Below are 230686 nucleotides of genomic sequence, written 5' to 3'. Positions count from 1 at the left end.
CTTGTGCTTAATGCAGTAAATTGACAGTCCAAGGAAGGACCTTTTTTGGCCAAGCCCAAGGAGGTCCTTTTTTTGTGGTCTTATTTTAATGCAAAAGCACCCACTCATAAGCGTTGCTTATATCCCCTATTAAATACTCATATTTCTCACCAGTCTATTATCCTATTATAATCCAAATATACAGAATAGTTTAAAGATACAAAAAATACTTACCGAATTTCACACAAATATAGCAGGGGAGTGAAATGATGATCACTAAAGTGAAAGCAAGTAAGGTAACATACACTAATCCTATTTTCAACAAGATGACGGAAGAAGAGATAAAAACTTATCAAGAGGAGTTACTTAGGAAGCAATTTTAAATTTTCCCATTTCGTACTATGTACCTTTAAATGTACCAATTTGTAAATTCAACATTAAAGGTCACAAAGGTGGCAGATTCCTTTAAATATTGTAACTGGAGGGGAGTTTATAATTATTAAATTTTTATTAATGGTGGATAAACCAATTGACAGGAAAAAGGAAGATGTGCGATTATAGGTAACACAAATTATTTCGCATGCGAAATATTCGCATAGTAAATAATACCTAAAAAAGGAGGAGGGGACATGAAGACTGCCTATAACAGTGAGATTCTGAATTCATTTTCAGATATAAGCAAGCTTCTCTTTAAAGTGTCGAAAAAAGATGCTGATAAGAACGGATTAACCGTTGTTCAGTTGAAGGCTTTGTATAAAATTTCCCAGCGACCAAATCTTGGATTAGTGGAACTAGCTGAAATCCTGAAATTAACGAACAGTACCGTCAGCGGGGTAGTCGACCGGCTTGTGCAAAGCGGTTTTGTCGAACGCCGCAATCCGCCCCATGACCGCAGGTCCATTACAATTCATCTAACGGAAAAAGGGGAAGAGAAATTGGAACAAGCGATATTGAATGAATCAGAGCTTGTCCAAAAGCTTAACAAGATTAAGCAATTGCCGGATGAGGATATTCAGCATTTATTGCGCATTCACAAGCAAATCCAAGATATTTTAAGTGAATAAAGGAGGACTTTATATTTATGAACGCAAAACGCATGATTTTAATAAATGTCATACTACTGATTATTTTAGTAGGTGGAGGCTTTGCGGGGTATTATTACTTTAATCAATCTGTCAACTATTTATCCACTGATAACGCCCAAATTGCCGGACAGCAGGTAAGTGTTGCTGCACCTGCAACTGGAAAATTGACAAAATGGACTGGAAAGACAGGCGATACATTCTCAAAGGATGACACGATTGGCACAGTTCAAATGGTAAGTGACAAAGGAGCAGTTGATGTGGATATTAAAGCTCCTGCTGACGGCACCATTGTCCAAACAAATGCAGTGGAAAATACGATGGTTGCTGCCGGAACACCGCTTGCTGTCAGCTATGACCTTGACCATCTATGGGTAACAGCTAATGTTAAAGAAACCGATTTGAATGATGTGAAAGTGGGCCAGGATGTCGATATTTATGTTGATGCGTTTCCAAACATCACGCTAAACGGCAAGGTTGAAGAAATTGGCTTGGCAACAGCCGGCACTTTCTCACTTTTACCAAAAAACAATGCTTCAGGAAACTACACAAAAGAAACACAGGTTGTTCCTGTCAAAATTTCGCTTGATCATTATGGAGAAAGATTAGTTCCTGGTATGAATGTGACAGTGCGAATTCATAAGTAGGTGATGACATGTCCATATACCTTACAGGTTATATTCTAATATCGGTCCTTCTATTATTATTTGTAAATGTAATGTTGAAAAAACAAAATAAATCTAAAAAACAGGAACTGCAGGCGGAAAAGGTTGATCAGCCTGAACAAGAAAAAGGCATTGTTTTAATGAAGGAAGTAGAAGAACAGTCAAAAGAAGACGAACAATCTGAACAAAAGCCCCTAACTGAAACGGTTGAAAAGACGAAAGAAAAAGAACAACCAGCAAGAAAGCCAGCCGCCAATTCCTTAACGGCGGAGCAATTTGAAGGAAAAAGAGGTAAAGTAGTTGCAGCCATGATGCTTGGTGCATTTGTAGCGATTCTGAATCAAACATTATTGAATGTGGCGATTCCACATATCATGAATGATTTGGGCATCTCCGCAAGCACGGTTCAATGGCTTTCAACAGGGTATATGTTAACGAACGGTATCATTATTCCTATAACTGCGTTTTTAACGGCAAGACTTGGGACGAGGAAATTATTTATTTTTGCTGTAATATCCTTTACCCTGGGATCCGTGATCTGCTCGATTTCGCCAACCTTTTCGTTGTTAATGCTGGGAAGGATTGTCCAGGCAGCGGGTGCCGGTATCATTATGCCGCTCTTGATGACGGTATTTCTGACCATATACCCGCCAAATCAGCGTGGAGCAGCGATGGGTTTGATGGGTGTCGCCATGCTGTTTGCCCCGGCAATCGGTCCGACCTTGTCGGGATGGCTGATTGGTCATTATGATTGGCGCGTATTATTTGATATTGTCATTCCATTCGGAATTTTGTCCATCATCCTGGCGTCTGTTTGGATGGTGGATGTTACCGAGGTAACGAAGCCAAAATTTGATACTCCTGGATTTATTTTATCCACGCTTGGTTTGGGGTTCTTACTATACGGCTTTAGTGAAGCGGGGAATAATGGCTGGGAAAGTGCTAAGGTTATTGTTACGCTAGCGGTTGGTGTGATTGGTTTAATCGCCTTTATCTGGCGGGAATTGACCACAGATCAGCCGATGCTTGAATTGCGTGTGTTTAAATACGACATCTTTGCTTTAACCACGATTATCGGAATGATCATTAATATGGCAATGTTTGCAGCAATGATTTTACTGCCAATCTATCTGCAAAATATTCGCGGCTTTACTGCTCTAGATTCAGGTCTGATGATGCTCCCAGGTGCCATTGTCATGGCGGTCATGATGCCGATCTCCGGTAGGCTATTTGATAAAATGGGTGCCCGCTGGCTGGCTGTTTTTGGTTTAATCATTACGGTCGTCACGACATGGCAATTTACGAAACTCACAATGTCTACATCATTTGGCTATATTATGCTGCTTTACGTTATGCGAATGTTTGGGATGTCTTTCTTAGCAATGACGGTTCAGACAGAAGGAATGAATCAGCTTCCGTTGCGGCTTGCGGGGCATGGAACATCCGCTTCGAACACGGCAAGAACCGTCGCTGGAAGCCTTGGTACAGCCTTTCTAGTTACCGTTATGACAACAAGAAGTGAATTCCATTCTGCGAATTTCGCGAATGTGGTCTCGAGTGCCAACCCATACCTAGCCGCTAAATTATCCGGGCTAGGTCAAGGACTTGCTGCTATGGCTGGAATCCCTGTTCAACAAGGGAAGATGCTGGCAACCTATTCTATCTATGGTGAAGCCATGAAGGAAGCCACGATTAGCGGTATCAATGACGCTTTTGTCGTTGCGACAGGAATAGCGGCGGTAGCTTTGCTGCTGGCATTCTTTATCAAAAGAGCAAAACCTGGTGCTGAAAAATAGTAACATTACCAAGAAATAATGCCTGCCGGAGTGAACGGCAGGCATTTTTTTTAATAAATTTTATCTCCATTAAAGATCGAATTTTTCACGACTACATAATCAACAGTGCGGATATCCTTCAATTTGTTTCCACCTGCATAGGAGATAGAGGACTGAAGATCTTGCTCCATTTCGATTAACGTATCGATTAGTTTCCCTTTGTGCTCCACGTACATTTTTTTACCTTCAACATTTTTTCGTTCGCCTTTTTGGAATTCTGAAGCAGAACCGAAATATTCCTTAAAGCACTTTCCATCCTTTTCGAATGTTTCACCAGGAGATTCTTCGTGACCCGCGAATAACGATCCAATCATCACCATGGATGCCCCGAAACGGACGGACTTTGCAATATCACCGTGGGTGCGGATACCGCCGTCCGCGATAATCGGCTTGCTTGCGGCTTTTGCGCACCATCTTAGGGCAGCAAGCTGCCAGCCTCCAGTACCGAATCCGGTCTTAATTTTCGTAATACATACTTTACCTGGTCCAATACCGACCTTAGTAGCGTCCGCTCCGGCATGCTCTAACTCTCTTACGGCTTCAGGTGTTCCAACGTTACCGGCGATGACAAAGCTGCCAGGTATTAGTTTTTTAATATGCTTAATCATATCAATAACGGCATTGGAATGACCATGGGCGATATCGATGGTAATAAATTCAGGTGTCAAGTTCTCATCGGCAAGCTGTTGGACGAATTCATATTCTCCTTCCTTCACACCTACGCTGATGGATGCGATTAGGCCGCGTGCTTGCATATCTTTTACAAAGTCAAGACGCGTTTCCGGCTGGAAACGGTGCATGATATAGAAGTAACCGTTTTCGGCTAAGAAAATAGCAATTTTTTCATCGATGATCGTCTGCATGTTTGCAGGGACAACCGGTAATTTAAATTTATGACCGCCAAATTCGACGCTTGTGTCACACTCAGAACGGCTCTTTACGATTGATTTTGCGGGAATTAGTTGAATATCTTCGTAATCAAATACTGTATCCATGAAATAACACTCCTAAACACGAATATTATATAAAGTTTATGTTTTCATTGTTCGTACATTTGATAATTTACAGCATTTTTATCCAAATGTCAAAACATTTTCATTTTTATTTTTTCTAATTTAATGTAACACAATGGACCGAGTTTCATTCTAGAGCAGCAATCTAGACAATCTTTTCAAAAAGAAAATACATGCAGGCTAACAAAGTGTTGGGGGCAGACTCCAGCACTTTTTTAACGTGTAACTATAGACGAATTGAATACTTCTATTAAAAATCAATATTTTACGAAGGGACAATTTATATGGTTAAATAAAACAAAATATTCAATTAATTCAGAAACCAAAACAAGACTATTAGTTATCTTACAACAAAAAGTTTTGTATTTTTGAAAAACTGATTAAGGAGGAAATTAACAGTGAAGTACAATTTTGACATCGAAATTAATAGGCATAAAACCGCTTCTGCAAAATGGGATGAAACAGAGAATTTATTCGGGGAAAAGAATTTACTTCCTATGTGGGTGGCCGATATGGACTTTCAATCACCGGCGCCAGTGATCGAAGCAATCATCAAAAAGGCTGAGCATGGAATCTTTGGCTACACCACACGTCCAGATTCCTATTATCGTGCAATTATCGATTGGATGCAGGAAAGGTACAACTGGAGTGTACAAAAAGAATGGATTTGCTATAGTCCAGGTGTGGTACCGGCATTAAATTATCTTGTGCAAACCTTTACGAATCCTGGAGACAAAATTGTGATCCAGCCTCCGGTTTATTATCCGTTTACTAATGCGATTGTTAATAATAACCGTCAAGTTGTTTATAACCAGTTAAAACATGAAAACGGTAATTACTCGATGGACCTTGAAGACCTGCGAAATAGAATCGATGAGAACGTCAAAATGCTGATTCTCTGCAATCCTCATAACCCATCAGGACGTGTCTGGACAAAAGAAGAGTTGACTGAGCTAGGGAAGATTTGTATTGAGAACAACATTCTCATTGTGTCCGATGAAATCCATTGTGACTTAGTTTTTAAAGGAAAAACGCATACAGTCTTTGCCTCCATTTCTGAAGAATTTGCTGAGCATACCATTGTCTGTACGGCTCCTAGCAAAACCTTTAATTTAGCAGGCTTGCAGACTTCCAATATTATCATCCCCAATCAAAAGCTGAGAGATGAATTTAATGCGACTATGAATCGATTGTCTCTAAGACATACGAATACATTTGGGATTGCCGCAACTGAAAGCGCTTATCGTTTTGGCGGTGAATGGTTAGAACAAGTTGTTGATTATATTGAAAAAAACTTGAATTACCTGAGCGAATATATCGAAAACAATATCAAGGAAATCAAAGTGATCAAACCAGAGGCTAGCTATCTTGTCTGGCTGGACTGCCGGGAACTTGGTTTAGATAAAGAAGGTCTCCAACAACTCATGTTAAAGCACGCCAATGTTGCTTTTAATCAAGGCTACACCTATGGACCGGGAGGAGAAGGATTTATTCGAATGAACATCGGGTGCCCGAGATCCATTTTGGAAGAGGGGCTGAAAAGACTAGAAAAGGCAGTAAAAAGTCATCAAGGTACTGCAGCAAAAATTTAAATATAAAAAACTAGTAAAAAGGGATGGTGAAGGGAATTTGAGTAATCAGGAAGCAAAGTTGAAGAAGGTTCTGGGTCTTGGAGATGCGATGGGAATTGCGGTAGGTCAAATCATTGGTGCGGGTATCATGTCCCTAACTGGGATAGCGATTGGTATGACCGGAACTGGTGTGGTTTTAGCTTTTGTTCTATCATCAATATTTACCTTGTTTAAGGTAATGCCCACTGCCATTATGGGAGCAGCAATTCCAACCACCGGGGGATTTTACCGATATTCCAGTCGTCTCTTATCACCTAAGTTAGGGTTCTTCTGGCTTCTGCTGTTCATCATTACACAATTGACCATTGCATTGTATGCGCTATCATTTGCGGATTACTTACAAAGCTTATATCCTAGTGTCCCTATTAAACTAGTTGCTTTTATCATGTTAACAGTTTTCTATATCACCAACCTTGTCGGCGTAAAAGTGGCTGCAATTGCTGAAAAAATTATGGTCATCGTCTTGGTCATTTCCCTTGGTTTGTTCGTGGCGTGGGGGGTTCCGGAAATTAATTATTCCGTATTTAACACGAGAGAAATGTTCCCAGGAGGAATTACCGGTTTCCTTTCGGCAGTCGCCTTGCTCTCATTTGCTACAGGAGGCGCTCAATATGTTGCCGAACTTGGCGGAGAAATGAAAAATCCAGGCCGTGATATACCTCTAACGATTATCACCACAACGGTTGGAGTCGGAATTCTTTATGCGCTAATGGCGGCCGTTGCTTCAAGTGTTCTGCCAGTTGCCGACGTGGCCAATAAGCCGTTGACGGAAGTAGCCAGAACGATTCTGCCTGAGCCTGTTTTCTTCTTCTTTATTATTGGCGGTGCGATGTTTGCGCTGGCGACCACCTTAAATGCGCAAATGTCATGGGCCACGAAAGGAATCCTGATTGCCTGTGAAGATGGCTGGCTGCCAAAGAAACTAGGAGTGGTTAGCAGTAAGTTTGGTACACCAATTTTGATTCTAACTCTTTTTTATCTGATTGGATTAATTCCGATAATTTCAGGATTTTCTCTAACCGTAATTGCATCATTAGGAAGCGGCATCGGATTTTTTGCTAACCTCATTCCAATTATCGCAGCAACAAGGCTTCCAAAAAAATATCCGGAGTTATATGAGAAATCAAAATTCAAATTTAATCCAAAGACCTTATACGGGATTGTCGGGATTGCAATCGTCCTTTCCGTGGTTCAAGGCTATCTTCTGCTGAAGAACTTAACTGCTGGATTGCTGGTTGGAGTGTTAATTTACATCGTTTGTTCTGCTTTTTACGTCATGATTGCGTCGAAGTCACAAAAATTAAAATCAGGAGAAGAGTTAGGTTTTAATGCTGAGCCTGAGATAGAATCTGACATTAACATAAAGGCACTGTAATGAAAATGAATTTGTTCAATTAATATACTTGAATAGAAGACTCAATTCCAAAATAGGCTTTGAGTCTTCTAATTGAATGAGGAGGAATAAAGATGAGCAATGAAAGCTTGTACAAAAAATCGGACCGTAGAAGACTATCGGAATTGGCAAAACTGGCCCCTGAAACCTATCGTGCTTTTGGTGCTTTTAATCAAAAGGCAATGGCGGAAGGCTTACTTTCGGTGAAATTGAAGGAACTGATTGCTGTCGCTGTTGCTCATGTTACCGGCTGCCCCTATTGTATTGAAGCCCATGTTGGTCAAATTAAACGACTTGAAGTATCGAAAGAGGAAATGCTTGAAGCCGTCATGGTTGCAACAGCGCTGAAAGCCGGATCTGCTGCAGGCCATGGCGCAAATGCGCTCCAGGCATACGACGGAACAGGTGAAGATGACTTTTATACATTATCGAATATGAAACGATTGAAGGATTTTCGTGAAGAAAACGCCGAGTTGTTCCGTTCCTATTTGGGATTTAGCCATGAGGCGATGAAGCCTGGTCTATTAAGTCAAAAAGAAAAAGAATTTATCGCGGTAGCCGTGGCTCATGTGACCGGATGTGCCTACTGCATCGATGCCCACACAAAAGCAGCAAAGAAACTGGGCGCAACAATGGAAGAATTAACGGAAGCGATTTTTGTCGCCACCGCTTTAAAAGCAGGTTCCGCGCTTGCTCATAGTATCAATGCATTGAATGCCTACGGAGAGTAAGCTAACCAAGAAGGAGATTCGTTATGAAGCTTCCAAAAACATTTGCATCACTGGGATTCCGTTATTTTCGTTATTTATGGATTAGTTCAGCGTTGGCCAATTCAGGACAATATTCCTTTACGGTAGCTGCCAGCTGGTTAATTTATTCGCTGTCCAATTCAACCGCACTTGTAGGGACAGCCGTTTTTGCCACGATGATTCCGGGGGTTCTTTTCGGACCAATCATCGGGGTATTGGTCGATCGTTTTGATAGACGGCGTTTATTGACCATTGCTGTATTTTCTAATGCATGCAACACAGGGGCTTTGGCATTGTTGAGTTTGATTGGGATTGTGTCACCATGGGTAGTGATTATGTGTGCATTTTTCTTGGGCATTTGTTTTAATCTGCAAATGACCTGTACGAACGGGATTATGCCCGACCTAATTCCTAAGAATACGCTATACAATGCCACGGCGCTGCAAGGCACAATATCACATGGCGCAGGATTCATCGGTTCGGCTCTGGCCAGTCCAATCCTTGTTCTGGCTGGTCCGGGCACTGTCTTTGCACTATGTTTTCTGCTCTATACGGGGGCAGGGATCCAATCGTTATGGATTCGAACTAATCAACCTGCCACAACTTTAGGAAATCTGCATCTCAAAAATATTTTTGAGCCTGTCGTAGAAGGGATGATGTACATTCGGAGGACTCCGGCACTTGGCCTTTTAATTCTAATGGTTTTCCTCCATTGTTTATTAACGATGGCGTATACATCATTACTTCCTCAGTTTATTCACCAGGATCTAAGGGCAGACAGCGGAATTTACGGCAGTTTGATGATGTTTATCGGATTAGGGGCCATCCTTGGCAATCTAAGTACAGCCTCCATATCCACCCCAAGGGGGCAGGGCATCCTCTATATTATGACGGCATTGGCAAGCGGCCTGACCTTATTTCTTCTTGGGCTCACAGGTACGCCTCTGCTAGCCTTTATTGTCGGCGTAAGTGTAGGTGCATCGCAAGCCGTTTTTATGGCAATTAATCTTTCATTTGTCTTGCAGAGGGCAAATGATGAATTTCGCGGGCGTGTCGCGAGTGTCAATTTTATCCTTGCTTCTGGGGCGATGGCGGTCGGGAACTTCATATACGGCTCTTTCAGCAAATTCATTCCTCCGAAAATCAATATGATGTCCACCGGCAGCCTGTTTGTGGTGATTGTAGTGGTCTTAATCATGATCTCGCCGACTTTAAGATCGTTATACAAGAAAACCGTCAAAGTACAGGAAAATCAAGGTTCCGTCGTCATGTAAAAAAACGCCCCTCAATTTATGGGGGGCAATCATTATATTCTTTGGAAATAGCTAATTTGTTCTTTTAGTATTTTTATAAACTCCTGGCTTGCAATGGAACGGTGGGTTTTTAATTGAATGTAACAATAATTGACTTCAATTTTTTCATCAGAAATGTCTAATGGGATGATTTCTCCCGTATGTACATATGGGTCAACCTTTAATGACATTTCAGTATAAAAACCAATCGCCATTCCTTGCGCAATAATATGTTTGGCTGCTTCCAAATTTTTCGACTTGATTAAATAGTTTGGCGTTCCGTGTTTTTTTAAGATATTCCTAAGCGAATCAGTGGAACAAATAACGGGATGTTTTAAGATCTCTTTTATAGATATTTCATTATGTCTCGCAAAAGTGGAATGTTTACCTACACATGCAATAGATTTAGTAGTAAAAAGGTGTCCACTTATAAGCTTTGAATCCAAATCATCGGCAAGTGTCAAACCGATATCTGTTTTTCCATCGATAACGAGTTGTTTGATTGTGCGCGTATCATCCTCAATTAGTTCTAGTTCTATACCGGGATATTTCTTCTTGAAAATAACCAATGCCCGAGGTAAAACACTTGTACTGACGCCAGCAATGGATGCAATGGATAACCGTCCTTTTATAAGCGAGTGCTCGATATTAACGGTTTCCTGCAGTTCCTCGACTTTGTTGAGGATTTCCTGAGCTTTTAAAATCACAGCTTTTCCGCTTTCAGTTGGTAGAGCACCGTTTTTGGAACGTTTAAAAATTTTAACGCCCAATTCGTGTTCAAGAGAAGATATCGCATGACTAATGCTTGGCTGCGCCACATGCAGGCGTTCCGCTGCTGCAGAAAGCGATCCCGTCCTGGCAATTTCAACAACGTACATTAGCTGTTCTATACGCAAATAGTTCACCATCCATCATAGTGATATTTTTATTATATCAGTTTCCAAGATTAATAGTAGTAAAGCGTTGTGTGTATTCAGAAAATTCCTACAATAGTATTAGAAAAATTATGAAGAGAAATGGGGAAAACATATGGAAAATGTAGAGAAGACGTATGATTGGAAAGCAATTGTCGATAGGTTAAATCAGTATCTCAAAATTAAAACCATTCCAATTGGCATGAAAATGTTTGAGAAGAAAGAGGATATGGAAGCCATTCCTAAGATACGGCGGCCAAAAAGCATCCACACAACCGACCAAATTGTCGCCCAAGCTTCAAGATTGGGCTGGACGGTAGGAATTACAGCAGAAGATCTTGTCGGTGCACAATGCCAGGTGGTCCTGGGATTACATCCGCGAAATGAGGAATGGCTGTCTGGAGAACAAATGGCTGGCGTATGGTTTGAAAACCAGCAGGATTCTGCGAAACACCAGCGGGAAATGACGGTCGTCCCCCATGGGAAATATGAAGCGATGGCCGTTGCGCCGCTTGTTTCCAATCGGCTGCCTGATCCTGATATTTGTCTTATCTATGGGACTCCTGGGCAAATGATTCTTTTTATTAACGGCCTTCAGTGGAGGAATTTTGAAAAATTTGAATGGAGTGTTGTGGGGGAATCTTCCTGTGCAGATTCATGGGGGCGTGCCCTTGCAACCAAAAAACCTAGTCTTTCCATCCCTTGTTTTGCTGAACGCAGGTTTGGCGGGGTGTTGGACGATGAGTTATTAATGGCTTTAGCGCCGGAAGATTTGTTAAAGGCTTTAGACGGATTAGAGGCTTTAAGCAAAAACGGAATGCGCTATCCAATTCCGCAGTATGGCATTCAAATGGATGTGCAGGCAGGACTAGAAGTTACTTATGGGAAGAGGAAATAACTACAAAAGTATTAAAAATAAGAGGAGGAATTATGATGAGTTTAGTAGTATTGAAAGTGACTTTCAAAAGCGCTAAATCTATCGAGGAGCTTTCCAAAATGTCTGAAGCGAGTCTACCGAAGTTTCGTTCCTTAAAGGAAAGGGGACTTATTCAAAAATTTTATGTAAGTAACCCTGAAACGGAGGAACGAGGGGGGATTTATATATTTGATAGCCAGGAAGCAGTTGAAGAGTATTTGAATGGTCCGATTTATACGTCCATTGCAGAACGATTTGAGACAGGGGATACGCTTCGTTATGAAATTGTAGATTGCAATTTTACGTTATATCCAATTGAAAAATGATTTTAGTAATATAGCGACTGTTTACATGCTGCCCCTCAGTTTTCTTACTGAGGGGTAGATACGTTTTAAATTAGATTTTTTTTTAATAGAGGACACGCCATAAATAAAACGTCGAATAGGCTTGCCAATTTGCCCACCTTTGAGATAGCTTTAATAGTTCTTCCTTTGTAGGCTTTTTCTCTGAACCAGTTAGATGCTTGATGGCGTTATGCAAGCCGACATCATCAATCGGGTACGCCGAGGTAAATCGTAAGCAGCGCATCATGACGTAATTTGCTGTCCATGGACCAATCCCGCGAATCTTGATTAGGCTTTTTTCAACTTCTTTAGGATTTTCCATTTTCAATAATTTTTCCTTAGATAATTCTCCGCTTGCCATTAACCGGGCAATGCCAAGTATATATTCACTCTTTTTCAAGGTCATTTTAATATCGGCCAGATCTGCAGGTGTTAGCAGGGCGATTTGATCATAGGTTGGAAACAACCAATAGTTCTTGCTATTCCACTCGATTGACTCGCCAAATTTTTCAACAAATTGTCTTTTTAAAGTATAAGCGAATGCTAGATTAATCTGCTGCCCTAAGACTCCCCAGCAAAGTGCTTCAAATAAATCGGGAACACCGATTACGCGCAGTCCGTAGAATTCTTGAACGGGGTTTTTTAGCAGAGGGTCTGATTTGGCCATTTCATAAAATGACTTCAAATCACGATCCAGATCAAACCATTCACGTATGTACGAGACTATCGCAGCGTATTCCTCTTGATTACCAGGTCTGGTGTCTTTTAAAAACTGAATGATCATCTGATTCCGTTCATTTACATGAATTTGTACTAAAGCTTGTTTTTCTCCAATGGCAACCGCCCTCGTGATGATACCGTTATCGACTTCAAACATACATTCATTCTTGTTCCGCTCCAAATAACCTAGATTCGCTTTTAGATTAAAGTCTTCCGGCAGCTTCATGATGATGCTCCCATTGTCTTCATGCCAGCAGTCATTTGCGTTTTGAATACCTGTCAATTTTGATCACTACTTTTCCTTTTATATGAATTATCACAAGTATATCATTTCAATTTCTTGCTTTTTAATCATCTTAATAGTTCGTTCTGCTATTTTCAGAGATATAATAGTGACAGAGGTGTTATTCACCCGCTTATTTCCGTCAATTACATGAATCGGAGGAAACAAAATGACACCACAAACTAATAAGACTCCAATCTATTGGTCATTATTTAATCATCATCCTTGGAATTTCTATATTGCTGCAACAGTGAAGGGACTTAGTTATGTCGGCTCACAAAACAAGCCGTTTGAGGAATTGGCTGTTTGGGCAGAAAAACGGTTTCCTGGCAGCCCGCTGATGGAAGATAAGAAGAAGCTAAAGCCGTATGCAGCCGAACTAATAGAATATTTTGAAGGGAAGCGAACGAATTTCACCGTACCGAATGATTTACATGGAACTGATTTCCAAGTCGCTGTATGGAATGCCCTTTGTGAAATTCCGTTCGGAGAGACCAAATCCTATTCTGACATCGCAAACAAAATAAATAAACCAGCCGCTGTTCGAGCAGTGGGAGCCGCCATTGGTGCTAATCCAGTGTTAATAACTGTACCATGTCACCGTGTTGTTGGAAAAAATGGTTCGTTGACCGGCTACCGCGGTGGATTAGAGATGAAGACGCATCTGCTTGATCTTGAGCGACAAAGATTATCCCAACAATGATGGTAGCCATAGGGAAGTTTGTAGGTAATTAAAAGTGGTCTTAGAATATAAAAAAGCACACAGGTCATGAACTTGTGTGCTTTTTTGCGAGAAATTAGTTGTGAATTTCTTGGACTCGTCCAATTTGCCCGTCAGTCAGTCTAACCTTAATGCCGTGGGGATGGTTAGGGGACTTGGTTAGAATATCTTGGACGATGCCTCTTGTGAGTTTGCCCGTTTTTTGGTCCTTTTTTAAAACAATATCAACGGTAATCCCAGGAATTATGTCCTTCCGATTCTGCCCGTTCATTAAGAGCCCATTTTTCTGCGGGTGTTGCTTGGCTTCTTAGTTTGCTGGCTTTTCATTTTTTGAGTTTGCAGACTGCCATTCTCTTTTCCTTTGGCTGCGGCTTGGTTTTTTTTGTTTTGCAGCTGCTGTTTAGCCAATTCCTGCAGGCTAATTTTCTTTTTTTCTGTTTCCGGTTGGTGGTTCTCAGACATCGATTCTATCTCCTTTATGAAAATGTTGGTTAATTGAGTATAATCTATTTTTGCTTAGAAAGAAAGTACATATCATCGATGTTTGCAGCTGGTCCTGATGCCAGAATGACTGGTTCCATAATGCCGGTAATGGCTAGAAAATATTGAAAGCTTCTGCAAGCTTGGAAATGAAGGAACAAGACAGACAGATGAGCTTATTTTAAAATTAATGCTGGATAAGTAATTACAAGAAATTGGCAAAAAAGTCGGCGGTATTTGGCCGGCTTTTTTGTTGCTGGAAAATGTCGGAATAACAAGCTTTCGGAGCAATTTCGACAAAACGCGAATCGTGCAAACCTTAGTATTTTTATCTAGTTTTATACACGAAATTGTAATATACTATAAATGTAAACGTTAAATAAGACCTCTTTATGTTTCAAATATCTATGGAATTCATATTGACAGGAAATACTAATTTTAGACGGAATTCGTTCAACCGGGGGTCAAAGGCATGAATACAAAACAACGAAGGTATAATATGTTTCAACGTCTTGGACGTGCATTTAAACTTAACTTCATGAAACTGCTTCGTTCTCCCGGAGGAGCCAAAAAGGTTGCCTTGGGATTCGCAATTGGTTTCGGTTTAGAAATGTTGGTCATTTCAACGGCTTCATTAATATATATTTTGTTTATTCCAGCTGTCCGAATAGCAAAAGGCTCGCTTCCAGCTTCTATAATTGGAAACGTCATCGGAAAATTAACATTACTTCCAGTCATTTTGCTTCCATTTGCCGGTAAGCTGGGGAAATTATTTTTTCCAATAAAGGTTAGAATCGGACACCACAATCCTTTTTCTTTTCAAAAACTAATGCACGGTGATTTTACTGTATTGGTTGGGTTTCTCCACGGCAGTATCCATACATTAATCGGAATGTCGATTTTCGGGATTGTACTTGGTGTGATTTCCTACTTTATCATTCATTATTTTTACGAAAAAGAACTTACGAATCGTAAAAAGAGAAGACGGCAAAAACATGAAATTCGCTTAAATAGCATTAACAAAAACTATATTTAAGTAAATTTTTACTTGAATGATTCTGAAAATTCTTGTAAAATAAAAACAACTTCATCCTATCCAGCCTGTCAGCGGAAGGTAATGGAGATGTATTCAAAACATAACATTCGACTGATAAGTTTCCAGAACCAGCCTTAGCCGGCTGCTATCATGGATCGTAAGCCAGTCCATACCACTTTTAAAGTGTGTTTGGGCTGGCTTTTTTGATTTTTTAACAGGTGGTGGATTATTTGAGTGGAGCGCTAGCAGGTGTAAAAGTATTAGATTTAACAAGGGTTCTGGCTGGGCCCAATTGTACGATGATTTTGGCAGACCTTGGTGCCGATGTCATCAAGGTAGAAGCCCCGGGCGGCAGTGATGAAACCAGGTTCTGGGGCCCGCCGTTTCAAAACGGAGTGAGCGCTTATTATTTATGTGCCAATCGGAACAAGCGCAGCATCACCGTTAATTTGAAGTCAGACGAGGGCAGAGAAATTATCCGTAAGTTAGCTGAGGAAGCGGATGTCCTCATTCACAATTTTAAAACAGGCTCGATGGAAAAATGGGGGCTCGGGTACGATTCTTTGGAAAAAATAAACCCCCGGCTCGTTTTTTGTTCCATTACCGGATTCGGGGAAACAGGGCCATATAGCCATTTGCCAGGATACGACTATATCATCCAGGGTATGAGCGGCCTAATGAGCATTACCGGCACCGAAGAAAGCGGCCCGCTTAAAATTGGCGTAGCCATGGTCGATATTTTAACGGGTTTATATTCGGCAATTTCTATTGAAGCCGCTTTGTTTGAGCGTGAAAAATCGGGCCGTGGCCAAAAAATCGATATGTCTCTGATGGATACGGCGGTAAGCTCGCTTGCCAATGTCGCCAGCAATTATTTGATTTCAGGTAAGGTGCCACGGAGGCTTGGGAATGACCATCCGAATGTCGTGCCTTACTCCACATTTTCCGCCGCAGACGGTGAATTGATCATAGCCGTCGGGAATAACCGGCAGTTTGCATTGCTTTGTGAAGTAATTGGGCTAAGCGAACTGGCGGTGGATAAAAAGTTCCGTACCAATGAGGCAAGAGTCGAAAATCGCCAGGAGCTTACGAGAATCTTAAATAGTCAGCTCCAGTTAAAGCAGGTCAGCGACTGGATGGAGCTATTTTCTGCCAACAATATTCCATGCGGTCCTATCAACACAATTGACCAAGTATTTGACGACCCGCAGGTCTCGGCCCGGAATATGGTCGTGCAAGTAGACCATCCAGAGGCAGGTCTGGTAAAGCTCGTTGGCTCGCCTATTAAACTTTCTAGAACCGAGACAAGGGTCGAGCGTCATCCGCCGATGGCTGGTGAACATACCGATGAAATCTTGCAGGAAGTGGGATTTACATTTGAGGAGATTAGCCGTTTAAAAGCGGATAACATTATTTAAAAAATGGCCTAGTGGTGAAGTTGAATTTTAAAAAAATCAGGGGGAGAATGTGTGATGAATTTTGAATTCACAGAAGAGCAAGAAATGTTAAGAAAAATGGTAAGAAGCTTTGTTGATAAGGAAATCAATCCGAACATGCGAGAGTGGGACGAACGCGGCTATTTTGATCCGGTCATTTGGCAGCGTTTAAAAGAACTGGATTTGATGGGGGTTTGCATTCCAGAAGAGTATGGCGGCAGCGGCATGGATTATAACTCGTTGGCGATTGTTTGTGAGGAACTGGAAAGAGGCGATACCGCCTTCCGTACTGCCGTATCCGTTCACATCGGATTAAATAGCATGACTTTGTTGCAATGGGGAACTGAGGAACAGAATAATAAATACCTAGTTCCGCAGGCCAAAGGCGAAAAGATTGGAGCGTTTGGATTAACGGAGCCTGGTGCGGGGTCGGACGTGGCATCGCTTGGAACAACGGCTGTGAAGGATGGCGACTACTATATTTTAAACGGCCAGAAAACATGGATTTCGTTGTGTGATGTGGCGGACCATTTTATCGTGTTTGCCTATACGGATAAAGAGAAGAAGCACCATGGAATTTCCGCCTTTATTGTGGAGCGGACGATGCCTGGCTTTTCTTCTAAGGCGATAAAAGGGAAACTCGGAATCCGCTCAGGCAATACCGGGGAATTGTTCTTTGATCAGGTGCGCGTTCCGAAAGAAAACTTGCTTGGCCAGGAAGGGGAAGGCTTCAAAATTGCCATGTCAGCGCTTGATAATGGACGCTTTACAGTGGCAGCCGGGGCTGTGGGTTTGATCATGGCGAGCTTGGAAGAAAGCGTGAAGTATTGTCAATTGCGGAAAACGTTTGGCAAGGAAATCGGCAAGCACCAACTGGTTCAGCAAATGATTGCTAATATGGAAGCCGGCCTGCAAATGAGCCGTCTGCTTGTGTATCGTGCCGGTGAGCTGAAAAATAAAGGCGTGCGCAATACTCGTGAAACGTCGCTGGCGAAATGGCAGGCATGTGATTTTGCCAATAAAGCGGCAGATGATGCGGTGCAAATCCACGGGGCGTACGGTTATTCAAGCGAATACCCTGTGGAGCGCTTTTTGCGGAACTCTAAAGCGCCGGTCATTTACGAAGGAACGCGGGAAATTCATACGGTTATGCAGGCGGAATATGTGCTGGGGTATCGTGAGGATAAGGCGCTGAGCAACATGCTGCCGACCTGGCCGTTTGAGAGTGAGAAAGTTACTGTTTAGGTTTTTTGGGGGAGCGGATTGGTTTTAACCATTCGCTCCTTTATTGTTTCGTTGATGGAGGGATGGTTAGTTATTAGACCAAAGTTGGTGGAGATTCATGGAAAATGGTCTTATGAAAGGGTTATAAGACCAGAACGTCAGTGAAAGATGAGAGGAAGTGTCCTATGAAATGGTCATAAGACCATCACAGAGGGGGAAAAAGTAAAAAATGGCCCTATAAAAAGGTATAAAGCCACACCCTTAACTCCAACTGGCAATGGTCATCCAAAAATACTCGCCATGGATATCATCGAAATAGTCATTGATTCATTGTCTCATATTGCTTGTACAAATCCTTCAGCGCTGCAATCAGTGCGTGATTGGCTTTTCCTAAATAGCCATTCTTTAAGTCTTCGAGTGGCTTGTCAATTCCATGACGCAAACTATACCCCTTCAACAGCCTAGAAATATAATCACGACCATGTTCCGTAGCCAGCGTACAGGATGCATCCACAATCACTCCATAATGCTTATCAATCTCAGCCGTAATCGTCAGCGTTTCATAAATGCTTCTGGCAGCCATACCGGTTGGCAGCTTGGCGTGACCGGCTATAAAATAGGTATTCATTCTGATTTCCTCCAGAGGTTTTATTTTTAGAATAATATAAAAATGAAGAATTGATAAGATAATAATTTTTAAAAATTCCTTCTGATAAAAATAGGGAAAATGTCCCTTTTTGTCAAAAATTTAGTATCATAGTCTTGTAATGATATTTAGAAAGAAGGAAAAAAGAAATGAGTCTTATTATTCTATTTTTGCTATTGGTACTCTTATTTTTTGTGCCCAAATACCTAAAATTCAAAAACTCAAGCTATCAACAAGCAAGTGGGAATACTTTCTTGAAAACATTATTTAATAAGGGAAATTACGGAGAATTTTTAACTTTTGCGGAACTAGAAAAATTAAAGGGACCCAAAAGGCTATTAACTAATCTTTATTTACCAAAGCATGATGGAACAACCACAGAAGTAGATTTAATCATGCTCCACGAAACAGGTCTTTATGTCTTTGAATCCAAAAACTACAGCGGCTGGATTTTTGGTGATGAAAAAAGCAAACATTGGATGCAAATTTTTCCGAACAAACAAAAAGAAAAATTCTTCAACCCTATCTGGCAAAATAAAGCACATATTAACGCGTTAAAGTTTGCATTGGGAAAAGCTGATGAAACTCTATTTAAATCCTATATTGTCTTTAGCGAGCGCTGCACATTAAAGAAAATAAATGTAACCTCTCCCAATGTAAAAGTTTTAAAAAGAAATGCTCTGCTATCATCCATAAAAAAAGAAATTACAAATACAAGGAACATAATGACACAAATAGAAATCGACAGGATGTACACTAATTTACATAAATTTTCACTGGCCGATTCTAACGTTAAACAGGCCCATATTAAACAGATTCAAATGAAAAGATAATTTGCTAACTAAGTCTGCGAATTTTTGTCCCCACCATTTCATATGATATTCTTTTTATATAAAGAATTAGGAGGATGAAGCTATGGCTATCATTGATATAACGGTTATCCCTGTAGGGACAGGCACAACAAGTGTCAGCGAATATGTTGCAGAAATACATAAGGTTCTTCAGCAATACGAAGACAGTGTGAAGTACCAGTTAACCCCGATGAGCACGTTAATTGAAGGGGATTTAACATTACTGCTTAAAATTGTCCAAGAAATTCATGAGGTTCCTTTCCAAAAAGGCTTGCAGAGAGTCTGCACAAATCTCCGAATTGATGACCGTCGTGACAAGGAACATTCGATGGAGCGGAAATTGCAGTCAGTGCAGACAAAACTATAAGAAAAACAAAAGGGTGCAGTTTTGAAACATATAAATATTAATTAATAAAACATTCCTCAATTGAAGAGGGATGTTTTTTTTGCATCAAGTACCAACACGCAAACCTTTTGGAAATGAAATAATCAATTTTTTCAATAAAAAACTTGAACTATTATTTGGGGTCGTGAATATATATTTAAGAAAAAGAAAAAAGCGGGGAGGTAAAATGTTGAGTTTTCAGGCAGAACACTTATCAGAACCGAGGAGGAGAATTATACATGTCATAAAAAGTAATGGAGCATCATCGATGAGTGAAATTGCTTCATTACTGGATATTTCTGGTGAAGGCGTAAGGCAGCATCTCGTGCAATTAGAAAAGGATGGCTGGATTAGCCGGTTTGCTGAAAAAAGCAATGGAATTGGACGCCCGCATATACGCTATCGTTTGACCACCGCTGGAGAGCATCTTTTTGAAAAAAATTACGATCACTTAACAATAGAAGTTTTGGATACCATGGTCAATAACTTGGGAGAAAACGCGCTGAAACAAGTACTGTCCGCCATGATAGAAGAAAGAGTTCGTGAATGGGAACCGAAAATGTTTGGGCTAAGTACAATCGATCGATTAAAAGTCCTCAAGGATTTTTATATAAAAAACGACTTTTATATGGATGTTGAAAGTAAGGACACAGATTATTACCTGATTGAGCGGAATTGTCCATTTCATAATGTTGCTTTACGGCGGCCAATTCTGTGCAGTGTTACTGTTTCTGTTCTGACTCATTTGCTGGGATGTAAGGTAACAAGAGAGCAGCGTCTTCAAAATGGGGATGGCTGTTGTTCCTTTCATGTACAAATAAATGAGCCTGTCGATGGAAATATACCGCGGATCATCATAGAGGATGAAAAGTCCAATTAAACAAAAGGAATGGTGTGAAAATGACCCATGATCAATTCCTTATTTTGTGCAGGAAATTTCCAAAAATTTTTAATTCATTGTCACTTGAGGCGAATGAAAGCTATATGGAGGTCAATAGGATTACGGATGCAATTGGGAAATTAATAAAGCTATGTGGTGATGATCCCGACCGAGATGGATTGCAAGACACACCATATAGAGTTCTAAAAGCATTTCTGGAATATACAGAAGGGTATCATGAGGACCCGAAACTACATTTGGAAAAGACATTTGATATTCATCATAAAGGGTTGATTTTAACGAAAGACATTGAGTTTTATTCCATTTGTGAACATCATTTCTCTCCCTTTTTTGGGGTGGCCCATGTAGGTTATCTTCCAAATGAAAAAATTACAGGTTTATCCAAGATCGGCAGGATGGTTGACGGGTATGCTAAAAGATTCCAAGTACAAGAGAGACTGACAAATCAAATCGCAACAGCAATGGAAGCGGTTTTGGAACCGAAAGGAACGATGGTTGTCGTCGAAGCAAAGCATATGTGCATGTGCAGCAGGGGAACGAAAAAATCTGATGCGTTCACGACAACTACCAGTTTCCGAGGAATATTTGAAAATCGATCTGATTTACGTGCCGAGTTTTTTTCAATAATTAAAAGTTAGGAGAATGATAGGTATGGATAATCAAATAAAAATCTCAGATAATGGTCCGTTGGTCGTAACAGGTGATATTCAGTTAACCGATTCAGAAGGAAATGAATTTTCCAAAAAGGGGAAAGTTTATCTTTGCCGCTGCGGTTTGTCCAGTAAAAAGCCATTTTGTGATGGTTCTCATAAGAAAGGCGGATTTGAAAGCAGTCCAAGAGCAACTGATGCCACATAATATCTTAAATTAAAGAATAGGCGCCTAGATTGGCGTCATTTTCATATTAGGAAGTTAATTATTAATGCTTAAAAAAAATGTGGAAATATCGTCAAGCAGATTGAAAAATTTATAAATTGGTTTATAATCATATAGTTGAATGAAAAATAGAAAATCCGCACCCTGCGGTAGAGGTTCTAGCTACCCTCTTTAAAAAACTAAGGAAAACAGGACTGCTTTCTTTAGTAGTCCTGTTTTTCTATTTAAAGGAGAATTTATGATGAAGAAAGATAAAGCAGTTGTAGTTTTTAGCGGCGGACAGGACAGCACCACCTGTTTGTTTTGGGCATTGGAACGATTTGAAGAAGTAGTGGCGGTTACGTTTAACTATAATCAAAGGCACAAACTTGAAATTGAGTGTGCCCAAAATATCGCGAATGAACTTGGAATAGAGCATCATATTTTAGATATGTCATTGTTAAACCAACTGGCACCAAACGCCTTAACACGTAAGGACATTGAGGTGAAGGATGGAGAAAATGGTGAATTGCCTTCCACTTTTGTACCGGGACGGAACCTGTTATTCATCTCTTTTGCAGGGGTGCTGGCAAGCCAGGTTGGGGCTAAGCACATTGTTACCGGTGTTTGTGAAACGGATTTTAGCGGTTATCCTGATTGCCGTGATGTTTTTATAAAATCCTTAAATGTCACATTGAACCTGTCGATGGACAAGGAATTTGTTATTCATACCCCATTAATGTGGCTGGACAAAGCTGAAACCTGGCAAATGGCAGATAATCTGAATGCCTTGGATTTTGTTAGGGAAAAAACATTAACCTGCTATAACGGGATCATTGCCGATGGCTGCGGTGAATGCCCGGCTTGTAAACTAAGAAAACGCGGCCTTGATCAATATTTAAGCACACGAGAGGAGTTGTAACGCAATGTATGGCTTTCGAATTGTCGATAAACTCCAAAAAATAGATGAAGATATCAACCGCAGTCAATTGAAATACCATCACAAACGTGTTCTTGTGAGCAAAGAATTCACATTTGATGCTGCCCATCATTTGCATTGCTATGAAGGCAAATGCAAAAACCTTCATGGCCATACGTATAAAGTCATTTTTGGAATCAGCGGCTACGTTGATGACCGTGGCTTGATGATGGATTTCGGGGAGATAAAAGATATTTGGAAAAATGAAATTGAAATTCATCTGGATCATCGCTATTTAAATGAAACCTTACCGCCAATGAATACCACGGCTGAAAACATGGTGGTCTGGATTTATGAAAAGATGGCTGAGGCGCTTACGAAAGAAGAGCGGAAGAATCAGTATAGTGGCGCAAGAGTGGAATTTGTTCGGTTGTTTGAGACACCGACAAGCTATGCGGAAGCTAGACGGGAGTGGATGGAAGTTGAGTAAAATACCCGTAATGGAAATTTTCGGACCTACCATCCAAGGGGAAGGGATGGTCATCGGCCAGAAAACGATGTTTGTAAGAACTGCTGGCTGTGATTATTCCTGCAGCTGGTGCGACTCCGCCTTTACCTGGGATGGCACCGGTAAAAATGATATTCGCATGATGGAAGCAGAGGAAATTTGGAAAGAGATGAAGCGAATCGGCGGCATGAATTTCTCCTTTGTCACAATTTCAGGCGGGAATCCTGCGTTATTGAAAAATCTCGATGAATTCATTAAGATCCTAAAAGATAATCAAATAAAAATTGGTCTCGAAACCCAAGGGAGCAGGTGGCAGGAGTGGTTTTATGAGATTGATGAATTAACCATTTCCCCCAAGCCGCCAAGCTCGAAAATGGAGACGGATTTTGAAATTTTAGATGAAATCATTGGGAAACTTACACAAAATAATTTAGCGCAACAATTCAGCTTAAAGATTGTGGTATTTGATGATCTTGATTATGAATATGCCAGAGCAGTTCATTTCCGTTATCCGGATGTTCCCTTCTTTGTACAGGTTGGTAATGATCATCTGTCAACAATGGATAATCAGGAGCTGCTTCTGCATCTTATTAATAAATATGAAAGACTGATAGACAAGGTCATGCAGGACTCCGAAATGAATAATGTGAAGGTTCTTCCGCAATTGCATACTTTTTTGTGGGGAAATAAAAGAGGAGTTTAGGTGAAAAACAGGCGATGTCCATGGCGGCATCGCTTTTTATTTGTTTTTTACCATTACAATCAAACTGTTTATAAAACTATACAACTGTGTTTTTTTTATAACATTTGTTCAAGGAGAAACTGTATATATATGGCGTCAGAAAGTATGTGCCCCATTTAAAATAACTGGTACAATTCTTGCATTTCTTAAAGTAGGTATTGAAACCATAGTTAAGGAGGTTTCTGAGCATGTAAGATTGGAAGGCAATCGGATAAAAAAATAAACCTTTTTTAATCGGAATGAAGATTTTTTAACGTAAGCAAAAATGGAAGCGATTTCATGTATTAAGGAGTAATTTGAAAAAACGGGGGGAAGCTCATGAGTGAAATCACCATCTTAAATCGAGTGGCAATCGGCGATATTGTGCGCAGGACGGCAGCCAAAAATCCAGTCAAAACGGCCATCATTTCAGGGGATAAAAGGATTTCCTATCAAGAGTTTAATGAAGATTGCAACCGCTTTGCGAACTACCTGTTGGACCTCGGGTTAGAAAAAGGAGATTCGGTTGCCACTATTTGCGGAAATAGTTGGCAGTTTCTGGTTGCCATTTTTGGAATCGCAAAGGCGGGTTTGGTTTGGGTTCCGATTAATCCAGGGATATCCTTTAACGAAAAGTCGTATATTCTTGCAGAGGTCCGCGCAAAAGTCCTTATCTGTGACGAGGGATTTTTACAAGACAAAAAAGAAGAATTTTCAAGCATGTGTCCGGAATTGCTCATTATTGGAAAGGGTGCCACTGAGGCTGAAAAATTTGAGCATGCCTTAAATTCCGACCATACGGAAGAACCGGAAGTGGAGATTGGGGACCGTGACCTGGCCCAAATCATGTTTACTAGTGGAACGACTGGCTCACCGAAAGGAGTCCTCATTAACCATCAAGCTGTGTTTATTGCCAGTCTGGCCAATATTATTGAAGCGGGGATGGCGAAGGACGATATTGCGACGATGATGATGCCCGTGTTCCATTGTGCTCAGCACACGCTTGTCTCGTCCTTTTTCCACTTAGGCGCAACAGTGGTGGTAATCCAAGGCTTCGAACCGGAGTCCTTTATGAAAACAGTCGAGAAGGAGAAGATTACCTGGATGTTTGGCCTCCCGATGATGTACCGGGCATTTCTCTACCATCCTTCTTTTAAAAAATACAACCTATCAAGCCTGCGCTATTGCCTCTACGCCATGGCCCCAATGGACCGCAATACGCTGGAAAAAGGAATCAGTGAACTAGGCTGTGAGTTTGCATTAGGGTCGGGACAGACCGAAATGTATCCGGCTACATGTGTGTTTAAACCTGAGGACCAACTGCGAAAATCAGGTCCATATTGGGGGACAGCATCCTTGATTACGGACATCGCAATAATGGACGACAATGGAAACCTGCTAGGAAAAAATGAAGTGGGTGAAATCGTTCACCGCGGTCCAAATGTTATGGCCGGCTATCTCAATAATCCGGAAGAAACGAAGCGGTCACGGCAGTTCGGCTGGCATCATACCGGGGACTTAGGGTACTTTGACGAGGATGGGCTGCTAGTTTTTGTGGACAGGAAGAAGGACATGATTAAGACTGGCGGGGAAAATGTAGCATCTATTCAGGTAGAACAAGCGCTATTGTCTTATCCAAAAGTATTAAATGCGGTAGCAGTCGGTTTGCCGCATGAACGCTGGATTGAGGCTGTCACGGCATTTGTTGTGTTAAAACCTGGGGAGGTAGCGACGAAAGAGGAAATCCTTAAACATTGCAAAGAACATCTAGGGACCTTCCAAGTCCCAAAAGAGGTGTTAATAGTAACCGAGCTTCCGCAGACAACGACCGGAAAAATCCAAAAGAATGTGTTGCGGGAGCAATTTAAAAATCTTTATTCTAATAATCCAGTAGTTTAAAAGGGGGGATGTTTTTGCAGGACTGGATTGTTCATAAAGTATTGGCGAATGCCGTTGATAGGTTCCCGAATAAGCTATTTTTAATTTATGAAGACCAACGGATTACTTATAAGGAACTGGATGACGTCACCGATGTATTGGCGTCGGCCCTTCTCCAGGAGGGATTTGAGAGAGGCGACAAATTGGCCATTTTGGCGTTAAACCAACTGGAATGGCTGTATACGTATTTCGCGGCAGCCAAAATCGGTGTCGGCGTGGTGGCCCTGAATGTCCGCTACCGAGATTCAGAGCTGGAGTATATGCTTAACAATTCAAAAGCAAAAGGAATTGTATCCATCTCCGGCCATCACGGCTTTAATTTTGCCGAATTTTTCGAGAAGTTTCAAGATAAGCTTCCGACAGTGGAAAAATATATTTTCATAGGATATGGGTTTGAAGGAAGTCTATCCTTTGAAGAGTTGTTGGCTAGGCCGCTTGAGCGGGGCAGGCTTGAGGCCGCAAAGCAAGAAGTGTTGGAAGAGGATACAGCCGTTGTCATCTATACATCTGGCACCACCGGAAAGCCAAAGGGGACAATGATCACCAACCGCAGTATTCTGGCGTCGGCCAAAGCCCAGGCAGACCATTTGTCGCTTGGAGCGGGGGATTGCACAGTAGGGAGTTTACCGTTAAATCATGTCGGAGGCATTACCTGTGCGGTCCATGCCTTATTAGTAAGTTTTGGCAGTATTGTCCTAGTACCTGAGTTTATTCCGGAAAAGATCTTGCAGGTTATTCATGAGGTGAGACCTACCATTTTTGGCGGAGTGCCGACGATGTACCTCATGCTATTAAACCATAAACATATTAATCAATATGACCTAAGTTCCGTTAAGGTCTGCATTGCCGGCGGATCCAATGTCGATCCTACCCAATGTGAAATGATCGAAACGAAATTTCCAAACGCAAAAATCATCAATTTATATGGCCTTAGTGAAACGTCTGGAGCCTGCATCATGACCAGGTTAACTGACTCTCTTGAAAAAGTGCAGCAAAGTATCGGCGTTCCAATCGGCGATTTTAGCTTGAAGATTGTCGATGTGGAACAAAAGGAGCTTGCGAGTGGTGAAGTCGGGGAAGTTGCGGTGAAGGGTGGCTGCCGGGCGAAGGGGTATTTTGAGCTGGAAGAAGAAACAAGGCTGGCATTTTCTGAGGATGGCTGGTTATATACTGGAGATATGGGTTACTTGGATCACGAGGGGTATGTTATTTTAAAAGGGCGAAAAAAGGAGATGTACATTCAGGGCGGCTATAATGTCTATCCTGTCGAGGTGGAAAATATCCTGATGTCGCATCCGAAAATAGGTTTTGCCGCCGGAATTGGCGTGCCTGATTCATTCCTTGGCGAAGTGGGCCGTTATTACATTATCCCAATAGAGGGTGCGGCCATCACCGAAGAAGAGGTCAAATCATTTTGTCAGCAGCATTTAGCAGATTATAAGGTACCGAGGCAGGTTGTTTTCGTCAGCCGGCTCCCGCAGACACCAGCGGGCAAAATCCAAAAATCTGCGTTGAAGGAGCAATATTTGAAACAGCTGCAGTGAGGAAAAACAACCACATGGGGCTTTGCCTGTGTGGTTGTTTTTGTGGGATAGTTAGCGATTCGCTGATAGAACCTGCAAATTCGCCGATAGAACTCGAAGATTCGCCGATAAACACATAGAATTCGCCGATAGAATCTCAAAATTCGCCGATAGAGTGTAAAGATACACTCTAAAAAGGATTGGTTGAATACGAAGACAGACCCTAGGTAAACCGAAATTCCAATTCTTCAATAATTTGATACCTTTTCATTTTCTGATATAGTGTTGTTCGGCTGATTCCTAGCAATTCGGCGGCTTTTGTGCGGTTTCCTCGGCATTTTTTTAAAGCTTGCAGGATTACTTCCTTTTCCGTTCGGCTAATGGATTGCTTCCGGTCAATAGGAAACTGGGACTCGGTTGTTTTAGATTTTGGAGAAAGTACCGGCTCTTGAGGCAGTAATTTCAATTCTTGTGGAAGATGTTCTATTTCAATCCATTCCGAACTACTGTAATGGAAGGCCCTTTCCAAGACATTTTCCAATTGCCTGATATTCCCTGGCCAGTGGTAGTGCTGCAAGCTGCTTGCTACTTCCGGCGAGACGCCGATGATGTTCCTTTTCGTTTTGAAATTAATTTTATTGATAAAATGGCGGCACAATAACGGGATGTCATCGAGTCGCTCTCTTAATGGCGGGATGTGTAAATGAATGACATGAATCCGGTAATAGAGATCTTCTCTGAATTTTCCCTGCTCTACAAGCTCCGCCAAGTCCTTGTTAGTGGCAGAAATAATCCGAACATTTACCTTGGTGGTTTTAGTGGCGCCGATTCTTTCAAATTCTTGTTCCTGCAAGACTCGTAAAAGCTTTACTTGCAGGGAGACAGGCATTTCACCGATTTCATCGAGAAACAGTGTTCCATTATTAGCCAGTTCGAATTTACCAGGCTTTCCTCCTTTTTTCGCTCCGGTAAACGCGCCATCCGCATAGCCAAAGAATTCAGATTCCAGCAATTCCTCAGGAATGGCCCCGCAATTCACCTTAATAAAGGCGCCTTTGCAGCCTGACACCCGGTGAATCCCTTCTGCGATCAGCTCTTTGCCGGTCCCGCTGTCTCCGGTAATTAACACATTGGATAAAGATTTTGCGGCAATCACGGCATCCTGCTTGAATTTTTCCATTTGTGAATTCTGTGAGATGACGTGAGCAAATGGGTCCGTATCTTTGGAAATACGGGATAATTCTCCACGGTAAAAAGAAATCTCACTTTCTAATTTTTCCATGTGAAAAAGAAGGTCTCGCCAGGCTTCGAGCTGCCGAAAAATGATTTTAAAAATGGCGCCTAGCTTTTGGCCATCCTGGTAGATGGGCATTTGCGCGACAATGCATTTCCGCTTGTCGATTTCAATAAGTTTTCCCTCAATTTTTTTATCCATTTTCAAGCTGAGTTCAGAAGGAAGCTGGGGTGCTATTTTTGAAATAGGGGTACCGAGAAGCTGGTCTTGCTGGTCAAGGGAAAACAAATCCAGAAACCCTTGATTGGCCATCGTGATCAGCCCGTGCTTGTCTGTGACAGCCACCCCATCGTAGGCAAGCTCAAGTGCGCTGTCGAGAATCTTCTTAAGCTGATTGGTCGTTTCCAATTCAGCAGCAATGATTTCATAGGAGGTGACGTCTCGCAATACCACCATGGCGCCGGTAATACGGTTAAGTTCTCTGATAGGAATAAAGGAAGCGATTACTGTGAGGTCTTTAAAACTGAAACGTTTTGCCTGTTGAATTTGACCCGTTTTCATAGTCTCAATTAACCCTTTGCGGAAATCGGGGAGAAACAGGTCAATGGGAGCATTCAGCAGCGTTTTGCCGTTCAATTGCAGCAGGTCTATAACGGTGTGGTTAAAGGTTGTGATTTTTAGGTTGGAGTCTACGGAAATAACCGCATCCTGCAGGTTTTCAACCAGTGATTTCATGCGGTTCAGTGTATCTTCCAAGGCGGTCATGTTTGAGTACACCAAATCCAGCTTTGACATGATTCCAAATACATTTTGCTGCTGGTTGAGGACGACGGCCTGACTGACATTGCCTTCAATCATAATTTCTCTTGCATCAAGCAAAGTCTGGTCTTTTTGAATCGTGACAACGTTTTGTTTTATGAGTGGCCGAATGGAAGAATCTAGAGGTGTGTTTTCAAGCAACGCCCGATAAATCGCATTTTTATGTAGAATTCCAAGCAATTTCCTGTCTTCGGTGGTTACACAGCCGATGTCCACCCGATGGGATAAAAACGCAGAAATGGCGTCGCGTATCGTGCTTTCAAGGGATAACTGCACAAAATTGACGGTTGTAAAGCTGCTAACTTTCAATCGAAAGAGACACCTCCACGCTAATCTGAAAATTTGTACTTTTCACACATTTATTATTATAGCGCTTACATTCAAATAAAACAATCGCTACAGTGTACACATCTTTGAACAACTGTTCACTTTTGTGCACAAGGTGTTTATTTTTTCATGAGAAATAGAGGATGTTTGCCTTAAAAGAGGTTGGCACGTTTTTTGCAATGTGTATATTGATACTCCTATTTAAGAGGTGAATGACATGACCTTTGAAACGATCCGCTACGAAGAAATTGAAAACGTTGCCAAAATTACGTTGAATTTACCGGAAATGAGAAACCCGCTAACACAGGAATCGACAAGAGAGCTGACTTTTGCGATAAGGGAGGCGGACCAGAATCAGGACATCCGTGCAATTATCCTTTCCGGTGCCGGTACAGCGTTTTCGGCTGGCGGTAATCTGAATGATTTTAAAAAAAATTTCCAGAAAACAGCACCGGAGCTTTATTTTGAAGGGCGCGAAAGTACGGAATTATTCAAGCTGGGTGCTGAAGTCACCACTCCGTTGATTGCCAGCGTCAATGGGCCGGCGTTGGGCGGCGGAACAGGGCTTGTGGCGATGTGCCATATTGCCATCGCCTCAACCGAAGCCAAGCTTGGTTTAACCGAACTGAAATTGGGGCTGGTGCCATTCGTGATTATGCCCTGGGTCCGGCGGGCGGTCGGCGACCGGAAGATGATGGAGCTGATGCTGACTGCGGAAATTTTTACGGCGGAGCAGGCGAAGGAATTAAACCTTGTTCATCGAGTTGTAAAACCGGATGAGCTTGAGGCGGAAACGATGAAGCTGGCGAGGCAGTTGGCGAGTTTCAGTCCGCTCGCGGTCAAGCTAAGTTTGGATGCTTTTTTTACAACCGAGCAGATGGATTTGCTGAAATCGTTTGATTATTTGACGACGCTTAGGCTTGTATCGTTTATGAGTGAGGATTTAAAAGAAGGGGCATCCGCTTTTCTGGAAAAAAGACGGCCGAATTGGGCGGGAAAATGAGGACTCAATTAGTCTCTAATACCTATTCGTAAATAAAACAGTGCAATTCGCAAATAAAAGTTGAAAAATCGCAAATAAAACTTACATTCGCAAATAAAAGTCAAAATTCGCAAATAAAACTCACATATTCGCAAATAAAATGCAAAAAAACGCAAATAGAGTTTTTAGAATCGCCGATAGAAGCATAGATTTCGCCGATAAATTGCTGAAATTCGCTGATTGATAGGTGAAATTCGCCGATAGCACGATAAGATTCGCCGATTGAACCCCAAAATTTTCTGTTGAAATGGAATTCACATCAAATAAAGCTAAGCACCGACTACTGAAAGGAGGAATTTGTCATGAAAAAGGTACGAATTGGGGCTGCCCAGGGCTTTTATGGGGACAGCATCGAAGCGGCTGTCGCAACAGCGGCAAAAGGGAATGTGCAATATCTTTGTTTCGACGCCCTGGCCGAGCTGACAATGGCCATCCTGGTTAAAGATAAACGAAAAAATGAACAGGCAGGCTTCACCAAGGATTTGCCGCTGCAAATGAAGGCGCTGCTTCCATTTGTAAAGGAAAAGGGTATTAAGCTGTTAACGAATGGCGGCGGCATCAACCCGCTTGGCGCTCAACAGGAAATTTTAAGAGTAGCTAGAGAAATGGGGATGAGCGGTTTAAAAGTCGCGGTCGTGACCGGGGACAATGTACTGGACCGAATACCTGAGTTTTTAGAAAAGGGATATTCCCTTAATCATCTTGAAACAGGTGAAAGAATCGAGGCAGTTAAAGACAGATTGGAGTTTGCCAACGCCTATATCGGTGCCAAGCCGATTGTCGAAGCATTACGGGCCGGCGCAGACATCGTTGTTACTGGACGGACGACGGATACCGCTCAGTTTTTAGCGCCGTTAATCTATGAATATGATTGGAAAGAAGACGAGTGGGATAAGCTTGCAAGCGGGATTTTTATGGGGCATTTGCTCGAATGTTCGGCGCAATCAACAGGCGGGAATTTCAGCGGCAATTGGCAGGATATCGAAGGCTTTGACCGAATGGGCTATCCAATTGCCGAGGTATCGGAAAATGGTGAATTTACCATTAGTAAGGTGGAGGATCAGGGTGGCCTAGTCACGGTTGATACGGTAAAAGAACAGATGCTTTACGAAATTCACGATCCGTCGGCCTATATTACCCCAGACGTCATCGTCGATCTAACCGGCGTTCATTTGGAAAATAGCGGGCTGAATCAGGTGACGGTGACAGGGGTGAGAGGTAAACCGCGGACAGATACATTAAAGGTCGTCATCGGCTATGAGAACGGCTATGCTGCGCAAGTGGTTGTCGGGTTTGCCTGGCCAGATGCCTTACGAAAAGCAAAAAAGGTGGATGAAATCATTCGGACGCAGATGGAAAGGTACCGGTGGAACTATGAGGAAGTTCGCACAGATTTCCTTGGATACAACTCCTTAAGTGGTCCTCTCGCTTTTGAACATGAGCAGGAATTAAATGAGGTGTATTTACGGATGGCGGTCAAAGCAAAGACGAAACAGGAAGCGGCCCGTTTTAGCAGGCTCTTCCCGCCGCTGGCTTTGAATGGTCCTCCATCGATGAGCGGTTTTACAGGCAACTCTTCTCCACGGGCGTTACTCGGGATGTGGTCGACCCTGATCCCACGGAGTGAGGTTGAAAATCTTGTGAAAGTTGAACTGCAGGAGGTGTAAACAATGGCTATCGTCAAGCTGAGAGACATCGCACAAACTCGCTCCGGGGATAAAGGCAACATGGTGAATATCGGTGTGTTTGCCCCGAACCCGGCCATCTATCAAATTTTTTTAGAAAAACTAACTACTGAGCGGGTGAAAGAGCATTTTATAGGACTTGTGGAGGGAGAAGTGGCCCGCTACGAACTGCCAAACATTCTTGCGCTTAACTTTGTTTGCAAGGAGGCATTAGAGGGCGGCGGTTCAGCCTCATTAAGGCTGGATAATCTCGGCAAGTGCTTTGGTGCGAATATGATGCGGCTCGAATTAGAAGTGGATGATTCTTTATTAGCAGAACTAAGAAAATGAGGTGAACAAGTGATGCCATATGAACCATATTTTACGGAAGAACATGACCAGCTTCGAAAAATGATTCGTAAATTTGTAGAAAATGAAATTGCACCGTATGTGGATGAATGGGAGGAACAGGGGGAATTTCCACGATCCGTCTTTACGAGAATGGGGGAACTGGGGCTTCTTGGTTTGCATTATCCTGAAGAGGTTGGCGGCCAAGGCGGGGATTATTTTTCCGGAATTGTCCTGGCGGAGGAATTGAATAAATGCGGCTGCGGCGGTGTTCCGATGGCAATAGCTGTCCAAACCGATATGGCCACGCCGCCGATTTATAAGTTTGGAACTAAGGACCAGCATGAACGCTTCCTCAAACCGGCGCTGAGAGGGGAAAAGATTGCGGCCATCGGGATTACCGAACCGAACAACGGCTCGGATGTCATGGGGATTCAAACGCGGGCCAGAAGAGAAGGCGACGAATGGGTCATTAATGGGGCGAAAACCTTCATAACCAATGGGACTCGAGCGGATTTCATCACTCTCGTTACGAGAACATCTGATGATCCGGGTCCGAAGGGAATAACGTTGTTCTTAGTGGAGACGAATCGTCCTGGTTTCTCTGTCGGGAAAAAGCTCGACAAGGTCGGAATGCGTTCTTCTGATACAGCAGAGCTGATTTTCGATAATGTCCGTGTTCCTCATGAAAACCTGCTGGGGGAAGAGGGTAAGGGCTTTTATCAAATCATGTGGCAATTGCAGGGTGAGCGCATGGTTGGCGCGGCTGGCGCTATCGGTGGTGCTGAACATTCCTATGAAATGGCGCTTAACTATGCCAAAACAAGAATTGCCTTCAACCAGCCAATCGGTAATTTCCAGGTCATAGCCCACCTGCTTGCCGAAATGAAAACGCAAATTGAGGCATGTAAGGAATTGACCTATGCGACTGCCTACCGGTTCTCAAAAGGTGAGGTGCCGTCCAAAGAAATCTCGATGACAAAATTGGCAGCCGCACAGATGTCGCATTGGGTCGCGGACCGCGCACTGCAAATCTTTGGCGGAAATGGCTATATGTCGGAATATCCGATTGAACGTGCTTGGAGGGACAGCAGGCTGCCGAGAATTGGCGGCGGCACGGATGAAATTATGAAGGAGATTATTGCGAAGCAGATGGGGTTATAAAAAAGGTAACTTTAGAGGGTTTGGGTGGTCTGATTAAAGAAATATTACCTGATTTTTAGAAGGAAAATCGGTCATGAAATAGGGTTTTCCGGATAACTATTAAATTTGGCGGATATTCGTAGAGTTTCAGCGGATAAGTCTCTGGAATTGGCGGATACATTTACAATTTTGGCGGATAAGTCTCCCAATTCGGCGGATACCAATGAAAGAACCAGCCTAAAAAGAAGGATATGGAGGGGTAAGATGGGTCACTGGATTTTTACGGACGAACATTACATGTTTCGGAAAACGGTTCGCTCCTTTGTGGAAAAAGAAATAACCCCAAATATTGAACAATGGGAAAAAGACGGCCAGACGCCGAGAAGCCTGTATAAACGAATGGGGGAGCTGGGCTTTCTTGGGATTAAATTTCCGGAGGAGTATGGCGGCAGTGGTCTTGATGTTGTCATGGAAGCTGTATTTACCGAAGAACTCGCTAGATGCGGCGCAGGCGGGGTCGGTGCGGCGATTGGCTCACATACAACCATAGCCATGACCAATATTTGGCGTTACGGGAATCACGAACAAAAGCTGAAATACCTCGTACCAGGGATTAAAGGGGAGGCCATCTCAGCACTGGCGGTAACCGAGCCAGGTGGCGGGTCAGATGTGGCCGCCATTAAAACGACTACTAAAAAAGATGGTGACTATTATGTCCTGAATGGTTCGAAGACCTTCATTACGAATGGCGTAAATGCCGATTATGTGATTGTTGCCGCAAAGACAAAGGAAGGGCCGCAGCATCGCAATATAAGTTTATTTATTGTTGAGACTAATTCAGATGGTTATTCGGTTGGAAAAAGCCTGAAAAAATTAGGATGGCGCTCTTCAGATACCGGGGAACTTTTTTTCGACAATGTCATCGTGCCGAAGGAAAACCTGATTGGTGAGGAGAATGAAGGCTTCGTTTATATAATGAAAAATTTTCAGTATGAGCGGCTGATTCTTGCATTGGGCTGCATCGGCGCAGCCGAGAAGGCGCTCGAGCTAACGGTCCAATACAGTAAGGAAAGAATCCAATTCAACAAGCCGCTCTCAGAGTTTCAGGTGCTGCGCCACAAGATGGTCGACATGGCTGTCGATATTGAAAAAGCTAGGAACCTTACTTACCGGGCTCTTTACTTGTACAGTCAAGGGAAAAACTGTGTCACGGAAGCGACAATGGCAAAGGCAGTTGCCAGCGAAATGGTGAATCGTGTTTGCGACCAAGCGGTGCAAATTCATGGTGGCAATGGGTATATGATGGAATACCCGATTCAGCGGTTGTGGCGTGATGCCAGGATTCAAACTATCGGCGGCGGCACGACACAAATCATGAATGAAATACTTACCAAACAGCTGGGGATCCTGACACCCGTGGAAGTCCCAGCGAATAAGGCCCCGAAGTCTTAAAAACCAATCCAAATCGAAGCTTGCAATCTCAAAAACTACCAAAGGAGTGCTGACCTTGGAACGTGAACGAAAAATCCTCGCGGAACGTGAACGCATTTATCAGGGAGGACCTGACCACGACAAAATAAAGAAGATAGGAAAACTGTTTGTCCGGGATCGGCTTAGGCTCTATTTTGACGATGAACAGCCCTATTATGAAACCGGTCTGTTTGCCAACGCCACAAAGGAAAAGTTACCTGCGGACGGGGTAGTAACGGGCACAGGCAAAATCAATGACCGGCTTGTATTTTTCATGGCCAGCGACTATACCGTTAAGGCTGGCTCCATCGGCAAATTCCATGGCGAGAAAATCCTGCGAATTCAAGAGGCAGCGATTCGGGGCAGACGGCCGATTGTCTATATGATTGATTCTTCAGGAGGAAGAATTGATGAAGCCGGCGGCTACCATGTGGAGAAGTATTCAGGCGGGAAGATTTGGTATAACCACAGCATGCTGTCCGGACGTGTCCCGCAGATTGCTGTGCTTTACGGTCCATGCTTTGCAGGGACCGCCTATATGCCGGTTTTTTCCGACTTTGTCATCATGGTCGACAAAATTTCTGGAATGGCGATTGCTTCGCCAAGAATGGTACAAATGGCGACAGGACAGCAGGTGGATGTCGAGGAACTGGGCGGTGCCACCATGCACACAACCAAAAGCGGGTCGGCTGACTTTATCGCGAAATCTGAAGAAGAAGCAGCCGAGCTTGTTAAGAAACTACTAAGCTATCTGCCTGATCATTTTGACGGAAAGCTGCAGGAATTTCCAGCTAAGGAACCAACACGAAATCCAGCCGAAATAGACAATATTATTCCTGTCGAACCAAACCGCGCCTACGATGTCCGGAAATTAATCGAATCGATTGTTGACGGTGACAGCTTCCTTGAAGTCAAAGCCAATTATGCAAAGGAGCTGGTGACCGGGTTTGCCCGCTTGAACGGGAAAACGGTTGGAATTGTTGCTAATCAGCCACTTCATAAGGGGGGAGCCATTTTTCCAGAGTCATCGGATAAAGGTGCTAAATTTGTCTGGACTTGTGATGCCTACAACATTCCGCTTCTGTATTTATGTGATACCCCTGGGTTCATGGTCGGCACAAAGGTAGAGCAAGAAGGAATTCTTCGAAAAGGCCGGAACTTTATTTTCGCAAGCTCTACGGCCAATGTTCCGAAAATGTGTGTGATTGTCCGGAAGGCTTATGGCGCGGGGATTTATGCGATGGCAGGTCCGGCCTATGAACCGGATACGACGATTGCTCTGCCGTCCGCGGAAATTGCCATCATGGGTCCTGAAGCAGCGGTCAACGCTGTTTACTATAACAAAATTAAAGCCGTGGCTGACCCGGAAGAAAGGGCCGCATTGGTGCAAAAGCTGCGAGAGGAATACCGGGCCAGCTACGACATTATCAAGCTATCAGGCGAGCTGGTCGTAGACGATTTGGTTGTCCCAAGCGAATTGCGCCAAGAACTGATGCGCCGCTATGAAACATTCGAAAACAAAGATTTCCCGCTTCCGGCGAAAAAGCATTCAACCATTTTAAGTTAGGAAAAAGATTAGGGGTGTTGGGTATGGTTCAGGGAATCGGAAATTGGCTTGTGAAACATTGTAAGGTTCGTCCGGATAGACTGGCGCTTGTCTATAACGAAAAACGGTTTACGTACTTAGAATTTAATGAACGGGTCAATCGGCTAGCTAACGCCCTTCTTTCCATAGGGGTAAGGAAGGGTGACCGGGTAGATGCGCTGCTTCTTAACACGAATGAAATGCTCGAAGCAGTGTTTGCCTGCGCGAAAATTGGCGCAATCTTTGTGCCCATCAACTTCCGTTTAAGTGCCGAAGAAGTCCATTATATTGTTAATGATTCAAGGGCCTATCATTTTATTTATGACAGCCGGATGAGGCCGCTGGTAGACCAGCTGCGAACGATGGAATCCAGTTTGCTTGAATACATCCACGTCGGGAACCAACCGCATGATGATGATTTGCTTTATGAAAAATTGCTGGAGGAAGCGTCACCGGATGAGCCGGGCTTTGAGATTGGGATCGATGACATCCATTTAATGATGTACACATCCGGTACAACCGGCAGGCCGAAAGGGGCAATGTTAAGCCACGGTAATACCCAATGGAATGCAATTAACTTCATCCACAACACCCCTGTTGATTATTCTGATACGACGCTCGCCGCAGCGCCGCTGTTCCATATTGGCGGCATGAGCGTGTTTACGTTGCCGCTAATCTATAAGGGTGGCGCAAATATTTTAATTGATGGTTTTGACCCGGTGAGAATTTTACAAAAAATCAATGATGAACAGGTAACCACCTTATTCCTAGTCCCGGCGATGTGGCAGGCGTTAATGAGTGTACCGAATTTTGAGGCCTACGATATTTCATCGCTCCAATTCGCAGTTTCCGGCGGGGCACCTTGTCCGATTACAGTGATTGAATTTTTCCAAAAACGGGGAATTCCGTTTTACGAGGGATTTGGCCTGACGGAAACGGCTCCGTTTGTCAGCATCCTTGATAAAGAAAATACTATCCGCAAGAATGGCTCGGTCGGGAAAGAGCCAATGCACACCACAGTCCGCATAGTCGACCCGCTTGACCGTGATGTGCGGCTTGGCGAGGTGGGAGAGCTGATTGTGAATGGTCCGAATGTGATGGTTGGCTATTGGAATAAGCCGAAAGAAACAAAAGAGGCGATTCGAAACGGCTGGTTCTACACAGGCGACTTAGCCAAATTTGATGAGGATGGGTTTATTTATATTGTCGACCGCAAGAAGGACATGATCATTACCGGCGGGGAGAACGTCTATCCGATTGAAATCGAGCAGGTTCTATACCGGCATCCAAATATCCGCGAGGCTGCGATTATCGGCTATCCGGATGAAAAATGGGGTGAATCGATTAAAGCCGTGGTTGCTTTGAAGGATAACAGTCAAACAATAACAGTGGCTGATTTGGAGAAATTTCTTGATGGAAAAATCGCCCGCTTTAAAATGCCGAAGCAGCTGGAAATTGTCGAGGCACTGCCACGCAATGCAACCGGGAAAATATTAAAAACCGTATTAAGGCAAAACAATTCGAAAGGGTGATATAGGTGTACGATAAATACTTTGATCATTTTGAAATAGGTGAAAAGTGGGAGTCACGTGGGAGGACGATTACGGAAACAGATCTTGTCATGTTTTCTGCTCTGACAGGAGACTATTATCCGCTCCATACTGATATTGAATACGCGAAAAACACAATTTTTAAGCAAAGAATTGCCCATGGGATGTTGGTTCTATCGTTTTCGGTCGGGTTGACAAAAATGGACCCGAAAATAGTAGTGGCAAATTACGGAATTGATAAACTGCGCTTTATCCAGCCTGTATTCATTCACGATACCATTCATGTCGAACTGGAAGTCATCGATCTCCAGGATAAAGGAAATGGAACCGGGGTCGTTACAGTCAAACAGTCGGTCGTCAAACAAACCGGCGAACCGTGCATAGTTGGAATTTCGAAAGCCTTGATTAATAAAAGGCACCCTGCCTAGAAATAACAAGAGAATAGGAACAACGTGCTGGGAATAGAAATTCCCAGTTTTTTGTGTTTTTTTAAAAAAGTTTAAAAATTTTGTAAACAAAATGGCCTCTATTTACGTCTAATTACTTTGGAGCATATTTATACAGAAAAAGCGGGCAGTGTACAGCCCAAGCTAGAGGTGATGGAATGAAAAAGTTAATAGAGTGGCCGGTTCGGTTGGTTTTGATGGTTTTCGGGTTTCTTTTTGTCTTTAATCTGCCTTCGTTAATTGGCATTGGAAATACCTTAACGTTACACCCGGAAACTTTTTGGAAGTATGTGAAAGAGAATATTCAACAATTAATTCAGTTTGGGGACACAAGTTACATAGACCTGTTTAATGAGCAAAATCTGCCGGAAGGTTATGCTTATACCATGTCGATATTCACATATTCGCTGGTAGCAGTTATCGTATTTGGACTGCTAGCTGCCATGTTTGTCCATATGATGCCCCAAAAAATCGGTGGATTTATAAAGCGCGGAATTTACTTTTTTGAAGGCGTTCCTGATTTAATGGTTATTTTTATCATTCAGTTCTTTGTTATTACGCTATATAGAGAAACGGGTTTGAAGTTTTTGCAGCTTTACGGAGTATTTGGTGCAAGGCCTTTTGTGGTCCCTGTTGTCACGGTTTCCTTTCTTCCAGCAATGTTGTTTGCTCAGTTTATCATAAAGGTGCTGGAGGAAGAGAAGGTAAAGGATTATGTTCAATATAGCAGGGCAAAAGGGCTTAGTTCATTAAGAATTCTGATTGTACATATGCTTCGCAACACTTTTCCGTTATTTATTTTGCAATTAAGAACGAGTATTTGGGTCATTCTCTCTAATATATTTTTAATTGAATTCATGTTTACGCTTCCAGGGTTAACAGGAATCCTTCAATTGATCGTCATGAGAGGCGGCAGTTTCCTTGGACTGGTCATCTGTCTGCTGTTATTTATTTTGCCGCTTTTAGTGATTGAGGTGCTTAGTCTTTTTGCTATCAAAGCCGTAAACAGAAAGGAGAGTGCAAGCATATGAGAGGTTTCCGAAAAACCACCATCGGCTCAGCAATTCTGCTTCTTCTGCTCATCGCAAGTTTACTATACCCGTTGTATGGACCGGCAGATTTTGATAAAAATGGCCTGATTATCAACGAAGCGGGAAAGGTAATCGGCCGTGCCCCGTTTCCACCTTCTTCAGAGCATATATTTGGAACAGACCGCAATGGCCAAGATTTGCTATTACTTTTACTGTATGGAGCAAAGTTTACCTTAATCACAGCTATTGGTGTGGCTTTCCTAAGGGTAATCATCGGGGGCCTTTTAGGCGTCTTTATATCACTTTGGGCACCGTGGTTAAAAAAATTTGTAAATGATTTATTTATTGTATTTCGATTTGTTCCCGCTACCTTTCTAGGGATTGTATTGATGCTTCCGGTAATGGCCCATGTTGAAAGGCCGCTTACCACCATCGTTACCTATCAAGTTCTGATGCTTATATTGCTAGGAATTCCATCGGTGTTAGTTTTTACGACTGACTTGATCGAGGAGTTAAAAACCAAGTCGTTTATTACAACTTCCTTGTTAATGGGAGCCGGCAAGTTTCATATTTTAAAAAGGCATTTATTCCCTTATTTTCGCTCCTACGGCATTCTATTTACGGTTCAACAACTATTAACTACTTTACAGGTAACCATGCATTTAGGTATCTTTGGCCTTTATCTAGGAGGCCAAACGATTGGCGGAATCGTAGGCTATGATGATCCACCGCCGAAACAAGCCTCCATGTCCAATGAATGGGCAGGTTTAATTGGACAAAGTTTATATGATTTCATCCAGTATCCCTGGACCATATCGTTCACTATTTTAGGATTTTTCGTGATCATCCAGATTGTCAATATGATCAAAAAAGAACTGGAAGAAAATATAGCAGGTATTTCGTATGTAAAACAAAAGAAGACACTAGTTCAAACATCGGTTCGTAAGACAGGTAACCAGGCTCCGGAGCAGTTTGTTTTTGTTAAAGAAAAAAAGAGTTTAGGTTCGTAGATAAATGTATAATGAAGTTGAAACTTTAGTTCAACACAAAGGGAGCAGGAAATATGAATAGATTGCAGGATGTATATAAAGAAACTCCATTTCAAGTGAACGGCCATGGTTCTAGAAAAATCCAAGTTTTGAAGGAAGCCTTTGAAAACCTTGATGGACAGCTTGATAGTGAAATGTATGGGAAGGGGAAATTGATCGAGGACTTCCAGGAAAAAATGGCGTCTGTTTTGGGAAAAGAGGCTGCGGTATTTTTTCCAAGCGGGACAATGGCGCAGCAAATCGCGATGAGAATTTGGTGTGATCAAAAAGGCTTGAAAAAGGTCGCCTACCATCCGTTGTGCCATTTAGAGGTTCATGAAGAGGACGGATTAAAGGAGCTCCATCAGATTGAATCCGTTTTGTTAGCAGATAAAACTAGGGTCATCGAATTTGAAGATGTAACAGGCATGAAGGAAGAGGTTGCTTGTGTACTTTTGGAATTGCCGCAGCGGGAAATTGGCGGACAGCTTCCGGACTATCAAACGCTTGAGGCGATTTCCGCTTATTGCAAAGAAAAAGGAATTATGCTTCATTTGGACGGGGCACGACTGTTTGAAATTCTTCCTTTTTATGAAAAAACAGCTGCCGAAATTTGCCGCTTGTTCGACAGTGTGTATATTTCTTTTTACAAGGGAATTGGCGGGATTGCCGGTGCGGTTCTGGCTGGTGACAGTGACTTTACTGAGAAATCCAAGGTATGGAAAAGACGCCATGGCGGGGATTTAATCAGTCTTTATCCGTATTATATGAGTGCCGATTATTATTTTGAAAAACGGATTGGGAAAATGAAGCAGTATTATGAGGAAGCGAAAGAACTCGCTGGATTTTATAATCAGTGTTATGGCGTCTCCACTAAGCCGGAAGTGCCTGTTTCCAATATGTTTCATGTCCATTTCGATGCCCCGAAAGAAGAGATGGAGCGGATTTTAACGGAAATCTGTCTGGAAGCCGGAATTGGGTTATCAGGTTATGTAAGAGACGTGACGGAGTCGACCAGTTATTTTGAAGTCAGTGTCGGGGACTTGTACGAGAAACTTCCACGGGAACAATTAATCGGTGCTTTTAAATTATTGGAAGAGAAAATGAGGGCAAAATCGTTGTAGTGAGTGGTCACGAGTCAGAGCCTGAATAATAAAACCTTTCTAACATATCCTAAATTTGTTTAGGAGGTGATGGGAATGGCGAATCGTAGACCAAATGATGCTAATATTGCGCAAAATATCAAAAATGCGGCAGGAGAAGCTTTTGAATCGGTGCATAATGCTTTAGAGGCAACCGAGAATGCTGCCATGAAAACAGTAGACGCCGCAAGTAACGCCGTCAGTAATCTAACCGAAAACAGGTCCGCTCAAAAAGATGGATTCCGTTATGATTACAATGATGCTTCGGATTTTAACGATTAAATGAACTATGGAATCATCTATTACATTTCCGGAATATTAGAAAAAACTAAGGTCCGAAACCAAAATGGCTTCGGACCTTCAATTTTAAAAGGGTAGTTATTTCTTAGGAATTTCGCACCCGTTCTCGTCACAGCTTAGACCGCCGTCCTGGTCACCCAAATCCGTAATGGCTGATTCTTCTGCTTTAATCTGATTCAAAGCTTGGATAAATGTTTCGGTCGGCTGGGCCCCAGTAAGCGAGTATTTTTTGTTTAATATGAAAAATGGGATGCTGCGGATGCCGTATTGCGCAGCGAGCCCTTCGTCTTCGCGGACTTCCCCGCTCATTTCAGTGCCTGACAGCATTTCTTTTACTGCCTCGCCGTTTAAGCCAACCTCTTCAGCCAGCTGTACAAGTGTGGCATGATCCCCAATATGCTTGCCTTCCGTAAAATAAGCACGTAAGAGGCGGTCGGTCATTTTATGCATGAGGCCCTGTTTGTTGGCGAACATCACCAATCGGTGGGCATCGAATGTGTTGGTCAGAATTTGTGCATCTTGGTTAAACTCCAGTCCAACCTCGGCAGCCATTCTTTTTAAGTTACGACTGTTGGCTTTTGCTTGCTCCACGCTCATGCCATATTTTTTCGATAAAGCTTCGTAGATATTGTAGTCTACATCCCGTTTCATCGTAGGATCGAGTTCGAAGCAGCGATAAACGACCTCGACAGGGAAATTAACTTTCTGAATAGCGTCCTCCAGACGCTTTTTGCCAATATAGCAAAATGGTCAAGCGAAGTCAGTCCACATTTCTATTAACATGCGATATACCTCCAAATTTAACATAATGTAATAAAACTATATCAGTTCCCAAATTGGGATGCAAAAATGCCGCTTGTAGGGAAGTGCTGCAGCATCACCTAATTAGCATAGCCTTCATGAAAGAACGCAAAATAAGAAGGAAGTGCCGGACAGGCATTCTTTTTAGTATGACTATATGAATCGAAAAGGATGATGAAAAAATGTCTAAAAAGAAGAACAAGCAAAAACAGTATAATCCAGCAATGCCTAAAACGGATGTGGAATTTGCCCAAACTGGACTTGAAAAGGTAGCGTTACAAGCTTTAGAAAAAACAAAAAAATAACTTGAAAAGGGGCACTGCAAAAAGTGCCCTTTTTTAGTTGAAAATGCTGCGTGATGAAAATCACCTCTTGCCGGCGTAGTTCATTTTAAAATAGAAGGAAGAGGTGAATGTAATGGAAAAGAACTGGTCAATCTCATTAGAGCATGAGGAATATGCAAACGATAAGGAATTGGTTATTGCAGATGCGATTGATGCTGTAAAACAGACAGTGAAAGGATTTTATGTTAATGTCGTCACGCCTGCCGGCTTTGGGAATCCTGATGAGTATTTAACAGAGGAGTTGTTTTCTAGGTTCGGTGCGAAAATTGATGTAAAGTTTATCGACCAGTGCGGCTGCGGCGGTTACGTGTTACGGGTTTGGAAAAGAGTTTAGATAAATAATCTTCATTATAAAAAAATAATTTTGTATGCAGTTAACGGGCATAGTAAAAACAAGTTAAACATCCAATTTCAGTCATTTTATCAAGAGGGGGATGCTAATTGAATTGCCCGGACTGCGTATATTCGAATCCGGAGGGGGTCAGGTACTGCCTCAACTGCGGAAAAAACTTTAAACTGGGTGGAAATACGGACCCGGATCCAGACAGTTTATTTTACGAGTTTGCCTCTTACGTGGATGCGATGCCGAAGCAGCTGCGTTCGGTAGAACCTAAATTTCAAAACATTTTTTCAAGGGTGTTTCGAAAGCATAGCACGCTGGAGGCGGATAGGCTATTCATTGTCGGTACAGCAATCACAACACCGAAGATTGAAGAAGTAAAGGAAACATGGCCAAAGCCTTGGCTTTTTGCAAGAGTATTTTTGATTGCCCTGCTTGCATTTTTAGGCATGCACATAGGTGTCACCGTGTTCCATAATTTTAACTTTTTACCGGGTCTCATCATTATTGGTGCATTTGCGGTCCCTATTACAACGCTGATGTTCTTCTGGGAAATGAATGCACCGCAAAATATTGCTTTTTATAGGGTCATTTATGTAGTCTTGATTGGCGGCATTCTCTCGATGCTGGTTGCACTAGTATTTTTTAATCTTGTAAAAAACAACATCAACCCCATCACCATTGGTATTGTGGAGGAAGTGGCCAAAGTGATGACTGTTATCTGGTTTGTTCGAAACCACAAATACAGGTACATGCTAAATGGGCTTTTGGTGGGTGCAGCAGTGGGAGCAGGCTTTGCCGCGTTTGAAACAGCAGGCTATGCGTTAAGAAGCCTGTTAACAGGAGGGAGTTTCGAACACCTTTATACGACGATCCTCTGGCGCAGTGTTTTAGCTCCCGGCGGGCATGTGGCCTGGGCTGCATTGACAGGTGGGGCTTTCTGCAAAGCACAAGGCGATCAAAAATTCGATTTTTCACTATTGGTTAAGCCGTACTTTTTATTTGTTTTCCTTCTGGTCGTAGCGATGCACGCTTTATGGGATACACCGATTAAAGGCATGTCCCCATTCGGACATATCTTTCTTATGGTTTCTTCATGGGTTGTCGTTTTCTTAATGATTCGCAGAGGCCTTAAAGAAATCGCCAATAAAAAATGGCGGATTGCGTATGAACCAACTCAGCCGACACAGCCTTAAAGGTGATTGGGGCAAATTGACGAGTGCCCGATCTTGTTGGGATGTTGAAAATAGAGGTTTTATTTTGCCCGTATTGTCTCTATTGTAGGGCGAGCGGTAAGAATAGAGGCTGTTATTTTGCCTGTATTGTGCCTAATATTGAGCCAACGGTAAAAATAGACTCGGTAATTACCTATTCCGTTCAAAGAATGATAGTTCGATTGCTGCCAAAAATATAAAATGCGATTGCAGATAATGTCAATCGCATTTTTTTATTCCCAGCTTAAATATTACCCATTTCTTGCTGATAAAGTTCATGCAACTTAAGGTTATTTTTGCTGTTAATAATCAATCCGGTATTGGGGGGCTGGAACTTAGGGGGCAAGTGAAACAACGGTTCCGTGTTTGTTTCAATGGCTTCATGTGGAACCGAGATTTGCGGCCATTTTTTCAAGAAATTGCCGCGGCTCGCCAGGTGAAACCCCCACATTCCAAAGGATGGCACCACTGAATAAAATGCTTCCGTTTTAAAGCCCGAAGCCTGCAGTGTTTTAGCGATACTCCAATAGACCCGGGGGTTGTCCTTTGGGGAAGTTGACTGGCAGACGACGACTCCATCAGTGTTTAAGTGCCGGCCAACTTGGTCAAACAGTTCCTTCGTATACAATAAGCTGGTATCTGGGTCAACCGGGTCCGGAAAATCCATAATGATGACATCATATCTTTTCATTTCTCCCATTAAATATTTCTTCGCATCCATAATATGGACCTGTAGGCGGTTATCCTTTAACGAACCCTCATTAACATCAACAAATGCCGGTTCATTTGCCGCCAGCTTAATAATCATCGGGTCAATTTCAACAAGGTCGATATGGCCAACATCATGATATTTAATGACTTCCCGAACGGCAAGGCCATCCCCACCTCCTAAAATTAGCACCCGTTTCCTTGATTTTGCGAGTTCCATTGCCGGTAGGACCAATGCTTCGTGGTAATGTCTTTCATCCAGCGAAGAAAACTGGAATTCTTCATTCAGATACAATCTCAGGTCCTTTGCCATGACAAGCAGTATGTCATTGAGCTCACTCGCCCCTTGATAGAGGATGTGGTGCCCGCCATTCTTGATTTCCTTAAGAATTTTCATGTCCCATGCATTTCCCGGGCGCCTGCTGGCTGAGAGCATCGGATGTAGCTTTTTTGAATATAGAGGAGAAATCTGCCTTTCCATCCCTCTTTCAATTTCAATAGCGGTGGCCCGCCCGGCACCGATTTTTCCAAGGAATTTTTTTAAAACATGCCAGGCATCCTGAGGGGAGCAGGTATATAAATCAAAGGCAGCATACCCATATTCGGGCCAGGTATGAATGGAAAAATGGGAGGTCGAAATCGCGATGATTCCCGTTACTCCTTGAGGTGAAAAGGAATGGAAGCAAGCCAGCAGAATTTCCAATTCCAGCTCACGGAGAGTATCAAGCATCAAGGTTTTTAATTCATCAGCGTTATTTAAGAGCTCCGCCCGACAATCGTATGCATCCACGATGAGGTGCTGACCTTTCATCTCCATACTTCCATCCCTTTCTCCATTCTGATTCATTTTTGAGTTCATATTGTTGTTTTAAAAAATTTTTCATAAATAAAGTATGTGAGTGTAACTCGGGTAGTGATAAATACGTATATTCGCTTGCAGTATATTAAGGCCTTTAGGACAGTTAATAAATTGTCAAAATCAATTTAGTATGTGTGAAAATTGATACAGGCTTCTGAATATGAAAATGGTAAAATAGGAAAATCTATTGAGGATAGGGGAGTAATGTGGCTATGAACAAAACTGAAATAATTGCGCGCAGAATACTAGGCTGGAAGTTAAATAGATGGGATCGCTGGTATGATTTTGAAAAGGGAATTTTCATACCTGTTGACGAGTTTCAACCCGAGCAAAACCTGGAGCACGCTATGCTAATCGTTGAAAGAATGAAAGAGTTGGGGTTTACATATAAAACAGACGGTACGTGCCAAGCTTGTTTTAATGATGCATGCGAAACGGGCAATACGTTAGCGGCGGCCATTACAGAGGCAGCATTTGCAATCGCTGATAATAGTTCGGTTCCAGATGAATGGCTATAGCTTATCAGTAAATAATTATATTATTTAAACCCAAACAATAAACCTTATTTTTTAGCGACCGAATTTTTCAAGCATTCGGTCGTTTTGCTTTTGGTACCTATTTAGAACCTGATAGCGCTTCAAAAATGTTAATGAAATGTTCACATGAGCTGAGGATAAAAAGGAGTAAAATAAACATATCGAGTTATTATGTGAAAACATTCACAAATATATGTATTATGGACAGGTGATAAGGATGGGTGGACTTTCCGTTAGTGCGTTACTCATAAGATTTATTTTAGGGGGGGTGGCAGTTGTCGCTTCAACGATTGTGGCGAGGAAATTGGGCGAAAAGGCAGGCGGAATATTCGCTGCTTTTCCAGCCGTATTTTTAGCGGCATTACTTACAGCGGGGCTGGATTTGAAAGGCGAGGCTCTTGTTTCCCAATCCATTATGCTCTCAAAAGGAGCCATGGTTGGGATGGGAATTAATATACTCGTGGCCATTATGGCTGTACTTCTATTAAAGAAACACGGATGGAAAAAAGGACTCATCGAGGCGTTAGGCTGCTGGCTGGCAGTTTCTATCATAGTGGTTGCCATCACGGTCAATTAGGAAAGGGTGTTAACAATGACAAAAGATTTACTTTTACGTTTTCTACTTGGCGGGGCCGCCGTTATGGCCAGCTATTTAATAATTGTGGTTTCACCATGGGAAATCCTAGGGGGAATATTCGCCGCGTTTCCGGCTGTGATGATTACGGCCGTTTTAATGGCAGGGGTTACTTCCGGAACGAAGAACGCAGCGAAAATTGCAGGCGGTTCTGTTTATGGCATGATTGGCGGCATTATTTGTGCAGCGACCGTCTGGCTGTTCTTAAAACTGACCCATAATTGGCCGCTAAGCATGCTGCTCGGTCTGCTTTTTTGGCTGATCAGCTCCGTGATGGTGTCAACACTAAGGGAGAAATTAAATATAAAACCATTTAGTAGAAAGCTGGTTTTGGCAGAGGCACGGTTCAGACATCATAAATAATAGAAAAAATGCCAGTCGGCATCCGAAAAAGGAAAGCTGCCTGGCATTTTACGTTTTTAAATAATATCAAGAGGAACTTTTCTGTCGGGAGCAGGGAAAACCTCGTCAAGTCTAGCTAATTCCTCTGTTGTTAGTTCAATGCAAGCAGCCGCCGCATTTTGCATGACGTGTTCCGGATGGACAGCTTTTGGAATGGCAATTGCCTGATTGGAACGGATACACCAGGCTAGCACAATCTGCAAGGGCTGCACATTGTGACTGCGGGCAATATCCAGAATGGTAGATTCACGCAACAGCTGTCTTCTTAAGGAACCTCCCTGGGCGATCGGGCTATAGGCCATTATGGGCATTTGATGCTGCTTTTGCCACGGCAGCAAATCAAATTCAATCCCTCGTGAGCCTAGATGGTATAATACCTGATTGGTGATACAATTTGTCCCGTTTGCGGAAGCAACTAATTCATCCATATCTTCTGTGTCAAAGTTGGAAACACCCCAACGCAGAACTTTTCCTTCTTTTTTTAGTTTCTCCATCCCTTCGATGGTTTCCTCAAGTGGAATCTGGCCCCGCCAATGTAAAAGGTACAAATCCAAATGATCTGTTTGAAGCCGTTTTAAACTGTTTTCACAGGCTTCGGTGATTTTATTTTTTCCAGCATTATGAGGATAGACTTTGGAGACCAGAAACACTCTATCTCTGAGTCCTTTTATAGCTTCACCAACAACTTGCTCTGCACCGCCATTTCCGTACATTTCCGCTGTATCAATTAACGTCATTCCGAGTTCAATCCCAAGTTGAAGGGCTTTTACTTCCTGCTCTTTTGCACGGCTATTTTCGCCCATATTCCAAGTTCCCTGACCTAAAACCGGTACAGACGAACGAGCAGGGAGGGATATTACACGCTTATTTAGGGTTTCCCTAATTTCAGCTATTTTCCTAGATTCAACCATTTCAAGCTACCTCCTTCATGATCCCATATTCTTTAGAAAATAATACCATAATCTCAAGTGATAACTCCCGTTCGGAATAGACAAATTTTACAAAAAAATATGCACATTTTTTAACAATCGTCATATATTAGCTTCTGTGTGAGAAATTACGTAGGAAGGAAGTAAGGACGATGAATAACAATCAAGTTTTAAAACCAATCAAGAACGAGGGCAAAGATCAAGGAAATGGCGGATTTAAGATTGTTGAAATCAATGTGACTGACCCGTCTGAAAATTTATTTGCTGTGTGTACACCTGTTAAAAAATAATAAAAAAGACTATCCAGAAAAACTATCTTTTTTGTAAAAATACATAGAAAGATAGTTTTTTTAGCTAATAGGAAGTTATAAATTTTCATAAATTTATAACTTCCTAACACATAAATTCAACTACGCCTCATGAACCGTCCCTATCGGACTCGCCAATCTGCGAGTTTTCATTTAATTCTGCTATTTTAGTGTTTTTCATATATGTAAGCGCATACATTGGTATTGAGCAATGGAGGTGATACCTTTGATGTATATTTATGGTAATGACTATATAAAGTATTTAAACGACGACAGTGCAGGACATTTAACCTACGATCAATGGAAAATCAAAAAAAGTCAACAGGGCACCGATAAATGCGCTTCATGCGGAACTATGAAGGAACACTTACAGCCTTGTCCGAAATGCAGACATTAATCATAAAGTTTAAAAAACCCACACCCCAGTAGTGGGTTTTTTTATTGATTTTATTCTTGAAAAAAATTCCACTAGCCTATTGCAAACGAAACCAAATTCGAATAATATCTAATTAGATAATTATTAAAGTAGGTGAATTTAAACATGCAATTAAACAAAATCGTGGAATTTCATAAAGCCATTGGTGACCTTACCAGGATTAAGATTGTCGCTTTGCTTCAACAGGGGCCGTTGCACGGGCAGGCGATTGCCGGTAAGCTGGGGCTTAAACCGCCAACGATAACCCACCATATGGCAAAACTTAGAGAGGTGGGGCTGATAAAAGAGCGGCGTGATAAAAACACCATTTATTTTTCTCTTAACACAAAAATATTAGAGATGAGTGCTAAGGCTATTTTGAATGTTGGAACTGGAGGCGGAGCAGAAATGGAAATGTCGGTGACAGCGGAGGATAGGGAAGCAATCATTAAAAACTTCTTCACCAAAGAAGGGAAACTGAAAACCTACCCAGCGCAGCGAAAGAAAAAGCTTGTTGTGCTTGAGCATATGGTCCAAGGGTTGGAATTGGGTAAAGTTTATCAAGAAAAGGAAATTAACGAATATTTAAAGCAGTATCATGAGGATTACGCTACGTTACGTCGCGAACTTATTATGTGCCAATTTATGTACCGTGAAAATAATCAATATGAATTAAATCCGGTTGAACTGTGGTGGCTGAAGTAAATTTTTTTGCAAAACTAATTAGATAGATGTGAAATTAGATAAGGGCGAAAGGAGATGAGGAAGATGGCTCTTTCCTTTATCAAAGAGGAAAAACAATACCGGAGATTATTTCTTGCGGGTGTCGTAAATGGAATCGGCGACCGCTTCAGTTCCGTTGCTGTATTAGCGCTTGTAATCCAGTTAACAGGGTCAGGCTTTGCAGTCGGCATGACGCTAGCGATTCGGCTATTGCCCTTTGTTATTTTCTCCCCAATCGGGGGAAGGCTGGCAGACCGTTTTTCAAGAAAAACCATTTTAGTGGCAACTGACCTCATCCGCATCGTGTTTGCCTTGTCGTTTCTATGGGTTCATGGGAAAGAGGATCTTTGGATTGTTTATGTTAGTACCTTCATGTTAGCGGTGGGCGAGGCTGTTTATGCACCAGCGAGAAAATCGGCGATACCGCTTCTTGTCAACAAAGAGCATCTGATAAAAATAAATAGTCTAGAACAAGTATTGGTTGGGATTGTACTAATTGTTGGCGCCTTTTCAGGGGGGATTGTTTCCTACTTATTTGGAGCAGGTTTAACCTTTTGGATTAATGCGGCTTCCTTTTTAGGTGCAGCGATTATCATTTCTTCGATCACATTTCCTGAAAAGAACTCCATTCAGGATGAAAAGCCGCAACAAAAGGAAAAGCTGATTCCAACCTTAAAAAAGGTAATCATATTGTCCGTCCCGGTCCAAATTCTTCTTTTCTGTGAAGTGGTCATTGCGTCCATGAACGGCATTGATAATGTCCTGATTACCGTGTATGCCGTTAAAGAGTACCATTTAGGGGATATAGGTGTAGGGGTCTTTTATGGAGCGTTAGGGATTGGTTTAACATTAAGTTTTTCTGTCGCCAACCGTCTGCGAAAAAATATCCTTGGGATTGGGTTAGCCTGTCTCATGCTCGAGGGTGCTTTTCTTGTAATATTAAGCCAAACCCATTATATAGTCGCAGCGTTTCTCGTGTTTTGCGGGGCCGCGTTTATGTCCGGGATTGGGAATGCCTGTTTTGATACGGTTCTGATGAAGGAAATTCCTGAGGAACACCAGGGAACAATGTTTGGGTTATTGGCATCCATTGGCAATCCATTATTGGGTGTTTCAATGCTTTTATCAGGGGCCGCTTTAGAATATCTGTCACCGCGAGCAATGGGGTTAATTGGCGGTAGCGCCTATATGTTAATCGCCATTTTCCTTATGATCTTCTTGTCTGTGAAACGTGTGAGGGAAAAGGAAACTATGACCAGTCCGCCATTTTTGAAAAAATAAGCAATTGTAAACCAAGCAGGACAAACATCCATTTTTAAAAGGCTATTATATTCGCATTTACGTTTATCGTCACGGCTGCATAAGAATAATTAAACCAATTAGAGAGGTGACTTAATTATGTGCGGCTGGTGCGGTTGCGGTGGTTATGGCTACGGTTTCGGTTATGGCGGCTTTAGCCCATTTGTTTTAATTGTAGTATTGTTTATTCTTTTAATTATCGTCGGGGCTAGCTTTTATTAATAACAAGTAAAAAATGAGGTGTTCTTTGAGGGCACCTCATTTTTTATTGGTAATCTTTTTTCAAGTCGGTGAATACATAATGGGGAATAAACAAAAAAAGGGGAGGATTGTCTTGACCGCAACTGTGTTCCTCGTTGTTTTAATCTCATCTCTTGCCTATATTCTTGGCGGATTTCTCGTTTTAATTCGGAAAAATTGGCCGGAAAGAACTTTATTGTCGTTGGTTGCACTTAGCGCTGGCCTGTTATTATCGATTGCTCTTTTACATTTAATTCCTCATGCGCTAGAAGACTATCATGACAGCAGTTTGTTCGTGATGCTTGGGTTCCTGATTATGTATTTTATTTTTCTGCCAGGAACTTTTCGTGGGAAAAATGGGGTAGAAAACAGTGGGAAGTCTGGGGCAACGGGATTAACAATCGGAATGCTGCTCCATAATTTTTTTGAGGGATTATCGATTGGAATTAGCTATGCCTCTTCTTTTGAATTAGGTGTTTTTGTTACGATTGCACTGGTGATCCATAAAATACCGGAAGGGCTTTCCTATACTTCGGTTATGCTCGCCTTTTTAAATGGCCGCAAAAAAACAGCCATTTATCTTGTCATTCAGGGGCTTTTTACTTGGCTTGGAGCAGGAATTGCGGTTTTGCTATCGGAAATGAAGGACTTTCAAGAAACGATTGTCGCCATGGGCTTATCCGTAACAGCAGGGATTTTTCTGTATCTTAGCGGGGCTATGTTATTGCCTTTAATAAATCGAGGGACATTTAAAAGTACGCCCCTGTTTTTTATAGCTGGAATCTTGCTATTTTTCATATTACATAGTGTTGCTTAGCACCGGATGCAGGATCTCAAATTCAACAGTCTATAAAGTCATATAGAGCTGCTGAGGCAGCTCTTTTTCTGTTTAGGTAAGGAGTCTCAACTAGTCGTAATAGAAAAAACATGTAAGATTTTCTGACAAAGGAATATGTAACAACCTTTATATTTGATACATTTGAACCATATTTTATAAATAGGGATTGGGGGATTTTTTATGGAAAATGGTTTAGAAGTTAGAAAGAACATAAAAATAGAGAGATGCATCTCTATTGAGGAACATTTGAACGAACTCTCAGCACTTCTTATTCAAGTTGTTGAAGATGGTGCTTCGATTGGTTTTTTACCGCCATTAGAGGAAAACGTGGCAAGGAAGTATTGGGAATCTGTCTTAAATCCTGAGGTGATCTTATTTGTTGCTAAGATTAATAATGTCATTGCCGGAAGTGTGCAATTACATCTGTGTTCAAAGCAGAACGGCAAACATCGGGCGGAAATTGCCAAACTGATGACACATCCGAATTTTCGCCGAAATGGTATTGGTCGTTTACTAATGAAGAAGGCTCACGAAACGGCTAAACAAATGGAGAGAACATTAATCGTTCTTGATACGAGGGAAGGAGATCCTTCTAATAGACTTTATACTTCTTTTGGGTATATTCAAGCAGGACGGATCCCTAAATATGCATTGTCTGTAAATGGGAATTTTGATGCGACGATAATATATTATAAAATGATTTAAACGATATGAGATGGGTTCGTCTAAAATGTTAAACGGCCCAGAAAATGAGGCAAAAGAACCGTCCGAGACTACTGAAAAATACTTCTTATAGAAGGCAGATTAAAGATATATTGACCCCATTGACATGCAGATTGATTGGGTCATCAAGAACAAGATGAAGACCATTTTCCACATTGGTGTGAACTGATATGGCCTTCATCGGCCTAATGAAGACCATTTTCCACATTGGTATGGGCCGTTTTGGTCTTCATCGGCCTTATGAAGACCATTTTCCACATTGGAGTGAGCTGATATGGCCTTCATCGGCCTTATGTGAAGACCATTTTCCACATTGGTATGGGCCGTTTTGGTCTTCATCGGCCTAATGAAGACCATTTTCCACATTGGTATGGGCCGTTTTGGTCTTCATCGGCCTTATGAAGACCATTTTCCACATTGGAGTGAGCTGATTTGGCCTTCATCGGCCTAATGAAGACCATTTTCCACATTGGAGTGAGCTGATATGGCCTTCATCGGCCTTATGAAGACCATTTTCCACATTGGTGTGGGCCGTTTTGGTCTTCATCGGCCTTATGAAGGCCATTTTCCATCTTGGCCTGAACTGATTGGTCTTCCTTAGCCTTAGGATGGTTCTATTCAGAAGGGATTTTCAATTCCAGGGTATTTTATCTTAACAAACAAATTCCAGATAAAGTCATGTTTTTCAGTGGTCTCGAACAGTCCCCATGCCTCATTTTTTTTGGATTATGGGAAATGCTATTGAATGTGTTTTAGGAAAGGTGGCACGTGAATGAATTATTTTTCTTATAATCTGAGGAGGTTTGCAATGGGCATTTTGAGTGGAAATCCTAAGGAAGAGCCAATGCATTATGGAGAGGTATTTGATCTTTGGGCATCTGTTCTAGCTGGTAATGGCATGATTGCGGGTTATCAAACGATGATAAACCATACGGGTGACGACGATTTAAAAAAATTATTAAAAGAAGCCATTGAACTTTGTCAGCAGGAAAAGAAACAAGTGGAAGAACTTTTAAAGGAAAATGGAGTTGGTTTACCTCCAGCGTCACCCGAACCGCCTGAAGCTTGCTTAGAGGATATTCCGGTTGGAGCGCGCGTTCCGGATCCCGCTATTGCAGCCGTACTTTCGGCCGATATAGCTGCAGGATTAGTGACTTGCAGCCAAATTATCGGTAAATCCATTAGGGAAGATATAGCCATGATGTATGTGCAAATCCATAACCAAAAGGCAGCGCTTGGCGGAAAAGCTCTTCGGTTAAACAAAGAAAAAGGCTGGCTTATCCCGCCGCCATTACATCCAAATAAACATGGTGATTGTTAAGGTTGGGCAGGATGAAGACAAATGGTCTTCATCCTTTTTTAAAATTTTTATGCTCGAAAAATAGAATATTTTAAATTTTATAACATATTAGATGAATTTCAGAATTAGAAAAAGTATAATTAGGCCATATATGGACGAATCGTTTTCCAGGGAGTGGATATACATGAAAACAAACCTGCTATATGGCCAAACCGGAATGGACATAGAAGTACCTGATCATTCATTTATCGTTGAACCTAAAGACCTTCCTGCAATGGAAAATGAAGTGGAAGCGATTAAACAGGCATTAAGGAATCCGATTGGAACACCTCCTTTAAAAAAAATGGTCAAAGCGACAGATACTGTTGCCATTATCATAAGCGATATTACGAGACCGACCCCAAACCATATCCTTGTCCCAATGTTAATAGAAGAATTGAGCCATGTGCCATTGGAGAATTTCGTGGTGATCAATGGAACAGGGACTCACCGCGATCAAACCAGGGAAGAGTTTGTACAGATGCTCGGTGACTGGGTTGTCGACAATATCCGGATTATCAATAATAACTGTCATGACAAAAGCACACAGGTCAACCTTGGCAAAAGCAAATTTGGTTGTGATGTGTATCTCAATAAAGACTACGTAGAAGCCGATTTCCGGATTGTCACAGGGTTTATTGAACCGCACTTTTTCGCCGGTTTCTCCGGTGGACCAAAAGGAATCATGCCGGGTATTGCCGGGATTGATACGATCATGACGTTCCACAACGCCAGAATGATTGGCGACCCTCTTGCTACATGGGGAAATATGGTCAATAACCCAGTCCAGGACATGACAAGGGAAATTAATGGTCTTTGCAAACCGCATTTTATGTTAAATGTTACACTGAATAAACAAAAAGAGATCACAAACGTATTTGCAGGAGAGCTTTACGAGGCACATGATCAGGGCTGTGCCTTTGTAAAAGAACATGCCATGGTCCGGTGTGAAGAGCGGTTTGATGTTGTCATCACTTCCAATTCCGGATATCCGCTTGACCAAAACCTGTACCAGGCCGTTAAAGGAATGAGTGCCGCACAGAAGATTGTCAAAAAAGGCGGGGCCATTATCGTCGCTTCGGAATGCTCAGATGGACTGCCAAGCCATGGAAATTACGCAAAAATTTTTGAACTTGCCGATACTCCGCAAGGATTACTTGACCTCATCAATAATCCTGAATTTAAAATGTTTGACCAATGGCAGGTGCAAAAGCAGGCGGTCATCCAGGTTTGGTCAGATGTCTACGTTTATTCTAAGCTAACAGACGAACAGGTGAAGGGCGCCATGCTTAAGCCGATACACAATATTGAGAAAACCCTTGAAGAACTTAAACAGGTTTATGGCGAGAATATGACCGTTGCTGTTTTACCGCTTGGGCCGCTGACAATTCCATATGTGGAAGAGTAGTATCTTAAGATAAAAAAGTCACAAAATGTTCAAAAAATAAGAAATATGTTATTTTATAAAATGTTATGAAGAAATAGAATGTTCATTGATGAAATGTAGGCCAATATGTTCGTGATTCCAGCGGCCATTTTTGCTGGCAGCCTTAGCTGGACCGATTATTTTGCTAACTTAGTTCCGGTATTTATTGGCAATGCCATTGGCGGAGGGGTCTTCGTCGCCTTGATCTACTGGATGGTATATAAAGAGGCATTACGGACTAATGCTTCGCAAGAATTAAACAACATAAAGAAAGCCGTCTAGCAATCTAACTTGCTTTAGTTCGCAAAAAATACAAATTTATGATATATTCATAGTGTTAATATTTAAAATTAGTGAAGAACGCATTGAAATCAGGTAACAGTTGTTGCTTTAATTTCCTGCATTCTCACAAATAATATGGCGGGAATGATCGCTAGTATATAAAATATGCTCAGAAATTCTCCCCCCATGAAACGGTTTATACCATTTTGGTATAGCAACTGTTTTATGGGGGTTTTTTGTGTTTAGGAGGGACGTATTTTGTCGGAAAAAGTGAATGTGTTTATTAATGGAACCGCCCGTGAGATTGAGGCGGGAACGCGAATCTTGGATTACCTTATTTCACAGGATATCCAGCATCCACATGTTTGTTATTCAGAAATTCTTGGGCCAGTCCAAAGCTGTGATACGTGTATGTGTGAGGTGAACGGCAGCATTATGCGGGCCTGTTCGACTGTCGTGGAGGAAGGAATGAATATCCTAACAGCGTCTGAAGTGGCGAAAAAGGCCCAGGAAGAAGCGATGGATCGGATTTTAGAAAACCACTTATTATACTGTACGGTCTGCGACAACAACAACGGTAATTGCCGCGTCCACAATACAGCAGAAATGATGGGAGTCGAGCATCAAACACGTCCGCACCGCTCAAAGGGGTATGAAGTGGATATGTCTCATCCATTTTATCGCTACGACCCGGACCAATGTATTTTGTGCGGACGCTGTGTGGAAACCTGCCAAGACCTGCAGGTCAATGAAACATTGACGATTGACTGGGAAAACCAGCAGCCACGTGTATTATGGGATGGCGGTAAAAGCATCAATGAATCCTCCTGCGTTTCCTGCGGTCAGTGTGTCACGGTTTGTCCATGTAATGCCTTAATGGAAAAATCCATGTTAGGTAATGCTGGATTCATGACAGGAATTGAAGATGATTTACTGACACCAATGATTGACCTTGTCAAAGCGGTAGAGCCGGATTACCAAACCATCTTTGCTGTTTCCGAAGTCGAAGCTGCCATGCGAGAAACACGCATTGAGAAAACAAAAACGGTTTGTACCTTCTGCGGCGTAGGCTGCTCATTTGAAGTGTGGACAAAAGATCATGAGATTTTAAAAATTGAACCATCTGAAAATGCACCAGTCAACAGTGTATCTACATGTGTAAAAGGGAAATTCGGCTGGGATTTTGTTAATTCAAAAGAACGGATTACAAGCCCATTAATCCGCAAGGGCGATGTGTTTGTTGAAGCCTCTTGGGATGAAGCCTTAAATCTTGTGGCAGAAAAATTGGGCGGCATTAAAGATACGTACGGCAGCGATGCACTTGGATTTATAGCTTCTTCAAAAATCACGAATGAAGAGAATTACTTGATTCAAAAATTAAGCCGGCAGGTATTCGGCACCAACAACGTGGACAACTGCTCCCGTTACTGCCAATCGCCTGCTTCTTGGGGCTTGCAGCAAACAGGCGGCATTGGTGGTGACTCCGCCACCATTAAAGACATCGCAGGCGCTGGACTCGTGATTTTGGTAGGCTGTGCTCCTGCTGAGGGACATCCTGTTCTAGCTACACGGATTAAGCGAGCACATAAGCTTCACGGGCAAAAATTAATCACCATCGATGTCCGCAAACATGAAATGGCCGACCGCGCTGATTTGTTTGTGCGTCCAAGACAAGGGACGGATTATGTATGGCTGTCTGCTGTAACAAAATACATCATTGACCAAGGCTGGCATGATAAAGCTTTCATTCAAAAGCATGTCAACCATTATGATGAATTCTTAAATATGATTACTCCTTATACGCTCGAAGAAGCAGAAAGAATGACTGGCATCTCGCAAGAGGCATTAATCGAAATCGCTGAAATGATTCATGAAGCCGACGGGACCGCCATTTGCTGGGGAATGGGCGTCACGCAAAATATCGCTGGTTCGCATACATCTGTTGCCATTGCCAACCTTCTTCTTGCAACAGGAAACATGATGCGCCGTAATGCAGGGGCATTTCCACTCCGTGGTCATAACAACGTCCAAGGTGCAAGTGACATGGGAACCATGCCAAATATTTTCCCAGGGTATCAGCAAGTAGCTAATGACAATGTTCGTACCAAATTTGAAAAGGCTTATGGAGTAACACTGCCAGCACAGCCGGGACTTGATAATATCGAAATGCTTGAAGCAATTGATAAAGGCATATTAAAAGGCATGTATATTGTCGGTGAGGATATGGCCTGGGTGGATGCTGATTCCAACCATACACAAGCGATGCTTGCGAAGCTTGATTTCCTTGTGGTTCAAGAAATCTTCTTAACGACAACGGCTCAATTTGCTGATGTGATTTTACCAGGGGTGCCTTCCCTTGAAAAAGACGGGACGTTCACCAATACAGAGCGCCGAGTCCAGCGTTTGTATAAGGCGCTAGAAACAACAGGCGACGGCAAGCCTGACTGGTGGATCCTCATGCAGGTTGCGAACCGCATGGGCTTTAACTGGAACTACACGCATCCAAGTGGGATTTTTTCTGAAATGGCTGGCTTAAATCCATTCTTTACACATTGTAATTACGACGTTCTTGAAGGCTGGAACAGCTTTACATGGGGATCGCCGGACGGAACTGACACACCTGTTCTTTATCTGAACGGCTTTAACTTCCCTGACAAGAAGGCTCGGTTTGGTTTGTTTGACTATGTACCTCCGGTGGAATTCCCTGCTGAGTTCGATTTGTCGCTTGATAACGGGCGTTTGCTGGAACATTTCCATGAAGGGAACCTAACGCATAAATCTGAGGGGCTTCAGTACAAGTTCCCGAAAGTCTTTGTCGAGGTTTCACCTGAGCTTGCCAAAGAACGCGGGGTGAAGGATGGCACGCTTGTCCGCCTTGTTTCACCGTATGGTGCGATTCGTCTGCCAGTTCTCGTCACAGACCGTGTGGAAGGAAAAACGGTGTATGTTCCAATGCACTCCTCCAGTCATGAGAGTGCGGTTAATTTACTGACGGGCGGGGCAGTCGATGTCGTGACCCATACACCTGCATATAAACAAACGAAAGTGCGAATGGAAGTGCTGGAAATCAAGGGAGAAAATCCGCTTCCAAGATTCAACCCGCGCAACGCCACACGGACGCCGCAGCTGGGTCTTGAGATTTACCGGAAATGGGAACGCGGCGATTATGTGCCAATTTCAAGCGTCAATGAACATGTACAGCCTGGCCTGTATGACAGGAGGAACGCATAATGGCTCAACCAATTAAAATCATTAAAAAGGTAGAATTGACAAAAGAGCAACAAAAAGCGCAATCCTTGGAGAGTCTTATCTCCGAGGTTGCGCAAAATAAAGATTCCCTGCTGGATACACTTCAACTGTTGCAGGAGCTTCACAACAGCGGCATTTTAGAGGCCATGAACAGTCTCGTCAAAGCCAAAGAGAAAGTGGCAAAAATCGCGGTTGGCCAAATGACACGAGATCCTGTCACGAATCTCATCAATAATGCGATGGCAGCAGGCGGCGCTTTGACGACGCTTGATCCCGAAATGACACAAAAGCTGATGAATGGCGTTGCAAAAGGGTTGGAAAAAGCAGATCAAGGGCTTCAGTCTAATTCGAAAGTAGGTATACTAGATTTATTGAAGGTATTGAACGATCCGGATATCAATCGAGCAATTGGTTTTGGTTTGAATCTCTTGAAGGGTGTCGGGGAAGGCTTAAAGGATTAAAAGGAGGGGGAAACCCATTTGATGATTTAAAAAGAAGGGGTTTCCTTGTTTTAATCGAAAACTATTCTGAAACGACAAATGAAGGGGAAGTCGATAATGGGTAAAAATTTAGAACACCAATTTAGTATGCTGGTTCGGGAAATCAGAAAAGAGTACGTTGGAAACGGCCCAAAAGAAATTAGCACCCGATTCGTGGAAAACTGGGCGATTAGTGAAATGAAAGGCAACCTTACGAATGTAGAGAAGTTTATGATTAACTCTGAACAAGGAAAGCAAACTGTTCATGAGGCTCGGACCAAGTTGGTAAAGGAAATCTATAAGAGACAAGAGGTTGTGGATAAGTTTGAAACCTTAATGGGAGCAAAAGTGCTGCGGCTCTTTTCCGATATTAATATTGACGAGGATATCGCCATGACTGTTTTTGTTTTTGATAAATCAATTGATCAAAAAGGTAAATGAGGGAACAAGGGAGACAGGGAGAATGGACCAGCAAATGCAGGTAACAAACCAAGTGCTTCGATATGAAAATGGTGTCGTCCAGCTTGTCGAGGATGTGGTTGTGACGGAATATCCGATCACGATTATGTTAAATGACCAAGAATTTGCCACCCTCGTATGCAGCCCGGAGGATATTGAGGAACTTGTCGTCGGATTTTTGGCGTCAGAGGGGATAATCGGCCGCTATGAGGATATAAAGGAACTGCAAGTGATTGAAACACTAGGGAAAGCAATCGTAACAACACATCGAGTGAATAAGTTGAATGAAATGTTCCACTCCAAGCGCATTGTAACATCGTGCTGCGGGAAAAGCCGGCAGAGTTTTTATTTTTATAATGATGCCAGGACCGTTAAGCCGATTGAAGTGAAAAATAATGTACTCACCGTCGACAACTGTTTCCGTCTGATGGAGATGCTGCAGGAATCCTCTATCATTTTTCAAGATACGGGCGGTGTCCATAACGCCGCATTATGTGATGGAAATGGCATCATTGTAGCGCGGACGGACATTGGCAGACATAATGCTTTGGATAAAATTTACGGCTACTGTCTAAAGCATCATATTTCCATCGAAGACAAAGTGATTGCCTTTAGCGGGCGCATTTCCTCGGAGGTATTATTAAAAGTAGCAAAAATTAGATGCGGCACGGTCTTGTCGAAATCGGCGCCGACAGAACTGGCACTAAGGTTGGCAGAAGAGCTGGGGATTACGACTGTAGGCTTCATCCGAAATAATGCTTTAAATATTTATACAAACGCGGAACGAATCATGACACCCGGAATAGCGAAATAAAAAAATACCGCTCTGTCTTGCAAAGCGGTATTTTTCATATGAATATTTATTAAATCATTTAGACTTTTTTGGTTTTTTTAGTGCTTGCTGAGCAGCCACAATTGAATCCACTCCAGGAGGGATTTCAAAGATACTTAAAAACAATTTTCCGCAAGACTCATCAGCAAAACCACTGGCTTTAAAGAAATAGGTTTCTCCTTGAATCGCATCAAAGAAAACGACTGATGTTTGTTGGACACCGCTGTCGTCATCACATGCTACTTCAACCAAAGCGTCACAGTTCCCTGTGTAGACAGCCAACGTTGTATCATAATTGCTAAGAATGGTATTTGCACTGATTCTCATATTTCGAGGAGCTTTAAATTTAAACCATACCGAATGGGTATCACTTCCAGCGCAAACTGGATCCGCTGGGTTTGTTGTTGCATCACAAGTAAGTTCAATGGCTGAATATGGCAAATGGCGGATTTTAATAGCTGTGGTACATTCATCATTTGTTGGACAAGCAATAATTCTCTCTTCACAATTAGACATATTCGTACCCCCTTCCTATTAAAAAAATATATTAATACCATGAAGATAGTTGAGACTTCCATGATTAGGGTTATTCGATTGGTAAAATGGTGAGGTAGAGTGTTCCACAAGATTTTCTGGAAGCACCGCTTACCCTAATAAAATAAGTCTCACCTGCTACCGCATCAAAGAATAACAAGGATGTTTTACATGCTCCGCTGTTGTTATCACAGGCTACCTTTGTCAAATTACTGCAAGTTCCTGTGTAGAAACACAATCTAGTATCAAAGTCACTATGTGCTGTACTAACTGCCAAAGGGCCAGTCGTATCGGAAACTAATCTATACCAAACAGAATGGGGGCCATCTCCGGAACTACTTGAACCAGAGGAACCGTTAGAATCTGAGTCTTCGGAATCAGCACCGCATGTCATAGCGATCGCTGCAAAGGGTGTCGTTTCAATTAAAGTTGCATTATCGCACTCGTCATTTATAGGATCACAAGGTCTACTATCAGACATCGTTTTCCCTCCCTTCCAAATCATACTGAATAATATGAAAGAAATAGTTTTATTGACAAGGCTAATTGACCAAACTTGTCCAATTTTTTCATTTCCGTCACCATTCTGTTATGTTTGTTTTTCATTTTTTAAAAAAACTATGCCAATATGGTAAAATCCTACTTAGGAATCTTAAGATGGGGTGTTTTCATGGAATTACGCCAATTAAATCTATTTATGGAAGCAGCTAAACACAAAAGTATTACCAAGGCGGCGGAGAGTGTGCATATTTCACAGCCTGCCTTGAGTAAATCGATTATGGCATTAGAAGAAGAGCTTGGCATGACCTTGATTATCCGCAGCAATAAGACAACGAATCTCACAGACGCTGGGAATGTGGTGCTAGAATATGCCCAGAAAATTTCCGGCCTGCTTGATGAAATGACCAAGACATTAAATGACATGACCGATCTGAAGAGGGGAGAAATAAACATTGGGCTTCCGCCTTTTATCGGAAGTTTGTTTTTTCCAAAAGTGATGGCGAAGTTTCATCAGGCATTTCCAAATATTAAATTAAATATCACCGAGTACGGCGGAGCGAGGGTCGTGAAAAGTGTAGAAGAAGGGGAATTTGAGTTAGGCGTTACCGTTCTGCCGATTGATGAAAAAGAGTTTCATGTTTACCCGATTGTGGAGGAAGAATTGATGCTGGTGGTTCACAAAGACCATCATTTCGCTGCCCGTAAACAAGTGGAAATAAAGGAATTGGCAGACGAAGAGTTTATCTTTTATCATGAAGAATTTTCGTTAAATCAGATTTTACGGAATCAATTCTTTATATCGGGTGGTTTCGAGCCGAAGATTTTATTTAAAAGCACACAATGGGACCTAATGTCGGAAATGGTCGCAGCCAACCTGGGGATAACCATTCTGCCGCAATCCATTTGCAATCGCTTGCTGAATAAGGAATTAAAAATCATTCCCCTGAGACCGGCTACACTTTGGAGGCTCGCTGTTATCACCAAAAAAGACCGCTATATTTCCAATGCAGGGAGAACCTTTATTGACTTTATTTTGAATGAATCATTATAACTTTAAGTTATGAAAATCATTCTAAATATGTATTTTACGAATGGTAAAATTCGTCGTAACATTACTCTATAGTTTAAATCGAGAAATAAAAGGAGCATGAAGAGATCTCCTTTTACTTCTTTTAGAGAGGATTTTTACGATGAAAATTGGGGTTATTATTTTACAGATATTATTCATACATGTTTTTTTATTTCTCGGGGCCGCGCTTAAGGAAGTCGTGCCGCTCCCAATCCCGGCTTCGATGTTTGGCTTGTTCCTTTTGTTTTTGGCACTTTGCACTCACATCATCAAGCTGGAATGGATTGAAAAAGGAGCCAATTGGCTGCTGGCAGAGCTGCTGCTATTCTTCGTACCGTCTGCTGTCGGGATTGTGAATTATAATGAAATTATCAGCTTTCAAGGTGCCGAAATCGTCGTATTGATTGGGGTCAGCACCATCATTGTGATGGGAATGACAGCCTTAATTGCAGAAAAAGTAACAAAAAGGAAAGGAAGTGAGCAGCTATGATGATGGTAATTTGTATTGTAGGAACTTACCTTATTTATCGGTTATCCAAGAAAATCTATGCTAAATGGGCGTTTCCTTTATTCCATCATTTACTGCTTGCGCCAATTCTGTTAATCGTGTTAATTTCAATCATGCATGTGTCCGCAAATCAATATTTGGATGCAACGAAGTGGCTGACACATATGCTCGGACCAGCTACAGTTGCGTTCGCGGTACCGATTTATAAGCATCTTCCGATAGTCAAAAAATATTTGGGAACCATCATTATAAGTACTATTACGGGTTCGCTGGTGGCGATTTTTTCAACATTTGCTTTATCAAAAATCATCCATTTGAAATATGATTTTATGACGTCAATTCTTCCGAGGTCCATTACAACACCGTTTGCCATTGAGGTTTCTAAAGAGATTGGCGGCCTGCCAACGTTAACAACCGTGTTCGTCATCTTGACCGGCGTAATTGGCGGTGTTGTCGGCCCTTCTGTTATTAAATGGCTGTCAATTCAGACGCCGATTGCCAAAGGTCTAGCGCTTGGAATGAGTGCACATGGTGCCGGAACGAGTAAGGCGCTGGAATATGGGGAGCAGGAAGCTACCTTTTCATCCCTGGCGATGATTTTCGCCGCTTTTATTACCCTGCTGTTGGGGGCAGTGCTGATACCTGCGATGATTTAGTGGAAATCCCCCATAAAGAGAGCATTCCTTACGAATATGTTTATATGTAAAAAAAAACATGGGGACGGTTCTTCTGCTGCTGAAGCAGAAGAACCGTCCCCATGCATCATCGGAGAGTAGAATTATGACAGAAGAAAACTATCAATCTCGTGAGGAACGAAGGAAGGCGGAGAACACAAGGGAAAGCCGCCAAATAAGCAAAAAATTACCCGTAAAAGGGTCGTTGTTAAGAAAAGTGCTTATTGTCTGTTTGGTAATAGGGCTTGTTTCAACCGGGGCAGGGGCAATCACGTTCGCATCGATGGTGAAGGGTACACCTGAACTAGATGCTTCCAAATTAATCGACCCTTTATCAACAAAATTTTATGATAAAGATGGAAACTTCATTTATGAATACGGGAAAGAAAAGCGGACAAAAATCTCGTATGAGCAAATTCCGGAGGTGCTGGAAAATGCGTTCATTGCCACGGAGGACTCCCGCTTTTATGACCATCATGGCATTGACATCAAAAGGACGGCCAAAGCCATTTTTGTCAATGTAACCGGTGATTTCGGATCTCAGGGCGGGAGTACGATTACGCAGCAGGTCATTAAAAACTCATTTTTGACACCCGAAAAAACATTGAAACGGAAGGTGCAGGAATGGGATTTGGCGTATCAGCTGGAGAATAAGTATTCCAAGCACGAAATCTTAATGATGTATTTGAACAAAATCTACCTGGGCAACCGCTCATACGGAGTGGCTGCCGCAGCAAAGAACTACTACGGGCTAGAGCCAAACGATTTGAAAAAGTTGACACTCTCGCAGGCGGCGATGCTAGCCGGACTGCCGCAAAGTCCAAATAATTATGACCCAACCAAGCCTGGAAACAAAGCTACCGCAACCAATCGCCGAAATCTTGTTTTGAGTTTGATGCACAGACACGGCTATATTACGGAAAACCAAATGAAGGAAGCCTCAAAGGTTCCAGTCACAGAAGGGCTTGTCCCAAAAAGTGAGCAACAAGGAATGCCGTATGAAGCATTTTTAGACGCAGCTGTAAAAGAGATCAAAGGGAAGCTAAAGGATGTAGATGTCAGCACTGACGGGTTATCGATTTATACGACGCTCGACCCAAAGGCACAGAATTATGCCGACAAAATGATGAACACCAATGAAATCATTGCTTACCCGGATGCGAAGTATCAGGGGGCGTTCGTTTTTATGGATACAAAAACGGGGGAAGTCAGGGCGATTGGCAGCGGCCGAAACGACTATCAAGCTGACTTTCTTGGCCACAACTTGGCGGTTGATATCAATCGTCAGCCGGGTTCCACCTTTAAGCCGATTCTTGATTATGGTCCCGCCATTGAAAATTTAAAGTGGTCCACGGCCCATTTAATCAATGACAAGCCGACAACCTATTCAACCGGACAGCAGATTTCTAACTGGGATCATCAATATCATGGAATGCTGACCATCCGCTCCGCTCTGCAAAACTCGTATAATATCCCAGCCCTTCTCACACTTCGGGAGGTTGGTCTTGATAAAGCGAAGAGCTTTGCCGAACAGCTTGGCATTACGTTTAAAAATAATCAGGTCTATGAGTCTTATGCAATTGGAAGCAATACCGTCAGCCCTCTAGCAATGGCAGGTGCCTACAGCGCCTTTGGAAACGGCGGGATCTACAATAAACCGCATTTTGTCCAAAAGGTTGTCTTGGCAGATGGCACAACGGTAAATTTCGCCGAGAAACCAAAGCGAGTGATGCAGGATTACACTGCGTATATGGTGACTGATATGTTACGGACTGTCGTTGATGCCGGAACAGGTACAACCGCCAATATCTCCGGTTTGGATGTCGCGGGAAAAACGGGTACAACCAATTTTGATGCCCAAACACGTGCGAAATATGGATATCCGAACAATGCGACAAATGACAGCTGGTTTGCCGGATATACACCACAATACACCATGGCAGTCTGGACCGGATATGCCCAAAACGGTCCTGGCAACTATCAGGCTGGAAATACGACGAAAATTGCCCAATATATGTTTAAATCGATGATCCAATCATTTGGAACGGATTCATCAAACTTTAAGCAGCCAAGCAGTGTATATGAAGTTAATAATGAACTGTATATAAAAGGTATCGCTTCTGCAGAAGTGCCGCCAAAGCCAATTGAAAAAGTAAAAACGGAAATTGAAAATGGAATGAATAATTGGAAAGAGAAACATAAAAAAGATGAATGGAAAAAGGAAAAAGAAAAGGGAAAAGGCAAGGGCAAAGGTAAAAATAAAGAAGATTAAGATTGTACTATAAGGATTTTCGGGGCTGTCGACTAAGTCGGCAGTCTTTTTTGGTTTAGTACGTAAATTCAATAGCCAATAAAAAAGGACCGTTCCAAATTAACGATCCTTTCATTATTCATGTTCCTCATTAAGAGGCAATTCGATGAAAATTTGAATGACTTGATTTTTATATTCAACACGAATAGTCCCTTGATGCAATTCAATGATACTTTTTGTGATCGCTAAGCCTAATCCAGCCCCAGACTTGTTGGAGGAACGTGAGGGATCCACCCGGTAGAAACGATCAAATAATCTAGCAACCTCCTCCTCAGAAAGGGAATTACATGGATTTGAAACAGAAATCTGAACAGAATGTTCGTTTTGGACCAAATGAACATGAATTTTTCCAGGAGGGGTACTATATTTGATGGCATTTGTTAATACATTTTCCAACGCGCGTACCATTTGATTAGGATCAATCTCCATCAGGATTGGTTCTTTTGGGAGGTTGCTGATAAACATGACATCGTGATCTTTTGCAATCGGGTCAAGTTCATCCATTAGCTGTCTGAGCATTTGATTTAGGCTAACCTTTTCTCTTTTGAGCTGGTTACCTTCATACGTTAGACGGGTAAAATCGAATAAATTCTCGATTAAATTCTTTAATTGCTCTGATTTGCCATAAGCGATATCAACGTATTCATCCAATTGTGCCTGGTTTTTATACTGATGGTCTTTTACTAGTCTCATATAGCCCATGATCGAAGTTAGGGGTGTACGTAAATCATGGGAAACATTGGTGATCAGTTCATCCTTTAATTTTTCAGTATGTCTTTGTCTTTCCATCATTTCGGTTAATTCAAAAGCCATGTAATTAATGTTGGTTGCAAGCGAACCTACTTCATCTTGACTTTTCTCCCGTATTCGATAATGCAAATTTCCCTTGGCGATTTCCGTTAAACCTAGCGCAATCTCCTCTATTTCCCTCATCTTTCGTTTGGTTATGAAATAATAACAGAGAATAAACGCGATAAGTCCAAGCAGATAAGGGGTAACTCCCGTTTCTTTTTCATAAACAGATGTGGCTTTAGGGACGCCGCTTACAATTAAATAGCCTTTCCCGCCAGCAGTGGTAATTGGATACATTCTTGTAATAATGGGCTGCTCATCATGCTTTTCACCAAAAGTTTTTTTGGCACTTTTCATTTCTTCGGACAGATTTACTTGAGTATCATGTGCTCCTGCTGATTTATTCACAACCTTACCATCCGAATCCGTAACCAACACTTTGAGATTGTTTTGTTGCTTTGGTGTGTTAATTAAATATTGGATTAATTCATTCTTGGTTATTTGATAGAAAGCTTTCCCATTGTAAGGGACGATTAACCAGTCGTTTTCTTCTTTTAAAGAAGGCGGTGCAGGCTGAAGAAATTGATTTTTAAAATCAGGATCTTGATCCCCTAATTCCCTTACGAGTTCGTTGATATCCAGGTTCATTTGGTTGAATTGCTTCACCAAATCACGTGCACTTTCCTCAATGGTGACAACCCCTTCGGTAAAATCGAGCCTGCGGTCCTCGCTAACAAAGAAGGGGCTTGTGGCAAAACCGACCAATAAGGAAACAAGCGTACAAAAGGCAAATGCCATGATCAACTGAATGCGAATGCTTGTCTTTACTAAATGGACAAGTTTGCCAGAATGAATGCCAATTCGATACGAGGAAGGGGACTGGTTCTTATTGTTCAATTTTATAGCCCACCCCCCAAACCGTTTTGATATACCGTGGTTTCCGCGGGTTATTTTCCAGTTTCTCCCGCAAATTTCGAATATGAACCATGACGGTGTTTTCCGATTCATAAAACGGCTCATTCCATACCTGTTCATAGATTTTTTCGGTACTAAACACGACTCCAGGATTGCGGGCCAACAGCTCTAGAATGGCAAATTCCCTTGGTGTTAGCTTTATGTCTTTCCCATCTACTTTAACCTCGTGTGTAGGAATATTAATGACTAGCTCATCAATCGAAATGACATCCTGCTGTTGGACTGTAGTTGCTTGTGGGCTTCCGTCCGTTTGATTTAACCTAAGATAACGACGAAGCTGCGACTTGATTCTTGCGACTAATTCCAAAGGCTGAAAGGGTTTTGTGACATAGTCATCCGCTCCAGTAGTTAACCCCATAATCTTATCCATATCCTGCGATTTCGCAGATAACATTATGATCGGAACATTTCTGCTTTCTCTTATTTTTATGCAGGCTTGAATTCCATCCAGCCGCGGCATCATGATATCCAATAAAACCAAATGAACATTGTTCTCCTCTAGGTACTGTAACCCCTCGATCCCATCTGCTGCTTTTAAAACGTTATAACCTTCATTCGTAAGATAAATCCCGATTAAATCACGAATTTCCTTTTCATCATCAATAACGAGGATGGTTTCTTGAGCCATGTAAACCTCTCCTTTCTAACTTCCTAAAGTTTACTTCATTCCCCTTAAGAAAAAACAATAGAATTTCTGAAGAATTTCTGAAGTTTACCTTTATATCTTAAGAAAAACTTCAGAAGGAATGGCATTTTTCCTTAAGAAGTTTTTTGTAACATTATTGGTGTGATAGCCCGCAAATTTATGTGGGCACCTAAAAACATAGAACAAAAACACTTCAACAATATAAAGGAGTGGAGAATGAATGAAAGATAAAATTTTAATTTTAACAGGTAATTATGGTGATGGACATATTAAAGTAGCTCAAGCGCTGCATGAAGCGATTGCGATTCGATATCCTGATTTAGAACCGGTGATTGTTGATTTTATGGAATGGGTTCATCCTTATTCTAATCAAGTGAGTCGGTTTCTCTACCTTCAAGGCGTGAAAAAATTCCCGCAGCTGTATGGCTTTATTTATCAAAAAACACGCAAGGCGAACACTTTTTCTAAAATGATGAAGTCGATTTTCTCTACCGGACTCGGGCGGATGTTAGCATTGATGGAGGAAGTGAAGCCGACTGTTGTAGTCAGTACGTTTCCTTTGGCAGCGGCAGTGATGTCCAAGTTGAAATCCTTCGGTTTAATTGATATTCCAATCGTCACAGCTATTACAGACCATACCAATCATAGCTGCTGGATTTATCCCTATACGGATCAATATATTGTTGGCTCTAAGCTGGTCAGTGATTCTCTGGTTGGTTTAGGAGTTGAAGAAAATCGCATCGCCGATACGGGAATTCCGATTCGGCAGCAATTTTCTCAGTTCATTGAACAGGAGGAAATTTTTCGAAAATATGATTTAGATCAGCACCTGCCTACAGTATTAGTCATGGGCGGCGGCTGCGGGATGATTGGTGATGGAAATTCCACCATACAGGAGATTGATGCATTACCGAATCCGGTACAATTAATCATTGTTTGTGGGCATAACGACAAGCTTCGTTTGCAATTAAAGGAAAAACTGAAGAATTCCAAGCATCGAATCCATCTCACTGGTTATATTAACTACGTTCATGAGTTAATGGCTATTTCCGATTTAATGATTACAAAGCCGGGCGGAGTCACAACGTTTGAAGCCATTGCAATGGAATTACCGATGCTTCTGTATAAACCAATCCCTGGTCAAGAACAGGATAACGCCAGATTTTTAGTTCAAGCAGGGGTGGCCGTTCAAGCTAAAACGGACCGTGATTTAAGCAAGCATTTGTCAAAATTACTAAGCAATCACGACCTGCTTCAACAGATGAGCGAGAATTCAAAACGATTTCATCCGAAAGAATCTGCGTTTGCATCAGCCGAAGTGATTAAGAAAACAAAAGAAAACAATAGCAGCCTGCAGAAACTAATCTATCTATTTGGTTGATTAGCCGCTAAGAAGGTGAAACATGGAGAATGTAATGAAAGAATCATCCAACATAAAAAATCAAATGGCTCGTTTACTATCATTTGGAAGCTTGTTGATATTTTTACTGCTAACCGGACTTTATTTATATTTCCTTCATACAGGAACGGCAAAAGAATGGCTGGAATCTATCCGCCATCTAGGTTTTTTCGGAATCATCCTGGGGATTATGATTCAAACAGTTGTCAATGTCATACCGGCACCCGGCGAATTCGTTTCGCTTTTTCTGATTGAAATATACGGACCCATTGCGGGAGGTTTGTATTCCTGGATTGGCGGAATCGCTGGGGCAGTCCTTGCCTATTATTTATCTAATTGGATTGCCCGGCCAATCATTGAACCTTTGGCCAAGCCTTACCTGGAGAAAATAGATCACTGGCTGCAAAGACGAGGGGATGCTGGACTTTTGTTCATCCGTTTTGTGCCATTGGTGCCGTATCATTTTATCAACTATGCGGCAGGTATATTAGGAGTAAACAAAAGGGCTTTTATCTGGACAACAGCCTTGGGGATATTACCCTATACCATTTCGGTAAGCAGCCTATTTGCAGGGCTGCGATATGGAAAATTGATGCCGTTTATCCTTGGAGGCACACTGTTTATTTTATCAACTGTGTTAAGTTTGGTTTTTAAAAGAAAGTTGGATTAGAAGGGGCGATTGAAGGATGTTTAACATCGTTCTTCTCATTTGTAGTTTTCTTTTTATATATTGGTTAATTCCTTATTTTCTAACTGCAGGATTTGGGATTGGTGTGTTAAAACGGAAATGTGCCTCTGAAAAAATTGCCTTTACCTTTGACGACGGTCCGAATCCGATTTATACCCCACAGCTCTTGGACTTGTTAAAAATAAATAATATAAAAGCAACATTTTTTGTCGTGGCATCGAAAGCGGAACAATACCCGGAGTTAATCGAAAGAATGCAAGCAGAGGGACATTTAATTGGCATTCATAATTACGTTCATAAGTCTAACTGGATCATGGATCCATGGATGGTTCGGCGTCAGTTAGATAAGAGTGCTGCTGTCATTGAAAGAATTACGGGAGAACGGCCGATCTATTATCGTCCGCCGTGGGGATTGTTAAATGTATTTGATTTTTTTCTTTTGAAACGATATAAAATCATTCTATGGTCGTTGATGGCAGAGGATTGGCGCAATAAAGGCGGCAGTGAGAAAGTAGAAAAAAGACTTTTACATGGAATGAAAAATGGTGACGTTATCCTTTTACATGATTGTGGAAAAACCATTGGTGCGGATGAAGAGGCTCCCGTGAATACCATTCATGCATTAAAAGCTGTTTTTAAAGAGGTCTCAAGCCGAGGTATTTCTTGTGTAAGAATTGATCAAATATAGCCGGAAATATCGACCAACTCCATCGGTAAGAGTTGGTTTTTTCGTTACCCAAATCATTTGCATACAAATCACTTGTATACAAATGAATTTGAATATGTTATATTCTTACTAATCAGAAAATTTGAATAATAGTGGTGGTGAATTATGGAAAAAGCCGATATCTGTGTTCATTTTCTACTAGGAAAAGCATTGCAAAAGGTGAATCAAGTAAGTAAATCCAAATTATCCCCGTACGGTGTGACACCAGTTCAATATGCACTGCTTCGTCAGCTTTGGAGAAAGGATGGACAATTTGGTTTTGAATTAGCTGAACGACTTCTGCTAGACAGTGCGACCATAACAGGGATTATCGACCGCTTGGAACAAAACGGTTTTATCGAAAGGCGAGTGGACTCCAATGATCGTCGCAACAAGCTAGTTTTTCTGACGGAAAAAGGAAAATCGCTGGAAGTACCACTATGTCAGAAGATGGATGAGATGAATGAGGAAGTGATGTCTAGTTTAAAGGTTGAAGAGATTCAGCAATTTAAAAGAATACTTTATGACATTGGAATTGCGAACAAATAAAGAAGTTTTGAAAAATAGAAATTTAAGTGCAAAGGATGGTTTCAACTTGAACGATAGAATTATTATCCCCGTATGGGCAATCGGGTCATTTTTGGTCCTCATGAATACGACGATGTTCAACGTTGCCCTGCCAACCATCATACACGAATTACACATAACAGCCGGTGAAGGCTCCTGGATTGTGTCAGGGTATTCCATTGTGTTTGCCTTATCAACAGTAATCTTCAGCCGATTATCCGATTATGTGCCGATTCGGAAGCTGCTGTTCGTTGGTCTAATCCTACTAGGGGCGGCATCCATCGTAGGCTTTTTCACGCATAGTTTTGGTATTCTTATGGCGGCTCGTTTGATACAGGCAAGCGGTGCCGGTGCTGTGCCAGGATTAGGTATTGTCTTGGCAAGCCGTTACGTGCCGTTCGAGCGCCGTGGACGGGCCATTACCATTATCGCATCAGGGACATCTCTTGCTTTTGCTTTGGGACCAGTGATTGGCGGAGTAATCACCCAGTTTATTGGCTGGAATGGACTTTTTCTTATTACCTGCATGGTTATTCCATTGGTACCGGTATTGTGGAAGCTATTGCCACCAGAAATCCCCACTGAATTCAGATTTGATATTTCCGGCGCAGCCCTTACTGCCATTGCAGTGGTATCGCTGTTGATTTGCGTCATGCAATTGTCCCTATGGTTTCTACTCCTAAGTTTTGGTGCACTAGCCGTGAACATATGGCACCTACGCAAGGCGGAAAATCCATTTGTACTCCCCAACCTGTTTCTGCATCATGGTTATCGAAAACTTCTTGTTGTTAGTTTTTGTGCTTTTATACTGAATATGTCAATGCTCTTTATGCTGCCTTTATTGTTGGCAGATGGGTTTCATTTGCCTGCAGGAGCTGTAGGATTGATGATGTGTCCAGGATCACTATTATCTGCCATTATGATTAGGCGGGTCGGAAGTTGGATTGACCGGTATGGCAATTATCGCTTCCTGATAATCGGGCATTTTCTCATGGCCGCAAGTATGATCTTTATGACAATGCTGGTACAGGTATCGCCTTACATCGTAATGTTTGGCTATATCATATTCGCTCCAGCTCTTTCAACGATAATATCCGCCTTGTCAAATGAAGTATCTCGCATTTTAGCCAAAGACCAGATTGGTTCTGGTATGGGGTTAAGTCAACTCAGCCAATTTTTTGGAGGCTCTTTAGCTGTCGCAATATGTGGCGTATTAATCAGCTTTCAAGCTAAAATACCTTTTATTTCCACATTTCAGCACATCTATTTGCTGCTAATAATTGTTCTCGTAGGTTCTCTCTTCATCCTTATCTGGTATGGAAAGAGGGCACATAAAGGAGAAATCAATATTCAAGTTTAATAGAATAAAAATAATTTTGGAAGGTGAATAGTATGAGTCGCTTAGAAGGTATGAAGAAAATGATGACAGGTGAAGTACCTCTTGTACCAGTTGCGGAAGTACTTGGGTTTCAAGTGGTAGAGGTGGAAGAAGGCAGAGTTGTGATTGAAATGGAAGCTTCTGATCGATTACATAACCCAATGGGGACGCTGCATGGCGGGATTCTGTGTGACATTGCGGATGCTGCGATGGGATATGCTTTTGTCACAACGCTCTCAGACGATGAACTGTTTACGACAGTTGAAATTAAATTTAATTTCCTTAAACCGATTTTTAAATCGAAGCTTCGAGCTGAGGGGCAACTCATTAAGAAAGGCTCTACAGTGGGATTGCTGGAATGTCAAGTATATGATGAAAAAGGAAGTCTAGTAGGACATTCTACTAGTACGTGTATGATCTTAAAAGGAAATCCGGAACGAAAGAGAGTTCAGCTAAAATAAAACATGGGGACGGTTCTCATGCTTCCAAAACATGAGAACCGTCCCCGTGCGTCACCACTTGTGAATTTTGGAGGGGATCAATCGTAGCGGACCTGGTCTTCACCTTCAACAATTAACTCCAATTCTGTTAAAAAGTTGAGTTGAAGCGGTGCCGGTAAACGCTCGATTATATCACTGATTTCAGGAAGATTTTCTGCATCATCGATAGTGGCTGGCGGTTGGTCCAATTGCTGAAACCAAATCTTTAATTCGTCAATAAACTCATAAAAATGCCTTTCAAACCGTTCGGCACATTCTTCGCTTTCATCCTCTGAAGCTTTCTTCATCATTTCCCAATCTTCAAGGGCGACCTCTAATTTTTCATAAACATGCATTATCACGTAATCACTCCTCGGTTTTGAGTATACAGAAGAAAACCCTATAAGACAAAGGATTCGTCACTTGTTAAGACTATTGGTCTAATTCGTAATCTTCAAAACATATGAATGAATATAACGCAATAGAGGTGGGGTAATGAAAGCAGTTGTGTACACGAAGTACGGTACACCCGATGTTCTTAAACAGAAGAGGTAGAAAAACCTATACTTAACGATGATCTGGTACTGGTAAAGATTCACGCAGCATCTTTGAATTTTGGCAATCTAGTTCTTTTAAAAGGGTAACCGTTTTTAGCGCGTTTTTCCTTTGGACTATGAAAGCAAAAAACTCCATACCCGGAGAAAATCATTGAAAGTTCGGTCGCATTGAAAAGCAATATGTGACCGACTGCTCATTTAAACGAATATATTACACAAATAAAAAACACCGCATGGGCGGTGTAAATGGATTTTAATTCTTTTTAATAGGTAACGTAAGTTGAAAGGTAGTAACATGATTATCAGACATACATTCTATTTCACCGTGATGTTTCTCAACAATATTCTTACAAACGAATAAGCCGATACCTGTGCCTAGTTTCTTAGTAGTGAAGAAGGGTTCGAAAATTAAATGTACTGCTTCAGGATCGATAGTAGGGCCATTATTAGAAATACGAATCTTAATTTGGTGATCATCTATATTTGTTTGGATATCAATTTTCCGCAGATTTTCTTCTTCACACACAGCGTCAACTGCGTTTATTAAAAGATTGAGAAAAACTTGTTTTAACTCATTCCGATCGCCCGTGATACAAATATCAGCATCGATATTTGTATGAATTTGGACATTGCCATCGACGATGCTTGGATAGAGGAAATCAAGCACTTCTTCTATTAATAAATGGATGGTAATGTCTTCATTCTGGCTTTCTGCCAGCGTGTTCAGTTTTGATGTATGAAGGAACTGAGTAATTCTGAACTTAAGTTGATCTAATTCTTGGCTGACAACATCTAAATATGGTAGATTAGGATGCTCGTGCTTTAATAGTTTTATAAAGCCCATAACGGAAGTGAGCGGGTTGCGAAATTCATGAACAAAGCTAGAAGACATTTGTCCAAGAATCGCCAACCGGTCCTTATGTGTTTGGGAAATAAATAAATTTTGTTCTTGTAGTTTCTTATCTTTGATTTCGGTGTACTTAGAAACAGCATAGAAACAGAATAAATCGAACTGTTTATTGACCAAGTCAATCGTTGGCTGCAGCTCTTCTGGTATGAGTCCGGAAAGGTTTAAATATTTAATAATTATACTTCTACCCAGATTTACATTATAAACAAATTCCCCAATATTGACATTAGCCTCGACCCGTTCCAGGGCTACTTTGTGCGCCAATAATTTAACATCTTCATCAGAGAATCCCTTTAAAATTGAATTTGTTATGAGATGGTACATTAAATGACCGTTCTTTAATATTAGCTCTGGATTATCCCGGTAATAATGGATAATAATTTGCTCTTCCCAAAAATGTATAAACTTTTGTTCATTCTCAATTAGAAATTGGCCTACTTTTTTATCCATACACAGCCTGCTTTCCACTATATTAAAGTGATTATAGCATAAAAATTTGATGCATGGGGACGGTTCTCGTGCCTCAAAATAGGTGTATATAAGAAATATTTCAAAGCAATTTGATGAAATGTACGAGCAAATAAGGTTTGAAATGTTTGACTTTTTTGAATAAAATGTTACCATATATCCATATGAGGTAATCTTTTCAAATGAATATGAATCAAATCCGCTAGAGGTGCCTTTTTGAAAAGGCTGAGATTGAAGTGTGACTTCGGGACTCTATGAACCTGATCTGGTTAATGCCAGCGTAGGGAAGTGGACAACGGGATTTTTGGAGAGCAAAATTTTTATTTCTAAATTTCGGCCACTTTCTTACAAAAGGAAGTGGCTTTTTGTTTTGCCTGTTTTGCGCTTCCTTAGACCGGCGAAATCCATTCAAAGGGGGGGAGTTGTATTTTTACTAGTCTAAAAGAAAAAGAGTTGCATCTTATATCCAATGGTAAAATGTCGATCCATCAATTGGCTGAAATAGCGAAGGATATTCATCCATTTGTAACTGCGCTACACTTGCGGGAAAAACAAAAATCAGCAAAGGAACTTTTTCAAGCAGTCGAACTTTTAACAAATGAAAACGTCCCTCCATCAAAAATCGTGATTAACGATCGGGTAGATGTTGCAATCGTGGCAAAGGCCCTTGGTGTTCAATTAGCCTATCATAGTTTAGATACAGCCTGTGTAAAGGAGCATTTTCCTCAACTTAGGGTCGGGACTTCCATTCACTCCTATGAAGAAGGACAAAATGCAAAGGAGAATGGAGCTGATTTCGTTCTATACGGTCATGTCTTCCCTTCGCAATCAAAACCAGGAAAGACCCCAAAAGGGCTAGAAGAATTAACACGGCTGTCACAGCTGAACATTCCGGTGATTGCCATTGGCGGGATAACGCCGGAGAATATGGAAGAAGTCCTACAGGCAGGGGCAACGGGTATCGCTGTCATGTCAGGTGTTTTAGATGCTCGTGACCCCTTATTAGCCGTAAAGTCTTACATACATGCATTTAGAGATGGAGGTGAGAAATATGGATCATACATTTGATGTTGCCATAATTGGAGGTGGTGTTAATGGAGCCTCGATTGCCTATCAGTTATCAAAGCAAGGAAGAAAAGTCATCATTATTGAGAAAGAACAAATCGGCTGCCAAGCATCAAGTGCTGCCGCCGGAATGCTGGCTGCGCAAGCTGAACTTGAACATGACGGTCCATTATTTCAGTTGGCGATAAAAAGTCAATCAATGTTTTCGGCTCTCGCTAATGAATTATTGGAAACTACTGGTGTGGAAATCGAGTTTGTCAATAAAGGGATGTTAAAAATTGCAGAAACCGAAGACATAGCAGAAGAAGTAAAAAAACAGGTCACCTTTCAAAAGAAATGGGATCCAACCATAAAATGGCTGGATGCGAAGGAATTACGAGAAATGGAACCGTCACTTTCAACAAGCGTACCTGGAGCGATGTATCTCCCGAACGACGGGCATGTACAGCCTGCAAAGTTAACGCAGGCGTTCGCAAAAGCGGCGGTCCATTTTGGTGCTAAAATACTTGAAAACACCGAAGTGCTATCTTTTCTTTATCAAAACGGTCAGGTGATAGGGGTGCAAACCACGAACGGAACCATCCTTAGTGATAACTTTGTTGTTGCGGCCGGTGCTTGGGCGGCCCAATTAATCCGTGAATCTGGTTTAGAGATGAACATGTATCCTGTTAAAGGTGAATGCTTTTCCGTTAAAACAGAAAGGCCAATTATCAATAGAACCATTTTTTCAGATAAACGCTGCTATCTTGTACCAAAAAAGAATGGAGAAATTTATATTGGTGCGACCATGATTGAACATACATTCGATAAAAAGGTAACAGCAAAAGGGATTTCCACTTTGCTGGAAAGAGCAACCCAAATCATACCGCAAATTAAAGAGGCAGCGTGGGAGAGGGTGTGGGCTGGAATTAGGCCACAGACAGGTGATGGACTGCCTTACATTGGCGCGCATCCGAGGTGGAAAAATTTGTTTGTGGCAGCAGGGCATTTTCGCAATGGGATTCTACTTAGCCCGATTACAGGGAAACTAGTGGCTGAATTAATCGAAGGCAGACTGAAAGATGAGAATCTGCTATCAGCTTTCCGGCTCGACAGAAATATGTTGGTAGGAGGTAAACCATGAAGGTATTATTAAATGGCGAATGGACCCAATTATCAGACAGTATGGTATTTGTTTCAGATGTTCTTCAGCATTTTGAAATCCATGATAAAGTCGTTGTGGTCGAAGTAAACGGTGAAATTTTAACCAAGCTGGAACACCAAAGTACTAGATTAGCAGATAAAGATCGAATTGAAATAGTTCATTTTGTAGGAGGCGGTTGATATGTTAAAAATTGGTCCATTATCCTTCCAATCTCGTTTATTGCTTGGGACAGGGAAGTATCCAAGCTTTGACATCCAAAAGCAGGCGGTCGAAGTGTCAGAAGCAGAAATCCTTACGTTTGCAGTTAGACGGATGAATATTTTTGAAGCCAGCCAGCCGAATTTTTTAGAGCAGCTAGATACCAATAAATATACGCTGCTGCCAAACACAGCAGGAGCGAAAACAGCTGCAGAGGCTGTCCGAATCGCTAAGTTAGCGAAAGCATCAGGCTTATGCGACATGATTAAAGTGGAAGTGATCGGCTGTGATAAAACGTTACTTCCTGACCCGATTGAAACGCTAAAGGCCACCGAAGAATTGGTGAAGGAAGGCTTTATTGTACTCCCTTATACCTCTGACGATGTGGTGCTAGTCCGGAAACTTCAAGAAGCAGGCTGCCATGCTGTCATGCCAGGGGCGTCGCCAATAGGATCTGGGCAGGGTATTATCAATCCGGTAAACCTCCAGTTTATTATCGAACAAGCCGTTGTACCAGTGATTGTTGATGCGGGAATCGGCTCACCAGGCGATGCCGCTTATGCGATGGAGTTAGGAGCAGACGGTGTGTTATTAAATACCGCAGTTTCAGCAGCAAAGGATCCGGTTAAAATGGCAAAAGCGATGAAATTGGCGATTGAAGCGGGAAGGCTTGGTTATGAAGCGGGCAGAATCGAGAAAAAGCGATATGCGACAGCCAGCAGCCCTAAGGAAGGAATGAGTATCGGGTGAATAATCGATACTCTAGGCAAGAGTTGTTTCCGCCGATAGGAAAAGACGGCCAGCAGCAAATTTCCAATAAACACGTCCTCATCATTGGAGTTGGAGCACTTGGATCTGCAAGTGCCGAAGCACTTGTCCGGGCTGGCATCGGCAAACTAACCATCGTGGATCGGGATTATGTCGAGTGGTCCAATTTACAGCGGCAGCAGTTATTTACAGAGGAAGATGCGAAAAATCGAATTCCAAAAGCAATCGCTGCCAAAAATCGGTTAACAGCAATAAACGCATCTGTGATGATTGAGGCCATCATTGCAGATGCTTCAGTCTTAGAGCTTGAAGACTGGGCAAAAGAAGCAGATCTGATGATGGACGCAACGGATAATTTTGAAACAAGAATGCTGATAAATGATGTCTCGCAAAAAGCCGGAGTTCCCTGGATTTACGGTGCTTGTGTGGGAAGCTACGGCATTTCCTACACAATCATTCCTGAAAAAACGCCTTGCCTATCTTGTTTGCTTGAAACAGTTCCTCTGGGAGGGTTAACCTGTGACACGGCCGGAATAATTAGTCCAGCTGTAAACATGGTTGTCTCGTTCCAAATAAGTGAAGCATTGAAAATCTTGGTCGGAGATGTGGACTCATTAAGAAACAAGCTCGTTTCCTTTGATTTATGGAAAAACCAATATAGTGCCATTCAGGTAGATAAATTGAAAAAGATGGATTGTCCTTCTTGCGGGCCGCAGCGCTCGTACCCTTATTTATCCTTTGAAAATCAAACAAAAACGGCGGTCCTTTGTGGAAGGGATTCGGTTCAAATCCGTCCCTCCGTTCCAATGGTGCGCGACCTTGAAGCGTTAGAAAAAATATTAGCGAAACAAACTGGAGCTGTACAGAGAAACCCGTACCTTCTCTCCTATACCGTGAATGCTAACCGCTTAGTCATTTTTAAAGACGGAAGAGTTTTGGTACACGGCACGAAGGATGTTTCGGAAGCGAGAGCGCTGTACCATAAATATTTGGGGTAAAGGGTAGTGAAACGATTGGAAATTAATTGTCACTAAGTGAACCTATTTAAAGAAAACTTTATCAAGAAGGGCGAAATTCACAAGAAGCATCGCCCTTTCCCTATTTTATAACTCATTGCTTTTCAGTTCTTCCTTAACCATTTCGTCTAACCGCTCTATCATTTTTATGGCTCTATCTCGATCCATTTTTCGATAGTGGTGCATTCCGCCTTGCTCCTCGTCCATCTCATCGGCTAATTTGACGATTTCTTGCAACGGGGTCCGGTTGATAAAACCTTCCGGCATGTAAGAATCCGTATGGAATAAAACGGCCAGTGCGATTTCTTTGGCTATAATCGGATTTTCTCCCAACCGGATCAATAATTTATGGGCCCTTTCCGCACCCTTAATTGCGTGTATATCATTTTGTTTATATAAATCATAATCCCATTTGCCGTTGCGATACCAAGTGTAATGACCCATATCGTGCAGCAATGCTGCTTTTGTTGCCAGATCAACGGAAACGCCGCGTTCTTTTGCCAACTTAAAGGCATGGTAGGCACAAGCAATAGCATGTACAATTCCAGACCGGCTCAAATATTTTTTTGCAATATGATGATTGAAAATTTGAATTAATGTTACCTCTCTCATTTTAATCACCTTCTTAAAAATTGTTATTTTGTATTATAAAACAATTAATGTTGTTTTGTTAGAAAAAGTTTGTGATTATAAGGAAAAATGTTTTGGCAGCTGATATATTTGAGACAGCGGGGAAACCAAGAGGGGATTTAACCTATTTTCTCTTTTACTTTTCATAAAATTCTGTTAGAATCACTCAGATAGGAGGTGTCTTACATGAGTAACAACTTAACCGAACTACTAGGTCCTCCATACGATCAACTTATGGATGCCAAGGTAGATAAAAGTCCTAGTGAAGTCGTGATTACGAATAACGATGGCGAAACTTATTACATAATTTCGGCTGAAGAATACGAAAATGGTCCGAAACAACAAGGGTATAAAATCGTTGTGGCAGATGGGGAGTAATTTTTTACTCCTCTTTTTTATTTTTTGATTTCATTTTCAAAAATATCCTTCCATCAAATTTCTTCCATGTTCATTTTTTGGACGAATAAACGGAATAATAAGTGTGGAGGTGATTGTATTGGAAAAAGAAAACAAATTTCCTGAAGTGATGAATGATATGGGGACACCCGCTGAAATGAGCCCTGTCAAAGACATAACGGATGCAGATTCAAAGGCACCAATGGTCGAAGTTAATCAACCAATTGATGCACAAGATCCACTTGAAATAAGAAGCCGCGGGTCAGTGACTGTTTTATAAACCAAAAATAAAAACAGGTAAAACAAAAAGTTTTACCTGTTAAGAGAACTTTTATTAAAATTTGCACATGAAATGGCTGTAAGCCAGGTTTTGTTCTTCCGTACTGCAAACAGCGTCAAGCCTCGTACAGGAAGCAGTAGTCATCTATCTATCAACCATTGGTTGATCCATCCGTTAGGTTCATTTCCCGCAGGATGATGCCCCGACCAAAATTTGGGTTGCTCGCTCGTGGGGTTTACCCGTTCCACCTTTTCCGTTTCCAGAAAAGCATCGTCACTGTGGCACTTTCAGGTTATTCTCAGCATATCTCTAGAGACTTAGCAGATTTCACCGCCGTCAGCCAATATCAAGATTGACTGCCCACCTTTGCAGATGGCACGAACACTACAGGCATCTCAGCACTGTGCGAGCCTGGACTTTCCTCAGCTCCTATAAAGGAACCGCGACTACTCACCATTCCATGTGACCTTCGCTTAGAAGCGACAATAACTAATATAACAGGAATACTAATTAAAATCCATGGTAGTTTAATTCCATTGTTACCAATTTCAGATTCGATTAAAAGTGAATCAATGAAACAATTGTGGACCAATGTCGGTTCCATCGTATTAGCGCCATTACTTACACAGTATTATTCTTTGATGGACTAATAGCATAAAATCAGCAAATTGAAAATATTTATGTAAGAGGTACAAGCAATGTCTCCGTCAAAAGCTTCTGAAAAGGGCTGATATCTTGAACAAAAATAATAATGTGCTGATTGTCATGTTTTTATTATTAATCTTATTGATTGTTCTTATAATCAATGTGATACTTCACGTTAAAATTTATGTCGTATACAGTTCCGGTGTTGGCCCCATTTTCTTAATAGGCTTAATCATTTTTTTAATTGCTTTATTTTATTTCAAAGGGTAAAACCTTATAAAGCCAGGCATTCTGTGTATGCCTGGCATTTTATTTTTTATAAAAAAATCCACAGGAAGGTTAGAAAAATCTAGAAATTATAGTAAGATGGTATATATCATCTTAAATATGGTAATAGAGAGTTTTGATTTTTAAAAATGATTAAATAGAGGTTATGTAGCATGTGCAACGATTTGCTTGCTAGACTCGAGGAAGAGAAGCGTCAATGGTTACATAAAGCGATGGTTCGCTTTAAGGAAGAGTTTACGTGCTTTGATGGCAAGACAGTACTCACACCGGAAAATCAAATAATGCAGATGAAAAGCATTCATAGACAGAACAATCTTGATCTGGACCGGATGGAAAAGGAAATAAAGCTGATAAAGGATAGCATCGAAGAAGAAGAGCAGGTTTATCAGCATTTGACCAAGGCCGTCCAGTATTTACAAGAGGATATTATCCATTATGAAGGGCTGCTATCGGAGTTGGCTACTATTCAATTGGAAAAATTCAACTGCCTCTTACATACGAAATTTGAATTTGATTCGAAAAAAGATCAAGTCGTGTTCAAGGATAGGAAAACGACCAGATTGATAGAGGGCTTTAATGAGGTAGAATCGGAGATGGCGGAGTTCTATCGAAAGCAGTTGGATGATAATGAAAGAAAATTAGCGCGAATTTTTCGCGATGCCGCTCCTGAAACAAGCTATGTATTCCAATCCAATCCGCAGGCGTTCAGCCTTTCCTTGAAGCATGGCAGGGGGCTTGACCAGTATTTAGTCCTGAAAAACTTTGAAGAGGATTATCGGATTGTTGCAGATACATTAGATGAAAACAACATGTTAGTTTACGAGTATTATATAAACCAATTGAATCATGTTAAGCAAATTGGAAAAAGAGATCTTTTGCAGCAGTCTGCGGCCAAAAAGGAGCAGTATCAAATGGCCTCAGAAAAAGCAGCCGAACTACAAGAGCAAAAACGGCAAAAGGAATTGAGCTTGGCAACTTTAGAAGAACAATTTACAAGAGCGCTCTGGGAACAAAACCAAGAATTAGAACGGCTCCAAAAGCTGGATGAATTTTTAAAAGAAGAATTTGTAGAAGCCGTTTCAAAATGGCAGGTGAAATTGTTTGGGGAGCAGACGCCGGACGTGGAACGCTGGTTGTACCATCAATACAGCCAGTTGATTTTAAAGCAAGCAGAAAGGATTATTGGAAATGAGCACTTCTAACAGAACCGTGGATGAAAAATATAATGAAGCGATTCAATCGTTAAAAAAAATCAATAACCTTCTTTTTTATGATGAATTAAAGACACTATTAAAAGACCGGGAACAAACGATTGCCGAATTGAATGGGGAAGTTTTTGAGTCTGTTGAAAATTTGCGACAGTCACTTAGTCACTTTCCTTTAGATATCAGTGACAAGCTAAAGGAAGAAATCATCGCTCCTCAGTCGGAATTGTTTGACAGCAGGATGCACCATTTTAATGAAACGTTAACCCTATTGGAAAAAAAGATTGCCATGTGGCATCAGCAATATCAAGAATATTTATCGAAGACGGAACAGCTGCTAGAGGATTTAAAAGAACGGCAGCGCAATGATTATAAGTTCATGGAGATGCAAACCGAAAAGGTCCTCGAGGCCATTCGGTCATCTCAGGAGCAAATTGGTGTTCTATTCACCCAGGGAATTACTGACCAGGCCTCTATCACGAATATAAAATATGAAGCAATGAGTGAAAGATTATCGGATCTTTCTAAGAATCTTCACCATGTTGAGGCCAGCCTGATGGCTGAGGTGGAGCAATTGAACCTAAAGCAGCTGCAGGACCAAAGGGATTTCCAGGAGCAATGGGAAGAAAAATGGAAACTGAATGCAGATGCCACTGCGAAGAAGGAACACCTATTTAAAAAATGGCTGATTGGGCTGGCTGTAGGGCAGGGAGTTTCAATTCTATTAGTGTTGATGGTACTGTTTTTTAAGTAATAGACCGGTTAGGCCTGTTGTTGGAAGGTTGGGTTCGCTGCTATTCAATGCAAGGTCATAACGCCCGGGAGATTGGAATAATCGGTATTCCGGTCGTTATAAAGGGTCTATAACGCCCGAGGGAGCGGAGGAAACCGAGACTCGGTCGTTATGAAAAGGTCATAACGACCGGGTGATCGGAATAAACAGTGTTCCGGTCGTTATAAAAGGTTTATAACGCCCGGGTAATCGGAAGAAACGGTGTCCCGGTCGTTATGAAAGTTTTATAACGCCCAGGTGATTGGAAAAAACGGTGTCTCGGTCGTTATGAAAGGGTTATGACGCCCCAGGAAGCAGAGAAAACCGAGACTCGGTCGTTATGAAAAGGGTTATAACTCCCGAACAAGAGGAAGAAACCGTGTTTCAGTTGTTATAAAGGGCTCATAACGCCTCAGCACGCAGAGGAAACCGAGACTCGGTCGTTATGAAAAGGGTCATAACTCCCGAACAAGAGGAAGAAACCGTGTTTCGGTTGTTATAAAGGGCTCATAACGCCCAAGCGAGAAGAAAAGTCCGAGTCCCGGTCGTTATGAAAACCCAACTGCTTAACGTTGTCGTGCAATTATATATCCGTTATCTATTTTCTTAAACCCAATACGCGGATAATATTCCATCGCAATCGGAGAGGCGAGCAATATAAGCGTCACTTCATCTCCAGTTTGCTCTTGCAGCAATCTCACCAGTTCGTTGCCGATCCCCATTTTTTGATAGGCCTTGTCTACAGCTAAATCCGATAAATAGCAGCAATAGCTGTAATCAGTAATAGCTCTGGCTACTCCAGCCAGTTTTTCATCAACCCAAGCCGTAATTGTAAGATCAGCATGATCAAGCATCCGCTGCAATCGAGGTAAATCGTCAACCGGCCGCTTAATGCCGGATGCTTTAAAAACGGTAGAAAGTTCTTCTGCACTAATTGGAACATTGATTTTGTACGTGATTTGTAAAGAATCCTTCATTTTTCCATCCTCCAATTTGTTAAGATAAAATAATTGTAATGGATGGATGGCTCCCCAAAAAGTACCAGAACGCAAGGTTTTAATGGTGCCAGTTATCGATATTATGAAACATCTTCATACTGCCAACCCAAATCATACACCCTAAAGTTTGACCCATAGTAATTACTTCCATCAAAAAGTCTGATTTCGTCAATCATAGGATTGTTGAACTTAATTACTAGTCTATGTTTGCTTTCAAAAACAATATGATTTAATTGTTCCTCTAGCAATCTATCTAAATAAACCTTCTCGTCCCAATATAATCTCATTCCAATCACGGATTTTAGCCAGTTCTCTTCCACGATATTTGGATTACACGTATGATGATGCGTATTTCCCTGACATACCCACTTACCTGGATTTCCAGGCTTTCTTCTAAATGGTTTCATACAAAAATTACAGTAGATTTTTCCTGCAAAAAATGACATAAGAACCACTTCTTTCCCTTTTTAAAACTATTATATGAACAATAATCTATCATTATTCATTAATAGTAGAGTATTTAGTAGATGAATTTGTCCTAAAAATCTGTAAAGCATGTTTACCGAATCAAACCAGGTATCCTAAAAATTATAGATAGTGAGTTGTTAATTTCCAATAAAATGAAACTTAGGATTAAAAAATAACGTATAAGGTATTAAAAGGATAAAAAGGGGGAGCAACCTAATGCCCACTTGCCAAAACTGTAGAAAAAAATGGTCTTGGTTGGATTCATTAAAAAAAATATTAACATTCCGCAAAAGTATGAAATGCAATCATTGTGAAGAAATCCAATATCAAAGCAAGTCTTCAAGAAACGCCACATCTTTATTGGCTTTATTCCCGATAATAACTATTCCGTTTACTGTAATGTTTAATTTATCTTTAACATCCATGCTAATATTAGAACTTCCGATAATATTATTGGTACTGTTTACAATGCCATTATTTTTAAAATTAAGTGAAAAAGATGAGCCACTTTGGTGAGTGAAGGCTCCATTTAAACCAGTACAAGTTACCCTCCCGCAGGCCCACTTCTAAGCGTTTTTTCTAAAAACCCATATTGTATTTTTTAATGCAGCATAATTACCAATTGCAGCATATCCATAAAACCATCCCATAAAGATTCCTGCCTTCAAGCTGTGATGGTGGCTAATAAATATGGCAAATATCAACCCAAGTGCCAATGCGACTACAGGGACATATTTTTTTGATATTTTAAAAAATACTTTCAAGAGCTGTGTTAATATCATGACAACTGGAACAGCAATGACAGCATCCCAAAAATTTGTATAAATTGTGGGGAAATCCATATAATGTCACCTCTATGTGGTAATCTATCCTTAATTGACAGAGGTGATGCATAGGGACGCTTCTCTTGCCTCACTTTTAAAGGAGAATTTATGGTAGATTACGAAGTAAAGCAGATAAATAATTTGTTTAGCTATGATTTGAATCTGTTAGTCAAACAAAGTAAGGAGGAGGGGTTTCGCTTCCTAGAAAGATTAGTAAATGATTATAAAGATGGTATAAATACATTTAATAGCGCTGGCGAGGTCCTATTTGGCGTCTTTAATGATAAGGATGAACTGGTTGCTATTGGAGGACTAAATATAGACCCCTATTCCAATAAACAAAATATTGGCAGACTCAGACGATTTTATGTTCATAAGGAGTATCGAAGGAGAGGGTTGGGCAGCTTGTTGTTAGGAAGGATCCTCGATGAAGCCAAAAAGTTCTATAAAATTGTTGTCCTTCATACGGATACCGAACATGCTGATTATTTCTATACTTCATTGGGATTTTCAAAGGGACATCTTTATCCAAATTCAACGCACTTCATTGAATTAAGTTAAACAGATTTCGAAAGTGAAAAAGTTAATTAGCAAGAATCGAAAAAAGGTTATTGACAAAAAGAAATTTAAGATATATTATTATCTCAGATTCAAGATAATTTAATTCGAGATTTTTATGAGGAGGTGAAGGAAATGAACAGGAAATGCTCGAATTTGCCCTTTCTAATATTGATGCAAACATCGAAAGCTATTCATGATCGCATTAAAGATGAAATCGCAAAAAACAATCTTGGTATTACGGAGTTTTCTGTTCTGGAGGTACTTTATCAAAAAGGGAAACAAACCATTCAACAAATTGGAAATTGCATATTAATCTCGAGTGGTTCGATGACCTATGTAATAGATAAGCTTGAAAAAAGAGGTTTGTTATGCAGAAATGCCTGTCCCGATGACCGCCGGGTGATTCATGTGACCTTAACGGATGCTGGAAATGGATTTATGGATGAAATCATGCCAAAATATCATGAATTCGTGAATTCTATGTTTGATTCATTAAATTCGGATGAGGAAGAAACATTGGTCCGGCTTTTAAAAAAAGTAAGAGATGAAGTGTAGATTTTAAAAATTTTTTATAAAATATCTCGAATCCGAGATAAAAAACAATTAGGAGGCTTTTGAAATGTTAAATATTGGTTTATTAATTATTCGTTTGGTAATTGGTTTATTATTTGTAGGGCATGGTGCGCAAAAATTGTTTGGTTGGTTCGGCGGTTACGGCCCGAAAGGCACAGGTGGATGGTTTGAATCTATTGGCATTAAGCCTGGCGTAACCATGGCAATACTTGCAGGCTTGGCAGAGCTTATTGGTGGATTATTGTTTGCTTTAGGATTTTTAACCCCGCTTGCAGGAATTTTGATTGCAGGAACAATGGCAATGGCGATTATCAAGGTTCATGCGCCGAATGGATTATGGGCAACAGCAAATGGATATGAATTTAACCTGACTTTGCTGGCGGTTGCAATTGGTGTAGCTTTAATCGGTCCTGGTCAATATGCATTAGATGCATTTTTATTCTAAAATATCTTGAATTAAAGAATCTTAAATTTATAATTAAAGTGATAAGATTTTAAATAATGGACTAGGAAAAACTAAAGTATCGAATTCATTTAATTAACTCGCAAAAAAAGGAGTGTTAAAAAATGAGTAAGAAAACAATGGGTATACACCATATTACAGCCATTGTCGGGCATCCACAGGAAAATGTAGATTTCTATGCCGGCGTTTTAGGGCTGCGCCTGATAAAGCAAACCGTGAACTTTGATGATCCGGGTACTTATCATCTCTATTTTGGAAATGAGGGTGGAAAACCAGGGACCATCATTACCTTCTTTCCTTGGCCAGGTGCTCGTCAAGGAATCATTGGAGACGGCCAGGTTGGGGTAACATCCTATGTGGTTCCTAAAGGAGCGATGGGATTTTGGGAGCTGCGATTAGAAAAGTTCGAGGTTCCTTTCACAAAAATAGAGCGCTTTGGAGAGCAATATTTAGAATTCGATGATCCACATGGACTTCATTTGGAAATTGTCGAAAGAGAAGAAGGGGAAGCCAATCCCTGGAGCTTTGGGGGAGTAACACCTGAAGTGGCGATAAAAGGATTTGGCGGAGCAACCCTTTTATCGGAACAGCCTGATAAAACAGCGGAATTGTTAGAAACGGTAATGGGGCTCGAATTTGTCGGTAAAGAAGGCGATTTAGCCCGTTATCGTTCAACAGCCGAAATCGGTAATATTATTGACCTAAAATTAACTCCAATTGGACTCGGGCAAATGGGTGTCGGTACCGTACATCACATTGCATGGCGGGCAAAAGATGATGAGGATCAATTAGATTGGAAGCAGTATATAAAGCGTCATGGGTACGGGGTAACACCAGTACAGGATAGAAACTACTTTAATGCAATTTACTTTAGAGAGCATGGAAAAATTCTGTTTGAAATAGCAACAGATCCTCCAGGATTTGCGCATGATGAATCACAAGCGACAATGGGAGAAAAATTGATGCTGCCTTCCCAGTATGAACCACATAGAGCACAACTAGAGCGAGTGCTCCTTCCAATTGAAGTAAGGCCGTTAGACTAATTTATCGAAGGGACTGATTTCTTTGCTTTCGATTGATCCTGCAACAATTACCGAAAGAGAAAATTATAAATTCTTGATAGGAAGCATTATCCCAAGGCCTATTGCGTTTGTCACATCGATTTCAAAGGATGGGGTGTTGAATGGTGCACCATTTAGCTACTTTAATATTGTGTCAGCCAACCCCCCAATGATTTCTTTATCCATCCAACGTTCAGCAGGGAGGCAAAAGGACACTGCGCGAAATATCCTGGAGTCCAAGGAATTTGTAGTCCATATCGTTGACGAACAAAATGTTGGAGAAGTTAACAAAACAGCGGCAACTCTTCCGCCTGACCAAAGTGAAATAGATTTAACGAATTTAACTCCAGTGGAAAGCGTGAAAATTTCAGTTCCGGGAGTAAAGGAAGCAAAAGTCAGGATGGAATGTTTAGTAGAGCATTCAATAGAATTGGGAGGAAAAGATTCTCCTGGGTGTGATTTGATTATCGGAAAAGTTGTTCAATATCATATTGAAAGCAGCATTTATGAAAATGGAAGAATAGACCCGACGGGACTATCTGCTGTAAGTCGATTGGCAGGAAATAGTTATGCCAAAATTGGTGATATCTTTGAAATCGAAAGACCTAAATAGTTCCACGTTCTGGAGGGAAAATAAGGATGAAACATATATTCAATAAAGGACAAGACCAAACAAAACCCACCTTTTTATTGCTTCATGGAACGGGTGGCAATGAATTAGACCTTCTGCCACTTGCCGGCATGATTGACGAAGAGGCCAATGTTCTAAGTGTTCGCGGGAATGTATTGGAAAATGGAATGCCGCGCTTCTTCAGAAGGCTAGCAGAAGGAGTCTTTGACGAAGAGGATCTTATTTTTCGAACAAAAGAACTAAATGAGTTTCTGGATGAAGCAGCCGAAAAGTATAGTTTCGACCGAAATAATATCCTTGCGATTGGTTACTCAAATGGAGCAAATATCGCAGCAAGTTTATTATTTCATTACCAAAATGCCTTAAAAGCTGCCATTCTTCATCATCCAATGGTACCGCGAAAAGGAATTGAGCTTCCTGATTTGACCGGAACATCCGTGTTTATAGCTGCTGGGACGAATGATCCAATCTGTTCACCTATGGAATCTACTGAACTTCAATCGTTATTACAGAATGCTAAAGCAAAAGTAGAGCTTCACTGGGAAAATCGCGGACATCAATTAACGGTGGATGAGGTGAAAGCCGCTGCAAATTGGTATCGGAAGGTAATAAGCAAATAATTAGGGTGACAACATCCGAAAGAAGGAGACGGAAACCTTGAATGAAAAGAAAATAGTGGGAGAACTAGCAGCCGATTTCATTGAGGACGGGATGGTTGTAGGGCTTGGAACTGGTTCAACCGTTTATTTTACGATTATGAAACTTGGAGCGCTAGTGGAAGCGGGGCTTTCCATTCAAGGAATCCCAACCTCGGTGCAAACAGCAGAATTAGCAAAAAAATTACACATCTCATTAGCCAATATGGACGAGGTTAAGAAAATTGATATTGCAATAGATGGGGCCGATGAAGTCGATTCTAACCTGAACCTTATTAAGGGTGGCGGCGGAGCGTTAGTCCGGGAAAAAATCGTAGCCAAGGCTGCGGAAAAATTTATTGTAGTGGCTGACCCTTCGAAAATGGTGAATACATTGGGAGCCTTTCCGCTTCCTGTGGAAGTCGTTCCTTTTGGGGCGATGAAGACTGAGAATTATATTAGGGAATTACAAGGGGAAACTAAATTGCGTCTAACGAACGGAAAGCCATTTCAAACGGATAATGGCAACTTTATCATTGACTGTTCATTTCCCAGCATCTCAAAGCCCCAAGAGTTGGAATATATCCTAAATAACATTCCTGGTGTGGTCGATAATGGCCTGTTTGTTGGTATGGCAGATAGGGTGATTACAATAGATACGGGCCATAAGCCGGTTTTACTAGATAGAGGAAAACATTAATAAATGGGAGGAAATGATCATGAACAAATTAAAGGGTGTACATCACATTACAGCCATTACAAGCAGTGCTGAAAAAATTTATGAATTCTTCACATATGTTTTAGGAGTGCGTTTAGTAAAGAAAACTGTGAACCAAGACGATATTCAAACGTATCATTTATTTTTTGCGGATGATGTAGGCGGTCCAGGGACGGATATGACATTCTTTGACTTCCCAGGAATTCCAAAAGGGGTTCATGGGACAGACGAGATTTCAAAAACATCCTTTCGTGTACCGAATGATGCAGCATTAGATTATTGGCTAAAGCGGTTTAACCGGTTAAATATTGAACATACAGGAATCAAAGAGCAATTTGGTAAGAAAACTCTGTCATTTGTCGATTTTGATGATCAGCAGTACCAATTGATTTCCGACGAGAACAATCAAGGTGTTGCCGCAGGAATACCATGGCAAAATGGACCAATTCCATTCGAACATGCCATTACAGGATTAGGACCGGTCTTTGTCCGTGTCTCCAACTTCGATTACTTTAAAGCAATTATGGAAGAGGTATTACTTTTTAAAGAAATTGATAAAGATGGCTCTTACCATTTGTTTGAAACAGGAGAAGGCGGGAATGGCGCACAGGTAATTGTTGAGTATAATGCCATTCTTCCCCGGGCACGCCAAGGGTTTGGAACTGTACACCATGCTGCGTTCCGAGTTGAAGACCGTGCTGAAATAGATGAATGGACGAAACGCATGCAATCCTTCCGCTTGCCGAATTCCGGTTATGTGGAACGCTATTATTTTGGTTCCTTATATACAAATGTTGCACCGCAAATTCTGTTTGAAATTGCAACAGATGGATGGACCAGGCTTTATGGGTGATGAACCATATGAAACACTTGGTGAAAAACTATCATTACCGCCATTTTTTGAAACGAAACGCGAGCAAATTGAAAAACTGGTCCGGCCGATTGATACAGTAAGAAGTACAAAAGTGTTTGAAAAAGAATAGAATTAGCCGGTATTACTTGTAAATAATTTTTAAAAAGTTCAACTGCTTTTTTTGACAATAAAAATTATTTCGATTACAATTATCTCGAATTAAAAATAAAATAGCAGCGAAGGATGGTTTCAAATGACCAAAATTGGAATTTTACTTGGTTCTCTACGGAAAGAATCTTTTTCTAAAAAAATTGCCGCAAATGTTGCAGCTTTATTCCCTGAAGGAATGGAAGCGGAATTTGTTGAGATTGGCAACCTTCCTTTATATAATCAGGACTTTGATGATGAAAATAATGTTCCTGCGGAGTACACAACTTTCCGTAACAAAATGAAAGAAATTGACGCTGTTTTATTTGTAACGCCTGAATACAACCGATCTGTACCTGCTGTATTAAAGAATGCATTGGATGTAGGATCACGTCCATATGGAGCAAGCGTTTGGAACGGCAAACCGGCAGCTATTATCAGCCAATCTCCTGGTAACTTGAGCGGCTTTGGTGCCAACCATCATTTACGTCAGTCACTTGTATTTTTAAATATGCCAATCGTTCAACAACCCGAAGCTTATATCGGCAATGTAGCCGCTTTGTTGGATGAAAACGGCAAATTGAAAGATGAGAATACAGTCCAATTCTTACAATCTTTCGCAGATGCATTTGTTGATTTAATTAAGAGACACCGAGCGTAGATTTTTATCCACTAATATAAAATGGCCCTGATATATTGATAAAGAAGGGGTTGGAGAATATAGCGAAAGAAAACCTGCTATATTTTCCAACTTTTTTATATTTCATGATTTTACAATATGAAGACGATAAATTTTCATTGAAGGAGTGACAGAAATTGATTCAGCTTTATCCTGCAAGTACGCGCTATACAGTAAAAAATGACTGGCTGGAGAGTAATTTAGGTTTTTCTTTTGGAGAGTATTATGACCCATCGAATATCCGATTCGGCCCACTTCGTGTCTTTAACGACGATACAGTTCAGCCGGGACGGGGTTTTGGAATTCATCCGCACCGTGAAGCGGAAATTGTCTCCATTGTAATAAAGGGACAACTGAAACATGAGGACAACTTAGGGAACGCCGGAATCATCGGCACTGGAAGTATTCAGCGCATTAGTGCCGGAACCGGAGTGCTTCATTCTGAATTTAACGCGTCAAACCAGGAAGAAGTCCAATTCCTGCAGCTATGGTTTTCCCCGAATGAAAAGAAGTTAACCCCTTCCTATGAGGATATTACATATGACTTAGAGCAAATGCACAATCAGCTCTTACCAGTTATCTCTCATACCGGTACGGAGCGGGTTGCTAAAATTCATCAGGATGTAACCCTTTATTTATCCAGGCTGGATGGGAAGGAGACACTGACCTTTCGGCAGGAAGAAGGCAGGAGAATATACGTCTTTACGATTGAGGGAGAATTAACAATTAATAATGATAACATTTTAAAGACTAGGGATGCTGCCCGAATCACAGATCTTCCGGAAATTACGATTCAAGCAAGTAAGGATAGTTTCTTTTTATTAATTGACTTACCTGGAGGTGAATTCTAATGTTAATGATTCGCCATTCCATAGGCAGCCGATTGCTATGTCAATCGGAAACCTACACGATTGAAGAAAAAGGGGATCATTGGCAGATATCGCTCCCTATCGATGAGGAAACTGCTTTGAAGGTGTTGGAATTTCAGGATGAGTTAAATATATTCGTAACAAAGGAAAAGGAAAAAACTTGGTTTTACTCCTCAGATGCCCAAATAAAGTTCCTTCCTAAGGAAAATCAATTGGTGATACTTGCTGATCATAAAACGGTTTATCCAGTTTAGGTTGAGGACTATAATCAGTATTATATTAAAAATGAATTTTTTACCCGCCATTTAGGAGAATGGCGGGTTTTTTCATCTTGAATATCTTTAAAGCCGCTTTGAAAATACGGAATCCTTTTTTCAAATAATACATCTATTTTTCTTTTATTAAAGAAAGATAAAGATTCCTTTAAGTCTTATTCAATGCGAGCCCAATCGACAAATTCTTAAAAAACGCCTCTTTATAATGGCATTTATGGGAAAGGGGGAGATGGTCCTTAACACTACACCCTGCCTTCCATCAATTGCAGTAAATGTAGAAGACAACTAATTACTATTATTTTTGAAAAACGGGAGGTTTCTGTTTTGAAAAATTTACTTAGAACTGTGGTTAAGCAAAGAAGACAATTTTTGATGGATCAGCTTGTTCAATCAGGTGTTTATAAAAAAAATAATAAGCATCTTTATGAATGGAATTTGAGTGATTTAGAGGAAGAGTACAACTATGTTTATACAAATAATTTGGAATCAAGTAAAAAAGAGCATTCACAAAACTATCATCACCCTTAAATAGGAGGAATGTGATGTTAACCAATCAAACGGTAGTTTTTTTAGGAGCAGGTTCCATGGCTGAGGCCATGATTTCAGGTATGGTGAATACCGGTAAAATTCCATCCGAGCAAATAATGGTTACCAATCGAGCCAATCATGGACGTTTGCAAGAGCTCCAGGAAACTTATGGAATAAAGGGAATCAGCAGGGAAGAGTTAAACTTTGATAACATTGACATCATCATTATAGCGATGAAGCCTAAAGATGTGGAATCCTCATTACAATACTTTTCAAAAAAACTTAAGCCTAATCAAGTGATTCTTTCTGTTGCAGCTGGGGTTCCGGCGAACTGTATTGAGAAACATCTTCCAGAAGGGCAGCCGGTTGTCCGGATTATGCCAAATACATCCAGCATGATTGGTGAGTCCGCTACAGCCATTTGTCCAGGGAAACATGCAACAAAAGAAGTTGCTGCGATGGTGATGGATTTAATGTCCTGTTTAGGGACTGTTTATCTCATTGAGGAAGATAAAATGGATATCTTTACAGGTATTGCGGGGAGTGGTCCTGCTTATTTTTATTACTTAATCGAACATATGGAGAGGGTTGGAAAAGAGTGCGGCCTTGATAACCGTACTGTAAGGGAAATCAGCGCGCAAACCATTTTGGGTGCCGCCAAGATGATGATGCAGCAATCGGAAACTCCAGCTCAGCTAAGAGAAAAGGTTACATCCCCAAATGGTACCACGGCTGCCGGATTGGAAGCATTGGAAAGGCATGGCGGAGGAAGAGCCATTATGCAGGCCGTCAAAGGGGCAGCAAAACGTTCTAGGGAAATGAACAGCCACTATCAAAGATGAAAATAGGAGTGATTTGATGACCTCAGGCTTTAAAAAGAGAGTTGTTGTCAAAATTGGCAGCAGCTCACTCACGAGCCTTCGCGGTGAAATTAGCCGCAGGAAATTGGAAAAATTAGTGGAAGAAGTCGTGCAATTAAAGGATGCCGGCCACGAGGTACTGCTTGTTTCATCTGGTGCAGTAGCTGCTGGCTATCGAAAACTTGGTTTTACTGAACCACCGAGCGCGCTGCCGGAAAAGCAAGCATCCGCGTCGATTGGCCAGAGCCTATTGATGGAAATCTATTCTGAGCTTTTTCTATCCCACGGCTATGTTGCTTCACAAATTCTCATCACTAGAGAGGATTTATCGGAAGAAAACCGTCATAATAATGCCAGAAATACAATCAATGTCTTACTTAATCGCGGAATTGTTCCAATAATAAATGAAAACGATACGGTGACAGTCAATCGCTTAAAGTTTGGAAATAATGATGTTCTATCCGCCAAGATAGCAGGACTCATTGATGCCGATATGTTAATTATTCTTTCGGATATTGATGGGATGTACAATGGCGATCCTCGCCAGATGAGCCAGGCTGTTCGGCTAGAACACGTTCATGAAATTACCATGAAAATCGAAGAAGCAGCCGGTGGCTCTGGAAGCTCGGTTGGAACAGGCGGAATGAAATCGAAAATCGATGCGTTTAAAATCGCCATGGCATCCGGAATCCTTTCCTTTTTAGGGAAAGCAGGGACCCCAAATATTTTAAAAGATGCCGTCCATCAAGAAGCAACGGGGACCTATTTTATCAAACGGGAAATGGTTTCGAAAACAGGAGGTTAAAAGAAAGCACTGTATCTTCCCAGTCATACTTAAAAAAATGGAGGGATTTGATGGTTCTTTTAAGAGAGGATTCTACAAAAATTGAAATTCAGGCAATCAAGGCGAAAAAGGCGGCCAAAAGGTTAAGCATCTTATCGACAGAAGAAAAAAATCATGCCCTCAATCTGTTAGCAGATCAGCTCGAAGCGAAAGTGGAGGACATATTGAAGGCTAATGAAATCGATATAAAATACGGGAGAATCGAAGGGTATAGCGAGTCCTATTTGGATCGTCTTACCTTAACAAGAGAACGTGTTTTTGATTTTACTAGCGGACTTCGTGAAGTCGCCAAGCTGCCAGATCCTGTCGGCGATACCCTTTCCAAGTGGACACTTGATAATGGACTTCTTGTTAAAAAAGTAAGTGTTCCTTTAGGTGTAATCGGAATGATTTATGAGGCACGCCCGAATGTGACCGTTGATGCAACAGGACTTGCTTTGAAATCAGGAAATGCTATTCTCCTAAAGGGAGGTTCCTCAGCGATTTTTTCAAATAAAGCTATTTTTAAAGTGATTCAGGAAACGCTGGATAAGACGGCAATTCCGAAAGAGGCGGTTCAACTGATTGAGAGTACGGACCGCACCGCCACTCAGCAGTTGTTTACGATGAAAGAGCACATTGATGTTTTAATTCCAAGAGGCGGGGCTTCGCTCATTTATTCAGTTATCAATGAAGCAACAGTACCTATCTTAGAAACAGGAGTAGGTAATTGCCACCTTTATATTGACAGGGAAGCGGATGTGAAGAAGGCACTGAACATACTGGTGAATGCAAAAACCGATCGTCCTGCTGTATGTAATGCTGTGGAAACGGCGATTATTCACCAAGAATGGCTGGAGAACAATAAACTGGCGTTGATAGAAACGTTGAAAGACTACAATATTTCCGTCCATGTTGATAAAAAAGCGGCGGCGGTTATTCCTGGTGCTGGGCTGGCAAACGAAGAGGATTGGGCGACAGAATACTTGAGTTTGGATCTCGCCATAAAGACGGTCACTAGTGTGGAAGAAGCAATTGAACATATCGATAAGTATGGAACGAAACACTCGGAAGCTATTATTACTGAAAACTGTAAAACTGCTAAGAAGTTTATGGACTTAGTGGATGCCGCTGCGATATATCATAATGCTTCTACTAGATTTACGGACGGTGGGGCACTTGGGCTTGGGGCGGAAATTGGTATCTCTACCCAAAAGCTCCATGCACGCGGCCCGATGGGGCTGGCTGATTTGACCACGACGAAATATATAATGACAGGAAATGGCCACGTAAGATAGTGGAAAGAAGCTGATTTAAAAGCATATTGCGTGCTTTTAGATCAGCTTCTTTGCGTTTGTTAACATGAACACATTATGCACTGTATCTGGGTTTTGTAAAAATATTCCTTTAAGGGAGAGCATTTATTTTCAAGATTTATATACTGTAGGGAAAGGGCGTGGTTAAATTGAGAAAGGGTTTAGTTGGAATAGGCATAGTTGCAGTGTTCGTTGTTGTTTTCGGCTTTATGTTAATGTCCAGTTATAATAATTTTGTTAATTTAGAAGAAAACGTTGATCAATCTTATGCTCAAATTGAAAATCAACTACAGAGAAGACTGGACCTAGTACCCAACTTAGTAAATACCGTAAAAGGATATGCAGCTCACGAAGAAGAAGTCATTGCATCGATTTCAGATGCACGTGCAAGGCTTGCCGGTGCAAAAACGCCCGAGGAAGAGGCGACCGCTAATGCTGAATTATCTGGCGCTTTGAGCCGTTTGCTTGTAGTTGTTGAAAACTATCCAAATCTAAAAGCAGATCGTCAATTTACACAATTAATGGATGAATTGGCTGGAACAGAAAATAGAATTGCCGTCGCTCGGAAGGATTATAATGACCAGGTTGCGATTTATAACAAGAAAGTAAAAGGCTTCCCGGGAGTAATGATTGCAGCAATGACAGGTTTTGATGAAAAAGAATATTTTGAAGCAGATCCTAAGGCCTCTGAAGCTCCAAAGGTTGATTTTGGAGGAGGCAATGGATAATGAAAGCAAAGAAGGCCATCAGCTTTCTTTTGTTATTTTTGACTATTTTCCTTTCTGCAGGAAAGGCATTTTCGGAGGATGTCCAAATCCCAGAACCAGTTGGCGACATTTACGTCCAGGATTTTGCCCATATATTAAATGATAAAGAAAAAGGAGAATTACAAAACTTAGGAAGAAAGGTTGAAGACCAAACAACTGCGCAGGTTGTCGTTTTAACGGTCCAAACAATAGGCGACCGAACCATTGAGGAATATGCCAATGAAGCATTTCGGCAATACGGAATTGGAAACAGCAAGGACAACAATGGTGTGCTCCTCGTCTTATCCATGAACGAGCGAAAATTGAGGATTGAGGTTGGCTATGGTTTGGAAGGGAGGATTCCTGATGGAAAAGCAGGGAGAATTCTTGATGAATACGCCATTCCTAACTTAAAAAGTGAACAGCCCAATATAGCAATTGTCGAAACATATAAGGCACTGGCAAAAGAGGTTCTTGCCGAAAATGATAAAGCAGGAGACCAGCCAAAAGAGGATGAAGGAATCGGCATTCCAGGATGGTTAATTTTTCTTTTGATCATAATCCTTGTGTTTCTTGATTTTATGTTTTTTGGAGGGACGCTAACCTATCTCGTTCTTTCCATTCTGTCTAGAGACGATGGCAAAGGTGGTGGAGGTGGGGGCAGAGGCGGAGGAGGAGGCTCTTCGGGTGGCGGCGGTGCAAGCCGCGGTTGGTAAACTTGATGATAGTTAATTTCCATAAATATAACTGGTAAAAAGGATCTTCCCTCCTTAAGCTTTAGACTTGTTAAATTAGTCTAAGGCTTTTTATATTACATAAAAAGCTGAAACAATGAAAACCCATTATTCAGTTTTGATAAAAGAACAACACACGTTGACAAATTGTCAACATAAATGTATATTTCTAATAGCATTTTTTTCCGAACTGGAGGAACTGTACATAATTTTGTGAAAATTTTTCTTTATGTTTTTAATAGTTTCCTATGTTCATACGACGAATTATAAAAAAGGAAGGAAAGCGAAAATGGCGGAACAAAGGGATAATCAACTTGGTTTGTTATTGAAGAAATTGTTAAAAGAACGTTCTTTATCCATGCGGAAGCTGAGTGAACTTACTGATATTGACACAGCCACAATCTCCCGGATCATAAATGGTAAACGAAAAGCGCAGCCGGAGCATTTACAAAAATTTGCTGACTATTTAGGGGTTCCCATCTCTGAATTATTTATCGCTGCAGGCTTTGCAGTTGAAGAGAAAAAGGAAATTCAGCAATCTGATTTCAATATGTCTGTTGAAAGTATTCAAAAGTTACTTGAAGCCTCTAATTTAATAGATTCTGAATTTAGTATAGCAAGTGTTGAACGGCAGTTAGCAAATTATGAACAATATGCACAAACAGAAGAGGGAAAAGAAAGTATTCTCAAAAGCTTTGGTGAAAAGCTTAAAAAGATTGGCAGTTTAGGTCCTTTAATAAGCCAGCTAAAAGGTATGTTTGAGAGGTTTCGTTTAAATAACGGAACGCCAAGAGAGCTTGCAATTGCTGGGAGTGCACTAATCTATTTCATAGTATCAGTGGATGTTATTCCCGATTATATTTTTCCAGTCGGTTATATCGATGATGCTATGGCCATTCAACTTGTTGCAAATTTACTAACAATTAAGCAATGATCTTTAATTTAAGAATTTGATTTAATTCCTATAATTGGTCACTAATGAAAATAAATATAATTGATCAAAATTCGAATAATCGGGAAGGTGTACTATGGAAAGAATGCAACGTAGGAAAAAACGTCTTAGGTGGAAAAGGATCATTGTTTTAATTTTCCTCTTAATGATTGGCAGTGTAGGTGCTTATGCAACTTACCAATATAAACAAGGAGTTTCACTTGCTGAGGGCGGAAAATTTAAAGATGATACAAAAAGAGCGAAAGCTTTTCAAGGTGAAGATGTGAAGTTTGGAAGAATTAATGTACTCCTTTTAGGAAGCGATTCTCGTGGTGAAGAGCATGCCAGAACGGATTCCATTATGATTGCCCATTATGACCAGGATACTCATCAATCTAAGTTGATTTCTATTATGAGAGATACATATGTTAATATTCCTGGTCATGGAAAGCAAAAAATAAACGCAGCATATGCATATGGCGGGCCAGAACTCCTTCGACAAACCATTAAAGAAAACTTTGATATTGATTTAAATTATTACGCTATAGTAGATTTTGAAGGGTTCTCAAAAATTGCCGATATCATTGCACCAGATGGAATCGAAGTGGATGTTCCTTCTAAAATGTCGTATGGAATTGGAACGACAATAGAACCAGGAATACAAACCTTACATGGGGACAAGTTATTAGGATATGTACGTTTTAGACATGATAAATTAAGTGACTTTGGCCGGGTTCAAAGACAACAGGAAGTCATTGGCAAGTTGAAGGATCAAGCTATGAGCGTAGGAAGTATTTTAAAACTTCCTAAAATTTTAGGTGTTATAAACCCATATGTTGATACTAATTTGGATACACCTACTTTATTGTCTTTGGGAAAAGATTTGCTTACTAATCAATCTAATGACATAAAAACAATGCGTATTCCCGTGGATGGGTCGTATACAAATGAGCAATTCAAAAACGTTGGTGCAGTGTTAAGTATCAACCTGGAACAAAATAAGTCTGCTCTAAATGAATTTTTATCATTATAATCATTTTGGATTATTAAGGTAATGAAGGAGTAAAATTAAAAAATTACCCTTAAAAATGCATGATGGAAAGTGGGCATCTTGCATTTTTTTTGGAATGTCTCAATTTAATATTTTTTAGGCAGGAGTAACACTATGGATGATAAAGAACTTAATTTAGTAGAGCATCTTGATGAGTTGCGAAAAAGATTAATTATTTCAGCACTTGCTTTCATATTATTTTTTATTTTAGGAATGGTTTATGTCAAAGAAATATATGTTTTTTTTATGGGCAATCTTGATTATAAATTAATGGTTCTCGGGCCAAGCGATATTATCTGGATCTATTTTCACATCGCCACCGTTGTTGCTGTAACTGGAACAATCCCAATTGCTGCTTGGCAAATCTGGTTATTTGTAAAACCTGCTTTAAAGCCAGGGGAAAGGAAGGTTACATTAGCGTATATTCCTGCATTGTTCTTTCTTTTTATTGGAGGGTTGGCATTTGGTTATTTTTTTATTTTTCCAAATGTCATGAGCTTTCTTATCAAATTAGGAAATGATATGTTTACAACCTCTTTTACGGCAGATAAATATTTTAGTTTTTTAATAAATATGACTTTACCTTTTGGTGTAGCGTTTGAATTGCCTCTTGTCTCGATGTTTTTAACAACATTAGGCATTGTGAATCCATATAAATTAGTGAAACTCAGAAAATATGCGTATTTCATTCTGGTCATCATCGCCGCCATGATCTCTCCGCCAGAATTTATATCTCATATTTCCGTAGCAATTCCACTGATTCTCATATATGAGATAAGCGTTTTATTATCCAAAATGGTTTTCAAACGACTGCAAAAAAGTCTTAGTGTTCAAGATTTCAATAAAGATATGGAACTAATTAACTAATATAATGTAATGATTTTGTTTTTGAAATGATAGTATAAAAAACGGTTTAAAACAAAGAGTTGGGGGCTGCCAACTCTTTTACTTTTTCGTCTTACGAAAAACCTTCAATACAAAAAAAGGGAAGCCGCCTAAAGCAGCTCCTCTTTACGTTAATTTTTCGAAAGATTGCTTTTACGTTTACCGTAAAATAGATAAATAACAAATCCCACAATCATCCAAATAACAAAGCGAATCCAAGTAATGGAGGGCAGACTGATTATCAGATAAACGGAAAAACCAATTCCGATGATCGGGACAAATGGAACTAAGGGTGTTTTAAATCGTCTTTCCAGATTAGGCTGTTTGACACGCAGCACCATGATGGAAGCGCAAATTAGGATAAAGGCGGACAGGGTTCCGATGTTGACGAGTTCAGCGACTTCATTAATAGGAGTTAAACCCGAAACAACTGCTGTTACCACACCGATAATCAGTGTAGGGCGATAGGGGGTCTTATATTTGGAATGTACTTTTGCAAACCAGTTCGGGAGCAATCCATCCCGACTCATTGCGAACCATATACGTGAACCGGCAAGCATAAAGGAAAACAGTACCGATAAAATCCCAGTAATGGCGGCCGCAGAAATAATCAAGGTAATCCAATTCAACCCCACTTGACTAAAGGCTTTCGCAATCGGGGCTGCATTTCCTAACGTTTCATATGGAGCCATTCCTGTAATCACGAGGGACATGCCGATATAAAGGCAGAGAGCAATCGTTAAGGACAGGACCACAGCCCGTGGCAAGTCACGCTGCGGATTTTTCGCTTCTTCTGCAGCAGTCGTTAACGTGTCATATCCGAATACGGCGAAGAATACCAGAGCGGCACCACCCATCACACCGTGAAAACCAAATGGCATAAACGGATGCCAGTTGGCAGTATCAACGTAAAAGCTGCCGACGGTAATGACCACAACCACGATGCTTAATTTGATGATGACCATCAAGTTGTTAAATCGTGCTCCCCATTTCATCCCAATCGTAAGCAGCCCAGCAATAGCTAAACTGATAATCATAGCGATGAGGTCGATTTTATGGCCGGCACCTGTTCCTGGAGCCCCCTGTGCCCACACAGGTACATGAATGCCGATTTGCTGTAATATTTCTTGCATATACCCTGACCATCCAATCGCCACTACTGCAATAACCAGGGTATATTCAAGCAATAAATCCCACCCAATCAGCCATGCGGCTCCTTCACCCAAGACAGCGTAGCTATAGGTATAAGCACTGCCTGCGACCGGAATTAAGCCGGCGAATTCCGCATAGCATAATGCCGCTGCCGCACTGGCAAACCCCGCGATAATAAATGATAAGATAACGGCAGGTCCTGCATGTTCTGCGGCTGCCACTCCAGTCAGAACGAAAATTCCTACACCAATGATTCCCCCTAACCCGATGGCTGTCAGCTGCCATAATCCTAAGATCCGTTGGAGACCGGTACTATTTGTGCCGTCTTGCTGCAGTTCGTTAATGGACTTCTTTCTCATAAAAGATTTCATTGATTACCTCCATTTCTACCTTAAAAAGTAACAACCTATTATATTGATTGAAGTTTTTAAGGTTAATAAAACAACTATGTTTTAAAAAATGGAGATATACAAAAGTTGCCTAATACTAATCTGTTTGAAAAAAATGAAGTAAACTTACAAAAATGTTTTCACGAATACGTAATACTTGTAAAACTTAAATTTGAACCGCCTGTTTTTTTGCTGAAAAAGCCTAAAACATGCCAGTAAATGAAAATTTAGATTTGAAATATCTGAATTTTTTAATTATAATAAAAATATACTACTCGACTGTCGACACAAAAATCAAAACGATATTAAAACTGGAAAAGAGGTGTGCAAATGTTGGATTGCAATCCATTGCAAAAGCCGTTACCTTATTATCAACAAATTCAACAATCGATAAAAGAAAGCATCTTCAATGGTACTTATAAACCTGGCGATCGCTTGTATGAAGCACAAATTGCGACGTTTTATAATACTAGCCGCAGTCCGGTTAGGGAAGCGATTCGGGCACTGGTAATTGAGGGGCTGCTAGTAATGGATCAAAAGTCACAAATATCCGTCTACAAACCAAATTTACAGGATGTACGAGATATTTACGAATGCAGGATTTCCCTTGAATCCACAGCTGTTGGACTGACAGCGGAACGAGCAACAGAGGAGCAGCTGCAGGAGTTGGAAAAAACGTTAGAAGAAACAGAGCAAGCGATAAATGAAGATAAGCCTGAAACTATAGTAGAGTGTAATGCCCATTTCCACGAACAAATTATCCAGTATAGCGGGAATACAAGATTAAAGATGCTTGTAGAGGGTTTAAATGGCTTAATCCATTATTACCGTGTTTTAAACATCCAAGGGGAAGACCGCGCTTATGAGATTTTAAAAGGACATAGAGATATTTACCTGGCGATTAAAGAGAGAAATCCAAAAAGAGCAGTAGATAGATTGAAAGAGCATACGCAAGAGGATCTAAAAAACATCGTTCATGTAATTGAACAATTTGAGGAGAGATAATTTTTGCGAATCGTTCATGTTGATCAAATCATTGAAACCGTTGCCAAGCTTTGCTGGGAGGCATGCTATTACCTTCCTGAAGATGTATTAGCAGGATTTAGAAGGGCTGAGAAGACAGAAGCATCGCCGATTGGGAAAACAATCTTGCAGCAGCTTCTGGAAAATGCTGAAGAAGCTAAGGTCAATCACATGCCTTATTGTCATGATACTGGGATGGCCGTTGTGTTTGTAGAGGTAGGCCAAGATGTCCATATAACAGGCGGGAACTATTTGGATGCGATTCAAGAAGGTGTGCGCACCGGATATCGAGAGGGTTATCTGAGAAAATCAGTTGTTGGGGACCCGCTCATTCGCGTGAATACTGGGGATAATACACCGGCTGTTGTACATACTGACATCGTTCCCGGAGACCAAATAAAATTCACGGTCCTCCCTAAAGGAGGGGGCAGTGAAAATATGAGTGCGATGAAATTCTTGCTTCCTGGTGAAGGGATGCAAGGGGTTAAAAATTTTGTTTTACAAACAATTAAAGAAGCTGGCGGGAAGGCCTGTCCGCCTGTTGTCGTCGGAGTTGGCATCGGCGGAAGCTTTGATAAAGTAACCTCATTAGCAAAACATGCCGTTTTGAGGGAAATCGGTGTCCATCATCATGAACCGCATATTGCGCAGCTGGAAAAAGAACTCCTCGAGGAAATTAACAACACAGGAATAGGGCCGCAAGGGTTAGGCGGGACTAGTACGGCGCTATGGGTGCCAATTGAAACATATGCCTGTCATATAACCGCCCTGCCGGTTGCGGTAAATATTCAATGTCATGCTGCCCGTAAAAAGACGGCTGTACTGTAGGAGGGGAAGAGTGAGATGGCAGAATATCGGTTAAAAACACCTTTAACAGATGAGGATATTCAAAAACTGCAAATAGGTGATCAAGTCTTCTTAACAGGGACCATCTATATGGCCCGCGACGCCGCCCATAAAAGAATGGTAGATCTGCTTGAAGCAGGCCAGTCTTTGCCAGTTGATTTAAGGGGCGAAGTCATTTTCTATGCCGGTCCGTGTCCGCCAAAACCGGGGCAAATCATAGGGCCGGTTGCTCCGACAACAGCCTATCGTATGGATCCTTATGCTCCTGCTATGTATGAATATGGGGTAAAAGGAACGATTGGTAAAGGGCCAAGAAGAGAAATGGTCAAAGAAGCGTGTAAGCAATATGGAGCCATTTCCTTTGCTGCCGTCGGCGGGCTCTCTACGATTTTAAGCAGAAGGGTAACAGATGTTGAGGTAGTAGCCTATGAGGACTTAGGGCCTGAAGCAATCAGACGGCTTGAGGTAGAAGATTTCCCGTTGTTAGTTGCCTATGACGCGCACGGTCAAGATTTGTATGAACAGGAAATAGCCAAATATGAAAATTACAATAAAAATGCGAATAAGGAAGTAGGTATTTAATATGAAGAAACTAGAAATTGCTGTCATTCCAGGGGATGGAATTGGGAAAGAAGTAGTGCCGGTAGCAACAAGAGTTCTAGATACTGTGGCTGAAATTCATGGCGGTTTGAAATTTGAGTACAAAGAGTTTCCTTGGAGCTGTGATTACTACCTAGAGCATGGAAAAATGATGCCAGATAACGGACTAGATATCTTGAAAAACTTTGATGCTATTTTCCTGGGGGCAATTGGAAACCCTCAGGTTGTTGCAGATCATGTTTCTTTATGGGGTTTATTAATTAAGATTCGCAGAGAATTTGAGCAATCGATTAATATTCGCCCAGCCAAATTTTTTAAAGGATTGAAATCACCTTTAGTTAATCCAAATGACTTTGATTTAATCGTTGTCAGGGAAAATAGTGAGGGTGAATATAGTGAAGTTGGCGGAAGGATCCATCAAGGGGAAGATGAAGTCGCCATCCAAAATGCGGTTTTCACTAGAAAAGGTACGGAACGGGCCATGCGTTATGCATTTGAACTGGCGAAACAGAGAAGAGGCCATGTCACATCCGCGACAAAGTCGAACGGGATTTTCCATTCGATGCCGTTTTGGGATGAGGTCTTCAATGAGGTAAAAGGAGACTATGCCGATATTCAAACCGCTTCCTATCATATCGATGCGCTCGCTGCCTTTTTCGTGACAAGACCGCAAATTTTTGACGTGATTGTCGCTAGTAATCTATTCGGGGATATTTTAACGGATATTGGCGGAGCGATCATGGGAAGTATCGGGATCGCGCCTGCTGCCAATATAAATTTAAATGGAAAGTACCCATCCATGTTCGAGCCTGTTCATGGTTCAGCGCCAGATATTTATGGTAAAGGAATTGCCAATCCAATCGGTCAGGTGTGGACTGCGAAGATGATGCTCGATCACTTTGGCGAGCAAGAACTGGGCCAAAAGCTTTTGGATGCTATCGAAGATGTTACGAATGAAGGAATTAAAACTCCGGATATTGGCGGCACATCCTCCACCACTGAGGTTGGAGAAGCTATTTGCAGCCGGTTGAAAGAAGTTTGCTCTGTATCTTAAATAAAAAGTTATAAAAGGGAGGCTGCTCAAACCGATGTTTGGGCAGCCTCTTTTTGTGTTTTCCCCAAGAGGTATCGGAAGAGGGGGCAAACGGTAAAAATAGAGGTCTTATTTTGTCCGAGAAGTGTTGGAGAAATGGCAGACCGGTAAAAATAGAAGTCATATTTTGCCCCCATAGGGTCTAAAGAGAGATCAAACGGTAAAATATGCCCTGCGCATTTCAAATGAATTGCGTTCTTGTGTGCTAACTCAAACGAAAAAACCCCTAATCTATAAAAAACTAATAGATTAGGGGCTTGCAATACTATTATTTATTCTTGCTTTCTGCATCCTTAATGATATCTTCGCCGATTTTCTTAGCCCATTCATCATAGACTGGCTGAAGTTCTTTCTTAAATGCTTCAATTTCAGCTGGTGAAAGCTCATTAATCTTGGTTTGGCCGCGGTCCTTTAGTTTTTTCAATGCATCTTCATTTAATTTGGCTGCAGAATCACGGGCAACCTTTGTTCCTGCTTCAACACCTTTTTGAACAATTTCCTTCGTTTTTTCATTCAGGCTATCCCAGAATTTCGTATTGGTTAATAAAGCATAGTCCACTCGAGTATGACCCATTACAGTTGTATACTTCTGCACTTCGTCGAATTTCTTTGATTCGATATTACTAAAAGTGTTTTCTTCGCCATCAACCGTACCTTGCTGGAGGGCAGTGTAAAGCTCGTTGAATGGAATGGATACGGAACCAGCATTAAGCTTGCTGTAAATTTCTTCGAGCAACTGTCCGCCTTGAGTCCGAATCTTTAAGCCTTTTAAGTCTTCCGGTTTCGAAATGGCTTTCTTGTTATTTGTCATGTGTTTAGCACCGTTTGGCCACATGGCAAGACCATGCACGCCGTCCTTTTCTAAACGTTTAAAGATCTCTTGTCCTTTTTCGCCATCCCAGAAAGCTTCTGCAGCTGCATCATCTTTAAACAAGAAAGGCATCGCAGGGACGTTAAAGCCAGGGTCGTTACCAACCATCTTGGACATGTCTGGAATAATGAACTGGACGTTGTTGGCTACTAAGTTCTGATATTCGTCTTTATCACCGAATAACTGGCTGTTTGGATAAACCTGAACCTTAATTTTACCGCCGGATTCTTTTTCGATATATTCTTTCATGGCAAGGGCACCGGCTTGTTTAGGTGTGTTTTCTGCCACAACGTGAGAGATTTTTATTGTCAATTCTTGAATGTCATCACCAGATTTGGCCTTTTCACCGCCGGATGAGCTGCTGCTTGTTTCTTTTGAGGAAGAGCCGCAGGCTGCAAGGCTAAATACCAACAGAAGTGTTACTGCTATTACTAATAGTTTCTGAATCTTTTTCATTTGATTTCCCCCTTAATAAATAACTTGATACAAATTGATAGATTTCTGTATGGTCCGCATCCTTATCTAGTGCAACACTTGCTTCATGGAATCTGTCAAACACGAGCTGCGGCAGATTTGTCGCCGCCTCCGCATTTAAAAATAGCCCATTCGCCATTTCTAGATCTTTTCTTAACAGTTCCAGACTAAACCCAGAATCAAAACTTTCCGTTAAGATAAAGGATGGGAATTTATACTCTGTTGAACCGCTCCGGCCTGTACTATGATTAAATACATGAATCGCTTTCTCCGGTTCCACATCAAATCTCTGGAGCAATTGAACGGCCTCACAGCTCGCTAATAGATGAGTAGCAGAAAGATAGTTATTAATGGCCTTGATTAAGTGACCGCTTCCAATTGGACCAACATGAAAGAGGTTAGTGCCCATCGAGCCTAGCAAACGCTTACATCTAGTAAATGATTCCACTGGTCCTCCGATCATGATGGTTAACTCAGCAGTGACTGCCTTCTTGACCCCACCGCTGACTGGTGCGTCGATAAATTCAATATTTTTTTCTGTTAATTTTTTAAAATTCTTTCTCGTTTCATCAGGGTAGGAGCTGCTCATATCAATGATGACTAATGGTTCTTGGTGAGTGTGTTGATCTGAAGAGTAATTGTCAATAATTTGGTCTATGACTTGATTTACGATCTTAGATGAAGGAAGCATAAGAATGATATTTTGTACATTGTGAATCCAATCAGTAACATAGCCCGGTTTCCCGCCATAGCTCTGGAATTCATGGATAGCGGCTTCGTTAACATCACTGCCGTAAACAGTAAATCCGCTATTTAATAGGTTTTTTGCCATAGGCAAGCCCATTTTACCAAGCCCGATAAAACCTATTTTCTGAATCATGAAGGAAAAACTCCTTCAAGCTCTTTATGTAAAGAGCCAATCCGCGGGTGAGCACGTCCGCTCGTGGTAACGACAGCGGCAATGACAATTTCATCGTTCCGAGGTGCATCAGGGATTCTAGTTTCAAACGTCATGTGATGGCTGCGAATCTTTGCATCCATTTTGTGTTTAATCGCTAGGTCTAGACTGCTGCCAGCGGCACCTCTTTTCTCGGCAGAAGGAAGGAGGGTTTCGGCATTCCCACAAAGTGAACGAAATGGATTTCCAAACGTTAGGGTATGGATGATGGCAGAACCGTGTTCAATTTCAACCATCAAGTCCAACTAGTGCACCTTTTCCATAACCTTCAACTTCATCTCCTGTGACACCTAAAGCTTCCATTGCCTTCTTTGGCAATAGTTCACCTAGATGTTCAGAACAGGCTTTGATGAGCGGAAGAAGATCTTCTACATATTTGCCGGCATAAGGATTTTTAATGACAGCTAAAGCAGCAGCTACCCGAACGGGCTTATCTGCTTTTTTGAAACCTTCAATAAAGGTCTCCTCTGAGATGGTTACTATTTTTCTTATTTCTAATTCCATCTTTAACCTCCCCATTATAATGGATTTTGGATACAATCTACGCCCGAGTTGTCTCAACAAATGCTGATATTTCAACTATAACAAAAACAATAAATGTTGTGAATACACAAAAAATAGAAAATAAATAAAATTTTCTGTTTATTTTTTGAAAACTATCTTGTATATTTTAAATTAAGGTCCAGTTGTATATTGGATACAATCTACGGTATAAGGAGTTGATTTTTATGAAGAAACTCTTTAAATGGCTTGATCACATCGAAGAAGGTTTGGCAGGAGTGCTATTTATTGGAGGAGTAGTCGTAAGTTTGTACGGAGTTTTTACAAGATATGTTCTCAATGCGCCAGAATCATGGATTACGGAAATATTTGAATTTCTGCTTACATGGTCAATTTTTATCGGATTTGGACTGGCGCTGAAAGATAACCGGCACATCCAAGTAGAATTATTATTTGACTTGCTTCCGAAAGGACTAAAAAGGATTGTTGCAACGATTAGTAATCTAATTGGTGGTGGATTCTCCTTCTACCTTGCTTATTCTTCCATTGAATTAATAACTCTATCAAAAGAACAAGGAATTAAAACAATTGATGTCGGTATTCCAATATGGATTTCATATCTGGTTCTCCCAATCGGAATGGGACTTCTCGGGTTCTACTTTTTTGTAAAGGCTTACAGAGCGGCGAGAGGTGATCATAGAGAGCTGATCGGCGAGATTGAACAGTTATATGAATCAATGCAAAATGCTGATGGAAAATCAGGTGAGAAAGGGGTAGGAGCATGAATCCAGTCTTAATGCTGTTTTTACTTTTTGCAGTACTGTGCTTATTACGCGTACCAATTGCTGTTAGTTTGGGCTTATCAAGTGTCATCGCTTTATCAATGGCGGATTTTACCCTTTACACCGTTATTCAGAAAATGTTTAACTCCTTAAACTCAGCCACCTTAATGGCCATTCCTGGTTTTGTATTCGCCGGAATTATTATGTCAAAAGGCGGTATCTCACATTATTTAATTGAGGCATTAAAATCATGGGTTGGGCATATCCGCGGCGGATTGGCTGTTATCACCATCCTTGCTTGTATGATCTTTGCCGCCATTTCAGGTTCTAGCCCGGCAACCGCAGCGGCTGTCGGAAGTATTATGATTCCTGCGATGGTGGAAGCAGGTTATGGTAAAAGATATGCAATGGGGCTTGTAGCCGCATCAGGTACGCTGGGAATTCTGATTCCACCTTCGATTCCATTAATCATTTATGGCACGGTTGCTGAAGAATCGATTGGAAAACTGTTCTCCGCTGGAATCGTCCCTGGATTATTGTTAGGTGGAATTCTATTAATTTCTGCTATTATTCATGCAAGAATTCATAACTTTGGTAAATTGCCAAAACAGTCAATGGAGGAAAGATGGAGAAAGACTGCAAAAGCTTCTTGGGGCTTTTTGCTACCAGTCCTTATTCTCGGTGGAATCTATTCAGGTGCTGTCACACCAACTGAGGCTGCCTTTGTATCATGTTTCTATGGATTATTCGTTTCTGTCTTTATTTACAAAGAACTGCCCTTTCCTAAATTTAGAGAAGTCCTGAAGGAATCTATTAACATTACGTCGATGATTTTTCTAGTCATTGCATCGGCAATGATCTTCGGTATGTTCCTAACTACGGAACAGGTACCACAGGCATTTGCGACATGGATTGAAACAAGTACATCAAATAAATGGATCTTTATGATTGGTGTCAACATTATGTTCTTTATTTTGGGGATGTTCCTTGAATCCGTTGCCATCATTTTAATTACACTGCCAATTTTATTACCGGTACTGGCATTATTCGATATTAATGTCATCCATTTTGCAATTATTATGACCATAAATATGGAGTTGGCGATGATATCACCGCCTGTAGGGCTAAATCTATTCGTCGTCAGTGGGATCACGAGGGAAAAGGTCGGAGAAGTCGTCAAAGGGGTGTTGCCATTCTTTGCTCTGATGGTTTTAGCACTTGCTATCGTAATTATTTTCCCACAGGTATCATTGGTTTTGGCGAAATAGCCTGATTTCCAAGAAAAGAGGATCTGCTTACTCATATGTCAGGGTAAGCTGTTCTTTTTCTGTGTATCCAATATCCTAAAGGAAGGAGTTCATGGAATTGAGGCGATCATATTTATTTGTTCCTGGAACCTCCACCAGAATGTTTGAAAAAGCGCTGGCAAGTGTTGCTGATTGTGTCATTTTTGATTTGGAGGATGCCGTGGCGATCTCTGAAAAACAAGAGGCAAGAGAACGTGCGAAACATTTTCTACTAAACAACCGGCCGGAGAAAGATGTGTTGATCAGAATCAACGATATGACCACGAATTTTTGGCGGGAGGATTTAGAAGCAGCTATTGAAGCCGGGGCCAGCGGGGTCATGGTACCGAAGGCTGAAAGCGCCATTAGTATGAAGACGTTATGCGAAACAGCTCTAATTAGTCTCGAAAGACAGAAAAGAGATCTTCATTCCTTTGTCGTAATCCCGTTAATTGAAACCGCAAGGGGGATTCAATTTGCCTATGATATTGCATCCGCCCATTATTTGGTTAAAAGGTTAGCATTTGGTTCCATTGATTATTCTTTGGATGTCGATTGCGAACTAACGGATGAGGGGACAGAATTGCTCTTTGCCAGGTCGCAGGTGGTAACTGCTTCAAAAGCGGCGGGGATTGGCAGTCCGATCGATTCGGTATACCCTGATCTAGCAAATGAGGCGGGGTTAATTAATGAGTCGCGCAGAGCGAGGAGGCTTGGGTTCAAGGCAAAGCTTGCCATCCACCCTAAGCAATTGCCGCCGATTCATGAAATTTTCTCCCCAAGCAAAAAGGAAATGGAAGCGGCTTTAGAAATTGTCAATGCCTTTGAAGCCGCAGAGCAGCAAGGGATTGCCTCGATTGCGGTCGGGAATAAGCTGGTGGATTATCCGGTTTATAAAAAAGCGAAAGCGTTATTAGAGTCAGTAATTTTATAAAAGAAAAATGATGGAGGAACCACAATGGTAACCGAAAAACTAGCCTTACATATTACCAATACTTCTTACGAGAATTTTAATGAAAATGCGATCAGAGAAGCGAAAAGAAGTCTATTAAACTGGCTTGGAGTGGCGATTGGCGCGGCCAACCATGAATCGATGGATATGGTGCTTAACGTATCAAAACTCACAGACAGTCAGCCGCAAGCAACTGTACTGGGAAGAAATGAAAAAGTCGATATCCTGTTTGCCAGCCTATTAAATGGGATGTCTTCGCATATCTTTGATTTTGACGATACCTTACTAGAAACTGTTTTACATCCGTCTGCACCTGTTTTTCCAGCCATCCTCGCATATGCCGAGCAGCAAAAGAAAACCGGGAAGGATGTTCTTGAAGCGTTTATCATTGGCTGCGAGGTCGAAGCACGGCTTGCATTAAGTGTCTATCCTTCTCATTACTGGCGCGGCTGGCATATTACCGGCAGTGTGGGCGGAATTGGTGCCGCTGCAGCGATTTGTAAGCTGATGGGCTTAGATATTGAAAAAACGATTTATGCTCTGGGAATTGCAGCAACCGATCCAACTGGGTTACGCGAAATGTTTGGCACCATGACAAAGCCTTATCACCCGGGAAAAGCGGCAATGAATGGGTTATTAGCAGCACTTGTGGGCGCTCAAGGTTTTACCGCCTCCAAAAAACCTCTTGAAGCCGAGCGTGGATTCCTGAATGTCTTATCTGAAGAGAATAAAGCAGAGCTCATTACCGAACAATGGGGCGAAAAATGGGAAGTAGAGAAAAACAGCTACAAGCCTTTTGCCAGCGGAATCGTTACCCATCCAGCCATTGATGCCATTATAACAATCCAAAAGGAGCATAAACTGCAAGCAGAAGAAGTGAAGTCAATCGTTATCACGGCCCATCCACTTGTGAAAGAACTGACTGGCAAAACGGCCATTACGACAGGGCTGGAAGGAAAGTTCAGTGTCTATCACTGTGTCGCAGCCGGGTTCTTTAACCTGAAGGCAGGCGTCTATGAATTCACAGATGAATATGTCAACGACCCTTCTGTAAAAAATCTTCGTGACAAAATAACGCTTGTTATCGATGAGAAGATAAAAGAAGATCAGGTACACTTAACTGTTAAGTTAACAGATGGCCGGGAAATCTCTCTTTTTGTTGAACATGCGATTGGAAGCGCGGATACTCCAATGACAGATGAGCAAATCAAAGAGAAATTCCTGGATGTTACTGGAGAAGTCATCTGTTTGGCGGCAAAAAATGAACTCATTGACCTGATCGACCGCTTTGAAGAGGTCGAGGATTTGACTTCGTTCTTCCAGCTCTGCCAGCCAAAAGAGACCGCCAATCAATACTAAACATATCACCGAGGGAACAGCGGTTAGGTTCCTAAGGTGATTATGTATTTCTATCGAAAAAGGAGAGAATTATGGCTTTCCCAAATACAAGGGTGAAAGTAAATGTTGTAGCGAAGCCGAAGCAAAGGTCTTCCCTAGAAGTAAAAAAAATCATCCTATTGCTGCTTGGAATCGCGTTGATGGCGGGAGTTTATTTCATCCTTCCCGCCAACTATACAGGATCAGCCCGAATGATGCTTTCATGTTTGGTACTAAGTGTGTTTTATTGGACGTTTGAGCCGATCCCGATTGGCTTAACGGCGGTTATTTTATTAATCTTAATGCTCGTATTCGGAGTAGTCACTACTGATGTCGTCTATAGTGGATTTGCTTCACCCGCTGTATTTCTGATCATTGGCGGGATGATGCTGGCAAAAGGGGTCAATGATACGACACTGACCAAAAGAATTGCCTATCTTTTCTTATCAAAATGGGGAGGTACGGCTAAAGGGCTCTTGGCGAGTATCCTAATGATTCCGCAAATCCAATCTTTTTTTATCCCAGCCGCTGCAGTTCGGGCACAGCTGATGCTTCCGATTGCAACAATGTCACTTGATACCATCGGGGAAAAGGCAAAAGGGAATCTTAGAAAAATGATTCTTCTTGGCGTGGCGTTTGGCGGGACAGTCAGTGGTACTGCGGTGATGACGGCTGCGATTGGGAATATTTTAACGGTTGAATTATTAAAAGAGTTTGTTGGGATTAAAATCACCTATATTCAGTGGTTTACCTATACCTTCCCAATTTGGCTCATCATGATCCCAATCCTATGGATAACACTATTGAAAAGCTTCCCCTTAACAGAAGAAGAGAAACACTTTCCGCATGTACAACAAGAATTGGAAAATAAGCTGGAGGAATTAGGGAGGTTAAATGTTGAGGAAAAAAAGTGTTTAGCCATCCTATTGATTATCGTGGCATTATGGTTTACCGAGCCCCTGCATGGGCTGCACCCCAGTGTGCCTGCACTGATTGGGGTGGTGTTAATGGCCTTACCGGGAATCGGCTTCACCAGTTGGGGCAATTTAGTAAAAATCAATTTTGATACCGTCCTGCTGATGGGGGTAACATTATCTCTAGGCTACGCTTTCAATAAGTCGGGAGCAGCCAAGCTGATTGGAGAAAGCTTAAGTTCCGATTGGATTCTTTACTTTCTCCACTCACCGGTGGTCGCCGTCATCACGATTCTGGTGATTACCCATATCCTTCATTTAGCTGTAGCAAATGTTTCAACGGCAGTCGTCACCCTTGTCCCGATATTTATTGGCTTATCCACCAAAGCCGGGGCAGATCCTGTGCTGATTTGTTTGACAGCCTCTATAGCTTGTTTACATGGATATATTCTTGTTGTAGAAGCCACGCCAAATATCATTGTCCATAGCTCCGGACGGATTCAGCAAAAGGAGTTCATCATGCCGGGTTTGTGGTTAACGGTCCTGATGAGCGTAGTTGTACTTGTGATTGCGGTTACTTGGTGGAACTGGCTCGGACTACTTTAAGAAAATTTATGATAAATTTGCAAATCTATAGACAATTTATATTGGATTCTGTATCCTATTTTAAAATAGCGTTAATGAGAGGTAATTAAACATGCTTGAAAAAAATCAGCTTATGATAGAAAACAGGGATACATTGCATTTAAAAGTATGTAATATTATTCGCGAAGCCATTTTAAAAGGAGAGTTAAAACCAGGCCAACGCCTTAAACAATCGGATCTTGCTGATGCGATGGGTGTCAGCCGGATGCCAATCCGGGAAGCGCTGCAAAAACTCGAAGCAGAAGGACTGATCAAGCTTGAGCCTCATAAAGGGGCAGTGGTAAAGTCAATTGAAGTAGGCGATATCGAAGAGATATATGCACTCCGAACGGAATTGGAAAAAATGGCTGTTTACCAAAGTGTGGAGCATTTAACGGATGAAGACCATCAGCAATTAACGGCCTTGGTAGAGCAAATGGAAGTGAGCGAAGATGTGGATGAATTTATCCGTTACAACATTGAATTTCATCGTCTATTAATGAAGCGGAGCAGCTGGGAGCGGCTCAATTCTTTTATTAGCACCTTATGGAATGGTCTGCCGCAGCAAACTCCTCATATTTTAAAAGGCCAAAAAGAAACATCGAATGTGGAGCACAGAAGTATCTTAAATGCCGTGTTAAACAGAGATAAGGAAACGGCAGCGAATCTCGTTTCCAACCATATTTCGCGAACCGGCAATATGTTAGTAAAGAGATTAAAAGAAGAGGGAAAAAAATAGTTCTCTCTTTTTTCGGTAAAATTGTATCCAATATCCAAAATAAGAATGTGAGGGAAGTAAAATGACATTATCAAAAAGATTAGCTGAATATGTGTGCCAAACGAGTTTTGAAGATTTACCTGAACATGTCGTAGAGTTTACGAAAATCTGTATCCTAGATTGGTATGGCTCTGCCATCGCTGGAAAAGACATGCCGCCAATTCAAGCGGTGAAGGAACTGGTCGAAGAATGGGGCGGTCATGAACAAGCAAGTCTCGTCACGGGAGGAAAATCCTCACTAGGCAATGCAGTGTTGGTCAATGCTGCCTCCAGCCATATTGTGGAGCTCGACGATATTCATAAATCTTCGATTATTCATGCCGGTACCGTGGTCATTCCGGCCGCCGTTGCCGCAGCAGAAGCCTATGACCTTAGCGGCAAAGAATTGATTACGGCAGTGGCCGTTGGCTATGAAGTGTGTTACCGAATTGGCGAGGCTGTATCGCCATCGCACTATTATTTTTGGCATAATACCGCCACATGCGGCACATTTGGCTCAGCCGCTGCGGTTGCGAAGCTAATAAACTTAAATGTGGAGCAAACGATGCATTCCCTCGGAAATGCCGGCAGCCAAGCGGCAGGACTGTGGGAATTTATCGAAGATGGAGCCAACACAAAACAATTGCACACCGCTAAAGCAGCCTACAACGGGACACTCGCCGCCCTGCTTGCCAAAAAGAACTTCACGGGAGCAACAAAAATTTTAGAGGGAAAAAGAGGGTTCTTTGAAGCGATGGCTGAATCGGCAGACCCATCGAAAATCACGAAGAATCTCGGACATGAATGGAAGATCATCGAGAACAGCTTTAAGATCCATGCATCATGCCGCCATACCCATCCAGCCATCGATTGTATCCTCGACATCATGAATGAACATTCCATTGCGTATCAACAGATAGATAGAATTACGATAAAGACCTATCAAACCGTCCTGAATATTACTGACAAACCAAACCCTGACAGTATCTACGCCTGTAAATTCAGCAGTCAGTTTTGCGCTGCCCTGGCTGCAGTAAAGGGCTCCGCTTCGTTACGGGATTTTACGAATGATAGCTTACAAGATTCCGAGATTTTAAATCTTTTGGAAAAAGTAGACGTAGTCGTCGATGCCTATTATGAGGAAGCCTATCCGGAAAAATGGGGCGCTAAAGTCGAAATTGCTCTTACAAACGGGAAGATTTTTGAACAAGCAACAGATTATCCAAAGGGCGACCCTGAAAAAATGGCCACAAAAGAGGAACTAATCCAGAAGTTTATCATGATGACTGCTGAAAAGTTAGAACATCCTGAAGAAGAGGTCGAAGCGATTTTTAAATTAGATTCAATCAGCACGAGGGAATGGCTGAGGAAACAGGAAATCAGCCATTTACAGCAGTAATGGAGGATATCACTATTTCATATCGAACTTATAATTGGGAGTGAATATAAAGATGTCCATGAATGTTGATGTCATCGTGATTGGCGGGGGCCAGGCGGCGCTTTCGGCAGCGATAGCGGCTAGGGAAGAAGGGGCACGTGTTGCCATCATCACCAAAGGGAAAGCGGGATTTGGCGGTTCATCCGTTATTTCAGATGGCGTCCAATCAGCCATTTTTTCAACAGGGGATTCGCCTGAAACCTTTTTCGAAGATATGATTCGTGGCGGCCGAAATCTATCAAATCCAAACCTAGCGAGAATTCTAGCTGAGGAGTGTACCGTCAGGGTCAACGAACTGGAGAGTAAATTCGGTATCCCCTTGGAACGGGAGCGGAAAATCAGTACGCCCGGACACTCGTTTCCGCGCAGGGTTTATGCCGCAAACGGTCTTGGGAAAAACACCACAAAGGTATTAAGACAATATGCGCTGGAGATCGGCGTGGAATTGTTCGAGCAGTCTGCCTTGATTGATTTAATCAAGGTGGACCAAGTGGTTGTCGGTGTGGTCGTTGAAAAGGCTGCGGAATTACATGCCTTTTATGCGCCTTCTACGATACTAGCAACAGGTGGATTCGGAGGGCTTTATGCGTCTACTGATAATCCAAAGGATGTAACAGGAGAGGGGATTGGCATGGCGTGGAGGCAAGGTGCCGAGCTTGTCGGGATGGAATTTGTTCAGTTTTATCCGTATCGGCTCCAGCATCCTGCGAACGTAGATGTCATGACTAGGATTTTTGGAAAAGGGGCCGTCCTGTTAAATGAGGGAGCAGAACGCTTTATGGAGGATTTCCCGAGAAAAGAGCTGGAAACACGAGACATTCTAAGCTACGAAATGTTCAAGCAAAACGATGTGTACCTTGACTTATCTAATGTTTCTGATGAGGATTTAGCGAAGGACAGTCCATATGTGTACCGGCTTATTAAAAAAGGACATCAAGGGGAGTGGAAAATGTACCCTGTTCAGCATTATTGCATGGGCGGGATTAAAGTGGATGAATGGGGCAGAACGAGTTTACAAGGATTATATGCCTGCGGGGAAACAACCGGCGGACTCCACGGGGCGAATCGGCTTGGAGGAGGTTCTCTGACAGAAGCACTTGTGTTTGGGCATCGGACAGGGAAGATGGCGGCTCAAGAGGAGTCACCAGTTCCTAAAATGGCCGCGATTTCAAATTTAGGGGAGAACACCTTACACGAAGGTCGGGAACTGGAGGTAACACAGCGGATAAAAGAGATCATGTGGAACCTTGTTGGCATCGAAAGAACCACTAGTTCCTTACAGCAGGCGGAAAAAGAATTAGACCTGTTGGCGGCGGAATTAAATGAGGAAAAAGGGGTCAAGGCACTTCAGCTCCAAGATAAAGTCCGGGCAGCATGGGCTGCCGCGTTTGCCGGGGCTATGAGGAAAGAAAGCAGAGGGGCCCATATCCTTCAGGATGTGAGAGAGGAACAGAAACAATGGGAAGGAAACCTTGTGATTAAAGGGAAAACCATTGAATTCAGGCAAGAAACCGTGAGTGAAAGGACATAACTTTTTTAACATAAGGGGGAAGATGGCTTTGAGAATGATTTTTTATGAAGAGATTGTCAATCAGGTGGCCAACATGTGCCAAGAGGCCAATTTTGAGCTGGGCAAGGATGTTATTCAAGCCTTTCAAGCGGCCTTGAAAAAAGAAACCTCCGAAACAGGGAAAGACATTTTAGAACAATTGTTGCTGAATGCTGATATCGCTAGGTCCGAGCGAGTGCCAATGTGTCAGGATACAGGTGTATCCGTTTTTATCGTAGAAGTCGGCCAGGATTGCCACATTAGCGGCGGCAGTCTCTACGATGCAATTAATGAAGGGGTTAAGAAAGGCTATGAAGAGGGTTATTTAAGACACTCAATTGTTGACCATCCGATCACTAGGGAGAAGAGTAAGGGCTATAATACCCCATCGATTATTCATATTGAATTGGTACCGGGTGAGGATCTGGTCATACATATGTCGGCCAAGGGCGGCGGCAGTGAAAATATGAGTGCCTTAAAAATGTTGAAGCCTGCAGACGGCTTAGACGGAATCAAGGACTATATTTTAGGCATCGTCGCGCAAGCAGGACCGAATGCCTGTCCACCGTTAGTGGTTGGAGTGGGAATCGGCGGGAATTTCGAGCGCTGTGCTTATTTAGCAAAGAAGTCGTTATTTAGGCCAATTGGTCAGCGCAGTGAACGGCCGGAAATCGCGGAGTTGGAAATGGAATTGATGGAAAAAATTAATGAGCTAGGCATCGGACCACAGGGAATGGGCGGGAATACAACAGCACTTGACGTGAAAATCGAGATTGAACCTTGCCATATTGCCGCTCTGCCTGTTGCTGTCAATTTGAACTGCCATGCCAGCAGGCATAAAGAGGTCAGAATTTAGGAGGGAGCATCAGTGACAGCTATTCACATCACCAATCCAATATCCGAACAAGAATTGCTGAAATTAAAAGCGGGCGATCGAGTATTTTTAAGTGGAACCATTTATACAGCAAGGGATGCTGCCCATAAACGAATGTTCGAAGCGCTGCAAAAGGGGGAAGAATTACCTTTTGATGTTGCCGGACAAACGATTTATTATGTCGGTCCGACTCCTGCTAAGCCAGGAGCTGTGATAGGTTCAGCCGGTCCGACCACCAGCGGACGGATGGACAAATATACTCCCGTCTTATTGGAGCTCGGTTTAAAAGGAATGATTGGAAAAGGCTACCGCAGTGAAGAAGTGATTGAATCGATGAAGAAAAATAAAGCCGTTTATTTTGCTGCCATCGGCGGTTCGGGAGCACTGATAGCCAAAACCATTCAATCTGTTGAAGTGGTCGCTTACGAAGACCTGGGCCCAGAAGCGATTTATAAATTAACCATCAAAAACTTTCCTGTCGTGGTCATCATTGATCGTGAGGGAAATGACTGGTATAAAATAGGGAAACAGCAATTTTTTGAGCAAATCCAAGTAAAGGGTGCTGACATTTAATGTCGGCAACCTTTTTTTGAGAAAAGAGAAATAAATTTATGAATATTCGAAAAACTGTTGAAATTGTATTTTGGATACAGTATCCTATTTATATAGAAAAACATCATTTTCCTAATGGAGGAACCGAATACGATGAAAGTAGCTGATCAAGTCACGATTTACGAAGTTGGCTTACGGGATGGGCTTCAGTTAGAGTCAAAAGTATTAACGGTGGATGAGAAGGTTGAAATTTTTTCTTTATTGCAGAAGGCGAATGTATCCCAAATTGAATTTGGTTCATTCGTCCATCCAAAACTCGTCCCTCAAATGGCCAATACGGCAGCATTTTATGAGCATCTAAAGTCATACCCTGAGCTCAGTCTGGTCGCTCTTGTACCTAATTTGAAGGGGCTCGAGCTGGCTAAACAAACAGGCGTAAAGTCTGTTAATTATGTTTTTTCAGCAAGTAATACCCATAACGAACAGAATGTTCGGCAGACCACCGAACAGTCATTGGAAAACTTCAAGTATTTATCGCAATTTGCATCAGATAACGAGATCAACCTTAACGTTACAGTTGCTACCTCATTTGGCTGTCCCTTTGAAGGTCCAGTTCCGCGACAACGCATCATGAATCTGATTGAACAACTTCTCTTACATAACATCAAAAGAATTACACTAGCAGATACAACAGGAATGGCCAATCCGAAGCAGGTCTATCAATTGACGAAGGAAGTCGTGAATGAATGGGACAATGTTGAATTTGGCTGCCACTTCCATAATACAAGGGGTATGGGTCTTTCCAACATCCTTGCCGGTTTAGAGGCAGGAATCACCGTTTTCGACGCATCCTTAGGCGGGATTGGCGGCTGTCCATTTGCTCCTGGTGCAACAGGTAATGTTTGCACCGAGGATGTGGTCCACATGTTGGAAGAAATGGGCGTCCGCACTTCTATCAATCTTGATGGTTTAATCGAAGCTTCCCATCGGCTGGGGGAATTACTGGAACATGACTTGCCAGGACAAGTCGCAAAAGCAGGGAAAAGCTCACGTTTGTACCCTGTACCAAATAAAACTACAAGTTCTTTATGTTAAGGGGATGAGCATATATGCTAGTCAAAACCTATGAAACTATCAAATTAGAACGGGCGGAGAGCCATCAAGGAATCGCCGTGTTAACCCTGAACCGTCCGGAATCCATGAATGCGATGAATACAAAAATGGCGTTGGAATTAATCGAAGCGTTTGAGGAATTAAAATACGATGAAACGGTTCGCGTTTTGGTGCTTACCGGTTCGGGTACCAAGAGCTTTTGTGTGGGGGCCGACCTGAAAGAGCGGAATGGCATGTCCCAGAAGGACTGGAAGAAACAGCATGACTATTTTGAAAAAGTAACCGAGTGTATCCGCGAATTCCCGTATCCGGTGATTGTTGCCATTAATGGTTATGCACTAGGAGGCGGCCTTGAAATGTCACTAAGCTGTGACCTTCGAACCGCTGCTGAGGGTGTTGGACTCGGACTGCCGGAGGCGAAACTGGGATTAATTCCTGGCATCGGCGGCTCTCAATTGCTTCCTCGCATTCTACCAATTGGGTTAGCGAAGGAAATGTTGTATACCGGAAAACGGATTACAGCAGAAGAAGGTAAGCAGTGGGGACTAATTAATCATGTCTTTGAGAATGAATCCCTATTGGCGGAAACTATTAAATTAGCTGAAACCATTGCTATGAACGCACCGCTTTCCTTAAAAGCTTTAAAGAAGGCGGTTAATAAAGGGACTGAAACAGATTTGGCCACGGGTATTGTCTTAGAATTAGAAGCTTACTATAAATGTGCGAACTCAGAAGACCGGTTGGAAGGCATTTATGCCTTTAATGAAAAGCGGGCTCCAGAGTGGAAAGGGCGTTAACGGGTGGCTCTAGGCTCTGGGTTAGGTTACTCTCGGATAAGGCGGAAATATTCTCGGATGAGGGTGCGTTACTCTCGGATAAGGCGGAAATACTCTCGGATAAGCGTACCTTACTCTCGATTGGACCCGATACTCTCGGATAAGCCAGAAATACTCTCGGAAAAATCGATATAACTGTCGGCGGGCAGTTTTTGTTAGAAAAAGGAAAATAACTTGGAGGTATATAAAAATGTCAAATACAAAACTAGTAGAAAACACAGAACATGAAATGATTCGGAAAAGCGTTCGAGCTTTATGTGAGCGCTTTCCAGAAGATTACTGGCGGGAAACTGATGAAAAAGATGCCTATCCTACCGCCTTTGTCCAAGCGCTAACTGAAGAGGGATGGTTATCTGTATTAATTCCTGAAGAATACGGCGGTGCTGGACTAGGAATGACTGAAGCTTGCATCATTTTAGAAGAGATCAATCGCTCAGGCGGCAACTCTGGTGCCTGCCATGCCCAAATGTATACCATGGGCGCTCTTCTCCGCCATGGGAATGAGGACCAGAAACGAAGATATCTTCCTAAAATCGCGAGCGGCGAACTTCGCCTGCAAGCATTCGGCATCACTGAACCTACCGCTGGAAGCGATACAACCAGCATCCAAACCTTTGCTGAAAGAGTCGGAGACAAATACGTGGTTCATGGTCAAAAAATCTGGACATCAAGAGCGGCGCATTCCGATTTGATGTTGTTATTGGCAAGAACGACACCAAAAGACCAAGTAGCGAAAAAGACAGACGGGTTGAGCCTGTTTATTTTAGATATGAAGGAACAAGCGGATAAAATCGATATCCGCCCGATTGATACGATGATCAATCATGCGACGACAGAAGTATTTTTTGAAGGAGCGGAAATCCCGGTTGAAAATCTAATCGGGGAAGAAGGAAAAGGCTTCCGCTATGTGTTAGGCGGAATGAATGCAGAGAGAATTCTCATTGCATCTGAATCCATTGGAGACGGCATGTATTTTGTTGATAAAGCGGTTCAATATGCCAATGAGCGCGAAGTGTTTGGCCGTTCAATTGGGAAAAACCAAGGGGTTCAATTCCCAATTTCTAAAGGCTATATGGATATCCAAGCTGCTAAATTGATGAGAGATAAGGCTGCTGAAATGTTTGATGCTGGAATGGATTGCGGAGCCGAGGCAAACATGTCAAAATATCTTGCATCCGAAGCTACATGGCGCGCAGCGAATGCCGCAATGGACACATTTGGCGGATATGGTTTTGCAAAAGAATATCATATCGAACGGAAATTTAGGGAAGCACGTCTGTTTATTGTAGCACCGATTACCAACAACCTGGTTGTAAGCTATGTTGGACAGCATGTCCTTGGATTACCGCGTTCATTTTAAAACAACATCAGGAGGACCTTTTTTAAAAAAAGGGTCCTCTCTTTGAAAAGGGGGAGCCAAGATGCCAGGACCATTAAGGGGCATTCGAGTAGTGGATGTAACAACAAATGTTTCAGGGCCAAGTTTAACGATGATTCTTGCGGATTTAGGGGCAGAAATTATTAAAATTGAACGGCCTGATATTGGTGACGATTCGAGAGGAATGGGACCATTTTGGGAAGGGGAAGGCGTTTATTTCCTTCACATCAACCGTAATAAACAATCGGTCGTCATTGATTTAAAAAAGGAAAGCGGCCGAGAGATCGTTTATGACCTTGTCAAGACGGCAGACGTTTTTGTTGAAAACTTCCGCTTTCAAAAAGCGGAAAAAATGGGCCTTGGTTATGAGAGACTAAAAGAATTGAATCCTTCGTTAGTGTATTGTTCCTTATCAGCCTACGGCCAAGATGGTCCACTTTGTGACCGGCCGGGTTATGATGCGATTGCCCAAGCAGATTCCGGGATTATTGGCATTAACGGTGCAGAAGGAGCGGAAATTGCCCGTGTTCCAGTTTCGGTCCTCGATCAAGGGAGTGCGATGTGGGGAGCCATCGGGGTCATTTCGGCACTTTTTCATAAACAAAAGACGGGAGAAGGACAGTTAGTCACTACATCCCTTTATGAAACTGGGGTATTCTGGGTCGGCTATCACATGCTGTCATGGCTTGCGACGGGAAATGAGCCTAAGAAAAACGGTGCCGGACACACAGCCTTTGCACCGTATGGAGCCTTCCACGCAAGTGACGCACCTGTGATTATCGGAATCTCCAATAATTCCTTATTCAAACGTTTATGCAAGGTGCTCGGAAAGGAAGAATGGGTTGAGGACCCGCGTTACAAAAATAACCCTGAGCGAGTGGAGCATCGAGAAAATTTAAGAGTGGCGATTGAAAACATTCTCCAAGCTAAAACGGCGGATGAGTGGGTACAGCTATTAGTAGATGCAGGAGTCCCAAGCTCAAAGGTGAAGAAAATATCAGAAGTAGTCCAGGATCAGCAGACAGAAGCGATCCAAATGTGGACTGATGTTGAACACTCAACTATTAAAGACTTCAAACTGCCAAGACTTCCTTTTGAGCTTAGCAGTTCACCTGTGTCCATTCAAAAGGCTCCACCTAAACTGGGCGGGAATACAGAGGAGATATTAAACAAGCTTGGTTACAACAAAGAACAAATAGAACAGCTTTTAAATGACGGGACCATCCAAATAGAGGCTAAAAAGCTAGAATCCCATAAATAGTTTACAAGGAACCCACTGCCAAATTGTAGGCAGTGGGCGTTCGTTTTTTTGTTGACAACACTAATTGGCAGGAAATACAGTAAATGTAAAAGGGAACAGAGAGGGGAAACCGTAATGAAAGCAATTGTCGTCACCGGCTTTGGCGGTACAGAAAACCTAAAATACAAAGATGTTGAAATGCCAGTTATAGCTGAAAACGAAGTACTAATTAGAGTTGTGAAAACGAGTGTGAATTTTGCCGATATTAAATCAAGATACGGGCAAAAAGGAGCAACACTACCGTTTATCCCTGGTTTAGATGCCACAGGATTTATTGAAAAAATAGGAAGCAAGGTATCGGGGCTCGTAGAAGGACAAAGAGTCATCGCCTTCCCGAAAAATGGTTCGTATGCAGAATATGTGGTGGCATCGGACCAATTAGTCTTTCCCATTCCTGCTGAATTGGATTTCAGGACAGCAGCCGCTTGTCCGATTGTGTCTTTTTTGTCGTACCGTTTATTGAAAAATATTGCCGCCATGGAAAAGGGAGAAACAGTATTAGTTCATTCTGCGGCTGGCGGGGTAGGGACCACCGCCATTCAAGTTGCCAAGATTTTGGGAGCAAAGACGGTCATCGGGACGGTTGGCAGCAGGGAAAAAATAAAGGTGGCTGAAGAAAGTGGAGCCGACTTCGTTATTTGCTATGAGGAGGAAGATTTCGCGCCCATCGTAAATGAGATTACCAATGGGCGGGGTGTGGACATTGTCCTCGACTCCCTTTCCGGCGCCGTCACGGAAAATAGCTTCAATTGTTTAGCACCATATGGCAGGCTGGTCCACTTCGGTAATTCCAGCGGACATGTAGGAACCATTAAAACGGTTGATTTACATGCTAGCTGCAGAAATGTATTAGGGTTTAGTCTAGGGACAACACGAAAGCTCAAGCCGCATTTATTAAAAGAAACGGCTGAAGAAGTGTTTCCTCTTATAGTGAATAATCAGCTGAAAATTAAAGTAGGGCATGAATACATGCTGGAAGAGGCTGCAGATGCTCATAACTTAATGGAAAATAGGCTGAATAAAGGGAAAATATTATTGAATGTTGATCCAAATTTTTAAAATAGAACTTTGGTTAAAAAATGGAACAAAAAGCCATATTAAATATAGATAAAATATGTTAGGGAGAATCCCACATGATCTATATTTATAACGACTATGGCGGCACACATACTACTTCGTTGGCTGCCGCCTATCATTTAAAACAATTACCTCAATCGGAAAGAAAATTAACGACCGAAGAAATATTAAAAGTGAAGTATTTTAACAAACTGACAAAAAAGGATTTTGGAAAGCTCTTTTTTCATGGTACGGATGAGGATGGGAACAAAGTTTATACGATTGGCAGGAAAAGGAACAAATACGTTGTACCAGCGATGAAGGAGATGATTTTACTGCTTCAAGAGAAATTTCAGTTTGATGAAAAAATCGTTTTTTCCAATACCTCACCAACCGTTCCACTTTCTATGTCTTTTGGGGGATTTTTTTCGAGAGGCTTAAAGATAGACTTTATTGGCGTACCGTTACTAGTGAGAGGTGCCAAGCAATGCTGTGATAATATTTATCGGTTAGTGGAAAATACGAAACAAGTAGGGAAAACCCCATTTAATGAAAATGTGATTATTCTTGAAAATGAAATGTATAAGTAACTGTAAAGCCGTCCTTATGGGCGGCTTTGTTGTTTAGCTTAAACCATTTTACATTTAATATTTAGCGAACTGGTAATAGCTGTGACTGAACTGAAAAAAGGATTATAGTAAAATAGGATATAAAAGCTAAAGTAAAAGCTGGTGAAAATATGAAACTAAAAACGAACGATTCTGTTCAACAGGCGATGTTTCTCTTCACCTCTACTGGTGAGGAAATGTTGGAAGTTGTAAATTCTTCAGGAGAAACGGCTGGAGTCTTTACGTTAAATGATTTAAATGAAGCTATCCAAAAAGGAAAAGTGCATGAATCTATTGAAAACCTGATGGGCACAGCTTCCGAAAGCCTCTTTACACCTGAACACAGTAAAGAGAAGGAATCCGAATACGACAAGCTGATTTCAAGCGCGGTTTTTACCGAAATCATCGATTCCTCCTATGATGGTATTTATATTACGGACGGAAACGGGATTACCATTAAAATCAACAAGGCTTATGAGCGGATTACCGGATTCAAGGCGAGCCAAATTATCGGATTACATATGGACGAGCTCGTGAACGCTGGGTATATATCTAGGTCTGTTTCAACACAGATCATCAAAGAAAAGCGTCCCATTACTATGATGCAGACACTTCAAAATAAAAGGAAAGTGATTGTTTCAGGAACACCTATTTTTGGTGAAAACAAAGAAGTCGTCTATGTCATCAACAATGTCCGCGATATTACAGAATTGATTCAGCTAAAGCTTGAAATCGAAGACCTCCAGGAAATTAGGGAGCTGCGGAAGTCGACCGAGGACATGAACCAGAATGGGCATAACCTAGAATCCATCGTGATCACCGAGGAAACAGCCAAGGTATATAATCTTGCGATGCATGTCGCTAAGGCAGATGTGAAGGTATTGCTCTTGGGGGAAACGGGTGTCGGGAAAACGCTTGTCGCCAAGTATATCCATAAAAACAGCCAGCGCGCAGGCCGCAGCTTTATCGAACTAAATTGTGGTGCCTTCCCGCCAAATTTGATTGAAGCAGAGCTGTTCGGCTATGAAGCAGGTGCTTTTACAGGCGCAAGCACCAAGGGGAAAAAGGGACTCCTGGAAATAGCTGATCAGGGAACTCTTTTCCTAGATGAAATTGGGGACTTGCCGCTTGAGCTGCAAGTAAAGCTGCTTAAGGTGATGGATGAACAAAAATTTATTCCTGTCGGCTCAACGAAAACAAAGGAAGTGGATGTCAGGATTATTGCCGCTACCCATAAAAACTTAAAGAAAATGGTGGAGGACGGGAAATTCCGTGAGGATTTATATTACCGGTTAAGTGTGGTTCCAATAACCATACCACCGCTCAGGGAGCGAAAAAAGGAGCTAATTCCATTAATCGACCATTACTTGCAGGTATTTAACTCCAAATATAAATTGGACAAGGTTCTCACCATAGAGTCCCTGGACCGGCTCTGCGACTATCACTGGCCGGGAAACATCCGGCAGCTGATGAATGTAATGGAAAGAATTGTTGTGACAACCATACACGATGAGATTGGCTTACGTGATTTACCTGAGGAGTTCCATGAAAGGGAAAATCACTCATTTGGCAATCCAAAAGAAGACTTGCCGCTAAGAGCAGCAGTTGAACAGCTGGAAAGAGAGTTAATTAAAAAAGCATTAAAAACACACAAGACTACGAGGAAGGCAGCTGAAGCATTAGAAGTCAGCCAGGCAACCATCGTCCAAAAAATGAAAAAGTGGAATTTATCTGATTAAAAAACTAATCGAATTGCACTTTTTGATTAGTTTTTTAATCATTTGTGACTTATCTGTGACAAACTGAAAAAATAGAAACCGTTTACCTGTCAGTCTTTTTGCTGAATTTTAAATTTTGGCACGCTTCTTGCATCATTATTAGCGAAGAACGAAAGGGGAAGATTGTACGATGAATCTTATTTCAACTTTTAAAATTGCTAATAAACTGATTACCGGTAACGGTGCCACTGAAAAACTGTTAGAAGAAGTGACACGGTTAAATATGAAGAACCCGCTGATTGTCACAGATGAAATTTTAGAAAAAATAGGTGTGGTTGATAAAATCATCACGCTTTTGAAAGGGCTTCCGCATGGCGTGTATACAGGAGTTAAGCCTGAACCGGAGATAGCTCTCGTTGAAGAATGTAAAGAGGCCTTTACCTCCGGCGGACATGACGGCTTAATCGCTCTAGGCGGCGGAAGCGCTATTGATATTGCCAAAGCGGTTTCCGGCTTCGCTGGTTTTGACGGTCCGATTGAACAACTTTTCGGAACAGACCTTGTTCCAAAAAAAGGAGCTCCCATTATTGCGATCCCGACAACAGCCGGCACGGGTTCGGAAGTAACCAATATTGCCATCCTGTCGGATACAGAAGCACAATTGAAAAAAGGGATTGTTAGTGATTATCTGCTTCCGGACGTTGCGATTGTTTCACCAGAAATGACCTTGACAATGCCGAAATCAGTTACATCGGCAAGCGGGATTGATGCCCTTGTTCATGCCATCGAAGCTTATATTTCTGTCAATGCATCCCCAATTACAGATGCGCTTGCGATTGGGGCTATGAAGATGATTGCGAAGTACCTTCCGAAAGCGTACGCCAATCCAAACCATATTGAAGCAAGAGAAAATATGGCGACGGCAAGCTTAATGGCCGGCATGGCATTTGGAAATGCCGGGGTTGGAGCGGTTCATGCACTTGCCTACCCGCTTGGCGGACGTTACCATATTGCCCATGGTGTCAGCAACGCGTTGTTGCTTCCATACGTAATGGAGTGGAATAAAATCGCTTGTGCCGAGCGCTTCCGTGATATTGCCGAAGCCCTCGGACAGAACACAGTAGGGCTTTCAGATAACGAGGCTGCTGACCTTGCAGTGGAAACAATGAGAACGTTAAGTGCGATGGTTAATATTCCAACAGGCTTGCGAAGCTTTGATATTCCTGAAGAAGACCTCCGTTCTATGGCTGAGGATGCCTCAGAAATTACAAGACTATTAAAGAATAATCCAAGAGTCCTATCAACCGACGATATTGAAAAAATCTATCAGTCTGCTTATTAGACGAGTGGAGGAGAAATCATATGTGGAAAAATCGAAAAGATAGCCAGGAATCGCCTTATATTCCGGCCGGTCCCTTCAAGCTGAGGCTGCCGTTTATCCATTATAAATTTGAGTGGCCTGATTATGTGCAAGGCTTGCTGATGTGTGCTGTTGACTTATCAGCTATCCCTTTAATGACTGAACTATTGGGGATGCCATTTGAGGTAGCACTTGCTGTTGTTATGCTGAACGGATTGCTTTATCTAACCCATCATCTTTTGGGCGATCCTGTTGTTCCTGGATGGATAACCCCGGCCATTCCATTAATTATGGCTTATGTTTCTACCTTTGCAGAAGGCCCTGAACGAATACATGCCCTGATAAGTTTCCAATTAACGCTTGGGTTGTTTTCCATTTTATTGGGAGTTACGGGTCTTGCGAAGAAGGTAGTCAATCTTGTTCCACCTGCACTAAAATCAGGGATCATCATGGGCGCAGGTTTTGCAGCGGTTATCTCTGTGTTTCAGGCGGGCGGACGTTTTGAAACATTCCCTTGGACCATATCGATTGCCATTGGAATTGCGTTCTATTTAATTTTCTCGAAGCACTTCCAGGTATTGAAAACTCGCAATAGCTTTTGGTCATTGATTGGTAAATTGGGTATTTTCCCGATTATCATTTTAGCTGTAATCATTGCTCCGATTTTCGGAGAAGCACCGTGGCCAAAAATCGAGTGGGGCTTCAGCTCGCCAGACTTTGCAACACTATGGAGTCAATATACGGTCTTTGGACTAGGCTTCCCACCGTTGATGATGTTTGTGACTGGCCTGCCAACTGTACTTGCCACTTACATCGTCCTGTTTGGAGATGTTCTTCAGAGTAAAGCTATCGTGGATGAAGCGTGTGAGGTTCGAACAGATGAAAAAGTGGACTATAATGCTAATCGAGCGCATTTGATTTTTGGCGGACGAAATGCAGTGATGAGTATCCTTGGATCGGATGTGACTATGTGTGGGCCGATGTGGTCTGCCATGCAGGTTGTCATCGCGGAACGGTTTAAAGAAGGCAAACAAGCGATGAATTCGATTTTTGGCGGATCAGGCTCTTTCCGCTGGGGAACAAACACTGGTCTCATTCTGCTGCCGATCGTCAGCCTAGTGCAGCCAATTCTTGGCATTGCCCTTGCCTTAACACTATTAATTCAAGGCTATGTCAGTGTCAAAATCGGCATTTTGGAATCACGCAGCCAACGTGACCTTGGGATTGCCGGTATCACCGGCGCAGTGCTGGCAACAAAAGGTGCCGCATATGCATTTGCGGTCGGCATCCTGTTATGTTTGTTGATTTATGGCAAAAAGCAATTCTTTACAGGTGAAAACGACGAAACCTTCACCAAGGATCTTGAACGTAAGGATTTAAAACAGGTTTCATAAAATATTTTCTTTCCTAAAAGATTGTTGCTTTATCATGTAAACACTGCTTAAAAAAGGAACCAATAGCTTATTGCTTTGTATTGGTGCGCGTAGCCAAGAGAAATTCATCGGTTATGGTAACCAATAAAGGGTATAGGTGCCCGATACCAAAAAAATACGTCGGTACGGTAACCAATAAAGGGTATGAGTGCCCGATGCAAAGAAAAATCAATCGATACGGTAACCAATAAAGGGTATGGGTGCCCGATACCTAAAAAAATACGTCGGTACGGTAACCAATAAAGGGTATGGGTGCTCGATACCTAAAAAAATACGTCGGTATGGTAACCAATAAAGGGTATGGGTGCCCGATACTTAAAAAAATACGTCGGTATGGTAACCAATAAAGGGTATGGGTGCCCGATACCAAAAAAAATACGTCGGTATGGTGACCAATAAAGGGTATGGGTGCCCGATACTTAAAAAAATACGTCGGTACGGTAACCAATAAAGGGTATGGGTGCCTGATACCTAAAAAAATCCATCGGTACGGTAACGAATAAAGGGTATGGTGCCCAACACCTAAAAAAAGCGTCGGTTTGGTAATCAATAGGTGCCCAAGCGTTTAGAGAAATGTACCAACTTGGGAAGCATTCTTAAAATCACAACGTTTACGAAAACAACTTATTAAAAAGAAAAGGGGGCTCCCCCTTTTTTCATGTCATAAGGGGGCATTACCAATGGAAAAATACTCACTATTTATTAATGGCGAATGGACTGGAAGTGAGCTTGACACATTTGAAGTGACAAACCCTGCCACTTCAGAAGTTATTGCGACTGTGCCAAACGGCGGTTATGCAGAAGCAAAACAGGCTGCTGATGCAGCTTACGAGGCATTTAAGGAATGGTCAGCATTTTCTGCGTATGAACGGGCGGAAATCATTTGGAAGTGGCACAAGCTGATTGATGAAAATAAAGAAGACCTTGCCAGAACGATGACAATGGAGCAGGGCAAGCCTTTCAAAGAAGCGGTGGGCGAAATTGCTTATGCAAATGGCTTTTTATCGTGGTATGCAGAGGAAGGGAAAAGAATCTACGGTGAAACAATCCCTGCCACTGGAAGAAATAAGAGATTATTTGTCCACAAGCAGCCTGTCGGCGTGATTGCCGCAATTACACCATGGAATTTCCCGGCGGCGATGATTACTAGGAAGGTGGCGCCTGCTTTGGCGGCTGGTTGTACGGCTGTTGTTAAACCTGCAGAACAGACTCCGCTTACTGCTTTCAAGCTTGCTGAATTAGCGGAAAAAGCCGGGCTTCCTAAAGGGGTGCTCAACATTGTAACGGGAAAAGCCCAAGAAATTGGCCAAGCCTGGCTGGAAGACAACCGTGTCACAAAGTTAACATTCACAGGTTCTACGGGGGTTGGCAAGCTGTTAATGCGGGGGGCAGCCGAAACCGTCAAAAAGGTTTCACTTGAACTCGGCGGTCATGCACCTGTTATTGTTATGGAGGATGCGGACCTTGATAAAGCTGTCGAAGGAGTTCTTGCTTCAAAGTTCAGAAACGCAGGCCAGACTTGTGTCTGCTCAAATAGAGTTTATGTCCATGAAAGCATTGCAGAAGCTTTTACCGGCAAGCTTGTTGAAAAAGTCCAGGAGCTCCGTGTTGGTAACGGGCTTGAAGAAGGTGTTGATATTGGACCATTGATTGATGATGCCGCTATTGAAAAAGTGCAGCGTCATATTAGTGATGCTGTTGAAAAAGGCGCCAAAGTGGAAACAGGCGGGGAATTAGTCAAGGACCTGTTCTTTGCGCCGACTGTCATCACCAATGTGAATGATGAAATGATCTGCATGACAGAGGAAACCTTTGGCCCGCTAGCGCCAGTGACTACTTTCAAAACGGAAGAGGAAGCGATTGCGCGTGCTAACGATTCCATCTACGGCTTGGCAGCCTATGTATTTACCGAAAATATTTCACGTGCAATTCGTATTACAGAAGCATTGGAATACGGAATCATCGGCTTGAATGACGGCCTGCCATCCACTCCGCAAGTACCATTTGGCGGCTTTAAGCAAAGCGGACTCGGACGCGAAGGCGGCCATTACGGAATTGAAGAATTCCTGGAAGTGAAGTATATTTCGCTTGGATTATAAATTTTAGACATTAAAATAGGTCTGCTCACTGTTACATGTACCAGCGGGCAGGCCATTTTTATTTAAGCTGGTAGTTAACAGGGAGATGGGATAGATTATTTACTGGGGCCCTTAAGGATTTAACCTAAGTCAACCAACTTAGATGGGGTCGTGTGTAACAATTCTTTATGTAGGAGTGTAATGAATGTCAATAGAACAGGTTGTTCAGAAGCAAATTGAATTTTATAACAAAGGAGATATCGAAGGATTTGCCAGTACATATGCAGATGATATTACGGTACATACTTTTCCCGACAATTCGATAACTTTAAGCGGTAAGAAGGCATTAATTGAAAGGTATTCGGAAACATTTAAAAAGAAAATGTTTGCTGAAATCAGAAATAGGTCAATTGTTGGCAATAAGGTAATCGATTGGGAATTCGCAACGAACGGAATGACTGGAGAAACCGTTAGTTTAATGGCTATTTATGAAATAGAAAATAATTTAATCTCTAAAGTTTGGTTCATTCGGGAGTAAAATGGATAAGTGATTTTAAATATAGATTTGCAATCTGAAAACATTTGCTAAAAATATTCTTGAAATTTTGGTCTGCTTCTTTGGTTAACGGCTGTAACGAAGGCCTACTATGCAAAATCCAAGCTTGAATAATAAGCCTTCGTTCCTTTCAAAAAAATGCAACCTATTATTTCAGATGATCATTAAGTACACTTTCCTCCAAAACAGCGAATTTGTCCCCATAAACTTTTGTAATATGCTTTTCTCCCCAAGAACATAAAGAATCAAGTATCCCTTTCAAACTCAATCCATATTCACTAAGTTCATATTCTACTTTTGGTGGAATTTGATTATGCACAATGCGGTTTATGACCCCGTCATCCTCAAGTTCACGTAATTGCTGGGTCAACATTTTTTGTGTAATGTTTGGCATCAGCCGTTTCAATTCGCTTGTGCGTTTTTTGCCGTGTGTAAGATGGCAAAGGATGACACACTTCCATTTTCCTCCTATGACTTCCAATGTGGCTTCAACGGCAATATTATATTTCTTATTATTCATGATACCTCCAGATCTATAGGTACTAAAAAGTACCTATCACACTATTTGGTGCCTATAGCACTTTAAAGTACGTACTTTTCTATTAGATTGATATGTTTCATAATAACATGTGCCGGTCAAACTTCAACATATTCAATATTTATCTGCTAGCAGATTGAATCATACTACAATACTTTGCGCAGGAGGGGAAACATTTTATGTCCTTTGATAAGAAAAAGAGTACATTGGCGCTCTTGGCATTGGCAGTGAGCGCATTTGCAATTGGAACAACAGAATTTATCAGTGTAGGTTTATTGCCGCTTATAGCGAAAGATTTACAAATTTCAGTCACGACAGCTGGATTAACGGTTTCACTGTATGCATTAGGGGTAACCTTTGGGGCGCCGATCCTAACGTCTCTTACATCTAGTATGTCACGGAAGTCGTTGTTACTTTGGATCATGATTGTTTTTATTATTGGCAACAGCATTGCAGCCAGTGCTGATAGTATCGGTGTTTTACTAGGTGCCCGTGTTCTTTCCGCATTTTCACATGGGGTGTTCATGTCGATTGGATCTACTATTGCTGCTGATTTGGTACCGGAAAACCGCAGGGCAAGCGCCATTGCCATTATGTTTACAGGGCTCACGGTCGCAACTATTACAGGAGTTCCTTTTGGTACGTTCATGGGGCAAGAATTCGGCTGGAGAACTTCCTTTATGGCCATTGTTGCCGTTGGAATCATTGCTTTTATTGCTACAAGCATCCTTATTCCATCTCAATTGCGTAAAGGTGTTCGCACAACATTTGGTGATCAACTCAAGCTATTGTCAAATGGCCGTTTAGTACTTTTATTTGCGATTACGACCTTGGGATACGGCGGGACGTTCGTTGTCTTTACGTATTTATCTCCACTGCTTCAAGAGATTACAGGCTTTAAAGAAGGAACAGTTGCTGTAATTTTACTTGTATATGGTGTTGCGATTGCGATCGGAAATGTTATTGGCGGGAAGGCAGCAAACAGAAAGCCGATTTCTGCATTATTTTATATGTTTATCGTACAAGCCATCGTTCTATTTGTCTTAACGTTCACCGCTCCATACAAGGCAGCAGGCTTTATTACCATTATCCTTATGGGGCTATTAGCTTTTATGAATGTGCCTGGATTGCAGGTGTATGTCGTGATGTTAGCTGAACGTTTTGTACCAAGTGCTGTGGATGTGGCTTCCGCCATTAACATAGCCGCATTTAACGCAGGTATCGCTATTGGTTCCTACTTAGGTGGGGTCATAACGGATTCAATCGGGCTCATTCATACGCCTTGGATAGGGGCATTAATGGTGACAGGAGCAGTGATTTTAACAGGCTGGAGCCGAGCTCTGGAGAGAAAAGATGAAAAAACAGCTGACATGAATCAAAAACAAATTTTTCAATACAATTAGGAGGTAAATTTTTATGACAGCAAAAAATTTAAAAGCTACAACAACATTAAATAACGGTGTGCAAATGCCTTGGTTTGGCATCGGAGTGTTTAAAGTGGAAGAAGGTCCGGAACTGGTTCAGGCAGTAAAAACAGCGATTAAGCATGGGTATCGCAGCATTGATACAGCAGCCATTTACGGAAATGAAGAAGGAGTCGGACAAGGTATAAGAGAAGGAATGAAGGAGGCAGGCATTTCCAGAGAAGAATTATTTGTAACCTCGAAGGTTTGGAATGCTGATTTAGGGTACGACTCGACAAATGCAGCCTACGAAAAAAGCTTAAATAAACTCGGTTTAGAATACCTGGATTTATTCCTCATTCATTGGCCTGTAGAAGGTAAATATAAAGAGTCTTGGAAAGCTTTAGAGACTCTTTATAAAGAGGGCAGAGTAAAGGCAATTGGAGTAAGTAATTTTCAAATTCATCATCTAGAGGATTTAATAAAAGATGCGGAAGTAATTCCAATGGTGAACCAAGTAGAGTTCCATCCGCGTTTGACTCAAAAAGAGCTTCAAGCGTTTTGCATAGAACATGGCATTCAACTGGAGGCTTGGTCTCCGCTCATGCAAGGCCAGTTACTAGATAACCAAGTGCTGCAAACAATCGCGGACAAGTATAACAAATCGGTTGCTCAAGTGATTTTGCGCTGGGATTTACAAAACGGTGTTGTGACGATTCCAAAATCCACAAAAGAACATCGCATTGTTGAAAACGCGTCAGTATTCGATTTTGAGTTAACAGAAGAAGACATGAAACTAATTGATGGCTTGAACCAGAATCACCGTGTCGGTCCGGACCCTGACAATTTTGATTTTTAAATATGACGATTTAGGACTCATCATTAAGATGGGTCCTTGTTTAGTATACAAATAATAAAATATCTTATTTTCCTTATTTTTAATATGGTAATATTAATAGTAATTTAATGATTATGGAAATATGAGGTAATCGAGATAATGGATGAACAGGACTGGGTAATCTTAAAGGCGCTTTACGAGAAGAAGAATATCACGAAAACGGCTGAGAGTTTATATATATCCCAACCATCATTAACGAAGAAAATTCAACAAATAGAAAAAGAATACCAAGTGGAAATTGTCAAACGGGGAACGAAAGGTGTTCACTTTACACCCCAAGGAGAATATTTAGCTCAATGTGCGGATGAAATGCTGGGTCGTCTCCAACAGATTAAAGATACAGTAATGGATATGGGAGAAGAGGTTAGCGGAACCTTACGATTAGGGGTTTCTAATTACATAACCAGGCACAAGCTGCCACAACTTTTAAAGCTTTTTCGTGAACAGTTCCCAAAAGTAAACTATAAAGTTACAACGGGATGGAGCAGGGATGTATTTAATCTTGTATACAATGGGGATGTACACATTAGTATGGTCCGCGGGGACTATCAGTGGCCAGATTCAAAGATACTACTCTTTGAAGAAAATCTCTGTGTGACCTCATTAGAAAAAATTGAACTTCATGACTTGCCTTCATTACCGAGAATTGAATATGAAACAGATGCTTTATTAAAGACGATGATTGATAATTGGTGGAGTGGGGAATTTTCACAGCCGCCTTTTATAGGCATGGAAGTGGATAAAGCAGATACATGCAAAGAAATGGTTTTGAACGGATTGGGATACGGGATCCTTCCTAGTGTTCTTATTCAGGAGCATCAACACCTTAACCGGATCATTCTAAAAGATAAAAATGGGAATCCTATTGTAAGAAAAACATGGATGTTATATCATGGAAAATCACTTGAGACTAAAGTAATTAAAGAGTTTGTAGAATTTGTGAAGAAATTGGATTTTAAATCTTCTATTTAAAAAGCGTGGGCATATGCTCACGCTTTTTTTAACGTGAAATTCCGAATGAAATATGGGTAGGAAAGTAAAATGATGATTTTGGAAAGTATTTCGTGAAAAAGTGGAAGTAAAATGATTAAAGTGGAAAGTATTAGTTTGAATTTGGAAAGTACCCGCGCCAATCCGGAAAGTAAATCCAATTAAATGGAAATTTCCGAAAAAGTTCATTGAAAATTACCTGAACCAGGCTGGGCGCCAGGCTTTTTTGTGTGATATTCCGCGTGAAATATGGGTAGGAAAGTAAAATGATGATTTTGGAAAGTATTTCGTGAAAAAGTGTAAGTAAAATGATTAAAGTGGAAAGTATTAGTTCTAATATGGAAAGTAACCACCCCGAATCGGAAAGTATATCCAAATAAATGGAAATTCCTCAAACAAGGTCATTGGAAAATTACCTGAGTCAGGCTGTGCGCCTGGCTTTTTTCGTTGGTGCCAATCAGGAAATGTTGTCATTCCTTTTTTGAATGATGGTCGATAATTTATTTGTATTTCAACTATTTGGATATTGTTTTTAAAATGAAATGGATAAGGGGTGAGAGTAATTGGAGGGAAATGCAAGGGAACTTATAACATTTTTAACTGCACACGAAGGGAAAGATTTCGATGCAGTTCTTACGAATGATATCGAGGATACAATTGAATTTAGTTTTATGAGCTACATTAAAAACGCAAAAGTTCATATTCAAACCGGGAGAATAACAGTGAGCGAACCTAAAACCGGAAAATATTTTAGCTTGCCAATGAGCGGCATCAAGCAGATTTGCGATGAAAGCTGTGGACCGTATGATCTAGCATTAACAATTGAATATAACAAGGGTTATTCCATTTTTATACAAATATTTGAATCTTAATAGTTAAGATACCATTCTTTAAATGGAGAGGATTATTATGAGCATTTTATTTCACATCACTTTGTATGTTATTTTACCCATATTTGCCCTTATTGGAGCTGGAGCATTTCTTCATAGAAAATTTAAATTCGATATGCATACCTTATCGAAATTAAATTCTTATTTCCTCATGCCTGCTGTGAGTTTTACCAATGTCTATCAGAGTAAAATTAGAGGGGATACACTCCTGCAAATTCTTAGTTTCCTAGTCTTACAAAGTCTTTGTTTAATGATTTTCAGTACGGGTATTTCTAAAATGGCGAAATTTGAGAGTAGTCTTTCATCGACCTTTAAAAACAGTGTTGTACTAGTTAATTCGGGTAATTATGGATTACCAGTCAGCCAGGTTGTTTTTCAGCATAATCCACTTGGTTTATCGATCCAAGTTGTGGTCATGATTTTTCAAAACCTCTTAACTTATACTTATGGATTATTTAATTCTGTTTCTGTTGATAAGGCAAAATTCCAAGCAGTAAAAGCATTTTTGAAAACTCCTGTTTTATACGCTTTTTTGTTTGGAGTCTTTCTCAATGCAGTATCCATAAGAATTCCAGAATTCATCTGGACTCCTATTAAAAATACTTCAAACGCATTTATTGCAATCGCCCTTGTTACACTAGGTGCACAAAGTGCTTTCCTGAAAATAAGAAGCTTCTCGCTGCCTCTAGTTCTAAGCCTAATCGGACGTCTCATTTTTTCGCCGTGTATGGCATTAATCATCATTTTAACATTGAAGCTGGACGGTATTACAGCACAGTCATTGTTTATTGCGAGCTCTTTTCCAACTTCAAGAAATAGTTCGTTGTTTGCATTGGAATATGGAAACCATCCTGAATATGCCGCACAAACCGTTTTGTTGTCTACCCTATTCAGTATGATAACAGTAACGACTGTTATATTTTCTGCTCATTTGTTATAAAGTTCGGGCACAAGTTCAAGGGACAATTGATAATGTTGATGGAGTTTAAAGAATTACCCGAATAAGCTGTCATTATGATTTAAAGGTCCCAAAAGGGAAGCGTGATGCAGCGGAACGTGCATTGGCCGTATTTGAACGGGGATGCCCAGTTTCCCAAACATTAAAAGGATGCATTTAATTTGACCATCTTTATCTGAATTTGCCTCGGATGGCGGTTGTATTGAGCAACGGGGAAACTGTTGATGAGGCTAGACAGCGAGCTGAGTTGGCTGCTTCGAAAATAATGATTACTCACGATTAGTTAAAAGTGGAGGATTTCCTTCAAGTTATCAAAGGTAATATATTTAAAACTGTGAAAGGCTGTTCTGCCGCCTTTTTATTATGTCTTAAAAAGGGACTGTATAAGTAAGGAATTCTTGTTAAAAATAAACTAAAATCTGATCAAACAAAATATCCCTTGGGTGATTTAAATGAAAAATCAAAAATTGTTTTTGCTATTGTTACTGGTTCTACCTTGGTTAACGGTACCATTAATGGGGAGGAAAGCATTTAAAAGATTTCTTCCGACTGCAATCTTTATGTGTACTTTTACTAAGGCTTTGGATTTGTATGGTGAAAAGAAAAACTGGTGGGAATTTTATAAAGGTATTGGCCCTTTTAATAGCATGAATTTTATGAATTTCGGTCCATACCTAGTTACTAGCTTATGGATTTTAAAAATGACTTATGGTAAATTCCTGATGTTCATCATTTCCAATACTGTTCTTCATACCGTGTTTATCTTCGGCGCAATAAAGCTTGTAAAGGAATTTAAAATATTTTCTTTAGTAAACTTAACAAAAATTAAATATTTAGGAGTGAATTTCTTAAGGGCTTTGATTCTCTATGCTTTTCAATATATAACGGAAACTGCTTTTTCAAGGAAGTGGTTTATTAAATAAAAGACATTGAATGTTATTAATAATCTCCAAATTTAGAGGATAGGTGAGCCTGTTTTTCGATGGATTGGGATCTATGTAATGGTAAAGTGGAGTTTCCTTTACTCATTCCAATCTATTTTCTGATTTATCTGGCTGCCGATAGGTTAAGTCGAGTAAAAAACTTTGCAGAAATATAATGGGGGAATATCATAATGGCGAATTTTTTTCTCATGTTTTCCCTTTCTTAAAATGGTTTCATTTATGACAACAACTTCAGTATAAGGAAAAATTAATAAAGAAAAAAAGATAGTAAAACCTTATACTATCTTCTTTCTATTGTTAATTTCCATCAATATATTTTTATAGTTTCTTTGGACGTTTAAAATATCCATTTAATCGTTTTTGCTGATGCTGCCATCGTCTGATCCTTTTTAAAAGGGTATAGGATACATGAATTTTCTCATTTTCTAAGGCAATGTCAGGAACTAGTCTCATCCACAATGATTTAGGGTATGCGACTAGTTGATCAGGATACACACTTCTATGGCCAATCGTGATATAGGCGGTAATACAGGCGCCCACTACATAAATCCCAGTTGAACTTCCGAATAACTCGAATCCCATAAAAACTGCAGCAATTGGGGTATTGGATGCTGAGGCAACAACGGATACCATACCAACCGCTGCCCCCAAGGCAGGATTGACCCCAAGAAGTTGGGCTAGTACATTCCCTGCAATTGCCCCAATCACAAACTGCGGTGTTACAATCCCACCATAGAAACCAGAACCCAAAGTAATCGAAACAAGTAGAATTTTCCAAAGCCAACCAAGATAAGAAACCTGCTCGCCGCTTAAAGCACTTTCCATAATTGGCAAGCTTAACCCAAGGTAATCGGTTGGGATCATTAAAATAAGCAATGATAAAATGAGTCCACCTACAAATGGCATCATTGGCGGCCAAATATGGAATTTTTGCTGAATGGAACTGAATAACCAGCGTACTCTCTCAAAGGATTCAATAAATAACCATGAAATAAGACCACAAACCATACCAATGAGAAGAATTTTTAAAAATAAAACATCAGAAAACTGCTGGGAAAGATGGACAGGATAATAATCATAAGAAATTCCCCATAATTTGCTCACTTCAAAGGAAGTAACACCGGCAATCACGGCTGGAAAAATAAAATCATGCCGGATTCGTCCAATCGTCAACACTTCAATTCCATAAATGGCTCCTGCAATAGGCGTCCCGAATACACTGGCAAAGCCGGCGCTGACTCCGCAGGCAACAAGGCGTTTTTGGAGCTCGGGATTTAAGTGGAGGAGATAGCCGAACCAGGAAGCAAGCGTCCCTCCAATATGGGAGCAAGGACCTTCCTTACCTGCAGACCCGCCCGAAGCAAGTGTAATGATAGCGGCGATCGGCTTAATAGCGATTGTCTTATAAGGCATAAGACCCGATTGTTCATGAACTGCCGCAATGACAGAATCCTTTTTATCTTTGGATCCATACCGATAACCAAAATACAAAATCAATCCATTCAAAAGCCCTCCAATCGGCAAAAGTATCATACTCAGCCACAAAGGAAGGTGAGAGGTTTTATCTGTAGAAAAGTAAAGCCCTTTTAAAAACAGACTGGTCCCTGTCCCTACAATACCTCCAGTAATAGTAGCCAATAAAAACCAGCGGATGATAGTTGCTATCATCACGAGCGGCTCAACATATCGAATGCGTGACATTAATCAACACCCCCTTTTAAAAAATAGCACTTGATTAAAGAGATGTCTAATGGAAGGGGGGATTGGAAATTTCGGAGTGGGGAACTTTTTTCCTGTATTGTATAATAACCCCGTCCAAAAAGAATAACTTGAATAAGGTCTAAATATAATGGATTCGATGGCATGAAAATGGGCCTTTTCAGCACATATTTAAACACAGTTAAGTGATTTTATAATCCCTTAATTGAACGGGAGGGGTGTTCTTGTTTAAAGAGAGTATAGACCCTTATTTGCACGTTCGATATGCCAAGAATCCTGTCTATACCCCTAATGGTCAAAAGCTTAGCTTTATTGCCGATTATACGGGCATACCACAAGTTTGGGAACTCAATCGTGGGGAAGAATGGCCTGCTCAGATTTCTTTTACAAAAGAAAGAATTACCTTTGTTGGACTTGTTAAGGGCACTTCTGACCGTATTATTGGGATGGATGAGGGCGGAAATGAAAATCAGCAGTTGTTCTTACTCAAGGAGGATGGGAAACTGATTGAACTGACAAAGTCACCCAATCATGTTCATCGCTATGGTGGCAGCTCCCCGGATGGAAAATGGATTGTCTGGTCAAGCAATCGCCGCAATCCAGCATTTTTTGAGATTTATATTCAAAGTCTAGAAACACTCGAATATCATCCTTTGTTAACCGGAGATGGCCTTTTTACAGCAGTGGAATGGTCTCCTGATGGGAAATCATTATTAGTCCAAAAGACAAACTCTCCCCTGGATAATGATTTAGGCATACTCGATCTGGCTACAGGGTCTGTTGATTGGATAACAGAGCATAAAGGGGAAGCGAGTTTTCGAGAAGTCCATTTTAACAAGGATGGAGATCATATCTATGTATTAACGAACAAAGATAGCGAATTTTTCGGGCTTGCACTTATCCATATAAAAACCAAGCATTTTGTGTGGCTAGAGCAAGGAAATTGGGATTTTGAAGAACTCGAAATGAATAATGATAAAAATTTGTTAGCCTTTTCCGTGAATGAAGGAGGAGTATCTAAGGGGGTACTTTTAGACATAAATCGAAGTTACCTTTATTCGTGGAAAACACCAACTGGAATCATAAAAGATTTAAAATTTTCCCCTGATAACAAAAAACTGGCTTATGTTTTCAATGGCCCGGCCTATCCATCTGATATTTGGGAGCTTGATTTAGAAAGCATACAGTCGGAAAGACTTACCTATGTTTCCCGTTCCCCAATACTCCAAGATAAATTAGTTGAGCCAGAGCTTATAAGTTATCGCTCATTTGATCATCTTGAAATTCCAGCATTTTTTTATAAACCAAAGCTTACAACTGAAAAATTTCCGTTAGTCATTGTCATTCACGGCGGTCCTGAGAGTCAGTCTCGTGCTGTATACAACCCTGTTGTGCAATATTTAATCGGTAAAGGGTATGCTGTGTGCACACCAAATATCCGCGGGAGTACAGGTTATGGGAAAACGTTCACGAAATTGGATGATGTCAGAAAAAGAATGGACGCCCTGAAGGATATAGTTTTTTTAGTTGAATGGCTAAAGGTGAATGGGAACATCGATTCTAATAGGATAGGAATAATGGGAGGCAGCTATGGAGGATTTATGGTCCTAGCAGCCATCAGCCACTATCCACAGCTATGGTCTGCCGCGATTGATATTGTGGGTATGTCGAGCCTTAGAACGTTCTTGGAAACCACCCATCCTTGGCGCAAGAAGCTTAGGGAAGCGGAATACGGAACGATTGAAAGAGATGGAGACTTTTTTGATAAAATCGATCCATTGAATCATGTAAATCGCATAACCACTCCGTTATTGGTGATCCATGGGGAAGGTGATCCTCGTGTCCATATTAAAGAATCCGAGCAAATCGTCAATAAATTGAAGGGAAAACAACACCCTGTTGACTTTATCCGGTTCGAAGATGAAGGTCATACGATTTCAAAGCTAAAAAACAAAGAAATTGCCTACAAGGCAATCGTAGATTTTCTAGAACGTTGTTTTGAAATCGAAGACAAAAGAAGCAGGGGATTTAAAAGGAGTCGGGAATATCCTTTCTTCTTTGGGTGAATCTCATGACAAAAAGGACTGACCACACTTGGTTAGTCCTTTTTGTCATGCACATGTAGCGCTTGGCACTTCTGTTACATTAATAGTAAAGAATAGGATAAACAGCCAGCCAATATTCCAAGGATGGCTCCGAAAACCACGTCGGATGGATAATGAAGGCCTAAATAAATTCTTGAAACCCCTACACATACACCCACGAGAATCAGAACAAAAGAAAACGATGGGATGGTTAAGATATAAGGAGTCAATACCGCAAAGATGGCAGTTGTATGTCCCGAAGGAAAGGAATGGTCCTGTAAGGGATTAGCCAGTATATTCGTTTTTTCAATCGTTAGATATGGTCGTTTTCTAGGGAAAAATTCTTTTGCAAGATGGACTGGAATATGGCTCGCTGCCAAAGCAAGAGCACTGGAAATGGCAAGAAGCCGCGTTTCCCTGGACCATGATGTCAGAAAAAGTAAGATTGTGGAGATAATCGTAAATCTTGCTCCCCCGAAATGTGTGATCGTTCGAAAAAAGAGATTCAACAAATACAGATGAAAATACCGATTGATTTTTTGGAAGATTTGACAATCGACCCCGTAAAGCACATGGATGATTTTGCTCATGCTCGGCTCCCCTTATAAGTAAAATACTCACTTCAGTCTAAAACCCAAACATAGGGTTTCTTCCATTATAAAGGGAAAACGGCCAGTTTTTATGAAACTGGTGTTAAGAATAAATTAAGAATTGTAAATTATCTTGTTTTGCTGGCGATTCAGGCTTTAATGATGCATGAGAACCGTCCCCATGCCTCAATATAAATGTTAGAATGTCTTCGGCGGCGTTTGCATGGATGAATTTTCTTTGGGAGTTTATTATTTTGTTGAGTTTTTCACCATTATTTTCGAGTAGGTTCGTTACAGTCAGTCTAATTTCCTTTGGGTTTTTGCAAACTACTCCCAAATTGAAAATTTCGGCGAAGGCTGGATTATCCTCTTCTTGACCTGGCAAAGCTCCTGTAATGATTAGCGGCGTATTGGCAGCGATTGCCTCAAACATGACATTGGGGCTTCCCCTGGTAAAAGCGATATCAGATTGCAGCATCAAATCTTGAATATTTTTCGTGAACCCATAAATCTCAACTCGATCACCATATGGGGGCTTAAGTGCTCTCGTCAGTTTTGCTTTAAGTTTTTCATTTCTTCCCGCTGCAATTTTTACCGTACAATTGAAATGATTAAGGAGGCTTTTCGCTATTTTCTCCATGTTTCCTACACCTTCACCGCCGCTCATGATCAAACATTTTAACGGTTTTTCTTTTCTATAGAGTTTAGGTTGTGGATCGCTCTTTCGGAAAAAGCGAGATCGGACTGGAAATCCTATAACCTTTATCTTCTGAAGCGGAATCCCAAGATCAATACACTTAAATTGGGCCTCAAACGTGGGACAAATGATGGTTTCTGCCCGCTTATCCAGCCATAGGGGGGAAATGTTTACAAGGTCAGCGATTAAGGTAATGAAAGGGATCTTTACGTTTTGCTTCTCAAGGATGTTCAAGATGGAACCATTAAAATTGGGATGAACTGATAAAATCATATCGGGCTTTATATCGTGAAGAAGTTGAAGAAAATGATCTTTAATAAGTCCTTCAAAAAAATGGTTGACGATGGAGGGTTTTTCAGCTGATAGTTTCCAAATCATTTTCCATAGTGTTTCGGAATTTCTTGTGAGGGGACCATAAGCTTCACCGATTTTTGACAGTAATGGCTTTCCAAGCGAAAACCCATCCACAACATGAATTTTTACTCCATTGAAAGATTTGACCTTTTCACACAGTGCTTCTGTTATGCTTTTATGACCATGTCCTGTATGGTCGGAAGAAATAATCAATAATGTCTTTTCCATAGTATCAGCCCTTTTTAAGTTTTTTTATAATTCGTAGTATGAGTTCTGACACCTACGTAAAGAAATATGAAAAGAAAGAAGATATGAAAATAGCAAACAAGACGGCAGCACCCGTCTTGTTTCACTTTTTTCTTCCTGCTTATTGACCAGAATTGCCATCTTCATTTTGTGATCCATCATCTTGGGAACCATCGTCGGTTTGTTCAGTGTTCGTATCATCTGTTTTTGAGCTGGTATCTGAGCATGCCGTTGCAACTCCGAGTAACATTAATGCTGACATCAAAGCAAAAAGCCATTTTTTGAATTTCATCTTTCTTCCTCCTTGAATGTTGCATTTTTTATTACAGTCTTATCATACAAGCTTTTGAGGAAAAAAAGAGATGATTTTCCAATTCTTAACATGAATTAACCGTATCTATAAACGGCTTTAATAGTTTCTATTTAAAATTTACTTATAATTTACGAAACTGGATTATTGGTTCATTTTCTATTTTTATAACTCCTCGCTATAAATGTTTTTCCTCCGTCATAAGATTGTAGTAAAACTCCTATTCCGATATAATAAAAACTATTGATAGCAAGGGCTTCATCGAGTGAGAGTGGGTAATATATGATTGATATTAGTAAAATTGTTCAAGGGAAAAATTTAACCGAAATAGATGTCCAGCTTGTTCAATATATCATTGAAAATATCGACATTGTTTTGCAAATGGGAGTAAGGAAAATAGCAAAAGAAAATTTCACTTCTCCGGCAACTGTCATCCGCCTGTCCAAAAAATTAGGCTATACCGGATTTGTCGATATGTATTATCAGCTTCTGCCGCTTGTCAAGAAAGCAGATTTACCGCAAAGCGGCGTGATGGAGGATTTTTTGGAAATTAGTGAGAAGGATTTTCTGGACCATAATTCGCTGGAAGATTTCCAATCCTTTATAGACAATGTACTAAACCTTAAGCAAAGCTATATTTTTATTTACGCCACCGGTTTTTCCGCCATTGCTGCAGAATACTTGTATAAAAAATTATTGGTATTGGGCAGAAAAACCATTTTTGCAAGCGGGACAGATTCGATTGGCGTATTCGAAAATAATTTGGAAGATATCGGGGCCTTAGTCGTCATTTCCAAATCAGGTGAAACACAGCTAATCATCGATAAATTACAGGCAGCCAAAGAGCATCAAATTTTTACGGTGTCATTCACAAAAGAAACAGACAATCGGATCGCTGAGCTTTCCAATTTGAATTTTAAGATCATCGACCATAGTAAACTGGATGACCGAAATATGCTGCCAAACAGCTTTTTTCCAAGTCTTATGCTGATGTTTGAATTTATCATCAAGCAGTATGTTGAAACAATTATGCATAAAAAAGACAGCAACGAGTGAAACGTGTTTCAATGTGTGAAACACGTTTTTTATCTTGTTGAATCTATCGACTCTAAAACGGTTACATTGTATTCTAAACCTGTCGACGAAAACGAATACAAAAAACAATTACAGGAGGGGAAGGCAAAATGAAAGCGAAAGTCATGGATGGCATGCAGCGCTTTTCCAAAGCGATGTTCATTCCGGTACTTATTTTGCCGATTGCGGGTATTTTAATTGCCCTAGGGAACTTACTAACCAATCAAAGACTATTAGAAGTCATCCCATTTTTAAATAATCCGATTACAACCGGTTTTGGAACAATTTTAACAGGATCATTGGTTTCAATTCTTGGTAACTTGGGACTTATTTTCTGTGTCGGGATTACGGTCGGTTTAGCGAATAAAGAAAAAGCTGTCGCTGGATTTACCGCATTGTTAGGCTACCTGGTGTTTGTCAATGCGATGAATAAATTTATGCAGTTGAGCGGGGTTCTCTATGAAGGAGAAACCTTGCAAGGGACTGGACAAACTCTTGTATTAGGTGTGCAAATCCTGGACATGGGTGTGTTCCTTGGACTAATCCTCGGTATCATCACAGCAATGGTTCATAACAAATTCATTGATACAGAATTTAATGGCGCGTTTCAAATTTACGGCGGCTCACGATTTGTCTTTATCGTTCTAATTCCAGTCGTTGTGCTATTATCCATCGCTCTTACATTTATTTGGCCATATTTCCAAACTGGCATTAACAAGCTTGGAACACTGATTAACCACAGCGGCAGCTTCGGAATTTTCTTATACGGAGCATTGGAACGTTTGTTAATTCCAACCGGGCTGCACCACCTTATCTATACACCATTCTTATACACAGAATTGGGCGGTACTGCTGAAGTTGGCGGCAAAGTATTCGAAGGGGCAAGAAATATTTATTATGCGGAAATTGCCGATCCAAGCGTAAAAGAGCTTTCTCCAAGCGTCGTTTGGGATGCCCGCGGGATTTCAAAAATGTTCGGTTTAATTGGCGCATGTTTGGCAATGTATCATACTGCCAAGCCTGAAAATAAAGCCAAGGTAAAAGCAATCCTGATTCCAGCTGCAGTTACATCTTTTATCGCAGGTGTCACAGAACCAATTGAATTCTCATTCATGTTCGTTGCACCATTATTGTTCGTAGTTCACGCTGGTTTAAGCGGTTTAGCGATGGTAACGTTCCATCTATTTGACGTCCGTGCGATTGGACCAAACGGAATGATTGACTTCTTGCTTTTCAATCTACCGCTCGGAATTCAAAAGACACACTGGCCAATGTACATTTTAATCGGATTAATCTTCTTTGTGATCTATTACGTGGTCTTCCGCTTCTTGATTGTAAAATTCAACTTCAAAACAATCGGTAGAGAAGATGAAGGTAATGAGACGAAATTGTATTCAAAGAAAGATTACAAAGCAAAGAAAAGTGCAGGAACAGCTGGGGATCCTGTGCCGCAAGGAAATGACGGAATTGCCCCTGTAATCGTCGATGCCTTGGGTGGAGTAAGCAATATTAATACTGTAACAAATTGTTATACACGACTTCGCTTAACTCTGGAGCATCCTGAAAGGGTAAATGAAGATGTGTTGAAAAAAGAAACAGGTGCCAGCGGAGTTATTATTAAAGACAAAAATGTACAGGTTGTTTATGGCTTACAGGTAACAAACATCCGTAAAGCGGTAGACAGCTACTTAGGATTAAGCACAAACGAATAAACATTAACAGATAGAAACCTATACAACAAAGAGAAGACAGATAATAGAAGGGAATGGAGAACATGAAGAAATTCTCAGTAGTAATTGCAGGCGGAGGAAGCACCTATACACCGGGTATTGTGATGATGCTATTGGATAATCTGGACCGTTTCCCGCTTCGGAAATTAAAATTATATGATAATGACAAAGAAAGACAAGCGGTTTTAGGAGAAGCACTGGACATTGTAATGAAAGAAAATGCACCGGATATTGAATACTCTTTTACAACTGATCCAGAAGAAGCATTCACCGATATCGACTTCTGTTTTGCCCATATTCGTACGGGAAAATATGAAATGCGCGAAAAAGATGAAAAGATTCCATTAAAGCATGGGGTCGTCGGCCAAGAAACCTGCGGACCTGGCGGAATTGCATATGGTATGAGAAGCATCGGTGACATGATCGAGTTGATTGACATCATGGAAAAATACTCACCGGATGCATGGATGTTAAACTATTCTAATCCTGCAGCCATTGTAGCAGAAGCTTGCCGAGTGGTGCGTCCAAATTCTAAGGTATTGAACATTTGCGATATGCCTGTCGGAACGCTGCGTAGAATGTCGCATATCATTGGCAAACAGCCACAGGACTTGGAAGTACGTTATTTCGGATTAAACCACTTTGGCTGGTGGACAAGCGTAAAAGATAAAGAAGGACATGAATATCTGCCGCAAATTCGTGATTATGTCGCAGAGAATGGCTATCTGACACAAAAAGAAGTGGACACCCAGCATACCGATGCAAGCTGGCAGGAGACACATAAGAAAGCGAAGGATCTGTTAGCGGTCGATCCAAGATTCTTGCCTAACACCTATTTAAAATATTACTTCTACCCTGATTATGTGGTGGAACATTCAAATCCTGAATTCACACGGGCCAATGAAGTCATCGCCGGCAGAGAAAAGACGGTCTTTTCAACAGCAAGAAACATCATTGAAAGAGGAACAGCGGAAGGCTGTGAATTTGAAATGGGTGCTCATGCAGTCTTTATCGTCGACCTTGCTCGTGCCATTGCCTTTAATACACATGAAAGAATGCTGTTGATTGTTGAAAACAATGGTGCTATTGCTAACTTTGATGACGATGCCATGGTGGAGGTTCCATGTATTATCGGCAGCGACGGTCCAGAACCATTAAGCCAAGGTAAGATTCCTGAATTCCAAAGAGCATTAATGTACCAGCAGGTAACAGTCGAAAAACTAGTTGTCCAAGCCTACATCGAAGGCAGCTACCAAAAACTATGGCAAGCTCTAACACTATCAAAAACAGTGCCAAGCGCTAAAGTAGCAAAAGAAATCTTAGATGACTTAATCGAAGCTAATAAAGCATACTGGCCAGAGTTGCACTGATGCATGGGGACGGTTCTTATGCATCATCTGTAAGAATCGTTTCGATGGGTTTTCATGGTAATTTAATATAAGATGAATGAAAGGCGAAAGAAGCGGAGAGCTTTTTCGCCTTTTCATACGGGCATCTTGCGAATAGGAGGAAAATAGAATGTTTAAAAAGCTATTTGGAAAAAAAGAGTCAACAACAATGACCCTTGTTTCACCGATTACTGGAAAAGTGGTCAAAATTGAAGATGTTCCTGACCAGGTATTCAGTCAGAAAATGATTGGCGACGGGATTGCGGTTGAGCCTACTGAAGGAGTAGTCGTAGCACCGATGGACGGTGAGATTGCGCAAATTTTTCCAACCAATCATGCTGTTGGAATTCGCAGCAAAGATGGCTTGGAAATCCTCATTCATATCGGAATGGAAACCGTAGCGATGGGTGGAGAAGGCTTTGAAGGCCATGTAAAACAAGGTGATCAAGTTAAAGCTGGTGACAAGCTTGTTACCTTTGACCTGGAGATGGTCAAGGAAAAAGCGGAAAGCATCATTTCGCCAGTTGTGATTACAAACTTTGATGCAGTTGACACTTTAACTAAAACGGAAGATACCTCAGTAAAACGTGGGGAATCTGTTTTGTTGCAGGTGAAAATGAAGTAGAAAAAAGATTCGTTGTTGGGTTAGAAAGTTGTGTTACAAGGCAACTCTACAAAATATTGCAAAAAGACCAACGTGTATGTGTACGTTGGTCTTTTTTATTACTATTTTATCTCACATCGTATAATTCATAGGATTGCCCTTATGGTGTTTACCAGGGAATAATCCCATTTATATTAAGGATTTTTCCATTATAATTTGTTTCGCTTAGGGCGTATTTAACAATGATTTGTGCACCTTCTGCAGTTGTTTTTCCCCCTGGGGCATTTCCATTAAGGTCAGTAGTGGTAAAACCAGGAGTAACCCCTAAAATTTCAGGACCGGTTGCACCAAATTCTTTACCAAAGGCTAATGTTAAAGAATTCACAGCGGTTTTTGATGAATTATAACCTAGAATATTAAGATGTCCAGCTTGACCATTGTCAAACATCGTTTGCGAAGCCATATCGGTAGTGACGTTTACAATTTTCCCACCATGAGATTTTTTTACTATTGGAAAAAAGGTTTGGATCATCTGAAATGTTCCAAAGAAGTTAACATCAAATTCTTTACGTAGCGTTTCTATTTTTAATTCACTAGGCAAAATACCGAAATCGAGTGCAATCCCTGCGTTATTTATTAACAAATCCAAGTGATCCGTTACTTCAAGGATTTTATTTTTTGAGTTTTGAATTGATTGTGTATCTGAAATATCAACTTGAACAAATGAAACATTCGAAAAGCCTAAAGATTCTACAGCTTTTTGTCCGAGTTCTTCATTGCGTGCTCCTAAAAATACGTGATAATTTTTTTCTGCTAATTGGCGGACAATCTCGTAGCCAATACCTTTATTAGCACCAGTTACAAAAGCGAATTTAGTCATATTTTAATTCCTCCAATATTTTATTTTAATTAGATACAATTAAAAGATACAACCTAAATCTAGGTTTAAGTCAAAGTGATTTTTAACAAAAAGATTGGAGCCCCTAAAAGAGGATTCCAGGCTTGATTAGGCTCATACTGATGTCCCATAATTTTCGGGCAGAATCTTGGTCATTTGCAGCTTCAGTAGTTTCAGTTTCTTTGCAGTTAACATAGAATTTACCGCTAACGCCAAGAACAGCAGGGGAGGAGGCAAGATAGACTGGTGTAATTGCACCTTTTTTCGGATTAGTTGAGAACGTTTTGAATATCGTCCGTAGTAACCAAGGCATGTCATGCATAAGATTAGTGCGGATAATTCCTGGATGTAGGCTGTTAACAGTAACACACTTTCCATAAAGTCTCTTTGAAAATTCCTTAGTAAATAAAATTAAACCTAATTTAGTAGGACCTACTGCTCTGAAAAAAGCATAATTTTGTTTGGTCATAAGGTCGTCAAAGTTCATTTTAATTCCATTGTGCTTGGAGGCTACATTAATAATTCTTCCTTCACCACTTGTTTCAAGCGACTCTAGTAAGAGGTGGGAAAGGATAAAATGAGATAAATAGTTTGTGGCAAACGTGGTTTCAATTCCATCTTTAGTTTCAGAACGTTTTGCTAGAAAAACTGCTGCATTATTAATTAAAACATCCAACTTGTTATACTTATTCTTAAATTGATCTGCTGCATTTTTGACTGAACGCTGAGATGATAAATCAGCAAGAAGGAGATCTACTTGGGTATTACCTGTTACTTCAATAATATCTTGAATCGCTTTTTTGCCTCGTTCCTCATTTCTGCATAGTAGAACAATTGTTGCTCCTTTTTTAGCTAATTCTATGGCTGTTGCTTTACCAATCCCTGAGTTGCCTCCAGTAATTAAACAAATTTTCCCTTTCATCGATTTCTCCCCTTCTCAAGCAATTCAATATTATTTTTTTTCAATCTTTCCAAACGTTTTTCCATGGATGGCATTTAAAACAGATTCAGATGCTAGAAAATCATGTGGGAACCCCAGGTCAATTTTGCTAGCATCATTTAATTGGGTAAGATGTGTTTCTGAAAGACGGAAAGCCAAAGTTCCTAGATTGTCTTTCATTTGTTCTTCACGTTTTGCACCAATTAGCGGAATGACGGTACCAGCTTGTTGACGGACCCAGTTTATTGCAACTTGGGCAGGGGAAACTGCTAGTTCTTTTGCGATTTCTTCCACAACCGCAGCAATAGCCCGGTTGCGTTCATTTAAGCGTGCACTTTGAGGAGATAATCTCCCTTTTTCAGCTGAAGGATTATTGTATTTTCCCGTTAGTGCACCGCCAGCCATTGGTGCCCATGCAGTAACTCCAATATCTAAAGCGCGTGCCATTGGTAATAAATCTCTTTCTGGAGTTCGCTGTAACAAATTGTACTCTACTTGCAAGCCGATAAATGGAGTCCAACCACGGAGAGTGGCAAGCATATTAGCTTGTGAAACAATCCAAGCAGGTGTATCCGAGACTCCTACATAAAGAATTTTTCCAGAACGAACTAAATCGTCAAGTGCACGCATCACTTCTTCGACCGGTGACATGAAATCCCAAGCATGAAGCCAAAGCAAATCTATATACTCGGTCTGAAGCTGTTTTAAGCTCTTTTCAAAGGATTGAACGAGATTTTTTCGATGGTTGCCGCCGCCATTTGGATCTTGTGGACGAGTGTTGAGTGTATATTTTGTCGCAACAACAAACTGTTCACGCTTTTCACGAATAAATTCCCCAACATATTTTTCACTTGTTCCATTCGTATAATTAACAGCCGTATCAATAAAATTCCCACCAGCTTCAACGAAAGCATTGAAAATTTTTTTGCTTTCTTCCTTAGAAGCGCCAAATCCCCAGTCTTCCCCAAACGTCATTGTACCTAAAGCTAATTCAGATACTCGTAAGCCGCTTCTTCCTAACAATTTATAATTCATTATAAGACCTCTTTTCTAATAGTTATTTTTCAGATGACGTACCAGCTCTTCAGCACTTTCGAGGACTTTTTCGTTCGTTAAGAGGCGTACTCCCTGCTTCGTAAAAGTAGGCAAGAACCTCATACCGGTCAAGTTAGCGGTTGCCTGAAATGGTTTGGTTAATTCGCTCATGCTGTAGTGATTGTATCCTCCGGCTTGATAGGCATCTTCCGGTCCGCCTGTTGAAATAGCTAACATAAAGTCTTTTCCACGCAATTTCGTTCCTTGCGACCCATATGCCCAACCGTAAGTAAGGACCAAATCCTGCCATTGTTTTAATAAAGCGGGTGAACTGTACCAGTAGAATGGGAATTGTAAAACGATACGATCATGCTTCAAAAGAAGCTGCTGTTCTTTTTCCACATCAATCTCAAATGTTGGGTAATGTGCATATAAATTATGGACTGTAACATTTTCTTCTTGTTGAAGACGGTTCATCCACGTTCTATTTACCTTCGATTGTTCCAAGTTTGGATGTGCTACAATAACTAATGTTTTCATCTTTGATCACCTTTTAATTGTTTATATACATACGCAAACAAAAATTATTAAAAGGTATTTTAGTGGAAGAAATACCTTTATTTAAATATTTTAATTAAGCTTCAATTAAAGATGGCTGAAAGACGTAATTTACATATGCTTTTGCATTTTCTTCAAGTTGTTCATCTGTGACATGCATAACACCATTCAACACAAACAATGGAAGAAACTTCGTACCAATGAGATTGCTTGTTTGCTGTAAAGGAGTTGTTAAGGTCTCCATGGTAAAATGGTTGTAGCCTGTAGGCTGATAAGACTCTTCCGGTCCAAAGGTTGAAATCGCAAGACCTAGTTCTTTACCGTGAAGCTTGTCGCCGCCTGGGCCATAGGCCCAGCCGTAAGAGAGCACTTCATCCTGCCATTTTTTTAACAAAGAGGGCGTGCTGTACCAGTAGAATGGAAATTGAAGAATAATACGATCATGTGATTCTAATAGGCTTTGTTCGTGTGCTACATTAATTTTCCCGTCTGGATAAGTCTGATAAAGAGTATGAATCGTAATTTCTTCGTGTTTTTGCAATTCCTGCATCCAAGTACGGTTAATTCGGGATTGTTCTAAATTTGGGTGGGTGATAATTACAAGAGTTTTCATTTGTAAGTCTCCTTTTGTCTATTTTTCTAGTTTAGATTTCACTTATTTTTTCATTCTGAGCTTTTTTATATTTGTATATGCAAATGTATTTTCAAAAAAATTTACTTTTCTTCAAATATAATTTCTGTTTCAGTTTGATTTTCGTACATGCTATAAAATGCCTTCGCAATATTTTCTGCAGAGTAATAGGTTCCTTCTTGAACAAACCCGTTAATCGTTAATGTTCCTACATAAATTCCTTTAGGGCTCAATTCTTGGCGCAGGCTATATGCTAAATTGCGAATACCTGCTTTTCCAATTGCTAATGAAGCATAGTCAGCATATGGGTGAAGAGCTAATCCGCCGCCGGTTAACAAAATGGTTCCATTTTGCATATAAGGTATCACTTCTTTTACACTAGTAAGTGCTCCGGCTACACTGATTTTAAAATCTTCTACTAATTGGTCCACGCTTAATGTTGTTGGTTTGCCTGGTCTTCCTGATGCAGCATTGTATAAGAGTACATCAATTTTTCCCAAAGTCTTAATTACAGCATCAATGGCAGTTTTTAGAGATTTTTCTGTGGAGACATCCCCTGGAAATCCTGTTGCTTCAATCCCATCATTTTTAAGATCATTTTCATATTTTTGTAATGACTTCATGCTGCGGGAAATAAGAGCAACTTTAAAGCCTTCTTTTCCGAATTTCCTTGCTGTATTTAAGCTAATCCCTGGACCTGCACCAACAATCAGTAATATTTGTTCTGACATAATAAAGCCTCCTAATTATATTTGTATATGCAAATGAAGATACAAAAAAATTAAAGTTTTTTTTCTAATTTATTGCTAGCCTCGTGAAGCGTTTTACTTAAATCCTTACTGAATTCGCGTCCTAATACTTCTGAATAACTGGAGAACAATTCTTTTAAAGAGTCTCGAAATTCATCGTACACTTTTTCTCCTTCTTCAGTTAGTGTAATAAACGATTGTTTTCCATCCATTTTTCTGGTGACCAGTTTTAATTTTTCAAGTTTATCAATAAACCTCGTACTGGTCGAAGGCGCAATGGATAATTTGTGGCATAGTTCCTTCTGTGTGATTTCTGGATGGAACTTCACAATCATAATCATGTAAAGATATGAAGGAGCAAGGTCACCAAAATCAAATGTTCTTTCGGCTAATTTTGTAATGTTACGAGCAAACCGGCTGGCTGTGAAGTAAAGACAATGAATTAATACCTGTTCTTCTTCATTCATTTGATCAAATCCTTTTATTCATTTGCATATACAAATTAACACGAAATTACGTTAAGGTCAACTAAATTATGATACATGGGGACGGTTCTTATGCATCATTTTCAAGAATCGCTCGATGAGTCTTCACAGAAATTTAATTTTATTATTATTGAATGAAAGGTGAACAAAGCGGAAAGCTTTTTTCGCCAATTGTGATTCCAAATATTGGTGCATCCATCCATCCATTTCAAACTTGAAATGTCAAAAAACGATTAATCTCGATGGCTTTATAAAGATAATAGTTTTTATCAAGGAAAACTTTTTGCATTAAGGAAACTTTTTAGAGGAATTAAATAATATAAGAATAAAGGGAGTGATAAGGGTGTTTCCATCTAAACGCATTAAGAAAAAAATCCAATTACATTCCTACTTATGTAAAGTGTTAGGGATTATTAGTGACCAAGAATATAATACAATTGTAAACAATATCAGTTCTCATGAACATTAACTATAGATGAAAAAGATGTTAAGAACACTATGGCAGCTTTTTATTCAGCGTACAATTCAGGAGAGATAAAGAAGAGAGATGGAAAATCCATCTCTCTTCAATGAAACTACTGTATCCAAAGTTTAAATAACCCTTCAGTTACCCCTAAGTTGTACATATAAAATATCCCAAACACTATACTAATCAAGCCCGTTATTTGAGTAAGTGATTTATTTAGCCCAACTTTTTTGGAGCTAAAAACGAAAGGAATTCCTATAATTGTGGTAAAGAAAAGCATTCCAATTATGGTTCCTACACCAAATATAAGGATATAGATTGCCGCTTCCCAAACACTATTAACAGTACTCATGGTCAAAAGTACCATAGCCCCACTCCCAGCAAGACCATGAATTAAGCCAATCACCATGGATTTTAAGTATGAGACATTTTTATGATTATGTTTATGCCCGTGTTTTCCCATATGAGTATGAGAGTGAATATGTTTATGTTCTTCTCCATGGTGTTCATGCTGATGTATGTGGATACTCTTAAATGAAATGACAGTTGAAACTCCGAGATAAACAAGCATGATACCAACTAAAAATTCTAATGACATCGCCCATTTTTCAGGTATTTCGCCTTTCATAAGAATAATGATAATCCCGATAATAAATAATGTAGCAGTATGACCAATTCCCCAGAATACTCCTGCTAAAGATGAACGTAATAATTTTTTACTTTGACTAGCAATGGTAGATACAGCAATCACATGGTCTGGTTCTATTGCGTGTTTGATACCCAGCACAAATCCTAAAGCAAGAATGGATAGAAAACTTACCTCCATTAAATAACCTCCTTTAAAAATAGTAAAAAAGCAAACACCAAACATTTGTAAGTTGGATGGAATTTAACCAAAGAATTTAGAATGGTTTTGAGCATTAATCAATAATATCATAGAATGGATTATCTTTATTGATAAAATTGTTAAAAAGATAATCAACAATTTTTATAGATTTGTTGAGTAAACAACGAAATGCGTGTTTTTAACCATTGAAAGCATCTTGGTTCTATTTATAATGATAAACAGATGTTGATTAATCTTGCTAAGAGGGAGCCTAGTATTTTTGAATAAAAACACACTAATTAATTTATGTTGTGTATTTAGACAGAAAATGTCCGGGAAATCCCAACCAACAAGATTGTAAAGTACCAATTATATTTGTTTTACAGGAGGATTTTATATGATTAACGCTAAAGCACGTGCTGTATTCAATCCAAAAGGTCCATTCAAACCGACCTCGATAGAGCGCAGGGATTTAAAGCCGCGAGATGTCCTTATTGAGATTCAGTACGCTTGGTGCTGGCTTATTAACTGGTAAATATGGAGTGAACAAACGTCCAGAACAGGGGCGCCTTGTCGAGGATGCTCGCTACGGTGACCGTTACGGTGCTAAAGAAGATTTTGTTACGGCTGAAGCGTTCACAAAGTATCCACAAGAGCATGATGTGAAACCTGCAACTTTAGCCGTTGCTGGGGTAATGGCTAATCCCGCTGTAACAGCTCCGATCATTGGTGCACGTAATTTGGAACAATTGGAAGTTTCAATAGCTGCTGTCGATTTTAAAATGACAGAAGAAATGTACGCTGAAATTTCCAATTTATCGAGAACACCTTCACCTGCAACGGATCGAACAGAGGTATTAACAGGTAAATGGAGATAGGACTTACCAAATTTTGATGTTAGGTTGAGAAGGATGTATCGCATGTACTCCTTCTTTTTATATTAGAAGTACTTCATTCCTAGCTCCTTTTGGTGGACTAAATTGAATAAGTAGGTAAAAAAGAACATCTCCATTGAAAATTTCACAGTGTAACCCCCGATTAATGTCGGGGGTTTTTGTTGATATATTAAAATACACTAATAATTTATTGAAAAACGATAAAATTTCCATTAAAATGAAATCAAAGTTCAATAAGTGAGGTGCTTTTAAATGAATCAAGAGCTGATGGATATTGTGGACCGAGGAAAAATTCTTATGTTAAAAATAGCTGTTTGTATAGTCGGAATAACTGTCCTTGTTTTATGTATATATTGGTTGCCTTGGCAAGCAAATGTATTTGCTGACATGTATCCTGAGTTTATCCATTTGAAATATCCTCTGTTAATCGGGATCTATATGACAGCTATTCCGTTCTTCTTTGCACTTTTTCAAGTGTTAAAGCTGTTAGGCTATATTGACAAAAACAAAGCCTTCTCAGAATTATCGATAACGTCTATTAAATATATAAAATTTTGCGCCATCACAATCAGTGCATGGTATGTGGCAGGTATTGTCACTCTCATCTCACAAAATGCGGGAAATCCAGGGATTTTACTTATCGGCTTGGTCATTATTTTTGCTTCCATTGTAATCGCAGTTTTTGCAACGGTTCTTCAAAAGCTTTGTAAAAAAGCAGTTGATATTAAATCTGAAAATGATTTAATGATCTGAGCTGGAAAACTTTGTTGATTATTATTAAGATAGATGTATCGAGACCCCATTTTATTGAATCTCATGTGATTAACAATAATTACAAAGAGTTAGCCTAAAAGTTACACTTTAAGGAAAGGAAGATTTTCAATGAAGAACTCTTTAAAAGAAAATGCTGTGTCGTTTTTGGAATTGGTTGCGTCGGGGGAAGTGCGCGAAGCATACAGTAGGTACATTAGTCCGGATTTTCGCCATCATAATCCTTTTTTCCGTGGAGATGCTGACTCTCTAATGCTCGCAATGGAAGAGAATGCTGCCCAGAATCCTAACAAAAGCCTTGAAGTAAAACGTGTCATTGAAGATGAGAATATGGTTGTAGTTTACTCCCATATAAAACAAAAACCCGATGACCTTGGGGTGGCAGTGGTCCATATATTCCGCTTCCATAACGAATCCATCGTCGAATTGTGGGATGTAGGTCAGCCTATACCGGAGAATTCTCCCAACGAAAATGGCGTATTTTGAGCTAGTATTCCTTTCCTAACTGTACACATATAAGAAAGACCATCCAAATGGATGGTCTTTTGACCGTAGGAAATCTTATCGTAGTTGTTGTCAAAGTCAAAACCTATTCTTATTAAGATTACTTCATGCAACCTAACCTTAATCCATATTAACAAAAACACTTTTCACTTCAGTATAGGCATCAAGCGCATAAGATCCCATTTCACGCCCAATTCCGGACTGCTTGAAACCACCAAATGGCGCGGCTGCATCTACAGCATTATAACTATTGACCCAGACCGTCCCGGCTTGTAGTTTACTAGCTACATAGTGGGCATTGCGAACATTCTCAGTCCAAACGGCTGCAGCAAGGCCATAAGCAGTGTTATTGGCACGTTTTATTACTTCATCTAAATCATCAAACGGCATAGCAACAAGGACCGGGCCAAAAATTTCTTCCCTTGCAATTGTCATATTGTCCTCTACGGCTGAGAATATCGTCGGCTCAACAAAATACCCGCTATCAAATGGATTTCTTCCACCTGTTAACATTTCAGCCCCCTCTTGCTGCCCTTTTTCAATATAGCTCATCACGCGATTTTGCTGTTTTTCTGTAACAAGTGGTCCCATTTGCGTATTCGAATCTAGCCCCGGTCCCTGTTTGATACTTTTTGAATATGAGACAAGGTCAGCTACGACATTATCATACGCTTTCTTTTGGACAAACAGACGAGAGCCTGCAGTGCAAACTTGCCCTTGATTAAACATGATCCCCATCAGTGAGCCAGGGATAGCTTTTGTCAAATCTGCATCTGGAAGAATAATATTCGGTGATTTTCCTCCAAGCTCTAATGTCACTCTTTTGAGAGAATCAGAGGCAAGGCGCATAATCTGTTTTCCCACTACTGTTGATCCAGTAAAGGCTACTTTGTTAACCATTTTATGCCTTACCAGGGGTTCGCCTGCTGTCGTTCCAAATCCCGGAACAATATTAACCACTCCATCAGGGAAACCGGCTTCCTGTATCAACTTAGCTAAATACAAGGCTGACAGCGGCGTTTGTTCTGCTGGCTTCAAAACGACTGTACAACCTGTTGCAAGTGCAGCCCCTAATTTCCAAGCGGCCATTAAAAGAGGAAAATTCCAAGGAATAATTTGTCCAACTACACCTACAGGTTCATGTCTAGTATAGGTAAAGAAATTACCGTTTACCGGGATGGTCTGCCCGACGATTTTAGTTGACCAGCCGGCATAATATCGAAAGTGTTCAATGGCTGTCGGAACATCAAAAAATTTAGATTCATTAATCGGTTTTCCATTATCTAATGTTTCAAGTTGTGCTAGTTCCTCTAAATTTTCTTCCATTAAGTCGGCTAATTTATAGATAAGACGGCTTCGATCTGAAGCAGTTAGTTTAGACCAGGGACCATTATCAAATGCCTCCCGTGCAGCTTTTACAGCACGATCAATATCTGCTTCTTGGGCTTCATATACGGTGGTAATGACTTCGCCGGTAGCAGGATTTTTGGTTTCAAATGTCTTTCCGCTTACAGATTCAACCCATTTCCCGTTGATAAACAGTTTTTTAGTACCTTTTAGAAATTCAGCCACCTTTTGGTTTAATTCCAATGTTTGTACCATTTACATTCCTCCATATATGCAAAATATTTGTCAAACAGAAATATTTCCTCAATTAATAAATTCATGACCTTCCGATTTACACCCGACAAATTCGGTTTATTCTAATAATCCTTACTGAATCCACCTCCTTGATTGTTAATGATGCAAAAACCATGCCAAAATGATTTATTAGATATTTAACGAAAAATTAATTTTTAAAAAATCACTTTTACTTAAGCTGTTTCCTTTATTTGAAAGTCATTCTGCATACAAAACTGTTAATATCAAGTAATTTTGGAAACATCAATTTCAATCATTTTCTGTTTTAGTTTTAAGACATGTAGTTTTATAAGTGAAACAGAAATTCAGAAAACTAGGATAAAAATGGTGTTTTTATATATTGGTAATTACCATTATGAGATTGGCATGATTATTGCATGGTTAATAAATAGAACGTGAGTAGCTAGGCAAAAAGAAAGGGTGATTTAATAGATTTCTTTTGAGAATGTTGGATAGAAGCTTTAGAAATGAAAGGGTTTTCTTGCATTGGCGAAACGAGACATTATAATGGGCTTTTTTAAATCTCTTAAAATGATGGAAACAGAATTCTTTTTTGAGGTAGAAGGGGGAGACGTGAAAGGTGAAAAGAAAATGGTTAAATATAGGATTTTTGGTATTGTTAAGTATGATTTTAGCTCTTACAGGATGCTCTTCCAATCAAACAGCAAAGAAGTCCACAGGGACAACCCAAAATAAATCGAGCGGAGAAAAAGTATTAAAAGTTGCACTGACTAGTGACGCGACACGGTTGGATCCTCATTTCAACTCAACAGCATCAGACCTCACAGTAACCCAGCCAATATTCAATGGACTAGTTCGCTTTAAACCAGGTACAGTTTCAGGAGAGGAAATTGAAGGAGATTTAGCGGAGTCATGGGAAACGAATCAGGAAGGAACAATTTGGACTTTTCATCTTCGTAAAGGTGTCCAGTGGCATAACGGATACGGGGAATTTACGTCGTCCGACGTAAAGTGGACTTTTGAAAGATTACTAGATCCTAAAACAGGCTCTCCATTTAATTCAGAGTTATCAGTAATAGAAAAAGTTGAAGCAACAGATCCTTATACTGCAGTATTTTATTTAAAAAACCCAGATTCTGCATTTCTTCTTCGAATTCTAATGGATGGTTCTGCAGGGGCAATTGTCAAAAAAGAAGCAATTGAAGCTGCTGGAAAAGATTCGATGGTAAAACCGATAGGTACTGGTCCTTTTATGTTAAAAGAATATAAACAAGGCCAAAAAGTAGTCTTAGAGAAAAATCCTAAATACTTTCGCGGGGAACCTAAATTGGATCGAATTGAGTACTTAATCATGAGTGACCGAAATGCTATTGATGTGGCATTAGAAAAAGGCGAAATTCAAATGGCATTAGGTGAGGGTGACCAGCTTTGGCTGCAACAAATGGAGAAAAAAACAAATATGGTTTTAGATTTTCCTGAGCCTAATATTTTTTGGGGACTTTTCTTGAACACAGCAATGAAGCCTTTTGACGACATTCAAGTAAGAAAGGCTATTGCGCATGCGATTGATATTAAGAAATATGTAAAAGAAGTATATGGGTCAAGTTCCGCAGGACAGTTAGCTTCGGGACCAATCCCAAGCAAAATATTCGGGCACGCTGATTTGGGTATTTATAAATACGACCCTGAATTATCGAAAGAATTATTAGCAAAAGCAGGATATGCAAATGGACTCACACTCCCTCCTCAATTTCTGAGCTCTCGGGACACCTATGTTAAATTGATGACTTTTATTCAAGAAGAACTTAGAAAAGTGGGAATAAATATGGAGTTAAATAAAGTCGACGTTCCAACATATGGAGCTAATATTCGAAAAGATTTAAATGGTCTTGTGCTTTATGGTAGATCACCAAAGCCTCATGCTGCTTTCGCGTTGGTAGACCATTATTACGGGCCTTCAACCGTTGGTATGCAAACAGCAAAACTTAATTTTTCGCACTTTAATAAATCAGACCAATTAATTGAGGCAGCAGGAAAAGAATTAGATACCAATAAAGCTAAGGAAATGTACAAAGAGATTCAAAAGCAGATCATGGACGAATATGTTGTGGTTCCTTTAGCCCAAACGAAAAGTGTACTTGTACGAAGTAAAAATGTGGTATTGGGATATGACTTTAAAGGTACGATGAGCTATTTTTATCCAATTACCGAGACAACAAGCATAAAGTAACCACTCTCTTACAAAAAAAGAAGTAGATTTTTTAACAGAGTTTTGAAGTGTAGTAATTTCTTAGAAATAGATTATTGGAGGGAGCCTATATGGTTAAATACCTCATCCGAAGAATTTTAGTTGCCATTCCCACTATGTTTATAACGATTAGTATCATATTTTTCGCTCTCCGAGTTCTCCCCGGAGATCCCGCTTTAGCGATTTTGGGAGAAAGTGCCGGTGAAGAAGCACTTCAAAATTTACGTGAACAATTAGGACTAAATGTTCCTATCTGGCAGCAATATGTTTTATTTTTATGGGATACATTGAAGGGGGATTTGGGTGTATCCATTGCTTCAGGTACACCTGTGATGAATCTAATCTTTGATAATTTTTGGCACACAATGGTATTAAGTGTGGTTAGTATTTTTATAGGATGTGTAATTGGTATACCTAGCGGGATTTTATCTGCACTAAAACCCAACTCTCTAATAGACAATTTAGTAAGAATAATATCAATGACTTGGGTCTCAATCCCTCCGTTTTTGTTGGGGATTATCCTCATATTTACACTTTCATTAAAGGTAGATTTGTTTCCCTCAATGGGTGAAGGGGAAGGATTTTGGGGAGTGCTTTCTCATTTGTTTCTTCCTTCCTTAACACTTGGCTTAATTCTTTCGGGTGTATTAATGAGGTTTTCTAGGGCTAGCATGCTCGAGCAAATCAATCAAGACTATATACGGACCGCAAGAGCAAAAGGAATACCAAAAAGAATCGTAATCTTTAAGCATGCAATGAGAAACAGTTTAATTCCCGTCATTACGATCATTGGGTTGGATATAACTGCTCTAATAAGCGGGGCTGTTATTACTGAAACGATTTTCAGTCGTCCAGGATTAGGCAGCTTAGCAGTTGGGGCAATTTCAACAAGGGATTTTCCAATCCTTCAGGGCTGTTTAATATTATTTGCCGTATTGGTCATAGTTGTTAATTTAATTGTTGACATAAGTTATTCCATTGCAAATCCCAAAATTAGACCTAACTAAATTTTAGTAAAAGGAATGAAGAGAGGAGCTGATTACATGCCCCATTCCTTGGAGAATGATCCAAATCTTCTGGAAAACCCATCTCAATATAAAAAAATAAAAGCTGCTAAATCAAAATCAATGGAATGGAAAACCTTTAGAAAAAACAAACTTGGGATCGTAAGTTTGATTATTCTAATAACGATGTTATTAATCGCCATTGCTGCTCCAATCATAATGCCATATGATCCCATTGCCCAGAATGTGGTAAACCGTGCACAAAGACCTTCGTCTTCCCATTGGCTGGGAACAGACCCCTTTGGAAGGGATATTCTAAGCCGCATCATCTTAGGTTCACAGACTTCCCTTTTCGTTGGCTTTTTATCTGTAGCCATAAGCTCTATTGCTGGCGGTTTCATTGGAATGGTCGCCGCTTATAAAGGTGGATGGATTGATGATATTTTAATGAGAATTTTAGAGTCTATTATGATCATTCCAATGCTTTTATTTGGACTTATGGTGTTAGTAGCGCTGGGATCCAGTATGACCACATTAATTGTAGTAATTAGTATTGGATTAATCCCTAGTATCGCACGGGTGGCTCGTGGTTCAACAATGGAAGTGAAGGAAAAGGAGTATATTAAAGCTGCCATTTCACTTGGCGGCGGGAACTTAAGAATTATGTTGCTGCACATTTTTCCGAATATCTTAGGGCCGCTTCTTGTTATGACCACTTTGAACATGTCAACTTCTATTCGGATTGAAGCTAGTTTGAGTTTTATCGGGGTCGGTGTTCAACCACCTACACCTGCTTGGGGAAATATGATTCAAGAGGGATTTCAATATATTACGTCTACACCTGGATTGGTCATTTTCCCTGGTTTAGCACTATTAATTGTGTCAATCGCGTTTAACATATTGGGGGATGCGATTCGTGATGCCTTCGACCCCCACATAAAGGTTCAACGCAAATAGGGGGTTAAGATGAGCAAGTTATTAGATGTACAAAGTTTAAGTGTAGGCAGACATGATAAGGGTACTTTTAGCCCTATTTTAAAGGATGTTAGCTTTTCCATAAACGAAGGAGAATTTACTGCCATAGTGGGTGAAAGCGGTTGTGGAAAGAGTATGACATCATTGGCCATTATGGGGCTTATTCCAAAGACATTAAACTTAAATTCAGGGAGCATTTATTATAGGGGAAAAGATTTAACAAAAATGTCTGATAAAGAGATGAATAGAGTTCGTGGAAAAGATATTACGATGATCTTCCAAGAACCAATGACATCACTTAATCCTTCCTTTACGATAGGAAATCAAATTGCCGAAGTGTATAAGTATCATACTGATTTGAGTAATAGTGAAATAATGACAAAATCCATAGATGTTCTAGAACAAGTAAAAATCCCGAATGCTAAAGAGAAATTAAAGCTTTACCCCCATGAGTTGTCCGGCGGAATGCGCCAACGTGTAATGATTTCGATGGCTTTAGCTTGCAATCCAAAGGTGTTAATAGCTGATGAGCCTACTACTGCATTAGATGTTACCATCCAGGCGCAAATTCTAAGTCTATTATCCGACCTTCAGCGAGATTTGAATATGTCCATCATCATGATTACTCATGATTTAGGAGTAGTAGCGGAAACATGCCAAAAAGTGATTGTCATGTATGCGGGGCAGGTTATTGAAGAGGCGAGTGTAGAAGACATTTTTGACAAACCTGTTCACCCCTATACGAGAGATTTAATGCAATCTGTTCCTAAAATAGGACAACGCTCTCAAGAGTTTTATACCATAAAGGGCAGTGTTCCTAATATTGACAACATGCCTAAAGGATGCAGATTCCATCCACGCTGCAATGAAGTAATGAAGATTTGTTCCGAAAAAGAACCAGTATTAGAGGGGGTTGGAGAAGGAAGGAGTGTTCGATGTTGGAACAAAATGTAGTAAAAACGGATGTACTTCTAGAAGTAAACGGATTAAAAAAATATTATCCTGTAAAAAAGGGAATGTTTAGTAATTCTGAAAAACAATTAAAAGCAGTAGATGAAGTATCATTCGATGTAAAACGAGGAGAAACCTTTAGTATCGTTGGTGAATCAGGTTGTGGAAAAAGTACAACGGGAATGTGTCTTCTCCGTTTAATAGATCCCACATCTGGAGAAGTGCTATTTAATAATGAAAATATTTTAATGAAAAACAAAACTGCAATGAAAGAATTTCGTAAGGAAATTCAAGTAGTTTTTCAAGATCCCTATAGTTCTTTAAATCCAAAACATACGGTAAAAAAGATACTGAGTGAACCTTTTATTATTAATAAAACTGTTCCAAGATATGAAATTGAAAATGAGGTAATAAATCTCCTTAAGCTAGTGGGCTTAGACGAGTACCATATGGAGCGATACCCCCATGAGTTTTCAGGGGGGCAGCGCCAACGAATTGGAATTGCAAGAGCCTTAGCGCTAAAACCACAGCTTATTGTCTGTGATGAACCCGTTTCAGCATTGGACGTATCGATACAATCCCAAATTTTAAATTTGCTAAAAAAATTACAAGAACAATTCAATTTAACTTATATCTTCATTTCTCATGATTTAAGTGTTGTAGAGCAAATCAGTGATCGTGTAGCCGTAATGTATTTAGGAAAAATAGTAGAAATCGGGACTCGTGATGAGATATTTAACACTCCTAAGCATCCATATACACAGGCTTTATTATCTTCCGTTCCTGTCCCGGATCCTAAAGTTAAAAGGTTGAAACAAAAAATCATTCTGGAGGGAGATCTTCCGAGCCCAGAAAATCCACCTGCTGGATGTTATTTTTACTCAAGATGTCCAGTTAAAACGGAAAAATGTAAAGAAGTATATCCGGATTTGAAGGAAGTCTCTAATCACCACCAAGTTTCGTGCCATTTAATATAGGGCCTTCCGTGTAACAATAATGAAACGGCATGTTTCATTAATAATACATTCCGATATAAAAATTTTCACGATTCCATGGTTAAATTAGCCTTCATTTAATTTTTTAATAACAAAAATATAGGTAGTATAGCTAGGTTTTAACTACTATAAGAACATTATCCTAATTAATTAAAGAGGGTTGGCACAATAGTTGCATATTTAAAGTTACAAAGTAATGATCTTAAAAAACAAAGGAGGATTAAATTTTGGTTAATCAAGAAACAACAAAAACCAGTGACTTAGTGAATGATCTTGAGGCAGCTTACAAAAAAGACTTGGGATATTGGAACTCTACTTTAAGTTATTTAGCTGAAAAAGACCCGGAATTCTTTGAGATTTATAAAAACTTAGTAGCTACTCCCTACAAAAACAACATTCTCGACGCAAAGTCCCGAGAGTTAATTAATGTCGCTTTAAGCTCGGCGCCTACTAATTTAAGCAAGGATACATTAAGAATTCACATTGAAAACGCCATCAACCAAGGGGCTACGGAACAAGAAATTTTAGAAGTTTTTAAACTTGTCAGTGTACTAGGGATGCATACTTGTGCTGTCGGGGTTCCTATTCTAGTTGAAGAAACAGGCGCATTTGCAGACGTGAAATTGGATGCACATCAGGAGGAGTTAAAAGAAAAGTTTATTCAAAAGATGGGCTACTGGCATTCATTCCGAGACACGCTCTTATTAAATGATGAGCAGTTTTTTGAAGGTTATTATCAATTTCTGACAAACCCTTGGGAAAATGACATTCTAAGTCCGAAATTAAAGGAGTTTATTTACATTGCCGTTGATATTGCCACTACACATTTATTTGCTGTTGGAACTAGGGTCCATATTCAAAGTGCCTTAAGACAAGGGGCGACATTTGAAGAAATTATGGAGGTTTTAAAAATAACAAGTGCTCAAGGTGTTGATACTTTTTATGCGGGAATTCCAATTTTAAGATCGGTGCTAGCTGAAAAGGGGAAAAAGTAAAACTATTTTATAGGGGGAAAGCATATGAAAAAAAGAAATTTGATAATCTCCATTATGTTAATGACAATGCTTGTTTTAGCTGCATGCGGCCAGGCAAAAGAATCGTCAACATCATCCAAGGACTCCACAAAAGCCAGTAAAGATGTAATAGAAATAAACTACAATGACCTTGCACCACCTACTCACCCTTATACGAAACAAGTTGCAGAACCTTGGGCAAAATTTGTTGAAGAAGAAACAAATGGAAGGGTTAAAGTTCATGTTTTTCCAAGCTCAGCATTAGGTAAACCTGATACTGGTTATGATGATATAAGCGGTGACGTGTTTGATGTGGGGCTATTATATGCAAGTTCTGACAAGAACGATATCTTGTTCCCTTTATCAATTGGAGACTTACCTTTTGCCATTCCTAACTCTGAAGTCGCGGTAAAAGTTATGAATAAATTTTACGCGAAATTTATGAAAGATACATTTAAAGATGCTGTATGGCTCGGTGCTTCATCTACTGATACAGCCCAGCTATATACCTCTGATCCTATCGAAACCGTTAAAGATATAAAGAATCGGAAAATAGTCAATAGCCTTTATTCTAGAAATGAATTAATCAAATTGTGGGGAGCTGCCCCTGTATCTATTGATAATTCACAGTTATATGAATCAGTTGAAAAAGGTATGGCGGATGATATTATCTACAATACAACGGGAGCGATTGGGTTTAATTTAAATGAAGTTGCCCCATACATGACAAGGATCGATTTAGGGGTTTCTTCCAATGGATTATTCCTAAATGCAAACGTATTCAATAAGATGCCAAAAGATCTTCAAAAACTATTCGTGGAAAAATTAGGGCCAAAACATCAAGAATTGATGTCAGAACTTTATATGAGCTCAATGCAAAATTCTATTAAAGAATTTGAAAAACGGGTACAAGATAAGGGAGGAAAAGTGATTACTCCAAGTTCTGACGAATTAAATAAATTTAAAGCCCCAGCTAAAAAGTTGTGGGATAACTGGGTAACTGAAGCAAATAAAAAGGGCTATCCTGGTGATGAAATGATGAAGTATTTTAAACAGCTGCTTAAGGATGAGGGAGTAGAAATCCCATTTTAATAAAATAGAATAGAATCTATTATGTAAAAAAGTATTTTCTTTCAAGACTAGGAATGTTTTCTTCCTAGTCTCCTCTTTTATTATTAATCTAACCAATTTTTATAGATTGAAAGGATGACTGAATCATGTCATTAAAAAGATTAGAAAATAAAATTGCTATGATTACCGGAGCCGGTAATGGAATTGGGAGAGGAACAGCCGTTTTATTCGCTCAACACGGGGCAAAGGTTGTGATAACGGATATTGACAAGGCAGGGCTTCACGAAACATTGCAGATCATCCATGAGAATGGAGGAGAGGCAATCTCCTTGAAACTTGATGTTTCCAAAGAAGATGAGTGGAAAGAGGTTATTTCGATTGTAGAGGAACAACTGGGCGGATTAGATATTCTGATGAATAATGCCGGTATCGGAGGAAGGGTTGGCTTAGCGGAAACCTCTTTGGAAAGATTTGAAAAGGTCCAATCTATAAACTCTACTGGTGTTTTCTTGGGAATGAAATATGGATCTAATTTGATAAAAAAGACTGGCGGCGGTTCCATTATTAATACATCATCCATGTACGGAATTGTTGGCAGTCCCAGTAGTACGGCCTATCATGCTTCAAAAGGGGCTGTAAGACTCATGACCAAATCCGCAGCGCTTGAGCTGGCAAAAGACTTAATCCGAGTGAATTCGATTCATCCCGGCGTAATTGAAACAAACATGTCCGGAGCGAAAAACGGTGAACATTTCTTAAAAGATAAAACACCTTGGCCTCATTTAGGAGAACCAATCGATATCGCCTATGGTGCCCTTTATTTAGCATCCGATGAATCCCGATTTGTAACAGGTACAGAGCTAGTGATCGACGGCGGCTTTACAGCCCAATAATGTATCGAAATGGCTCTGTTCATATTCATTGTTAATTTTCGTATAGGTACAAGAATTCATAGGCGGAGAATTTCCGGCTAATGTATAAAGAGGAAGCTTAACAAGCAAATATAAGCGAAGAAATTCCGATTAACTGCTCTAAATAAGACAAAATCCAAAGATTTGAATCAAATAAACGGAAAAACTTCCTTTATTTTTAAGGAAAGAAGGGCATTTCCCAATTTAAACGGAATTTTTCCGTTTATTTTTCAAACACAGTAAAATCAACATTCAGTTATAACAGAGCCTAGAAAATAGTTCATTAATAGTTAAGATGGGTAGGGGATAAGTGCGATGACCGCAAAAAGATTAGAAGATAAAGTCGCTATTATTACCGGGGCTGCGAATGGTATTGGCAGAGAGGAAGCCATATTATTTGCTACAAACGGTGCAAAGGTAGTTGTAACTGATATTAACGAACAAGCACTTCAAGAGACTGTCCAAGCCATCAGAGCGCAGGGTGGAGAAGCAATTGGCATCAGACATGATGTCTCAGTTGAAGAGGATTGGCAAGAAGTCATCTCGAAAACGGAAGCAGAATTTGGTCAATTGGATATTCTTATAAACAATGCAGCGATTTTGAGCAGAAATGGATTGGAAGAAACAACGATGGAAGAATTTTTAAAAATACAATCCATTAACTCGGCAGGCACTTTTTTAGGCATGAAATATGGGGCAGAGTTAATCAAGAGAACGGCGGGTAAGGGTTCAATCATCAATACTTCATCTGGATCAGGCTTGGTTGGAACTCCGGGGAGTACAGCCTACCATGCATCAAAGGGTGCCGTCAGGTTAATGACCAAATCTGCTGCGTTGGAGCTGGCTAAGGACTTTATTCGCGTTAATTCCATCCATCCAGGAGTCATTGAAACAGCCATGTCGGGCGGCAAAAACGGCAATCACTTTTTGAGTGAAAAAATCCCAATGAAGTGTTTAGGGAAACCGATTGATATTGCCTATGGTGCTCTTTATTTAGCTTCTGATGAGTCCAGATTTGTAACTGGATCTGAATTAATCATAGATGGCGGGTATACTGCCCAATAAAGATAGTTGAAAAGGCACTTGTGTTTGTACCCTAGTTTCTACTTAATTAACATGAGGATGTGGCGATTTCTGCTACCTTAATTCAATAAGGTTCTCTAAGAGGCAACGGACAATATTAAATGATAATACAAAAGGAAGTAAAGGGATACAACTACAATATGAATGGTAGCTGTATCCCTTTGCGTGTTTAAAATTGGACCTAATAGGGGGATAAATTGTAGTTTGATTTATCCCGCTATTTATATTTATTGAAGGTCATGCTGCAATGCCAGCTCAAGCTGAAACGATTATTGCTGAAGGATTAGAAAAAGTAAAAGAAGTTGCAAAGAAATTATCACCAGTTGCAGTTTAATAATGAAATAAATATATGAATTGGTGGTCACGTAGAAGGCTATGTGACCGTTTTATTATCTATACAAAGATTTGGTTGGGTAAAGAGGCTTAACGTGACTGTATTGGAATCTGGAGTAAGTTCAATTTTGTGATTTTGGAAAAAGCAGCAATAAGCCTTGATATAACTATAAAAAACACATTGTGATCCCAGTATGTTTTTCCCTAAATTAAAAATGAAGAGGTATTTTTATTTTATAACCATTTATCTGCCCATTGTTCTAAAAAGAAAGGCTAGAAAATGAAGGATATAAATTAAAAGTAGCTTTAAGCTCCTTTTGTTTAAAGGGTGTTCTTTACTTAAAGTGCAGGTGTATCTATTGAAATTTCTTTAAATCTCAGCAAATAGGGAGTTATTATAGTAGGAGGGTGGCCTTAATGGCAAGCCAATTTGAATAAAAAAATTTAACGATGCAAAGTAAAATTTAAAAAAAGGTGTGATAGATGATGATTAAAGGGATTAATCACAAAGCATTTCATGTAGTAAATATGGAACGTTCATTGGATTTTTATTGCAATAAGCTCGGTTTTAAGAAAGCGTTTGAATTGAATCAACCAAATGGTGAACCGTGGATTGTATATGTAAAGGTGGCAGAGGGGTGTTTCATTGAATTGTTTTATGGGGGTGTCGAGGGTGTTAGAGACAGAGCGGAACATATATGTTTTGAGGTGGATGACATTAACGAAACGGCAGACCAATTGAAGAAAAAGGGAGTACATTTAGCAGAAGAAATTTCACAAGGAAGAGCTTTGAACTACCAATTCTGGGTAATAGATCCCGATGGAAACTGGCTTGAGTTTATGGAAATGCATCCAGAATCACTACATATGAGATCCTAATAAAGGAAAGAGCTTACCTATCCTTATTTAGCCCCAGGCGTCATCCATTTAAGTGAATGCCGCCTGATTTTTAATTACATACAGCCTTTATAAATGAAGAATTTTCACCATAAGTAAAGAGATGGAAGAGGACGCTTGTTCCCCAGTAATCCCACACCCCGTTTTAATACGAAATGTTCGTTTTCCCCATCTCGCAACGATGTTCATTCTCATTGTTTTATATTAAAGTGTTGGTTAATTGTTTGACATGTACTGAGGAGGGCGGCCGCCAATTTCTCTTCATTGCCATAAAAACGAATAGATGGAAGAGGGATCGAGATAGAGCATAAATTTCCCATGCGGTCAAAAATAGCTGCTCCCACTGCACAAATGCCACGAATGTGCTCTTCTCTGGCAAAAGCAACACCCTCTTGACGGATAACTTTTAACTCCTTTAACAGTTCATCCCGGGTCGTAATTGTATGATCATTGTACTTTTGCAGGTGTTCCGGTAACATTTTTTCAACCTCAGCAATAGGCAAGGAGGCCAGTATTGCCTTTCCGTTCGCCGTACAATGTAATGGAAAAGATACACCGGGTTGTGAAGTCGCTTGCAATGGATGCGGAGCGACAATTTGATCCACAAAAAACACCTTCCCATTATTTAATATTGAGAGATCTACTGTTTCATTGATTTGAGAAGATAGTTGAATTAAAAATGGCCTGATTTCTTCTTTTAAATCACTATGGACCGCGGCTGCAAGCATCGCGATCTCAGGTCCAAGACAGAAACCGCCGTGAACAGAGGCGGCTGCAACATATCTTTCCTCCTCCAGGGCAGTTACGATTCTTTGAACCGTTGACCGAGCAAGGCCCACTTCTTTGGCAATTTGGGAAAGGCTTAACCCTTTTGGATGTTCTTTAAGAGCCCTTAGTATTTTTGCCGCGCGAGAGATGACTTGAACACTAGATGGTTTCGTTTGCTCCTGTTTATCGTTGTTCAAAAGTATAAACTCCTTTCAGAATCAATCCATTCTATTATAACGAAAATTCGTAATCCATCAGTAAAAAAAGGTAAAAAAATTGTCTCAGATAAAGTCATTCCTTGGATTCGATACTTTTTATTGACATGTGCTTTAAAAATTTCCTATACTAAAGATATCCACTTAACAGTACAAGTGTACCACAATGTGGTCATTCTTTAAAAATGTTATTAAAAAAATGTAATCAAGGATCGTTTCCATTTGCAACAGTGAAACCTGTAAAAATTAAAATTTATAACAAATGAAGGAGAAAACTGCCATGAAATTTGGAAAAGTTCGTTGGGGAATTATTGGATGCGGTGATGTGACGGAAGTGAAGAGTGGACCGGCATTTCAGAAAATAAAAAATTCAGAGTTGGTGGCCGTTATGCGGAGAACGGGAGAACTAGCGAAAGATTATGCGGAAAGACACAATGTGCCAAAATGGTACGATGATGCCGAAGCACTTATTAATGATCCAGATGTCGATGCCGTCTATATTGCTACACCACCGAGTTCACATAAAGAATTTACCATTAAAGTGGCAAAGGCAGGTAAACCTGTTTATGTAGAAAAGCCAATGGCGCTTAATTTTTCTGAATGCAATGAAATGATTGCTGCTTGCAAGGAGGCTGGCGTTCCTTTATATGTATCATACTACCGCAGGGCGCTGCCTCGATTTGTTAAAATAAAAGAGTTATTGGAAAATAAGGCGATTGGTGACGTTCGTTTCGTATCAATAACTCAGTATCAAAAAGCTTCGGAAGACGTGTTGGATTCACAAAATTCCCCATGGAGAGTTCAACCTGAAATTTCCGGAGGGGGGCTGTTATTTGATTTAGCCAGTCATACCCTTGATTTATTAGATTTTCTACTTGGGCCTATAAAGGATGTGCAAGGTTTTGCTTCAAATCAAGCAGGTAATTATCGTGCAGAAGATATTTATACAGGTACCTATCGATTTGAATCTGGAATTTACGGCATAGGAATTTGGTGTTTTTCTGCTTTTGAAGATGTGGATGTGAATGAAATCGTCGGCAGTAAAGGAAAAATTACCTTTTCCACTTTTGGAAATGAGCCGATTGTTTTGACAACGGCTAGTGGGACAGAGCATTGGAGTTTTGAAATGCCGCAGCACGTTCACCAACCTCTTATAGAAACGATTGTGGCTGACTTAACAGAAGATAGCGGCCAGTGTCTAAGTACTGGAGAGACCGGTGCTAGAACAAACTGGGTCATGGGTGAAATAAGATAACTGAGAACAATACATCTTATTTTTTACTAAGCGACCCATCCTGAGGATTAGCGTTTTTTATTTCTGTATACGGTTAAACAATGCTAAAAAAGGACTAAATTGTAACTATTTTTTTAAAATACTACAATGAACTATAATTGATAAATGTGTACCGCATTGTGGTTGATTATTACGATTATATAAATGTTAATAAATATGATTACAGAAAGTAATTGGTTAGTTAGTCTGAAGGAGAGCAGTTAAAATGAAAAAGGAATTCGGGTTTGCAATAGTCGGATCAGGGCTAATCAGTACCACGCATTATGAGCAAATTTCAGAGATTGAAGGAGCAAAAGTGGTTGCAGTATACTCCCGTAAGGAGGATAAGGCAAAATCACTTGCGGAAAAGGCCGGTGCAGATTGGTATACAGATTATCAAGAAATGCTTAAGAGAAAAGATATTGATATTGTATCGATTATTACACCAAGCGGCACTCATGCTGACATGGCGATAGAGGCTGCACGGGCAGGAAAGCATGTAATCGTTGAAAAACCAATGGATATTTCCCTTGAGAAGGCACAGCAAATGATCAATGTATGCCGTGAGCATCATGTTAAATTAAGTGTTATTTCTCAACATCGCTTTGATTCATCAACTTTGAAGATTAAAACGGATATTGATTCAGGACGATTCGGAAAAATGGTGCTAGGGCAAGCGGCTGTGAATTGGTATCGTCCTCAAAGCTACTATGATACTAGTAAGTGGCGGGGAACATGGGAAATGAATGGAGGCGGCGTATTAATCAATCAGGCCATTCATACGATAGATTTATTTCAGTACTTTATGGGAGAGGTGGAAAGTGTATATGCACATACAGCTATATTAGCTCATGAAGGAATTGAAGTGGAGGATGTGGCCGTTGCCACGGTAAAATTTAAACATGGCGGGTTAGGAACCATTGTGGGAACTACAGCTGCATATCCTGGTCTGTCAGCCCGCTTGGAGATAATCGGAACAAATGGTACAGCCGTGATTGAGAATGACCAATTACTGAAGCATTATCTGCGTAATCCAAATAATGAAGCGGAAGTCCTCAACTTAGCTGCCGTCGAAAATCATAATGGAAGAGATCGAAATTATGCTTCTGTAGACCCTGCAGCCCTTGATGGTGCTTCCCATCGTTTTCAGTTTATCGATATGATGAATGCGATTCAGGAAAATAGAGAACCACTTGTGAATGGTGAAGAAGGAATAAAACCACTAAAAATTATTTTAGCTATTTATCAATCCGCACGGACAGGTCAACCTGTAGATGTTAAATATTAATAACTAATATAGATAAAAAGAAAGGAGCTTGGATTAGCTCCTTTCTCTATAGCCAATTTTACCGTTATTTCTTCAAATTGTTTTGCAATATTACAATCCCCTTCGTATATTAGACAAATAAAAAATATGAAGTAACTAGTGCCTGATTTCTCCTTTTAACACGGAGGAATTAGGCTTTTTTTATTGTTTTCCATAACCTTAAAAAATCTAAATTAATTCCAATGGCCATATTCAGTGTTAGTTTTGGAACTCTTATGTTTCAAAGATGAAACATCAAATGAATAGTCTTAAAAAAATCTTACCATTTTGTGAGGAATATGCAGAATTTGCTGGGTTTTATTAAGAAATTTAAGGTTGGCACGATTTTTGCAAGTATATAAGCAAAGACCTTAATTTCAAATAGAGAGGAGTAATCGAATGGCTTCACAGAAAAGTTTAGAGGCTCTTTTTCAACCCAAGAGTATCGCGATTATCGGGGCAAGTCCTGACAGCAATAAATTGGGCGGGAGACCCTTAAATTATTTACAAAGAAATGGCTATAAAGGCCAAATTTTTCCGATAAATCCAAATTACAACGAAATAGCTGGTTTGAAGTGCTATTCCAGCCTTTTAGACATTGGAGAAGAAATCGATTTAGCGATAGTTTCACTGCCCAGCAAATTGGTCGTCAACGTATTAAAACAATGTGCTGAAAAAGGGGTAAAGGCAGCAGTTATCTTTAGCTCCGGCTTTTCGGAAATCGGTGAAGAGGGAAGGAAACTGCAAGAAGAAATGACGGCGATTTCCAAGAAGAGCGGTATTAGGATACTGGGACCCAATACACTTGGAATGTTTAACCTTAAGTCTGGGGTATTCGCTACCTTTTCAACCATCTTGGAAAAGCAAACGCCCCTTAAAGGCAATATAGGTTTTGTCAGCCAAAGCGGGGCATTTGGTTCTCACGTTTTTACGCTGGCACGGCAAAATTTTATCGGTTTTAGCCATTTTGTTGCAACTGGAAATGAATGCGATATCGATGTGGCGGATTGTATTGAATTCCTTGCGGAAGATCCGGATACAGATGTAATCGCCTGCTATATGGAAGGCATTAAAGATGGAAATAAGTTGATCAATGCCTTTAAATTGGCAGCGGAAAAGAAAAAGCCAGTCATTGCCTTTAAAGTTGGAAAAACGAATGCAGGTCAGCGGGCGGCCCTCTCCCATACAGGTTCCTTAGCTGGATCAGATCAAGTGTTTAATGCTATTGCCAAACAATATGGAGTATACCGTGCCGAAACGATTGAAGAATTTATCGATGCAGCCTACGCTTGCTCCATGCTTCCGCTCCCAAAAGGAGATAAAACGGCTATTTTTACAGTCTCGGGGGGAGTTGGCATTCTGTTAGCTGACCAATTGACGGAAGCATCGTTAACTGTACCGGAGCCTTCCATTGAAGTGCAGCAGCAGCTTAGTGATCTTCTTCCGATTGCCGGTGTGAAAAATCCGATTGATACAACCGCACAATTAAATACTAGGCAAGACTTATTGCAAGATTTTATGGAAATTGTTCTTTCCAGCGGAGAGTACGACTCTGCCATCGTTTTCCTAGCCTTTAGCGGACTGTATCCGGAACATGCACAAAACCACATCCGATCCGTTTCTAACATTGCCAAAAAGTATAAAGAAACTCCGATTATCACTGTTTCGCTTAATTCGGAGGATTCGAAAAAATCGTTTATGGAAAACCGGTTAGCCGTCATCGAGGATCCTTCCCGGGCGGTAAATGCCATGAAGGCTCTTAAATATTTCAGCCAATTCTATAAGGAAGAATCCGAGACTGCTAGAATGGACGGAATGAATGGACTGTCATTTGACAATCTTCCTTCCGTGCTGACAGAACATAAAAGTAAAGAAATACTTAAACAAATCGGAATTCCTATCACGAAAGAACAACTTGCTGCAACACTTGCAGAGGCAAAAATAATGGCAAGAGAAATAGGGTATCCTGTTGCCCTTAAAGGGATGTCTCCGCAAATCTTGCATAAGAGTGACAAAGGGCTCGTCCAACTAAACATAACGAACGAAGAAGAACTCGAAGAGAAATTTAACTTTATTAAGCAGCAAATAAGCCAAGTTGAAAATGCAGTTTTCGAAGGTATTCTAGTCCAGGAAATGCTGTCAAAGGATTCTGTGGAAATGTTCATCGGAGCGAATCAGGACCCTGTTTTCGGGCAGATGATTCTCGTCGGTTTAGGCGGAATTCATATAGAGGTGTACAAAGATGCAGTTATGCGAAAGGCTCCTATTTCTGAGGAAACCGCGGAAGAAATGCTGGGTGAACTTCGCAGCAAGGCCTTATTAAAAGGTTTTCGCGGGTCAGCACCTCGGGATCTGAAAGCATTGAGCAGAGTAGTTGCAAAGTTCAGCCAATTCATCTCCACCCATGATGAGATTGAGGAAATCGATCTAAATCCAATCATGGTACATGCAGAAGGGGAGGGCGTAACCGTTGCGGATGCCCTGATCACTTTAAAGAAGAAATCACTTTCAAATATTCAATAATAATAGATTATAAATTTAGGAGTGAAAGAACATGGATTTTACAATTCCAGAGGAAACACAAGAAATTATTAAAGGGTTAAAACAATTTATTGAAAAGGTAGTATTACCACTAGAAAAGGAAAATCATGAGCTTTTATACAATGAACGGAACTACTACACGGAAGATGGACGCCACCACCCTAAAGTGGAGGAATTACGGAAGATTGTTCGGATGGAATCGGCCAAAGCGGGCTATTATACGATGTTTGGTGCAGAAGAGCTTGGCGGAGAACAACTCGGGCCAATGACAGCATTGCTCGTCCAAGAGGCAATTAATATTTCGTATCCATTCAATAAATTGGTTGATCCAATCGTCATCCCGTCACCATTTACCAACGGTTTATCACCAATTTTAACCGGCTTAAAAGAGGAATTGAAAGAGAGATATTTAGATGGAATCCGTTCTGGGGAAAAAACTCTTTGCTTTGGTTTAACGGAACCGGATGCAGGATCAGATGTATGGAGCATTAAAACGAATGCCGTAAAAGAAGGAAATGAATGGGTCATCAACGGCAGCAAACAATGGATTACAAATGCTGCCCACGCTGATTATTGTATGCTGTTTGCCGTGACAAATCCGGACTTGAAAGCGCAAAGAAAAGGCGGCATTACCTGCTTCTTCGTTGAAACAGGATCAGAAGGGTTCTCAGTAGATTCAGTAATTCCGGTCATGGGCGAGCTGGGAGGAGAGGCATGTATTATTAGCATCGATAATCTCCGAGTGCCAGATGAAAACGTCATTGGGGAAGTGGACTTTGGCTTCTCAATCGCCATAAATGGAATTAACACTGGAAGACTTGGTATGAGTGGAAAATGTATCGGTTCAGCACAATGGGCTTTAAAGAAGGCAGTTGAGTATGCAGAAATTCGCAAAACCTTTGGAAAGCCAATTAAAGAACATCAAATGATTCAAGCCATGCTTGCAGAATCTGCTATGGATATTTATGCAGCCAGAAATATGGCCCTTAACTGTGCCTGGAAGATTGAAAATAGTAAAAAACAACCTCGTAAGGAAATTTCAATGGTAAAGGCTTTTTGTACGGAAATGATGGGACGCGTTTATGATCGGGCCATGCAAATCCATGGTGGGGTAGGGATTTCCAATGAACTTGGATTAGAGCAGGGATACCGCCTGGCAAGGATTGTAAGAATTCCAGATGGCACCTCAGAAATCCACCGCCGAACTATTGCAAAAAGTTTACTAAGCGGAGATTTAGCATTCTAATCGTTTTTTGGACAGATTGGGACATTCACCGATAAAAAAATCAATTTAGGGAGTTTGCTATGAAAAATGAATTGGTTCTTCGTGAAGAAGAATGGATGAAAAATAATCGGTTTCGGGATTTAATCGGTCTTCAAATTGAGGATATTGGTGATGGAACCGCAACTTTATCCTTGGCAGTACAGGACCAATTGCTGCAAGGGGCAGGAATGGTTCACGGCGGTGTGATTACTACATTAATAGATTCGGTCATTGGTTCGGCAGTAAGGAGCGAAATGCCTGATCATATGATTAGTTTAACCGCGGAGCTAAACATCAACTTTTTTCGGCCGGCCACACAAGGAAGAATTTTTGCGGAAGGCAGAGTCATTAACAGAGGCAAACAGCTGGCAGTAGGGGTCGGAGATATCAAGGACGAAAATGGAAAATTGCTGGCTACTGGCAGGGCGACGTATGTTTTAAAAGAAATCACAAAGAAATGAATGGTCAACTATTAAAAAGAAAGATTGGTGAATCTATATGGAAGAACAATTAGTCCTCATTGAGAAAAAAGGAAGAATTGCCTACGTAATTTTAAATCGACCGGAAAAATTAAACGCACTAAGCAGGGAGCTGTTCCAAGCCTTCGACAAGGCCCTTGACGAGCTTGAAAAAGACCAGGATATCAGTGTGTTAATCATAAAAGGAAATGGCAGGGCTTTCAGCGTAGGCTACGACGTTGGAAAATACAGGGAGCCAAGCGTCACGGAGGACAGAGATTACTTGGAAGAATGCACAAGGCGCTGGATTAGACTTTGGGAATATCCGAAGCCGGTCATTGCGCAGGTTCAAGGATTTGCTTTAGCGGGCGGAACCCAAATGCTGGCTTGCTGCGATATTGTCATCACTGATAAGAAGGCCCAATTTGGTTTCCCATCCCTGCCTCTTGGTGGTGGATTTGTCGGCATCTATTGGGGCTGGCATGTTGGACCGCAGCGTGCAAAAATGTTAGACCTGACTGCAGGGAGCCGGATAAGTGGAGAAAAAGCTGTGCAATACGGGTTTGCAGCAGAGTGTTTTGATGCAGATTGTCTCGAGGAAGAAACGCTTAAAATAGCAAGAGGCATTGCTAGAACTCCGGCAGATGTACTGAAGCTGAAGAAAATGGCCCATAATCGGATTATGGATTTACAAGGGTTCCGTACCGGTTTGATGTATGGACCCGAACAAGATGCGATTATCCATACTGCTGAAGGTATCAAGCTAATGTACCGTAAAATCAATGAACTAGGCTTAAAAGGCACAATTGAATGGTTTAACAGCCAGGAAGTGTAACAAGAAATATATTTAAAAAATAGCAGTCTATTAAACATTGGGGGATTAAGTGCTTCGAGCATTTTTCTCCCCAAAAAGCCAATAAAACAGGGAGGGATGTTTATGATGGAGACGCGGCTGACAATTGACAAACTTCTGTACAGGGCAGAAAAGTACTTTTCGAAGAAAGAAGTTATTTCTAGAACTGAAAAAGGCATTGTCCGCTTAACCTATGAGGAATTTGCTAAAAGAACCCGTTCTTTAGCAAGTGTCTTGCAAATGCTAGGAGTAAAAAAAGGTGACCGGGTGGGGACATTTGCCTGGAATGATCACCGGCACTTGGAGGCGTATTTTGCCATTCCAAGTATGGGAGCAGTGTTGCATACAATCAATATCAGGCTTTCTCCCGATCATCTGGCATATATCATCAACAATGCCGAAGATAAGATCCTGCTTGTCGATAAAGGGCTTTTTCCGTTAATTGAGAGCATAATCGATAAAATTCCTACAGTAAAGGCGATTATCATCATGTCGGAAGACGGTGAGCTTTCCCAATCTTCGGAAAAACCTCTCTATAACTATGAATCGATCATTGCAACCGGTGATAATAGTTTCTCTTTTCCAGATGATATAGACGAAAATGACGCTGCTGGACTGTGTTACACTTCGGCAACGACCGGAAATCCAAAGGGTGTATTATCTACTCATCGAAGTATCGTATTGCATAGCTTAATGCTCGGTCTTACAGATACGATGGGACTGTCTGAAGAAGATCTGGCGATGCATGTAGTACCAATGTTTCACGTAAACGCATGGGGATTTCCTTTTGCATCCGTATGGTTTGGCACAACCCAAATATTGCCGGGTCCAAACTTTACTTCGCAAATACTCTTGCAATTGATAGAGTCTGAACGTGTAACATTAACGGCGGGTGTACCGACTGTCTGGATCGGGGTTCTAAATGAATTAAACAGAAAGAGTTATGATTTATCCAGCCTGCGTTATATCCTATGCGGCGGGTCGGCGCCACCGAAAGGGATTATTACCACATTTATGGAAAAATACAATGTGCCAGTCATGCATGCTTACGGGATGACTGAAACAGGTCCAGTTGCTACAGTCAGCAAACTAAAAAGCTATCATCAAAATCTATCAACAGAAGAAAAAATCAACCAGCTGACTAAGCAGGGTATACCAGTGCCTTTGATAGATATTAATGTCATAAATGAGTCAGGCGAAGTAAAAATGGACGGAGAAGAGATGGGAGAGGTCCTCTTTAGGGGGCCATGGATTACCGATCATTACTATAGAAAGCCGGAGCAAACGGCAGAGGCGGTAAAGGATGGCTGGCTTTATTCCGGGGATATTGCAACGGTTGATGAGGCAGGGTATATCAAAATAGTAGACAGAACGAAAGATTTGATCAAAAGCGGTGGAGAGTGGATTTCGTCTGTCCAGCTAGAGAATGCGCTTATGACCCACGAAGCTGTATTTGAAGCAGCGGTCATTGCGATTCCCCATCCGAAATGGCAGGAACGGCCTGTAGCTTTTGTCGTTTTACACGATCATTTTAAAGAAAAGGTGACAAGGGATGATTTGCTTGCATATCTAGCACCGCAGTTTGCAAAATGGTGGCTGCCGGACGAGGTTCTAATTATCCAGGAGGTACCGAAAACAGGTGTTGGCAAGTTCCTAAAAAGGAAGCTTCGCGAGGAATATGAGAACTTTTTTGTAAAAGAATAACTTTTGAGTTTCAAATGTTTTAAGCTGTTTCAAAGGTTTCAACATGTTTCAATATGTTTCAATTTTGAAACGTTTTATTTTACAACGTGGCACATAGCAATTATTTGGATGGATAGAATGTTTGTTTTAACAGGAGGCTTTTTCCTGAAATGTATAGAAACTGCAGCGGTTCATGCAGGGTTTAACAGATTAAAAGCGATTATTAATAAAATTGGCACAATATTTGCATTATTAAAAGCAAAGAGAACTTTCCCACTTTAGTAAAGAAGACCCATGCAATTTATTGTAGCTTTTAAAGGGATTTTGTCTGAAAATGTCCAATTGATATGTTTAGAGATTTTCCTATTGTAAGGGTTTTCAGCTGAGCTATCCATTCAGGTGAAAAATGATTAGTTCGAAAGTGGAGGTTTAAATTCTTTATTTATACTAAACAACTAATAAATTTTGAAAGGAATGTTAATATGACAAATCACAAAAATGAAATGAGCTTTGGTCTATTTTTCCTGAATTCAAAATCACCTTTTAAATCGGAAGACGAAGAATTAAGAAACGGTTTGGAGCAAATCAAAGTGGCAGATGAACTTGGCTTCCACAGTGCCTGGATGGCTGAACACAATGCCAGAGACTACGGGGTTGTCACTTCATCAACCGTTTACTTAGCTGCTGCGGCTGCCCAGACAAAAAGAATTAAACTAGGATCTGCCGTAGCCAGATTACCTTTGCACCATCCAATGCAGCTGGCTGAAGAAATGACTTTAGTTGACGTCATCAGTAACGGCCGGCTTTATGTGGGAGTTGGGAAAGGGTATGACAAATTAGAATTTGATGCTTACAATGTGGATTTCGATGAGAGACATGCTAGGTTCGAAGAATCTCTAGATATTTTAAAAGCAGCATTATATAATCCGAGAATTTCTTATTCAGGCAAATTTTATAATTTCAATGATATTCCAATTAATCCAAGGCCAATTCAACAGCCTGGCCCGCCGCTCTTCGTGATGGTTTCTGGAAATGACGCCTCCATTATCAATGCTGCAAAAGATGGCTACTCGTTTGTTTTAGGCGGCATCAAAAACGATGATACTCTCCATAAAATCAATTTGTACCAAGAAACGGCCCTTGCTGCTGGATACTCGGAGGAATACGTAAATGAAGCTATGGCCCGATCAGGCAAGCTCCTTTTCGTTTATGTTGCCGAAACGGATGAACAGGCGTATGAAGAATTTGAAGAGGGATTAATGTGGTATATGTCTGAACGGGATAATCGTCCAGTGTTCGGTGTGGTTCAGAGGGATAAAGTACTTGATTATAATGAATTCCTCAAATCCGAAAACGCGATTGTCGGTTCGCCTGAAAAGGTTCGGAAAGATATTGAGAAATTCCGCGAAGAAACAGGGCTGAATAACATTATTTGTTGGATGAATATCGGCGGTCAGCCTAATGATCGGGTGATTAAATCGATGAATTTGTTCTCCAAAGAGGTAATGCCTTATTTCTGCAATGTAGAAGCTTACCAAAAAATTTAAAGTCGTTGCTGGAATAATTCGCAAAATAGAAGGATGCAGCATGATAGGGGCTGTCGGAAAATTCTTGGTGAAATGATTGGAACCGGCTGGCCCCTTTTTTGAAGCATACAATCTTTCCCTTATTAATGAAGAATGAATAGAAAGGGGATTTGATACTTTGATTGAAAAAATCATTAAATATATCACGGATATTAATAAATGGATTGCTTATGTCGGCCTCTTGCTGATGGTGGCACTTGTCTTTTGTTTTTCTGTATCAAGGACAATCGGCGTTCCCATTATCGGTGATATCGAAATTGTTCAATTTCTTATGGCTGTCATCATCTTTGCATCACTGGCCTTTACGGAATCGGAAAACTCCCACATATCGATCGGGATTTTGACGGAGAAATTGCCTTTATTCCTTCAAAATATATTGGGAATAATCGGGAAATTGATTACATTAGTTTTCAGCCTCCTTGTAATTTGGGTTTTTATTGAAAAGATGGAATATTCAACAACCTCCTTGCTCTTAAAAATTCCTTTATATCCTTTTAAATATTTATTGATTATCGGATTTGCAGCCTGGTGTTTAGAAATCATCAAGAAATTTGCAAATAAAAAATTCATCGACTAAGAAAATTTTCAATGAAGGATTAGATAAAGGAGTGATCTATGTTGTCCATTTCTGCTGTAAGTATTATTGTCATAATCGCGGTTTTTGTCCTGATGTTTCTCCGGGTTCCTATTGCAGTCTCGATGGCCGTTCCGGCATGTTTAGGGATTGCGTATTTAAGAGGATGGGAAACCCTGTTTTCTGTTGTTAATACCAATGTTTGGGAACAAAGCTTTTCTTATACGTTAAGTACAATCCCCCTATTTGTCCTGATGGGACAGTTATTATATTATTCAGACCTGACAACGGAACTGTTTACGGCCTTTCGGAACTGGCTTAACCAATTAAAAGGCGGATTAGGTATTGCCACAGTCGGGGCTTCCGCCATGTTTGCTGCTGCATCCGGTTCCAGCTTGGCCACAACTGGAACGATGGGAGTCATGGCTGCAAAAGAAATGTTAAATGCCGGATATAGCAAAAGCTTAACAGGCGGGTCCATAGCAGCCGGAGGAACACTCGGAATTTTGATTCCACCAAGTACAATGTTTATCGTCTATGGGATGATGACTGAACAATCGATTGGGAAACTGCTAATTGCAGGGATTATTCCCGGGATTTTGTTAACTCTTTTATTTATGTTGGCGATTTCTATCGCAATATTTATCAATCCAAACCATCATGTAAAGACAAAAGATGAGGAAAAGATCAGCTGGAAAGAGAAGTTTAGCTCTTTAAAACCCACTGTTTGGATCGTCGTTTTGTTTATAATTGTTATTGGCGGTATGTACGTCGGATTTTTCAGCGCGACAGAATCTGCCGGAGTTGGTGCTCTTGGTGCATTTGCGATTGGCTTTGCCCGCAAGAAATTAACGAAAGAGAAGATTACGGCTACTGTCTATGAAACGATTAAAACGACAGGATTTATTTTTGCCATCGTCATGGGGGCATTTATCTTAAACTATTTTTTGATGATAACTAGAGTTCCGCAGATGATTTCAGACTTCCTTTTCTCGAGAGATTTATCCGCAGCGGTGATCTTTATCCTTATTATTCTCATGTACATGGTGCTTGGCTGTGTCATGGACTCCCTCTCAATGGTTGTTGTTACGATTCCAATTATACTCCCATTAGTTGAAGCACTTGGGTTTGACTTGATTTGGTTTGGCGTCATTATTGTTTTAGTAGTAGAAATGGCCCTAATCACTCCTCCGGTGGGAATGAACTGTTATGTGTTGAATGGAGTCGTAAAAGAACTGGATTTAGTCAGTATATTTAAAGGTGCCATCATCTTTGTCATTCCGATTATAGTGTTAATAGCATTACTGTATATTTTCCCTGAAATAGCCTTGTTCTTGCCGACCTCAGTTAAATAGTTTCTTTTTATTCAGAATGTTTTGATTACAAGTTGTATAATAAATGTTGTAGTCAAAAATTAGATGAAATTTGGCAAAGTTAAGGGGAATCTTGGGAGGATAGAAAATGGCAAGACTTATTATATCAGGCTCAGCGCCATTGGATGACCTAATCAAAAGGGCAATAGAAAAGAAAAATAAGTCAATAAAAGGGCTCGTCATAGAATCAATGGAAGGTCAGTGTATACTTGATAACAAGAATATCATCACGAATGAAGATGTTGTTATTTGTGGTTCAGCAATTTACAAAGTTTTTAAAGACCAAAATGATCGAGGGCAATTCGTTCCTATCAGGCTGCAAGTCAACGATTTCCTAGATGCTATTCAAAAAGGATGCCAATACAGCAATGAAGTCAATCTAATCAATTTTAATGATTATATAATTGATAGAAAAATAGACCAATTTGAATCGCTATTTCAAGTCAAGATTCATCAATATACGTACGAAACATGGGAAGAAGCCGAGGCAATCATCGCACAGCTTAAGGAAAATCGCCAGTCTGTCGTAATTGGTGCGGGGTTGATTACCGGACTTGCGAAAGAAAATGGAATGCATGGAATTGTCTGGTTCGGTGAAGAAAGCATTAATCTGGCGGTTGATATTGCTTTAGGTATTTTAAATGCCCGTTTTGAAGAAAAAAGAAATTCTCAAAGAGAAAATTATATCATGGAGAATTTTAATGAAGGTGTAATTATCTCCAGCGATACGGGACATATCGTCAATGTCAACCGCAAAGCTACTACTCTCCTTGGAATTGAGGAAAAGGAACTGCGTGGATTACATGTAAAAGAAATTCTTGTTGACACAAAAGGTATTGGTAATACTGAATGGAAAAAGGGGATAAAGGAACAAATTGTCTCCTATAAAGACAAGAATTTCTTGCTGAGTACATTTCCGATTGTTGTAGACCAACATTTTGATGGGATGGTTGGTATTTTTTCTGATATTAATGCCGTTCAAGAAAGCGGAAACAGGATTAGACGAAAAATGTATAGCAAACCCAATACTGCTGAATACCAATTTGAAGACATCGTTGGTGCAAGCCAAGGAATAGTAACGACAATCAAAAAGGCAATCAAATTTTCCAGGACTGATTCGAATGTTTTAATTCTTGGTGAAAGCGGTACAGGGAAGGAATTGTTTGCCCAAAGCATCCATAATAAAAGCTACAGGAAGGACCAACCTTTTATTGCCATCAACTGTGCTGCAGTACCTGATAACCTGCTTGAATCTGAATTCTTCGGATATATCGAAGGGGCGTTTACGGGAGCAAAAAAAGGGGGAAAACCAGGACTCTTTGAAAAAGCCCATAATGGGACTGTGTTTTTAGATGAGATTGGAGAAATTCCTTTAAGCATGCAGGCGAAGCTTCTTAGGGTTCTCCAAGAGAAAGTGGTCATGCGTGTTGGCAGCACGACCCCCATTCCTGTTAATGTCAGGGTTATTTCAGCAACAAATGTAAATTTGATCGACAAGGTAAAAAATAATGAATTTCGTACGGATTTATATTATCGAATTGCTGTCCTAAATTTGTATCTTCCGCCATTAAGGAACAGGTTATCTGACCTTGAACCTTTGGTGAAGTTCTTTACAACGAAACACTATCCGCAGTTTGCTCAATTAATCAATGAAAATAGTAAAGAGATCGCTTATATATTGTCTCAGCATAAGTGGCAGGGGAATATAAGAGAATTGGAAAATACTTTGGAAAGAATGTTTGCTTACTTAGAACATCCTTTTATGGTAACAAGGAAAGAATTGCTGCGAAATCTCCGTGAAGCAATAGAGGAAAATAGTATTGTTCTTCAAGAAGAAATGGGGGAACAAGATACATTTCAAGATGTAATCAAACAAGTGGAAAAAAAGCAAATCTATGAAGCTCTAAATGCAGCTAATGGAAGCAAGATCGAGGCAGCAAAATTATTAGGCATCAGCCGCAGTACTTTATGGAGGAAACTGAATCAGCCAGATTAATATGTGTTGAAATTTCGAAAAATTGTGTCTACTTACAATAATCTAGTGAAATGAGGTTTAAAGTGTGAACGAAACGACGGACTTTGTGACCGGATTAACCTTTAGTGAGGGCCCTAGATTCTATAATGGTTACTTCTGGTTTTCTGATTTTTTTAGCAAACGGGTGTTGAAGGCTGGTATTGACTCCGGAGAAGTCGAAACGGTTTGCCAATTAGATGATCAACCATCGGGCTTGGGATGGCTCCCTGATGGAAGGCTGCTTGTCGTATCTATGCTGAATCGAAAAGTTTACTGCTTGGAAAATAACGGAGAGCTAACAGAACACGCAGATTTGAATCCTATTGCCACTTACCATTGCAATGACATGCTTGTTGACAAAGCAGGAAGGGCCTATGTTGGAAATTTCGGCGGAAATCTTTCCGCTCTAGCCAAAAAGTACGGCAGGGAAACGTTAAAAAATATGGAACTGCCGACTGCTGCTATCGCTTGTATCGAGCCGGATGGAAATGTAAAGGTTGTTGCCGAAAACATGGTTTTTCCAAATGGGACTGTTTTGACCAATAATGGAAAAACAATGGTGATCGCAGAGACGTATGGTAATCGTTTGACCGCATTTGATGTTGAGGACGACGGAACCCTCGTTAATCGGCGGGTATGGGCTCAATTTGAAAATATTTATCCAGACGGCATTTGCATTGACTCAGAAGGAGCGATTTGGGTATCTAATCCAATCGAATCCACGGTCTATCGGGTGATAGAAGGGGGAGAGATAACAGATAAAGTTCAAACAAGCCAAAACTGTTATGCTGTTGCCCTAGGTGGAAAAGAAGGAAGGACCCTTTACTGTTGCACCGCACAAACCTCCGACCCTGTTGATTCGTTTCAGTTGAAATCCGGAAAAATAGAAATAGTAGAAGTGGAGGTTCCTGCTAAACTTGTTTGAAGGATTAATATTTTATAGGATGGGAGGTCCTGGTTGTGTTAACACCTAATGTAAATGTTCCAGACTATACCTTTCAAAAAAGTATTGAAATGAACTACGGAATCAATCGCGGTATTTATAACAGGATTGATGAATGGTTTTTCGAACAGGGGATACAAGATGTTATCGAAAGAAGACAGATTATAGTTGAGTTTTCCAATTTTGTGGTTGAGCCAAAGATGAAAATTGCAACACCGGTAAAAACGAGATTCGGAAACGGCGGCCTTGTGAAGAGTTTGAATAATTTTTGGAATATCAGGCCATCGGTAAAGCAGGAGATATTAGATGAAGTTTATCTATAATTCAAAAAACTTGGCTGTGAGAGGAGAAAATACAGATGACAAAAACAATGGAGAAAGCAAATATTTTCAAGAAAATTATGGGGCAATATCCAACTGGAGTGACGATCGTAACCACAATGGATGAAAATGAAAACCCGGTTGGGCTGACCGTCAATTCGTTTGCTTCTGTTTCAATCGCCCCGTTAATGGTGCTTTGGTGCATCGATAAAAGATCATCGGCTTTAGATGCATTCTTACAAGGGGGAAAATACGCTGTGCATACCCTTACTACAGATCAGGCAGAGGCATGCTGGGCGTTTGCTGGTAAGGAAAAAGACCGTTTTTCAAAAGTGCAATGGGAAACTTCTTCAAATGGACTACCGATTATCCAAGACTCACTAGGGGTTTTCGAGTGCAAAATCATTAATAAAATCGATGCTGGAGACCACTTTATCCTTTTAGGTGAAGTAATCGATCTTTCATTTGCCGAAAAGGCTCCTCTTTTATATTATAACCGAAATGTTGGCCGGATCCCTGAAGATTGGCCGAATCAATAGATCTTTTTTTCGATTATTGAAATATTAGGAGGAAGAGAAATGAAAATTTTAGGGGTTTCAGGCACTATTGTCGGTAGTAAGACTGCGATTGTGATTGGTAAAGTTTTAGACAAGATAAAAATCCATAATCCTGATCTAGAAATTGAGTTTTTGGATCTAAGGGATTATCAAATTGAGTTTTGTGACGGCCGTCCAATCTCTAATTACAATGGTGATACCAAAAAGGTAATTGACCAAATAATGGGGGCGGACGGATTTGTATTCGGAACGCCTATTTTCCAAGGTTCATTTAGCGGTGCATTCAAAAATTTAATTGATTTAATTCCACCGGCAGCGTTTAAACATAAGGTGATGGGTTTTGTCACGACTGGAGGAAACAATCAACATTTTCTCGTTGCAGAAAATCAGTTAAAACCACTGGCAGGGTATTTAAATGGGTACGTCATACCGACAACTATTTTTGCTCACAACAGCCAGTTTAATGAGAAAAATGAAATAGACGAAGTGGAACTTTTGGATAACATTCATGAATTCAGTCAGCAATTTTGTTATATGTGCGAACGGTTAATAGGAGTGAAGCAAAAGTAGGTTTTTCTTTTCACAGCGGAGGTTGGGATAGAGGCTTCCTCCGAAGATTTAATGGCTGATTTGCCATCTGTAACTGGAGTCCAGCAATCGGCTTATTTTGGGCAGCCAATTAAATCAGTTGGCTGCCCATTTCCTCATTACCAATCCATTTAAAAAAATGATTTAACCATCTCAATCGTTTCATTGCAATTCGTGCACCGGAATTCTAATTCAAGTGCATCTTCATAAACATGATGTACAGTTTCTTTCTTGCATTTCTCACAAAACCTCATTTTTTCTGCCTCCACAGCCACAGTAATTCCTCCGTTTCGGTATTAATTATTCCTAGCCTTCCCTTTTTCTACATTAAAAATTTTGTTTTTTTTTATCAAGATTGGGGAATTTAGAAAAAAGTACATATTTAAGTTATTGGATGCTTAACTGTAGACGGAGGTAAAATACGTGATCCTTACAAATCCTATAAGTGTTTCTGAGATAGGTACACTCTGGCAAACTTACCAAGAGAAGACTCTGATTATGAGAATGTTGGAATATTTTATTGAGAAATCAGATGATGCACAAGCAAGAAATATATTGGGTGGTTTGTGGCAGGAACTGAATTTTTATGTGTTAGGGATGGAGGAAATATTTTTAAAACATGGAATGGTAAAACCGATTGGATTCACTCCAGAAGATGTTAACTTAGATGCACCTAAGCTATACGATAATGGATTTGACATCATGTTTGTCCGTATTTTAAAGGAAGTAAGCATGGGTCTTTATACGCTTAACATGAATATGAGTTATAATAAAGAAGTCATGCAAATTTATGAAGGTCTTACTACTGTTACGCAGAAAATTTATAAGCTTGCAACCTTTTATTTGCTTGAAAGAGGAATTCTTTCGCTTCCGCCTAAAGTGACGATGCCAAAAAGTAATGAGTATATTCAAAGTAAAAAATATATGGAAGGTTTTAAGCTTACTGGTGATAAACGAGCTTTAAATGACCTTGAGATTGGCATATTGCATCATAATCTTGAAGCCAACAATATTGGAATGCAGCTGATTACCGGTTTTGCCCAATGTGCACAAAACAAAGAAGCCAAACAGTATTTTTTAAAAGGGAAAGAGCTTGCGAAGAAACAAGTAAAAATGATGGAGGAAGTACTTAGGGAAGGCGATGTTCAGTTATCCGCAGCTTGCGGGGCTACGGTAACAAATCTACCGTTCCGCCATTTTCGGATAAGCTCATGATGCATTGCGTATATATACTCAATGCCTTTGGGCTTGTTGGAATGGGGGCAGGGGCCTTTTTCTGTTTGCGAAATGATTTAACGATGAAATCATTTTTAATTGCGAAAGATGTTTATTTTTACGCACAAGAAGGAATTGAAATTAAGATAAAAAACGGCTGGTTCGAGGAACCCCCACAAATGGAGGACCGTGCCCGGATTATCAATAATGGGAATTGAATAAAGGGATGGGTTGAAAGCGCAAAATATAGCTAGTGTCGGTTTGCCGATACTAATAACGGTGTGGGGGGAGTTAGTTTGAATATACTTCGTTTGTTTAATTTGGTTATTACATTCGTGATTAAGGTTAGATTCTTTATAAAAATGGTAAAAAACATGAGGCTAAACCATTTAATAAGAATGCCTATCCTAACATAACTTAGTATGTAAAAAACTATCGATTTCCACATTGTCCAAAAGGTAAGCACATTCCTGTGTTTACCTTTTTTGTCTTATCATTCTATATGGCAGGGCAGCAAATTACCTTGATGACAATTTGAAAAAATAAAAGTGCCAAGGACCTTTTTAGAGAATATATCACGCATGGCACTTTATGCTTGAATGATGCATTAGAACCGTCCCCATGCATCATAACCTAACCGGACGATTTTATGGGTGCTTTTATGTAGAAAAAGTAAATAATCAAAGTAATCATTTATAGGGTTAAAACGTTTGGGTTGGGATAGTAATCTGTTATATTCATTTAAAAGGTCATCTAGCTCTTGACTGCAATAAATGGTTTCTTCACTATCGAGTCCCTTTGACATCCCTATTTGAATCATCTCGGCTCTTTTATTACGTATAGCTTCTGCTAATTGTGCTTGTCTCATTGCAAAAACACACCCCGAAAATGTTTGTTTAAATGTCTGTTTAATAATTAGATTAACACAAAAAGTATTATAACATTTTCAGACTTCGATAGAACGTTTTCGATAAAACAAGGTATAAAAAGCTAAAAAGTGACGAAAATCATCGACTTTCGACACTCTGTGTGATGTATGGGGACGGTTCTTGTTCCTTAACTTATTAGTTCATAGAAGTGTATTCTTGTGTGATTCAAAATGAAACAAGAGAACCATCCCCATGAACCATGTTACCCTCTTTTCTTTAAGCGTCCTACAAGAGGGACTACAATGATGCCTGCTATTACGACCTGCATGATGTTTCCAGGGATGGAGCCGAATGGCTGGATCCAGTTCCCGTAGAGGATGACTTCGGTGAAATAGTAGCCTACAACTTTTATGACGAGTGCAGCTAGAACGGCCAGAGTATAAACAAGAACTCGTTTGCCGGGTACCTTTTCGGCAATGAGACCGACTACAAAGCCCATTGTACCGACGATGACAAAGGTAAACGGTGACCATAATGCCCATCCCGAGACGATATCAAACAAGCCCATACCAAACGCCCCCGCAATGGCTCCGGTTCTTTTGCCGTAGACCAAGGCTGCGATAAAAAGAGGAACGTTACCTAAATGGATTAGACCACCATTCCCCATGATTGGGAGCCTTAAGTTAATGAACATCGTGGCCACGAAGGTTAAGGCAATGAAAAGTGCACTGATGACAATGGCTTTTGTTTTTGTGGATTCTGTTGTTGAAAATGTTGAATTCATATCTACCCTCTTCTTTTCTAAAAAGTAATATTATATATCAAATATTAAATATATACTTAAATCTTTTAGAAGAAAAGATAATTTTAAGTACATATATAAACTTGAGTTGAAGATAGGGGCTAGGGGGTGTTCCACATTTTTTATTGCACTAAGCGTTCAGTAAGTTGAATAAGCCAAATTTATGAACAAAAGTAAGACCCCTTCAAATACATTGAAAGGGGTTTCTAAAGACTATTTTTTCTCAATCATAACGAACAAAACACCAGTAAGAATTAGGATGGAGCCTATCCAAAAGGTCACACCTATATTCTCTCCAAGAATAAGCCAGCCAAGTAATGTTCCAACCACGGGTTGAAAGAAGAAAAATATCCCCCCACTTGAGGCGTTAAGCATTTGTAAACCGCGATTCCAAAGTAAGAATCCACCTGCTGTTGAAACAATACCCAAATATAAGAGTCCTCCCCAAATGGTCGGGTGAGTTAATTCAGAAATATTAATTGCGTGTAACCGTGGCAAAACAAAAGGAGTCAACACAATTAGGGCAACCGAGATGGAATAGGTGGTGACGACAATTTGTGAATAGTCACTCGGCAAACGCTTTACAAGTACAGACATAAGTGCCCACGTTAAAGCTGCAATAAGCAGTGCAATACCACCAAGTTTACTAGATAAATCCACATCTCCGATTCCGACAATGAGAAAAACTCCAATCGTCGCTAGACAAACGGAAAGCCACTTTTTTAACGTCAATTGTTCTTTAAGAAGTAATCTAGCAAAAATAACCATAAACGCGGGTGTTGAAGAAGTTATAATGGCTCCCATTTGTGCTGTGGACAGCATTGTCCCCGTTTCTTGGGTAACAATTGAAATGGCGTTCCCAATAACTCCGATAGCGATAATTAATAAAAAATAACGTTTCTCGATTCGCCATTTTTGTCGGGTTATTAAGCCGATGATAAGAAGTGCGACAATAGCCACTAAATAGCGCATCCACACAAGTTCTAGTGGAGGTATGACCGCTACTACAACTTTGACAACAACGTACATTCCACCCCAAATACTGGCGGCTAAAGTTAAATATATAGAACCTATTAAGGTGTTTTTCATTTTTTATACCCTCCGTCTTTTTTTAGGTCAAAGATGCCCAAACGGAGAGAAGTAGTCACGTTTCTCTCCATTAAGAGCAGAAGTGTGCTACTGGTACATCATTTTCAAATAACGGAGTCCAATACATTTTGATTCACCTCTTAGAATACAGTGTAATAGTAAGTTATCAAGCAGACAGTTTCTTTTCCATGCGATCATTTGGTAAAAAGACCGCGATTAACGAGCCGGCAAGCGGGAGCAGCGAGAGAATCGTGAAAACGGTCGCGATCCCAAAGATGTCTGAGATGCCGCCCATAAACACGGATCCAATCCCACCGGCACCTACACCAAATCCAATCGAAAGACCGGAGGCCAGACCAATGTTCTTCGGAAGCATGCGCTGCATGTAAACCACACTGACCGAGAAAGATGAAAGAACACTGAAACCAAACAAGAGCAATACGAGAACCGACAACACCCCATGTACATGTGGAAAAATAAGAGCAAACGGTGTTGCAAGCAGCATGGAACTGACCAGTAAACGTTTCATGCCAAGTTTGTCTGCCAGAACCCCGCCGACAAAAGTACCAAGTGCTCCTGCCCCGACAAAGACAAAGCTAAGAATCTCTGACTGTTGGATGGTGAGGTTGTGCAGGTAAAAAGGCAAAAAGACGACAACGCCAATTTGGCACCAGGAACGCAGGATGATTACACAAGAGAGCAGGGTAGCTCCCAGTAAATTGTTGTCTCCATTTATTTGTTTCTTAGATTGAAGTTTAGTGGTCTCTAATTTTTCACGCAGCCAAGGCAGAATTTGGCCAGTTAATAGAAGCGAAAGGAATGCTACTGGAATGAGCCATAGGAGCCCCTGAATCCCTGAGTGACTTACGTAGAGGGATACTAATAATGGTCCAAAAGCTTGCCCTGCATTTCCGCCGACTTGGAAAATAGCTTGGGCGAGTGCTTTTTTAGATCCAGAAGCAAGGTGGGTAGCTCGGGAGGCTTCTGGATGGAACGCGCCCGATCCGAGACCGGAAATCGAAATAAACAAAAGCAGCCAAGGCAGTGATGGTGCGAGTCCTGTTAAAGCCAGCCCCATAATCGAACAGAATACTCCTGCCGGATACAGCCAGACACGAGGCTTACGGTCCGCGAACATGCCGAACAGAGGCTGGGAGATAGATGATGTTAGGTATGACATTAAAACTACTAAAGTAGACTGGGTATAGTTTAGGTCAAATGCTTGTTTATAAAGCACAACCATTGCCGGAACCATACCTGTGGTCACTAAATCATTTAAAAAATGTGATCCGCTGAAGGTAAAAACACCCCGGCGAAAAATGGGTTCTTTTCCTTTCATTATGGGTTGTGATGCTGTTTCCAATGGTGTGCTCCTCCAATCAATTGCAAAGCGATATTTTGTAGTACAAATTTTTTCCTTTTTTAATAATATCTCAGCTTCATATAATTGTCACTTCTTCAAACCTTAATTTGTAAAAGCATTTTTTGGAAGGGCAATTGGTGATTAATGAAAAAAAGATGGGTGTTCCCCGTAAAAAACAAGGGGAAACCCATCATTTTTTCTAGATTGGCAGATGATTCACTTCATTGGCAACACGAATGCCTGATTCAATGGATCCCTGCATCCAACCGTGAATAAGAGTGGTATGTTCACCGGCAAAGTGAACTCTTCCTTCCGGCATCGATATATATGGAAACAATTCATTTTCCTGGCCGGGCTCAAAAGCGACAACCGCTCCAGTGGCGTGGGGATTATCCACCCAGCTATAAGAAGTACCAGAAACATATTCGGAATAGACCTGGCTGCCGAAAATTTGAGCTAGGTTCTTTAAGGCATATTGAATACGTTCTCCGTCGGAAAGACCATTCCATGTCATCGCTTCATCCGCCCATGTATAGCTTGCGACAACAACAGCCGGTTCAGATGTGCCGATCCCCTGACTCGGAAAATAAGTAAACCGAATGGGCAGATCTGTGATTAATTTCCCGCCATATTGACCGTATCTTTCCCAAAAGCGGCTCTTAAACTGAATTCCGATTTTTGTTGCAGCCATATAGTTGATTTCACGAATGGCTCTGTGCTTGTAATAAGAAAAAGAATGGTAGGGTTCAATGGTTACAAATCGCATAACAGTAAAGGGGATGGTAATGATGGCAAGGTCACTAGTGGTAGTCGAATTTGTAAATGTACGAGGATCAGTCGAATGAATGGTGACACCTTGGTTATGTTGGACAAGTTTAGTGATTCGTTGGTTGAACCTAATCTCCTCTTTCAATTGCGGCAAAAATGCCTTCGGAAGCAGATCCATTCCACCCGTTATCTCATAGAAACGATTGGTTCTAAAGCCCGACGTTTCACGGATCACTTCTAGAAACGACATCCCCATAAAAGCTTCATAATCAAGGAGTACATCAATCATATCAATGGCACCATCTGAGAAAGTCGTTCCAAATTTATAATGGTAAGAATTTAAGAACGTTCCGAGTGATTGGTTTTTAAATTCTTTTTCGATAAGAGGCCAATGTCTCTCAGGGTCCTTATTAATAAAATTAACAATTGGATCGATTGCTAATTTCCATAGCTGTTCTGCACTTTTACCTTTTTCATTCGGCTGGACAGGAAAGTTTAGAATACTAGGATCTTGTTCAAACATGCTGAGACGGGTTTTGACCCCATTTACAAACAGAATGTCTGCGGGGGTCCGGTTAATAAAAAGGTTTAAGGGTAACCCGAATTTTTTAATATATTCTAAAGTCAACAAATGAGTATCAGGAATACGCATGGGACCGGCGTTTAAATAAAGCCCATTACTGAAAGGGCTGCGAATCGTATAAATACGGCCGCCAACCATGCTGTTGGCTTCTAAAATAGTAACCTTATGCCCCGCCTCCTTCAACAGGGAGGCTGCCACAAGCCCTGCAATGCCCGCACCGACTACGGTAATCTGCTTAGGAGTTTGTGTTTTATCAAGCCCATTTCTAATCACGTTAATCATTTGCTGGGGCGTTAATGGTATCGGTCCATTCATATTTATTGGCATCTCACTACCTCGTTTAAATAAGGATTAATACATTTTATTCACTGGTTGAGATGTCTATGTGTGATGCATGGGGACGGTTCTGATGCATCATTTATTTTTGTATTTAATCAAAAAGAGAGGGTGCCTCTTCTTGTATTTATCCGTAAATATAACAGGAAGATTCGCAAATAAAAGGAAGAAATTCGCAAATATACAGCTGATTAGCGCAAATAACTTGTAGAGGTAGCCGCAACTTGTTTAGATCCGTAAATATAACAGGGGGATTCGCAAATAAAAGGAGGAAATTCGCAATTAAACTTAGCGTTTTCGCAAATAACTTGTGGATGCAGCCCCTACTTGTTTTGGTCCGCAAATATTACGGGGCGATTCGCAAATAAAAGGAGGGAATTCGCAAATATACAGCTGATTTTCGCAAATAACTTGTAGAGACAGCCGCAACTTGTTTAAATCCGTAAATATAACAGGGGGAATCGCAAATAAAAGGAGGAAATTCGCAAATAAACTTAGCATTTTCGCAAATAACTTGTGGATTAAGCCGCAACTTGTTATTGAACGCAAATATTACGGGGCGATTCGCAAATAAAAGGAGGGAATTCGCAAATATACAGCTGATTTTCGCAAATAACTTGTAGAGGCAGCCGCAACTTGTTTAGATCCGTAAATATAACAGGGGGATTCGCAAATAAAAGGAGGAGATTCGCAATTAAACTTAGCGTTTTCGCAAATAACTTGTGGATGCAGCCGCAACTTGTTAAGGAACGCAAATATTACGGGGCGATTCGCAAATATATGGAGGAAATTCGCAAATATACAGCTGATTTTCGCAAATAACTTGTAGAGGCAGCCGTAACTTGTTTAGATCCGTAAATATAACAGGGGATTCGCAAATAAAAGGATGTGATTGGCAATTAAATTGGAATTTTTCGCAAATAACTGCGGGGGCAGCGCCTTCATGTTTAGGTCCGCATCTATAACGGGCGATTCGCAAATATTTTGTTTGAAATCGAAAATTAGGTTAAAAAAAAATGAGAAACATCACTCAGATGTTTCTCATTTTTTAGAAGTTTTATTGGCGCGGTGCAAACAAGATCACCGCAGCTCCAATTAAGCAGATTCCAGCGCCGATCCAGTCATATAAGTCAGGTGTTTTTCGATCAATTCCCCATCCCCATAAGATAGACAGAACGATAAATACTCCACCATAGGCAGCATAAACTCTGCCGAAGGATGGGAACGATTGAAATGTTGCTATGACACCATACAAAGCCAGGATAAGTCCTCCGAAAATTCCCCAATACAATGGTTTACCTTCTCTTAACCATAGCCAAACTAGATAACCGCCGCCAATTTCGGCAAGTCCTGCAAGTATAAATATTACAATTGATTTAATCAAATGACATACACCTTTCAAAAGCCTGTCTAATTAGGAATTATATTTTTCAATTAAGTTCAGGTCAAATCATAAACTGGTGTACTTCGGCAAAAGCAGCATGGAAATCAGTCGGGTGAGTTGCTTTTATCTTCATTTTGACTATCACTGTTCCCGTCCAAAAAACGTTCAAGAGCTTCTTTATTTTTCACGAAATCCACTTCCAATACATCCCCAAGCTCATCATCCCGTTTATTTTGAAAACTGCCATCCTCAGGAATGCGTAAAGTTTCAATCTCGCTGTTCTTTCTCGTAAGTATGTCTTTTCCAATTTCAATAAGGGTAGAACTGTTCATATTTGTCTCTAAATATTTATTCAAAAGACCGATAAGCTCTGGGAGTTTTAACACACTTTTAGGACCTAACGCTTCTTCCTTTAATTTTGAAATCACTTCCTGCTGCCTTTGAATTCGACCGAAATCACTTAAACGATCATGTCGAAACCTAACATAGCCTAACAGCTCTTTACCATGGAGCCGCTGCTTGCCTTCTTCTAACGTCATGCCAATTCCATAAGACATCTCATACGGTATGTCCACTTCGATTCCCTTTGGAACAAGCAGGTCGACCGCTTTTTCGAAACCTTTAAAATCGATGATCGCATAATAGTGAATATCGAGTCCGAAATTTTCTTTGATCGTTTTACTAAGCAATTCAGTACCGCCAAAAGCGTAGGCTGCATTTAGTTTTTGCTGTCCATGATTGGGGACAGAAACAAGCATATCGCGCATTAAGGAAATCAGTTTAAATTGATGTGTTTTTGGATCGTAATGGGCGATCATAATGGTATCCGTTCGGGATTGTTTTTCTCCCCGTGAGTCACTTCCTAATAAAAGCACATTGACCTCATCGATGTTACTCTTTGCATCTTGAATTGTATGTTTTCCCTCCACTTTTTTAAGCGGTGGGTTGATCGTGTTAATTTTTCCTTCTATGTATTGAAAAATGGTAAAGAGACCAACTGTGATAATCCCAATTACAAGTAGGGCGGCAAAAACTCTGCCCCATCTTATTTTAATTCTTTTCTTTTTCTTTCGTGTCAAAACTTGCACCACCTAGGCTGAAATAATACGATCATCAATGGTTTATTTTATACTATTAAGCTCCCATATAGGAATAATTTAGAAAGCTCTGAAGTAATGATTATCCCATAAATAATTTTCAACTATTTAACTATCAGGTTACATTTATTTTTCATTTCTAATTAATATAGTACAAAAAACAGGTATGACTAATTAGTAGTCATACCTTCCAAACTGTCCCTGTGTATCGTTAAAAGATTTCTTTAATGAAAGTAAAATTCTTAAGAAGCTCACTTTCATTGATGGATATCCGATTCGCCAAATCTTTCGTTCTCAAGACAAATTCTTTAACTCCTATAAATTCTGATTCACTAATCAAGTAAAAGTGAGTTCCTTTTTTATATCCATTAAACTGCCTTTTTAATCTATATACCTTCATTCAATAACCTCTAGTTTATTTATTAATCAGTAATGAATTTACACTAATTATAGTTCTTTAGATGTCAGCGGCAAGAACAGTTTAATCCCTCGCTTGTTAAATGGCAAGATTTTTAAATCAGCGATCAGGTGACTGATGTAACCAGCTAAACAGGTATAGAAAACACCGAGAATTCCAAGTGAAAATTCTAAATGGAAAGCAATGATCCCGAAGAAAACAACGCCTAAGATGGAATGTGTATAGCTCCGATGAGAAGTCAAGGAAGCAATGATAAAGTAAATTCCTAATAGGATGATCCAAAGCTCCCCTAAAGATAACCCTCCAAGCAGAACAGCAATTCCCGAAATGGTTAACATATGTTTTTGCTTAATGAGGGAAGCAACCAGCACGATCAAAAGCCCGATCCCGACCCCCATCCATCGTTCTGCCGCCAGTTTCTCCAAGACACTATAGAAAATCATCAGCAATCCAATGATCATCGCAGCTAGCCGAACCATCTCATGCGACAGTGTAATTTTTCCACGGAGCTTCCCGTCAATATCCAAATCAGGCATCAATCCTGACACGGCTCCTAATCCGACAAACAAGAGTGTTGCAGAAGGAGAGGTTTGATATGTATTAGCCACAATATATCCTGTTGCTGATCCAATTACTGCATGTGCTGTACCATTCAATTTCATTCCACCTCTAAAATTATTAATCTGGTCAAACAAAAACAGACATAACTATTCTACTACAAAACATCTGTTCTGTTTATAGATAAATAATTTATGAATAAATACGTTAGGCGGAGTAGTTTTAGCTACCGACGATTTTTAAGAATTTGATTCAAAAAGTTGGACAGATTAACATGTCCCTCTGCTGATTAAATGAATAAGCTATTATAGTTTGATAGGAAAGGAGTGATATTGAAATCTATGAGCAACAACACTAAAAAGTTTACAGCCGTATTAAGACAGGAATTTTCTTTTTATGCGAACGATGAAGTCCTTGACTCGGTTTTAGAAGATATTGCAGCTCAAGGAGTAACGGTAGCTGCATTTACCATAACAAAATTGGACATGGGTAGGGTGAACTTTGTGCGAATGGTTGTCGGTCCTGATAGTTCAAATAGTTCCCGTGCCAACCAGATCGCGCGGGACGCTCTTCGCCGAGCAGGTGTACGGTTCCATCAAGTAGAAGTTATCCAGATCATTGTTTCACCTGCCCCGGGAATCTTAAGAAACGTGTTACGAGCTTTGTCCTCTCGGGTAGTTGTGTTCGCTGCGTACAGTGGAATAAATTCTATCATCCTGAACGTCTCCGATATCCCAACTGCTCTACAATTGTTAAGGCAAAATAACATTATCGCTTAAGAGTTTTACCTTTTTAATGTCTAATTGTGAAAGCAATTAGGCATTTTAATGTCAGGTTCAATATAAAGTGATGAAGACCAAACGATTCGAAGTGCCCTTCATGAAGTACATTGGTTATATAAATCTGATACAATTCTGTTAGATTCGATTGATTATATACGAGGAGATATTACCATGCAAACAATAAACAAAATAGGCCATTCATTTTGGTATATGACACCTGTTTCGGAGACAGATCGACCGATTTTAGGGATGGTCGTGGGAAAAGAAAAAAGATTAATGATTGATGCTGGGAATTCGGAAGCACATGCCCAATTATTTTTAAAAATGCTGGAGGAACAAAATATCGGCCGTCCTGATATGGTTGTGTTATCACATTGGCATTGGGACCATATTTTCGGAATGTCCGCATTAAAGGATAGTGTTTCTATTTCTTCAAAAGCAACAAAAGTAGAAATAGAAAAACTAATGCCTTTAACATGGACGGATGAGGCTTTAGATGAGCGGGTGAAGGAAGGCACAGAAATTGAATTTTGTGCAATCTGCATTAAAAATGAGTTTGCGGATCATAGGAATATACATATCACATTGCCACAAGTCGTTTTTGACAACGAACTCGAAATCGATCTTGGCGGGGTAACTTGTGTATTGAAGCATGTCGGAGGGGACCATGCTTCTGATTCTGTTGTCATCTACATGAAAGAAGAGAAGATATTGTTTTTAGGTGATAGCATTTATCCTGATATATTTTCTCCCAAACGGAACTATACAACCAAACGAACAAAGGAACTGGCGGCAATCCTGGAACAGTTTGATGCAGAGACCTATATCCTTTCCCACTGGAAACCAATATCGCGGAATGAGTTTAACAATGAAATGCAACTTTTAAAGACAATGGCCGATTACACAGAAAAATATAATGGTGATGCAGAACAAATGAAATCGGAATATGCAAGAGAGGTAAACCGAGATTTAAATGAAGACGAATCGGAAACGATCGATTATTTTGTGAATGGGTATGAACTAAAACGATAACTTTCACTCAATCTCGTGGACTCGATTGCTTAAGATTCTCGTAATGATCATTAAACACTTTAAAAAGCCTTTCATCCCCGCCGCGGTCGGGGTGGAGGGCTTTTAGCAGTTTCTTAAATTCTTTTTTCATTTGATGTCTGCTAGAGTCTTGATTTAATCCCAATAACTCACCGTAGTGAAAAGTACTGGGTTCGATGACTTCAATCTGTGTGTTGAGCATTTTTTTTAAGGTGCGTACCTTTGACTGTTCAATATGTATTCGGGTATTTAATATCACTATTTGTTCCGTAAGGCTGCGATTTTCTTGAAGTGACTCTTCTAATTGTGCAGTAAGTTGAGCGGCATGCGTTTGGATGATAAATTCAATTAGATCCTTAACATTGATTTTGTAGGTAGTTGTTCTTCGTTTGGTTATGTCAGCCTTTAATTTGCCTTCCCTAATCCATGTCATTACTTCTTCGTCACTGGCTGCTATGCCAGACGAGGTTAATTGCTCAACCGCTTCTTTTATATTCAGCATCATTTTTCACTCGCTTTTTTTAAAATCTAGCATTCTATATTACAGATAGACTCATCATATCACTGAATTTTTTCAGAAAAAGAACAGGAGTGTGACATTACATTAAAGTCTCTTTACATTGAGACATTTTTAATAAAAAGGATGCTCAAAAGGTACGAACATCCTAAATTTTATGAACAGATGCGTTATTTATGAATAAAAACCTGCGTGCCAATTGGGACTAAAGATGACAATTCTAGAACATCGTGATTAAACATTCTAATACAACCATGGGAGACGTTCTTACCGATAGAAGATGGATTATTGGTTCCATGTATACCGTAATGAGGTCTTGACAATCCCATCCAAAGGACTCCGAATGGTCCGCCGGGATGAGGGTCCTTATTTATAATCGTGTATGTTCCTGTAGGAGTTGGTGTCAATATTTTTCCAACTGCAATGGGGTAAGTTTTTAAAAGCTTATGACGATCAAAGAGTTTTAATTGGTGCTTTGATGTTGATACATCAATCCATTTCGCCATGTGGATCAACTCCAGTTTTTGAATAGTGTATTAAATAAAACAAACAAATGTTCATTAACAAGAATTGGCGGACAGTTATTTTTACTTACGAAACCAACAATCTAGTAATTCTAGACGTATTTTATAAACATTCTTTAAACCAACAGCATAAAATAGGCACTTGATTTAGTGACAGCGACCTAAAAGAAATCATATTTTGTTGAAGAGAGTACACAGCGAATCTGATTTCTGGATATACACAAATATCATCATTCAACTCTCTATACAGGTTTCATCTGATTAAATACAAAGGGGAGGAAAAAATGCAAAATTTTCATAATGAGCTGCAAGGGTTGGCAATCGATCCTTATCAAGCTGGTCAGTTAGTTCCATTCGGTCAACAGATGGAGGATTCACGATTGTGGGGTCGCTGTGGCGGTTTCCGTTGTGGTTTTGGTTGCGGTTTTCGTTGCGGTTTTCGTTGCGGCGGTTTTGGCTGCGGTTTCGGTTGCGGCTTTGGTTGTGGCTTCGGTTGTGGCTTCGGCTTCGGTGGATTTGGCTGTTTTGGCTGTGTTGGTATCGGTTTCGGTTTTATTTAATTGGTGTGGCTTTTGGCAATTACCCAAAAAAATTATTTGTGAAACAAAGTGCCCCTGCACGGACTTGTGCCCCAGGGGCACTTTTTACTGTGTTTATCATATTGGACAAAAAATCGTACATAAACTGATAGTGCGCAAGTAGTAACGATTGGAATAAGGAGGAGCGCCAGTGACAGAACTTACCTCGTCCTCACGTCTAAAAGTCAAAAGGGATACCTTTTTTCTCCCAGATCAAAAGGGGGGTGTCTATTTTAGAAATAACACAAGTTCATTCCGAATGGAAGGCAAAACCATCTACCAGTGGATTGAAAAATTGTTTCCGATGTTCAATGGCGAGAAAACTTTGGAAACTTTGACTCACGGACTGACGCCGCCGTACCGTGACAGGGTATTCGAGATTGGAGAAACGTTGTACAAGAATGGGTTTGTTCGTGATGTCAGCAAAGATATTCCCCATGAGTTAAATCGTCAAGTTCTTGAAAAATATGTTTCACAAATTGAATTCATCGAGAATTTTGTCGATTCAGCTGCTTACAAATTTCAAGAATACCGCCAAGCTAAGGTTTTGGCTGTAGGTTCAGGAACCTTCATGGTTTCTTTGGTTTCTGCTTTACTCGAATCAGGACTGCCCAAATTAAATGTCATGATAACAGATGGGGTTCCAACTAATCGGCTCCGTGTTCACGAGTTGGTGGAGAATGCGAGAAAAATAGATTCTGATGTGGAATTAGCAGAAGTCCCTTACCGTCATGGGGCAGGGATAAATTTTTGGAAAGAAGCCGTTCAGGACTATGATTGGATTCTATATGTCTCTCAGGAGGGAAATTTAAATGAATTAAGGAGTCTAAATCAAGTTTGCAAAGAAGAAAAGAAGGCATTCCTACCAGCCATCTGTTTAGAAAAAGTGGGGCTCTCCGGTCCGTTGACTCATCCGGAATCAGAGGAATGCTTCGAGTCAGCATGGCGAAGAATTCATCAATCTTACCTGCAATCTGGAAAGCAGCCTGAAGAGTATTTTTCCACATCAGGAGCCCTTTTAGCCAATGTCTCTGTTTTTGAATTTTTCAAGAAGGCTACAGGAGTTGCAGGTTCAAATCAGAGTAATCAAATTTACCTGCTTAATCTTGAAACGATGGAAGGAGACTGGCTTTCTTTCATCACCCATCCATTTGTAACGTCTAAACGCAATGCCCCCGAACTGATTGAAAATCTTGAAAATAGACTGAAACTCGAATCGGATAAGGAAGAGCAGGAGGGTATGCTGTTAGAGTATTTCAGTCGATTAACGTCAAAGGAAATAGGGATTTTCCATACCTGGGAGGAACGGGATTTGCCGCAGCTTCCTCTTTCCCAGTGTTATGTTCAGGCTGTTGACCCATTGTCAGAGGGACCTGCGGAGCTGCTTCAGGAAGTGTTATGTTCGGGCCTGACACATGAAGAAGCAAGAAGAAAAGCTGGGTTGAAGGGTATAGAAATGTATGTTTCAAAAATGATAGATTCCGATATATATAGAGTCAAGAATCAGGCAGAGGGAGCACCAGTCGGTTTTATGGGCATCGGTTCAGGGGCAACAATTGCAGAGGCTGTTTGTCGGGGGCTGCAAGCCTATCTGGATGAAGAGTTGGAAAAAAGAAAGAGTGAAGGGCACAACACGGTTTACCGTGTGCCGATTGGAGCCATAGAAGATAAAACATGCAGATTTTATATAAATGCCCTGACTACCTTGAAGGGTTCACCGGCGATTGGTGTAAAGGAGGATGTAGCAGGCTTCCCAGTTGTATGGGTAAAGTCAAACGGCCGTTGGTACACAGGAGCAGGCTTAAATACAACATTGGCATTGCACAATACACTCGAGCACGCACTTTTCGATGCTCAAAACGGGATTAGTTCCGCTGAGAGGCAAGGGAATGATTCGATGATTTATCTGGAAAGAATAGGTTCTAAATTCGAAATTTCCTCATGTGAAGACATGACACAATTGGATCTATTACAATCTGCTATTCAGGTGTTACACAGAAACAATAAACAGCTATTAGTCTATGACCTGTCGATAGAGCCTTTTTTACAACAAGAGCTGGCAGGAGTGTATGGTGTGCAGGTACGAGAGGGGGATTCCAAATGACTGCACAGGTCCTCATTGACGGAGCCGGTTTATTAGCGGAATACGTCTATGATCTTCTGTCTACCAGCTATCTAGTAAGGCGTCAAAGTATTTTGGAAGAGATTCCTAAAGAAACAGAATTAGTCCTGTTGCTAGACGATGCCTGGCATCCAGCCGTTCATCAACAAGCGGAACAGCGATGCAGGACCGCCGGGATTCCTTGGCTGCGAGGTTTCGTTTCCTTTGGTGAGGGGATCATCGGCCCAATGATACGGAGAGAAAAACCGGGATGCTCACTCTGTGCTGACAAACGGCGCTTGATAGCCGGACCCGACCGGCTTGAAATGTGGGGAATTCAGGCGAAATTGACTTCAGGTGAAAGTGTGCTGCGTGATGCCTGGGCTTCCCGAACGGGGCTATCGCAAATGGCCATCTTGATCAAAAACGAGGTTGACAAAGTTCTTCAAGGAGAACCCTCCTCCTTGGACGAAAGAATATTCATTACCAATCTGAGATCGTTAACGACCTCTAGTCACTTTTTCCTGCCTGAACCATTGTGCCCGATTTGCAGTCCAATCCCTGAGGACACACCGGAATTAGCACAAATCAGGTTGGAATCCAGTCCTAAATTAAATGGTGAAGGCTATCGCACTCGTTCAATGGATGAATTGAAAACGGTGCTTGCCGCAGACTATTTGGATGAACGTACTGGAATCATGAATGGAAAAATGGCGGATTTCAGGCTGCCATTTTCTGATATTTTGGTAAACATGCCATTATTTGGTGCGGACGAGGGAGTAGCGGGCCGAACTAATTCCTATGAAATGAGTGAACTGACGGCTATTTTGGAGGGTTTGGAGCGATATTGCGGAATCGAGCCTCAAGGCAAAAGGAAGAAAGTTCGGGATAGTTATAACAATGTAAAGCATATCGCATTAGATCCTGCATCAGTAGGTCTGCATGACCAGGAACAATATGCAAAGCCTAATTTTCCGTTTAAACCGTTTCATCCTGATGCCCCAATGAATTGGGTCTGGGGTTATTCCTTGTTACAAGAACGTCCGATTCTGGTTCCAGAGCTACTTGCCTATTACAGTTTGGGCAATGGGGATGGCTATGTTTATGAAACCTCTAATGGGTGTGCGTTGGGTGGGAGCTTGGAGGAAGCCATTTTCCATGGGATTATGGAAGTCGTCGAGCGGGATTCCTTCTTGTTAACCTGGTATGCCAAGCTGGCCCTTCCTCGGCTTGACCCTCGTTCGGCTGACGATAAAGAAGTAGAGTTGATGGTGGACCGCTTACGTGATGTCGCGGGATATGACGTTTATCTTTACAATTCAACGATGGAACATGAAATCCCCAGCGTTTTTGCTATTGCAAAAAACCGACAATCAAAGGGGGTAAACATCATTTGTGCTGCAGGAGCGAATCCTGATCCTGTCAGAGCTGTAAAAAGTTCGCTTTTTGAGCTCGCAGGAATGATGGTTCGGCATGACAAAATATTGGAGGAAAACCGACAGAAATATGAACAAATGCTGAAGGATCCATATGCAGTCCGTTTGATGCCGGACCATGGCCTGCTCTACGGTCTGAAGGAAGCAGAAAACCGGCTCGACTTTTTATTGGATGACAATCGTCCATTACGAACGTTTGCTGAGGAATTTAAACAGTCTCCTGCGAATACCGATTTGAAGGATGACCTGCAGGATATTCTTCAGCGGTTCCAAGAACTGCACCTCGAGGTTATTGTGGTGGACCAAACAACACCGATCACCAAACGGAATGGATTATACTGTGTAAAGGTATTGATTCCTGGCATGTTGCCGATGACATTCGGACATCACCTGACCCGTGTCAAAGGGCTGGAAAGGGTTCTCCAAGTGCCAGTGAAACTTGGATACGCCAAACAGCCGTTGGCGTATGAACAGCTAAATCCAGATCCGCATCCATTCCCATAATGGAAAGGAAGGAGGTTTACTCTTGAAACTGGAGACATTTCTGCACAATCTTCACTTTGATCCGGAAAAAATCGCTCCGCCAGATTGGCAAGTCGATTGGGACGATGCACCGCTTCCCTATAAACTATACCGCGGACTACCTGAGATTCCATTATCCGGTGAAGTACCGTTAACGCTTGAGCAGCGAGATGCCCATGCAGAGCACGGACTAGAGGAGCTCGGGTCTTTCTTATGGTATGTATACGGTCTAACACATTACGCACAATCCGCTTTCCTTGAAGATCCCGAGGATATAACTACTGTAAGCTATCTTCAGTTATTACGAAAATTTGTTCCTTCTGGCGGGGCATTGTATCCCAATGAATTATATGTATATGCAAAGATTAAGGACGTCCCAACGGGAATTTACCATTACGATGTAGCCCATCACAGCCTTCGCTTGCTCCGAGAAGGAAATTACGATTCCTACTTGTCCAGGAGCCTTGGGAATTGTGATGTTTCTGATTGTTTCTGCACGGTTTTTGTCTCGACGGTTTTTTGGAAAAATTTTTATAAATATAATAATTTTTCCTACCGTCTACAAGGTTTAGATACTGGTGTGGTCATTGGGCAAACATTAGAAGTGGCAGATCGGATGGGATTCTCATCACGCGTATGCTACCAATTTCTTGATCGCTCTATCAATCATTTGCTCGGGCTCTCGGAACAGGACGAAAGTGTCTACGCAGTAATTCCCTTATCTAATTATCCATCAATCCAATGGGATGACAACTTTAATATAGAAGAGGGTGTATATGCCGCTGAATTGTGCAAGGAAGTACCATTGCTTAAAACGGAAACGTATAACCGTTCAAAGAGAGTACTTGATTACCCGATGCTGAGAGAGATGAATGAAGCATCGATGTTTGACTCAACACAGTCATTTGTAAAAATAAAAAGAGATGATCGTGTTCGACAGTCCATTGGTACGGAATTAATCATGCTCCCATATACAGAGCCCTTTTCGTACGACCTTGCATCTGTTTGTAGAGAGAGGCATTCTCCTGATGTTGATTTTATGATGGGGAAAGTCAGTCAAACCCAACTAGCCACCTTGTTGAAAGAGATTTTTTCCAGACCTTACCAGAATGATCTTGACGGCACAGATAGAAAAACGGGGACTCGTGTTTCGTTGTACGGCTTTTTTTATAACGTGGAGGGTGTTTCAGATGGTGCTTACGCCTATGAGAAAGGCGCACATGCACTGAGTAGAATAGCAAACGGAGATTTCCGTGAGATATTGCAAAATGGTTTAACCATGCCCAACGTCAATCTGTTTCAGGTTCCGCTCTGCTTGCATTTGGTTGGAGACAAGGAGCATCTAAAAGAGGAACTGGGATATAGAGGATACAGAATTCAACAGATGGAAGCAGGGATACTCTTGCAACGGCTGCTGTTGATCTCATGTGCCTTGGGCATGGGGGGGCACCCTTTATTAGGTTTTGATACGAAACAATGTGATGAACTTTATCGAGCCGAAGTGAAACAAATAACGAGCCTCATCCAAATCCCTGTGGGGCCCTATCGTCCCCGTGCCTGGTTGAAAGGAAGTTTGAAGAGCTAGATATAGTTTAATAGCAAAAATAAGGCTGGCCCCGGTCCAAGATTAGTATAATGGACTAGGGCCATTTATATTTATTAACGTAAACTAATAGGTCTAAGAATGCCTGCCGAGTTTCAAAGATTTGTCCTTCTGTACATTTGCTGAAATCAAAATGTAAATATTCTGTCACTATAATATCGTTGAGGTTATGAATTGATAAGTTTACACTTTAATTACTATTTGAGGAGTGATTAAAGTGAAAACAGTTTCAGTAAATGAGTTAAAGTTTAAGAAAAATTTAACGATGATTGAGCAATTTTCAATCCAAGATTTCCTATTTAAATATGTTAGACAAACCACAGAAGAAATTGCTGATATACTAAAACTTGAGTACTCAGAGAATGTCTTTGCTAAGATGGAGGCAAAGCTGGAACCAGTACTACTTATTAATGGGGTTGAACAATTCAGATATGTGACAATAACTGAAGATAATCAAATTGTAATTGGTGTTTTAGATTCCAATAAAGAGTTAAAGCATAGAATCATTTTTCTAGATGAAGTTTAATTGCTAGCCATATATGGGGAAGTATAAACAACTGTTCTACCTACATAACAAATCTTTTAATATAGTAATCTATTTTTAGACTTTTTTGAGAACATCTCATAAAACTTCAACGAAAAATAGGCTCTTTATTTAGTGACAGCAACCTATAAGGAATCATAAATTGTTGAAGAGAGTACACGGCGTGTAATGTTTTATCTTACACATTCATCTCTCTATTCAGGTTTACCTGATGAAATACAAGGGGGAGGAAAAAATGCATAATCTTCAATTTGATCTCCAAGGGTTGGGAATCGATCCTTATCAAACTGGTGAGTTAGTTGTGATGGATCCACAGAGCCTGGATCCGCGCCTGCATGGCGGCATGCGTTGTGGTGGCGGCATGCGTTGTGGTGGCGGAATGCATTGTGGCGGTGGCATGCATTGCGGCGGTGGCATGCGTTGCGGGGGCTTTAGATGTGGAGGTTTCCGTTGCGGCGGTTTCCGTTGTGGTGGGTTTGGATGTGTTGGTTTTAGTTGTGTCGGTATTGGTTTAGCGGTTGGCGGATGTGGAGGTTGTGGCAGCTGCTATGGCGGCTATTATGATGGATACTATAATGGCTACTATTAACATAACTGTTTCAGAGTTGTTGTTATATTAACTATTCAAGTAACCAGCAGGTTAGCTAAATAAGCATATAAATAAAGGGACAGTACCTGTTTTTCGTACTGTCCCTTTCCGTTGAATTTGTATAAATTTTCTGCGCGAAGCTTAATTTGCTTCGCTTTTTTGTTTTTCCAGTGAGAGGTAGCTATTAGAATTTCATTATATATTTTTAGACTCCAGTTGATTTATTGAAAAAAGGGTACAAGTCTAAAGCCTGTCTTATTCGTTTTTCATAGGATAAAGTACAACAACACAAGAGGGACAGATGGTAGGGGGGGACATCAGCGGAACGATTGTAGAGGAAGGTATGTGGTCTCAGGATACTTCCTGAGAAATCACAAAATGAAGGGAGAAAAAATATGGTCCATTTAACCGTTTGGATCACCATTGTGACTTTTTTGGTCACCCTAGGACTTATTCTTTGGCGGCCAAAAGGCATCAATGAAGCGATACCTGCCGCAATCGGTGCGGTTATTGTTGTCCTTAGTGGAAGTGTTTCATTATCAGATCTGGGGATCATTTCAGAAACCATAAGTGGTGCTGCCATTACGATCATGGCAACGATTGTCATGGCGATTGTATTAGAAAGTTTCGGGTTCTTTAGCTGGATGGCTGAAAAGCTTGCAGAAAAAGCAAAGGGGTCAGGGATACGGTTATTCTGGTACGTCAATCTCCTCTGCTTCCTTATGACACTTTTCTTCAATAACGATGGAAGTATTTTAATCACAACCCCAATCCTAGTCATGCTGTTAAACAATATGGGCTTAAAAAACAAGCAAAAAATTCCATACTTGCTATCTGGTGCTTTAATTGCGACTGCTTCGAGTGCCCCAATTGGAGTAAGTAACATTGTCAATTTAATTGCGCTTAAAATCGTTCATATGGATTTGTGGCTGCATACAGCGATGATGTTTGTACCTGCAACACTTGGGTTGCTGCTGCTGACATGGTTCTTGTTCCTTCGCTTTAAGAAAATCTTACCGAAAACCGTTCCTACGAATGTTTCAGGGCTGACAAGTTCCTCTTATCATCCCCTCAAACCAGTGAAAGGCATTGAACATCCTTCAGAAAAAGCTCGTTCAAGATTTATGCGAAATGTTCTTTTGTTCGTGTTTGCTGTCCGTTGCAGCCTGTTTGTTGCTTCGTTTTTGGGTATTCCCGTTTCCCTCATGGCTGTAATCGGCTCGCTTATTCTTTTAGCTTGGAGATGGGCATACTTAAAAATCTCCCCAGCCGATATGCTGAAGAAAACGCCGTGGTATATTATCGTTTTCGCCTTTTGTATGTATACCATCATTTACGGTCTCAATAACATCGGATTGACAGACTGGTTGATTGGTTTCATGGAACCAATCGTTTCTGGAAGCTTGCTCCACGCGAGTGTCATGATGGGCGTGCTCCTATCCGTTCTCTCCAATATTTTTAATAATCACCCAGCCCTCATGGTTGGAACACTTACCTTAACCCATATGGACCTTAGTTTGCTCGAATTGAAAATTGCCTACTTGGCGAACGTAATTGGCAGCGATATGGGCTCGTTGCTGCTTCCAATGGGAACCCTTGCTACGTTGATGTGGATGCATATTGTAAGGAAAGGAAAAGTAATGATCAGTTGGTGGGAGTATATCAAAATCACGGTCGTCGTCATACCACCCGCAACTCTGTTTACCCTAGTCGTCTTATATTATTGGGTTTCTTGGCTGTTTGGCGGTGCTCTTTCGCATTAAGATATTTTAGTGAAAAAGGAGAATGAAGATGCCAATCGATTTTGATGATTTAATAGGAAAGAAAATTGACGTTGAACTTTCAGGAGGAAATTTTCACAAAGGTATTCTGTTAGATAGCGGATTAGACATCATCGTCTTGTACGATAGCAAAAACCATCGTTTCATTTATATTCCATTCATTCATGTACAAAGATTAAAAGAAACTGAATTAGAAGAAGAAGATCTTACGAATACTCCACCGGCAGAAAAACCAATTGAAACGGATGCCATTTCTTTTCGAAAGGCATTAACTGTTGCTAAAGGATTGTTCTTGAATGTTTATGTCACGGGGAATAAATCCATTCATGGCTACCTAACTAGCATTATGAACGACTATTTCGTATTTCACTCACCTGTATATAAAACAATGTGTATCTCAATGAATCATGTGAAATGGCTCATTCCCTATCCGCCAAATACAACGCCATATTCCTTAAAAAGTGAAAATCTGCCCCTTATGCCAAAGTCTACTCCTTTAGCAAGGTCGTTTGATGAGCAGTTGAAAAAATTTGAAAATCAACTTGTGATTATTGATGGAGGAGACCATCCTGAAAAAATCGGCGTACTCCAAAAGATTCAAAATAATAAAATTGCTTTAATCACAGCCGAAGGGGAACGGATTTATCGGAATGTGGAGCATATTAAAACAGTACAATTACCTTAACAACGATGTGAAAACTTGAGAGATTGATATAACAACATGAAAGAAAGGCAGAGTGATGTCATGTTTAGTCAAAATATACAAAATAAATAATCCATCCTGTTGGCAGACGAGGATGGATTATTGAATCACCGTTAACACTATATTTGACCGTGTCGTTTTTGTCACGGTCTTTTTTTTCTGGTGTCCTTACCTATGGTTATGATATGTTATTGACTTTAATTTTGTTCAGGCTAAAAAAATTTTTGTCAGTTCATCTTTCTTAAAATAAATTTCTTGGAATGGTACTTAAAAATGGATTTAATGATCATTAGATATTTTTCCTATTAAAGGGAAATCTAATTTTTAGTGGTAAATAACAGGAGGTATAAAAGTGGATAAAATCACTCATCATGTTGATCTAACCTCAGCAGAATTAGCCAATCTCTGGACTCAATACATAAATGATTCTTTGTCAATTTGTATACTTCAACATTCTATTGAGAAGGCGAAAGACCAAGATATTAGAGACATTCTTGAATTTGCCCGCAGCCTAGCGGAATCCCATCTCGTTAAAATTACAGGTTTTCTTAATCAAGAAAAATTTCCGATTCCCAAGGGATTTTCACTAGAACAAGATGTCAATCTTAATGCCCCGCCATTATTTACGGATACCTTCATGTTAGTTTATATGCATGTTATGACATTACTCGGATTAACTGGCTATGCTGGTGCAGTCGCTACCTCGCAACGAGATGACCAAATAGACTACTTTATTCAATGTAATACGGAAACCATGCAATTATATAAGCGAATAGCAAAGCTATTGTTAAGTAAAGGGATTTATAGTAAACCCCCTGGGATAAATATTCCAAATGAAATTGATTTTGTAAATAATCAGAGTTATCTAACGGGATGGTTTGGGAAAAAACGACCTTTAAATGCTGTGGAAATTAGTGGTCTATGCTTTAATATGATAAAGGTTAGTATGAAAGTTGTAATAGAAATGGGCTTTGGGCAAGTCTGCCAATCAAAAGAAGTTCAACAATATTTCCAAAAAGGTAAAAGTATTTGTGAAAAACAATTTAGTGCTCTTAATTCGTTCCTAACGAAATCTAATTTGTCGTCACCTAATTCATGGGTTTCTGAAGTAACAAATTCAACTGTTTCACCATTTTCAGATAAATTGATGTTAAATCATGTTGTTATATTGGTTTCCTCAGCAGTTGGTTATTTTGGCGCAGGACTTTCTGTTTCGCAAAGAAGAGATCTAGGTGTTGAATACGCTAAAATGATAGCAGAAATGGGGCTATATGCTGAAGATGGGGCACAACTATTAATTAAGAACGGTTGGTTAGAACAACCGCCAATGGCTGATGACCGTGAGAAATTAGCAAAGGAATAGAACAAGTAACGAATAGGAATGAAGCCTTGTGTTGAAGTATAACACTCCCAGGAATTTAAAAAGCGGTCAATTCTTTTATCCAAATAAAAGGCACCCGAATCACTCATTCGGGTGCCTTTTGTCTACAATTCTCCTAGGCCTTTTTTAATGGTGCTGCATAGGGACAGCTTTCACCTGTTTGGCTGATTTAAGCTTTAGCATTGGGAGCAACGCTAATGCGCCGATAAGGAATAGAGAGGATGCCAGTAGATACATAACAATAAGCGGATATTCTGCTTTTAATAGACCTACTAAGCTCATGTTTAACACCATTCCACCCATAAATAGAGGGTTTAAGATTCCATTGACTCGACCTACAAAAGATTCTTCAGCGTTTGTTAAAATCAATGTATTACACGCAATATGGATAGGTGGACCCATAATTCCGAATACGAATTGAGCGAGTAAGGCTGCCCAAACAAGATTAACAGCCCCCAATACCGCAACAGATACGGCACTCGAAATAAATCCGATCAAAAGCATCTTTTGCGGTGTGATCTTTTTGGAGAGCGCCATTGCTCCAACCCCGCCAAGGATCATTCCTGCACCATTTAAAGCGGTAAACCATTGCAGGTTTTGTGCCGATAATCCTAGATTCTCAGTGACCAAGAATATTCCCAGTGGGTTGACAAGGCCTAGCCCCATACCGGCGGCAAGGAAAAATCCCCCCATATAAAGGAAAAGCTTATTTGAAAATACATAACGCAAACCCATCTTCATCTCCGCTGACACATTTGTTGTCGATACCGTTTCTACCTTTTGATCAGCAGGCAAGAACGCAAGAACAAGAGCGGATAATAGAAAACAAATGCCCATGATAGCGATCGATACAAAGATGCCAAATTGGAAGTAGATCAGCGTCCCAATGATGGGTCCCAATACCGTAAAGATAGACTGCATCGTTTGGTTCATGGACATCCCAAGCTGCATTAAGGATTCAGGAACATGAAGCTTAAACAATTTCATACCAGATGGCTGTGAAAACTGTGACAAAACAGATGAAACGAGGGTGGCGAAGAAGATTGCCTTCCAGCCGCCAAAAACGAGTGCCAGTAATACTGCGAATATGGACAGTGCACTTAGCAGATCACATAAAACCATGGTGCGTTTGGGTCTCCACCGGTCGGCAAAGGTCCCGCCGATAAAAGAGAATAAGAAGATTGGCCCGAATTCAGCTACGGAGATCATCGAAATTGCGAATGGATCCTTATTGGTTTGTTCGGTTACAAACATTAAGATGGCAAAGTTTCGGACCCAGATGCCTAACTGTAAAAACAGTCCTGATAATAATATCGATTGAACAAAGCGATTGGCAAACAACGATTTCATCGTTGGTGCCTGGATTTGTGGTTGACTTGACATAATTACAACACCCTTTCAATTTTTTTTGGAAAGCGAAAATTCAGCTTGGGATTCTTAAGGCAACTGCTTAAGAATCGGCTTCGTCTGCTTTGAAACTATCTTACGCCAGTTTGAAGTAGCTAAAACCGCAAACATACCGCATGAATACCGCAATATTAGGCGGAAGTATCCGCAAATATATCGGTGGGAATCGCAAATAAAAGGAGTAGATTCGCAAATAAACAGTGAGTTTTCGCAAATAACTTGATGGGGCAGCTCCTTCTTATTTAGATCCGCAAATATATCGGGGGGAATCGCAAATAAAAGGAGGAGATTCGCAATTAAACAGTGAGTTTTCGCAAATAACTTGTAGGGGCAGGTACTTCTTGTTTAGACCCGCGAATAAATCTGGGGGAATCGCAAATAAAAGGAGTAGATTCGCAAATAAACAGTGAGTTTTCGCAAATAACTTGATGAGGCAGCTCCTTCTTGTTTAGAACCGCAAATATATCGGGGGGAATCGCAAATAAAAGGAGTAGATTCGCAAATAAACAGTGAGTTTTCGCAAATAACTTGATGAGGCAGCTTCTTCTTGTTTAGAACCGCAAATATATTGGGGGGAATCGCAAATAAAAGGAGTAGATTCGCAATTAAACAGTGAGTTTTCGCAAATAAATTGATGGGGCAGGTCCTTCTTATTTAGATCCGCAAATATATCGGTAGAATTCGCAAATAAAAGGAGGTGAATCGCAAATAAACGGTGAGTATTCGCAAATAAGTTGATGGGGCAGCTCCTTCTTGTTTAGAACCGCAAATATATCGGGGGGAATCGCAAATAAAAGGAGGAGATTCGCAAATAAACAGTGAGTTTTCGCAAATAACTTGATGAGGCAGTTCTTTCTTGTTTAGATCCGCAAATATATAGGGGGGAATCGCAAATAAAGTCGTAGATTCGCAAATAAACAGTGAGTTTTCGCAAATAACTTGATGAGGCAGCTCCTTCTTGTTTAGAACCGCAAAAATATTGGGGGGGATTCTCAAATAAAAGGAGGAGAATCGCAAATAAACAGTGAGTTTTCGCAAATAACTTGTAGAGGCAAGTCCTTCTTGTTTATAACCGCAAATATATCGGTGGGATTCCCAAATAAAAGGAGGAGAATCGCAAATATTTTGGAAAATTCCGCAAGTAAATTTCAAAACCTAAATTAGTAGTTTTTAGTTTAACTTCAAATACTTCAAATAAGGATCTTCCCAGAAAAAAAGACACAATTATTTAACAATATTCGATAAATTTCAGCAGGATTTTAAATATTGGGGAAGAATTTATTTTTCGAAAATAGAAAGGAGGAGTTATTTTGATACTGAAAGTAAGAGTAGTTCCGCTTATTATACTCATCTTGGAGGCTATTTTGAGGCGGCTCCCGAAAAGTCACCCTAGATATCCAATGATTGAGGACGAACATCGAAGGAGAGTGATTGGCTACAAAGGCGAAGAGTCGCTCGATTTCTACTATCGATCCCTTCCAGAACAGAAATACTTTATACTCCACGATTTAAACCTGCCTGATGGCCCGTACAACTGCCAAATTGATACACTCCTAATTAGTTCAGATTCCATTATTGCTGTAGGTTCGAAAAATATAGGCGGAAACCTAACTTTTGATACTGAAAACAAACAGTTTATTCAAGAGTGGCATGGAGAAATTAAAGGATATCCTAATCCAATAGCCCAAGAAGAACGGCATCAGGAGTACTTACAAAAACTGCTGGCAGCGCACAACTTCCCTCCGGTTCCGGTTGATTATGTGGTCGTCCTAAGTAATCCGTATGCAACATATGTTGTTACTGGCCAAGAATCGGGAAAGATGAAAAAGCGTGTTTGCAAGGCAGATGCATTCCTTAATAGAATTAAAATGTTTGAAGGTTATTATAAAACTCCTGTCCTTGACGCAAAGGAAATGCGAAGATTATCCCGGCTCCTCATTAAAATGAATACCCCTCCGACAAACTTCATGTTAGAAAAGTTCGGAATTGAGAAATCAGACTTAATGCCTGGGGTTCTGTGTCCTACCTCTCATCATCCTCTTATTCGCAAAAAGCATAAATGGTATTGTCCCGCCTGCCAAACTTATTCCAAGGATGCTCATATTCATATGTTAATGGACTATTTTTTGCTGTATGATCTGAAAATCACAAACAAGCAGTTCCGAGAATTTGCTCGTTTGGATTGCATACATATCGCCGGAAGAATCCTGCGTTCATTAAATCTTATTTCTTCCGGTTCGAAAAAAACACGGACGTATTCACCCGCTAGTTTTCCTTGGGATCCTAAAAAGGAAATTAAAAATATGAGCAAAAAAGAGAGAAGCGGAAATTAATATCAGATGGCTCTCTCAATAAAAATTTTAGGAGCTCATTTTTCTGATTTGGGTTCGCAAATAAATAGTGGGTTTTCGCAAATATTTCGTTATAGATCGAAAATAAATTTAGGGAGTTCCTTCTTCTCTTTTAGGTTCGCAAATAAATAGTGGGATATCGCATATATATTTCCCGGTTTCGCAAATAAACCTCTAATTTTCGCAAAATAGTGTTGATCCCCCGCAAAAGTGAAACTAGTTGATTTATTTAGAAGTTTAGATTTACATAAAAGGGAGAGATAGTTAAAATTTGGGTTTCAAAGGCCCTACAAATTTTTGCGGGAGTGGGGCTCATTTTTGCGCGTTGTAACTTCTTCTTCTGACGTAAGATGATTTCATACCAACGGAATGGGAATTTATATAAATACAAGGGGGTCTTGTTTATGAATTACGATGCGGTCGTTGTTGGTGGCGGGCAGGCTGGTTTATCAATGGGATATTACTTGAAGCAATCGGGGTTTTCGTTTTTGATCCTTGATAATCAAAGCAGGGCAGGCGATGTTTGGCGAAAGCGATATGATTCTCTCATTTTGTTTACACCGAGATTTTATAGCTCGTTACCTGGTTTGCCTTTACCAGGTGATCCGAAGGGGTTTCCAACAAAAGATGAAATTGCGGATTATCTCGATCAATACGTTCAAGCATTTGATTTGCCAATAAAGTTCAATACTCAGGTACAAAAGGTACGAAAAGAAAAGGATATTTTTGTCATATCCACAAACGATTTAAAGATAAAAACAAAAAGAATCGTCATCGCCACAGGTCCATTCCACACACCAAGTATTCCATCCTTTGCGAAAGAACTCTCAAGAGAAATAACTCAGCTTCATTCTTCAGAATATAAAAACCCAACTCAGCTGCAAGATGGTCCTGTATTAGTGGTAGGAGGCGGTAATTCGGGTGCCCAAATCGCAGTTGAGTTATCGGAGAGTCACGAAACATACTTATCTGTTAGCCAAAAAATTCGTTTCATGCCTTTAAATGTTGCTTCAAAAAGCATTTTCTGGTGGTTTGATAAATTGGGGTTATTAAAGGCAGATCGTCACTCTTTCATCGGTAAAAAAATCCAAAGCCAAGGTGACCCCATTTTCGGTTACGAGCTGAGGGAGAAGATAAAGAATCATAGTGTCATAGTAAAGAGGAGAACTAAGTCTATTCAAAAAAATGAGATTCAATTTGAGGACCTTACTTCCATCTCAGTAAAAAATATTATTTGGGCTACTGGCTTTACTCCGAACTATTCATGGATCGAAACCCCCAATCTTCTGGATTCTAACGGAAACATAAAGCATGAAAGAGGGGTAACAGAAATTGACGGACTCTATTTTCTTGGTTTGCCCTGGCAGCACCGCAGGGGCTCGGCCCTGCTATTAGGGGTTGGTGAAGATGCGGAATACCTTTATAAATGCATGACAAAGACTAATAAATCTGAATTCGCCATCTGGAGTTTTTTTTGCCTAGGCAATATTTGCGGGAAACTGAAAAATGTTTGCGCGAGTTTACGTTTTTTTTGCGGTTTTTAAAGAATAGTTGAATTTTATGATAGGAATGTATCATTTAATAAGTATTATTTTTGGGAGGATTATGATGAAAAAACAATGGAATGTAGGTATATTGCTATTTGAGGATGTAGATGTGCTAGATTATGCTGGACCGTTTGAAGTTTTTTCTCTTGCCGTATTTGAAGATGACAAAGTTTCCAAAATGTTAACAGAAGGCTTAGCCATTGAAGAAAAACCATTTATTGTTAAAACGATTTCACAGACAGGGGGAATCATTTCTTCTCATAATGGCCTTAAGGTCCAACCTGATTATGGCTTTCAGAGCAATGAGTTTAAAATAGATATTTTAATTGTTCCTGGCGGGCCGCTATATGCCATCCATAAATGTGTTGAAAATAAAGAGTTAATCAAGTGGATTTCGGATTTCTACGAATCAGGCGGGATCGTTGCCTCTGTTTGCTCAGGTGCAATCATTTTGGCTGAATCAGGTGCTCTATCTGGAAAAAAAGCAACCACCCACTTTCTTGCTTTAGATTACTTAAAATCGAATTATCCAGATATTACGGTTGTTTCAAAGGTGCGTTATGTCGATCAGGGAAATATTCTTACCTCTGCAGGTGTATCTGCTGGTATCGACATGTCACTGTATCTTGTTGGAAAATTAATGGGTGAAACGGCGGCAGAAAGGACGGCGGCTACAGAAGAATACCCGTATGACTGGAGAATCAAGGCAGATATTGAAATTTAACCTATATCAACAAATCTAAAGGGGGTGCCAAAATTGCATCCCCTCCCTTTATTCGTATAAAACAGACAAGATTAAAATGAAAAAAGTATGTACTGGAACGAACATTAATGTATCCAATTCTTAGTTCATCGTGTAAAATGGAATTTATAGGAAAAATTATCCATAGGCGGTGAAAGTTTGGAAAATAAGACCTATAGGAACTGGGAATTTGAAACGATTGCAAAGCATACACTCGATATCCTTTTGATTGTTGACCAACATCAAATCGTACAATTTGCTACACCTTCTGTCGAAACAATTTTAGGTTATGGTCCAGACGAGTTCGTAGGGAGAAATGCATTTGATCCTCTCTCTCCGGAAGATCGGGATCGACTAATGGCATCACATAAAGAAGTGATCGCGACAGGTGAACCAAGGGTGGACGAATATCGCGTATTTCATAAAAACGGCGAATTAAAATATTTTGAATCGCGGGTCATGCCGGTTCAAAACCATCCCGACAATCTTATCGTTGTGTCCATTCGGGATGTTACATTGAGAAAAAGAATGGAATCAGAGCTTGAGCGAAGAAAGAACCGATATCAAGAACTGCAAAATTGTTTAAAAAACTACTCACAGGACCTATCTGGAGTTATGAAGGTGTCGGAGCTTAAAAGCAGACTAATACACGAGCTTAACACAATAATACCGGATTCTGAACCGCAAATGGTGATATATGATCGGGAATCGAAAGCGATGGAAGGGGAGTACCCAGTAAGTCTGGCGGCTGTTTTGACAAATTTAACGGTTGGAAAACTTAAGGTTGAAAACGAGCAGATTTATATTTTAATAGGTGACCGAAAGGAAATGGCTTATATTCTCACCATTAAATCCTCTTCCATCAAAGAGTCAATGGATTTGATTTGGCTGGAGACATTGGTTCATTACACCGTAATGGTTTTTGAAAGTTTGAATGTAATTGAGAGTCTGATGAGTCAATTGGAAACAGCCCTTCAAAAAAGTGAAAAACCACAGTGGATTTTAAGATTATTGTTTAACTTATCGGAAAAACAAAGAATGGAATTATCAAGCGATTTACATGATACCGTCCTGCAGGATCAAATGGCTTTATATCGAAACTTGGAATCCATTTTAAAGGAATACCAATTTGATAGTGAAGTAGACCGGCAGTTAAAGGGAATTGTGCAAGGCCTGTTGGACACGATTCATCAAATTCGAATGACTTGTAATGAGCTGCGACCGCCGCTTCTAAGGGAAGCGGGCCTTATTAGCGCTTTAGAAAATTTATTTGATTATACTCAAGTATCTTCAACCTTTAAAATCAAGTTTACAGTCGAGAATACGGATAGCCTTGTAATAAATGAAGAAGAAACCATTGGCATTTACCGTATTGTTCAAGAGTTGCTTAACAATGCCGCTAAACACTCCCAAGCTAGTAATCTGCATTTTCATCTAAGCAGAACGGAAGAGTGTATTCATCTTCACTATTTGGATGATGGCGTCGGCTTTGCTGCTGAAAAGTTGACTCCGTCCTTTAAAAGTATGGGACTTTCCGGTATGCGGGAACGAATTCAAAGCCTCAACGGAACTATAGATTTTGCCTCGCAGCCTGGCAAGGGCCTAAGTGTTAAGATGCAAATACCACTAAGTGTTTAATGTATGGACACTTTGAGGATTAACTTTTATAGTATTTTCCTTCATAAATTTATAGAAAAAGCGGATGAGCCTAGTAAGGGAGAGGTTCATCCACTTTTTTTCTTTAGCCGGATTGTTAAAACAAGGTTGGGGAATACTGGAATTAAATTATTTTGTTAGGTGAGTATTAAATGACACTATTGATTAGCAAGGAAGAAATAAAAAATTCTGATCAGTTTTTTCAAAGAATTCATCAAGTCCAAGTGGATTATGTAAACTATTAGATTGAACATACATTATGGCAATGGGAATTTTGGCTTTCAGCAGCCTTATCCATCATTCCTTGGCTTGTCTGGATCAAACTGCGAAAGCGTGGAAGTGAAGCAAGATTACTTCTAGCCGGAAGTTTTGGCTTCAGTGTAGCTTCTTGGTTAGATTTTTTGGGACTTGTTTTTGGATCCTGGCATTATTCTGGAAGAGTATTGCCTACGATTCCAACGTTTTTACCTTGGGATTTTACCTTAATTCCTGTAACTCTTATGCTTTGGCTGCAATTTAAGCCAAGTCTAAACCCCTTTATTAAAGCTGTTATCTATTCCGCATTGACCTCTTTTATAGGTGAACCTTTTTTTGAATGGCTTGGATTTTATACGACTATAAAATGGAGTGTTTTTTATTCTCTTCCCATTTACATTATCATCTATTTAATTGCTTATCGAATTAGTATAACTAAAAAATTTGATCCTTTATAATACATAGTTTCCATAGGCAATTTGTTATTTCATTTTCAAAAGGGCATAATACCACTGATAGGTGGTGAATCCATTTTTTATGTGGTTCTTAATCATTTCCTCTGTAATGTTTAGTGTCTATTCTATTTTTATGCCAAAGAAGTTAACCCGCATTGAAATCTTTTCCACTATCTTCTTTGCGATGACTTTACAAGATAATGTAGATATTTATCTTGATGGTAAATATGACTTGTATGGATATTTTACTAAGGGGATTCAATGGAAAACATTAATAGCAATTATTGGAATATACCCAGCCGTAACCACCATTTTTCTAAATTATTATCCATTTAAAAAACAATGGCCAAACAAATTAGTATACATTTTCGTTTGTAGTGGATTTGCTGTACTTTACGAGTACGCTGCAGTTAAATCTGGTTATTTTTATCATAATGGCTGGACTTATATATACTCTGCTTTATCATATCCAATTCTGTTCTATATCCTAGTTATTGTTTTAAAAATTGTTCGAAAGCTAGTTAGAGAATCAATCTAATTTTAAAGAATGCAAAAAAACAGCCTGTATCCAAATCAATGATACAGGCTTAATCTATTGTCCATAGAACTTTAAGGTCCATCTTCTTTAAATTTTAAATTCCATCCCGTTTTCTATATAGATTGTGTTTTGTAATCCGGTGTGGTTTATCAGATATTCAAATATGTTTTTTGCAGTGCTTCTGATTATCACACTCAAACCTATGGTGTCGAACACGCGTGCATAGCAGCGGATTATCAACGTATTATTTTCTGTTAACAGATGAAAATAGACGGTTTCCTTCTGTTTTTTCGAAAAACAGTGGATAAATAAATACTCATCTGTTGGTTCTATTCCTTTTATCAAAAGGTCTTTTTGAACGATTCGTTTTATTTCCTCCATTTGCTTCTCTGAAAAATATATTCTCATTCCTGGTTCACCATCTTATTTTTGATTGGATTCCATCCCTTTTCATTATACGAAAGTACGAGTTCAACTGTCACCATGCGCAATCTTTCCTAAGTAGTTGCTCTGCTCATTTTCCGAAAAATTCCTTGCAGGGATTCATCAAAATCCTGCGGGGTGACCCAGAAACATTGCGGTTTTACCAAGCGGCAACTCCTATACAATGATAATGTCAAATGATTATTCCAAAAGGAGAGATGGAAAATGGATCGGATTACATTAGCAGTAAAAGGGATGTCCTGCCAGCATTGTGTAAAGTCAATTGAGGGAAGCGTCGGGAAACTCGAGGGTGTCAATAAAGTAATAGTTAATTTAAAGGAAGCCAATGTGGCGGTCGTGTTCGATTTGGATCAAGTAAGTCCCGAACAAATTAAGGAATGCATTGAAAGCCGCGGATACGAAGTCTGCCATTAAAAAAGTCCTACTACTTTATGAGGTCTCTGTTAAACGAGGTGAAAAAAATGTAGGGAAGGGACGAAACTATGGGCATGAAAGAAGCAAATTTGCAGATAATCGGGATGACTTGTGCGGCCTGTGCGGCAAGAATCGAAAAAGGTTTAACAAGAACGGATGGGGTTATCGAGGCAGCTGTAAACCTCGCCTTAGAAAAATCCACCATCAAGTACGATCCGGAAAAAGCAGGCGTAGAAGCCTTGGAAAACAAAATCAGAGAGATTGGCTACGATGTTGTGACGGAAAAAACAGAATTCCTGATTACGGGAATGACCTGTGCAGCCTGCGCGGCAAGGATAGAAAAAGGTTTAAATAAGATAGATGGGGTATCCAAGGCAGTAGTGAATCTGGCAATGGAAACAGCCACAGTGGAATATCATCCTTCGATGGTTCAAGGCCATGACCTCATTCAAAAGGTTGAAACGCTGGGCTATGGAGCTGAAATGAAACAAAAGGCGGGAGCAGGCAAGGCTAATCCAAGAGAGCTGGAGCTGCAGCAACAAAAAGGCAAGTTCCTGTTCGCCATGCTGCTGTCGTTTCCAATGGCCCTGGTCATGTTCGCCAATATGGCGAAAGTTCCGGATACATTAGGCATTCAGGCTTTCTTTATGAATCCATGGGTGCAGCTGATTTTGGCTGCACCTGTACAATTACTGATTGGCCTTCAGTTTTATCGGGGTGCATATAAAGCATTGCGGAGCGGCAGTGCTAATATGGATGTTTTGGTGGCGCTGGGAACCTCAGCGGCCTTTTTCTACAGTTTATATGTGTTGATGGAGTCTTATGGAAAAGGCGTCGCGATGCTGGAGGTCTATTTTGAGACCAGTGCCATTTTAATTGCTCTTATTATTTTAGGAAAGATTTTTGAATCAAGCGCAAAAGGACGCACCTCTGAAGCCATCAAAAAGCTGATACAATTACAATCGAAGCTGGCGGTTGTGGAAAGAAACGGCCAAGAGCTGGAGGTTCCGCTAGAAGAGGTAGTGGTAGGGGACATTTTATTAATTAAGCCTGGTGAGAAGGTTCCAGTGGATGGAGAGATTATCGAAGGCAGAACCGCTTTGGATGAATCGATGTTAACCGGTGAAAGTGTTCCGGTAGATAAAACGATCGGGAACATGGTGATTGGCGCAACTATCAATAAAAACGGCTTCATCAAAGTTCGTGCCACTAAAGTGGGCAAAGACACGGCTCTTGCACAAATTATCAAAATTGTTGAAAGTGCCCAGGGCTCTAAGGCTCCAATTCAGCGCTTGGCTGATCAAATATCTGGAATCTTCGTTCCGATTGTAATCGGGATTGCTATCCTAACTTTTCTGATTTGGTATTTCTGGGTGACACCAGGCGACTTTTCCGGCTCCCTTGAAAAATTAATTGCCGTACTTGTGATTGCCTGCCCTTGTTCATTGGGGTTGGCCACCCCAACGTCGATTATGGCTGGATCGGGTCGTGCGGCTGAATTTGGCATTCTTTTCAAAGGCGGCGAACATCTGGAAAGAGCTAGCCGACTAACCACGATTGTTTTGGATAAAACAGGAACCATTACAAATGGTCAGCCAGTTCTCACCGATATTATTGTGGATGGAAAAGTTAGCGAAGAGGAATTTTTATCGGTGGTCGCGGCTGCCGAGAAACAGTCGGAACATCCGTTGGCACAAGCGATTGTTCATGGGATTCAAGAAAAAGGAATTTTAATAGAGGATTGCACTGATTTTGAAGCTATACCGGGGTATGGTGTTAAAGCAAATATTGAAGGAAGAGCAGTTTTAATTGGAACCCGCCGTCTTTTAGCAGAGCATCACGTTTCTTTTGAGAAAGCTTTAGCAAAAATGGAGAACTTGGAACATCAGGGTAAGACCGCGATGCTGGCTGCGTTTGATGGAGAATATGTTGGAATTGTTGCAGTCGCAGATACGATTAAGACAACATCGAAAAAAGCAGTGAAACGCCTGATAGACCTAGGATTAGAAGTGATCATGATTACGGGGGACAATAAAGAGTCGGCACATGCGATTGCTAAACAGGCAGGAATTGACCGCGTTCTCGCTGAGGTACTACCTGAAGGAAAGGCTGAACAAGTGAAGAAGCTTCAGGACCAAGGGAAAATCGTGGCCATGGTTGGGGACGGAATCAATGATGCACCCGCTTTGGCAGTTGCCGATATTGGCATGGCGATCGGAACTGGTACGGATGTGGCGATGGAGGCGGCGGATATTACCCTGATGCGTGGGGATTTAAATAGTATTGCAGATGCCATTCATATGAGCAAAAAGACGATGCAAAACATTAAGCAAAACTTATTCTGGGCGTTTGCCTACAATACGGTCGGCATTCCTGTCGCTGCACTCGGTTTTCTCGCCCCATGGCTGGCGGGTGCGGCTATGGCATTTAGCTCTGTATCCGTGGTATTAAATGCCCTTAGGTTACAAAACGAACAGTTGAATACCGTGGAGGCCGCATTTTCTCCAAAAAGATGGCTGATACCGGCTTTGCTGTTACTAGTGGTACTGTTTGGTGGTTATTTTATCTATAACAATTTATTAGAGGATGCAGGAATACAGAAGTTAGTGGATGTGATATTGCGGTGAAATTTCTTCAATTGCTATTTGGAGCTTGCGAATGGTCCCGGAAAAAAGGATCCGCAAGCTTATTTTTTTCTGACAGTTGCTATTTTTCTAGCGGAAGCTAACAAAAACTTTGCGGGGTGATTCGATTGATTTGCGGTTTGAAGTTAGCCATTTAGCAGTATGCTAAGAACATACCAATTGGAAGAATTTATCCATTCAACATTAAAAGGAGTGAAAGAAATGAGAAAATGGGCAATCGCAGGAATGCTTTATGTAACCATTGTCATCGTTGGTTTTCAGGCTTATGACAAATGGTTCGCAGATGAAAAGACAACCGCTGCAGAAGCGGGAATGGAGGATATGGGGAATACGAAAAACAAAAAGAACGAAGATAAAAAGGAAAGCATGGAAACCATGGAGGATATGGGGAGTTCAGATCATGGTAGCGAGGCAGCGGAAACGGGTGCTCATGGGGAGGAAGGAAGCCATGGCCATGACGGGGGTTCTTCACATAGTGATGGCAGCCAAGTAAATGCGTTTGTTTACAATGATAAAGACAATATTAAAATTTATTTAAAAGATAAGGCAGGAAATCCAATCGATGATTTAGAAGTCAATCATGAAAAGATTCTTCATTTGATAATTGTCGACGAACAGCTTCAGAAGTATTACCATTTACATCCCGAGCGAACAGGTAAAGGTGAGTTCACAATTGGAAATTTACTTCCTGAAGGGTATTATAAGGCATTTATCGACATTAAGCCTAAATCTCATGCTTATGCAGTAGAACCAGTTCCATTTGTGGTTGGTTCACCAGTTGTAAATACGGCTGCACATGGTCATTCATTAGTTCCAGATACTGATTTCACCAAGATTGTCGATGGGGAAAAGGTTACAATGACCGTCAGTTCTTTTAAAGCAGGGGAGAACGTTAAACTTTCCTTCGACCTTGACAGAACCAATTTGACTCCATATTTAGGAGCCATGGG

At 40.6% G+C, this 230686-nt stretch carries 230 protein-coding genes, 1 other RNA gene, 5 pseudogenes and 2 riboswitches (2 of these 238 cut by a window edge); of the genes and pseudogenes, 182 read left to right on the top strand and 54 right to left on the bottom strand.

The annotated features are described in order from the left end of the window. The 4 genes from ACZ5B7_RS19530 to ACZ5B7_RS19515 all read left to right on the top strand — a co-directional run. On the top strand, positions 1-11 hold the 3' portion of the coding sequence (locus ACZ5B7_RS19530) for a hypothetical protein (RefSeq protein ID WP_213145410.1). 145 nt of this gene lie to the left of the window's left edge; 11 of the gene's 156 nt are visible here — the last part of the coding sequence; its start codon lies beyond the left edge, outside the window; it ends in the stop codon at positions 9-11. A gap of 597 nt (positions 12-608) precedes the next feature. Further along, positions 609-1043 carry a MarR family winged helix-turn-helix transcriptional regulator gene (locus tag ACZ5B7_RS19525; protein WP_464490674.1) on the top strand — a complete coding sequence of 145 codons (435 nt, stop codon included), beginning with the start codon at positions 609-611 and terminating at the stop codon, positions 1041-1043. Positions 1044-1060: 17 nt separating this feature from the next. Beyond that, a complete protein-coding gene (locus ACZ5B7_RS19520; RefSeq protein ID WP_464490673.1) occupies positions 1061-1708 on the top strand; it encodes a biotin/lipoyl-containing protein in 648 nt (215 codons plus the stop codon). An 8-nt stretch (positions 1709-1716) separates the two neighbouring features. Then, positions 1717-3522, top strand: a complete 1806-nt coding sequence (locus ACZ5B7_RS19515; RefSeq protein WP_464490672.1) for a DHA2 family efflux MFS transporter permease subunit — start codon at positions 1717-1719, stop codon at positions 3520-3522. Between the two features lie 50 nt (positions 3523-3572). Here ACZ5B7_RS19515 and guaC read toward each other — a convergent pair whose 3' ends face one another. Next, positions 3573-4556 carry a GMP reductase gene (gene guaC / locus ACZ5B7_RS19510; RefSeq protein ID WP_213118986.1) on the bottom strand — a complete coding sequence of 328 codons (984 nt, stop codon included), beginning with the start codon at positions 4554-4556 and terminating at the stop codon, positions 3573-3575. A 416-nt stretch (positions 4557-4972) separates the two neighbouring features. On the opposite strand from guaC, the gene ACZ5B7_RS19505 reads away from it, so the two are divergent. From ACZ5B7_RS19505 to ACZ5B7_RS19490, 4 genes are all read left to right on the top strand, one after another. Next, entirely contained in the window at positions 4973-6166 is a 1194-nt protein-coding gene (locus tag ACZ5B7_RS19505) for a MalY/PatB family protein (RefSeq protein WP_464490671.1), read from the top strand. A gap of 58 nt (positions 6167-6224) precedes the next feature. Then, positions 6225-7580 (top strand): APC family permease, encoded by a 1356-nt coding sequence (locus tag ACZ5B7_RS19500; protein ID WP_464490670.1) that lies wholly within the window; start codon positions 6225-6227, stop codon positions 7578-7580. 92 nt (positions 7581-7672) lie between these two features. After that, positions 7673-8329 (top strand): carboxymuconolactone decarboxylase family protein, encoded by a 657-nt coding sequence (locus ACZ5B7_RS19495; protein ID WP_464490669.1) that lies wholly within the window; start codon positions 7673-7675, stop codon positions 8327-8329. Between the two features lie 23 nt (positions 8330-8352). Then, complete coding sequence (locus ACZ5B7_RS19490) at positions 8353-9621, top strand: MFS transporter (RefSeq protein ID WP_464490668.1); 1269 nt, start codon at positions 8353-8355, stop codon at positions 9619-9621. Between the two features lie 32 nt (positions 9622-9653). Here the strand turns inward: ACZ5B7_RS19490 and ACZ5B7_RS19485 are convergent, their stop codons facing one another. Continuing rightward, positions 9654-10535 (bottom strand): LysR family transcriptional regulator, encoded by an 882-nt coding sequence (locus ACZ5B7_RS19485; protein ID WP_464490667.1) that lies wholly within the window; start codon positions 10533-10535, stop codon positions 9654-9656. Between the two features lie 133 nt (positions 10536-10668). On the opposite strand from ACZ5B7_RS19485, the gene ACZ5B7_RS19480 reads away from it, so the two are divergent. Further along, positions 10669-11451: a DUF169 domain-containing protein gene (locus tag ACZ5B7_RS19480; protein ID WP_464490666.1), complete on the top strand. Its 783-nt coding sequence runs from the start codon at positions 10669-10671 to the stop codon at positions 11449-11451. A 32-nt stretch (positions 11452-11483) separates the two neighbouring features. Continuing rightward, positions 11484-11795: a YdhR family protein gene (locus tag ACZ5B7_RS19475; RefSeq protein WP_464490665.1), complete on the top strand. Its 312-nt coding sequence runs from the start codon at positions 11484-11486 to the stop codon at positions 11793-11795. A gap of 82 nt (positions 11796-11877) precedes the next feature. On the opposite strand, the gene ACZ5B7_RS19470 is transcribed toward ACZ5B7_RS19475, so the two are convergent. Continuing rightward, positions 11878-12759, bottom strand: a complete 882-nt coding sequence (locus tag ACZ5B7_RS19470; RefSeq protein WP_464494532.1) for a DNA-3-methyladenine glycosylase family protein — start codon at positions 12757-12759, stop codon at positions 11878-11880. A 226-nt stretch (positions 12760-12985) separates the two neighbouring features. Here ACZ5B7_RS19470 and ACZ5B7_RS19465 point away from each other — a divergent pair, with 226 nt between their 5' ends. Further along, the gene (locus tag ACZ5B7_RS19465) at positions 12986-13519 is read left to right on the top strand and encodes a methylated-DNA--[protein]-cysteine S-methyltransferase (protein ID WP_464490664.1); all 534 of its coding nucleotides are present in this window, start codon (positions 12986-12988) and stop codon (positions 13517-13519) included. Between the two features lie 94 nt (positions 13520-13613). Here ACZ5B7_RS19465 and ACZ5B7_RS19460 read toward each other — a convergent pair whose 3' ends face one another. Then, on the bottom strand, positions 13614-13808 hold the full coding sequence (locus tag ACZ5B7_RS19460; RefSeq protein WP_423798572.1) for a YwbE family protein: 195 nt from the start codon (positions 13806-13808) through the stop codon (positions 13614-13616). Next, a complete protein-coding gene (locus ACZ5B7_RS19455; protein ID WP_423798571.1) occupies positions 13808-13999 on the bottom strand; it encodes a hypothetical protein in 192 nt (63 codons plus the stop codon). Before ACZ5B7_RS19455 ends, ACZ5B7_RS19460 begins: the two co-directional genes overlap by 1 nt. A 490-nt stretch (positions 14000-14489) precedes the next feature. Between ACZ5B7_RS19455 and ACZ5B7_RS19450 the strand changes: the two genes are divergently transcribed. From ACZ5B7_RS19450 to ACZ5B7_RS19440, 3 genes are all read left to right on the top strand, one after another. After that, positions 14490-15053, top strand: coding sequence for a DUF2062 domain-containing protein (locus ACZ5B7_RS19450; protein ID WP_213118997.1), 564 nt, complete (start codon positions 14490-14492; stop codon positions 15051-15053). A gap of 230 nt (positions 15054-15283) precedes the next feature. Next, positions 15284-16471: a CaiB/BaiF CoA transferase family protein gene (locus ACZ5B7_RS19445; protein ID WP_464490663.1), complete on the top strand. Its 1188-nt coding sequence runs from the start codon at positions 15284-15286 to the stop codon at positions 16469-16471. A gap of 54 nt (positions 16472-16525) precedes the next feature. Beyond that, the gene (locus ACZ5B7_RS19440) at positions 16526-17734 is read left to right on the top strand and encodes an acyl-CoA dehydrogenase family protein (RefSeq protein WP_464494531.1); all 1209 of its coding nucleotides are present in this window, start codon (positions 16526-16528) and stop codon (positions 17732-17734) included. Between the two features lie 298 nt (positions 17735-18032). Here ACZ5B7_RS19440 and ACZ5B7_RS19435 read toward each other — a convergent pair whose 3' ends face one another. Beyond that, the gene (locus ACZ5B7_RS19435) at positions 18033-18341 is read right to left on the bottom strand and encodes a DUF3870 domain-containing protein (protein ID WP_378584800.1); all 309 of its coding nucleotides are present in this window, start codon (positions 18339-18341) and stop codon (positions 18033-18035) included. A gap of 272 nt (positions 18342-18613) precedes the next feature. Here ACZ5B7_RS19435 and ACZ5B7_RS19430 point away from each other — a divergent pair, with 272 nt between their 5' ends. From ACZ5B7_RS19430 to ACZ5B7_RS19385, 10 genes are all read left to right on the top strand, one after another. Next, entirely contained in the window at positions 18614-19192 is a 579-nt protein-coding gene (locus ACZ5B7_RS19430) for a nuclease-related domain-containing protein (RefSeq protein WP_464490662.1), read from the top strand. A gap of 82 nt (positions 19193-19274) precedes the next feature. Continuing rightward, the gene (locus ACZ5B7_RS19425; RefSeq protein WP_464490661.1) at positions 19275-19577 is read left to right on the top strand and encodes an MTH1187 family thiamine-binding protein; all 303 of its coding nucleotides are present in this window, start codon (positions 19275-19277) and stop codon (positions 19575-19577) included. Between the two features lie 205 nt (positions 19578-19782). Next, positions 19783-20475, top strand: coding sequence for a helix-turn-helix transcriptional regulator (locus ACZ5B7_RS19420; RefSeq protein ID WP_464490660.1), 693 nt, complete (start codon positions 19783-19785; stop codon positions 20473-20475). Positions 20476-20579: 104 nt separating this feature from the next. Continuing rightward, positions 20580-21134 carry a GTP cyclohydrolase I FolE gene (folE, locus tag ACZ5B7_RS19415; RefSeq protein ID WP_464494530.1) on the top strand — a complete coding sequence of 185 codons (555 nt, stop codon included), beginning with the start codon at positions 20580-20582 and terminating at the stop codon, positions 21132-21134. A 13-nt stretch (positions 21135-21147) separates the two neighbouring features. Further along, positions 21148-21354, top strand: coding sequence for a CDGSH iron-sulfur domain-containing protein (locus ACZ5B7_RS19410; protein ID WP_464490659.1), 207 nt, complete (start codon positions 21148-21150; stop codon positions 21352-21354). Between the two features lie 164 nt (positions 21355-21518). Continuing rightward, a riboswitch (PreQ1 riboswitch) is annotated at positions 21519-21561 on the top strand. Positions 21562-21613: 52 nt separating this feature from the next. Beyond that, positions 21614-22273: a 7-cyano-7-deazaguanine synthase QueC gene (gene queC / locus ACZ5B7_RS19405; protein ID WP_213146033.1), complete on the top strand. Its 660-nt coding sequence runs from the start codon at positions 21614-21616 to the stop codon at positions 22271-22273. A 4-nt stretch (positions 22274-22277) separates the two neighbouring features. Then, on the top strand, positions 22278-22760 hold the full coding sequence (queD, locus tag ACZ5B7_RS19400; protein ID WP_464490658.1) for a 6-carboxytetrahydropterin synthase QueD: 483 nt from the start codon (positions 22278-22280) through the stop codon (positions 22758-22760). Continuing rightward, entirely contained in the window at positions 22753-23481 is a 729-nt protein-coding gene (gene queE, locus ACZ5B7_RS19395) for a 7-carboxy-7-deazaguanine synthase QueE (RefSeq protein WP_464490657.1), read from the top strand. Before queD ends, queE begins: the two co-directional genes overlap by 8 nt. Positions 23482-23838: 357 nt before the next feature. Continuing rightward, positions 23839-25398 carry an AMP-binding protein gene (locus tag ACZ5B7_RS19390; RefSeq protein WP_464490656.1) on the top strand — a complete coding sequence of 520 codons (1560 nt, stop codon included), beginning with the start codon at positions 23839-23841 and terminating at the stop codon, positions 25396-25398. A 14-nt stretch (positions 25399-25412) separates the two neighbouring features. Beyond that, the gene (locus ACZ5B7_RS19385) at positions 25413-26981 is read left to right on the top strand and encodes a class I adenylate-forming enzyme family protein (protein ID WP_464490655.1); all 1569 of its coding nucleotides are present in this window, start codon (positions 25413-25415) and stop codon (positions 26979-26981) included. 202 nt (positions 26982-27183) lie between these two features. Here ACZ5B7_RS19385 and ACZ5B7_RS19380 read toward each other — a convergent pair whose 3' ends face one another. Then, positions 27184-29322 carry a sigma 54-interacting transcriptional regulator gene (locus ACZ5B7_RS19380; protein ID WP_464490654.1) on the bottom strand — a complete coding sequence of 713 codons (2139 nt, stop codon included), beginning with the start codon at positions 29320-29322 and terminating at the stop codon, positions 27184-27186. Positions 29323-29557: 235 nt separating this feature from the next. On the opposite strand from ACZ5B7_RS19380, the gene ACZ5B7_RS19375 reads away from it, so the two are divergent. The 12 genes from ACZ5B7_RS19375 to ACZ5B7_RS19320 all read left to right on the top strand — a co-directional run bounded on the left by ACZ5B7_RS19375 (position 29558) and on the right by ACZ5B7_RS19320 (position 42071). Further along, complete coding sequence (locus ACZ5B7_RS19375; protein ID WP_464490653.1) at positions 29558-30343, top strand: enoyl-CoA hydratase/isomerase family protein; 786 nt, start codon at positions 29558-29560, stop codon at positions 30341-30343. Between the two features lie 341 nt (positions 30344-30684). Further along, a complete protein-coding gene (locus ACZ5B7_RS19370; RefSeq protein WP_464490652.1) occupies positions 30685-32049 on the top strand; it encodes an acyclic terpene utilization AtuA family protein in 1365 nt (454 codons plus the stop codon). A gap of 3 nt (positions 32050-32052) precedes the next feature. Further along, positions 32053-32397 carry an AtuA-related protein gene (locus tag ACZ5B7_RS19365; RefSeq protein ID WP_378584814.1) on the top strand — a complete coding sequence of 115 codons (345 nt, stop codon included), beginning with the start codon at positions 32053-32055 and terminating at the stop codon, positions 32395-32397. Positions 32398-32409: 12 nt separating this feature from the next. Further along, positions 32410-33558, top strand: a complete 1149-nt coding sequence (locus ACZ5B7_RS19360; protein WP_213145452.1) for an acyl-CoA dehydrogenase family protein — start codon at positions 32410-32412, stop codon at positions 33556-33558. Between the two features lie 243 nt (positions 33559-33801). Further along, complete coding sequence (locus tag ACZ5B7_RS19355; protein ID WP_464490651.1) at positions 33802-34989, top strand: acyl-CoA dehydrogenase family protein; 1188 nt, start codon at positions 33802-33804, stop codon at positions 34987-34989. 46 nt (positions 34990-35035) lie between these two features. Next, a complete protein-coding gene (locus ACZ5B7_RS19350; RefSeq protein WP_464490650.1) occupies positions 35036-36574 on the top strand; it encodes an acyl-CoA carboxylase subunit beta in 1539 nt (512 codons plus the stop codon). A 23-nt stretch (positions 36575-36597) separates the two neighbouring features. Further along, positions 36598-38124 carry an acyl-CoA synthetase gene (locus ACZ5B7_RS19345; protein WP_464490649.1) on the top strand — a complete coding sequence of 509 codons (1527 nt, stop codon included), beginning with the start codon at positions 36598-36600 and terminating at the stop codon, positions 38122-38124. A 5-nt stretch (positions 38125-38129) separates the two neighbouring features. Then, complete coding sequence (locus ACZ5B7_RS19340; RefSeq protein WP_464490648.1) at positions 38130-38570, top strand: MaoC/PaaZ C-terminal domain-containing protein; 441 nt, start codon at positions 38130-38132, stop codon at positions 38568-38570. 176 nt (positions 38571-38746) lie between these two features. Next, positions 38747-39619 (top strand): ABC transporter permease subunit, encoded by an 873-nt coding sequence (locus ACZ5B7_RS19335; RefSeq protein WP_464490647.1) that lies wholly within the window; start codon positions 38747-38749, stop codon positions 39617-39619. Beyond that, a complete protein-coding gene (locus tag ACZ5B7_RS19330) occupies positions 39616-40629 on the top strand; it encodes a hypothetical protein (protein WP_464490646.1) in 1014 nt (337 codons plus the stop codon). The genes ACZ5B7_RS19335 and ACZ5B7_RS19330 overlap by 4 nt, the downstream gene beginning before the upstream one ends. A gap of 53 nt (positions 40630-40682) precedes the next feature. After that, positions 40683-41771, top strand: coding sequence for a threonine aldolase family protein (locus ACZ5B7_RS19325; RefSeq protein ID WP_464490645.1), 1089 nt, complete (start codon positions 40683-40685; stop codon positions 41769-41771). A gap of 75 nt (positions 41772-41846) precedes the next feature. Further along, positions 41847-42071 carry a hypothetical protein gene (locus tag ACZ5B7_RS19320; protein ID WP_423798549.1) on the top strand — a complete coding sequence of 75 codons (225 nt, stop codon included), beginning with the start codon at positions 41847-41849 and terminating at the stop codon, positions 42069-42071. A gap of 96 nt (positions 42072-42167) precedes the next feature. Here ACZ5B7_RS19320 and ACZ5B7_RS19315 read toward each other — a convergent pair whose 3' ends face one another. Further along, positions 42168-42827, bottom strand: a complete 660-nt coding sequence (locus ACZ5B7_RS19315; RefSeq protein WP_464494529.1) for a DsbA family oxidoreductase — start codon at positions 42825-42827, stop codon at positions 42168-42170. A gap of 245 nt (positions 42828-43072) precedes the next feature. On the opposite strand from ACZ5B7_RS19315, the gene ACZ5B7_RS19310 reads away from it, so the two are divergent. The 3 genes from ACZ5B7_RS19310 (at position 43073) to ACZ5B7_RS19300 (ending at position 44770) form a co-directional block, all read left to right on the top strand. Continuing rightward, positions 43073-43195: a hypothetical protein gene (locus ACZ5B7_RS19310; RefSeq protein WP_261363816.1), complete on the top strand. Its 123-nt coding sequence runs from the start codon at positions 43073-43075 to the stop codon at positions 43193-43195. A 112-nt stretch (positions 43196-43307) separates the two neighbouring features. After that, entirely contained in the window at positions 43308-43568 is a 261-nt protein-coding gene (locus ACZ5B7_RS19305; protein ID WP_464490644.1) for a CGCGG family putative rSAM-modified RiPP protein, read from the top strand. 107 nt (positions 43569-43675) lie between these two features. Continuing rightward, the gene (locus tag ACZ5B7_RS19300) at positions 43676-44770 is read left to right on the top strand and encodes a PrsW family glutamic-type intramembrane protease (protein WP_213145463.1); all 1095 of its coding nucleotides are present in this window, start codon (positions 43676-43678) and stop codon (positions 44768-44770) included. Positions 44771-45032: 262 nt separating this feature from the next. Here the strand turns inward: ACZ5B7_RS19300 and speD are convergent, their stop codons facing one another. Next, positions 45033-46313, bottom strand: a complete 1281-nt coding sequence (speD, locus tag ACZ5B7_RS19295; protein WP_464490643.1) for an adenosylmethionine decarboxylase — start codon at positions 46311-46313, stop codon at positions 45033-45035. A gap of 254 nt (positions 46314-46567) precedes the next feature. Here speD and ACZ5B7_RS19290 point away from each other — a divergent pair, with 254 nt between their 5' ends. The 3 genes from ACZ5B7_RS19290 (at position 46568) to ACZ5B7_RS19280 (ending at position 47888) form a co-directional block, all read left to right on the top strand. Further along, complete coding sequence (locus ACZ5B7_RS19290; RefSeq protein WP_464490642.1) at positions 46568-46873, top strand: BC1872 family protein; 306 nt, start codon at positions 46568-46570, stop codon at positions 46871-46873. 235 nt (positions 46874-47108) lie between these two features. Then, positions 47109-47468, top strand: coding sequence for a DUF3147 family protein (locus tag ACZ5B7_RS19285; RefSeq protein ID WP_464490641.1), 360 nt, complete (start codon positions 47109-47111; stop codon positions 47466-47468). Between the two features lie 15 nt (positions 47469-47483). Then, entirely contained in the window at positions 47484-47888 is a 405-nt protein-coding gene (locus ACZ5B7_RS19280) for a DUF3147 family protein (protein WP_464490640.1), read from the top strand. A 56-nt stretch (positions 47889-47944) separates the two neighbouring features. Here the strand turns inward: ACZ5B7_RS19280 and ACZ5B7_RS19275 are convergent, their stop codons facing one another. Further along, positions 47945-48838 (bottom strand): aldo/keto reductase, encoded by an 894-nt coding sequence (locus ACZ5B7_RS19275; RefSeq protein ID WP_464490639.1) that lies wholly within the window; start codon positions 48836-48838, stop codon positions 47945-47947. 170 nt (positions 48839-49008) lie between these two features. Between ACZ5B7_RS19275 and ACZ5B7_RS19270 the strand changes: the two genes are divergently transcribed. From ACZ5B7_RS19270 to fdhD, 13 genes are all read left to right on the top strand, one after another. Next, complete coding sequence (locus tag ACZ5B7_RS19270) at positions 49009-49146, top strand: hypothetical protein (protein WP_464490638.1); 138 nt, start codon at positions 49009-49011, stop codon at positions 49144-49146. Positions 49147-49705: 559 nt separating this feature from the next. Then, entirely contained in the window at positions 49706-50284 is a 579-nt protein-coding gene (locus ACZ5B7_RS19265; RefSeq protein ID WP_464490637.1) for a DUF2087 domain-containing protein, read from the top strand. Between the two features lie 63 nt (positions 50285-50347). Further along, positions 50348-51583: an MFS transporter gene (locus ACZ5B7_RS19260; RefSeq protein ID WP_464490636.1), complete on the top strand. Its 1236-nt coding sequence runs from the start codon at positions 50348-50350 to the stop codon at positions 51581-51583. A gap of 117 nt (positions 51584-51700) precedes the next feature. Then, positions 51701-51823 (top strand): YjcZ family sporulation protein, encoded by a 123-nt coding sequence (locus ACZ5B7_RS19255; protein ID WP_213119029.1) that lies wholly within the window; start codon positions 51701-51703, stop codon positions 51821-51823. A gap of 79 nt (positions 51824-51902) precedes the next feature. Further along, positions 51903-52658, top strand: a complete 756-nt coding sequence (locus tag ACZ5B7_RS19250) for a ZIP family metal transporter (protein ID WP_464490635.1) — start codon at positions 51903-51905, stop codon at positions 52656-52658. A gap of 201 nt (positions 52659-52859) precedes the next feature. Further along, positions 52860-53384, top strand: a complete 525-nt coding sequence (locus ACZ5B7_RS19245) for a GNAT family N-acetyltransferase (protein ID WP_464490634.1) — start codon at positions 52860-52862, stop codon at positions 53382-53384. A gap of 826 nt (positions 53385-54210) precedes the next feature. Next, complete coding sequence (locus ACZ5B7_RS19240; protein WP_423798539.1) at positions 54211-54723, top strand: DUF3231 family protein; 513 nt, start codon at positions 54211-54213, stop codon at positions 54721-54723. Between the two features lie 163 nt (positions 54724-54886). Continuing rightward, a complete protein-coding gene (gene larA / locus ACZ5B7_RS19235; protein ID WP_464490633.1) occupies positions 54887-56149 on the top strand; it encodes a nickel-dependent lactate racemase in 1263 nt (420 codons plus the stop codon). Positions 56150-56254: 105 nt separating this feature from the next. Then, a complete protein-coding gene (locus ACZ5B7_RS19230) occupies positions 56255-56449 on the top strand; it encodes a formate/nitrite transporter family protein (protein ID WP_464490632.1) in 195 nt (64 codons plus the stop codon). A 258-nt stretch (positions 56450-56707) separates the two neighbouring features. Next, positions 56708-59680, top strand: coding sequence for a formate dehydrogenase subunit alpha (gene fdhF, locus ACZ5B7_RS19225; protein ID WP_464490631.1), 2973 nt, complete (start codon positions 56708-56710; stop codon positions 59678-59680). Next, positions 59680-60159, top strand: coding sequence for a helical membrane plugin domain-containing protein (locus ACZ5B7_RS19220; RefSeq protein ID WP_464490630.1), 480 nt, complete (start codon positions 59680-59682; stop codon positions 60157-60159). The genes fdhF and ACZ5B7_RS19220 overlap by 1 nt, the downstream gene beginning before the upstream one ends. A gap of 96 nt (positions 60160-60255) precedes the next feature. Beyond that, a complete protein-coding gene (locus tag ACZ5B7_RS19215) occupies positions 60256-60618 on the top strand; it encodes a Na-translocating system protein MpsC family protein (RefSeq protein WP_213145478.1) in 363 nt (120 codons plus the stop codon). Positions 60619-60640: 22 nt separating this feature from the next. Continuing rightward, positions 60641-61450, top strand: a complete 810-nt coding sequence (fdhD, locus tag ACZ5B7_RS19210) for a formate dehydrogenase accessory sulfurtransferase FdhD (RefSeq protein WP_464490629.1) — start codon at positions 60641-60643, stop codon at positions 61448-61450. A gap of 54 nt (positions 61451-61504) precedes the next feature. Here the strand turns inward: fdhD and ACZ5B7_RS19205 are convergent, their stop codons facing one another. Both ACZ5B7_RS19205 and ACZ5B7_RS19200 read right to left on the bottom strand, forming a co-directional pair. After that, positions 61505-61984: a hypothetical protein gene (locus ACZ5B7_RS19205; protein ID WP_464490628.1), complete on the bottom strand. Its 480-nt coding sequence runs from the start codon at positions 61982-61984 to the stop codon at positions 61505-61507. A gap of 70 nt (positions 61985-62054) precedes the next feature. Next, positions 62055-62483, bottom strand: coding sequence for a hypothetical protein (locus ACZ5B7_RS19200; protein ID WP_464490627.1), 429 nt, complete (start codon positions 62481-62483; stop codon positions 62055-62057). A gap of 189 nt (positions 62484-62672) precedes the next feature. Here ACZ5B7_RS19200 and ACZ5B7_RS19195 point away from each other — a divergent pair, with 189 nt between their 5' ends. The 4 genes from ACZ5B7_RS19195 (at position 62673) to ACZ5B7_RS19180 (ending at position 67026) form a co-directional block, all read left to right on the top strand. Then, positions 62673-63554, top strand: a complete 882-nt coding sequence (locus tag ACZ5B7_RS19195; RefSeq protein ID WP_464490626.1) for a LysR substrate-binding domain-containing protein — start codon at positions 62673-62675, stop codon at positions 63552-63554. A gap of 139 nt (positions 63555-63693) precedes the next feature. Then, positions 63694-64062 (top strand): CidA/LrgA family protein, encoded by a 369-nt coding sequence (locus ACZ5B7_RS19190; RefSeq protein WP_464490625.1) that lies wholly within the window; start codon positions 63694-63696, stop codon positions 64060-64062. Next, positions 64059-64736 carry an LrgB family protein gene (locus tag ACZ5B7_RS19185; RefSeq protein ID WP_464490624.1) on the top strand — a complete coding sequence of 226 codons (678 nt, stop codon included), beginning with the start codon at positions 64059-64061 and terminating at the stop codon, positions 64734-64736. Before ACZ5B7_RS19190 ends, ACZ5B7_RS19185 begins: the two co-directional genes overlap by 4 nt. Positions 64737-64860: 124 nt before the next feature. Then, the gene (locus tag ACZ5B7_RS19180) at positions 64861-67026 is read left to right on the top strand and encodes a transglycosylase domain-containing protein (RefSeq protein ID WP_464490623.1); all 2166 of its coding nucleotides are present in this window, start codon (positions 64861-64863) and stop codon (positions 67024-67026) included. A gap of 114 nt (positions 67027-67140) precedes the next feature. On the opposite strand, the gene ACZ5B7_RS19175 is transcribed toward ACZ5B7_RS19180, so the two are convergent. Both ACZ5B7_RS19175 and ACZ5B7_RS19170 read right to left on the bottom strand, forming a co-directional pair. Continuing rightward, positions 67141-68754, bottom strand: a complete 1614-nt coding sequence (locus ACZ5B7_RS19175) for a sensor histidine kinase (RefSeq protein ID WP_464490622.1) — start codon at positions 68752-68754, stop codon at positions 67141-67143. Continuing rightward, positions 68744-69460 carry a response regulator transcription factor gene (locus ACZ5B7_RS19170; protein ID WP_464490621.1) on the bottom strand — a complete coding sequence of 239 codons (717 nt, stop codon included), beginning with the start codon at positions 69458-69460 and terminating at the stop codon, positions 68744-68746. The genes ACZ5B7_RS19175 and ACZ5B7_RS19170 overlap by 11 nt, the downstream gene beginning before the upstream one ends. A 238-nt stretch (positions 69461-69698) precedes the next feature. Between ACZ5B7_RS19170 and ACZ5B7_RS19165 the strand changes: the two genes are divergently transcribed. The 6 genes from ACZ5B7_RS19165 to ACZ5B7_RS19140 all read left to right on the top strand — a co-directional run bounded on the left by ACZ5B7_RS19165 (position 69699) and on the right by ACZ5B7_RS19140 (position 74677). Next, entirely contained in the window at positions 69699-70859 is a 1161-nt protein-coding gene (locus ACZ5B7_RS19165; RefSeq protein WP_464490620.1) for an MGDG synthase family glycosyltransferase, read from the top strand. A 22-nt stretch (positions 70860-70881) separates the two neighbouring features. After that, positions 70882-71547 (top strand): TVP38/TMEM64 family protein, encoded by a 666-nt coding sequence (locus ACZ5B7_RS19160; protein WP_464490619.1) that lies wholly within the window; start codon positions 70882-70884, stop codon positions 71545-71547. Between the two features lie 16 nt (positions 71548-71563). Then, positions 71564-72253 carry a polysaccharide deacetylase family protein gene (locus ACZ5B7_RS19155; RefSeq protein ID WP_464490618.1) on the top strand — a complete coding sequence of 230 codons (690 nt, stop codon included), beginning with the start codon at positions 71564-71566 and terminating at the stop codon, positions 72251-72253. A 144-nt stretch (positions 72254-72397) separates the two neighbouring features. Beyond that, on the top strand, positions 72398-72820 hold the full coding sequence (locus ACZ5B7_RS19150; RefSeq protein WP_464490617.1) for a MarR family winged helix-turn-helix transcriptional regulator: 423 nt from the start codon (positions 72398-72400) through the stop codon (positions 72818-72820). Between the two features lie 46 nt (positions 72821-72866). Continuing rightward, positions 72867-74198: an MFS transporter gene (locus tag ACZ5B7_RS19145; RefSeq protein ID WP_464490616.1), complete on the top strand. Its 1332-nt coding sequence runs from the start codon at positions 72867-72869 to the stop codon at positions 74196-74198. Between the two features lie 32 nt (positions 74199-74230). Continuing rightward, complete coding sequence (locus ACZ5B7_RS19140) at positions 74231-74677, top strand: PaaI family thioesterase (protein ID WP_464490615.1); 447 nt, start codon at positions 74231-74233, stop codon at positions 74675-74677. Between the two features lie 77 nt (positions 74678-74754). On the opposite strand, the gene ACZ5B7_RS19135 is transcribed toward ACZ5B7_RS19140, so the two are convergent. Together ACZ5B7_RS19135 and ACZ5B7_RS19130 are read right to left on the bottom strand one after the other, a co-directional pair. Further along, positions 74755-75051: a hypothetical protein gene (locus ACZ5B7_RS19135; protein ID WP_464494528.1), complete on the bottom strand. Its 297-nt coding sequence runs from the start codon at positions 75049-75051 to the stop codon at positions 74755-74757. A 454-nt stretch (positions 75052-75505) separates the two neighbouring features. Continuing rightward, the gene (locus ACZ5B7_RS19130; protein WP_464490614.1) at positions 75506-76612 is read right to left on the bottom strand and encodes a histidine kinase N-terminal domain-containing protein; all 1107 of its coding nucleotides are present in this window, start codon (positions 76610-76612) and stop codon (positions 75506-75508) included. A gap of 212 nt (positions 76613-76824) precedes the next feature. After that, positions 76825-76934: riboswitch (TPP riboswitch) on the top strand. A gap of 149 nt (positions 76935-77083) precedes the next feature. Between ACZ5B7_RS19130 and tenI the strand changes: the two genes are divergently transcribed. From tenI to ACZ5B7_RS19105, 5 genes are read left to right on the top strand one after another with little or no spacing between them, the layout of a single operon-like run. Further along, on the top strand, positions 77084-77698 hold the full coding sequence (gene tenI / locus ACZ5B7_RS19125) for a thiazole tautomerase TenI (RefSeq protein ID WP_464490613.1): 615 nt from the start codon (positions 77084-77086) through the stop codon (positions 77696-77698). Beyond that, complete coding sequence (gene thiO / locus ACZ5B7_RS19120; RefSeq protein ID WP_464490612.1) at positions 77682-78818, top strand: glycine oxidase ThiO; 1137 nt, start codon at positions 77682-77684, stop codon at positions 78816-78818. Before tenI ends, thiO begins: the two co-directional genes overlap by 17 nt. Next, complete coding sequence (thiS, locus tag ACZ5B7_RS19115) at positions 78815-79018, top strand: sulfur carrier protein ThiS (RefSeq protein ID WP_464490611.1); 204 nt, start codon at positions 78815-78817, stop codon at positions 79016-79018. The genes thiO and thiS overlap by 4 nt, the downstream gene beginning before the upstream one ends. Before the next feature lies 1 nt (position 79019). Next, positions 79020-79787, top strand: a complete 768-nt coding sequence (locus ACZ5B7_RS19110) for a thiazole synthase (protein ID WP_464490610.1) — start codon at positions 79020-79022, stop codon at positions 79785-79787. Further along, positions 79784-80803, top strand: coding sequence for a thiazole biosynthesis adenylyltransferase ThiF (locus tag ACZ5B7_RS19105; RefSeq protein WP_464490609.1), 1020 nt, complete (start codon positions 79784-79786; stop codon positions 80801-80803). Before ACZ5B7_RS19110 ends, ACZ5B7_RS19105 begins: the two co-directional genes overlap by 4 nt. Positions 80804-80908: 105 nt before the next feature. Here the strand turns inward: ACZ5B7_RS19105 and ACZ5B7_RS19100 are convergent, their stop codons facing one another. Further along, complete coding sequence (locus ACZ5B7_RS19100; RefSeq protein WP_464490608.1) at positions 80909-81433, bottom strand: HD domain-containing protein; 525 nt, start codon at positions 81431-81433, stop codon at positions 80909-80911. Between the two features lie 204 nt (positions 81434-81637). On the opposite strand from ACZ5B7_RS19100, the gene ACZ5B7_RS19095 reads away from it, so the two are divergent. Together ACZ5B7_RS19095 and ACZ5B7_RS19090 are read left to right on the top strand one after the other, a co-directional pair. Further along, entirely contained in the window at positions 81638-81829 is a 192-nt protein-coding gene (locus ACZ5B7_RS19095; RefSeq protein WP_378584863.1) for a hypothetical protein, read from the top strand. 118 nt (positions 81830-81947) lie between these two features. Next, positions 81948-82127 carry a hypothetical protein gene (locus tag ACZ5B7_RS19090; protein ID WP_213145500.1) on the top strand — a complete coding sequence of 60 codons (180 nt, stop codon included), beginning with the start codon at positions 81948-81950 and terminating at the stop codon, positions 82125-82127. Between the two features lie 74 nt (positions 82128-82201). Here ACZ5B7_RS19090 and rnpB read toward each other — a convergent pair. Continuing rightward, an RNA gene (rnpB, locus tag ACZ5B7_RS19085) (RNase P RNA component class B) lies at positions 82202-82585 on the bottom strand. A gap of 627 nt (positions 82586-83212) precedes the next feature. Here rnpB and ACZ5B7_RS19080 point away from each other — a divergent pair. Both ACZ5B7_RS19080 and ACZ5B7_RS19075 read left to right on the top strand, forming a co-directional pair. Further along, entirely contained in the window at positions 83213-84262 is a 1050-nt protein-coding gene (locus ACZ5B7_RS19080) for a hypothetical protein (RefSeq protein ID WP_464490607.1), read from the top strand. Then, a complete protein-coding gene (locus ACZ5B7_RS19075) occupies positions 84249-85019 on the top strand; it encodes a hypothetical protein (RefSeq protein ID WP_464490606.1) in 771 nt (256 codons plus the stop codon). Before ACZ5B7_RS19080 ends, ACZ5B7_RS19075 begins: the two co-directional genes overlap by 14 nt. Positions 85020-85603: 584 nt before the next feature. On the opposite strand, the gene ACZ5B7_RS19070 is transcribed toward ACZ5B7_RS19075, so the two are convergent. Beyond that, positions 85604-86014, bottom strand: coding sequence for a GNAT family N-acetyltransferase (locus ACZ5B7_RS19070; RefSeq protein ID WP_464490605.1), 411 nt, complete (start codon positions 86012-86014; stop codon positions 85604-85606). Between the two features lie 101 nt (positions 86015-86115). After that, the gene (locus tag ACZ5B7_RS19065; RefSeq protein ID WP_464490604.1) at positions 86116-86481 is read right to left on the bottom strand and encodes a recombinase zinc ribbon domain-containing protein; all 366 of its coding nucleotides are present in this window, start codon (positions 86479-86481) and stop codon (positions 86116-86118) included. A 238-nt stretch (positions 86482-86719) separates the two neighbouring features. Between ACZ5B7_RS19065 and ACZ5B7_RS19060 the strand changes: the two genes are divergently transcribed. Further along, a complete protein-coding gene (locus tag ACZ5B7_RS19060; RefSeq protein WP_464490603.1) occupies positions 86720-87019 on the top strand; it encodes a TIGR04104 family putative zinc finger protein in 300 nt (99 codons plus the stop codon). A 50-nt stretch (positions 87020-87069) separates the two neighbouring features. Here the strand turns inward: ACZ5B7_RS19060 and ACZ5B7_RS19055 are convergent, their stop codons facing one another. Continuing rightward, entirely contained in the window at positions 87070-87345 is a 276-nt protein-coding gene (locus tag ACZ5B7_RS19055) for a hypothetical protein (protein ID WP_464490602.1), read from the bottom strand. Between the two features lie 90 nt (positions 87346-87435). Between ACZ5B7_RS19055 and ACZ5B7_RS19050 the strand changes: the two genes are divergently transcribed. The 20 genes and pseudogenes from ACZ5B7_RS19050 (at position 87436) to tatC (ending at position 102648) form a co-directional block, all read left to right on the top strand. After that, positions 87436-87888, top strand: a complete 453-nt coding sequence (locus ACZ5B7_RS19050; RefSeq protein WP_464490601.1) for a GNAT family N-acetyltransferase — start codon at positions 87436-87438, stop codon at positions 87886-87888. A gap of 132 nt (positions 87889-88020) precedes the next feature. Next, the gene (locus tag ACZ5B7_RS19045) at positions 88021-88443 is read left to right on the top strand and encodes a MarR family winged helix-turn-helix transcriptional regulator (RefSeq protein WP_464490600.1); all 423 of its coding nucleotides are present in this window, start codon (positions 88021-88023) and stop codon (positions 88441-88443) included. A 64-nt stretch (positions 88444-88507) separates the two neighbouring features. Continuing rightward, the gene (locus ACZ5B7_RS19040) at positions 88508-88906 is read left to right on the top strand and encodes a DoxX family protein (protein WP_464490599.1); all 399 of its coding nucleotides are present in this window, start codon (positions 88508-88510) and stop codon (positions 88904-88906) included. Positions 88907-89028: 122 nt separating this feature from the next. Further along, the gene (locus tag ACZ5B7_RS19035; RefSeq protein WP_464490598.1) at positions 89029-89967 is read left to right on the top strand and encodes a ring-cleaving dioxygenase; all 939 of its coding nucleotides are present in this window, start codon (positions 89029-89031) and stop codon (positions 89965-89967) included. A gap of 22 nt (positions 89968-89989) precedes the next feature. Beyond that, the gene (locus tag ACZ5B7_RS19030; RefSeq protein WP_464490597.1) at positions 89990-90598 is read left to right on the top strand and encodes a flavin reductase family protein; all 609 of its coding nucleotides are present in this window, start codon (positions 89990-89992) and stop codon (positions 90596-90598) included. 26 nt (positions 90599-90624) lie between these two features. Next, a complete protein-coding gene (locus tag ACZ5B7_RS19025) occupies positions 90625-91236 on the top strand; it encodes an alpha/beta hydrolase (protein WP_464490596.1) in 612 nt (203 codons plus the stop codon). Positions 91237-91273: 37 nt separating this feature from the next. After that, on the top strand, positions 91274-91951 hold the full coding sequence (gene rpiA / locus ACZ5B7_RS19020) for a ribose-5-phosphate isomerase RpiA (protein ID WP_464490595.1): 678 nt from the start codon (positions 91274-91276) through the stop codon (positions 91949-91951). 19 nt (positions 91952-91970) lie between these two features. After that, a pseudogene (locus tag ACZ5B7_RS19015) lies at positions 91971-92952 on the top strand (ring-cleaving dioxygenase). Positions 92953-93075: 123 nt separating this feature from the next. Then, positions 93076-93630, top strand: coding sequence for an NADPH-dependent FMN reductase (locus tag ACZ5B7_RS19010; RefSeq protein WP_464490594.1), 555 nt, complete (start codon positions 93076-93078; stop codon positions 93628-93630). A gap of 155 nt (positions 93631-93785) precedes the next feature. Beyond that, positions 93786-94499 (top strand): pirin family protein, encoded by a 714-nt coding sequence (locus ACZ5B7_RS19005; protein ID WP_464490593.1) that lies wholly within the window; start codon positions 93786-93788, stop codon positions 94497-94499. After that, a complete protein-coding gene (locus ACZ5B7_RS19000; RefSeq protein ID WP_423798498.1) occupies positions 94499-94771 on the top strand; it encodes a hypothetical protein in 273 nt (90 codons plus the stop codon). The genes ACZ5B7_RS19005 and ACZ5B7_RS19000 overlap by 1 nt, the downstream gene beginning before the upstream one ends. Positions 94772-95116: 345 nt before the next feature. After that, positions 95117-95320, top strand: a complete 204-nt coding sequence (locus tag ACZ5B7_RS18995; protein ID WP_464490592.1) for a Fur-regulated basic protein FbpA — start codon at positions 95117-95119, stop codon at positions 95318-95320. Between the two features lie 14 nt (positions 95321-95334). After that, positions 95335-96162: a pyrroline-5-carboxylate reductase gene (gene proC / locus ACZ5B7_RS18990; protein WP_464490591.1), complete on the top strand. Its 828-nt coding sequence runs from the start codon at positions 95335-95337 to the stop codon at positions 96160-96162. Positions 96163-96178: 16 nt separating this feature from the next. Beyond that, positions 96179-96952, top strand: a pseudogene (proB, locus tag ACZ5B7_RS18985) (glutamate 5-kinase); the annotation flags it as partial. An 83-nt stretch (positions 96953-97035) separates the two neighbouring features. Next, positions 97036-98301 (top strand): glutamate-5-semialdehyde dehydrogenase, encoded by a 1266-nt coding sequence (locus ACZ5B7_RS18980; protein ID WP_464490590.1) that lies wholly within the window; start codon positions 97036-97038, stop codon positions 98299-98301. A gap of 167 nt (positions 98302-98468) precedes the next feature. Continuing rightward, positions 98469-99047: a LemA family protein gene (locus ACZ5B7_RS18975; RefSeq protein ID WP_464490589.1), complete on the top strand. Its 579-nt coding sequence runs from the start codon at positions 98469-98471 to the stop codon at positions 99045-99047. Next, entirely contained in the window at positions 99047-99781 is a 735-nt protein-coding gene (locus ACZ5B7_RS18970) for a TPM domain-containing protein (RefSeq protein ID WP_464490588.1), read from the top strand. Before ACZ5B7_RS18975 ends, ACZ5B7_RS18970 begins: the two co-directional genes overlap by 1 nt. A 307-nt stretch (positions 99782-100088) precedes the next feature. Further along, positions 100089-100733, top strand: a complete 645-nt coding sequence (locus tag ACZ5B7_RS18965; protein WP_464490587.1) for a helix-turn-helix domain-containing protein — start codon at positions 100089-100091, stop codon at positions 100731-100733. A gap of 94 nt (positions 100734-100827) precedes the next feature. Further along, a complete protein-coding gene (locus tag ACZ5B7_RS18960; protein ID WP_464490586.1) occupies positions 100828-101763 on the top strand; it encodes an LCP family protein in 936 nt (311 codons plus the stop codon). Positions 101764-101895: 132 nt separating this feature from the next. Further along, entirely contained in the window at positions 101896-102648 is a 753-nt protein-coding gene (gene tatC, locus ACZ5B7_RS18955) for a twin-arginine translocase subunit TatC (protein WP_464490585.1), read from the top strand. 149 nt (positions 102649-102797) lie between these two features. Here the strand turns inward: tatC and ACZ5B7_RS18950 are convergent, their stop codons facing one another. Next, positions 102798-104189: an amino acid permease gene (locus tag ACZ5B7_RS18950; RefSeq protein ID WP_464490584.1), complete on the bottom strand. Its 1392-nt coding sequence runs from the start codon at positions 104187-104189 to the stop codon at positions 102798-102800. Positions 104190-104537: 348 nt separating this feature from the next. On the opposite strand from ACZ5B7_RS18950, the gene ACZ5B7_RS18945 reads away from it, so the two are divergent. The 4 genes from ACZ5B7_RS18945 to ACZ5B7_RS18930 are packed head-to-tail and all read left to right on the top strand — an operon-like array spanning position 104538 to position 107730. After that, positions 104538-105212, top strand: coding sequence for a GntR family transcriptional regulator (locus tag ACZ5B7_RS18945; protein WP_464490583.1), 675 nt, complete (start codon positions 104538-104540; stop codon positions 105210-105212). A 3-nt stretch (positions 105213-105215) separates the two neighbouring features. Beyond that, the gene (locus ACZ5B7_RS18940) at positions 105216-106058 is read left to right on the top strand and encodes a fumarate hydratase (protein ID WP_464490582.1); all 843 of its coding nucleotides are present in this window, start codon (positions 105216-105218) and stop codon (positions 106056-106058) included. A gap of 15 nt (positions 106059-106073) precedes the next feature. Continuing rightward, positions 106074-106658, top strand: a complete 585-nt coding sequence (locus ACZ5B7_RS18935; protein ID WP_464490581.1) for a FumA C-terminus/TtdB family hydratase beta subunit — start codon at positions 106074-106076, stop codon at positions 106656-106658. Position 106659: 1 nt separating this feature from the next. After that, positions 106660-107730: a tartrate dehydrogenase gene (locus ACZ5B7_RS18930; protein WP_464490580.1), complete on the top strand. Its 1071-nt coding sequence runs from the start codon at positions 106660-106662 to the stop codon at positions 107728-107730. A gap of 307 nt (positions 107731-108037) precedes the next feature. Here ACZ5B7_RS18930 and ACZ5B7_RS18925 read toward each other — a convergent pair whose 3' ends face one another. Genes ACZ5B7_RS18925 through ACZ5B7_RS18910 form a run of 4 tightly spaced genes read right to left on the bottom strand, consistent with a single transcriptional unit; the run spans position 108038 to position 110576 of the window. Continuing rightward, positions 108038-109096, bottom strand: coding sequence for a DctP family TRAP transporter solute-binding subunit (locus ACZ5B7_RS18925; RefSeq protein WP_464490579.1), 1059 nt, complete (start codon positions 109094-109096; stop codon positions 108038-108040). Beyond that, complete coding sequence (locus tag ACZ5B7_RS18920; RefSeq protein WP_464490578.1) at positions 109041-109994, bottom strand: NAD(P)-dependent oxidoreductase; 954 nt, start codon at positions 109992-109994, stop codon at positions 109041-109043. Before ACZ5B7_RS18920 ends, ACZ5B7_RS18925 begins: the two co-directional genes overlap by 56 nt. Then, complete coding sequence (locus ACZ5B7_RS18915) at positions 109991-110308, bottom strand: amino acid synthesis family protein (RefSeq protein WP_464494527.1); 318 nt, start codon at positions 110306-110308, stop codon at positions 109991-109993. Before ACZ5B7_RS18915 ends, ACZ5B7_RS18920 begins: the two co-directional genes overlap by 4 nt. Next, on the bottom strand, positions 110301-110576 hold the full coding sequence (locus tag ACZ5B7_RS18910) for an amino acid synthesis family protein (protein WP_464490577.1): 276 nt from the start codon (positions 110574-110576) through the stop codon (positions 110301-110303). Before ACZ5B7_RS18910 ends, ACZ5B7_RS18915 begins: the two co-directional genes overlap by 8 nt. Before the next feature lie 224 nt (positions 110577-110800). Between ACZ5B7_RS18910 and ACZ5B7_RS18905 the strand changes: the two genes are divergently transcribed. The 21 genes from ACZ5B7_RS18905 to ACZ5B7_RS18805 all read left to right on the top strand — a co-directional run bounded on the left by ACZ5B7_RS18905 (position 110801) and on the right by ACZ5B7_RS18805 (position 135096). Continuing rightward, a complete protein-coding gene (locus ACZ5B7_RS18905) occupies positions 110801-111358 on the top strand; it encodes a TRAP transporter small permease (RefSeq protein ID WP_464490576.1) in 558 nt (185 codons plus the stop codon). After that, positions 111355-112623 carry a TRAP transporter large permease gene (locus ACZ5B7_RS18900; protein ID WP_464490575.1) on the top strand — a complete coding sequence of 423 codons (1269 nt, stop codon included), beginning with the start codon at positions 111355-111357 and terminating at the stop codon, positions 112621-112623. Before ACZ5B7_RS18905 ends, ACZ5B7_RS18900 begins: the two co-directional genes overlap by 4 nt. A gap of 91 nt (positions 112624-112714) precedes the next feature. Then, the gene (locus ACZ5B7_RS18895) at positions 112715-113575 is read left to right on the top strand and encodes an HpcH/HpaI aldolase/citrate lyase family protein (RefSeq protein WP_464490574.1); all 861 of its coding nucleotides are present in this window, start codon (positions 112715-112717) and stop codon (positions 113573-113575) included. 24 nt (positions 113576-113599) lie between these two features. After that, positions 113600-114952, top strand: a complete 1353-nt coding sequence (locus ACZ5B7_RS18890; protein ID WP_464490573.1) for an MmgE/PrpD family protein — start codon at positions 113600-113602, stop codon at positions 114950-114952. 71 nt (positions 114953-115023) lie between these two features. Then, the gene (locus ACZ5B7_RS18885) at positions 115024-116490 is read left to right on the top strand and encodes an SLC13 family permease (RefSeq protein WP_464490572.1); all 1467 of its coding nucleotides are present in this window, start codon (positions 115024-115026) and stop codon (positions 116488-116490) included. Between the two features lie 91 nt (positions 116491-116581). Beyond that, positions 116582-117247, top strand: coding sequence for a GntR family transcriptional regulator (locus tag ACZ5B7_RS18880; protein WP_464490571.1), 666 nt, complete (start codon positions 116582-116584; stop codon positions 117245-117247). Positions 117248-117308: 61 nt separating this feature from the next. After that, positions 117309-118664 (top strand): MmgE/PrpD family protein, encoded by a 1356-nt coding sequence (locus ACZ5B7_RS18875; protein ID WP_464490570.1) that lies wholly within the window; start codon positions 117309-117311, stop codon positions 118662-118664. A 52-nt stretch (positions 118665-118716) separates the two neighbouring features. Continuing rightward, positions 118717-120234 (top strand): FAD-binding protein, encoded by a 1518-nt coding sequence (locus tag ACZ5B7_RS18870; RefSeq protein WP_464490569.1) that lies wholly within the window; start codon positions 118717-118719, stop codon positions 120232-120234. Positions 120235-120256: 22 nt separating this feature from the next. Then, on the top strand, positions 120257-121108 hold the full coding sequence (locus ACZ5B7_RS18865; protein WP_464490568.1) for a fumarate hydratase: 852 nt from the start codon (positions 120257-120259) through the stop codon (positions 121106-121108). Between the two features lie 12 nt (positions 121109-121120). Next, positions 121121-121699, top strand: a complete 579-nt coding sequence (locus ACZ5B7_RS18860; RefSeq protein ID WP_464490567.1) for a Fe-S-containing hydro-lyase — start codon at positions 121121-121123, stop codon at positions 121697-121699. A 132-nt stretch (positions 121700-121831) separates the two neighbouring features. After that, entirely contained in the window at positions 121832-122773 is a 942-nt protein-coding gene (locus ACZ5B7_RS18855) for a hydroxymethylglutaryl-CoA lyase (protein ID WP_464490566.1), read from the top strand. 14 nt (positions 122774-122787) lie between these two features. Next, the gene (locus ACZ5B7_RS18850) at positions 122788-123588 is read left to right on the top strand and encodes an enoyl-CoA hydratase/isomerase family protein (protein ID WP_464490565.1); all 801 of its coding nucleotides are present in this window, start codon (positions 122788-122790) and stop codon (positions 123586-123588) included. Between the two features lie 229 nt (positions 123589-123817). After that, complete coding sequence (locus tag ACZ5B7_RS18845) at positions 123818-124987, top strand: acyl-CoA dehydrogenase family protein (RefSeq protein ID WP_464490564.1); 1170 nt, start codon at positions 123818-123820, stop codon at positions 124985-124987. A gap of 61 nt (positions 124988-125048) precedes the next feature. After that, positions 125049-126266 (top strand): CaiB/BaiF CoA transferase family protein, encoded by a 1218-nt coding sequence (locus ACZ5B7_RS18840; RefSeq protein ID WP_464490563.1) that lies wholly within the window; start codon positions 125049-125051, stop codon positions 126264-126266. A 114-nt stretch (positions 126267-126380) separates the two neighbouring features. Then, positions 126381-127364, top strand: a complete 984-nt coding sequence (locus ACZ5B7_RS18835) for a quinone oxidoreductase family protein (protein WP_464490562.1) — start codon at positions 126381-126383, stop codon at positions 127362-127364. 74 nt (positions 127365-127438) lie between these two features. Beyond that, positions 127439-127951: a DUF3189 family protein gene (locus ACZ5B7_RS18830; RefSeq protein WP_464490561.1), complete on the top strand. Its 513-nt coding sequence runs from the start codon at positions 127439-127441 to the stop codon at positions 127949-127951. Between the two features lie 149 nt (positions 127952-128100). Continuing rightward, complete coding sequence (locus tag ACZ5B7_RS18825) at positions 128101-129708, top strand: sigma-54 interaction domain-containing protein (RefSeq protein WP_423798466.1); 1608 nt, start codon at positions 128101-128103, stop codon at positions 129706-129708. 169 nt (positions 129709-129877) lie between these two features. After that, complete coding sequence (locus ACZ5B7_RS18820; protein WP_464490560.1) at positions 129878-131029, top strand: iron-containing alcohol dehydrogenase; 1152 nt, start codon at positions 129878-129880, stop codon at positions 131027-131029. 20 nt (positions 131030-131049) lie between these two features. Beyond that, positions 131050-132441 (top strand): hypothetical protein, encoded by a 1392-nt coding sequence (locus tag ACZ5B7_RS18815; RefSeq protein ID WP_464490559.1) that lies wholly within the window; start codon positions 131050-131052, stop codon positions 132439-132441. A gap of 719 nt (positions 132442-133160) precedes the next feature. After that, a complete protein-coding gene (locus tag ACZ5B7_RS18810) occupies positions 133161-134579 on the top strand; it encodes an NAD-dependent succinate-semialdehyde dehydrogenase (RefSeq protein WP_464490558.1) in 1419 nt (472 codons plus the stop codon). A gap of 184 nt (positions 134580-134763) precedes the next feature. Continuing rightward, positions 134764-135096, top strand: coding sequence for a nuclear transport factor 2 family protein (locus ACZ5B7_RS18805; protein ID WP_464490557.1), 333 nt, complete (start codon positions 134764-134766; stop codon positions 135094-135096). Positions 135097-135262: 166 nt separating this feature from the next. Here ACZ5B7_RS18805 and ACZ5B7_RS18800 read toward each other — a convergent pair whose 3' ends face one another. Continuing rightward, positions 135263-135634, bottom strand: a complete 372-nt coding sequence (locus ACZ5B7_RS18800) for a winged helix-turn-helix transcriptional regulator (RefSeq protein WP_213145544.1) — start codon at positions 135632-135634, stop codon at positions 135263-135265. A gap of 197 nt (positions 135635-135831) precedes the next feature. Here ACZ5B7_RS18800 and ACZ5B7_RS18795 point away from each other — a divergent pair, with 197 nt between their 5' ends. The 6 genes from ACZ5B7_RS18795 to ACZ5B7_RS18770 all read left to right on the top strand — a co-directional run bounded on the left by ACZ5B7_RS18795 (position 135832) and on the right by ACZ5B7_RS18770 (position 141714). Beyond that, positions 135832-137055 (top strand): MFS transporter, encoded by a 1224-nt coding sequence (locus ACZ5B7_RS18795; protein ID WP_464490556.1) that lies wholly within the window; start codon positions 135832-135834, stop codon positions 137053-137055. 13 nt (positions 137056-137068) lie between these two features. After that, positions 137069-137914: an aldo/keto reductase gene (locus tag ACZ5B7_RS18790; RefSeq protein WP_464490555.1), complete on the top strand. Its 846-nt coding sequence runs from the start codon at positions 137069-137071 to the stop codon at positions 137912-137914. Between the two features lie 138 nt (positions 137915-138052). Further along, complete coding sequence (locus tag ACZ5B7_RS18785) at positions 138053-138925, top strand: LysR family transcriptional regulator (RefSeq protein WP_464490554.1); 873 nt, start codon at positions 138053-138055, stop codon at positions 138923-138925. A 581-nt stretch (positions 138926-139506) separates the two neighbouring features. Continuing rightward, positions 139507-139815: a hypothetical protein gene (locus ACZ5B7_RS18780; RefSeq protein ID WP_464490553.1), complete on the top strand. Its 309-nt coding sequence runs from the start codon at positions 139507-139509 to the stop codon at positions 139813-139815. Between the two features lie 37 nt (positions 139816-139852). After that, positions 139853-140773 (top strand): AEC family transporter, encoded by a 921-nt coding sequence (locus ACZ5B7_RS18775; protein WP_464490552.1) that lies wholly within the window; start codon positions 139853-139855, stop codon positions 140771-140773. A gap of 470 nt (positions 140774-141243) precedes the next feature. After that, the gene (locus tag ACZ5B7_RS18770) at positions 141244-141714 is read left to right on the top strand and encodes a hypothetical protein (RefSeq protein WP_464490551.1); all 471 of its coding nucleotides are present in this window, start codon (positions 141244-141246) and stop codon (positions 141712-141714) included. Between the two features lie 339 nt (positions 141715-142053). On the opposite strand, the gene ACZ5B7_RS18765 is transcribed toward ACZ5B7_RS18770, so the two are convergent. Beyond that, on the bottom strand, positions 142054-143436 hold the full coding sequence (locus tag ACZ5B7_RS18765) for a chloride channel protein (RefSeq protein ID WP_464490550.1): 1383 nt from the start codon (positions 143434-143436) through the stop codon (positions 142054-142056). 242 nt (positions 143437-143678) lie between these two features. Between ACZ5B7_RS18765 and ACZ5B7_RS18760 the strand changes: the two genes are divergently transcribed. Next, positions 143679-145520 carry a S9 family peptidase gene (locus ACZ5B7_RS18760; protein WP_464490549.1) on the top strand — a complete coding sequence of 614 codons (1842 nt, stop codon included), beginning with the start codon at positions 143679-143681 and terminating at the stop codon, positions 145518-145520. Positions 145521-145594: 74 nt separating this feature from the next. Here ACZ5B7_RS18760 and ACZ5B7_RS18755 read toward each other — a convergent pair whose 3' ends face one another. The 3 genes from ACZ5B7_RS18755 to ACZ5B7_RS18745 form a co-directional block, all read right to left on the bottom strand. Continuing rightward, positions 145595-146128: a phosphatase PAP2 family protein gene (locus ACZ5B7_RS18755; RefSeq protein ID WP_464490548.1), complete on the bottom strand. Its 534-nt coding sequence runs from the start codon at positions 146126-146128 to the stop codon at positions 145595-145597. Positions 146129-146231: 103 nt separating this feature from the next. Beyond that, positions 146232-147407, bottom strand: a complete 1176-nt coding sequence (locus ACZ5B7_RS18750) for an MGDG synthase family glycosyltransferase (protein ID WP_464490547.1) — start codon at positions 147405-147407, stop codon at positions 146232-146234. Between the two features lie 139 nt (positions 147408-147546). After that, positions 147547-147717 (bottom strand): hypothetical protein, encoded by a 171-nt coding sequence (locus ACZ5B7_RS18745; RefSeq protein ID WP_213145550.1) that lies wholly within the window; start codon positions 147715-147717, stop codon positions 147547-147549. Between the two features lie 300 nt (positions 147718-148017). On the opposite strand from ACZ5B7_RS18745, the gene ACZ5B7_RS18740 reads away from it, so the two are divergent. From ACZ5B7_RS18740 to ACZ5B7_RS18725, 4 genes are all read left to right on the top strand, one after another. Next, positions 148018-148791 (top strand): MurR/RpiR family transcriptional regulator, encoded by a 774-nt coding sequence (locus ACZ5B7_RS18740; RefSeq protein ID WP_464490546.1) that lies wholly within the window; start codon positions 148018-148020, stop codon positions 148789-148791. A gap of 128 nt (positions 148792-148919) precedes the next feature. After that, positions 148920-150521, top strand: coding sequence for a PTS transporter subunit EIIC (locus ACZ5B7_RS18735; RefSeq protein ID WP_464490545.1), 1602 nt, complete (start codon positions 148920-148922; stop codon positions 150519-150521). A 62-nt stretch (positions 150522-150583) separates the two neighbouring features. Then, on the top strand, positions 150584-151909 hold the full coding sequence (locus ACZ5B7_RS18730; protein ID WP_464490544.1) for a 6-phospho-alpha-glucosidase: 1326 nt from the start codon (positions 150584-150586) through the stop codon (positions 151907-151909). A 148-nt stretch (positions 151910-152057) separates the two neighbouring features. Then, positions 152058-152552: a PTS sugar transporter subunit IIA gene (locus ACZ5B7_RS18725; RefSeq protein ID WP_464490543.1), complete on the top strand. Its 495-nt coding sequence runs from the start codon at positions 152058-152060 to the stop codon at positions 152550-152552. Positions 152553-152700: 148 nt separating this feature from the next. Here ACZ5B7_RS18725 and ACZ5B7_RS18720 read toward each other — a convergent pair whose 3' ends face one another. The 8 genes from ACZ5B7_RS18720 to ACZ5B7_RS18685 form a co-directional block, all read right to left on the bottom strand. Continuing rightward, a complete protein-coding gene (locus ACZ5B7_RS18720; protein WP_464490542.1) occupies positions 152701-153411 on the bottom strand; it encodes an SDR family NAD(P)-dependent oxidoreductase in 711 nt (236 codons plus the stop codon). Positions 153412-153514: 103 nt separating this feature from the next. Next, a complete protein-coding gene (locus tag ACZ5B7_RS18715; RefSeq protein WP_464490541.1) occupies positions 153515-154351 on the bottom strand; it encodes an SDR family oxidoreductase in 837 nt (278 codons plus the stop codon). A 30-nt stretch (positions 154352-154381) separates the two neighbouring features. Further along, positions 154382-155404, bottom strand: a complete 1023-nt coding sequence (locus ACZ5B7_RS18710; RefSeq protein ID WP_464490540.1) for an aldo/keto reductase — start codon at positions 155402-155404, stop codon at positions 154382-154384. A 15-nt stretch (positions 155405-155419) separates the two neighbouring features. Beyond that, complete coding sequence (locus ACZ5B7_RS18705) at positions 155420-155944, bottom strand: NAD(P)H-dependent oxidoreductase (protein WP_464490539.1); 525 nt, start codon at positions 155942-155944, stop codon at positions 155420-155422. A gap of 94 nt (positions 155945-156038) precedes the next feature. Further along, positions 156039-156575, bottom strand: a complete 537-nt coding sequence (locus ACZ5B7_RS18700) for an NAD(P)H-dependent oxidoreductase (RefSeq protein ID WP_464490538.1) — start codon at positions 156573-156575, stop codon at positions 156039-156041. 101 nt (positions 156576-156676) lie between these two features. Further along, positions 156677-157324, bottom strand: a complete 648-nt coding sequence (locus ACZ5B7_RS18695; protein WP_464490537.1) for an SDR family NAD(P)-dependent oxidoreductase — start codon at positions 157322-157324, stop codon at positions 156677-156679. 50 nt (positions 157325-157374) lie between these two features. Then, the gene (locus tag ACZ5B7_RS18690) at positions 157375-157809 is read right to left on the bottom strand and encodes a MarR family winged helix-turn-helix transcriptional regulator (RefSeq protein ID WP_464490536.1); all 435 of its coding nucleotides are present in this window, start codon (positions 157807-157809) and stop codon (positions 157375-157377) included. A gap of 593 nt (positions 157810-158402) precedes the next feature. Then, positions 158403-159119 (bottom strand): urease accessory protein UreH domain-containing protein, encoded by a 717-nt coding sequence (locus ACZ5B7_RS18685; RefSeq protein WP_464490535.1) that lies wholly within the window; start codon positions 159117-159119, stop codon positions 158403-158405. Between the two features lie 397 nt (positions 159120-159516). Here ACZ5B7_RS18685 and ACZ5B7_RS18680 point away from each other — a divergent pair. The 4 genes and pseudogenes from ACZ5B7_RS18680 to ACZ5B7_RS18665 form a co-directional block, all read left to right on the top strand. Continuing rightward, a pseudogene (locus ACZ5B7_RS18680) lies at positions 159517-159630 on the top strand (alcohol dehydrogenase); the annotation flags it as partial. Continuing rightward, positions 159605-159997: an aldo/keto reductase gene (locus tag ACZ5B7_RS18675; protein WP_464490534.1), complete on the top strand. Its 393-nt coding sequence runs from the start codon at positions 159605-159607 to the stop codon at positions 159995-159997. The pseudogene ACZ5B7_RS18680 and the gene ACZ5B7_RS18675, both read left to right, overlap by 26 nt. Positions 159998-160267: 270 nt before the next feature. Beyond that, the gene (locus tag ACZ5B7_RS18670) at positions 160268-160768 is read left to right on the top strand and encodes a DUF2975 domain-containing protein (RefSeq protein ID WP_464490533.1); all 501 of its coding nucleotides are present in this window, start codon (positions 160268-160270) and stop codon (positions 160766-160768) included. 129 nt (positions 160769-160897) lie between these two features. Continuing rightward, on the top strand, positions 160898-161272 hold the full coding sequence (locus ACZ5B7_RS18665) for a nuclear transport factor 2 family protein (protein ID WP_464490532.1): 375 nt from the start codon (positions 160898-160900) through the stop codon (positions 161270-161272). A gap of 138 nt (positions 161273-161410) precedes the next feature. Here ACZ5B7_RS18665 and ACZ5B7_RS18660 read toward each other — a convergent pair whose 3' ends face one another. Then, positions 161411-162892, bottom strand: coding sequence for an aldehyde dehydrogenase family protein (locus tag ACZ5B7_RS18660; RefSeq protein WP_464490531.1), 1482 nt, complete (start codon positions 162890-162892; stop codon positions 161411-161413). Between the two features lie 619 nt (positions 162893-163511). On the opposite strand from ACZ5B7_RS18660, the gene ACZ5B7_RS18655 reads away from it, so the two are divergent. The 10 genes from ACZ5B7_RS18655 (at position 163512) to ACZ5B7_RS18610 (ending at position 174355) form a co-directional block, all read left to right on the top strand. Further along, positions 163512-165122, top strand: a complete 1611-nt coding sequence (locus tag ACZ5B7_RS18655; RefSeq protein WP_464490530.1) for an ABC transporter substrate-binding protein — start codon at positions 163512-163514, stop codon at positions 165120-165122. Between the two features lie 89 nt (positions 165123-165211). Further along, positions 165212-166147 carry an ABC transporter permease gene (locus ACZ5B7_RS18650; protein WP_464490529.1) on the top strand — a complete coding sequence of 312 codons (936 nt, stop codon included), beginning with the start codon at positions 165212-165214 and terminating at the stop codon, positions 166145-166147. Positions 166148-166183: 36 nt separating this feature from the next. Further along, entirely contained in the window at positions 166184-167101 is a 918-nt protein-coding gene (locus tag ACZ5B7_RS18645; RefSeq protein ID WP_464490528.1) for an ABC transporter permease, read from the top strand. Positions 167102-167110: 9 nt separating this feature from the next. Beyond that, positions 167111-168073, top strand: coding sequence for an ABC transporter ATP-binding protein (locus tag ACZ5B7_RS18640; protein ID WP_464490527.1), 963 nt, complete (start codon positions 167111-167113; stop codon positions 168071-168073). Next, positions 168055-169047 carry an ABC transporter ATP-binding protein gene (locus ACZ5B7_RS18635; protein ID WP_464490526.1) on the top strand — a complete coding sequence of 331 codons (993 nt, stop codon included), beginning with the start codon at positions 168055-168057 and terminating at the stop codon, positions 169045-169047. Before ACZ5B7_RS18640 ends, ACZ5B7_RS18635 begins: the two co-directional genes overlap by 19 nt. A 245-nt stretch (positions 169048-169292) precedes the next feature. Then, positions 169293-170060: a carboxymuconolactone decarboxylase family protein gene (locus ACZ5B7_RS18630; RefSeq protein ID WP_464490525.1), complete on the top strand. Its 768-nt coding sequence runs from the start codon at positions 169293-169295 to the stop codon at positions 170058-170060. A gap of 24 nt (positions 170061-170084) precedes the next feature. Further along, positions 170085-171170, top strand: a complete 1086-nt coding sequence (locus tag ACZ5B7_RS18625; protein ID WP_464490524.1) for a TRAP transporter substrate-binding protein — start codon at positions 170085-170087, stop codon at positions 171168-171170. A 125-nt stretch (positions 171171-171295) separates the two neighbouring features. Continuing rightward, on the top strand, positions 171296-172042 hold the full coding sequence (locus ACZ5B7_RS18620; RefSeq protein WP_464490523.1) for an SDR family NAD(P)-dependent oxidoreductase: 747 nt from the start codon (positions 171296-171298) through the stop codon (positions 172040-172042). A gap of 333 nt (positions 172043-172375) precedes the next feature. Beyond that, positions 172376-173125: an SDR family NAD(P)-dependent oxidoreductase gene (locus ACZ5B7_RS18615; RefSeq protein ID WP_464490522.1), complete on the top strand. Its 750-nt coding sequence runs from the start codon at positions 172376-172378 to the stop codon at positions 173123-173125. A gap of 837 nt (positions 173126-173962) precedes the next feature. Further along, entirely contained in the window at positions 173963-174355 is a 393-nt protein-coding gene (locus ACZ5B7_RS18610) for a VOC family protein (protein ID WP_464494526.1), read from the top strand. Between the two features lie 209 nt (positions 174356-174564). On the opposite strand, the gene ACZ5B7_RS18605 is transcribed toward ACZ5B7_RS18610, so the two are convergent. Further along, positions 174565-175338, bottom strand: a complete 774-nt coding sequence (locus ACZ5B7_RS18605; RefSeq protein ID WP_464490521.1) for an IclR family transcriptional regulator — start codon at positions 175336-175338, stop codon at positions 174565-174567. 298 nt (positions 175339-175636) lie between these two features. Between ACZ5B7_RS18605 and ACZ5B7_RS18600 the strand changes: the two genes are divergently transcribed. From ACZ5B7_RS18600 to ACZ5B7_RS18520, 17 genes and pseudogenes are all read left to right on the top strand, one after another. Further along, positions 175637-176611, top strand: a complete 975-nt coding sequence (locus tag ACZ5B7_RS18600) for a Gfo/Idh/MocA family protein (protein ID WP_464490520.1) — start codon at positions 175637-175639, stop codon at positions 176609-176611. 244 nt (positions 176612-176855) lie between these two features. Then, a complete protein-coding gene (locus tag ACZ5B7_RS18595) occupies positions 176856-177917 on the top strand; it encodes a Gfo/Idh/MocA family protein (protein ID WP_464490519.1) in 1062 nt (353 codons plus the stop codon). A 417-nt stretch (positions 177918-178334) separates the two neighbouring features. Next, the gene (locus ACZ5B7_RS18590; protein ID WP_464490518.1) at positions 178335-180458 is read left to right on the top strand and encodes an acetate--CoA ligase family protein; all 2124 of its coding nucleotides are present in this window, start codon (positions 178335-178337) and stop codon (positions 180456-180458) included. A 31-nt stretch (positions 180459-180489) separates the two neighbouring features. Then, positions 180490-181722 (top strand): acyl-CoA dehydrogenase family protein, encoded by a 1233-nt coding sequence (locus tag ACZ5B7_RS18585; RefSeq protein ID WP_464490517.1) that lies wholly within the window; start codon positions 180490-180492, stop codon positions 181720-181722. Between the two features lie 59 nt (positions 181723-181781). Beyond that, the gene (locus ACZ5B7_RS18580; protein WP_464490516.1) at positions 181782-182201 is read left to right on the top strand and encodes a PaaI family thioesterase; all 420 of its coding nucleotides are present in this window, start codon (positions 181782-181784) and stop codon (positions 182199-182201) included. 37 nt (positions 182202-182238) lie between these two features. Next, positions 182239-183033, top strand: a complete 795-nt coding sequence (locus ACZ5B7_RS18575) for an enoyl-CoA hydratase/isomerase family protein (RefSeq protein ID WP_464490515.1) — start codon at positions 182239-182241, stop codon at positions 183031-183033. A 102-nt stretch (positions 183034-183135) separates the two neighbouring features. Further along, positions 183136-184755, top strand: a complete 1620-nt coding sequence (locus tag ACZ5B7_RS18570; protein ID WP_464490514.1) for a long-chain fatty acid--CoA ligase — start codon at positions 183136-183138, stop codon at positions 184753-184755. 117 nt (positions 184756-184872) lie between these two features. After that, positions 184873-185016: a hypothetical protein gene (locus ACZ5B7_RS18565; RefSeq protein WP_464490513.1), complete on the top strand. Its 144-nt coding sequence runs from the start codon at positions 184873-184875 to the stop codon at positions 185014-185016. A 200-nt stretch (positions 185017-185216) separates the two neighbouring features. Next, on the top strand, positions 185217-186281 hold the full coding sequence (locus ACZ5B7_RS18560; RefSeq protein WP_464490512.1) for an LLM class flavin-dependent oxidoreductase: 1065 nt from the start codon (positions 185217-185219) through the stop codon (positions 186279-186281). A gap of 157 nt (positions 186282-186438) precedes the next feature. Continuing rightward, positions 186439-186897 carry a TRAP transporter small permease gene (locus tag ACZ5B7_RS18555; protein ID WP_423798410.1) on the top strand — a complete coding sequence of 153 codons (459 nt, stop codon included), beginning with the start codon at positions 186439-186441 and terminating at the stop codon, positions 186895-186897. 38 nt (positions 186898-186935) lie between these two features. Then, positions 186936-188249: a TRAP transporter large permease gene (locus ACZ5B7_RS18550; RefSeq protein ID WP_464490511.1), complete on the top strand. Its 1314-nt coding sequence runs from the start codon at positions 186936-186938 to the stop codon at positions 188247-188249. Positions 188250-188355: 106 nt separating this feature from the next. Beyond that, a complete protein-coding gene (locus ACZ5B7_RS18545) occupies positions 188356-190263 on the top strand; it encodes a sigma 54-interacting transcriptional regulator (protein ID WP_464490510.1) in 1908 nt (635 codons plus the stop codon). A gap of 64 nt (positions 190264-190327) precedes the next feature. Further along, complete coding sequence (locus tag ACZ5B7_RS18540; RefSeq protein WP_464490509.1) at positions 190328-191206, top strand: SMP-30/gluconolactonase/LRE family protein; 879 nt, start codon at positions 190328-190330, stop codon at positions 191204-191206. A gap of 35 nt (positions 191207-191241) precedes the next feature. Further along, complete coding sequence (locus ACZ5B7_RS18535; RefSeq protein ID WP_464490508.1) at positions 191242-191547, top strand: hypothetical protein; 306 nt, start codon at positions 191242-191244, stop codon at positions 191545-191547. Between the two features lie 35 nt (positions 191548-191582). Further along, on the top strand, positions 191583-192083 hold the full coding sequence (locus tag ACZ5B7_RS18530) for a flavin reductase family protein (protein ID WP_464490507.1): 501 nt from the start codon (positions 191583-191585) through the stop codon (positions 192081-192083). A gap of 39 nt (positions 192084-192122) precedes the next feature. Beyond that, positions 192123-192671 carry an NADPH-dependent FMN reductase gene (locus ACZ5B7_RS18525; protein WP_464490506.1) on the top strand — a complete coding sequence of 183 codons (549 nt, stop codon included), beginning with the start codon at positions 192123-192125 and terminating at the stop codon, positions 192669-192671. Positions 192672-193112: 441 nt separating this feature from the next. Continuing rightward, a pseudogene (locus ACZ5B7_RS18520) lies at positions 193113-194122 on the top strand (DUF3231 family protein). 389 nt (positions 194123-194511) lie between these two features. Here the strand turns inward: ACZ5B7_RS18520 and ACZ5B7_RS18515 are convergent. The 9 genes from ACZ5B7_RS18515 to ACZ5B7_RS18475 all read right to left on the bottom strand — a co-directional run bounded on the left by ACZ5B7_RS18515 (position 194512) and on the right by ACZ5B7_RS18475 (position 203269). After that, positions 194512-194772 (bottom strand): Spo0E family sporulation regulatory protein-aspartic acid phosphatase, encoded by a 261-nt coding sequence (locus tag ACZ5B7_RS18515; protein ID WP_464490505.1) that lies wholly within the window; start codon positions 194770-194772, stop codon positions 194512-194514. 263 nt (positions 194773-195035) lie between these two features. After that, on the bottom strand, positions 195036-195557 hold the full coding sequence (locus ACZ5B7_RS18510) for an ECF transporter S component (RefSeq protein ID WP_464490504.1): 522 nt from the start codon (positions 195555-195557) through the stop codon (positions 195036-195038). A gap of 231 nt (positions 195558-195788) precedes the next feature. Beyond that, entirely contained in the window at positions 195789-196664 is an 876-nt protein-coding gene (locus ACZ5B7_RS18505) for a DMT family transporter (RefSeq protein WP_464490503.1), read from the bottom strand. A 166-nt stretch (positions 196665-196830) separates the two neighbouring features. Beyond that, entirely contained in the window at positions 196831-198003 is a 1173-nt protein-coding gene (locus ACZ5B7_RS18500) for an MFS transporter (RefSeq protein WP_464494525.1), read from the bottom strand. 223 nt (positions 198004-198226) lie between these two features. Next, positions 198227-199705, bottom strand: coding sequence for a flavin monoamine oxidase family protein (locus ACZ5B7_RS18495; RefSeq protein WP_464490502.1), 1479 nt, complete (start codon positions 199703-199705; stop codon positions 198227-198229). 1066 nt (positions 199706-200771) lie between these two features. After that, positions 200772-201098 carry a YnfA family protein gene (locus ACZ5B7_RS18490; RefSeq protein WP_464490501.1) on the bottom strand — a complete coding sequence of 109 codons (327 nt, stop codon included), beginning with the start codon at positions 201096-201098 and terminating at the stop codon, positions 200772-200774. Between the two features lie 104 nt (positions 201099-201202). Next, positions 201203-202177: an LCP family protein gene (locus tag ACZ5B7_RS18485; RefSeq protein ID WP_464490500.1), complete on the bottom strand. Its 975-nt coding sequence runs from the start codon at positions 202175-202177 to the stop codon at positions 201203-201205. A gap of 229 nt (positions 202178-202406) precedes the next feature. Then, a complete protein-coding gene (locus tag ACZ5B7_RS18480; protein WP_464490499.1) occupies positions 202407-202595 on the bottom strand; it encodes a hypothetical protein in 189 nt (62 codons plus the stop codon). Between the two features lie 47 nt (positions 202596-202642). Next, positions 202643-203269 carry a metal-dependent hydrolase gene (locus ACZ5B7_RS18475; RefSeq protein ID WP_464490498.1) on the bottom strand — a complete coding sequence of 209 codons (627 nt, stop codon included), beginning with the start codon at positions 203267-203269 and terminating at the stop codon, positions 202643-202645. A 243-nt stretch (positions 203270-203512) separates the two neighbouring features. Between ACZ5B7_RS18475 and ACZ5B7_RS18470 the strand changes: the two genes are divergently transcribed. Continuing rightward, positions 203513-203950, top strand: a complete 438-nt coding sequence (locus ACZ5B7_RS18470) for a hypothetical protein (RefSeq protein WP_464490497.1) — start codon at positions 203513-203515, stop codon at positions 203948-203950. A gap of 174 nt (positions 203951-204124) precedes the next feature. Next, a complete protein-coding gene (locus ACZ5B7_RS18465) occupies positions 204125-204985 on the top strand; it encodes an MBL fold metallo-hydrolase (protein ID WP_464490496.1) in 861 nt (286 codons plus the stop codon). 7 nt (positions 204986-204992) lie between these two features. Here ACZ5B7_RS18465 and ACZ5B7_RS18460 read toward each other — a convergent pair whose 3' ends face one another. Together ACZ5B7_RS18460 and ACZ5B7_RS18455 are read right to left on the bottom strand one after the other, a co-directional pair. Next, positions 204993-205508, bottom strand: a complete 516-nt coding sequence (locus ACZ5B7_RS18460; RefSeq protein WP_464490495.1) for a DnaJ domain-containing protein — start codon at positions 205506-205508, stop codon at positions 204993-204995. A 182-nt stretch (positions 205509-205690) separates the two neighbouring features. Beyond that, on the bottom strand, positions 205691-206026 hold the full coding sequence (locus tag ACZ5B7_RS18455) for a L,D-transpeptidase (protein ID WP_213119178.1): 336 nt from the start codon (positions 206024-206026) through the stop codon (positions 205691-205693). A gap of 302 nt (positions 206027-206328) precedes the next feature. Here ACZ5B7_RS18455 and ACZ5B7_RS18450 point away from each other — a divergent pair, with 302 nt between their 5' ends. The 9 genes from ACZ5B7_RS18450 to ACZ5B7_RS18410 all read left to right on the top strand — a co-directional run bounded on the left by ACZ5B7_RS18450 (position 206329) and on the right by ACZ5B7_RS18410 (position 217264). Further along, positions 206329-206604, top strand: a complete 276-nt coding sequence (locus ACZ5B7_RS18450) for a heterocycloanthracin/sonorensin family bacteriocin (RefSeq protein WP_423798392.1) — start codon at positions 206329-206331, stop codon at positions 206602-206604. A 169-nt stretch (positions 206605-206773) separates the two neighbouring features. Next, a complete protein-coding gene (locus ACZ5B7_RS18445; RefSeq protein ID WP_464490494.1) occupies positions 206774-208726 on the top strand; it encodes a putative thiazole-containing bacteriocin maturation protein in 1953 nt (650 codons plus the stop codon). Further along, positions 208723-210663: a TOMM precursor leader peptide-binding protein gene (locus tag ACZ5B7_RS18440; protein ID WP_464490493.1), complete on the top strand. Its 1941-nt coding sequence runs from the start codon at positions 208723-208725 to the stop codon at positions 210661-210663. Before ACZ5B7_RS18445 ends, ACZ5B7_RS18440 begins: the two co-directional genes overlap by 4 nt. 22 nt (positions 210664-210685) lie before the next feature. Next, the gene (locus ACZ5B7_RS18435) at positions 210686-212266 is read left to right on the top strand and encodes a SagB family peptide dehydrogenase (protein ID WP_464490492.1); all 1581 of its coding nucleotides are present in this window, start codon (positions 210686-210688) and stop codon (positions 212264-212266) included. Between the two features lie 235 nt (positions 212267-212501). Continuing rightward, the gene (locus ACZ5B7_RS18430) at positions 212502-212810 is read left to right on the top strand and encodes a hypothetical protein (protein ID WP_464490491.1); all 309 of its coding nucleotides are present in this window, start codon (positions 212502-212504) and stop codon (positions 212808-212810) included. Between the two features lie 253 nt (positions 212811-213063). Next, entirely contained in the window at positions 213064-213417 is a 354-nt protein-coding gene (locus ACZ5B7_RS18425; RefSeq protein ID WP_464490490.1) for a heterocycloanthracin/sonorensin family bacteriocin, read from the top strand. Between the two features lie 395 nt (positions 213418-213812). Next, positions 213813-215180, top strand: coding sequence for an arsenic transporter (locus tag ACZ5B7_RS18420; RefSeq protein ID WP_464490489.1), 1368 nt, complete (start codon positions 213813-213815; stop codon positions 215178-215180). Positions 215181-215208: 28 nt separating this feature from the next. Further along, the gene (locus tag ACZ5B7_RS18415) at positions 215209-215883 is read left to right on the top strand and encodes a DUF2642 domain-containing protein (protein ID WP_464490488.1); all 675 of its coding nucleotides are present in this window, start codon (positions 215209-215211) and stop codon (positions 215881-215883) included. Between the two features lie 370 nt (positions 215884-216253). Further along, positions 216254-217264, top strand: coding sequence for a DUF3231 family protein (locus tag ACZ5B7_RS18410; RefSeq protein WP_464490487.1), 1011 nt, complete (start codon positions 216254-216256; stop codon positions 217262-217264). 144 nt (positions 217265-217408) lie between these two features. On the opposite strand, the gene ACZ5B7_RS18405 is transcribed toward ACZ5B7_RS18410, so the two are convergent. After that, positions 217409-218665, bottom strand: a complete 1257-nt coding sequence (locus tag ACZ5B7_RS18405) for an MFS transporter (RefSeq protein WP_464490486.1) — start codon at positions 218663-218665, stop codon at positions 217409-217411. 1334 nt (positions 218666-219999) lie between these two features. On the opposite strand from ACZ5B7_RS18405, the gene ACZ5B7_RS18400 reads away from it, so the two are divergent. The 6 genes and pseudogenes from ACZ5B7_RS18400 (at position 220000) to ACZ5B7_RS18375 (ending at position 226233) form a co-directional block, all read left to right on the top strand. Beyond that, positions 220000-221022, top strand: coding sequence for a nuclease-related domain-containing protein (locus ACZ5B7_RS18400; RefSeq protein WP_464490485.1), 1023 nt, complete (start codon positions 220000-220002; stop codon positions 221020-221022). A gap of 422 nt (positions 221023-221444) precedes the next feature. Beyond that, positions 221445-222461: pseudogene (locus tag ACZ5B7_RS18395) on the top strand (flavin-containing monooxygenase); the annotation flags it as partial. Positions 222462-222645: 184 nt separating this feature from the next. Further along, positions 222646-223311: a DJ-1/PfpI family protein gene (locus ACZ5B7_RS18390; protein ID WP_464490484.1), complete on the top strand. Its 666-nt coding sequence runs from the start codon at positions 222646-222648 to the stop codon at positions 223309-223311. 177 nt (positions 223312-223488) lie between these two features. Beyond that, a complete protein-coding gene (locus tag ACZ5B7_RS18385) occupies positions 223489-224967 on the top strand; it encodes a PAS domain-containing sensor histidine kinase (protein ID WP_464490483.1) in 1479 nt (492 codons plus the stop codon). A 263-nt stretch (positions 224968-225230) separates the two neighbouring features. Further along, complete coding sequence (locus tag ACZ5B7_RS18380; RefSeq protein WP_464494524.1) at positions 225231-225698, top strand: CBO0543 family protein; 468 nt, start codon at positions 225231-225233, stop codon at positions 225696-225698. A gap of 79 nt (positions 225699-225777) precedes the next feature. Continuing rightward, a complete protein-coding gene (locus tag ACZ5B7_RS18375) occupies positions 225778-226233 on the top strand; it encodes a CBO0543 family protein (protein WP_464490482.1) in 456 nt (151 codons plus the stop codon). A gap of 87 nt (positions 226234-226320) precedes the next feature. Here the strand turns inward: ACZ5B7_RS18375 and ACZ5B7_RS18370 are convergent, their stop codons facing one another. Continuing rightward, entirely contained in the window at positions 226321-226641 is a 321-nt protein-coding gene (locus tag ACZ5B7_RS18370; RefSeq protein ID WP_464490481.1) for a hypothetical protein, read from the bottom strand. Positions 226642-226881: 240 nt separating this feature from the next. On the opposite strand from ACZ5B7_RS18370, the gene copZ reads away from it, so the two are divergent. The 3 genes from copZ to ACZ5B7_RS18355 all read left to right on the top strand — a co-directional run. After that, entirely contained in the window at positions 226882-227091 is a 210-nt protein-coding gene (gene copZ / locus ACZ5B7_RS18365) for a copper chaperone CopZ (RefSeq protein ID WP_464490480.1), read from the top strand. Positions 227092-227159: 68 nt separating this feature from the next. Continuing rightward, positions 227160-229718, top strand: a complete 2559-nt coding sequence (locus ACZ5B7_RS18360) for a heavy metal translocating P-type ATPase (RefSeq protein WP_464490479.1) — start codon at positions 227160-227162, stop codon at positions 229716-229718. A gap of 219 nt (positions 229719-229937) precedes the next feature. Continuing rightward, positions 229938-230686, top strand: partial view of a hypothetical protein gene (locus tag ACZ5B7_RS18355; RefSeq protein WP_464490478.1) — the 5' portion only. 178 nt of this gene lie beyond the right edge of the window; only the first 749 of its 927 coding nucleotides appear in the window; its start codon is at positions 229938-229940; its stop codon lies beyond the right edge, outside the window.

This window comes from Neobacillus sp. S1115, from assembly GCF_055385565.1.
Note: the sequence above shows the minus strand (reverse complement) of the source record. Positions and strands in the feature narration are given on the sequence as shown.

Bases quoted from the DNA above. Each gene is read 5' to 3' on its own strand.
- ACZ5B7_RS19525 (WP_464490674.1), top strand. From the start codon at position 609: ATGAAGACTGCCTATAACAGTGAGATTCTGAATTCATTTTCAGATATA.
- ACZ5B7_RS19520 (WP_464490673.1), top strand. From the start codon at position 1,061: ATGAACGCAAAACGCATGATTTTAATAAATGTCATACTACTGATTATT.
- ACZ5B7_RS19515 (WP_464490672.1), top strand. From the start codon at position 1,717: ATGTCCATATACCTTACAGGTTATATTCTAATATCGGTCCTTCTATTA.
- guaC (WP_213118986.1), bottom strand. From the start codon at position 4,556: ATGGATACAGTATTTGATTACGAAGATATTCAACTAATTCCCGCAAAA.
- ACZ5B7_RS19495 (WP_464490669.1), top strand. From the start codon at position 7,673: ATGAGCAATGAAAGCTTGTACAAAAAATCGGACCGTAGAAGACTATCG.
- ACZ5B7_RS19490 (WP_464490668.1), top strand. From the start codon at position 8,353: ATGAAGCTTCCAAAAACATTTGCATCACTGGGATTCCGTTATTTTCGT.
- ACZ5B7_RS19480 (WP_464490666.1), top strand. From the start codon at position 10,669: ATGGAAAATGTAGAGAAGACGTATGATTGGAAAGCAATTGTCGATAGG.
- ACZ5B7_RS19475 (WP_464490665.1), top strand. From the start codon at position 11,484: ATGATGAGTTTAGTAGTATTGAAAGTGACTTTCAAAAGCGCTAAATCT.
- ACZ5B7_RS19470 (WP_464494532.1), bottom strand. From the start codon at position 12,759: ATGAAGCTGCCGGAAGACTTTAATCTAAAAGCGAATCTAGGTTATTTG.
- ACZ5B7_RS19465 (WP_464490664.1), top strand. From the start codon at position 12,986: ATGACACCACAAACTAATAAGACTCCAATCTATTGGTCATTATTTAAT.
- ACZ5B7_RS19460 (WP_423798572.1), bottom strand. From the start codon at position 13,808: ATGAACGGGCAGAATCGGAAGGACATAATTCCTGGGATTACCGTTGAT.
- ACZ5B7_RS19455 (WP_423798571.1), bottom strand. From the start codon at position 13,999: ATGTCTGAGAACCACCAACCGGAAACAGAAAAAAAGAAAATTAGCCTG.
- ACZ5B7_RS19450 (WP_213118997.1), top strand. From the start codon at position 14,490: ATGAATACAAAACAACGAAGGTATAATATGTTTCAACGTCTTGGACGT.
- ACZ5B7_RS19440 (WP_464494531.1), top strand. From the start codon at position 16,526: ATGAATTTTGAATTCACAGAAGAGCAAGAAATGTTAAGAAAAATGGTA.
- ACZ5B7_RS19435 (WP_378584800.1), bottom strand. From the start codon at position 18,341: ATGAATACCTATTTTATAGCCGGTCACGCCAAGCTGCCAACCGGTATG.
- ACZ5B7_RS19425 (WP_464490661.1), top strand. From the start codon at position 19,275: ATGGCTATCATTGATATAACGGTTATCCCTGTAGGGACAGGCACAACA.
- ACZ5B7_RS19420 (WP_464490660.1), top strand. From the start codon at position 19,783: ATGTTGAGTTTTCAGGCAGAACACTTATCAGAACCGAGGAGGAGAATT.
- folE (WP_464494530.1), top strand. From the start codon at position 20,580: ATGGAGGTCAATAGGATTACGGATGCAATTGGGAAATTAATAAAGCTA.
- ACZ5B7_RS19410 (WP_464490659.1), top strand. From the start codon at position 21,148: ATGGATAATCAAATAAAAATCTCAGATAATGGTCCGTTGGTCGTAACA.
- queC (WP_213146033.1), top strand. From the start codon at position 21,614: ATGAAGAAAGATAAAGCAGTTGTAGTTTTTAGCGGCGGACAGGACAGC.
- queD (WP_464490658.1), top strand. From the start codon at position 22,278: ATGTATGGCTTTCGAATTGTCGATAAACTCCAAAAAATAGATGAAGAT.
- ACZ5B7_RS19390 (WP_464490656.1), top strand. From the start codon at position 23,839: ATGAGTGAAATCACCATCTTAAATCGAGTGGCAATCGGCGATATTGTG.
- ACZ5B7_RS19375 (WP_464490653.1), top strand. From the start codon at position 29,558: ATGACCTTTGAAACGATCCGCTACGAAGAAATTGAAAACGTTGCCAAA.
- ACZ5B7_RS19370 (WP_464490652.1), top strand. From the start codon at position 30,685: ATGAAAAAGGTACGAATTGGGGCTGCCCAGGGCTTTTATGGGGACAGC.
- ACZ5B7_RS19365 (WP_378584814.1), top strand. From the start codon at position 32,053: ATGGCTATCGTCAAGCTGAGAGACATCGCACAAACTCGCTCCGGGGAT.
- ACZ5B7_RS19360 (WP_213145452.1), top strand. From the start codon at position 32,410: ATGCCATATGAACCATATTTTACGGAAGAACATGACCAGCTTCGAAAA.
- ACZ5B7_RS19355 (WP_464490651.1), top strand. From the start codon at position 33,802: ATGGGTCACTGGATTTTTACGGACGAACATTACATGTTTCGGAAAACG.
- ACZ5B7_RS19345 (WP_464490649.1), top strand. From the start codon at position 36,598: ATGGTTCAGGGAATCGGAAATTGGCTTGTGAAACATTGTAAGGTTCGT.
- ACZ5B7_RS19335 (WP_464490647.1), top strand. From the start codon at position 38,747: ATGAAAAAGTTAATAGAGTGGCCGGTTCGGTTGGTTTTGATGGTTTTC.
- ACZ5B7_RS19330 (WP_464490646.1), top strand. From the start codon at position 39,616: ATGAGAGGTTTCCGAAAAACCACCATCGGCTCAGCAATTCTGCTTCTT.
- ACZ5B7_RS19325 (WP_464490645.1), top strand. From the start codon at position 40,683: ATGAATAGATTGCAGGATGTATATAAAGAAACTCCATTTCAAGTGAAC.
- ACZ5B7_RS19320 (WP_423798549.1), top strand. From the start codon at position 41,847: ATGGCGAATCGTAGACCAAATGATGCTAATATTGCGCAAAATATCAAA.
- ACZ5B7_RS19310 (WP_261363816.1), top strand. From the start codon at position 43,073: ATGTCTAAAAAGAAGAACAAGCAAAAACAGTATAATCCAGCAATGCCT.
- ACZ5B7_RS19305 (WP_464490644.1), top strand. From the start codon at position 43,308: ATGGAAAAGAACTGGTCAATCTCATTAGAGCATGAGGAATATGCAAAC.
- speD (WP_464490643.1), bottom strand. From the start codon at position 46,313: ATGGAGATGAAAGGTCAGCACCTCATCGTGGATGCATACGATTGTCGG.
- ACZ5B7_RS19290 (WP_464490642.1), top strand. From the start codon at position 46,568: ATGAACAAAACTGAAATAATTGCGCGCAGAATACTAGGCTGGAAGTTA.
- ACZ5B7_RS19285 (WP_464490641.1), top strand. From the start codon at position 47,109: ATGGGTGGACTTTCCGTTAGTGCGTTACTCATAAGATTTATTTTAGGG.
- ACZ5B7_RS19280 (WP_464490640.1), top strand. From the start codon at position 47,484: ATGACAAAAGATTTACTTTTACGTTTTCTACTTGGCGGGGCCGCCGTT.
- ACZ5B7_RS19275 (WP_464490639.1), bottom strand. From the start codon at position 48,838: ATGGTTGAATCTAGGAAAATAGCTGAAATTAGGGAAACCCTAAATAAG.
- ACZ5B7_RS19270 (WP_464490638.1), top strand. From the start codon at position 49,009: ATGAATAACAATCAAGTTTTAAAACCAATCAAGAACGAGGGCAAAGAT.
- ACZ5B7_RS19265 (WP_464490637.1), top strand. From the start codon at position 49,706: ATGCAATTAAACAAAATCGTGGAATTTCATAAAGCCATTGGTGACCTT.
- ACZ5B7_RS19260 (WP_464490636.1), top strand. From the start codon at position 50,348: ATGGCTCTTTCCTTTATCAAAGAGGAAAAACAATACCGGAGATTATTT.
- ACZ5B7_RS19255 (WP_213119029.1), top strand. From the start codon at position 51,701: ATGTGCGGCTGGTGCGGTTGCGGTGGTTATGGCTACGGTTTCGGTTAT.
- ACZ5B7_RS19250 (WP_464490635.1), top strand. From the start codon at position 51,903: ATGGGGAATAAACAAAAAAAGGGGAGGATTGTCTTGACCGCAACTGTG.
- ACZ5B7_RS19245 (WP_464490634.1), top strand. From the start codon at position 52,860: ATGGAAAATGGTTTAGAAGTTAGAAAGAACATAAAAATAGAGAGATGC.
- ACZ5B7_RS19240 (WP_423798539.1), top strand. From the start codon at position 54,211: ATGGGCATTTTGAGTGGAAATCCTAAGGAAGAGCCAATGCATTATGGA.
- larA (WP_464490633.1), top strand. From the start codon at position 54,887: ATGAAAACAAACCTGCTATATGGCCAAACCGGAATGGACATAGAAGTA.
- ACZ5B7_RS19230 (WP_464490632.1), top strand. From the start codon at position 56,255: ATGTTCGTGATTCCAGCGGCCATTTTTGCTGGCAGCCTTAGCTGGACC.
- ACZ5B7_RS19220 (WP_464490630.1), top strand. From the start codon at position 59,680: ATGGCTCAACCAATTAAAATCATTAAAAAGGTAGAATTGACAAAAGAG.
- ACZ5B7_RS19215 (WP_213145478.1), top strand. From the start codon at position 60,256: ATGGGTAAAAATTTAGAACACCAATTTAGTATGCTGGTTCGGGAAATC.
- fdhD (WP_464490629.1), top strand. From the start codon at position 60,641: ATGGACCAGCAAATGCAGGTAACAAACCAAGTGCTTCGATATGAAAAT.
- ACZ5B7_RS19205 (WP_464490628.1), bottom strand. From the start codon at position 61,984: ATGTCTAATTGTGAAGAGAGAATTATTGCTTGTCCAACAAATGATGAA.
- ACZ5B7_RS19200 (WP_464490627.1), bottom strand. From the start codon at position 62,483: ATGTCTGATAGTAGACCTTGTGATCCTATAAATGACGAGTGCGATAAT.
- ACZ5B7_RS19195 (WP_464490626.1), top strand. From the start codon at position 62,673: ATGGAATTACGCCAATTAAATCTATTTATGGAAGCAGCTAAACACAAA.
- ACZ5B7_RS19190 (WP_464490625.1), top strand. From the start codon at position 63,694: ATGAAAATTGGGGTTATTATTTTACAGATATTATTCATACATGTTTTT.
- ACZ5B7_RS19185 (WP_464490624.1), top strand. From the start codon at position 64,059: ATGATGATGGTAATTTGTATTGTAGGAACTTACCTTATTTATCGGTTA.
- ACZ5B7_RS19180 (WP_464490623.1), top strand. From the start codon at position 64,861: ATGACAGAAGAAAACTATCAATCTCGTGAGGAACGAAGGAAGGCGGAG.
- ACZ5B7_RS19170 (WP_464490621.1), bottom strand. From the start codon at position 69,460: ATGGCTCAAGAAACCATCCTCGTTATTGATGATGAAAAGGAAATTCGT.
- ACZ5B7_RS19165 (WP_464490620.1), top strand. From the start codon at position 69,699: ATGAAAGATAAAATTTTAATTTTAACAGGTAATTATGGTGATGGACAT.
- ACZ5B7_RS19160 (WP_464490619.1), top strand. From the start codon at position 70,882: ATGGAGAATGTAATGAAAGAATCATCCAACATAAAAAATCAAATGGCT.
- ACZ5B7_RS19155 (WP_464490618.1), top strand. From the start codon at position 71,564: ATGTTTAACATCGTTCTTCTCATTTGTAGTTTTCTTTTTATATATTGG.
- ACZ5B7_RS19150 (WP_464490617.1), top strand. From the start codon at position 72,398: ATGGAAAAAGCCGATATCTGTGTTCATTTTCTACTAGGAAAAGCATTG.
- ACZ5B7_RS19140 (WP_464490615.1), top strand. From the start codon at position 74,231: ATGAGTCGCTTAGAAGGTATGAAGAAAATGATGACAGGTGAAGTACCT.
- ACZ5B7_RS19135 (WP_464494528.1), bottom strand. From the start codon at position 75,051: ATGCATGTTTATGAAAAATTAGAGGTCGCCCTTGAAGATTGGGAAATG.
- ACZ5B7_RS19130 (WP_464490614.1), bottom strand. From the start codon at position 76,612: ATGGATAAAAAAGTAGGCCAATTTCTAATTGAGAATGAACAAAAGTTT.
- thiO (WP_464490612.1), top strand. From the start codon at position 77,682: ATGGATCATACATTTGATGTTGCCATAATTGGAGGTGGTGTTAATGGA.
- thiS (WP_464490611.1), top strand. From the start codon at position 78,815: ATGAAGGTATTATTAAATGGCGAATGGACCCAATTATCAGACAGTATG.
- ACZ5B7_RS19110 (WP_464490610.1), top strand. From the start codon at position 79,020: ATGTTAAAAATTGGTCCATTATCCTTCCAATCTCGTTTATTGCTTGGG.
- ACZ5B7_RS19100 (WP_464490608.1), bottom strand. From the start codon at position 81,433: ATGAGAGAGGTAACATTAATTCAAATTTTCAATCATCATATTGCAAAA.
- ACZ5B7_RS19095 (WP_378584863.1), top strand. From the start codon at position 81,638: ATGAGTAACAACTTAACCGAACTACTAGGTCCTCCATACGATCAACTT.
- ACZ5B7_RS19080 (WP_464490607.1), top strand. From the start codon at position 83,213: ATGTGCAACGATTTGCTTGCTAGACTCGAGGAAGAGAAGCGTCAATGG.
- ACZ5B7_RS19075 (WP_464490606.1), top strand. From the start codon at position 84,249: ATGAGCACTTCTAACAGAACCGTGGATGAAAAATATAATGAAGCGATT.
- ACZ5B7_RS19070 (WP_464490605.1), bottom strand. From the start codon at position 86,014: ATGAAGGATTCTTTACAAATCACGTACAAAATCAATGTTCCAATTAGT.
- ACZ5B7_RS19065 (WP_464490604.1), bottom strand. From the start codon at position 86,481: ATGTCATTTTTTGCAGGAAAAATCTACTGTAATTTTTGTATGAAACCA.
- ACZ5B7_RS19060 (WP_464490603.1), top strand. From the start codon at position 86,720: ATGCCCACTTGCCAAAACTGTAGAAAAAAATGGTCTTGGTTGGATTCA.
- ACZ5B7_RS19055 (WP_464490602.1), bottom strand. From the start codon at position 87,345: ATGGATTTCCCCACAATTTATACAAATTTTTGGGATGCTGTCATTGCT.
- ACZ5B7_RS19050 (WP_464490601.1), top strand. From the start codon at position 87,436: ATGGTAGATTACGAAGTAAAGCAGATAAATAATTTGTTTAGCTATGAT.
- ACZ5B7_RS19045 (WP_464490600.1), top strand. From the start codon at position 88,021: ATGAACAGGAAATGCTCGAATTTGCCCTTTCTAATATTGATGCAAACA.
- ACZ5B7_RS19040 (WP_464490599.1), top strand. From the start codon at position 88,508: ATGTTAAATATTGGTTTATTAATTATTCGTTTGGTAATTGGTTTATTA.
- ACZ5B7_RS19035 (WP_464490598.1), top strand. From the start codon at position 89,029: ATGAGTAAGAAAACAATGGGTATACACCATATTACAGCCATTGTCGGG.
- ACZ5B7_RS19025 (WP_464490596.1), top strand. From the start codon at position 90,625: ATGAAACATATATTCAATAAAGGACAAGACCAAACAAAACCCACCTTT.
- ACZ5B7_RS19010 (WP_464490594.1), top strand. From the start codon at position 93,076: ATGACCAAAATTGGAATTTTACTTGGTTCTCTACGGAAAGAATCTTTT.
- ACZ5B7_RS19000 (WP_423798498.1), top strand. From the start codon at position 94,499: ATGTTAATGATTCGCCATTCCATAGGCAGCCGATTGCTATGTCAATCG.
- proC (WP_464490591.1), top strand. From the start codon at position 95,335: ATGTTAACCAATCAAACGGTAGTTTTTTTAGGAGCAGGTTCCATGGCT.
- ACZ5B7_RS18980 (WP_464490590.1), top strand. From the start codon at position 97,036: ATGGTTCTTTTAAGAGAGGATTCTACAAAAATTGAAATTCAGGCAATC.
- ACZ5B7_RS18970 (WP_464490588.1), top strand. From the start codon at position 99,047: ATGAAAGCAAAGAAGGCCATCAGCTTTCTTTTGTTATTTTTGACTATT.
- ACZ5B7_RS18965 (WP_464490587.1), top strand. From the start codon at position 100,089: ATGGCGGAACAAAGGGATAATCAACTTGGTTTGTTATTGAAGAAATTG.
- ACZ5B7_RS18960 (WP_464490586.1), top strand. From the start codon at position 100,828: ATGGAAAGAATGCAACGTAGGAAAAAACGTCTTAGGTGGAAAAGGATC.
- tatC (WP_464490585.1), top strand. From the start codon at position 101,896: ATGGATGATAAAGAACTTAATTTAGTAGAGCATCTTGATGAGTTGCGA.
- ACZ5B7_RS18950 (WP_464490584.1), bottom strand. From the start codon at position 104,189: ATGAAATCTTTTATGAGAAAGAAGTCCATTAACGAACTGCAGCAAGAC.
- ACZ5B7_RS18945 (WP_464490583.1), top strand. From the start codon at position 104,538: ATGTTGGATTGCAATCCATTGCAAAAGCCGTTACCTTATTATCAACAA.
- ACZ5B7_RS18935 (WP_464490581.1), top strand. From the start codon at position 106,074: ATGGCAGAATATCGGTTAAAAACACCTTTAACAGATGAGGATATTCAA.
- ACZ5B7_RS18930 (WP_464490580.1), top strand. From the start codon at position 106,660: ATGAAGAAACTAGAAATTGCTGTCATTCCAGGGGATGGAATTGGGAAA.
- ACZ5B7_RS18925 (WP_464490579.1), bottom strand. From the start codon at position 109,096: ATGAAAAAGATTCAGAAACTATTAGTAATAGCAGTAACACTTCTGTTG.
- ACZ5B7_RS18920 (WP_464490578.1), bottom strand. From the start codon at position 109,994: ATGATTCAGAAAATAGGTTTTATCGGGCTTGGTAAAATGGGCTTGCCT.
- ACZ5B7_RS18915 (WP_464494527.1), bottom strand. From the start codon at position 110,308: ATGGTTGAAATTGAACACGGTTCTGCCATCATCCATACCCTAACGTTT.
- ACZ5B7_RS18910 (WP_464490577.1), bottom strand. From the start codon at position 110,576: ATGGAATTAGAAATAAGAAAAATAGTAACCATCTCAGAGGAGACCTTT.
- ACZ5B7_RS18905 (WP_464490576.1), top strand. From the start codon at position 110,801: ATGAAGAAACTCTTTAAATGGCTTGATCACATCGAAGAAGGTTTGGCA.
- ACZ5B7_RS18900 (WP_464490575.1), top strand. From the start codon at position 111,355: ATGAATCCAGTCTTAATGCTGTTTTTACTTTTTGCAGTACTGTGCTTA.
- ACZ5B7_RS18895 (WP_464490574.1), top strand. From the start codon at position 112,715: ATGGAATTGAGGCGATCATATTTATTTGTTCCTGGAACCTCCACCAGA.
- ACZ5B7_RS18890 (WP_464490573.1), top strand. From the start codon at position 113,600: ATGGTAACCGAAAAACTAGCCTTACATATTACCAATACTTCTTACGAG.
- ACZ5B7_RS18885 (WP_464490572.1), top strand. From the start codon at position 115,024: ATGGCTTTCCCAAATACAAGGGTGAAAGTAAATGTTGTAGCGAAGCCG.
- ACZ5B7_RS18880 (WP_464490571.1), top strand. From the start codon at position 116,582: ATGCTTGAAAAAAATCAGCTTATGATAGAAAACAGGGATACATTGCAT.
- ACZ5B7_RS18875 (WP_464490570.1), top strand. From the start codon at position 117,309: ATGACATTATCAAAAAGATTAGCTGAATATGTGTGCCAAACGAGTTTT.
- ACZ5B7_RS18870 (WP_464490569.1), top strand. From the start codon at position 118,717: ATGTCCATGAATGTTGATGTCATCGTGATTGGCGGGGGCCAGGCGGCG.
- ACZ5B7_RS18865 (WP_464490568.1), top strand. From the start codon at position 120,257: ATGGCTTTGAGAATGATTTTTTATGAAGAGATTGTCAATCAGGTGGCC.
- ACZ5B7_RS18855 (WP_464490566.1), top strand. From the start codon at position 121,832: ATGAAAGTAGCTGATCAAGTCACGATTTACGAAGTTGGCTTACGGGAT.
- ACZ5B7_RS18850 (WP_464490565.1), top strand. From the start codon at position 122,788: ATGCTAGTCAAAACCTATGAAACTATCAAATTAGAACGGGCGGAGAGC.
- ACZ5B7_RS18845 (WP_464490564.1), top strand. From the start codon at position 123,818: ATGTCAAATACAAAACTAGTAGAAAACACAGAACATGAAATGATTCGG.
- ACZ5B7_RS18840 (WP_464490563.1), top strand. From the start codon at position 125,049: ATGCCAGGACCATTAAGGGGCATTCGAGTAGTGGATGTAACAACAAAT.
- ACZ5B7_RS18835 (WP_464490562.1), top strand. From the start codon at position 126,381: ATGAAAGCAATTGTCGTCACCGGCTTTGGCGGTACAGAAAACCTAAAA.
- ACZ5B7_RS18830 (WP_464490561.1), top strand. From the start codon at position 127,439: ATGATCTATATTTATAACGACTATGGCGGCACACATACTACTTCGTTG.
- ACZ5B7_RS18825 (WP_423798466.1), top strand. From the start codon at position 128,101: ATGAAACTAAAAACGAACGATTCTGTTCAACAGGCGATGTTTCTCTTC.
- ACZ5B7_RS18820 (WP_464490560.1), top strand. From the start codon at position 129,878: ATGAATCTTATTTCAACTTTTAAAATTGCTAATAAACTGATTACCGGT.
- ACZ5B7_RS18815 (WP_464490559.1), top strand. From the start codon at position 131,050: ATGTGGAAAAATCGAAAAGATAGCCAGGAATCGCCTTATATTCCGGCC.
- ACZ5B7_RS18810 (WP_464490558.1), top strand. From the start codon at position 133,161: ATGGAAAAATACTCACTATTTATTAATGGCGAATGGACTGGAAGTGAG.
- ACZ5B7_RS18805 (WP_464490557.1), top strand. From the start codon at position 134,764: ATGTCAATAGAACAGGTTGTTCAGAAGCAAATTGAATTTTATAACAAA.
- ACZ5B7_RS18800 (WP_213145544.1), bottom strand. From the start codon at position 135,634: ATGAATAATAAGAAATATAATATTGCCGTTGAAGCCACATTGGAAGTC.
- ACZ5B7_RS18795 (WP_464490556.1), top strand. From the start codon at position 135,832: ATGTCCTTTGATAAGAAAAAGAGTACATTGGCGCTCTTGGCATTGGCA.
- ACZ5B7_RS18790 (WP_464490555.1), top strand. From the start codon at position 137,069: ATGACAGCAAAAAATTTAAAAGCTACAACAACATTAAATAACGGTGTG.
- ACZ5B7_RS18785 (WP_464490554.1), top strand. From the start codon at position 138,053: ATGGATGAACAGGACTGGGTAATCTTAAAGGCGCTTTACGAGAAGAAG.
- ACZ5B7_RS18775 (WP_464490552.1), top strand. From the start codon at position 139,853: ATGAGCATTTTATTTCACATCACTTTGTATGTTATTTTACCCATATTT.
- ACZ5B7_RS18770 (WP_464490551.1), top strand. From the start codon at position 141,244: ATGAAAAATCAAAAATTGTTTTTGCTATTGTTACTGGTTCTACCTTGG.
- ACZ5B7_RS18765 (WP_464490550.1), bottom strand. From the start codon at position 143,436: ATGTCACGCATTCGATATGTTGAGCCGCTCGTGATGATAGCAACTATC.
- ACZ5B7_RS18755 (WP_464490548.1), bottom strand. From the start codon at position 146,128: ATGAGCAAAATCATCCATGTGCTTTACGGGGTCGATTGTCAAATCTTC.
- ACZ5B7_RS18750 (WP_464490547.1), bottom strand. From the start codon at position 147,407: ATGGAAAAGACATTATTGATTATTTCTTCCGACCATACAGGACATGGT.
- ACZ5B7_RS18745 (WP_213145550.1), bottom strand. From the start codon at position 147,717: ATGAAATTCAAAAAATGGCTTTTTGCTTTGATGTCAGCATTAATGTTA.
- ACZ5B7_RS18740 (WP_464490546.1), top strand. From the start codon at position 148,018: ATGATTGATATTAGTAAAATTGTTCAAGGGAAAAATTTAACCGAAATA.
- ACZ5B7_RS18735 (WP_464490545.1), top strand. From the start codon at position 148,920: ATGAAAGCGAAAGTCATGGATGGCATGCAGCGCTTTTCCAAAGCGATG.
- ACZ5B7_RS18730 (WP_464490544.1), top strand. From the start codon at position 150,584: ATGAAGAAATTCTCAGTAGTAATTGCAGGCGGAGGAAGCACCTATACA.
- ACZ5B7_RS18725 (WP_464490543.1), top strand. From the start codon at position 152,058: ATGTTTAAAAAGCTATTTGGAAAAAAAGAGTCAACAACAATGACCCTT.
- ACZ5B7_RS18720 (WP_464490542.1), bottom strand. From the start codon at position 153,411: ATGACTAAATTCGCTTTTGTAACTGGTGCTAATAAAGGTATTGGCTAC.
- ACZ5B7_RS18715 (WP_464490541.1), bottom strand. From the start codon at position 154,351: ATGAAAGGGAAAATTTGTTTAATTACTGGAGGCAACTCAGGGATTGGT.
- ACZ5B7_RS18710 (WP_464490540.1), bottom strand. From the start codon at position 155,404: ATGAATTATAAATTGTTAGGAAGAAGCGGCTTACGAGTATCTGAATTA.
- ACZ5B7_RS18705 (WP_464490539.1), bottom strand. From the start codon at position 155,944: ATGAAAACATTAGTTATTGTAGCACATCCAAACTTGGAACAATCGAAG.
- ACZ5B7_RS18700 (WP_464490538.1), bottom strand. From the start codon at position 156,575: ATGAAAACTCTTGTAATTATCACCCACCCAAATTTAGAACAATCCCGA.
- ACZ5B7_RS18695 (WP_464490537.1), bottom strand. From the start codon at position 157,324: ATGTCAGAACAAATATTACTGATTGTTGGTGCAGGTCCAGGGATTAGC.
- ACZ5B7_RS18690 (WP_464490536.1), bottom strand. From the start codon at position 157,809: ATGAATGAAGAAGAACAGGTATTAATTCATTGTCTTTACTTCACAGCC.
- ACZ5B7_RS18685 (WP_464490535.1), bottom strand. From the start codon at position 159,119: ATGGAGGTAAGTTTTCTATCCATTCTTGCTTTAGGATTTGTGCTGGGT.
- ACZ5B7_RS18675 (WP_464490534.1), top strand. From the start codon at position 159,605: ATGTCCTTATTGAGATTCAGTACGCTTGGTGCTGGCTTATTAACTGGT.
- ACZ5B7_RS18670 (WP_464490533.1), top strand. From the start codon at position 160,268: ATGAATCAAGAGCTGATGGATATTGTGGACCGAGGAAAAATTCTTATG.
- ACZ5B7_RS18665 (WP_464490532.1), top strand. From the start codon at position 160,898: ATGAAGAACTCTTTAAAAGAAAATGCTGTGTCGTTTTTGGAATTGGTT.
- ACZ5B7_RS18660 (WP_464490531.1), bottom strand. From the start codon at position 162,892: ATGGTACAAACATTGGAATTAAACCAAAAGGTGGCTGAATTTCTAAAA.
- ACZ5B7_RS18650 (WP_464490529.1), top strand. From the start codon at position 165,212: ATGGTTAAATACCTCATCCGAAGAATTTTAGTTGCCATTCCCACTATG.
- ACZ5B7_RS18645 (WP_464490528.1), top strand. From the start codon at position 166,184: ATGCCCCATTCCTTGGAGAATGATCCAAATCTTCTGGAAAACCCATCT.
- ACZ5B7_RS18640 (WP_464490527.1), top strand. From the start codon at position 167,111: ATGAGCAAGTTATTAGATGTACAAAGTTTAAGTGTAGGCAGACATGAT.
- ACZ5B7_RS18635 (WP_464490526.1), top strand. From the start codon at position 168,055: ATGTTGGAACAAAATGTAGTAAAAACGGATGTACTTCTAGAAGTAAAC.
- ACZ5B7_RS18625 (WP_464490524.1), top strand. From the start codon at position 170,085: ATGAAAAAAAGAAATTTGATAATCTCCATTATGTTAATGACAATGCTT.
- ACZ5B7_RS18620 (WP_464490523.1), top strand. From the start codon at position 171,296: ATGTCATTAAAAAGATTAGAAAATAAAATTGCTATGATTACCGGAGCC.
- ACZ5B7_RS18615 (WP_464490522.1), top strand. From the start codon at position 172,376: ATGACCGCAAAAAGATTAGAAGATAAAGTCGCTATTATTACCGGGGCT.
- ACZ5B7_RS18610 (WP_464494526.1), top strand. From the start codon at position 173,963: ATGATTAAAGGGATTAATCACAAAGCATTTCATGTAGTAAATATGGAA.
- ACZ5B7_RS18600 (WP_464490520.1), top strand. From the start codon at position 175,637: ATGAAATTTGGAAAAGTTCGTTGGGGAATTATTGGATGCGGTGATGTG.
- ACZ5B7_RS18595 (WP_464490519.1), top strand. From the start codon at position 176,856: ATGAAAAAGGAATTCGGGTTTGCAATAGTCGGATCAGGGCTAATCAGT.
- ACZ5B7_RS18590 (WP_464490518.1), top strand. From the start codon at position 178,335: ATGGCTTCACAGAAAAGTTTAGAGGCTCTTTTTCAACCCAAGAGTATC.
- ACZ5B7_RS18585 (WP_464490517.1), top strand. From the start codon at position 180,490: ATGGATTTTACAATTCCAGAGGAAACACAAGAAATTATTAAAGGGTTA.
- ACZ5B7_RS18580 (WP_464490516.1), top strand. From the start codon at position 181,782: ATGAAAAATGAATTGGTTCTTCGTGAAGAAGAATGGATGAAAAATAAT.
- ACZ5B7_RS18575 (WP_464490515.1), top strand. From the start codon at position 182,239: ATGGAAGAACAATTAGTCCTCATTGAGAAAAAAGGAAGAATTGCCTAC.
- ACZ5B7_RS18570 (WP_464490514.1), top strand. From the start codon at position 183,136: ATGATGGAGACGCGGCTGACAATTGACAAACTTCTGTACAGGGCAGAA.
- ACZ5B7_RS18565 (WP_464490513.1), top strand. From the start codon at position 184,873: ATGTTTGTTTTAACAGGAGGCTTTTTCCTGAAATGTATAGAAACTGCA.
- ACZ5B7_RS18560 (WP_464490512.1), top strand. From the start codon at position 185,217: ATGACAAATCACAAAAATGAAATGAGCTTTGGTCTATTTTTCCTGAAT.
- ACZ5B7_RS18550 (WP_464490511.1), top strand. From the start codon at position 186,936: ATGTTGTCCATTTCTGCTGTAAGTATTATTGTCATAATCGCGGTTTTT.
- ACZ5B7_RS18545 (WP_464490510.1), top strand. From the start codon at position 188,356: ATGGCAAGACTTATTATATCAGGCTCAGCGCCATTGGATGACCTAATC.
- ACZ5B7_RS18530 (WP_464490507.1), top strand. From the start codon at position 191,583: ATGACAAAAACAATGGAGAAAGCAAATATTTTCAAGAAAATTATGGGG.
- ACZ5B7_RS18525 (WP_464490506.1), top strand. From the start codon at position 192,123: ATGAAAATTTTAGGGGTTTCAGGCACTATTGTCGGTAGTAAGACTGCG.
- ACZ5B7_RS18515 (WP_464490505.1), bottom strand. From the start codon at position 194,772: ATGAGACAAGCACAATTAGCAGAAGCTATACGTAATAAAAGAGCCGAG.
- ACZ5B7_RS18510 (WP_464490504.1), bottom strand. From the start codon at position 195,557: ATGAATTCAACATTTTCAACAACAGAATCCACAAAAACAAAAGCCATT.
- ACZ5B7_RS18505 (WP_464490503.1), bottom strand. From the start codon at position 196,664: ATGAAAAACACCTTAATAGGTTCTATATATTTAACTTTAGCCGCCAGT.
- ACZ5B7_RS18500 (WP_464494525.1), bottom strand. From the start codon at position 198,003: ATGAAAGGAAAAGAACCCATTTTTCGCCGGGGTGTTTTTACCTTCAGC.
- ACZ5B7_RS18495 (WP_464490502.1), bottom strand. From the start codon at position 199,705: ATGCCAATAAATATGAATGGACCGATACCATTAACGCCCCAGCAAATG.
- ACZ5B7_RS18480 (WP_464490499.1), bottom strand. From the start codon at position 202,595: ATGAAGGTATATAGATTAAAAAGGCAGTTTAATGGATATAAAAAAGGA.
- ACZ5B7_RS18470 (WP_464490497.1), top strand. From the start codon at position 203,513: ATGAGCAACAACACTAAAAAGTTTACAGCCGTATTAAGACAGGAATTT.
- ACZ5B7_RS18465 (WP_464490496.1), top strand. From the start codon at position 204,125: ATGCAAACAATAAACAAAATAGGCCATTCATTTTGGTATATGACACCT.
- ACZ5B7_RS18460 (WP_464490495.1), bottom strand. From the start codon at position 205,508: ATGATGCTGAATATAAAAGAAGCGGTTGAGCAATTAACCTCGTCTGGC.
- ACZ5B7_RS18455 (WP_213119178.1), bottom strand. From the start codon at position 206,026: ATGGCGAAATGGATTGATGTATCAACATCAAAGCACCAATTAAAACTC.
- ACZ5B7_RS18450 (WP_423798392.1), top strand. From the start codon at position 206,329: ATGCAAAATTTTCATAATGAGCTGCAAGGGTTGGCAATCGATCCTTAT.
- ACZ5B7_RS18440 (WP_464490493.1), top strand. From the start codon at position 208,723: ATGACTGCACAGGTCCTCATTGACGGAGCCGGTTTATTAGCGGAATAC.
- ACZ5B7_RS18425 (WP_464490490.1), top strand. From the start codon at position 213,064: ATGCATAATCTTCAATTTGATCTCCAAGGGTTGGGAATCGATCCTTAT.
- ACZ5B7_RS18420 (WP_464490489.1), top strand. From the start codon at position 213,813: ATGGTCCATTTAACCGTTTGGATCACCATTGTGACTTTTTTGGTCACC.
- ACZ5B7_RS18415 (WP_464490488.1), top strand. From the start codon at position 215,209: ATGCCAATCGATTTTGATGATTTAATAGGAAAGAAAATTGACGTTGAA.
- ACZ5B7_RS18405 (WP_464490486.1), bottom strand. From the start codon at position 218,665: ATGTCAAGTCAACCACAAATCCAGGCACCAACGATGAAATCGTTGTTT.
- ACZ5B7_RS18390 (WP_464490484.1), top strand. From the start codon at position 222,646: ATGATGAAAAAACAATGGAATGTAGGTATATTGCTATTTGAGGATGTA.
- ACZ5B7_RS18375 (WP_464490482.1), top strand. From the start codon at position 225,778: ATGTGGTTCTTAATCATTTCCTCTGTAATGTTTAGTGTCTATTCTATT.
- ACZ5B7_RS18370 (WP_464490481.1), bottom strand. From the start codon at position 226,641: ATGAGAATATATTTTTCAGAGAAGCAAATGGAGGAAATAAAACGAATC.
- copZ (WP_464490480.1), top strand. From the start codon at position 226,882: ATGGATCGGATTACATTAGCAGTAAAAGGGATGTCCTGCCAGCATTGT.
- ACZ5B7_RS18360 (WP_464490479.1), top strand. From the start codon at position 227,160: ATGGGCATGAAAGAAGCAAATTTGCAGATAATCGGGATGACTTGTGCG.